At 62.5% G+C, this 189,713-nt stretch carries 180 protein-coding genes, 1 tRNA gene and 1 riboswitch (1 of these 182 running past the window's edge); of the genes, 97 read left to right on the top strand and 84 right to left on the bottom strand.

What is annotated here, in order from left to right:
• Nucleotides 1–367 precede the first annotated feature (367 nt).
• The 11 genes from FCS99_RS09005 to FCS99_RS08955 all read left to right on the top strand — a co-directional run bounded on the left by FCS99_RS09005 (nt 368) and on the right by FCS99_RS08955 (nt 8,183).
• The gene (locus FCS99_RS09005) at nt 368–802 is read left to right on the top strand and encodes a hypothetical protein (protein ID WP_138511744.1); all 435 of its coding nucleotides are present in this window, start codon (nt 368–370) and stop codon (nt 800–802) included.
• 25 nt (nt 803–827) lie between these two features.
• Nucleotides 828–1,268, top strand: a complete 441-nt coding sequence (locus tag FCS99_RS09000; protein ID WP_138511743.1) for a hypothetical protein — start codon at nt 828–830, stop codon at nt 1,266–1,268.
• Nucleotides 1,269–1,339: 71 nt separating this feature from the next.
• Nucleotides 1,340–1,762: a hypothetical protein gene (locus FCS99_RS08995; RefSeq protein WP_138511742.1), complete on the top strand. Its 423-nt coding sequence runs from the start codon at nt 1,340–1,342 to the stop codon at nt 1,760–1,762.
• Nucleotides 1,763–1,960: 198 nt separating this feature from the next.
• Nucleotides 1,961–2,140 (top strand): hypothetical protein, encoded by a 180-nt coding sequence (locus FCS99_RS08990; RefSeq protein ID WP_138511741.1) that lies wholly within the window; start codon nt 1,961–1,963, stop codon nt 2,138–2,140.
• Between the two features lie 108 nt (nt 2,141–2,248).
• Nucleotides 2,249–3,274: a DUF481 domain-containing protein gene (locus tag FCS99_RS08985; protein WP_138511740.1), complete on the top strand. Its 1,026-nt coding sequence runs from the start codon at nt 2,249–2,251 to the stop codon at nt 3,272–3,274.
• A gap of 66 nt (nt 3,275–3,340) precedes the next feature.
• Entirely contained in the window at nt 3,341–3,709 is a 369-nt protein-coding gene (locus tag FCS99_RS08980; protein WP_138511739.1) for an RcnB family protein, read from the top strand.
• Between the two features lie 413 nt (nt 3,710–4,122).
• The gene (locus FCS99_RS08975; protein ID WP_138511738.1) at nt 4,123–4,524 is read left to right on the top strand and encodes a hypothetical protein; all 402 of its coding nucleotides are present in this window, start codon (nt 4,123–4,125) and stop codon (nt 4,522–4,524) included.
• 509 nt (nt 4,525–5,033) lie between these two features.
• On the top strand, nt 5,034–5,618 hold the full coding sequence (locus tag FCS99_RS08970; RefSeq protein ID WP_138511737.1) for an RNA polymerase sigma factor: 585 nt from the start codon (nt 5,034–5,036) through the stop codon (nt 5,616–5,618).
• Entirely contained in the window at nt 5,602–5,982 is a 381-nt protein-coding gene (locus tag FCS99_RS08965) for a DUF6768 family protein (protein ID WP_138511736.1), read from the top strand. Before FCS99_RS08970 ends, FCS99_RS08965 begins: the two co-directional genes overlap by 17 nt.
• A 183-nt stretch (nt 5,983–6,165) precedes the next feature.
• Nucleotides 6,166–7,053 (top strand): RNA polymerase sigma factor RpoH, encoded by an 888-nt coding sequence (gene rpoH, locus FCS99_RS08960; protein ID WP_138511735.1) that lies wholly within the window; start codon nt 6,166–6,168, stop codon nt 7,051–7,053.
• 80 nt (nt 7,054–7,133) lie between these two features.
• Complete coding sequence (locus tag FCS99_RS08955) at nt 7,134–8,183, top strand: DUF481 domain-containing protein (protein WP_138511734.1); 1,050 nt, start codon at nt 7,134–7,136, stop codon at nt 8,181–8,183.
• Here the strand turns inward: FCS99_RS08955 and FCS99_RS08950 are convergent.
• Complete coding sequence (locus FCS99_RS08950) at nt 8,180–8,851, bottom strand: lysoplasmalogenase (protein WP_138511733.1); 672 nt, start codon at nt 8,849–8,851, stop codon at nt 8,180–8,182. The two genes, FCS99_RS08955 and FCS99_RS08950, sit on opposite strands and share 4 nt — an antisense overlap.
• A gap of 66 nt (nt 8,852–8,917) precedes the next feature.
• Here FCS99_RS08950 and FCS99_RS08945 point away from each other — a divergent pair, with 66 nt between their 5' ends.
• Nucleotides 8,918–10,171, top strand: a complete 1,254-nt coding sequence (locus tag FCS99_RS08945) for an alpha/beta hydrolase-fold protein (RefSeq protein ID WP_138511732.1) — start codon at nt 8,918–8,920, stop codon at nt 10,169–10,171.
• A gap of 6 nt (nt 10,172–10,177) precedes the next feature.
• On the opposite strand, the gene FCS99_RS08940 is transcribed toward FCS99_RS08945, so the two are convergent.
• The gene (locus FCS99_RS08940) at nt 10,178–11,521 is read right to left on the bottom strand and encodes a trypsin-like serine peptidase (RefSeq protein ID WP_138511731.1); all 1,344 of its coding nucleotides are present in this window, start codon (nt 11,519–11,521) and stop codon (nt 10,178–10,180) included.
• A 208-nt stretch (nt 11,522–11,729) separates the two neighbouring features.
• Here FCS99_RS08940 and FCS99_RS08935 point away from each other — a divergent pair, with 208 nt between their 5' ends.
• A complete protein-coding gene (locus FCS99_RS08935; RefSeq protein WP_138511730.1) occupies nt 11,730–12,191 on the top strand; it encodes a hypothetical protein in 462 nt (153 codons plus the stop codon).
• Here the strand turns inward: FCS99_RS08935 and FCS99_RS08930 are convergent.
• The 7 genes from FCS99_RS08930 to ubiA form a co-directional block, all read right to left on the bottom strand.
• A complete protein-coding gene (locus FCS99_RS08930) occupies nt 12,185–13,006 on the bottom strand; it encodes a PhzF family phenazine biosynthesis protein (RefSeq protein WP_138511729.1) in 822 nt (273 codons plus the stop codon). The genes FCS99_RS08935 and FCS99_RS08930 overlap by 7 nt on opposite strands.
• Before the next feature lies 1 nt (nt 13,007).
• Nucleotides 13,008–13,841 carry a thioredoxin family protein gene (locus FCS99_RS08925; protein WP_138511728.1) on the bottom strand — a complete coding sequence of 278 codons (834 nt, stop codon included), beginning with the start codon at nt 13,839–13,841 and terminating at the stop codon, nt 13,008–13,010.
• An 88-nt stretch (nt 13,842–13,929) separates the two neighbouring features.
• Nucleotides 13,930–15,714, bottom strand: a complete 1,785-nt coding sequence (locus FCS99_RS08920) for an ABC transporter ATP-binding protein (RefSeq protein ID WP_138511727.1) — start codon at nt 15,712–15,714, stop codon at nt 13,930–13,932.
• Nucleotides 15,715–16,019: 305 nt separating this feature from the next.
• On the bottom strand, nt 16,020–16,679 hold the full coding sequence (locus tag FCS99_RS08915) for a class I SAM-dependent methyltransferase (protein ID WP_138511726.1): 660 nt from the start codon (nt 16,677–16,679) through the stop codon (nt 16,020–16,022).
• Between the two features lie 72 nt (nt 16,680–16,751).
• Entirely contained in the window at nt 16,752–18,203 is a 1,452-nt protein-coding gene (locus FCS99_RS08910; RefSeq protein WP_138511725.1) for a M16 family metallopeptidase, read from the bottom strand.
• Nucleotides 18,203–19,609, bottom strand: coding sequence for a M16 family metallopeptidase (locus tag FCS99_RS08905; protein WP_138511724.1), 1,407 nt, complete (start codon nt 19,607–19,609; stop codon nt 18,203–18,205). Before FCS99_RS08905 ends, FCS99_RS08910 begins: the two co-directional genes overlap by 1 nt.
• Before the next feature lie 65 nt (nt 19,610–19,674).
• The gene (gene ubiA, locus FCS99_RS08900) at nt 19,675–20,601 is read right to left on the bottom strand and encodes a 4-hydroxybenzoate octaprenyltransferase (protein ID WP_138511723.1); all 927 of its coding nucleotides are present in this window, start codon (nt 20,599–20,601) and stop codon (nt 19,675–19,677) included.
• 77 nt (nt 20,602–20,678) lie between these two features.
• Here ubiA and FCS99_RS08895 point away from each other — a divergent pair, with 77 nt between their 5' ends.
• The 3 genes from FCS99_RS08895 (at nt 20,679) to FCS99_RS08885 (ending at nt 24,845) form a co-directional block, all read left to right on the top strand.
• A complete protein-coding gene (locus FCS99_RS08895) occupies nt 20,679–21,446 on the top strand; it encodes a 16S rRNA (uracil(1498)-N(3))-methyltransferase (RefSeq protein WP_138511722.1) in 768 nt (255 codons plus the stop codon).
• A gap of 96 nt (nt 21,447–21,542) precedes the next feature.
• Nucleotides 21,543–22,919 (top strand): glutamate--cysteine ligase, encoded by a 1,377-nt coding sequence (locus FCS99_RS08890; RefSeq protein WP_138511721.1) that lies wholly within the window; start codon nt 21,543–21,545, stop codon nt 22,917–22,919.
• A gap of 114 nt (nt 22,920–23,033) precedes the next feature.
• The gene (locus FCS99_RS08885; RefSeq protein WP_138511720.1) at nt 23,034–24,845 is read left to right on the top strand and encodes a peptide MFS transporter; all 1,812 of its coding nucleotides are present in this window, start codon (nt 23,034–23,036) and stop codon (nt 24,843–24,845) included.
• Between the two features lie 74 nt (nt 24,846–24,919).
• Here the strand turns inward: FCS99_RS08885 and FCS99_RS08880 are convergent, their stop codons facing one another.
• From FCS99_RS08880 to FCS99_RS08865, 4 genes are all read right to left on the bottom strand, one after another.
• Nucleotides 24,920–25,816 (bottom strand): retropepsin-like aspartic protease, encoded by an 897-nt coding sequence (locus FCS99_RS08880; RefSeq protein WP_171036305.1) that lies wholly within the window; start codon nt 25,814–25,816, stop codon nt 24,920–24,922.
• Between the two features lie 182 nt (nt 25,817–25,998).
• Nucleotides 25,999–28,107 carry a TonB-dependent receptor plug domain-containing protein gene (locus FCS99_RS08875; RefSeq protein ID WP_138511718.1) on the bottom strand — a complete coding sequence of 703 codons (2,109 nt, stop codon included), beginning with the start codon at nt 28,105–28,107 and terminating at the stop codon, nt 25,999–26,001.
• A gap of 119 nt (nt 28,108–28,226) precedes the next feature.
• Nucleotides 28,227–29,642, bottom strand: coding sequence for a metalloprotease TldD (gene tldD, locus FCS99_RS08870; RefSeq protein WP_138511717.1), 1,416 nt, complete (start codon nt 29,640–29,642; stop codon nt 28,227–28,229).
• Nucleotides 29,643–29,714: 72 nt separating this feature from the next.
• Complete coding sequence (locus FCS99_RS08865) at nt 29,715–30,272, bottom strand: tetratricopeptide repeat protein (protein ID WP_138511716.1); 558 nt, start codon at nt 30,270–30,272, stop codon at nt 29,715–29,717.
• A 249-nt stretch (nt 30,273–30,521) separates the two neighbouring features.
• Here FCS99_RS08865 and coxB point away from each other — a divergent pair, with 249 nt between their 5' ends.
• The 11 genes from coxB to FCS99_RS08810 all read left to right on the top strand — a co-directional run bounded on the left by coxB (nt 30,522) and on the right by FCS99_RS08810 (nt 39,854).
• Nucleotides 30,522–31,361, top strand: coding sequence for a cytochrome c oxidase subunit II (gene coxB / locus FCS99_RS08860; protein ID WP_233352714.1), 840 nt, complete (start codon nt 30,522–30,524; stop codon nt 31,359–31,361).
• Between the two features lie 14 nt (nt 31,362–31,375).
• Nucleotides 31,376–32,992, top strand: coding sequence for a cytochrome c oxidase subunit I (gene ctaD, locus FCS99_RS08855; RefSeq protein WP_138511714.1), 1,617 nt, complete (start codon nt 31,376–31,378; stop codon nt 32,990–32,992).
• A gap of 18 nt (nt 32,993–33,010) precedes the next feature.
• Complete coding sequence (gene cyoE / locus FCS99_RS08850) at nt 33,011–33,994, top strand: heme o synthase (RefSeq protein WP_407658279.1); 984 nt, start codon at nt 33,011–33,013, stop codon at nt 33,992–33,994.
• Entirely contained in the window at nt 33,991–34,230 is a 240-nt protein-coding gene (locus tag FCS99_RS08845; RefSeq protein ID WP_233352713.1) for a protoheme IX farnesyltransferase, read from the top strand. The genes cyoE and FCS99_RS08845 overlap by 4 nt, the downstream gene beginning before the upstream one ends.
• Nucleotides 34,231–34,268: 38 nt before the next feature.
• Nucleotides 34,269–35,450, top strand: coding sequence for a cbb3-type cytochrome c oxidase subunit I (locus FCS99_RS08840; protein WP_171036304.1), 1,182 nt, complete (start codon nt 34,269–34,271; stop codon nt 35,448–35,450).
• A 73-nt stretch (nt 35,451–35,523) separates the two neighbouring features.
• Nucleotides 35,524–36,087, top strand: coding sequence for a cytochrome c oxidase assembly protein (locus tag FCS99_RS08835; protein ID WP_138511711.1), 564 nt, complete (start codon nt 35,524–35,526; stop codon nt 36,085–36,087).
• Between the two features lie 68 nt (nt 36,088–36,155).
• Nucleotides 36,156–37,007 (top strand): cytochrome c oxidase subunit 3, encoded by an 852-nt coding sequence (locus tag FCS99_RS08830; protein WP_138511710.1) that lies wholly within the window; start codon nt 36,156–36,158, stop codon nt 37,005–37,007.
• Between the two features lie 12 nt (nt 37,008–37,019).
• Nucleotides 37,020–37,379 carry a DUF983 domain-containing protein gene (locus tag FCS99_RS08825; RefSeq protein ID WP_138511709.1) on the top strand — a complete coding sequence of 120 codons (360 nt, stop codon included), beginning with the start codon at nt 37,020–37,022 and terminating at the stop codon, nt 37,377–37,379.
• A 26-nt stretch (nt 37,380–37,405) separates the two neighbouring features.
• On the top strand, nt 37,406–38,095 hold the full coding sequence (locus FCS99_RS08820) for an SURF1 family protein (RefSeq protein WP_138511708.1): 690 nt from the start codon (nt 37,406–37,408) through the stop codon (nt 38,093–38,095).
• Between the two features lie 47 nt (nt 38,096–38,142).
• Nucleotides 38,143–38,721, top strand: coding sequence for a GNAT family N-acetyltransferase (locus tag FCS99_RS08815; RefSeq protein ID WP_138511707.1), 579 nt, complete (start codon nt 38,143–38,145; stop codon nt 38,719–38,721).
• Entirely contained in the window at nt 38,718–39,854 is a 1,137-nt protein-coding gene (locus FCS99_RS08810; protein WP_138511706.1) for an EAL domain-containing protein, read from the top strand. The genes FCS99_RS08815 and FCS99_RS08810 overlap by 4 nt, the downstream gene beginning before the upstream one ends.
• On the opposite strand, the gene FCS99_RS08805 is transcribed toward FCS99_RS08810, so the two are convergent.
• Nucleotides 39,851–40,273, bottom strand: a complete 423-nt coding sequence (locus FCS99_RS08805; RefSeq protein WP_138511705.1) for a PaaI family thioesterase — start codon at nt 40,271–40,273, stop codon at nt 39,851–39,853. The genes FCS99_RS08810 and FCS99_RS08805 overlap by 4 nt on opposite strands.
• Before the next feature lie 52 nt (nt 40,274–40,325).
• Nucleotides 40,326–40,913, bottom strand: a complete 588-nt coding sequence (locus FCS99_RS08800) for a YqgE/AlgH family protein (protein WP_138511758.1) — start codon at nt 40,911–40,913, stop codon at nt 40,326–40,328.
• A 97-nt stretch (nt 40,914–41,010) separates the two neighbouring features.
• Between FCS99_RS08800 and FCS99_RS08795 the strand changes: the two genes are divergently transcribed.
• From FCS99_RS08795 to FCS99_RS08775, 5 genes are all read left to right on the top strand, one after another.
• Nucleotides 41,011–41,493, top strand: coding sequence for a peroxiredoxin (locus tag FCS99_RS08795; RefSeq protein ID WP_138511704.1), 483 nt, complete (start codon nt 41,011–41,013; stop codon nt 41,491–41,493).
• Between the two features lie 64 nt (nt 41,494–41,557).
• Nucleotides 41,558–42,499, top strand: coding sequence for an SPFH domain-containing protein (locus FCS99_RS08790; protein ID WP_138511703.1), 942 nt, complete (start codon nt 41,558–41,560; stop codon nt 42,497–42,499).
• Nucleotides 42,500–42,527: 28 nt separating this feature from the next.
• Nucleotides 42,528–42,986, top strand: coding sequence for an NfeD family protein (locus tag FCS99_RS08785; protein WP_138511702.1), 459 nt, complete (start codon nt 42,528–42,530; stop codon nt 42,984–42,986).
• A 174-nt stretch (nt 42,987–43,160) separates the two neighbouring features.
• A complete protein-coding gene (locus tag FCS99_RS08780) occupies nt 43,161–43,505 on the top strand; it encodes an energy transducer TonB (RefSeq protein WP_138511701.1) in 345 nt (114 codons plus the stop codon).
• 184 nt (nt 43,506–43,689) lie between these two features.
• On the top strand, nt 43,690–47,052 hold the full coding sequence (locus tag FCS99_RS08775; RefSeq protein WP_138511700.1) for a PAS domain-containing protein: 3,363 nt from the start codon (nt 43,690–43,692) through the stop codon (nt 47,050–47,052).
• On the opposite strand, the gene rnhA is transcribed toward FCS99_RS08775, so the two are convergent.
• Genes rnhA through ispH form a run of 4 tightly spaced genes read right to left on the bottom strand, consistent with a single transcriptional unit; the run spans nt 47,049 to nt 49,272 of the window.
• Nucleotides 47,049–47,486 (bottom strand): ribonuclease HI, encoded by a 438-nt coding sequence (gene rnhA / locus FCS99_RS08770; protein ID WP_138511699.1) that lies wholly within the window; start codon nt 47,484–47,486, stop codon nt 47,049–47,051. The genes FCS99_RS08775 and rnhA overlap by 4 nt on opposite strands.
• Nucleotides 47,483–47,854: a nuclear transport factor 2 family protein gene (locus FCS99_RS08765; RefSeq protein ID WP_138511698.1), complete on the bottom strand. Its 372-nt coding sequence runs from the start codon at nt 47,852–47,854 to the stop codon at nt 47,483–47,485. Before FCS99_RS08765 ends, rnhA begins: the two co-directional genes overlap by 4 nt.
• Nucleotides 47,854–48,285, bottom strand: a complete 432-nt coding sequence (locus tag FCS99_RS08760; RefSeq protein WP_138511697.1) for a DUF1801 domain-containing protein — start codon at nt 48,283–48,285, stop codon at nt 47,854–47,856. Before FCS99_RS08760 ends, FCS99_RS08765 begins: the two co-directional genes overlap by 1 nt.
• Nucleotides 48,286–48,324: 39 nt before the next feature.
• Complete coding sequence (gene ispH / locus FCS99_RS08755; RefSeq protein WP_138511696.1) at nt 48,325–49,272, bottom strand: 4-hydroxy-3-methylbut-2-enyl diphosphate reductase; 948 nt, start codon at nt 49,270–49,272, stop codon at nt 48,325–48,327.
• Nucleotides 49,273–49,394: 122 nt separating this feature from the next.
• On the opposite strand from ispH, the gene FCS99_RS08750 reads away from it, so the two are divergent.
• The 8 genes from FCS99_RS08750 to FCS99_RS08715 all read left to right on the top strand — a co-directional run bounded on the left by FCS99_RS08750 (nt 49,395) and on the right by FCS99_RS08715 (nt 58,374).
• Complete coding sequence (locus FCS99_RS08750; RefSeq protein ID WP_138511695.1) at nt 49,395–49,970, top strand: hypothetical protein; 576 nt, start codon at nt 49,395–49,397, stop codon at nt 49,968–49,970.
• Between the two features lie 4 nt (nt 49,971–49,974).
• Nucleotides 49,975–51,741, top strand: coding sequence for an arginine--tRNA ligase (argS, locus tag FCS99_RS08745; RefSeq protein WP_138511694.1), 1,767 nt, complete (start codon nt 49,975–49,977; stop codon nt 51,739–51,741).
• A gap of 76 nt (nt 51,742–51,817) precedes the next feature.
• Nucleotides 51,818–52,210, top strand: a complete 393-nt coding sequence (locus FCS99_RS08740; protein ID WP_138511693.1) for a hypothetical protein — start codon at nt 51,818–51,820, stop codon at nt 52,208–52,210.
• An 85-nt stretch (nt 52,211–52,295) separates the two neighbouring features.
• Nucleotides 52,296–52,386, top strand: a riboswitch (glycine riboswitch).
• Nucleotides 52,387–52,563: 177 nt separating this feature from the next.
• Complete coding sequence (gene gcvT, locus FCS99_RS08735; RefSeq protein ID WP_138511692.1) at nt 52,564–53,661, top strand: glycine cleavage system aminomethyltransferase GcvT; 1,098 nt, start codon at nt 52,564–52,566, stop codon at nt 53,659–53,661.
• A 27-nt stretch (nt 53,662–53,688) separates the two neighbouring features.
• The gene (gene gcvH / locus FCS99_RS08730; RefSeq protein WP_138511691.1) at nt 53,689–54,054 is read left to right on the top strand and encodes a glycine cleavage system protein GcvH; all 366 of its coding nucleotides are present in this window, start codon (nt 53,689–53,691) and stop codon (nt 54,052–54,054) included.
• A gap of 11 nt (nt 54,055–54,065) precedes the next feature.
• Nucleotides 54,066–55,409: an aminomethyl-transferring glycine dehydrogenase subunit GcvPA gene (gene gcvPA, locus FCS99_RS08725; RefSeq protein WP_138511690.1), complete on the top strand. Its 1,344-nt coding sequence runs from the start codon at nt 54,066–54,068 to the stop codon at nt 55,407–55,409.
• Between the two features lies 1 nt (nt 55,410).
• Entirely contained in the window at nt 55,411–56,985 is a 1,575-nt protein-coding gene (gcvPB, locus tag FCS99_RS08720; protein ID WP_138511689.1) for an aminomethyl-transferring glycine dehydrogenase subunit GcvPB, read from the top strand.
• A 1,092-nt stretch (nt 56,986–58,077) separates the two neighbouring features.
• Entirely contained in the window at nt 58,078–58,374 is a 297-nt protein-coding gene (locus FCS99_RS08715; protein WP_138511688.1) for a hypothetical protein, read from the top strand.
• 11 nt (nt 58,375–58,385) lie between these two features.
• Here FCS99_RS08715 and FCS99_RS16115 read toward each other — a convergent pair whose 3' ends face one another.
• Together FCS99_RS16115 and gdhA are read right to left on the bottom strand one after the other, a co-directional pair.
• Nucleotides 58,386–58,535 carry a hypothetical protein gene (locus FCS99_RS16115; protein WP_171036303.1) on the bottom strand — a complete coding sequence of 50 codons (150 nt, stop codon included), beginning with the start codon at nt 58,533–58,535 and terminating at the stop codon, nt 58,386–58,388.
• A 24-nt stretch (nt 58,536–58,559) separates the two neighbouring features.
• Nucleotides 58,560–59,903: an NADP-specific glutamate dehydrogenase gene (gene gdhA, locus FCS99_RS08710; RefSeq protein ID WP_138511687.1), complete on the bottom strand. Its 1,344-nt coding sequence runs from the start codon at nt 59,901–59,903 to the stop codon at nt 58,560–58,562.
• Between the two features lie 202 nt (nt 59,904–60,105).
• Between gdhA and FCS99_RS08705 the strand changes: the two genes are divergently transcribed.
• Nucleotides 60,106–60,609, top strand: coding sequence for a Dps family protein (locus FCS99_RS08705; protein WP_138511686.1), 504 nt, complete (start codon nt 60,106–60,108; stop codon nt 60,607–60,609).
• An 87-nt stretch (nt 60,610–60,696) separates the two neighbouring features.
• Here the strand turns inward: FCS99_RS08705 and FCS99_RS08700 are convergent, their stop codons facing one another.
• The 9 genes from FCS99_RS08700 to FCS99_RS08660 all read right to left on the bottom strand — a co-directional run bounded on the left by FCS99_RS08700 (nt 60,697) and on the right by FCS99_RS08660 (nt 69,039).
• Complete coding sequence (locus FCS99_RS08700) at nt 60,697–61,257, bottom strand: F0F1 ATP synthase subunit B family protein (protein ID WP_138511685.1); 561 nt, start codon at nt 61,255–61,257, stop codon at nt 60,697–60,699.
• 2 nt (nt 61,258–61,259) lie between these two features.
• Nucleotides 61,260–61,829: a F0F1 ATP synthase subunit B family protein gene (locus FCS99_RS08695; protein ID WP_138511684.1), complete on the bottom strand. Its 570-nt coding sequence runs from the start codon at nt 61,827–61,829 to the stop codon at nt 61,260–61,262.
• 79 nt (nt 61,830–61,908) lie between these two features.
• Nucleotides 61,909–62,133, bottom strand: a complete 225-nt coding sequence (locus FCS99_RS08690) for a F0F1 ATP synthase subunit C (protein WP_138511683.1) — start codon at nt 62,131–62,133, stop codon at nt 61,909–61,911.
• Between the two features lie 60 nt (nt 62,134–62,193).
• Nucleotides 62,194–62,970: a F0F1 ATP synthase subunit A gene (locus FCS99_RS08685; protein WP_138511682.1), complete on the bottom strand. Its 777-nt coding sequence runs from the start codon at nt 62,968–62,970 to the stop codon at nt 62,194–62,196.
• A 65-nt stretch (nt 62,971–63,035) separates the two neighbouring features.
• Nucleotides 63,036–63,356, bottom strand: coding sequence for an AtpZ/AtpI family protein (locus FCS99_RS08680; RefSeq protein WP_138511681.1), 321 nt, complete (start codon nt 63,354–63,356; stop codon nt 63,036–63,038).
• A gap of 123 nt (nt 63,357–63,479) precedes the next feature.
• Nucleotides 63,480–66,926, bottom strand: coding sequence for a chromosome segregation protein SMC (gene smc / locus FCS99_RS08675; protein ID WP_138511680.1), 3,447 nt, complete (start codon nt 66,924–66,926; stop codon nt 63,480–63,482).
• Between the two features lie 64 nt (nt 66,927–66,990).
• Nucleotides 66,991–67,719: a DsbA family protein gene (locus tag FCS99_RS08670; protein ID WP_138511679.1), complete on the bottom strand. Its 729-nt coding sequence runs from the start codon at nt 67,717–67,719 to the stop codon at nt 66,991–66,993.
• Entirely contained in the window at nt 67,716–68,471 is a 756-nt protein-coding gene (locus tag FCS99_RS08665; protein WP_138511678.1) for a thioredoxin domain-containing protein, read from the bottom strand. Before FCS99_RS08665 ends, FCS99_RS08670 begins: the two co-directional genes overlap by 4 nt.
• Before the next feature lie 25 nt (nt 68,472–68,496).
• Entirely contained in the window at nt 68,497–69,039 is a 543-nt protein-coding gene (locus FCS99_RS08660) for a DciA family protein (protein ID WP_138511677.1), read from the bottom strand.
• Nucleotides 69,040–69,087: 48 nt separating this feature from the next.
• Here FCS99_RS08660 and FCS99_RS08655 point away from each other — a divergent pair, with 48 nt between their 5' ends.
• Nucleotides 69,088–70,140: an A/G-specific adenine glycosylase gene (locus tag FCS99_RS08655; protein WP_138511676.1), complete on the top strand. Its 1,053-nt coding sequence runs from the start codon at nt 69,088–69,090 to the stop codon at nt 70,138–70,140.
• On the opposite strand, the gene FCS99_RS08650 is transcribed toward FCS99_RS08655, so the two are convergent.
• The 3 genes from FCS99_RS08650 to FCS99_RS08640 form a co-directional block, all read right to left on the bottom strand.
• Nucleotides 70,137–72,686: a hybrid sensor histidine kinase/response regulator gene (locus FCS99_RS08650; RefSeq protein WP_138511675.1), complete on the bottom strand. Its 2,550-nt coding sequence runs from the start codon at nt 72,684–72,686 to the stop codon at nt 70,137–70,139. The genes FCS99_RS08655 and FCS99_RS08650 overlap by 4 nt on opposite strands.
• A gap of 53 nt (nt 72,687–72,739) precedes the next feature.
• Nucleotides 72,740–73,819, bottom strand: coding sequence for a site-specific DNA-methyltransferase (locus FCS99_RS08645; RefSeq protein ID WP_138511674.1), 1,080 nt, complete (start codon nt 73,817–73,819; stop codon nt 72,740–72,742).
• Between the two features lie 78 nt (nt 73,820–73,897).
• Complete coding sequence (locus FCS99_RS08640) at nt 73,898–74,539, bottom strand: ribonuclease HII (protein WP_138511757.1); 642 nt, start codon at nt 74,537–74,539, stop codon at nt 73,898–73,900.
• Between the two features lie 37 nt (nt 74,540–74,576).
• Here FCS99_RS08640 and FCS99_RS08635 point away from each other — a divergent pair, with 37 nt between their 5' ends.
• Nucleotides 74,577–77,018, top strand: a complete 2,442-nt coding sequence (locus FCS99_RS08635; RefSeq protein ID WP_171036302.1) for an EAL domain-containing protein — start codon at nt 74,577–74,579, stop codon at nt 77,016–77,018.
• A 20-nt stretch (nt 77,019–77,038) separates the two neighbouring features.
• On the opposite strand, the gene FCS99_RS08630 is transcribed toward FCS99_RS08635, so the two are convergent.
• The 4 genes from FCS99_RS08630 to FCS99_RS08615 all read right to left on the bottom strand — a co-directional run bounded on the left by FCS99_RS08630 (nt 77,039) and on the right by FCS99_RS08615 (nt 81,067).
• Nucleotides 77,039–78,175, bottom strand: a complete 1,137-nt coding sequence (locus FCS99_RS08630) for a PA0069 family radical SAM protein (protein WP_138511672.1) — start codon at nt 78,173–78,175, stop codon at nt 77,039–77,041.
• Between the two features lie 93 nt (nt 78,176–78,268).
• Nucleotides 78,269–79,429 carry a methyl-accepting chemotaxis protein gene (locus FCS99_RS16360; protein ID WP_138511671.1) on the bottom strand — a complete coding sequence of 387 codons (1,161 nt, stop codon included), beginning with the start codon at nt 79,427–79,429 and terminating at the stop codon, nt 78,269–78,271.
• 11 nt (nt 79,430–79,440) lie between these two features.
• The gene (locus FCS99_RS08620) at nt 79,441–79,992 is read right to left on the bottom strand and encodes a PAS domain-containing protein (protein WP_138511670.1); all 552 of its coding nucleotides are present in this window, start codon (nt 79,990–79,992) and stop codon (nt 79,441–79,443) included.
• 202 nt (nt 79,993–80,194) lie between these two features.
• On the bottom strand, nt 80,195–81,067 hold the full coding sequence (locus FCS99_RS08615; protein WP_138511669.1) for a uracil-DNA glycosylase: 873 nt from the start codon (nt 81,065–81,067) through the stop codon (nt 80,195–80,197).
• 138 nt (nt 81,068–81,205) lie between these two features.
• On the opposite strand from FCS99_RS08615, the gene FCS99_RS08610 reads away from it, so the two are divergent.
• Genes FCS99_RS08610 through FCS99_RS08595 form a run of 4 tightly spaced genes read left to right on the top strand, consistent with a single transcriptional unit; the run spans nt 81,206 to nt 86,507 of the window.
• Nucleotides 81,206–82,879 (top strand): electron transfer flavoprotein-ubiquinone oxidoreductase, encoded by a 1,674-nt coding sequence (locus FCS99_RS08610; RefSeq protein ID WP_138511668.1) that lies wholly within the window; start codon nt 81,206–81,208, stop codon nt 82,877–82,879.
• Nucleotides 82,880–82,927: 48 nt separating this feature from the next.
• Entirely contained in the window at nt 82,928–84,667 is a 1,740-nt protein-coding gene (locus FCS99_RS08605) for a tetratricopeptide repeat protein (protein WP_138511667.1), read from the top strand.
• On the top strand, nt 84,664–85,515 hold the full coding sequence (locus tag FCS99_RS08600; protein WP_138511666.1) for a 4-(cytidine 5'-diphospho)-2-C-methyl-D-erythritol kinase: 852 nt from the start codon (nt 84,664–84,666) through the stop codon (nt 85,513–85,515). Before FCS99_RS08605 ends, FCS99_RS08600 begins: the two co-directional genes overlap by 4 nt.
• Nucleotides 85,494–86,507, top strand: a complete 1,014-nt coding sequence (locus tag FCS99_RS08595) for an MraY family glycosyltransferase (RefSeq protein ID WP_138511665.1) — start codon at nt 85,494–85,496, stop codon at nt 86,505–86,507. The genes FCS99_RS08600 and FCS99_RS08595 overlap by 22 nt, the downstream gene beginning before the upstream one ends.
• A gap of 24 nt (nt 86,508–86,531) precedes the next feature.
• Here FCS99_RS08595 and FCS99_RS08590 read toward each other — a convergent pair whose 3' ends face one another.
• Nucleotides 86,532–87,482 carry a polyprenyl synthetase family protein gene (locus FCS99_RS08590; protein WP_138511756.1) on the bottom strand — a complete coding sequence of 317 codons (951 nt, stop codon included), beginning with the start codon at nt 87,480–87,482 and terminating at the stop codon, nt 86,532–86,534.
• A 180-nt stretch (nt 87,483–87,662) separates the two neighbouring features.
• On the opposite strand from FCS99_RS08590, the gene FCS99_RS08585 reads away from it, so the two are divergent.
• Both FCS99_RS08585 and FCS99_RS08580 read left to right on the top strand, forming a co-directional pair.
• The gene (locus FCS99_RS08585; protein WP_138511664.1) at nt 87,663–87,884 is read left to right on the top strand and encodes a putative signal transducing protein; all 222 of its coding nucleotides are present in this window, start codon (nt 87,663–87,665) and stop codon (nt 87,882–87,884) included.
• A complete protein-coding gene (locus tag FCS99_RS08580) occupies nt 87,881–88,624 on the top strand; it encodes a tRNA1(Val) (adenine(37)-N6)-methyltransferase (protein ID WP_138511663.1) in 744 nt (247 codons plus the stop codon). The genes FCS99_RS08585 and FCS99_RS08580 overlap by 4 nt, the downstream gene beginning before the upstream one ends.
• On the opposite strand, the gene FCS99_RS08575 is transcribed toward FCS99_RS08580, so the two are convergent.
• Nucleotides 88,621–89,133 carry a hypothetical protein gene (locus tag FCS99_RS08575; protein WP_138511662.1) on the bottom strand — a complete coding sequence of 171 codons (513 nt, stop codon included), beginning with the start codon at nt 89,131–89,133 and terminating at the stop codon, nt 88,621–88,623. The two genes, FCS99_RS08580 and FCS99_RS08575, sit on opposite strands and share 4 nt — an antisense overlap.
• A 765-nt stretch (nt 89,134–89,898) precedes the next feature.
• Nucleotides 89,899–90,321 carry a hypothetical protein gene (locus tag FCS99_RS08570; protein WP_138511661.1) on the bottom strand — a complete coding sequence of 141 codons (423 nt, stop codon included), beginning with the start codon at nt 90,319–90,321 and terminating at the stop codon, nt 89,899–89,901.
• A gap of 305 nt (nt 90,322–90,626) precedes the next feature.
• Here FCS99_RS08570 and FCS99_RS08565 point away from each other — a divergent pair, with 305 nt between their 5' ends.
• Both FCS99_RS08565 and FCS99_RS08560 read left to right on the top strand, forming a co-directional pair.
• Nucleotides 90,627–91,652, top strand: coding sequence for a hypothetical protein (locus tag FCS99_RS08565; RefSeq protein ID WP_138511660.1), 1,026 nt, complete (start codon nt 90,627–90,629; stop codon nt 91,650–91,652).
• Complete coding sequence (locus tag FCS99_RS08560; RefSeq protein WP_138511659.1) at nt 91,649–91,978, top strand: STAS-like domain-containing protein; 330 nt, start codon at nt 91,649–91,651, stop codon at nt 91,976–91,978. Before FCS99_RS08565 ends, FCS99_RS08560 begins: the two co-directional genes overlap by 4 nt.
• A 684-nt stretch (nt 91,979–92,662) precedes the next feature.
• On the opposite strand, the gene uvrB is transcribed toward FCS99_RS08560, so the two are convergent.
• Entirely contained in the window at nt 92,663–94,825 is a 2,163-nt protein-coding gene (gene uvrB / locus FCS99_RS08555; protein ID WP_138511658.1) for an excinuclease ABC subunit UvrB, read from the bottom strand.
• A 184-nt stretch (nt 94,826–95,009) separates the two neighbouring features.
• Between uvrB and FCS99_RS08550 the strand changes: the two genes are divergently transcribed.
• The gene (locus tag FCS99_RS08550; protein WP_171036300.1) at nt 95,010–95,447 is read left to right on the top strand and encodes a response regulator; all 438 of its coding nucleotides are present in this window, start codon (nt 95,010–95,012) and stop codon (nt 95,445–95,447) included.
• 53 nt (nt 95,448–95,500) lie between these two features.
• The gene (locus tag FCS99_RS08545; protein WP_171036299.1) at nt 95,501–95,986 is read left to right on the top strand and encodes a response regulator; all 486 of its coding nucleotides are present in this window, start codon (nt 95,501–95,503) and stop codon (nt 95,984–95,986) included.
• Between the two features lie 12 nt (nt 95,987–95,998).
• Here the strand turns inward: FCS99_RS08545 and FCS99_RS08540 are convergent, their stop codons facing one another.
• Both FCS99_RS08540 and FCS99_RS08535 read right to left on the bottom strand, forming a co-directional pair.
• Nucleotides 95,999–96,592: a lipocalin family protein gene (locus FCS99_RS08540; RefSeq protein WP_171036298.1), complete on the bottom strand. Its 594-nt coding sequence runs from the start codon at nt 96,590–96,592 to the stop codon at nt 95,999–96,001.
• Between the two features lie 76 nt (nt 96,593–96,668).
• Nucleotides 96,669–97,067 carry a DUF3775 domain-containing protein gene (locus FCS99_RS08535; protein ID WP_138511654.1) on the bottom strand — a complete coding sequence of 133 codons (399 nt, stop codon included), beginning with the start codon at nt 97,065–97,067 and terminating at the stop codon, nt 96,669–96,671.
• A gap of 220 nt (nt 97,068–97,287) precedes the next feature.
• Here FCS99_RS08535 and FCS99_RS08530 point away from each other — a divergent pair, with 220 nt between their 5' ends.
• Nucleotides 97,288–97,797: a response regulator gene (locus FCS99_RS08530; protein ID WP_138511653.1), complete on the top strand. Its 510-nt coding sequence runs from the start codon at nt 97,288–97,290 to the stop codon at nt 97,795–97,797.
• An 18-nt stretch (nt 97,798–97,815) separates the two neighbouring features.
• Here FCS99_RS08530 and FCS99_RS08525 read toward each other — a convergent pair whose 3' ends face one another.
• The 6 genes from FCS99_RS08525 to FCS99_RS08500 form a co-directional block, all read right to left on the bottom strand.
• Entirely contained in the window at nt 97,816–98,160 is a 345-nt protein-coding gene (locus FCS99_RS08525) for a hypothetical protein (RefSeq protein ID WP_138511652.1), read from the bottom strand.
• Between the two features lie 1,222 nt (nt 98,161–99,382).
• On the bottom strand, nt 99,383–99,646 hold the full coding sequence (locus FCS99_RS08520; RefSeq protein WP_138511651.1) for a hypothetical protein: 264 nt from the start codon (nt 99,644–99,646) through the stop codon (nt 99,383–99,385).
• 178 nt (nt 99,647–99,824) lie between these two features.
• Nucleotides 99,825–100,847 (bottom strand): threonine aldolase family protein, encoded by a 1,023-nt coding sequence (locus FCS99_RS08515; protein ID WP_138511650.1) that lies wholly within the window; start codon nt 100,845–100,847, stop codon nt 99,825–99,827.
• Between the two features lie 206 nt (nt 100,848–101,053).
• Nucleotides 101,054–101,818, bottom strand: coding sequence for a hypothetical protein (locus FCS99_RS16190; protein WP_199288122.1), 765 nt, complete (start codon nt 101,816–101,818; stop codon nt 101,054–101,056).
• A 96-nt stretch (nt 101,819–101,914) separates the two neighbouring features.
• Entirely contained in the window at nt 101,915–102,502 is a 588-nt protein-coding gene (locus FCS99_RS08505; protein ID WP_138511649.1) for a class GN sortase, read from the bottom strand.
• The gene (locus tag FCS99_RS08500) at nt 102,496–104,736 is read right to left on the bottom strand and encodes a marine proteobacterial sortase target protein (RefSeq protein WP_138511648.1); all 2,241 of its coding nucleotides are present in this window, start codon (nt 104,734–104,736) and stop codon (nt 102,496–102,498) included. The genes FCS99_RS08505 and FCS99_RS08500 overlap by 7 nt, the downstream gene beginning before the upstream one ends.
• Nucleotides 104,737–105,065: 329 nt before the next feature.
• On the opposite strand from FCS99_RS08500, the gene FCS99_RS08495 reads away from it, so the two are divergent.
• The 4 genes from FCS99_RS08495 (at nt 105,066) to FCS99_RS08480 (ending at nt 109,033) form a co-directional block, all read left to right on the top strand.
• A complete protein-coding gene (locus FCS99_RS08495) occupies nt 105,066–106,685 on the top strand; it encodes a sensor histidine kinase (protein ID WP_171036297.1) in 1,620 nt (539 codons plus the stop codon).
• The gene (locus FCS99_RS08490) at nt 106,651–107,106 is read left to right on the top strand and encodes a response regulator (protein ID WP_233352708.1); all 456 of its coding nucleotides are present in this window, start codon (nt 106,651–106,653) and stop codon (nt 107,104–107,106) included. Before FCS99_RS08495 ends, FCS99_RS08490 begins: the two co-directional genes overlap by 35 nt.
• 137 nt (nt 107,107–107,243) lie before the next feature.
• Complete coding sequence (locus FCS99_RS08485; RefSeq protein WP_138511646.1) at nt 107,244–108,449, top strand: pyridoxal phosphate-dependent aminotransferase; 1,206 nt, start codon at nt 107,244–107,246, stop codon at nt 108,447–108,449.
• A gap of 116 nt (nt 108,450–108,565) precedes the next feature.
• Entirely contained in the window at nt 108,566–109,033 is a 468-nt protein-coding gene (locus FCS99_RS08480; protein WP_138511645.1) for a Dps family protein, read from the top strand.
• 637 nt (nt 109,034–109,670) lie between these two features.
• On the opposite strand, the gene FCS99_RS08475 is transcribed toward FCS99_RS08480, so the two are convergent.
• From FCS99_RS08475 to FCS99_RS08450, 6 genes are all read right to left on the bottom strand, one after another.
• Nucleotides 109,671–110,564: a LysR family transcriptional regulator gene (locus FCS99_RS08475; RefSeq protein WP_138511644.1), complete on the bottom strand. Its 894-nt coding sequence runs from the start codon at nt 110,562–110,564 to the stop codon at nt 109,671–109,673.
• A 126-nt stretch (nt 110,565–110,690) separates the two neighbouring features.
• A complete protein-coding gene (locus tag FCS99_RS08470) occupies nt 110,691–111,683 on the bottom strand; it encodes an aldo/keto reductase (RefSeq protein WP_138511643.1) in 993 nt (330 codons plus the stop codon).
• Between the two features lie 163 nt (nt 111,684–111,846).
• Nucleotides 111,847–113,109, bottom strand: a complete 1,263-nt coding sequence (locus FCS99_RS08465) for a DUF547 domain-containing protein (protein ID WP_138511642.1) — start codon at nt 113,107–113,109, stop codon at nt 111,847–111,849.
• Between the two features lie 87 nt (nt 113,110–113,196).
• On the bottom strand, nt 113,197–114,141 hold the full coding sequence (trxB, locus tag FCS99_RS08460; protein WP_138511641.1) for a thioredoxin-disulfide reductase: 945 nt from the start codon (nt 114,139–114,141) through the stop codon (nt 113,197–113,199).
• Between the two features lie 105 nt (nt 114,142–114,246).
• On the bottom strand, nt 114,247–114,687 hold the full coding sequence (locus FCS99_RS08455) for a beta-lactamase hydrolase domain-containing protein (RefSeq protein ID WP_138511640.1): 441 nt from the start codon (nt 114,685–114,687) through the stop codon (nt 114,247–114,249).
• Complete coding sequence (locus FCS99_RS08450; protein ID WP_138511639.1) at nt 114,687–115,643, bottom strand: mitochondrial fission ELM1 family protein; 957 nt, start codon at nt 115,641–115,643, stop codon at nt 114,687–114,689. The genes FCS99_RS08455 and FCS99_RS08450 overlap by 1 nt, the downstream gene beginning before the upstream one ends.
• Before the next feature lie 121 nt (nt 115,644–115,764).
• On the opposite strand from FCS99_RS08450, the gene FCS99_RS08445 reads away from it, so the two are divergent.
• From FCS99_RS08445 to FCS99_RS08425, 5 genes are all read left to right on the top strand, one after another.
• Entirely contained in the window at nt 115,765–116,148 is a 384-nt protein-coding gene (locus tag FCS99_RS08445; protein WP_138511638.1) for a BlaI/MecI/CopY family transcriptional regulator, read from the top strand.
• Nucleotides 116,145–117,776 carry a M23/M56 family metallopeptidase gene (locus FCS99_RS08440; RefSeq protein ID WP_138511637.1) on the top strand — a complete coding sequence of 544 codons (1,632 nt, stop codon included), beginning with the start codon at nt 116,145–116,147 and terminating at the stop codon, nt 117,774–117,776. The genes FCS99_RS08445 and FCS99_RS08440 overlap by 4 nt, the downstream gene beginning before the upstream one ends.
• A gap of 75 nt (nt 117,777–117,851) precedes the next feature.
• Nucleotides 117,852–118,421 carry a M23 family metallopeptidase gene (locus FCS99_RS08435; protein WP_138511636.1) on the top strand — a complete coding sequence of 190 codons (570 nt, stop codon included), beginning with the start codon at nt 117,852–117,854 and terminating at the stop codon, nt 118,419–118,421.
• Nucleotides 118,422–118,552: 131 nt separating this feature from the next.
• Nucleotides 118,553–119,248 (top strand): outer membrane protein OmpK, encoded by a 696-nt coding sequence (locus FCS99_RS08430; RefSeq protein ID WP_171036296.1) that lies wholly within the window; start codon nt 118,553–118,555, stop codon nt 119,246–119,248.
• A 326-nt stretch (nt 119,249–119,574) separates the two neighbouring features.
• Nucleotides 119,575–120,132, top strand: a complete 558-nt coding sequence (locus FCS99_RS08425; protein ID WP_138511634.1) for a hypothetical protein — start codon at nt 119,575–119,577, stop codon at nt 120,130–120,132.
• A gap of 66 nt (nt 120,133–120,198) precedes the next feature.
• On the opposite strand, the gene greA is transcribed toward FCS99_RS08425, so the two are convergent.
• From greA to FCS99_RS08410, 3 genes are all read right to left on the bottom strand, one after another.
• Nucleotides 120,199–120,675 carry a transcription elongation factor GreA gene (greA, locus tag FCS99_RS08420; protein WP_138511633.1) on the bottom strand — a complete coding sequence of 159 codons (477 nt, stop codon included), beginning with the start codon at nt 120,673–120,675 and terminating at the stop codon, nt 120,199–120,201.
• Nucleotides 120,676–120,729: 54 nt separating this feature from the next.
• On the bottom strand, nt 120,730–123,987 hold the full coding sequence (gene carB, locus FCS99_RS08415; protein WP_138511632.1) for a carbamoyl-phosphate synthase large subunit: 3,258 nt from the start codon (nt 123,985–123,987) through the stop codon (nt 120,730–120,732).
• 230 nt (nt 123,988–124,217) lie between these two features.
• Nucleotides 124,218–125,633 (bottom strand): metallophosphoesterase, encoded by a 1,416-nt coding sequence (locus FCS99_RS08410; RefSeq protein ID WP_138511631.1) that lies wholly within the window; start codon nt 125,631–125,633, stop codon nt 124,218–124,220.
• 358 nt (nt 125,634–125,991) lie between these two features.
• Between FCS99_RS08410 and FCS99_RS08405 the strand changes: the two genes are divergently transcribed.
• Entirely contained in the window at nt 125,992–126,552 is a 561-nt protein-coding gene (locus FCS99_RS08405) for a DUF2975 domain-containing protein (RefSeq protein WP_171036294.1), read from the top strand.
• 47 nt (nt 126,553–126,599) lie between these two features.
• Nucleotides 126,600–126,791 (top strand): helix-turn-helix domain-containing protein, encoded by a 192-nt coding sequence (locus FCS99_RS08400; protein ID WP_138511754.1) that lies wholly within the window; start codon nt 126,600–126,602, stop codon nt 126,789–126,791.
• Here the strand turns inward: FCS99_RS08400 and FCS99_RS08395 are convergent.
• A complete protein-coding gene (locus FCS99_RS08395; protein WP_171036293.1) occupies nt 126,766–128,274 on the bottom strand; it encodes a peptide ABC transporter substrate-binding protein in 1,509 nt (502 codons plus the stop codon). The genes FCS99_RS08400 and FCS99_RS08395 overlap by 26 nt on opposite strands.
• Before the next feature lie 242 nt (nt 128,275–128,516).
• On the opposite strand from FCS99_RS08395, the gene FCS99_RS16260 reads away from it, so the two are divergent.
• On the top strand, nt 128,517–128,909 hold the full coding sequence (locus tag FCS99_RS16260; RefSeq protein ID WP_233352707.1) for a superinfection immunity protein: 393 nt from the start codon (nt 128,517–128,519) through the stop codon (nt 128,907–128,909).
• 75 nt (nt 128,910–128,984) lie between these two features.
• Here the strand turns inward: FCS99_RS16260 and carA are convergent, their stop codons facing one another.
• The gene (gene carA, locus FCS99_RS08385) at nt 128,985–130,157 is read right to left on the bottom strand and encodes a glutamine-hydrolyzing carbamoyl-phosphate synthase small subunit (RefSeq protein ID WP_138511628.1); all 1,173 of its coding nucleotides are present in this window, start codon (nt 130,155–130,157) and stop codon (nt 128,985–128,987) included.
• Between the two features lie 369 nt (nt 130,158–130,526).
• Here carA and FCS99_RS08380 point away from each other — a divergent pair, with 369 nt between their 5' ends.
• From FCS99_RS08380 to FCS99_RS08360, 5 genes are all read left to right on the top strand, one after another.
• Nucleotides 130,527–130,994 (top strand): GatB/YqeY domain-containing protein, encoded by a 468-nt coding sequence (locus FCS99_RS08380; RefSeq protein WP_138511627.1) that lies wholly within the window; start codon nt 130,527–130,529, stop codon nt 130,992–130,994.
• A gap of 86 nt (nt 130,995–131,080) precedes the next feature.
• Entirely contained in the window at nt 131,081–133,024 is a 1,944-nt protein-coding gene (locus FCS99_RS08375; protein WP_138511626.1) for a beta-propeller domain-containing protein, read from the top strand.
• Between the two features lie 85 nt (nt 133,025–133,109).
• Nucleotides 133,110–134,951 carry a DNA primase gene (dnaG, locus tag FCS99_RS08370; RefSeq protein ID WP_233352706.1) on the top strand — a complete coding sequence of 614 codons (1,842 nt, stop codon included), beginning with the start codon at nt 133,110–133,112 and terminating at the stop codon, nt 134,949–134,951.
• Between the two features lie 53 nt (nt 134,952–135,004).
• Complete coding sequence (rpoD, locus tag FCS99_RS08365; RefSeq protein WP_138511625.1) at nt 135,005–137,119, top strand: RNA polymerase sigma factor RpoD; 2,115 nt, start codon at nt 135,005–135,007, stop codon at nt 137,117–137,119.
• A 94-nt stretch (nt 137,120–137,213) separates the two neighbouring features.
• Nucleotides 137,214–137,636 (top strand): secondary thiamine-phosphate synthase enzyme YjbQ, encoded by a 423-nt coding sequence (locus FCS99_RS08360; protein WP_138511624.1) that lies wholly within the window; start codon nt 137,214–137,216, stop codon nt 137,634–137,636.
• Between the two features lie 15 nt (nt 137,637–137,651).
• Here the strand turns inward: FCS99_RS08360 and FCS99_RS08355 are convergent, their stop codons facing one another.
• The 3 genes from FCS99_RS08355 to FCS99_RS08345 all read right to left on the bottom strand — a co-directional run bounded on the left by FCS99_RS08355 (nt 137,652) and on the right by FCS99_RS08345 (nt 141,765).
• Entirely contained in the window at nt 137,652–140,093 is a 2,442-nt protein-coding gene (locus FCS99_RS08355) for an ATP-binding protein (RefSeq protein ID WP_138511623.1), read from the bottom strand.
• Nucleotides 140,094–140,155: 62 nt separating this feature from the next.
• Nucleotides 140,156–141,022 carry a M23 family metallopeptidase gene (locus FCS99_RS08350; protein WP_138511622.1) on the bottom strand — a complete coding sequence of 289 codons (867 nt, stop codon included), beginning with the start codon at nt 141,020–141,022 and terminating at the stop codon, nt 140,156–140,158.
• On the bottom strand, nt 141,022–141,765 hold the full coding sequence (locus FCS99_RS08345; protein WP_138511621.1) for a hypothetical protein: 744 nt from the start codon (nt 141,763–141,765) through the stop codon (nt 141,022–141,024). The genes FCS99_RS08350 and FCS99_RS08345 overlap by 1 nt, the downstream gene beginning before the upstream one ends.
• A 242-nt stretch (nt 141,766–142,007) precedes the next feature.
• Between FCS99_RS08345 and panD the strand changes: the two genes are divergently transcribed.
• Both panD and FCS99_RS08335 read left to right on the top strand, forming a co-directional pair.
• Entirely contained in the window at nt 142,008–142,373 is a 366-nt protein-coding gene (gene panD / locus FCS99_RS08340) for an aspartate 1-decarboxylase (RefSeq protein WP_138511620.1), read from the top strand.
• 76 nt (nt 142,374–142,449) lie between these two features.
• Complete coding sequence (locus tag FCS99_RS08335) at nt 142,450–142,635, top strand: hypothetical protein (protein WP_138511619.1); 186 nt, start codon at nt 142,450–142,452, stop codon at nt 142,633–142,635.
• Here FCS99_RS08335 and FCS99_RS08330 read toward each other — a convergent pair.
• The gene (locus FCS99_RS08330) at nt 142,632–143,345 is read right to left on the bottom strand and encodes an SIMPL domain-containing protein (protein WP_171036292.1); all 714 of its coding nucleotides are present in this window, start codon (nt 143,343–143,345) and stop codon (nt 142,632–142,634) included. The genes FCS99_RS08335 and FCS99_RS08330 overlap by 4 nt on opposite strands.
• A 213-nt stretch (nt 143,346–143,558) precedes the next feature.
• Between FCS99_RS08330 and FCS99_RS08325 the strand changes: the two genes are divergently transcribed.
• Nucleotides 143,559–143,635: transfer RNA gene (locus tag FCS99_RS08325), tRNA-Ile, on the top strand.
• Here FCS99_RS08325 and FCS99_RS16400 read toward each other — a convergent pair.
• Both FCS99_RS16400 and FCS99_RS08315 read right to left on the bottom strand, forming a co-directional pair.
• Nucleotides 143,592–145,151 carry a recombinase family protein gene (locus FCS99_RS16400; protein ID WP_138511751.1) on the bottom strand — a complete coding sequence of 520 codons (1,560 nt, stop codon included), beginning with the start codon at nt 145,149–145,151 and terminating at the stop codon, nt 143,592–143,594. The two genes, FCS99_RS08325 and FCS99_RS16400, sit on opposite strands and share 44 nt — an antisense overlap.
• Nucleotides 145,148–145,432: a hypothetical protein gene (locus tag FCS99_RS08315; protein WP_138511617.1), complete on the bottom strand. Its 285-nt coding sequence runs from the start codon at nt 145,430–145,432 to the stop codon at nt 145,148–145,150. Before FCS99_RS08315 ends, FCS99_RS16400 begins: the two co-directional genes overlap by 4 nt.
• A 455-nt stretch (nt 145,433–145,887) precedes the next feature.
• Between FCS99_RS08315 and FCS99_RS08310 the strand changes: the two genes are divergently transcribed.
• Nucleotides 145,888–146,409: an antirestriction protein ArdA gene (locus tag FCS99_RS08310; RefSeq protein WP_138511616.1), complete on the top strand. Its 522-nt coding sequence runs from the start codon at nt 145,888–145,890 to the stop codon at nt 146,407–146,409.
• A 3-nt stretch (nt 146,410–146,412) separates the two neighbouring features.
• On the opposite strand, the gene FCS99_RS08305 is transcribed toward FCS99_RS08310, so the two are convergent.
• From FCS99_RS08305 to FCS99_RS08295, 3 genes are all read right to left on the bottom strand, one after another.
• Nucleotides 146,413–146,997, bottom strand: coding sequence for a recombinase family protein (locus FCS99_RS08305; RefSeq protein WP_138511615.1), 585 nt, complete (start codon nt 146,995–146,997; stop codon nt 146,413–146,415).
• Nucleotides 146,998–147,798: 801 nt separating this feature from the next.
• Nucleotides 147,799–148,512 carry a hypothetical protein gene (locus FCS99_RS08300; RefSeq protein WP_138511614.1) on the bottom strand — a complete coding sequence of 238 codons (714 nt, stop codon included), beginning with the start codon at nt 148,510–148,512 and terminating at the stop codon, nt 147,799–147,801.
• A 133-nt stretch (nt 148,513–148,645) separates the two neighbouring features.
• Nucleotides 148,646–149,080 carry a hypothetical protein gene (locus tag FCS99_RS08295; protein ID WP_138511613.1) on the bottom strand — a complete coding sequence of 145 codons (435 nt, stop codon included), beginning with the start codon at nt 149,078–149,080 and terminating at the stop codon, nt 148,646–148,648.
• Between the two features lie 303 nt (nt 149,081–149,383).
• Here FCS99_RS08295 and FCS99_RS08290 point away from each other — a divergent pair, with 303 nt between their 5' ends.
• The 8 genes from FCS99_RS08290 to FCS99_RS08255 all read left to right on the top strand — a co-directional run bounded on the left by FCS99_RS08290 (nt 149,384) and on the right by FCS99_RS08255 (nt 155,997).
• Nucleotides 149,384–149,743, top strand: coding sequence for a hypothetical protein (locus tag FCS99_RS08290; protein WP_138511612.1), 360 nt, complete (start codon nt 149,384–149,386; stop codon nt 149,741–149,743).
• Between the two features lie 82 nt (nt 149,744–149,825).
• Entirely contained in the window at nt 149,826–150,494 is a 669-nt protein-coding gene (locus FCS99_RS08285; protein WP_138511611.1) for a hypothetical protein, read from the top strand.
• Nucleotides 150,495–151,043: a hypothetical protein gene (locus FCS99_RS08280; RefSeq protein ID WP_138511610.1), complete on the top strand. Its 549-nt coding sequence runs from the start codon at nt 150,495–150,497 to the stop codon at nt 151,041–151,043.
• 114 nt (nt 151,044–151,157) lie between these two features.
• Nucleotides 151,158–152,180, top strand: a complete 1,023-nt coding sequence (locus tag FCS99_RS08275; RefSeq protein ID WP_138511609.1) for a hypothetical protein — start codon at nt 151,158–151,160, stop codon at nt 152,178–152,180.
• A 47-nt stretch (nt 152,181–152,227) separates the two neighbouring features.
• Nucleotides 152,228–153,514, top strand: coding sequence for a hypothetical protein (locus FCS99_RS08270; protein WP_138511608.1), 1,287 nt, complete (start codon nt 152,228–152,230; stop codon nt 153,512–153,514).
• Between the two features lie 72 nt (nt 153,515–153,586).
• Nucleotides 153,587–155,230 (top strand): type IV secretory system conjugative DNA transfer family protein, encoded by a 1,644-nt coding sequence (locus tag FCS99_RS08265; RefSeq protein WP_138511607.1) that lies wholly within the window; start codon nt 153,587–153,589, stop codon nt 155,228–155,230.
• A gap of 14 nt (nt 155,231–155,244) precedes the next feature.
• Nucleotides 155,245–155,526, top strand: coding sequence for a hypothetical protein (locus FCS99_RS08260; protein ID WP_138511606.1), 282 nt, complete (start codon nt 155,245–155,247; stop codon nt 155,524–155,526).
• A gap of 18 nt (nt 155,527–155,544) precedes the next feature.
• Complete coding sequence (locus FCS99_RS08255) at nt 155,545–155,997, top strand: hypothetical protein (protein ID WP_138511605.1); 453 nt, start codon at nt 155,545–155,547, stop codon at nt 155,995–155,997.
• Nucleotides 155,998–156,061: 64 nt separating this feature from the next.
• Here FCS99_RS08255 and FCS99_RS08250 read toward each other — a convergent pair whose 3' ends face one another.
• From FCS99_RS08250 to FCS99_RS08240, 3 genes are all read right to left on the bottom strand, one after another.
• The gene (locus FCS99_RS08250) at nt 156,062–156,487 is read right to left on the bottom strand and encodes a hypothetical protein (RefSeq protein ID WP_138511604.1); all 426 of its coding nucleotides are present in this window, start codon (nt 156,485–156,487) and stop codon (nt 156,062–156,064) included.
• 136 nt (nt 156,488–156,623) lie between these two features.
• The gene (locus FCS99_RS08245) at nt 156,624–157,163 is read right to left on the bottom strand and encodes an ankyrin repeat domain-containing protein (protein ID WP_138511603.1); all 540 of its coding nucleotides are present in this window, start codon (nt 157,161–157,163) and stop codon (nt 156,624–156,626) included.
• Between the two features lie 85 nt (nt 157,164–157,248).
• Nucleotides 157,249–157,938, bottom strand: coding sequence for a hypothetical protein (locus FCS99_RS08240; protein WP_138511602.1), 690 nt, complete (start codon nt 157,936–157,938; stop codon nt 157,249–157,251).
• Between the two features lie 475 nt (nt 157,939–158,413).
• Here FCS99_RS08240 and FCS99_RS08235 point away from each other — a divergent pair, with 475 nt between their 5' ends.
• From FCS99_RS08235 to FCS99_RS08210, 6 genes are all read left to right on the top strand, one after another.
• Nucleotides 158,414–158,704 (top strand): hypothetical protein, encoded by a 291-nt coding sequence (locus FCS99_RS08235; RefSeq protein WP_138511601.1) that lies wholly within the window; start codon nt 158,414–158,416, stop codon nt 158,702–158,704.
• Complete coding sequence (locus FCS99_RS08230) at nt 158,701–159,078, top strand: DUF3768 domain-containing protein (RefSeq protein WP_138511600.1); 378 nt, start codon at nt 158,701–158,703, stop codon at nt 159,076–159,078. The genes FCS99_RS08235 and FCS99_RS08230 overlap by 4 nt, the downstream gene beginning before the upstream one ends.
• Nucleotides 159,079–159,080: 2 nt before the next feature.
• A complete protein-coding gene (locus FCS99_RS08225; protein ID WP_138511599.1) occupies nt 159,081–159,416 on the top strand; it encodes a hypothetical protein in 336 nt (111 codons plus the stop codon).
• A 121-nt stretch (nt 159,417–159,537) separates the two neighbouring features.
• Complete coding sequence (locus FCS99_RS08220) at nt 159,538–160,884, top strand: hypothetical protein (RefSeq protein ID WP_138511598.1); 1,347 nt, start codon at nt 159,538–159,540, stop codon at nt 160,882–160,884.
• Between the two features lie 220 nt (nt 160,885–161,104).
• Complete coding sequence (locus FCS99_RS08215) at nt 161,105–161,941, top strand: hypothetical protein (protein WP_138511597.1); 837 nt, start codon at nt 161,105–161,107, stop codon at nt 161,939–161,941.
• 89 nt (nt 161,942–162,030) lie between these two features.
• A complete protein-coding gene (locus FCS99_RS08210) occupies nt 162,031–165,366 on the top strand; it encodes an ATP-binding protein (protein ID WP_138511596.1) in 3,336 nt (1,111 codons plus the stop codon).
• A gap of 324 nt (nt 165,367–165,690) precedes the next feature.
• Here FCS99_RS08210 and FCS99_RS08205 read toward each other — a convergent pair whose 3' ends face one another.
• From FCS99_RS08205 to FCS99_RS08185, 5 genes are all read right to left on the bottom strand, one after another.
• Nucleotides 165,691–167,376: a hypothetical protein gene (locus FCS99_RS08205; RefSeq protein WP_138511595.1), complete on the bottom strand. Its 1,686-nt coding sequence runs from the start codon at nt 167,374–167,376 to the stop codon at nt 165,691–165,693.
• Complete coding sequence (locus tag FCS99_RS08200; protein ID WP_138511594.1) at nt 167,373–167,963, bottom strand: hypothetical protein; 591 nt, start codon at nt 167,961–167,963, stop codon at nt 167,373–167,375. Before FCS99_RS08200 ends, FCS99_RS08205 begins: the two co-directional genes overlap by 4 nt.
• 348 nt (nt 167,964–168,311) lie before the next feature.
• Entirely contained in the window at nt 168,312–169,604 is a 1,293-nt protein-coding gene (locus FCS99_RS08195; RefSeq protein ID WP_138511593.1) for a relaxase/mobilization nuclease domain-containing protein, read from the bottom strand.
• Nucleotides 169,605–169,607: 3 nt separating this feature from the next.
• Nucleotides 169,608–169,874 (bottom strand): hypothetical protein, encoded by a 267-nt coding sequence (locus tag FCS99_RS08190; RefSeq protein WP_138511592.1) that lies wholly within the window; start codon nt 169,872–169,874, stop codon nt 169,608–169,610.
• A 191-nt stretch (nt 169,875–170,065) separates the two neighbouring features.
• A complete protein-coding gene (locus tag FCS99_RS08185; protein WP_138511591.1) occupies nt 170,066–170,527 on the bottom strand; it encodes a toll/interleukin-1 receptor domain-containing protein in 462 nt (153 codons plus the stop codon).
• 208 nt (nt 170,528–170,735) lie between these two features.
• On the opposite strand from FCS99_RS08185, the gene FCS99_RS08180 reads away from it, so the two are divergent.
• The gene (locus FCS99_RS08180; protein WP_138511590.1) at nt 170,736–171,602 is read left to right on the top strand and encodes a hypothetical protein; all 867 of its coding nucleotides are present in this window, start codon (nt 170,736–170,738) and stop codon (nt 171,600–171,602) included.
• Nucleotides 171,603–171,867: 265 nt separating this feature from the next.
• On the top strand, nt 171,868–173,379 hold the full coding sequence (locus FCS99_RS08175) for a vanadium-dependent haloperoxidase (protein ID WP_138511589.1): 1,512 nt from the start codon (nt 171,868–171,870) through the stop codon (nt 173,377–173,379).
• 6 nt (nt 173,380–173,385) lie between these two features.
• Here the strand turns inward: FCS99_RS08175 and FCS99_RS08170 are convergent, their stop codons facing one another.
• Nucleotides 173,386–173,832, bottom strand: coding sequence for a hypothetical protein (locus tag FCS99_RS08170; RefSeq protein WP_138511588.1), 447 nt, complete (start codon nt 173,830–173,832; stop codon nt 173,386–173,388).
• A gap of 312 nt (nt 173,833–174,144) precedes the next feature.
• On the opposite strand from FCS99_RS08170, the gene FCS99_RS08165 reads away from it, so the two are divergent.
• Nucleotides 174,145–175,962: an ATP-binding protein gene (locus FCS99_RS08165; protein WP_138511587.1), complete on the top strand. Its 1,818-nt coding sequence runs from the start codon at nt 174,145–174,147 to the stop codon at nt 175,960–175,962.
• A 6-nt stretch (nt 175,963–175,968) separates the two neighbouring features.
• On the opposite strand, the gene FCS99_RS08160 is transcribed toward FCS99_RS08165, so the two are convergent.
• The 4 genes from FCS99_RS08160 to FCS99_RS08145 all read right to left on the bottom strand — a co-directional run bounded on the left by FCS99_RS08160 (nt 175,969) and on the right by FCS99_RS08145 (nt 182,336).
• The gene (locus FCS99_RS08160; RefSeq protein WP_138511586.1) at nt 175,969–177,519 is read right to left on the bottom strand and encodes an acetolactate synthase large subunit; all 1,551 of its coding nucleotides are present in this window, start codon (nt 177,517–177,519) and stop codon (nt 175,969–175,971) included.
• Between the two features lie 100 nt (nt 177,520–177,619).
• The gene (locus tag FCS99_RS08155; RefSeq protein ID WP_138511585.1) at nt 177,620–180,718 is read right to left on the bottom strand and encodes an efflux RND transporter permease subunit; all 3,099 of its coding nucleotides are present in this window, start codon (nt 180,716–180,718) and stop codon (nt 177,620–177,622) included.
• Nucleotides 180,715–181,791, bottom strand: coding sequence for an efflux RND transporter periplasmic adaptor subunit (locus FCS99_RS08150; protein WP_138511584.1), 1,077 nt, complete (start codon nt 181,789–181,791; stop codon nt 180,715–180,717). Before FCS99_RS08150 ends, FCS99_RS08155 begins: the two co-directional genes overlap by 4 nt.
• A complete protein-coding gene (locus tag FCS99_RS08145; protein ID WP_171036291.1) occupies nt 181,788–182,336 on the bottom strand; it encodes a TetR/AcrR family transcriptional regulator in 549 nt (182 codons plus the stop codon). Before FCS99_RS08145 ends, FCS99_RS08150 begins: the two co-directional genes overlap by 4 nt.
• Before the next feature lie 252 nt (nt 182,337–182,588).
• Here FCS99_RS08145 and FCS99_RS08140 point away from each other — a divergent pair, with 252 nt between their 5' ends.
• The 4 genes from FCS99_RS08140 (at nt 182,589) to FCS99_RS08125 (ending at nt 185,969) form a co-directional block, all read left to right on the top strand.
• Complete coding sequence (locus FCS99_RS08140; protein WP_138511582.1) at nt 182,589–183,497, top strand: S1/P1 nuclease; 909 nt, start codon at nt 182,589–182,591, stop codon at nt 183,495–183,497.
• A gap of 117 nt (nt 183,498–183,614) precedes the next feature.
• Nucleotides 183,615–184,688, top strand: coding sequence for an SDH family Clp fold serine proteinase (locus tag FCS99_RS08135; RefSeq protein ID WP_138511581.1), 1,074 nt, complete (start codon nt 183,615–183,617; stop codon nt 184,686–184,688).
• Nucleotides 184,689–184,773: 85 nt separating this feature from the next.
• Nucleotides 184,774–185,247 carry a GAF domain-containing protein gene (locus FCS99_RS08130; protein ID WP_138511580.1) on the top strand — a complete coding sequence of 158 codons (474 nt, stop codon included), beginning with the start codon at nt 184,774–184,776 and terminating at the stop codon, nt 185,245–185,247.
• Nucleotides 185,244–185,969, top strand: a complete 726-nt coding sequence (locus tag FCS99_RS08125; RefSeq protein ID WP_171036290.1) for a M48 family metallopeptidase — start codon at nt 185,244–185,246, stop codon at nt 185,967–185,969. Before FCS99_RS08130 ends, FCS99_RS08125 begins: the two co-directional genes overlap by 4 nt.
• A 206-nt stretch (nt 185,970–186,175) precedes the next feature.
• Here the strand turns inward: FCS99_RS08125 and FCS99_RS08120 are convergent, their stop codons facing one another.
• Both FCS99_RS08120 and FCS99_RS08115 read right to left on the bottom strand, forming a co-directional pair.
• Complete coding sequence (locus FCS99_RS08120; protein ID WP_138511578.1) at nt 186,176–188,425, bottom strand: S9 family peptidase; 2,250 nt, start codon at nt 188,423–188,425, stop codon at nt 186,176–186,178.
• Nucleotides 188,426–188,541: 116 nt separating this feature from the next.
• The gene (locus tag FCS99_RS08115) at nt 188,542–189,210 is read right to left on the bottom strand and encodes a hypothetical protein (protein ID WP_138511577.1); all 669 of its coding nucleotides are present in this window, start codon (nt 189,208–189,210) and stop codon (nt 188,542–188,544) included.
• A gap of 168 nt (nt 189,211–189,378) precedes the next feature.
• Between FCS99_RS08115 and ettA the strand changes: the two genes are divergently transcribed.
• Nucleotides 189,379–189,713, top strand: partial view of an energy-dependent translational throttle protein EttA gene (gene ettA / locus FCS99_RS08110; RefSeq protein WP_138511576.1) — the 5' portion only. The gene runs 1,333 nt beyond the window's last position; only the first 335 of its 1,668 coding nucleotides appear in the window; its start codon is at nt 189,379–189,381; its stop codon lies beyond the right edge, outside the window.

Genomic DNA, 189,713 nt, shown 5'->3' with positions numbered 1-189,713 from the left:
CAGGTCGGGGGTGTTGGGGGAGCGGAGCGTCTTGGAGGGTCGAGCTGACCTGCGGCACCGAAAAGACGGCTATCGAGGGGGTCCGCTGGTTCCAACGGTCGGAACCTGTACCCACCCGGTCTTGAAGCCCCGTCGAGAGGCGGGAGGAAATCTTCGCGTGCGAGACACCGGTGGGTGTCACCCAAATTACTCAAGCGACGACGCCTTTCTGTGTCCCGCACCCCTCATACCGCCAGCGTGCCAGCGCGTGGCGCTGTTTGCGGTGCCGGTCCGGGCGCATCCCGAATTCTGTTCGGCAGGAAGAGGGTAGAGCACACGCGGCGTTAATCCCCGTCATGCTTGGCTGTGCCAGGATCAGGGGATGAGCATGTATTGGTTTCACGTATTCCTGGCGGCTGCGGTGATGGTGATCGCGCCGGCCGCTTTCGCCGATGATGGCGGGCGTCTGCCCGCCGGAGAGACGGTCTCCTTCGATTATGCGGGATCAACCTGCACCTTGACCTTTCTGGCCGATGGCACTTTTCAGGCTGACGGGCGTCCGGCCCTGTGCTCCGGCTGGAATGCCAGCTGGGTCATGCTGGAGGGTGATGTGATGATCACCTATCAGGAGTTGAGACTTGGCCGCACCGTATGCGGTCCCTGGCCGGACTACCGGGCCGGCGATGTCTGGCAGGTGGATGATGCGTTCGCCTATGCGGAGCCGAGCTTTACCCTGAACGGCGATCCGCTGTGCTGGCTCCGCAATGTCAGCGAAGCGCATCTGATCGAGACCGTCACCGTGGTTTCGGGGAGTCCGGAATGAGGGCTGAATCGGAAGGGGGAGCTTCATGACGACATTTTGGAAACAGGCTGCCATGGCCGGCACCGGCGCCGTGGTGCTGATGCTGGCGACGCCGGTCGTGCTGGCCGATGGCCCGGTCTCGCCGGAAGGCTCGCACTTTGTCATGCAGACCCATTCGGGCCGCCAAATACTGGTCGTGTTCGAGTCGGAGGGCCAGGTCGTGGTGACCACGCCGGAGGACTCGCCGCTGCCCAATTTCAATCCGGATGAATGGGAGATGGGCTGGTCGATGGATGCCACCGGTGCGGTGACGGTCAGCAATGTCCTGCTGGATGAGATCGGCAATCCGCTGAGCGCGGTCTGTAATCCCTGGCCGGATTATCAGAGCGGCGAGGATATCGCCTTCACCAGCCTGTGCTGGGTACCCGATGAGGGCGGCACCGATTTCTCCGACAATTACGGTCGGGTGGAATACATGCACGAATAGGGGCGGCCTGTGACGTTCATCTCCCGTCAAGCGCAGACATGATCGACTGCGGGCAGCCAAGGGGAAACACCATGTCTTTGAAAACCGTCTTTATCGCCGGATTGGCCGGGCTTCTGACCGGTCTTCCGGCCGGCACGGCGTCCGCTCAGGATGCGCAGGCGGGCAACCCGGCCGGTCAGGCTTATCTGCTGGAGATGGGCGACAGCATCTCGGCCATGAGCTGCCAGATGCGGATCGGTGAAAGCCTTGACCTCCGATTGAATTGTGCGGGAGCGGGCGAAGGTCCGGTCGAGCAGGGACAGGGCTATGACGGAGACGGGCAGATCACGATCCGGGACGGGTCTGTCGAGATCGATTTTCATGCCGAAGCGTACAATGTTTTCAGCGATGGCTGTGACAGCTGGCCCGAAATGGAGCTGCACGAAACGGTCATGGAAGCGTGCTTTATCGATCGGGCCTATTGGGGTCAGATGACCATCCGGCGGACCCGTTGACGTAAAGCGGGGCGATAGTCCCGGACATGTCCGGCTGCTGGACGGGTGAGGCGCCGGAAGAGGTTGAGATGAACTGAGCAGGTTCAGCCTGACCAGGCTGGCGCTCATAGCCGGTTTCAATACCTCTCATCGCAAAGATCGATTTCCTATTGATCGGGTCAATCGCTAGATTTGCTTCGATAGAGAGAGGAGATCGTCATGTCCGAAGAGACGCTGAAATCCGCCATGCTGGCCGACCGTCGCGAGCAAGAGAAGAAGGCGCAGCGCCTGGCCTCCTACGCCAAGCTGGAACAGGCGGCCGAAGCCCGTCACGTCGTCCAGGCCGTGCAACCGGCCGGCCGCAATCAGGGCGTCCGGACGATCGAGATCGCCCTCTAGCGGCCCGATCTGCAGACGGGTCTCGACGCGAGGCCATAAAATCTTAAATCCCCCGGCATAGTTAAGGCCCGATACTCGTTCGACGGGCCGATGTCTGAGGGGATAATCATGCCGCGTATCCTGATCGCCGCCCTGGCCGTGCTGTTCCTGCCGGCCCTGGCGCATGCCGAACTGCCGGAAAGCTACCGCCAATTGCTGGCCGAGGCCGACCGTCGGGATACGCCGGATGAACGTTTCGTCGAGATCGCCGACATGGTCTCTGTCCTCGTCCCCGGCGGGCGGGCGACGGTGCACCAGGCCATTCTCGATCATTTCTCCAACCGTGCCGACGCCGTGGCCGATTGGCCGCTGCCGGATCCGGCTCCCACCGAAACCCCGGTTGCCGAAGCCCCGCAGCCCGAACACCGCTCCATCGAGGCGCCGGTCGATCTGGCCGAGGCCCCGGAAGGCTCCGGCAGCTGGCTGGCAGCGCCGATCCGCGCCCTGCAGGCCGACAGCTGGTCCGGTCATATCCGCTTCGGCATCAATGTCGAGCGCGGCAATTCGGAACTGACCGACTTCACCTTTGCCGTCGAACTGGACCGTGAATTCCAGCATGGTTGGCAGCTGGACAGCCAGTTCGAATACTTCTTCTCCGAGAATGCCGTCGCCACCACGCGGGACAATTGGCTCGCCGAAGCCCGCGTCTCGCGCGAACTGGACTCCGGTCTGGGCTATTATGCCGGCGGCTCCTATGAGCGCGACGAGATCGGCCTCTACCAGGCCTCGGCCTTCGTGACTGCGGGTGGGATCTGGCATCCCATCGCCGGCGACAAGGCGGACTGGCAATTGCGCGCCGGTGCCGGTCAGCGCTATCGCGAGCCGGCCCTGGGCGGTGAGACGCTGACCGACTGGGTCGGGGAGGTCGGATCCAGCTTCAGCTATGCCTTCTCCGACACGGTGGAATTCGCCTCCGAGACCACGGGCTTCCTGGGCGGTGGATCGCGGGTGGATCAGCGCTTCCGCCTGACCAGCCGCCTGTTCGGGGACTGGGCCCTGCAGACCGGTCTGCGCATCGAGCATGAGTTTGAGGACCGGCCCGGTTTCGAGCCGACCGATACGCGGCTCGACATCTCCCTTCTCTACGGGTTCTGATTTCCATCTGAACCCTTGGGCGTCTGACGCGTTGAACAGGTGAGCCACTTGGAAAGGAGGCTGACCATGAAAGCGCAATTGATGACGACCACCCTTCCTGTTCTGGCCGTTGGCCTGGCCCTCGCGACCGGTGCGCCAGCCGCGGCCGATCCGCCGCATTGCCCGCCCGGACATGCCCGTCAGGGCGTGTGCGAGCCCGGCGAGCCTTCGCGTCATCGCGAAGCGCAGGCCTATGAACAGGGTTATCGCGATGGTCAGCGTGATGCCTGGCAGGTCGGCGACCGGTTTGGCCGGACGGACTATGTCGTGATCCGGGAACCCGACCGCTACGGCCTGCGCCGCCCGCCGCAGGGTCACTATTATGTTCGTGTGGATGAGGAAGTCCTGCTGATCGAGGCCGCGACCCAGCTGGTGGCCGATCTGGTCGACCACTGATCGGACGGAGAAATGTGCAAGTGACCGGGAACCTCCGCCCGGTCCGCGCGTTACCCGTTCGACACGGTATCAGGGAGTCCTCTCATGCGGACGCGGTTCAGGACCTACTTCTATTCCGTCGCCTTCCTGGCGGGGTCCCTGGTGCTGATATTCGGGGGTGCCTAGGCGCCACCGGATGACCGTCGGAAGCCGGGCCATTCTCGTGCCCCCTACGTCCCTAGTACGCCACTGGGGTGTCCCGGCTTCCGGCTTGGGCCTTTTACGGACCGGTGCCCGCCCGCCCATGTGGCACCGGTCCGGCCCTTTTTCCGGAATGTTCAATCGACCTGACGCCGCAGCGGGCAATATTGCACGCTTTATTAAGGCCTTTTCGGCGAAACTTTGCCCTTGATGCCCGTAGAGGAGGTATCGCCATGGGCAAGATCGTGACGTCCAGCTATCGCCGCGTATCCGATCATTTTGAACCGGACCTGGTCGAGGACCCGGCCGAGCAGCGCAAGCGCCGCGGCCATCTCGAACAGATTGACTATACGGTGTTCGCCGCCAATCAGGCGGTCATGTCCAAGACCATCCATTCGGTCGGCATCGAGGATTTCCAGAATCTGGCCCTCTCTGCTTCCAAGGCCCGCAGTGCCTGGGTGGATGCGGCCATGTCCGCCGCCCGTTCCCGGTCCCCGCTGACCGAGGAAGAGGTCAAACGCCTCACCCTCCTGCGCGCGGCCTATGAGGAATTGTCGGAAGCCTATGAAGCGACCCGCCGCATGGTGGAGCGAGGCTATCTCCAGTTCAAACCCCCAGTGAGCAAGACCGGCTGACGGGTCAGGGTCTGTCAGGGCCGTTTGAGCGTTGAGGTCGTCGCGGGTTCTGCGGTGCCTGGGGCGTTGGCTCGATAGTGGCATCGCGATGAACTTCCCAACCCGGATCACCACCGCCAAGTTCCAGGGTTTGATCCTCTGCCTCGCCATCGGATTGCACTTCCCATCCCGGATCACCGCCGCCCAGCTCATTCGCGGTGGCAGGGCCAGTCCGGGGCATTCCGTCACGCCGGGTCCGGCAAGCGGGTGACGTGCGGTCCGTCTCGCACCTGTCCGTTCGCGGCGGGCTCTCGCTCTGGGGACGGGGCTGGGCTGTGGCGGCGGCTGGCAGGCCAGCCATCAGCAGGGACGCGCAGGCGAGCGTTTTGAACATGGCGTTGTCTCCGATAGCCCCAGCAGCATAGCCGAGGCTGCCTGCAATCACCAATCAGCGTCCTTGAACCGAAACTCCGGTTGCGCGCACCTTATCCCTGAACACGGCCTGTTTCCGGCCGCTGGGGGATAACTGGATGGCTGACACCCGCAAACGTCTTCTCGGTGAGTATCTCGTCCTGCAGGCGCAGGCCGGCGACCGTCGGGCGTTCGAGCAGCTCGTCCGGCTGTGGCAGGGCGATTTGCTGCGCCATGCCCGGCGCCTCAGCGATGATGCCGAACAGGCGGGTGATATCATGCAGGAAGCCTGGCTGGACATTGTCCGCGGGCTGAACCGGCTGCAGGCACCGGCGGCCTTTCCGGCCTGGGCCTGGCGCATTGTGTCCCGCAAGGCTGCGGCCCGGGTGCGTTCGCGCCAGGGCGAACGCCGCCTGGCCCAGGGTTTGAGCCTGGAATGGGCCGGGGCGGCGGTGGATGGTGAAGGCGAGGCGGAGACCCGGTCCGACCTGGCCTCCATCCGTCAGGCGATGGCGCACCTGCCCGACAATCAGCGCATCACGCTCGCCCTGCATCATCAGGACGGGCTGTCCGTATCCGAAATTGCCGTCGTGCTCGGCGTGCCCTCCGGCACGGTGAAAACACGGCTCATGCATGCAAGGCGCAAGCTCGCCGCGCATTTCGTTTCCCATCAGGAAGGAGAGGGCGATGACACACAGCAGTGATGATCTCGACCGGATGATCAATGAAGCGCTCGATGCCGAGGATCGCGAGATTTTCGGCGAACTGGGCGAGGAGCCCGGCTATTTCGCCCAGGCCATCGGCCTGTTTCGCGGCAAGCTGGCCTGGGTGATGTGGGTGATCTACATCACCAATATCGTGGCTGCCGGCATCGCCATCTGGGGCGCCTGGAACATGTTCCAGACCACAGACCCGGTCCTGACGATGCGCTGGGGCGTTCTGATCCTGGTAGCGGTCTTTGTCGGCCTCTTCATGAAATCCACGCTCGGCTACCAGCTCCTGTCCAATCGCGTCCTGCGTGAAATCAAGCGGTTGGAGCTCCAGCTCGCGCGGGGACAGGCTCGGTGATTGTTCCGGTCAGAGTGCCTGAGTCCGGCACTCAAGCATTCACGAATGGCCCCCATGCGCATCACACGGGCGTGAGGGGGTTACATTCGGTGAAACGGATACCCAAATAAGTCTCGGACGCGGCGATGGGGGGCGTGCAAATGACGCATGTCCGCTGTTCGCCGATGGGATAGGATGTTGCTTATGGCCAATGCAGTTTCAGTCGCGCTCTCGCCCGAACAGGGGCTCTCCAGCTATCTCGCGGAGATCCGCCGGTTCCCGATGCTGTCCAAGGATGAGGAATTCATGCTGGGCAAGCGCTGGCGCGAGCATGAAGATACCGACGCCGCCGAGAAGCTGGTGACGTCACACCTGCGCCTCGTCGCCAAGATTGCCATGGGCTATCGCGGCTACGGCCTGCCCATGGCCGAAGTGATTTCCGAAGGCAATGTCGGCCTGATGCAGGCGGTCAAGAAATTCGATCCCGACAAGGGCTTCCGTCTGGCCACCTATGCCATGTGGTGGATCCGCGCCTCGATCCAGGAATACATCCTGCGGTCCTGGTCGCTGGTGAAGATGGGCACGACGGCTGCGCAGAAGAAGCTCTTCTTCAACCTGCGCCGCATGAAGAGCCAGATGCAGGCCATCGATGAGGGTGATCTCAAACCGGACCAGGTCGAGGCGATCGCCACCAAGCTCGGCGTGACCGAGGATGATGTGGTCTCGATGAATGGCCGCCTGTCCGGACCGGACGCCTCCCTGAACGCGCCGCTGCGCGGGACCGAAGGCGAAGGGCAATGGCAGGACTGGCTGTCCGATGACGAAGCGGAAAGCCAGGAAGAGGAACTCGCCCAGTCGGACGAGTTCGATACGCGCATGACCCTGCTTCAGTCCGCGATGGGCGAGCTCAATGATCGCGAGCAGCATATCCTGCAGGAGCGTCGCCTGTCGGAAGAACCCAAGACGCTCGAGGAACTGGCTGATCATTACGGCGTCAGCCGTGAGCGGATCCGCCAGATCGAGGTGCGGGCCTTTGAAAAGCTCCAGAAGGCCATGAAGGAAATGGCCGCGGAGCAAGGTCTTCTCAACTAGTTTGAGGCAAGTGCGTATCGCATGACTGGACCTGCCGGTGCCCAGCCGGTAGGTCTTTTGTCATACGAAAGGTCCTGCGTATGCGCTTGTCTGTTCTTCCGCTTGTCACGGCGGCGGTGATTGTCTGTCCGTCTGCCCATGCCGATCTGTCCGATGATTACCGGACGCTGCTGGAGGCGGCGGATGCCCGCCAGAGCGACGCGGAATTCCTGGAAACAGCCGATCTTCTGGCCAGTGTCGTGCCCGGTGGACGCGAGGAAATCCTGGCTGCCGTCGCGGAATTGACGCCGCGCCGTCTGGGGCTGATCGAGACCTGGAGCACGTCTGTCGCGCCCGGGGAACTGGCCCGGCTGACCCGTCCCGCACCGGAAGGCGCGGTGATCCCGGAGGACGAAACCAGCCCGGCCGGCGCGGCTTCCACTTCCGCAAATGATACCGGTGTCACTCGCCCGGTTTCCCATTGGGACGGCGCGATGGACTGGCTGCACCCCTATCACTGGGACGGCCGTGTGAAGCTCGGGCTCGCCATCGACCAGGGCAATACCGAACAGACCGACTACAATCTGGCATTGGAATTCCGCCGCCCGCTCAATGGTGGCTGGGGGTTCGACGGCAAGGCGGAGTATTTCTACACCGAGAATGCCGGTGTCACGACGCGCGATCGGTTGATTGTGGAAGCGCGCGGCGAACAGCCCTCGGTGGACCAGTGGAGCTATTTCGTCGGCTCCAGCTATGAGCAGGACCGCATGTCCGGCTATGACTTCTCCACCCTCCTCGCCGCGGGCGGGACCTATCACCCGCTCGATGATGAACGGCAAAGCTGGATCCTGCGGGCGGGCCCCGGCGTGCGCTATCGCGTGCCGGTCGGTCAGGAAGGCCGGACCCGCTGGGTGCTGGAATTCGGCTCGGTCTATGACCTGGCCCTGACGGAAACCGCACAATTGTCCGCCGAGACCACGCTCCTGGCCGGGCCCGAACCGCGCGGCGAACAGCGCTTCAAGCTGACCACCGCCATTTCCGACAGCTGGGGCGTGGAGTTGGGCTATCGCGTCAAACACGAATTCGAGCCGCAGCCGGGCGTGGAGGCCACGGACAGCCGGCTCGATTTCTCCATCGTGCGCGAGTTCTAGACGTCCTCCGGTCGCGGCTCGGTCAGGCCCAGGGCGATGAAGGCCTGTGCGAGATAGTAGGTGACCCAGACCACCCAGCCGGCCCAGGGCAATTGCTCGGCGAACAGGCGGACGGCCAGGACACTGTCGGAGACCACGAAAAGCAGGGCACCCGCGACGGCGAGGGGCGGGGCGCGGCCGATCAGCGCCAGAACGGCCATGATCAGGATGATGGCGTTGTAGATCGAGGCCGGAACCTGCAGCTCGCCGAAATAGGGCTGGAGCCAGGACAGGATCACCACGCCATAGGCGGCCAGGGCCAGCGCCGCGATCCGGCTCCAGCCGCCGCGACCACCCTCGTTGAGGCGGATGCGGGCGAAGAGGTAGATATAGACCAGATGGCCCAGACCGAAGGCACCGATCCCGGCGGCCAGCTGGGTCGGTTCCAGGGCCAGGAAGATATCGCCCAGAGATCCCAGGAAGAGGCCCAGGGCCAGGACGGGATGCTTTTGCTGCCAGGCAAAGACGGCGAGCAGGATGATCCCCGCCGCCTTGATCACGACATTGACCGGATAGGGCGCGGCCAGTCCGAAATCATGGAAGAGATAGGCCAGGCCGAACAGGGCGGACAGGCCCAGGATGATCTGGGCCGTACGGTCCCCGGCAAGCCGTTGGCTCAAGGCTGTCATTGATGGTCTCCCCGCTCTTTGTGTTGACGTTAGACTGAGCGGCGAATTGGAAAAAGGGACACGGGCATGCGGCCGCGTGTGGGGTTTGGGGGAATACTGGTCCTTGTCGTGCTGGCCTGGCTGGCGGGCCCGGCCATGGCGCAATTGCCGCCAGCCCTGCAGGCGGCCCAGGCGCGCCTGGCGGTCCAGCCCCAGGCCGTTGAACTGGTCTGGAATGGTCTGAGTGCCGGGCCCCTGCCGATCATTGAGCCGGTGGACGATGATCCGGGCCGGGCGCGGGTCACTTTCATCTACCGGTCTGCCCCCGACGCCCATGGCGTGCGCTTGGACAGCGTCATCGCGGCGCCGCTGGCCCGGCAGCCCGTGACCGACTACCGGCGCGATTTCACCTTGCCCATGCAACGCCTTCCGGGCACGCCGATCTGGTGGATCCAGCTGGAGGTGCAAACCGATACCGAGGCGGTCTATTCCTTCCTGGAAGGCCGTGGTGAACGCTGGATCCGGCAGTCCGATCCGCACAATCCGCGCCGCTTGCGGGGCGCGTCGGCTGAATCCGTCCTCCGCCTGGAGCGGGCCCCGGACATGGCGCCCATTCGGCCGGTCCTGTCCTGGTCCGATGCGATGGAGGCAGAGATCCTGTCCAGCGATGCGCTGGGGCGGGATGTCAGCCTGCATATCCAAAGCGCGCCGGATGCCGGGGACTGCGCACCGGTCCTGGTTCTCTATGACGCTTTCCTGTGGGGGGAGCGGGCACCGGCGCGGGACACGCTGCACAATCTGGCACGCGACGGGCAGATCCCGCCGACGCATCTTGTTCTCATCGACCAGCTCGATCCCGCCAGTGCGGCGCGGGCCTATGCCGACCAGGTCGACTTCCTGGCCCGTGAACTGCGCCCCTGGCTTGAGGCGAGTGGCCTGGCCGGGCCGGATTGTCCGGTCATCCTGGGCGGGGCCTCACGGCGGGGTCTCGTCGCCAGCCTGGCCGCACTGGAGCATCCGGATCTGTTCTCCGGTGTGATCTCCCTGTCGGGCAGTTACTATTGGTCACCGGACGGGGAGGCGCCGGAATGGCTGGCGCGCCGAATTCCCGCAATCGACGCCCCGGGGCCCCGCTTCTTCCTGGCGGCCGGACGGCTGGAATATGTCGAGACCAGCACGAATGGCGGCCATGTCATGTTGGACACCAATCACCTTTTCGCCGCCGCGCTGGAGGCCCAGGGCTATGCCGTCACCCGCCACCTTTATGCTGGCGGACATGACGTGGCCGGCTGGCGCCATGCGCTCGCTGCGGGTCTGGTCGACCTGCTTGGCGAGGACTGAGGCGCACTATTTGGGCGGTTTGACACCGCCCGCCGGGCGCTGCTGGCGCATCTGGCCGATGCGGCCGGCGACGAAATCCTCGTAATACTGGATCCAGCGATCCGAGCGGGCGGCGATATAGATCATCGGGCCGTTCGGATTGGAGCGGAAATTGGAATCCGTCGCGACCACGAAGTATTCGTCGCCTTCGCGCACCATGAAGGGTGATCCGCTGTCGCCGCGGGTCGTGTCGCAATCATGGGCCATCGTGTTGTCGTCATAGATCTGGACCATGTGGCAGCCGATATTGCCGGACAGATGCGTGCCCGTGTCCCAGCTGTACCCGGCCTGGTAGAGATCGGCCCGCATGGCGCTTCTCGAGCCCGATGTGTCGACCAAGCCGCGCACGCCGACATGCCCCAGCTCGGCACCGAGCGGCGTGTCGATCCGTAGCAGGGCCCAGTCCGTCCCGTCCAGATCATCGGTCGAGGAGAAACGCTGCTCATTCCATTGCGGGTCGGCGAAATAGTCGATCACCCGGGCCGACACGGCGCCGCCCGGCCGGCCATAGCCGGTGGTGAAAGTGCCGCGCATGTCGAAGCGGCCATTGTCGGCGATGCAATGGGCGGCGGTGATCAGCACGTCATCGGCGATCAGGGTTGCCGTGCAGGCGCCGCCTGAATCGAAACTCACCTGGCCAACCGTCACCCAAGGGAAGACGGTCGTGTCCATGAAGACGCGGTCGTCCCGGCCGAAATAATGGTCATTGATGGTCAGGGGGCGATCCCGGCCGAAGCAATCGGCGCGGTCGGTGCGGTCTTCGCACGTGCCGTCGCCGACGCCCGGCTCGTTGCAGACGCCGTCAAAGGCGGTCTCGCAGCTGTCATTGCGGAAACGCAGATGGATGATGTCGCCGCAATCGGCCAGGTCGGTGGCCTGGGTGCAGGCGCCGGTGCCGAAGCCCGGCTCATCACATTCGCCATCATTGGCCCAGCGACAGGTATTGTCCTCGACGCCCTCCACCAGGCGCCAGCAATCGGAATAGTCCGTGCCCTGCTGGCAGGCTCCGGTCCCGATGCCCGGATCATCGCATTCGCCATCATTGGCCCAGCGGCAGGTATCCGTGCCGGTATAGCGGCGGGACGGCGCGGCGCCGCCTTCCGGCTTGGGCGGTTTGCTGCCGACCTGGCGCAACCAATTACCGATCTCGCGACTGCTCAGACGCTCTGCAACTTCGGTGGTGTCAGCGGGCGGAGCGCCTTCCAGGGCGGGTTCATCGAGGCGGGACGGTGCCGCCGCTTGCGTCTGGGCCAGGGCCCATCCCGGCAATGAACAGGCGAGAATTGCGGCGGTGATTATACGCGGTGTCATGTCGGCTCCTGTCCCCTGTCTGCGCCGGTGTTCGGCTCCTGCCCCAAAACATGGCCCGATTTCGACACGAAACCAGGCGCTTGGCCGTCTTCTATCTAACGTTCACAAAGATGACTGTCCCCTGAACACGGTATTCAAGCCGGGCTCAGCCGCGTCATGGCTCAATGCATCCCGACATGAAGGCTCGTCGCCGAAGAAAGGAAACGCCATGACTTCGATCAAAACGCTTGCTGCCGCCCTGGTGCTTTCGACACTCGGTTCCGCGGCCTTTGCCGGTTCCGCGAGCGCCGATACCTGGGTGCTCAATGCCGCCGCCTGTCCGGACCTGCGTGAAGACCGGCATGACAGCCGGATCACCACGGGCCGGGCCGATCTGCGCGAGGATTATCGCGACCGCCGGGTGATCAATTGCCCGCCGCGTGCCTGGCGCTATGAAAGCCGGCACTGGAATGACCGTTACAGCCCGGCCCGTTTCGATACCCACCGGTTCGACACGCCCGGCACGGTCTACCGGTCGCGCAATGGTGGCTTCTACGTCATGGACCGCTGGGGCGAGCGCCGCTGGATCAATGTGCGCTTCGAGTATCCGCGCGGCCGGCACAATGCCTATCGCAACCGCTTTGATGACCACCATGACCGCGGGCGTGGCCGTCATGGCCGCCGCTATTGATCACCCAGAATGATCTCTCCGGACAGGAATCGGGGCGCGTGGCCGTAAAGGGCGACGCGCCCCGCCTTGTTTTCCACCTCCAGCGCCCCCGGGCGCGGCCCGATCTGGCGGGCTGTCATCCGTCCCTTGCCCAGACGCTCCGACCAATAGGGTGTCAGCGTGCAATGGGCGGACCCGGTGACCGGGTCCTCATCCACGCCGGACGCCGGTGCGAAGAAGCGGGACACGAAATCCACCGCCTGACCGGGTGCTGTGAGAATGATGTTGGTGTCCAGTTTGCGCAGCTGCCCGTGATCGGGTTCCGCCAGCTTCACAGCGGCCTCATCGGCCATCACCCACATCTGGTAGGAAGCGCCGTGAATGCGTTCGACATTGAAGACGGCCTGGGGGCCGGTCTCCAGACCAAGCGCGGACGCAAGGGCGGGCGATGCCACGGCCGGTTTGAAGCCGATGGCCGGCAGGTCCATGGCATAGCCGGCCGTATCGCGTCCGACCCGGAGCTGGCCTGACCGCGTGTCGAAGGCGGCGTGGTCGCCCTTCACCCGGCCGGTCGCGAACAGCACGGCGCCAGCTGCCAGCGTGGCGTGGCCGCACAAATCCACTTCAATGGACGGGGTGAACCAGCGCAGATGCCAGACATCCTCGCCGCGCGGCACCAGGAAGGCCGTCTCGGACAGATTGTTGGAGGCGGCAATGCCGGCCAGAACGGCATCGTCGGGGAAGTCGTCCATCAGGCAGACCCCGGCCGGATTGCCGGTGAAGTCCCGGCCCGGAATGGCAAAGGCATGGATCTCGAAATAGGGGCAGGTCGTCATCCTACCAGACCTCGCTTTCGTGACGCTCGAAGTCGAGTGCCAGGTCCGGATCTTCCATATCCAGCCGGGCGACCAGTTCCGGGGTGATCGGCTCACCATCAGCGAGGTCGGACAGGGCGGCGGCGACCAGGCTGCGGGCCTGACCGCGCAAGGCCTGGACCTGCCGGGGCAGGCTGCGGCGCCAGGTCTCCACTTCCCGTTCCAGCGCGCTGAAATCCGGCGGCCGGCCCGGCGCAGGCGCGTCGCGCCAGGCGGCGATATCGCGATAGGCGGTAGCCAGGCGTTCCGCCTCTTCTTCCTCGAAAATATCGATCTCCACCAGCATGGCCTGGTAGATGAGCGAGGATTCCAGCACGCCGCTGCGGGACGGAATGTCCTGGGCCCAGCGGGCAAACCAGTCCCGGGCTTCCTCGATGGGGGTTGAGGCGGCCGAGCCCCACCGGGAGCGGTCCTCGCGGTTCAGCAAGGCCTCCGTGTCCGGATCAATGACCAGAACAGTCGGCGTGGCATAGACCGCCGGGACACCGAAACGGGCGGACACGGCCTGGTTTTCATTGCGCCAGTCAACATCAATATAGCGCAGCACATAGTGCGCCTCGAGCGTGGCCGCGAGTTCCGGATCCTCGAAATGATGCGCCAGACCGCGACTGTCATGGCACCAGTTCGCGCCCAGCACGAGCAGCAGGCGCTTGTCGCTGTCTCGGGCTTCTTCAAGGGCCGTGTCCACCACCGGCATGGCCGAGAAATTGCCGTCGAACGGGCGCGGATGATCATCCTCGGCCCAGCTGGCCGGGACGAGGAGGAGAAAGACGCTGAACAGGGCAAGCAGGCGCATGGACACTCTCACGAAACAGGATCGCGGCAGCAAAGCATGGTGGGGATCGGGGCGCCAGTGACGAAGGTGTCAGACAGGCGCCCCGGTCCTAGCCGGCGGCCAGCGCGGCGAGGCGGGCATAAACCCCGTCATCATTCGCCGCGAGCTCTTCATGCGTGCCCTGTTCCACGACGCGGCCGCGCTCGAAGACGAGGATGCGGTCGGCATCGCGGATGGTGGAGAGACGGTGGGCGATCAGGATCGTTGTCCGTCCGGCCATCACTGCCTCCATCGCCGCCTGCACATCGCGCTCGGTCTCATTGTCCAGGCTCGATGTGGCCTCATCCAGGATCAGGATGGGCGCATCAGCCAGGATCGCCCGGGCGATCGCCACACGCTGGCGCTCACCGCCGGAGAGTTTCACCCCGCGCTCGCCGACCAGCGTGTCATAGCCCTGGGGCAGACGCCGGATGAAGGCATCGGCATGGGCCGCCTTCGCCGCTTCGATGACGTCGTCGCGGGTCGCACCGGGCTGGCCATAGGCGATATTGTCGGCAATCGACCGGTGGAAGAGCGCCGGGTCCTGGGGCACGAGGGCGATTTGCCGGCGCAGACTGTCCTGCGTGACATCCCGCACATCCTGACCGTCGATCGCAACCTGGCCCTCATTCACGTCATAGAGGCGCTGGACCAGTTTCACGAAGGTCGACTTGCCCGATCCCGTCGGGCCGACCAGGGCCACTTTCTCACCGGGCGCGATGGACACCGAGAAATCGGAATAGAGCGGACGGTCCTGACCGGCATAGGTGAAGCCGACCTGGTCGAAACGGATGGCACCCTTCGACGGCACGAAGTCGCGTGCGCCGGGGCGGTCTTCCACATCGCGCTCCTGAAGGTCGAACACGGCCAGGTCCTGGATCTCGTCCATGGATTTCTGGACCTGCTGCACCTGCTCGCCGAAACGCCGCATATAGGAGGCGACGATCATGTAGGCGGTCAGCGCGGCCACGACATCGCCGGCACTCGCCGCACCGCGCGACCATTGCCAGACCAGAAGCCCGACCAGGGCGGCCTGCATCGACAGATCGGTGACGATGTTCACCAGCCAGGAGTTGACGAAACGCGTCCAGGTCTTCTTGGCCTCGGTGCGCCAGCGCCAGGCGAGATCGTGGAAGCGTCCATCCTCGCGCGCCTCCGCGCCGAAGGCCTTCACCGTGGCGATACCGCCGACGGCGTCGGCCAGGGCACCACCGATCTGGCTGTCCAGCGCGTTGGAGCGGATGTTCTGCGGCCGGATATAGTAGCGGCTGAGCGCCAGGTTCGAGATGACGAAGGCGATCATCACAACCAGGGCGACACCGCCCACGATCGGCCAACGGATCGCCATCAGCCCGGCCATGCCCAGCATGACCGCCACCGAGGGCGCGACCCCGTAGACGATATTCATGGTCAGATTGTCATAGGCCCACATGCCGCGCGTGATCTTGCGCACGACCGATCCGGCGAAGGTGTTCGCATGCCAGTCCAGCGAGAAGCGCTGGACCCGCGAGAAGGCCTCGGTCGTCAAATCGGCCATGTTGGCGGATGAGAAGGGGACTTCGCAGCGCGAGGACAATTGGCGGAACAGATAGAAGACGGCGGCAACGCCGATATAGAGACCCAGCGCACCCCAATGGGCGTCATCCTGCGGACCCGCGGCCAGCGTGTCGATCAGCCGGCCGGCGGCGAGCGGGATCAGGAGTTCGGTCAGCGTCGCCAGGCTCATGAAGCCGATCATCCCGGCCAGCAGCCAGGGACGACGGCGCCATTGCCGGCCCAGATAGGCCAGGACCTGGGTATTGTTCAGAACGCGGTCGCGCGTTTCTTCTTCGTTGATTTCGAGCGAGTCGGACATGGCAGTTGCGGAACCGCGCCGGAGCGGGAAGAGGTTCCGTCCTCATGAGTTGAAAACATCCACAAACAAACGGGGTGACGCGTCGAGTGCCCGAAATCCGCCTCCGCCTCGCGCGGGATTGGGTGTTCCGGGAGCGGAACGCGCATCAGCGTCCCGTCAGGATGGGATGGTTCGTGTCATGGATCTGCTCTACCTCTGCCGATTGATCCGAGGGGCGCGGAGTAGCCCGATGCCCGGGCCGGGGCAAGGGCCCGGGATGACACACTTCCGTGTTCGCGCCGGGGTGTGGCCGGGGAGGCACAGGCTTAACGGTAGCGCCAGACCTTGGCATGGCGCACTTCGCGGTCTTCCAGGTCGCGGGTCACCGGCACGGTGTACTCGGCCAGCCGCTCCAGCTTGTCCTGGGGCAGGAAGGAACGGCCGGGGTCGCCGATCAGCACTGTGGCGCCACGGTCATTGAGCTGTTCCAGCCAGCCGCCGATCAGTCGTGCAGGCTCGGCTTCGTAAAACACATCACCGGCCAGAATGACGTCCCAGCCATCATCCGTGCCGACCAGATCGCCCAGCCGCGTGTCCAGGCGGACCTGATTGGCATCGGCATTGGCCTCGATGGCGGCAATGGCGAAGGCGTCCAGTTCACAGGCCTCCACCGCGGCGGCACCGGCCTTCATGGCGGCGATGCCGGAGACTGCCCCGCCGGCGGCGAAATCGAGCACGCGTTTGCCGGCGACAATCTCCGGCTGGTCGAGACAATAGCGGGCGAGAGCCTGTCCACCGGCCCAGGCAAATGCCCAAAAGGGCGGCGGCAGGCCCATCTCGCCCAGCGCCTCTTCCGTGCGTTGCCAGATCTCGACCGTTTCAACGGCCAGATGGAGCTGGACTTCCGGCACCAGGGGCGGCGCCATCAGCGCCGTATGCTGGCGGACAAAACCTTTCGGGTCGTCAAGTTCGGGCGGTGCGGGCATGCGACGGTCCTGTCATGGTCACGCCTGCCGGATAGGCGGCCTTGTCCCGTGCGGCAAGCATCGCGACCGGGATCAGTGCAGTGTGCCGTCCGCATCCTGGCGCACAAAGCGGGCGCCCTGCAGCGCCGGGAGCGCGCGGAGCCCCGCCTCGATCTGGTCCAAATCGCCCACAATCACCAGGGTCAGCCGGTCCCGCGTCAGGTATTCCCGCGCCAGGTTGAGCACGGCATGTTCGTCGACCCGGCGGATCTGGTCGGCATAGGTGTCCAGATAGTCGATGGGCAAGTCGAAAGCATTGCGGAAGGCGATCTGGCCCACCAGGCTGAACCGGGCACCGGTGGACATGATGAAACGGCTGATCATCCAGTCGGCAACGCCCTCCGTGCCCAGGGGGCGGAAGCGGGAATAGTCGATCATGGTCAGCACATCCTGCATGGCGGCGACCGTGTTGGCCGTGTCGATGTCGTCGCTATAGGTCCAGGCCGCGCCACCGCGCGCCCAGTCGATATAGGTCTGGGGGGCGTAGGAATAACCCGTGTCCAGCATGCGGCCGGCAATCATGCCGCCCATCACGACATCCATGACTTCCAGGGCCGGGGCCGTTTTTGAATCGATACCCGGCAAGGGATAGGTCAGGAAGACGGTCGATTGCGGCGCGCCGGGGCGGTCGATCAGGTGAACCACATTCCCGACCTGCGGAGCGGCGTCGATGCCCTCATCGGCCGGGCCCCGTTCCCAGTCGCTGAAGGCCTCGCGTGCGGCGGCCTCCATCGCGTCGGCGTCGAATTGACCGGTGATGTAGATGTGGGTGCGTCCCGCCCCGAAATGCCGGCGATGAAAGCGGCGCACATCCCTCAGCGAATAGCCGGTCAGCTGCTCGCGGGTCGGGATGGTGCGGTAGAAGGGATGATCCTCGGGATGCTGGTAAAGGTTCACGGCGGCCATGCCCTGCATGGCCGGCTGCTGCCGCCAGCTTTCCGCCAGTTGGATGATCGTGGTGCGGGCCGCCTCGAAGCGCTCCGGCGGAAAGTCCGGCTCGCGGACGGTTTCAGCCAGCAGGGCCAGGGCCTCCGGGCCGTGCTCGGCGAGGACGAAGCTGGCAAAGGTGGACCGGTCCGTCACCACGCTGGAGGACAGGGAGCCGCCCATCGCACCGAAGGCTTCGGCGATCTCGTCATCACTGCGGCCGCCGGCCCCCTGGGCCATGGCTTCCACGGTGAGATCGGACAGCCAGGTGTTCTGGCCCTCATCAATATTGCCGGCGCGCACGACGACCCGGATATCCACGGTCGGGGTCATGCCCCAAGGGATGAAGGTGATCTTCAAACCGTTGTCCAGCTCCACCGTCCAGTTATTGGGTGTCGCAAACCCGGGCACCGGGCCGGGCGGTTCGATCCGGGGCGGCAGGTGGGCGTTGGCGGCAGAGCGCTCACTCTCGGGCTGCGCCTGCGCCGGTGCGAACAGCGCGGACAGGGCCAGCAGGCCGGGCAGGGCGAAACGGGTGCAGAGTCCGGTCAGGTCCATTATTCGCCTCCTTCTTCGCCGGAGCCTGGAATGGCGACCACGACGCTGCGCTGATGCGGGCTGAGATAGGTCCGTGCGGTTTCCCGGATCAGTTCCGGTGTGACGTGCTCGATGCCTTCCTCGATCCGGTTGATCCGGGTCGGGTCATCGTCGAACAGCGCAAAACTGGCGAGGAGATCGACGATCCCGTCGCGCGTGGAAGGATCATCAATGGAAATGTAGAATTCCACCAGGCGCTTGGCGCGGGCCCGCGCGATCTCGTCGGGGCTGACGAGTTCCTCGCGCAGGCGGGCGATCTCGCCCTCCAGCAGGTCCAGGACGTCGTCGGAATTCACAGTCTCCGGGTGGACGATATTGTACTCCCACAGCATCGGCCCCTGATAGTTGTAGGCATTGCCCAGCGCATTGATGCTGCCGGACACCCGGCTGCCAAAGCCCTCGCTGGCGACCAGGCGCTGCATGCGCGCGTCATCGCCGGAGATCAGGATCATGTCGATCAGCATCATCGCGTAGTATTCCGGCGTGCCGCGCGGCGGCATGTGATAGCCCACGGCGATGCCCGGCTGGCTGGCATTGGGATAGACCAGGTCCCGGCGACGCTCGGCCGTCTGTTCGGGTTCGGACACGTCCAGTTCCGGCAGGGGCGGGCCGGACGGGATCGGACCGAACCAGTCGCGGATGCGCGTGCGTACCGTCTCCGCATCGAAATCGCCGGCAATGACAAGGACTGCGTTATTGGGCGTGTAGTATTGACGGAAGAAAGCCCGGGCATCCTCCGCCGTCGCCGCGTCGAGATCGCTCAGATCGCCGTAGAAATTGTGGGAATTGTGCCAGTTCTCAAACGCCGTCATGGGCAGGTCGATCAGGGGCCAGCCCTGATAGGGCTGGTTCTCGACATTCAGGAAGATCTCGTTGCGGACCGTATTGCGGTGGGTGGTGATGTGGCGGTCGGTCAGCAGCGGGGCGGACATGCGATCGGCTTCGGCCCACAGGATCATGTCCAGGGCGTTGGACGGCACAGTGCTGATATAGCGGGTGAAGTCGAAGCGTGTATAGGCGGAGGAATTGCCGCCGGTCTGCGCGATGATGGCATCGAAGGGGATGTCGCCGCGCAATTCCGCACCGGCGAAATACAAGTGCTCGAACAAGTGCGCATAGCCCGTGCGGCCGGGCGGTTCGCTGCGGAAGCCGATCCCGAAATACAGGCCGACCGTGACGGTGGGCACGGTGTCATCCGGCGAGAGCACCACGCGCAGACCATTGTCGAGCGTTTCGTACTGGATCGGAATGTCGAGTGAGACATCGTCGGCGAGGGCCGCCGGTGCTGGCAGCACGAGCGCCAGGATCAGAAACAGAAATCCCGCACCGTGGCAGGACGATGTGAAACGCTCAGACAGACGCAGCATGCAAAAGGACCCCAATTCTCCCCCGACACGCCACGCTTGCATCCGGACCGCCCGGGGGCAAGTCCTCAGGCCACGGCACCGACGATGAAAGTCAGCACGAGGAGGAGGCCGCTGGTCCGGTTGGACTTGAACAGGGCCAGGCATTGCGCGCCGTCGGTGATGTCCAGCTTGCGCACCTGGTTGAACAGGTGGGCGGTGTAGAGCGTGAAGGGGAGGACCACGAAGGGCGTGGCCTGGCTGAACCAGATGGCCAGCGCCACCAGGATGGCATTCACACCGTAGAAACCGGCCACCCAGTATTGCGAATTCTCGCCGAACAGGCGGGCGGTGGATTTGACGCCGACCAGGGCGTCGTCTTCGGCATCCTGATGGGCGTAGATCGTGTCATAGCCCAGCGTCCAGAACACGGCGCCGGCATAGAGCGCAAGGGCTGCCAGGTCGAACGTGCCGGCTGCGGCCGTGTAGGCGACCGGAATGCCCCAGTTGAAGGTCAGGCCCAGCCAGGCCTGGGGCCACCAGGTGATGCGCTTCATGAAGGGATAGGCGGCGACAAGGACCAGCGAGCCCAGTCCCACGCCGATCGCCAGGAGCGGCAGCTGGACCAGGACGATCAGACCTACCCCGCATTGCGCCAACAGGAAGATCCAGGCCTGTTTCAGCGAGACCGAACCGGCGGGCAGGGGGCGGTCCGCCGTGCGGCCCACCTGGGCATCCAGATCCCGGTCGACGATGTCATTATAGGTACAGCCCGCCCCCCGCATGGCGATGGCGCCGATGGCAAACAGGATGGCATAGTAGAGATCGACCCAGCCCAGACCGCTGCCGGTGCGCGCCAGGACAAGCCCCATCCAGCACGGCAGGCCCAGAAGCCAGAAGCCGACCGGCCGGTCATAACGGGCCAGGCGCAGATAGGGGCGCATCGCCGCCGGTGCGCGGTCGACCCAGGATTGAGGAAGGCTGTCGGCGACTCGCCGGTCGAAATTCAGTTGCATTTTTGCGGTGTGGCAAAACCGTTGGGCCAATTCAAGGCGCTCTTGACGTTGACGCACAGCGCCGTCAAAGCGGGAGAATGTCAACTGATCCGCGCCTCTATGTCACCCAGGACCTCAAATCCGGTCAGGCCGTCGCCCTGCCGAAAGAGGATACCCACTATCTTGTGAACGTCATGCGGCGCAGCGAGGGAGACACCGTTCGCCTGTTCAATGGACGCGATGGCGAGTGGCGCGCCCGCCTGGTCGAGGCCAGCCGCAAGGCCGCCATCCTGGACCCCGTGGAACAGACCCGCGAGCAGACCGGCGTGCCGGATCTCTGGCTCCTGTTTGCGCCGGTGAAGCGCCAGAAGACCGACCTCATCGTGGAAAAGGCGACCGAGCTGGGCGTGGCCCGTATCGCCCCGGTGACCACGGCCCGCACCCAGAGTGACCGCATCAAGCCGGAACGCTTTGCCCTGATCGCCAAGGAGGCCGCCGAGCAGACCGAACGGCTCGACCTGCCGGAGATTGCCCGGCTGGAAAAACTGGATCGCGTGCTCGATGGCTGGGAGTCCTCGCGAGCGCTGATCTTCTGTGACGAGGCGGGTGACGAGACAGATCAGCCCTGGGGCGGAGCTCGCGGCCGGGGCCGGCCGATGACCGAGGCGTTGGCCGGGCGCGAGGCCGGGCCGGCGGCGGTTCTGATCGGTCCGGAAGGCGGGTTCTCCGAGGCTGAACGCCAACGCCTGCGGGATCACGATGCTGTCATTCCGGTGACGCTGGGGCCGCGCATCCTGCGCGCCGAAACCGCTGCTGTGGCAGCGCTGGTGCTCTGGCAGAGCCTTAACGGAGACTGGCAGGGCTGACCGGCGTATCGCACAAATGCAGGCATCAACCCTTGTCGCGGGCGAAACGCCCCCATATCTGATGCGGACATTTTTGAAGGCAGAGCGGGGCGTTCCATGAGCGGCACGTATAATCCGGGCGGCGAAGGCGCTCCCATTGAAAGCCTGGACCAGCTGACCGGCTATTTCGCCGCCGGCTCCAAGCCCGTCGACGAATTCCGCATCGGAACAGAGCACGAGAAATTCGGCTTTGCCCTGGGCGACCACACGCCCCTTCCCTACGAGAATGGCGGCGGTCCCAGCGTCAAGAAAATGCTGGAAGGCCTGCAGCGCTTTGGCTGGGCACCGGTCGAGGAAGACGGTTTCCTGATCGCCCTGAAGCGCGAGGGCGCGTCGATCACGCTGGAGCCGGGTGGCCAGTTCGAGCTGTCCGGAGCGCCGCTGGAAACCATCCACCAGACTTGCGCCGAGGTGAATGGTCACCTCAAGGAAGTCCGGGAAGTTGCCGACGAGATCGGTGCCGGTTTCCTGGGGTTGGGCTTCTCGCCAAAATGGGCGCTGGAAGACACGCCGATGATGCCCAAGGCGCGCTACAAGCTGATGAAGGCCTACATGCCCAAAGTGGGCACGATGGGCCATCAGATGATGTTCCGCTCCTGCACGGTCCAGACCAATCTGGACTTCTCGTCGGAAGCTGACATGGCGAAGAAATTCCGTGTCTCGCTGGCCCTGCAGCCGATCGCGACGGCGCTGTTCGCCAATTCACCCTTCAAGGACAAGGGGCTGAACGGCTTCCTCTCCTATCGGGCCCATGTCTGGACCGACACGGACAATAACCGCACCGGCATGCTGCCCTTCGTCTTCGAGGACGGGTTCGGTTTCGAGCAGTATCGCGACTGGGCGCTCGATGTGCCGATGTATTTCGTCAAACGCAATGGCGAATACCTGGATGCCACGGGCAAGTCCTTCCGTGATTTCCTCGAGGGCAAGCTGGACATCCTGCCCGGCGAAAAGCCTGTGATGAGCGATTGGGAAGACCATTTGTCCACCGCTTTCCCGGAAGTCCGCCTGAAGACCTTCCTGGAAATGCGCGGCGCTGATGCCGGCCCGTGGAACACGCTGTGCGCCCTGCCGGCCTTCTGGGTCGGTCTGCTCTATGACGAGACGGCGCTGGATGCCGCCTGGGATCTGGTGAAGGACTGGAGTGCTGAAGAGCGCGACGCCCTGCGGATCGGCGCGGCGAAGACCGGTCTGCACACCCCCTTCCGCAACGGCACGCTTCAGGATGTCGCCAAACAGGTCCTGGCCATTTCGCGCGCCGGCCTGAATGCCCGCAAGCGTCTGAACGGTCACGGGGAAAACGAGGCGCTCTTCCTCGATGATCTGGACGAGATCGTCCGCACCGGCCAATCCCGCGCCGAAGCCCTGATCGCCCGTTTCAAGGGTGAGTGGGGCGGCGAAATCGAGCCGGTCTTCACCGAGTGCGCCTACTAGTTCACCCAGGTTTGACCGGCCCAGCCGCGTCACAGGCTTGAGTGGTCTCTCCCCGCATGGTCAATTGCGCGCCATGTTTTTTCCCGCGTGGGGCGGGTACTGGGGAGATTTTGCGTGACGGATACGACCGCAACGCCACCAACGGCGCAGAACAAGGACACGTCCTTCTTCGGGCATCCGAAGGGACTGGCCATCCTGTTCCTGACAGAAATGTGGGAGCGCTTTTCCTATTACGGGATGCGCGCCCTCCTGATCATCTACCTGACGCAGCACTTCCTGTTCTCGGAATCGCAGTCGGGTATCATCTACGGTGCCTACACGGCCCTGGTCTATGTCATGACCATTATCGGCGGCACGCTGGCCGACCGGTATCTGGGGCAGCGAAAGGCCGTGACTTTCGGGGCCATCCTTCTGGTGCTCGGACACGGCCTGATGGCGTTCGAGGGCTCCGGCTCGCAGCAGATCCTCACCTATGAGGGCAGCGAGTATGTGATCGAGTTGGACGGCCGCAGCGCCGATGCCAGCCAGGTGATCGTCGCAGAAAGCGGGTCGTCCGTGATGACCTTCTCGGAAGGTGGCGCCAGCATCCTGGTGGAAACGCCCGAGGCCGTCGGCCTGCCGGCGGAGATCCCCTATGATGAGAGCATGACGCGCGTGGAGCAGCAGCAGCTCTATGTGAATATTCTCTATCTCGCCCTGGCGCTGATCATTGCCGGTGTCGGCTTCCTGAAGGCCAATATCTCGACGATTGTCGGCTCGCTCTACGGGCTGGGCGATACGCGCCGGGATTCCGGCTTCACCATCTTCTACATGGGCATCAATCTGGGCTCGCTGCTGTCTTCGGCGACGATTGCCTGGATCGGGATCGTCTATGGCTGGGCCTGGGGCTTCGGCCTCGCCGGCATCGGCATGCTGGCCGGTCTGGCGACCTTCCTCTTCTTCCAGCCCTGGCTGGAAGGCCGTGCCGAGCCGCCGAACCCTGAAAAGCTCAAGCAGAAAGTGTTCGGCCCGCTCAATGTCGAATATGCCTGCTACCTGTCGGGTCTGGGCATCATTGCCGTGGCCATGCTGGCCGTGATGAACCCGGAATACATGGGTGGCATTCTCGGTCCGCTGGGCGTGATCATGCTGCTTATTCTTTGCGGCATGGCCCTGTTCACGATGAAGGGTGTCGAGCGTCGGCGCATGTTTGCGGCGATCTATTTCGTGCTCGCACAGATCCCGTTCTGGGCCCTGTTTGAACAGGCCGGTTCCTCGCTGAACCTGTTCACCTTCCGGCTCGTGGACACGACCATGTTCGGCGTGAATATCCCCGGCACGGTCTTCCAGGGGCTGAATTCCGGCTTCATCGTGATCTTCGCGCCGATCCTGGCCTGGCTGTGGATCGCGCTCGCCAAGAAGAAGCTGAACCCGTCGACGCCGGTGAAGTTCGCCTTCGGCGTCTTCATGGCCGGTCTGGGCTTCTATGTCCTGGTCCTGGGGATCAATTCGGTCGGTGCCGCCGCGCTGACGCCGGTCTTTTTCATCTTCGCCATCTACTGGATCCACACCATGGGTGAGCTGATGCTGTCACCGGTCGGCCTGTCCGCCGTGACCAAGCTGGCTCCGGCCCGCGTGGTGGGCATGACCATGGGGGCCTGGTTCCTCTATTCCGGCCTGTCCAATTTCCTCGCCGGTGTGATCGCGTCGAATACGGGTGCGGAAACCCTGGGCGGTCAACTGACCGATGTGGCCGCGGCCAAGGCGGGTTATGCCGAGGTCTATTCCAATGTCGGCCTGGTTGCGATGGGGATCGCCGTTCTCATGCTGCTCCTGTCGCCGGTCATCAAATGGCTGATGGCGGGTGCGGAAGAGCAGCTGGAGGCTCATCCGACCGAGACCGAAGGCGGTGGTCCTTCCATGGACCGCACTTCCGACGCGCCGTAAGCGCCGGATTTCAGCCCAATAAAGAAGGCCGCGGAGCTCGCTCCGCGGCCTTTTTTGTGGCGGGTGGGGATGGCCTATTCGCAGTCGAAGCGGGGATGGATCCCGTCCAGTTCGAAGGTTCCGGTCTCCCGGTCGATGGTGAGCCGGGTATAGCGCAAGGCATCCATGCCAAGGATGAGCGCCGGCTCGTCCTCCCAGCCCAGATGCCGGAAGATGTCGAGTTCGCCCTCCAGCATCTGGAAGCCCGGGATGCACAGCCCGCCGACCTGGAAATCGCGCACCAGCAGTGTGTCGACGCTTTCCTCGCGGCGGCCGTCAATCCCGTTCACCGTCCCCATGCGCAATTCCATCATGCGCGATCCGGCCATGCGGACCAGGGGCAGGTTGGCAATGGACCGCGCGCTGCCGGAATCGATCATCACATGCACCGTGCCATAGGCCCGGCGCATCTCCGCCTGCGTGATGAGCAGGCCGATCGGGTCGATCAGCCCGGTCACACGCGTCGGAGACGCCGTGTCCAGGATGAGCTGGCTGTTCATGAAGTCGATCGTGTAGCGGCTGGATGTGATCGCATCCGCCCCTAAAAGCCCGGCGACCGGGATGGGGTGACCCTCTTCCACCGGAATGACCACGCTGTGCAGGCTGGCGGCCGGACGGCCGGAGAATTCCAGATTGGGCAGTTCGAAGAATTCGGCCTCGAACCGCGTCGTCAGGGCCTGGACATCGTCAAAATCCGTCCAGTCCGACTGGAAGCCATACTGTTCCGCGACCGCCGAGGCGACGGCGCTCCGGCTGGCGCCGGTATCCAGGATGAAGTCATAGGGGCCGTCGCCATTGATCGTGACCGGCAGCAGCATGTGCCCGCTGGGGGCCCGCTGGAGCGAGATATCCTCGTCCAGGGCTTGGGCGGCAGGTTGGGCCATCAGGCCCAGTGCGGCCAGGGCAATCCCGGCCTTCAAGATCGAACGCATGGTTCTGGCTCCCTCGACAATGAGTTCGGGTCCAAAGGGATCCCGCATCAAGGTGCTGCCAGCTGCCCCCTTGCTGGAGCGGGTCCGGGGCTTCTCCGGCTCCGGTACCGTATGGGAAACGAGTTTACCGCCAGATGGCCGGGGGCGGCAATCGGGGCCCGGCGAACCGGGCCCCTGGTGCGTTAAAACGTGTCGACGACCCGCAGATAGACCGTCTGTCCCATGGAGACATTGCGGTGTTCGGTCGCCAGGATGACACCATTGGCGCGCGAGCCGTCATAGAGGACGCGCATCCGGTCATCGCCATTGTTGAAGACACCGTCGACGCCGGCCCGGATCGTCATGCCCAGCCAGTTCGTGGTCTCGGCATACACATCCAGATCGCCATCGGTATTGTTGAACAGCTCGAAACGCTGGGCCCGGTAGACCTCGCCGTCGGAGACCCAGTGATAGTCCCAGCCCCAGGCATAGCCGCTCTGCGGGAAGGTCTGGCGGAAATCCAGGGCCAGCTCCCATTCGCGCGGACCGGACCATTGCCGGTCCTCACCGGTCAGCGGGTCTTCCACATTCGTGTTGTACCACTCCAGGAAGACGTCCAGCACGGCGTTGGACAGACCGAACCGGTCCAGCGGCGTGGTCAGATTGCCGGTAATGCGCAGATTGGTGCCGTCGCCGATATTGCCCGGCGCGTCGAACACGCCGGTCGGCGTCGTGATCGGCACCCACCCGTCCAGATCCTCGACCATGTCATAGCCGACCTGCAACGAGGCCGAGCCGTCCTCACCGAAACGGTGTTCCCATTCCGCTTCCAGTGTCCAGGTGCGCTGGGGCACATAGTCCGGATTGCCGAGCGTGGAGTTGTTGTCGGCAATATCGACCGAACTGGCGAATTTGTTGAACTCCAGCTGGGCGACATCCCGGCGGGCGGTCAGGCGGATGCGGTTGTCCTCATCCTGACGCCAGTTCACCGTGATGCTCGGCTTGGCATAGGTGAAGGAGCGGGACTGGACGGCATCGCCGGTCTGCTCGATCTCCGAGAATTCATAACGAAGGCCGGATTCCACGCTCAGCCGGTCATTGACCTGCCAGACATGATTGGCGAACAGTTCGCTGCGGGTTTCCTCGACACGGGTCTGGGTCACCGGCAGGACGATCGGCGTCACGGTGACACCATCATCCTCGAACAGGTTGATGTCCGTGTCGCGCGCATTGACTGCCGTCTCGGCCCCGAATTCCAGATTGTGGTTCTCGATCCTGTTCCAGTTGAAGGTCTGGCGCAGGGCCGTTTCCTCATACTCCCCGGCGGCATTGAAAATCGTCGCTCCGACGAAACCGGCCTGCGCATCATAGAAGGCATAGGGTTCCGGGCCGTCTTCCCAGCGTTCGCGCGAGGCCAGGAAGATGGTTTCCGAGGACAGGTGCTCGCCCAGATCACGGGCATATGTGCTTGTGACAGACCAGGACGAGCCGTGGTTCTCGGTGTCGTTCAGCTCGATGAAGAGCGGGTCTCCGCTCGGGTCGAAGCCGTAATTGGCGCGGTTGCGGTGCCAGGTCCAGGCCTGGGCGCGTGCATCCAGGCGCAAGCTGGACCGGTCATCAATGTCCCAGTTCACCGACAGGGTGGGGATGGCTTCCGCATAATTGCGCTGGTCACTGTCGCGGGCGGTGAATTCCAGCATGTCCGCAGCGTCGAAGCGTTCTTCGCGGCGGCGGACCCGATTGCCGGAAAAACCGGTATCAATGCCCAGATTGATGTCAAAATCCCCGACAGGAAAGGAATAGGACAGCTGATGCCGGGTGCCGACCCGGCCGGAATCCGACAGGGTCACATTGCCCGTCCAGGCCCCGGACCGTCCGGCGCCTTCACGCAGAATCACATTCACCAGGCGCGGATGGCCGCGCATATTGTATTGCGGCAGGGCTTCCTGGATCAGCTCGATCGTCGCGACATCCTCCATCGGGATGCGCTGCAGGACCGTCTCCAGTGTCAGTGACTTGTTGGAGGGGCGCGACCCGTTGATCAGGAGATTGCCGAAACTGTCGCCCAGTCCACGCCGGTCGGTATCGCCGTTCGACAGGGAGAACCCCGGAACCCGCGAGACCATGTCCAGTGCCGTGACCGGTGAGTAATTGGCAAAGAAGGCCGGCGCATAGACGGCAATGCCGGCCTGGCCTTCCTGTTGGGTATTCGCAGGCCCAGCCCCTGCGTCGTCCCGGAATGCCCAGGCCGAATTACCCAATAGTGCCAAAGTCGCGGCCCCTGCGACCACGTCGAATACTTTCCCTCGCATGATGTCCCTTACACTTGTGCCTGCCCTGGCCCCTTGCGGAGTGGGGTAGTACAAGTCGAACCCTTATCAAACGTAAGGATCGGTAAGGTGCATCACAGCCGCGTTATGGTGCAGCGCAGCTAGCCGCCAGCCCCGCCGACGGTGAGGCCGGAGATTTTCAGGCTGGGTTGGCCGACGCCGACAGGCACGCCCTGTCCGCCCTTGCCGCAGACGCCGACGCCGGGGTCCATCTCGAAATCATCCCCGATCATGTCGACCCGGGTGAGGGCGGTCGGACCGTCCCCGATCAGGGTGGCACCCTTCACCGGCGCGACGACCTTGCCGTTCTGGACGCGATAGGCCTCGGTGCACTGGAAGACGAATTTGCCGGAGGTGATGTCGACCTGGCCGCCGCCGAAATTCACGGCATAGATCCCGTCCTTCAGGCTTTCGATCATTTCCTCGCGCTTGTGCTCGCCGGCCAGCATGTAGGTATTGGTCATGCGCGGCATGGGTGCGTGGGCATAGCTCTCGCGGCGGCCATTGCCGGTCGGCTTCTGACCCATCAGGCGGGCATTCATCCGGTCCTGCATATAGCCGACCAGCTTGCCGTCCTCGATCAGGACCGTGCGTTCCGTCGGCGTGCCTTCATCATCGATCGTCAGGGAACCGCGGCGCTCGGCCATGGTGCCGTCATCGATGACGGTGACACCCTTGGCCGCGACCTGTTCGCCCATCCGGCCCGAAAAGGCGGACGTGCCCTTGCGGTTGAAATCGCCTTCCAGCCCGTGGCCAACGGCTTCGTGCAGCAGAACAGCCGGCCAGCCCGGCCCCAGGACGACATCGAACACGCCGGCCGGCGCATCGACGGCATCCAGATTGACGCGGGCGATGCGCAGCGCCTCATCCGCCAGCGGCTTCCAGGCATCGGGTGCAATCCAGCGATCGAACTCGGCGCGGCCCCCGGCTCCGGCGGAGCCGGTTTCGCGGCGGCCATCGCGCTCCACCGTCACCTGGACATTGAGGCGGACCAGCGGACGGATGTCCGTCTTCATGTCGCCATTGGCGCGGATGATGGAAATATTGCGTTTGGAGCCGGCGATCGAGCAGGAGACCTGCACCACGCTGCTATCCTTGGTCCGGCAATAGGCGTCAATCTCCTGCAGGAGCTTCACCTTGGTGTCGAACATCGGGTGCGCGACCGGATCGACGGCATCATAGAGCTTGCGATTGGTGCCCATCGGGGCGTCGGCCAGGATCCCGCTATGGCCGCGACGGGCAGCGCCTGCGGTTTCCGCAGCCCGCTTCACGGCGGCCAGGGTCGGATCGGAGGAGTGCGCATAGCCGGCGGACTCGCCCGCGACGCAGCGCAGGCCGAAGCCGCGATTGCTGTCGAAACTGGCGGATTTCAGCCGGCCATCATCGAAGACCAGGGCTTCTGAGACGGCGGTTTCCAGAAAGAGTTCGCCATCATCGGCACCGGCCAGCGTGTCGGCGAGAACCGGCGCGACATCATCGGCGTCGAATTCGAATTGGCTGATCGGTTCATCTGACATGGGGCGCACTCCGCTCAAGGCTTCCCCTAGACATAGTCCAGCCACCCCCGGGCGCAAACACGCATGACTGCGTCAGCTTTCGCGCTGCACGGTGAAGCGGTCCACTTCGCGCTGGGCCAGAGGCCAGTCCGGACGCAATTCGAGGGCGCGGGCGTAGGCGCGATAGGCGGGTTCGAGTTCGCCCATGAATTCCAGCGCCACGCCGCGGTTGAACCAGGCTTCGGGTAGATTGTGTTCGCCGAGACGGATGACGAGGTCGGCCTGTTCGATCGCTTCGGAGAACCGGCTCAGCCGGATCAGCGCGCTGGACCGGTTGAGCGCGAGTGAGGCAGGCGCGTCCAGGCCCATCTGCTCGGCCGTGTCATAGGAGGCCAGGGCGGCTTCGCTGTCGCCCCGGCGCATCAGGAGGATGCCACGATTGACGAAGCTGGCTGCGCGGTCCCCGCGCGGCAGGGTCGTGGTTTCCACCGCCCGGTCGCAGACGGCGAGGGCGCTCCGGTCGGAGCGGCCGGCCGCGGTATGCTGGAAACAGCGGGCCGCCGGTGATTCGCCCAGCACCACGATCTGCGCCTGGGCGGGCCCGGCGAGTCCGAGGCCAATGGGAAGCAAAACTGAGACGAATGGACGCATCACTGGCTCCTTTCCCCCACTTTCGACGGCTTTATGGTACCACGTCAAAAGCGAGTCTGCGGATCAAATTTTTGCGGGCTTCCATAAAACAAAACGAATTCAGAGGGTTGGAAGAAGAGCTGAGCTTTTCTGTGAAAGCCGCCACAAAAAATGCCGTTGATGGCCTGACAGGGCCGGGGACGGGCTCTATATTCCGCCGCCATCGGTAGGGGGTCCCCTGCCTTAATGCCTGACTTGTATGGGGAAGCCATGCGATTCCTGACCGCACTTGCGCTCACTTGGATGACTGCCGCCACCGGCGCCTTCGCGACGCCCGGCCAGCCGACCGACGGAAATCTGGGCTTCCAGCCCGCTGTTACGCCGATCGCCAACCGGATCCACGAATTCCATGATCTGCTGTTGTGGATCATCATTCCGATCACACTCTTCGTGATGGGCCTGCTTCTGTGGGTGATCATCCGCTACAACCGCAAGGCCAATCCGACGCCTTCCAAGAACAGCCACAACACGCTGCTCGAGGTTGTCTGGACCGCTGTGCCGATCCTGATCCTGGTCGTGATCGCCATCCCGTCCTTCCCGCTCCTGTATTTCCAGGACGAAATTCCGGAAGCGGATTTCACCATCAAGGCAACGGGATACCAGTGGTATTGGAGTTATGAGTATCCGGACCAGGAAGTCCCGGAATTCTTCTCCAACATGGTGGCCGAGGAAGACCTTCAGGAAGGCCAACTCCGCAACCTGTCTGTCGACTACCCGCTGGTGGTTCCGGCAGGGGCGACGGTGCGCCTTCAGGTGACGGCTGCCGACGTGATCCACAACTGGGCGATGCCGGCCTTTGGCACCAAGATGGATGCCATTCCGGGCCGTATCAACGAGACCTGGTTCCAGGTCGAGGAAGAGGGCATTTATTACGGCCAGTGTTCCGAGCTGTGCGGTATCCGCCACGCCTTCATGCCGATCGAAGTGCATGCGGTGTCGCAGGACGCGTTTGATGCCTGGGTCGAGGCCGGTCCGGGTACGGACGAGGCCAATGCCGTGATTGCTGAATATTCCGCCGCGCGGGAAACGCGCTTGGCGCAACTGGACTAGGGATGGGCTGAACCATGTCTGCTGACGCTGCTACGCACGACGATCACACACCGTCCATTTGGGACTGGCGCCGTTGGGTCCTGTCCACCAACCACAAGGACATCGGTACGATGTACCTGCTCTTCGCGATCTTCGCGGGGATCATTGGTGGTGGCCTGTCCGGCCTGATGCGCTGGGAGCTCGCCGAGCCGGGCCTCCAGGTCTTCAACAACGGCTTCTGGGGCAACGAGCACAACTATAATGTGGCCACCACGATGCACGGCCTGATCATGATCTTCTTCATGGTCATGCCGGCGATGATCGGTGGTTTCGGGAACTGGTTCGTGCCGCTGATGATCGGCGCGCCGGACATGGCCTTCCCGCGCATGAACAACATCTCCTTCTGGCTCCTGCCCTTCGCCTTTATCCTGGCCGTCATGTCGATGTTCGTGCCGGGGGCCGGTGCGGACCAGGGCTTCGGCGGTGGCTGGGTGCTCTATCCGCCCTTGTCGACCATGGGCCATAACGGACCGGCGATGGATCTCCTGATCCTGTCCCTGCACATTGCGGGTGTCAGCTCGATCCTGGGTGCCATCAACTTCATCACCACCATCTTCAACATGCGCGCTCCGGGCATGACCATTCACAAGATGCCGCTCTTCGTCTGGTCGGTTCTGGTGACGGTCTTCCTGCTGCTGCTGTCGCTGCCGGTTCTGGCCGGTGCGCTGACCATGCTGCTCACGGACCGCAATTTCGGCACGGCCTTCTTCGCGCCGGAAGGTGGCGGCGACCCGGTGATGTACCAGCACCTGTTCTGGTTCTTCGGTCACCCGGAAGTCTACATCCTCATCCTGCCGGGCTTCGGCATCATCTCGCACATCGTGTCGACCTTCTCGCGCAAGCCGATCTTCGGCTATCTCGGGATGGCCTACGCCATGGTCGCGATCGGCTTCATCGGCTTCATCGTGTGGGCGCACCACATGTACACGGTCGGCATGCCGGTTGATCTGAAGGCCTATTTCGTGGCGGCCACCATGGTCATCGCGGTGCCCACAGGCATCAAGATCTTCTCCTGGATCGCGACGATGTGGGGCGGCTCGATCGAGTTCCGCACCCCGATGATGTGGGCGATCGGCTTCATCTTCCTGTTCACCGTCGGCGGTGTGACGGGCGTGGTGCTGGCTAATGCCGGCGTCGACCAGGCCCTGCACGACACCTATTACGTGGTGGCGCACTTCCACTATGTGCTGTCGCTGGGTGCCGTCTTCGCCATCTTCGCTGGCTGGTACTACTGGTTCGAGAAGATCTTCGGCGTGAAGTACAACTCGCTGTTCGCACGGCTGCAGTTCCTGTTCTTCTTCGTCGGTGCCAACGTGATCTTCTTCCCGCAGCACTTCCTGGGCCTGCAGGGCATGCCGCGCCGCTATGTTGACTATGCGGACGGTCACGCCTTCTGGAACATGGTGTCCTCCTGGGGTTATGTGATCATGCTGATCGGTATGGCCTTCTTCTTCCTGGTGCTGATCGACGCGATCGTTCGCCGCCGGAAAGCCGATGCCAATCCGTGGGGTGAAGGGGCGACGACGCTCGAGTGGACCCTGTCCTCTCCGCCGCCCTTCCACCAGTTCAGCGAGCTGCCGAAGATCAAATAAGGTAGATCGTTGGATACGCTGACCAAATCCAGCGTCAATCGCGCAGAGGGCGAGGCTGTTTCGACAGCCTCGCCCCGCGACTTTTTTGACCTGATGAAGCCGCGGGTGATGACGCTGGTCGTCTTCACCGCCTTCGCCGGTCTGGTCGCTGCGCCCGTCGACGCTGATCCTTTCCTGGCCGCGATGTCGATCCTGTGCCTGGCCGTGGGGGCCGGGGCTGCCGGCGCGCTCAACATGGCCTATGATGCGGATATCGACGCCACGATGAAGCGGACGCAAAAGCGTCCGGTGCCGCGCGGTGCGGTTTCTGTCAGCAATGCCTATGGATTCGGGATCGTGGCTTCGGTCCTGTCGGTCCTGTTGATGGCCCTGGCGTCGAACTATCTGGCCGCCGGCCTGCTGGCGTTTTCCATCTTCTTCTACGCCGTCATCTACACGATGTATCTCAAGCGCCGGACGCCGCAGAACATCGTCATCGGGGGTGCCGCCGGCGCCTTCCCGCCGATGATCGGCTGGGTGGCCGCGACCGGCGAGATCTCGCTGGATGCCGTCATCCTCTTCATGATCATCTTCCTGTGGACGCCGCCGCACTCCTGGGCGCTGGCTCTCTACAAGTCGGGCGACTACGCCGCCGCCGGCATCCCGATGATGCCGGTCGCCAAGGGCGCCAAGTCCACCCGTCTGCAGATCCTGCTCTATTCGCTGGTCCTGGTCGTGTTCGCCGGGGCGCCTGTCCTGACGGGGCTGGGCGGTGTCGTCTATGCGCTCACCTCGCTGGGTGGTGGCGCGCTCTTCCTGCTCCTGGCCTGGCGCGTCTTCAACTCCCGCGCCGGTGAAGCCGGGTCCGCCGAAGAGGGCGCGCTCTATGCGGTCCGCGCCGGCGACAAGGCCGCCCGTGACCTGTTCGCTTTTTCCATCGGCTATCTGGCTGCGCTTTTTGCCGCATTGATTGCGGAGCACGGATTTGGTGCTTTCCTCGCGATTCCCGGAGTGACTGGATGACCGACGAAACCAAACCCCTGACCGAAGACGAGCAGGCCGCGAAGGACCGCGCCGACAATTTCGGATTCTACCACCGCGAAGGCCGCCCCACCGGTGACCAGGTCGCGCTGACCCCCGAGCAGACGGCGGCCCGCAAGAAGCGCAATGTCTACATCGCGCTGAGCCTGGTGGCCTTCATGGTCGCCGTGTTTCTGATCACGGTTGTCCGCCTCAGCCAGAACATCGCGGCGGGCTAGACCCGGCTGACGAAGCTTGATGCCATGGGAGAATGTCCGTGACCGCAAGCTTCGACCTTCGTACCTGTCTTGCTGCGTCCGGCCGGGAGACCGGCTTCGGTGATGGCTGGGCGCTATATCCACCCCTCGATTTTCGCTCCGAACGGGTCGATTGCGGCCCTGACTGGCTGTCCTCCTTCTGGTCTGCGGCCGGACACGGCTTGACCTGGATGCTGGTTTTCGGTGCGTTCGGGGTATGGCTGGCTGTTCTGGCGCGCCGCGCCGGTTATCGCGGGCAGGCCGTGTTGCAAATCCCGGTCTTCGCGATCGCCCTGTCATCATTGGGCTGGCTCTTACATCGGTTTTATATCGGCAGTCAGCAACATCTCTACATGTCGGTTCGTCGAAGCGGAGGCGCTTTTTTTGACCCGTCGGGCGGGAGGGATCCGTTCTGGTTGCAGAATGCGCTTTGGTGGCTGGGACAGTGGGAGGTCTCGGTCCTCGGCTTCGTGCTGCTGACGGGTGCCGTGCTGTGGCTGCGTCGGGGCATTCGACTGCGTTGGCCGATCCAAGCCTGGCTGGTTGTTCCGGGCGTGGCTCTGCTTCTGGTCGCGAGTTGGGCCGTCGGGATGAACATCTACCGGTCTGGAGAGGGGATCGGCTGGCTTCCCCTTCAGAAAATCACCCTGCTGGTCTTGTACGGATTGATCGCCTGGCCGGTGCTGAGCGCGATTGTTTCCGGCATCCGCAAGGCTCTGACGAGACCGCGGCGGCCGGTTCCGATCCTGTGGGCGGCGGGACTGTTCCTGTGTCTTGTTTATGGCGTGATCTCGTCCTGGGCCCTCTCATCGGTTGGAGTCGATCAGGCTTTGCACGACACCTACTACGTCCATGCCCAAGTCCAATATGTTGTGGCGCTGGGATGGGTGATTGCCGTGTTCGGGATCGGTTTTGCGGTGTTCGAACGCATTTTCGGCATGGGCTATAGCCAGAAACTTGCCATGGGGCAGGCCGTTCTTTTTCTCGCGGGCTGCGTTTTGGCGGTCCTGCCGACAGTCGCGCTCAGCGCACAGGGCATGCCGTCGCGCTATGTCGATTATCCAGACACTTTCGAAGTCTGGAATCAGGTCTCCAGTATCGGTTTCACGCTGATTCTGCTCAGCCTGATCCTGTTCGTTGCGGTCCTGGTGGAGGCCTTTGTCCGCCGTCGTCCGCCTGCCTCACCGCCTGCGTCAATTTAGAGCGGTATGAGGTACTTGAAAGTCATGGCCGAGCGGGTAGGTATGGCCCCCTGCTGATGCTAGTGTGAGCTGCATGATCCGACTGCCGAAGAACAAGAACACCCGTGTGGCGCTGATGGCCGGGGCGACAGCTGCGACGATGGTTGGTGCAGCCTATGCCGCTGTGCCGCTGTACAATCTGTTCTGCGCCGTGACCGGCTATGGTGGCACGACCACCGTCGCCACGGGCGAGGCCGGTGTCATTCTCGATCGCGAGATGACCGTCCTGTTCGACGCGAATGTGAACCGTCACCTGGGCTGGGACTTCCGTCCGGTCCAGCGCTCCATGACGGTGCGCGTCGGCGAAACGGCGCTGGCCTATTACACGGCGACCAATACGACCGACCGCCCGATCACGGGTGTGGCAACCTTCAACGTGGCGCCTTTCAAGGCCGCCTCCTATTTTTCCAAGCTGGAATGCTTCTGCTTCACCGAGCAGACCCTGCAGCCCGGCGAGAGTGTGGAAATGCCGGTTCTCTTCTTCGTCGATCCGCTGATTGACGAGGAGCGCCGACTGGACGACGTCCATACCATGACGCTGTCCTATACGTTTTTTGAATCCGAGGGGGATGCGGCATCAACCGACGCCGCGCCTTAGCATTGAACCTTTTGAGCCCACCCTGTATCAGGGCGCAAAGGGCTGATTGATATCGCAGGAGATTCGCGATGGCTGGGCATGCCGCTAAGCACGACTACCACCTTGTAGACCCGAGCCCCTGGCCGTTCGTCGGCTCGCTCGGTGCGTTCCTTCTGGCCGTCGGTGCCGTGGGCAATATGAAGGGTCTCGTCGGGTCTGATCACCCGCTGGCCTTCATGTATGGCGACGGTTCCTGGGGTGGCCTGATCCTCGGCTTTGCGGTCGTGCTCTACACGATGATCGGTTGGTGGGGCGATGTGATCAAGGAATCGCGCGCCGGTGACCATACGCCGGTTGTCGATATCCACCTGCGCTATGGCATGATCATGTTCATCGCGTCGGAAGTCATGTTCTTCGTGGCCTGGTTCTGGGTGTTCTTCGAATACGCGATTTTCCCGGACGTCCGCTTGGATCCGGCGCTCGCAACCTTCCCGCCGGCCGGCGTCGAGACTTTCGACCCCTGGCACATCCCGCTGATGAACACGCTGATCCTGCTGCTGTCCGGCACCACGGTGACCTGGGCGCACCACGCGCTGCAGCACGGTGATCGCCAGGGCGCCAAGCTGGGCCTCATCTTCACGGTCATCCTGGGTGTCTGCTTCACGGCGCTGCAGGTCTATGAATACAGCGAAGCCCATTTCGCCTTCTCCATGGCGGATGGCGGCAACCTCTATGGTTCGGCCTTCTTCATGGCGACCGGTTTCCACGGCGCCCACGTCGTGATCGGGACGATCTTCCTGGCCGTCTGCCTGTTCCGTCTTCTGGCGGGCCAATTCACGCCGGAGAAGCATTTCGGTCTCGAAGCCGCTGCCTGGTACTGGCACTTCGTGGACGTGGTCTGGCTCTTCCTGTTCGCCTTCGTCTACGTCGTCTTCGGCTAGGCGGACGCTGTCATGGACAAACCCTCTCCCTTCCAGGCCGGCGTCAACGGACGCTGCCCGGCTTGCGGAGAGGGCGCCATGTTCGACGGACTTCTCAAATTGGCGCCGCGCTGTGATGTGTGCGGCGCCGATTTTGAATCCGCCGATGTCGGCGACGGGGCCTCGGTCTTCGTCCTCTTCATCGTCGGATTTCTGGCAGTCGTGCTCTACCTGCTGATGGAAGTGGCCTTCCGCCCGCCCTGGTGGGGACACATGCTGGTCCAGCTGCCTTTCATTCCGCTGGCCTCGATCGCTTTCCTGCGACCCATCAAGGGCCTGCTCTTCGCCCTGCAATACCGCCACGACGCCCAGGAAGCCCGCTTGGACGACTAGGCGTCAGCGCCCCGAAGGACGTCATCTTGCGCTTCAGACCGCATCTCTGGCTCACCGTCTTCGCTGTTCCGGCGCTGGCCCTGCTGCTTTGGCTCGGCCAATGGCAGGTGGCGCGGATGAACTGGAAAGCGGACCGCATTGCCGCCTTCGAGACCCGGTCCACCATTTCCGGCTTTCCCGCGGCTGTCTGCGGCCGGGGTGGGGCCGGCTTTTCTCCTCGCATTGAAGCGCCCATGCCGCTGTCCGGCGACACGCTGCGCTACTACACGCTTCGAGAACAGGCTGGCTGGGTCCGCCTGGGCGTGATCTCGGTCCCGGCCTGTGGCGGGCAGGGCGCCCCGCACCTGCTTCTGGTGGAGACGGCTTTCGAGCCGTTCCAAGGGCAGGACCGGGTGGCGCCCCAGGCCTGGCGGCTGGAGCCCCTTCCCGCACCCGGCCTGTTCAGCGCGTCAAACGATCCGGAAACCAATCAGTGGTATCAGTTCGATACGGCCGCGATGGCGCAGGCACTCGATGTCGACCCGGACCGGGTGCTGGATGTCTGGGCTGTGGCGGACAATGGATTGCCGGCGGTTCTGTCCCAGACACCGCCCTCGCGCCATTTCGGCTATGCGCTGACCTGGTACGGGCTGGCTCTGGCACTGATCGGTGTCTACCTGGCCCTTCACATCGGTCAGGGACGATTGAAACTGGGCGGGTCAAACCGTTCTGAATGATGTAGAGAAGGTGGCCTCGAAGCCGCCCGGACAGGAGTGTTGAATCGGTGGCAGTCTGGCGCGAAACCGCTTGGGACGAGACCCTGACGGGGCAGGGGGTGCGTTTGCGCGCGCCCCGGATCGAGGATTACGAGGCCTGGGCCAAGCTGCGCAGTGCGTCGCGTGCCCACACCGAGCCCTGGGAACCGGCCTGGACAGCCGATGAATTGTCCAAGGGCGCCTTCCGCCGCCGTATCGAGCGCTATGACGCCGACCGCAATGCCGGCACCGGCTATCCCTTCTTCGTGACGCGCCTGCGGGATGATGTTCTTCTGGGCGCGTGCAATCTCAACAATGTCCGGCGCGGCGTGCTGCAAAGCGCCGATATCGGCTACTGGATCGGCACGCCCTATGTCCGCAAGGGCTTCACCCGCGCGGCGGTCCGCCGGGTTGTCGCCTTTGCCTTCGACGAGCTGCGCCTGCACCGGATCGAAGCCGCCTGCCAGCCGAACAACATGGCGTCCCGGACGCTGCTGGAGGGCGTTGGCTTCAGCCATGAGGGCCTGTCGCGCTCCTATCTCAATATCGCCGGCGAATGGCGCGACCATGAGCGCTACGCCATGATCTCCACTGATCCGCGCCTATGACCCAGGCCGATTACGAAGCCGGTGTCCGGGCCGCGGGGGCTGTCGCCTTTGCCTATGATGCTGTCGCCGATGCCTTGGTGCTGACCGGCGATGCCCGCGCTTTCGGTTTTTCCGACACCCGGCTGGACTGGGACGGTTTCCTGGCCCGTCTGGGGCCCGCCGACCAGGCCCGGCTGGACCGCGCGCTCGGCACGGCCCGCATTGATCTGCGCATCCGGCTGATCGGCGAAGAGGGACGCCTCTCCTATGTCCGCCTGCTGGGCCAGCGTGTCAGTGAGACCCGCATTGAGGGTCTGATGACGCCGGCCGGCTCCAGTGCCATGCATGCCGACCGGATCAGCGAGGAACACGCGCTGGCCCAGGGTGTGTCCAACGGGGATGTGCTGGCCTGGTTCCAACCCATCATCGCCCTGGACACCGGCGCCCTGGCCGGCTTTGAAGCCCTGGCCCGCTGGGACCGGCCCGAACTGGGCGTGATCGGACCGGATGACTTCCTCGACATGGCGGATGATCTGGATCTGCTCGAGCGGATATCAGACTGTGTCCGCGAACATGCCGTGACCGAGCTGTCGGCCTGGCGCACCGCCCATGCGCCGGCCGCGAATGTCTTCGTGTCGGCCAATGCCAATGTCAGCGAGCTGATCGATCCGGCTTTCTGCGACGCGCTGATCCAGCGGGTCCAGGCCGCCAAACTGCCGGCCGGCCAGTTCAAGCTGGAGATTGCCGAGACTGAGATCATGCGCGATCCGGAACGGGCGGCCGCTTCGATGGCCCGCCTGTCCGAGGCCGGTATTGCCCTGGCCCTCGATGATTTCGGCACCGGCTATTCCTCGCTGGCGCGGCTCGACATGCTGCCCTTCGACATCGTCAAGATCGACCGCTATTTCATCCGCGCCATGACGGCCGATGAAAGCGCCGGAACCGTGGTGAAATCGGTCATCCAGCTGGCGACCCATTTCGGCATGAAAGTCGTTGCCGAAGGCGTGGAGACCGATGAGGCCGCGCAACGCCTGGCGGAAATGGGCTGCCATTTCGCCCAGGGCTTCCGCTATGCCGGGGCGCTGTCGCCGGAAGCCGCCGGTCAGGCCATTCGCAATGGCATTGCAGGACGTTTCGCGGCGCCCGCCGGCTAGCGATTGCGCAGGCGCTTGATCGTGCCGGAGAAGTTCAGGCAGGTCTCGCCCTCACACGTCACCACGCCGCGCACGAAGATCAGCGAGCCGCCGGCCCGCAGGACCTCACCGCGCGCTTCCACCCGCTGGCCGATCCGGGCCCCGGCGATGAATTCCGTGTTCATGCTGACGGTGACGCCATAGGAATCGCCCAGCGCTTCCTGGGCGAAGCCGAACAGGCAGAAATCCGCAAACGTCATGAAACAGCCGCCATGGACCGAATCCATCCCGTTGACCTGGTGGGGCTGGACGCGGAAGGCGCAGACTACGCCCTCATCCGTCTCGGTCATGTAGAAGGGGCCGGCAGCCAGTTCGAACGGGTCTTCGGGCCAATGTTTCCAGCCGGCGAATTCGCCGCTGTCCATGATGTGTGCGGGCATGGGAGGACCTTGGTTTTCGTGTGGGTCTTCGGGAGGCGGGATGTCGGTCCGGTCAGGCGTGACCGGCAAGAACCGACAGGTGTTCCGGTGTTACGCCCAGCTGGTCAAGGGCTCGTTCCCATTTCGCACTGTTCAGCGTGTCGAAAATCAGGCCCGGTTCCGGATCGGTGACGAGCCAGGCATTGGCGGCCAGTTCGTCTTCCAATTGCCCGCCACCCCAGCCGGCATAGCCCAGCGCGACCAGGCTGTGCCGCGGCGGGCGGGGCGAGGCGATGGCCTCCAGCACATCCTTCGTTGCCGTCAGGCAGAGCCCCGGCCCGATGGGCAGGGTGGACTCCGCCGTGTTGAAATCGGGGGTATGGACGACAAAGCCCCGGTCCCGGTCGACCGGTCCGCCCAGCAGGACCGGCAGGTCCGCGGCATCCTGCGCGCCGTCGATTTCCAGCTGTTCCAGCAATTCAGGCAGGTTCAGGCCGTCAATCGGCTTGTTGAGGACGATTCCCATTGCGTGTTCGGCGGAATGATCGCACATCAGGATCACCGAGCGGTCGAAGCGGGGATCGCCAATGCTGGGGGTGGCCACGAGAAGTTTGCCGGCCAGGAAGCTGTCATCCACATCTTTGGGGCTGTCGGACTGCATAAGATGCATGTTCGCCCCAAACAGGGGATGCGTCCAGCCATCTTCCCGCTATCTTGCCGTGTAGTCTTACGATCAAATCCATTGGAGGAGAAAACAGATGACCCTTTCGGTTGGTGACCGCCTTCCCGAGGCCACATTCATGACGATGACGGCCGACGGGCCGAACAAGGTGAGCACGGATGACGTGTTCAAGGGCAAGACTGTCGCCCTGTTTGCCGTTCCGGGCGCCTTCACGCCGACCTGCTCGGCCAAGCACCTGCCGGGCTTTGTCGAGAAGGCCGACGAGATCAAGGCCAAGGGCGTGGACACGATCGCCTGCGTCTCCGTCAACGATGTCTTCGTGATGGATGCCTGGGGCAAGTCCCAGAATGCCGGCGATGATGTCGTCATGCTGGCCGACGGCAATGGCGATTTCGCCCAGGCGATCGGCCTGGTGATGGACGGAACCGGTTTCGGCATGGGCACGCGCTCCCAGCGCTTCTCCATGATCGTCAAGGACGGCGTCGTCTCGGAACTCAATGTTGAGGCCCCGGGCGAGTTCAAGGTGTCGTCCGCCGACCATATTCTGGGTCAGCTCTGACCCGGATCCTGTCCCGGGAGCCTGCGGGCTCCCGGACCCAACAAAAACGAAAAGGAGGGTTCGCATGGACTTTGGATTGATCGGGATTGGTGTCCTCTTCCTGCTGGCGCTGTTCATCATTGCGTCTGTGGTTAAAACGGTACCCCAGGGGCGGGAATTCACGGTCGAGCGCTTCGGGCGCTTCACGCGGACCCTCAAGCCGGGGCTTCACTTCCTGACGCCTTTCGTCGACAGCGTCGGCTACAAGATGAACATGCGCGAGCGCGTGCTCGACGTGCCCAACCAGGACGTCATCACACGGGATAATGCGACCGTGTCGGTCGACGCCGTGGTCTTCATCCAGGTGCTGGATGCGCCGCGCGCGGCCTATGAGGTCGACAATCTGGAATTCGCCATCATCAATCTGGCCCTGACCAATGTGCGGACCGTGATCGGTGCCATGGACCTGGATGAAACCCTGTCCAAGCGTGACGAGATCAATGCCCGCCTTCTGGGCGTCATCGATGCCGCGACCAATCCCTGGGGCGTGAAGGTGACCCGGATCGAGATCCGCGACCTGTCCCCGCCGGTGGACATCACCGAAGCCATGGCGCGCCAGATGAAGGCGGAACGCCTGAAGCGGGCCGAGATCCTCGAAGCGGAAGGTTCCAAACAGTCGGCCATCCTGCGCGCCGAGGGTGAAAAGGAAGCCGCCATCCGCGAGGCCGAAGGCCGCAAGGAAAGTGCCTTCCTGGACGCAGAAGCCCGCGAACGCGAAGCCGAGGCCGAGGCCAAGGCGACCCAGATGGTGTCCGATGCCATCGCCAAGGGTGACGTGTCGGCGATCAACTACTTCCTGGGCCAGAAATATGTCGAAGCCTTCGGCAAGCTGGCGACCAGCGAGCAGCAGCGGACCGTGATCATCCCGGCCGAATTCTCGAACATCATCGGAACGATCACCGGTGTCGGCGAACTGGGCAAGGCCGCCCATGACGCCGTCAGTGAGGCCACCCGCAACAAGTCCTAGGGCTCTGTGCATCGCAAGGAGATAAGTGATGGATATTCTCTCTGACATTTTCGGCCGCATGAATATGTGGGCCTGGTGGGCGATCGCCGGACTCATCCTGATCGCCGAAGTTCTCACCGGGACGAGCTATCTGCTCTGGCCGGCGGCAGCGGCCTTCCTGACCGGCTTTGTCGCGATGGAGATGTTCGGCATCAGCTGGCCGGTCCAGCTCGGCGTGTTCGCCGTGCTGACCCTGCCCTTGTTGTGGATCGGGGATCGCTGGGTCCGTCCGGCGCTGAAGCTGGGTGCCGATAGTGGGCTCAATGACCGCTCCTCGCGCATGATCGGGGAACGCGTCACCGTGGTCGCCGATTTTGCCTCCGGTCGCGGCCGGGTTCGCTATGGCGATACGGAATGGGCGGCGGAAAGCGAAGACGGCAGCGATGTCGCCAGTGGCCAGACCTGCACCGTGAAAGCGGTCAAGGGCGTGGTTCTGGTCGTTGCCTGACGATACTTGGGACGGACCGGCCCCGCAGGGCGGGTCCGTCTTCGCCGGTCCTGTCCGGCCCCTGCATATCTAATGACAGTGATAGGTCGTATTTTACGAAATCTGGAAGCCAGCTGGAAATATGCCGGGTCTAGATACGCGCTCGCTTTTGCATTCCAACCTCAAGTGAGCGTCATGAAAAAACAATTCGTCTCTGCCCTCGTCTTCTCCGCTATCCTGGCACCGGCTGCCCTGACGGCTCCGGCCGCCGCTCTCACCACGCCGGACCGTGAAGCCGTCGAGCTGATCGCCCCGGAATATCCGCGTGGCGCCGAACGCCGCGGCATTGAGGGCACGGTGCGTGTCGAATACTCGATCGCCGCGACCGGTGAAGTCGTGAATGCCCGCGTTGTTGAAGCTGATCCGGCTGGCGTATTCGATCGCGCCGCCCTGGCCGCCATCGAGAGCTGGCGCTATGCCCCGGCTGCGGACCAGACCGATGGTCACTCGCGCGAGCTGGAATTCCGCCTGTCCAACTAGGCCGTCCGACCCTGTCGGGGTCCGGCTGAATAGAAGAGCTGCGCCCATTCGGGTGCAGCTCTTTTTTTGCGCCCGTCTGGATGCGTGATGATACCGGCGCGTTTAGAGGGAAGTAATTGCATTTGTGCATACTTGCACTCGAGAAACACGGACACCTAAGACGTCTACGTCACCGGGAGCGCGAATGACGAGTTTTCGCGAAGACAAACGGATCGGCGCCCTTCGGCGTTTGGATTTGCTGGATACTGAAGTCGATGCCGGCTTTGACGCACTGGTCGAATTGGCCGCTGCGGTCACCGGCGCATCGATGGCGGCGATCTCTCTCGTCGATGAAGACCGGCAATGGTTCAAGGCACGATCCGGTCTGGCCTTCCGTGAAACGCCCCGGGACGGGGCCATCTGCCCGCATGTGCTCGAGCAGGACGGCCTGTTCAGCGTGGCGGATGCCCGCGAGGACAGGCGCTTCGCATCCAGTCCCCTGGTCACGGGTGATCCGCATATTCGCGGTTATGCCGGGCTGCCCATCCGGGAACCCGGTGGTGAACCGATCGGCACATTGTGTGTCATGGACCCGGCCCCCCTGACGCTCCAGGAAGGCAGCAAAGACCAGCTGCAGCAGATCGTTCGCCTGGTGGAAGACCGGATCGCGTCCGACTTCGCGATAGCCCAGGGCCGTGCCGCGAACGCCATCCTGGACGAGATCGCCTGGGAGCATGGCGACTACCTGACCGACCCGGACCTGATGGACACGGCGTTCAATCGCCTGCTCGGGCTTTTGCTGGGCATCACCGGTGCCGGCATGGGCTTCATCGGTGAGGTCCGCGATGACGAGCAGGGCCGATTGGTGCGGGCCGCACTGTTTGCGGAAAATGCCGAAGCCGAACGGAGCTACGAGTCCTACGGTTTCAATCCCGATGAGTCTCTCGAATTCCGGGGCGATGGGTCCTTGGCCGGATATGCGGCCTTGAACAATCAGCGTATTTTCTGCAATTCGCCCGCGACCAACCCGCTGGCCCGGCCCATGCCGAACGGGGAATTCGTCGACAATTTCGCCGGCATCCCGGTGCGTTGCCTCGGAGAGGTTGTCGCCATGGTGTCACTGGCCAATCGCGAGGGCGGCTTCAGCGACCGATTGCTCGATTCCTGTGCGCCTCTCTTGCAGGTCATCGGTGATCTCAATCATGCCCAGCGGGCTGCCCAGGCGCGGTCGGAAGTCCAGCAGCGTCTGGCACGGTCCGAGCGCCGTTTCCAACTGGCCTTGAGCGGGGTTTCCGCCGGCATCTGGGAAATCGACCTCGCGGCCGGCACGCTGTTCACCTCTGACCGGTTGCTGGACATTCTGGGTGCGCAGACCAGCGAAGGCGATGCGCGTGGCAAGTATGCCGAGAATGGTGTCGAATTGCTGCTCAGCCGGGTTCATGAAAATGACCGCGACCGGGTGGAAATCGGTCTCAACCGGGCCTGGACGAATGGCACGCCCTTCGAGATGTCCTATCGCTATCGCCACGGGGACGGCCACTTCATCCACCTCTTCGTGCGCGGGCATACGCAATATGACGCCGACGGTGTCCCAATCCGAATGGCCGGTTCGGCCGAGGATATCAGCGAGCGCATGGCACTCATCGAAGCCGAAGAGCGCGTCCGGGCCCGCCTGGAGGCGGTGACCGAACTCGGCGGGATCGGCAGCTGGGAATACAGTTTCCGCAGTGACACGCTTGAATGGGACGCGATCACGCGCCGTATCTTCGGCGTGTCCGAAGACTTCCTGCCGACGGCTGAGGAAGCGGCGGCCTTCTTCGAACCGTCGGTCTATGTCCGGCTCCTTCGCCACATCAAGCGGTCCGTCGGGCGTCAGACCACCTGGGATCTGGAGCTTCCGATCAAGACGCGAACCGGTCGTACAAGCTGGGTCCGCGCCGTCGGGAAGACGGTGTTCCGGCACGGGCGTCCCCACAAGCTTTTGGGGTCGTTGGAAGATATTTCAGAGCGCAAGCTGCGCGAGGAGCAGATGGCGGCCCTGTCCACGCGTCTGGGCGTGGCCATGAATGCCTCGGGTGTCGGGGCGTGGGAGTATAATCTGGACACCCACAAACACTGGTGGGATGAGGGCTCCATGCGCCTGTTCGGCCAGGAGGGAAGTCAGACCTCCGACTCGCTCGATGTCTGGCGTGATGGTGTCCATCCCGATGATCGCGAGGCTGTGGCCGATCTGGTGACGGCCGCCCTGAAGGAGCGATCGGAATACCGGTCCGAATACCGGATTGTCCGTCCGGACGGTGAAATCCGGCATGTGCGCTCCCACGGTGTGTTCCGCGAGCGGCTGGACGGGACGACCGTCGTGTCGGGCGTCAATATCGATATTTCCCAGGATGTGCTGACCCAGGTCGAGCTGGACCGGCGCCGGGCCGAGGCCGAGGCGGCCAATGCCGCCAAATCCCAGTTCCTGGCGAATATGAGCCATGAGATCCGCACTCCGCTCAACGGGGTTCTGGGCATGGCGCAGATCCTGAAAATGACCGGGCTGGACGCCAAGCAATCCCATTATGTCGAAACGCTCCAGGCCTCCGGCCGGGCGCTGCTCGATCTGATCGAGGACGTGCTGGACATTTCCAAGATCGAGTCCGGCATGACGGTTTTCGAGAGCGAGGCGTTTGACCTGTTCGACCTGGTCAGTGGTGCCGCCGAAGTCGTCCGCCCGATCGCCGAGGGCAAGGGGCTGGCGCTTGCGCTGGAGCTGGACCGGGGTCTGCCGCCCCTGGTGCTCGGAGACAGCAAGCGTATACGCCAGGTCCTGATCAACATGATCGGCAATGCGGCGAAGTTCACCGATAGCGGTTCGGTCCGTGTCCGCGTGAATCCGGCCGCGGGCGAGCAGATCCGCTTCGAGGTCATCGACACGGGGCCTGGTATTCCGCAAGATCGCCAGAAGCAGGTTTTCGACCGGTTTGCCCAAGTGGACAATTCCGCCACGCGCCGGCATGGCGGAACCGGTCTGGGGCTGACCATCTGCCGCGAGATCGTGGAGCGGTGCGGCGGGCGGATCGGCGTCGAGAGCGAACCGGGCTCCGGTGCCTGTTTCTGGTTCGAGCTTCCCCTGCCGGAAACCGATTCCCTGTCGGCCGGTGAGGGTGAGACCGTCCCGGCCAGCCTGCCGGCACCATCGCGGGGCGGCCGTGTCCTGGTGGTGGACGATGTCGAGACCAATCGCATGGTCGCCGCAGCGCTGGTCAGCAAGGCCGGCTATGAGGTTGAAATGGCCTCCAACGGGCAGGAGGCCCTGGACACCCTGGAGGCGGCCCATTTCGATGCGGTCTTCATGGACATCCAGATGCCGGTCATGTCCGGTGAAGACGCCATCGCCGTCATCCGCGACAGCCGGAAACCCTATGCGGACCTGCCGATCTATGCCGTGACGGCGGATGCCACGGCGGGTGCGCGGGAACGCTATCTGGAAATGGGGGCCACAGGCTATCTGGCCAAGCCGCTCGATCTGGCAGCGGTGCAGTCGGCGCTGGACTCGGCCCTGGACGAGCGCAAACGCGCCTAGCGCGCTTCGGCAAGCCCTTCGCGGGCCAGTTCATCGGCCCGCTCATTGCCGGGGTCGCCGGCATGGCCCTTCACCCAGCGCCACTCGATCGAGTGCTGGCGGACCAGTTCGTCCAGATGCTGCCAGAGATCGACATTCTTGACCGGCTTCTTGTCGGCGGTTTTCCAGCCGCGCTTCTTCCAGCCATGAATCCACTTGGTGATGCCGTCGCGCAGATAGACGCTGTCGGTGATCAGGATGATGTCCTTGTCCGACCGTTTCAGCGCTTCGAGCGCCTTGATCGCGGCCATCATTTCCATGCGGTTATTGGTGGTTTCCGGCTCGCCGCCCTTGAGTTCCTTGCGGTGGCCATTCCACTCCAGAATGGCGCCCCATCCGCCCGGTCCGGGATTTCCCGAACAGGCGCCGTCGGTATGAATGATGATCTGGGTCACGCGATAATGTCGTCCAAGGGGATGTTCTGGGCCTTGTAGAAGGTCAGCCGGTCAAAGTAGCCGCGTTGTAGCCGGATCAGTCCGTCGACGACATGAAAGAACCCACATCCGCGCAGTCCGTTCGGATCGGTCCATTCCAGGATCGCCCAATCCCCGTCCTCGAACAGGTTCTCGACATTGCAGACCATGGTCGCACGGGCGAACTCCGTCTCGAACAGGCGGCGGATATTGTCGCGGCCTTCCAGCGGCGCGTAGGCCGTTTGATGATTGACGGCATCGGGGTGATAGAGCGCGGCGAGCGCGTCCACATCGGCGGCATTGAAGGCCTTCACCCAGGTATCGACCACGGATTTGGGGGAGGGGGACATCAGGCACCTTCGGGATATTTTTCGGCCATGTCGGCCAGTCCGGCTCGGATCAGTTCTTCCAGCACGGCCAAGTCCACATCGGTCAGCTTGTTGATGTAGAGACAGGATTTGCCCAGCTTGTGCTTGCCCAGGCGGGTCAGTATCTCGCTGAAATCCGTGTAGCCGGGCAGGATGTAGACCACGAGATTGGCCTTGCGCGCGGAAAACCCGGTGCGCATGAAATCGCCTTCGCGACCACTCTCATAGGTGTAGTGATACTGGCCGAAACCGACGATGGACGGCCCCCACATGCGCGCGTCCCAGCCGGTGATGCGGCGCATCAGGTCCAGCAGGACCGCGGCATCCTCACGGCGTACGGGATGATCGATCCCGGCGATGTAATCGTCCGGAGACACCGTCGTCGGCTGGGTCTTGTTTTGCGCTTTGGCCATCCTGCCTCACTCGGCCGTCCGACCCGGAACAGTCCGGTCTCAGGCGACGGCGCGGGGAAGCTTAAACACGATGTCTTCCTCGGTCACCCGGACATCTTCCTGCGTGACGTCGAACCGCGCCTCGAAGGCCTCGATCACGCCCTGGACGAGATCTTCCGGGGCTGAAGCACCGGCCGTGACGCCGACAGAGCTGACATCGCCGAGCGAGTCCCAGTCGACATCCGCCGCGCAGGACACCAGCTGGGCCCGCGGCGCGCCGGCGCGCAGGGCGACCTCCACCAGCCGGACCGAGTTGGATGAATTGGGCGCCCCGATCACGAAGACGATGTCGCAATGTGGAGCCAGTGCCTTCACGGCGGCCTGGCGATTGGTGGTCGCGTAACAAATGTCTTCCTTGTGAGGGGCTTTCATATTGGGAAAGCGCGCCTGCAGGACATCGACAATGGCCGACGTGTCGTCCACGGACAGGGTGGTCTGTGTCACGAAGGCGAGGCGGTCGGGATCCTTGGGCTGGAAGGTTTCCGCGTCATCGATCGTCTCGATCAGCGTCATCGTGCCGTCGGGCAATTGCCCCATCGTGCCGATCACTTCCGGGTGGCCGGCATGGCCGATCAGAAGGATTTCATCGCCATTGTCTTCGTGGCGCTGGGCCTCGACATGGACCTTGGACACCAGCGGACAGGTGGCATCGACATAGATCATGTTGCGGCGTTCGGCTTCGGCGGGCACCTGTTTGGGCACGCCATGGGCGGAAAACACGACCGGCCGGTCATCCGGGCACTGGTCCAGTTCTTCCACGAAGACCGCCCCCATCGCTTCCAGGCGTTCCACGACATGGCGGTTGTGCACGATTTCATGGCGCACATAGACCGGCGCACCGAAACGCTCCAGGGCCCGCTCCACGATCTGGATGGCGCGGTCCACACCGGCGCAGAAGCCGCGTGGCGCGGCGAGCCGGATTGTCAGTTGGGGGCGGGTCGAAGACATGCTCGCGGAATCTCCTTCAGCGATGACGTTGCGGAAGCCGCACACGCATCGTATGACCGTCCTAACAAAGTGCCCGGCCGCTATCCAGTGGCGGGGTCCGTTCCCAGGACAGGTAGTGCACAATGTTTTCCAGTTCCGTGCGTTCTTTCGCCGCTCTCGCCTTCGCTGCGGGTCTGCTTTCCGGTTGCCAGTCGGTGTCCAGTGTTCTGGAGTCGCCGGAACCGAATGCGGGACCGTGCCCGTCAGCCCTGTCGCTGTACGACGCGCACCGCCTGGTCGAGATTGATGGCGAAGTGGCGTACGAGAATGTCGGCTTCACCGGCGAGATTCTCGCCGTGCGCTCCCTGTGCAGCTATTATGGCGAACGCCCGATCCTGGCGAATTTGGAACTCGACATGGGTTTCGGCCGCGGACCGGCCGCCAATGGCCAGTCGCGGACCTATGAGTATTTCGTGGCGGTCACCCGCCGCGACTCGGCCGTGATCCACAAGGAAGTCTTCCCGATCACGGTGCGTTTCGACGAGGGCGAGGATCGCGTCTATCTGACCGAGACCATTGATGCGATCTCCATTCCGCGGGCTGACGAAACCACGTCGGGCCTGAACTTCGAGATCATTGTCGGCTTCGAGCTGACGCCTGAACAGATTGCCTTCAACCGTTCCGGACAGCGCTTCCGCGTGGCGGCCGGCCAGGACTAGACACATGCCTTCAATTGCCGATCAGCTCAGCGCCGCGCTGGGCGACGCGTTTGCTTCCCTCGAGCTTCCGCGCGAGCTGGGCCGTGTCACCCCGTCCAAGCAGAACCCGGAAGTCTTTCCCTTCCAGTGCAATGGCGCCATGCCGGCGGCCAAGCAGGCGAAGACCAATCCGCGGGAGCTGGCCGGCAAGCTGGTCGAGTTCCTGCACGGCCTGCCGCAAATCGGCGCGGCCGAGATCGCCGGCCCGGGCTTCATCAATCTGCGCCCGGCCGAGCACCTCTATTCCGAACGCGCCGCCGAGATCGCAGCCGATGAGCGGGCCGGTGCGGACGTGGTGGAGACGCCGCGCAAGGTGATGATCGATTTCGGTGGGCCGAACGTGGCCAAGCCGATGCATGTCGGCCATCTGCGCTCCTCCGTTCTGGGTGACAGCCTGCAGCGGCTTTTCCGCTTCCGGGGCGATGAGGTCGTCTCCGATATCCATCTCGGCGATTGGGGCCTGCAAATGGGCCATCTCATCACCGAGCTGGAAGACGAGCAGCCGGATCTTCCCTATTTCGACGCCGCCATCACGGACGGCTATCCGTCCGAGCCGCCGGTCGATATCGAAGACCTCGCGCGGCTTTACCCGCAGGCTTCGGCCAAGGCCAAGTCGGATGAAGCCCGTCTGGAACGGTCCCGCGCCGCGACGGCCGAGCTTCAGGCCGGACGCCCGGGCTATCGTGCCTTGCTCAAGCATTTCATCGACGTGTCCGTGGCCGCCCTGAAAAAGGATTTCGGGGCGCTGGGCGTGCATTTCGACCTGTGGAAGGGCGAAAGCGATGCCGATCCGCTCATCCCCGGCCTGGTCGAGGACTTCAAGGCGCGCGGTGTCGCCGAGGAAAGCGATGGCGCCTGGGTCGTGCGTGTCGCCCGCGAGGGTGACAAGAAGGAGCTGGCACCGCTCATCCTGGTCTCCAAGACCGGGGCGGCGCTCTATGGCACGACCGACCTGGCCACCATTCTGGACCGCAAGCAGACCATCGGCCCGGACCTGACGCTCTATGTCGTCGACCTGGCCCAGTCGGACCATTTCGAACAGGTCTTCCGCGCCGCCGAGAAGGCCGGCCTGGCTGCCGAGGGCGCGCTGGAGCATGTGAAATTCGGGACGGTGAACGGCAAGGATGGCAAGCGCCTGCGCACGCGTGATGGCGGCACTTTCCGTCTCGCTGACCTGATCTCCAGCGCCATCCAGCGGGCCGACGAACGCCTGAAAGAGGCCGGTCTGGCGGCCGATGTCGGCGCCGAGGAACATGACCGGGTCGCCCGCATGGTGGGGCTCGCCGCGATCAAATTCGCCGATCTGCAGAATTACCGGACCACGAATTACGTCTTCGATCTGGACCGTTTCACCAGTTTCGAAGGCAAGACCGGTCCTTACCTCCTCTACGCCGCCGTCCGGGTGAAATCCCTGATGCGCCGGGCCGAGGAGGCCGGTGTGAAGCCGGGTTCGATCCAGGCCGATGCCGCCGAGGAGCGCGATCTGGTCCTGTCGCTGGACGCCTTCGGTGCCGCGCTGGACCAGGCCTGCGAAAACCGGGCGCCGAACACCATCTGCGACCACGCCTTCACGCTGGCTCAGGCCTTCTCGAAATTCTATTCGGCCTGCCCGATCCTGTCGGCTGAGGATGATGTGGTGAAAGCCTCGCGTCTGGCCCTGGCCCAGGCCACGCTGAAACAGCTGGAGCTTTGCCTCCACCTGCTCGGGATGGAAGCGCCGGAGCGGATGTAGGGTGACCTCCCCGGTTCAGGGGAAGCGGATTTGGCGAAACCGGGCTATGCTCCCTTCTTGAACGGGAGGGATGATCATGATTGCCAGCCTGATTGCCGGACTTGCCCTGACAGCAACCGCCACGGATTTTCCCGGAAATCCGGATCAGTATTCGGAATGGATGCAGCACGCCTGCCAGATCCAGCAGGTTGGCTATAATGGCGGCGGAGTACCGGCCGACTATGTTGAATTCTGTTCCTGCCTGGATGGCCATCTTCAGGAAACGTCCAGTGAACCGGTCTATCGCGTCTTTGCACTGGGTTCCCAAGGCTCGCTCCAGGATCAGTCCATGATCGAGGATTGGGAAGGGGCACGGGATACCGCTGCCGCCGAGGCAGGAGCCATGGCGCCGGAGGTTCAGGGGCAGTTCGCGAGCCTGCTCCAGGGCGCTCTGGGTCATTGTTTCGCTCTGTCGCCGTCGGCAAATTAACCGCCCTGCGAGATTGACTCTTGGGGCCGGAATCATAGAGTCCGCTGCAATTGCGAAACGGGCTCATTTCCGTGGCTGCAGGACCAAACTCCCCGCGGGAGAGACCGGCAAATAACGCCGGCGCCGAAGGCGCAACCGCCCCGGAAACGCTCAGGCCAAAGGACCGCGGGAGAGATAAACGCTGGAAAGTGGACGGGTTTTGCCCGTCCCACCGACGGAGCAAGCGCATCCTGCCGTGGATCGGACGGCATACGGGATAGTCGCGGAATCTCTCAGGTTATCGGGACAGCGGGGGCCAGGCTTGCACACCCGATCGGGTTTGCGGGACCGCCCCCAACGCTAGGACCCGATGAATGACCGACACGCTTCTCAAAACTCCGCTCCACGCCCTTCATGTCGAACTGGGCGGCAAAATGGTGCCCTTCGCCGGCTATGACATGCCGGTGCAATACCCGCTGGGGATCATGGGTGAGCACAAGCAGACCCGTGAAAAGGCCGGTCTGTTCGATGTCTCGCATATGGGCCAGGCCCGCTATGAAGGCGATGAAGCCGCCCTGGAAGCCCTGATCACGGCGGATCTTTCCGCCCTCAATTCCGGCGAACAGAAATATACGCTCCTGCTCAACGAAAAGGGCGGTATCCGCGACGACCTCATGGTGTCGCGCCCTTGGGGTGAGCACCTTTTCCTGGTCGTGAATGCGGCCACCAAGGACAATGATTTCGCCCATATCGAAGCCGCCACCGCCGGCAAGGGCAAGCTGGTCCGTCTGGACGACCGCGCGCTGCTGGCGCTGCAGGGGCCGGCGGCCAAGGATGTGATGGCGCGCCTCTGCCCGTCCGCCTGCGAGATGATCTTCATGCAATGCGGCACGTTCGAACTGGACGGTGTCGAGGTTTACATGTCCCGCTCCGGCTATACCGGCGAGGACGGGTTCGAGATTTCCATTCCGGCTGACAAGGCCGACCAGATCGCCCGTCTCCTGCTGGCGCAGGACGAGGTGGAGGCCATCGGCCTGGGCGCGCGCGACAGCCTGCGTCTCGAAGCCGGTCTTTGCCTCTATGGCCATGACATGGATGAGAACCGCACGCCGGTCGAAGCCTCGCTGATCTGGGCGCTGGCGCGGACGCGCCGTGACCGGGGCGACTTCCCGGGCGCCGCCGTGATCGCGCAGCAGATCGAGGACAAGACCTGCCAGAAGCGGGTCGGCCTGAAACTGACCGGCGCCCCGGCCCGTGAAGGTGCCGAGATCGCGGACAAGGACGGAAACATCATCGGCACCGTGACCTCCGGCGGCTTCGGCCCGACCGTGAACGGCCCGGTCGCCATGGGCTATATCGACCGCGGCTTCCTGGAACCGGGCACCGAGGTCGACGTTCTGGTCCGGGGCAAGGCCCGGCCGGCCACCATCACCAAACTGCCGTTCGTTCCGGCAAATTTCTATCGCGGCTAACTCCAATACAGGGGCAGGAGTACTCTTATGACCACGCGCTATACCGAAGATCATGAATGGATCACCGTCGAGGGCGACATCGCCACCGTCGGCATCACCGCTTACGCCGCCGGCCAGCTCGGCGATGTCGTCTTCGTCGAGCTTCCCGAAGTCGGCAAAACCCTCGCCAAGGGCGACGAGTTCGCGGTCGTTGAATCCGTGAAAGCCGCTTCCGAGGTCTATGCCCCGGTCGATGGCGAGATCACCGCCATCAATGACAGCCTCGAGGGCGAGCCCGCCACGGTCAATGAAGACCCGTCCGGCGCCGGCTGGTTCGTGAAGATCAAACTGTCCGACGCCTCCCAGCTCGACGGTCTGATGGACGAAGCCGCCTACAACGCACACACCGCATAAGGCTGAACCGCATGCGTTACCTCCCCCATACACAGACCGACCGGAAGGCGATGCTCGACACGATCGGTGTCGCTTCCATCGATGAGCTGTTCACCGATGTGCCCGAAGCGGCACGGCTGGACGGTCTGATCGACCTTCCCACCAAGCAGAGCGAGCTGCAGGTTGAACGCAGCCTCTCGGCTCTGGCCGCTCAGAACATCTCGGCCGGCCAGGCACCCTTCTTCGTGGGGGCGGGCGCTTACAAGCACCATGTGCCGGCGACGGTGGATCATCTGATCCAGCGGTCCGAATTCCTGACGGCCTACACGCCCTACCAGCCGGAAATCTCCCAGGGCACGTTGCAGACCCTGTTCGAATTCCAGACCCAGGTCGCGCTCCTGACCGGCATGGATGTCGCGAATGCCTCCATGTATGACGGCTCCACGGCCTGCGCCGAAGCCGTCATGATGGCGGCCCGCGTCACCCGCCGGAACAAGGCGATCATGGCCGGCGGCGTGCACCCGCACTATGTCGAAGCCTCCAAAACGCTGGCCAAATATTCCGACGTCGAGATCGCTGTCACCGATCCGGGCAAGGCGGACCTGTCCGAACTGATCGCCGCGATTGATGACGAGACCGCCTGCGTCGTCGTGCAGACCCCCGACGTGTTCGGCCGCCTGCATGATCTGCGCGAGATCTCGAAGGTCGCCCATGAGAAGGGCGCCCTGGTCATTGCCGCCTTCACCGAATGCGTCTCTCTCGGCCTCGTCGAGAGCCCGGGTGCCATGGGCGCGGACATCGCGGTGGGCGAGGGCCAGTCGATCGGCGTCGGCCTGAATTTCGGGGGCCCTTATGTCGGCCTCTTCGCCTGCAAGGATGACCGTCGCTTCATCCGCCAGATGCCGGGCCGTCTGGCCGGCGAGACCGTCGATGCCGATGGCCGCCGCGGCTATGTGCTCACCCTGTCGACGCGCGAACAACATATCCGTCGCGACAAGGCGACCTCGAACATCTGCACCAATTCCGGTCTGTGCTCGCTGGCCTGGACCATCCACATGACCCTGCTCGGCGAGACCGGGATCAAGACGCTGGCCCGTCTCAATCACGAGACCGCCTGCGATCTGGCCGATCTGCTGGAAACCGTGCCGGGTGTCCGCCTGGTCAATTCCAGCTTCTTCAACGAGTTCACCATCGAACTGCCGAAGAATGCTGATGAGGTCGTCAATGATCTGGCGCGCCATGGCGTGCTGGGCGGGGTGCCCGCCAGCCGTCTCTTCCCGGGCCAGTTCGAGAATTATCTGATCGTCGCCGCCACCGAGACCAACACGCCGGAAGACCTCGCCGTCTTCGCCAAGGCGCTGGCAGGAGTGCTGTAAGATGGGCATGAACACACAAGGCCGTCCCACCCGCATGGCCGAAAATATCGCCACCGGCGGTTATGCCGACACCGTCTCCGGATCCCGCGGCCTGGAACAGGCCGAACCGCTCATCTTCGAGCGGGGCAATCTGGAACATTGTGGCGTCGACCTCCCGGAACCGAAGAACAGCCAGACGCGTCTGGGCGGCCTCGACCGTCAGGGCCAGATCGGCCTGCCGGGTCTCGCCGAGCCCGAGACCATGCGCCATTATGTGCGCCTGTCCCGCAAGAATTACGCGATCGATCTGGGGCTCTATCCGCTGGGTTCGTGCACGATGAAGCACAATCCGCGTCTCAATGAGAAGATCGCGCGCCTGCCGGGCTTTGCCGATATCCACCCGATGCAGCCGGCTTCCACCGTCCAGGGCGCCTATGCCCTGATGGGCGAGCTGGCCCATTGGCTGATGACGCTGACCAACATGCCCGCCGTCGCCCTGTCGCCGAAAGCCGGCGCCCATGGCGAGTTCTGCGGCATGATGGCGATCCGCGCCAAGCTGGACGCCGACGGCCAGACCAACCGCCGCCGTGTCCTGGTGCCGGAAAGTGCCCACGGCACCAATCCGGCCACCGCCGTCCAGTGCGGCTTCACCGTTGACGAGATCCCCGCTGACGCGACGGGCCGGGTCGACATGGAGGCTTTCAAGGCCAAGCTGGGCGATGATGTCGCCGGGATCATGCTGACCAATCCGAACACCTGTGGCCTGTTCGAGCGGGATATCCGCGAGATCGCCGACCTGATCCATGAGGCGGGCGGTTATTTCTACTGCGACGGCGCCAATTTCAACGCCATTGTCGGCCGGGTCCGTCCGGGCGATCTCGGTGTCGATGCCATGCACATCAATCTGCACAAGACCTTCTCCACCCCGCATGGCGGCGGTGGTCCGGGTTCCGGCCCGACGGTCCTGTCCGATGCGCTCGCGCCCTTCGCGCCGGTGCCCTATGTGGCGCAGACGGAGAAGGGGAGCTGGCATCTGGTCGAGCATGAGAGCGAAGCCGAGGGCGAGCCCTTTGGCCGCATGGCCGCTTTCCATGGCCAGATGGGCATGTTCACCCGCGCCCTGACCTACATGATGAGCCATGGTTCGGATGGTCTGAAACAGGTCGCTGATGATGCGGTCCTGAATGCCAACTACATCCAGGCCCGTCTCAAACATGTCATGACCCAGGCCTTTGACGGCTATTGCATGCACGAAGCCTTGTTCGACGATCGCTTCCTCAAGGATACCGGCGTCTCCACCCTCGATTTCGCCAAGGCGATGATCGATGAGGGCTATCACCCGATGACCATGTATTTCCCGCTGGTCGTCCATGGTGCCATGCTGATCGAGCCGACCGAGACGGAGAGCAAGGGCGGCCTGGACCGCTTCACCGAAGTCCTCGAAGCGCTCGCCCTGGCGGCCAAGTCCGGCGAGAAGGACCGCTTCCTCGCGGCTCCGGTCCACGCCCCGACCAAACGCCTCGACGAAACCCGCGCCGCCCGCCAGCCCGTCCTGCGCTGGACCCCGTCCAGCGACGACCTGGAAGCCGCGGAATAGGATTTTCCCGATCCGACAGAAGAGGGCGCTCCAACCGGAGCGCCCTTTTTCTTTGGTGCTTTCTGCCCCCGCTTGCGGGGGACTGAGGCGCCGAAGGCCGAAGCGGAGCTTCGGGACGAAGAGGACGCCCGCCTCGGGCGGGCGTGGATCGTGCCAGCCTCAACCCCCTCCTTCTCCTTGGGGAGAAGGTGCCGCGAAGCGGCGGATGAGGGGGGATGGCAAGGTCCTCGCGATTACCTGTAAACACCGGGATTTCCCCCTCTCCCGGCGCATGCGCGCCACCCTCTCCCCAAGGGAGAGGGAGTGCCGACCCAGCCAAACTTATCCCCACCCTGAAAACCTGTGAGAGACTTTCCTCGACTTCCGGGAAGAGAGGCGCGAGCTCAGTCCCTTGTGCCCGGAAGTGTGCGGAGCCTGTCCGCGCGAGGGGGTGACATCCCAAGCTCCGGCAGGGCCATCGCCCGGGCCACACGGCACAAGGTCACGACCGTGCTGGCACCCAGGCGGTTTCGGTGCGTCGCCCGCAAGGGAAGACGATCAAATCTCCGCGTGCGGGAGACCCGTCAGGTCACTCACACTCACTACAAAAACAGACCCGTCAGGTCTCCCGCACACCTCTCATACCGCCAGGCGGAAACGCCGTGGCGCGATTGGGCTTGCCAGACCGCGACATCCTGCCGCGTGCCATGTCGGCCACACCCGGGCTTGGCGATTGGCAGGGTAGGGGTGGAGGGGGCAATCCGGATCGGGCCGGGGCTCGGGGAGGAAAACTGATCTGCAGAGTCCCCACTGACTCTCGCGCCTCGGTCTCCTATTTTATTCAGGCGTCCTTGGGGAAGGAGGAAGTTCGGTTTCCAGCTGCAATGCAGCACCCCGTCGGACGTCGCGAAAGCAGGAGACCCCGCATTTGCCGCTCAGATCGGTGCGCAGATGCAACATGACGCAGCAGACTCGGTCTGCTCGCCCGATTGTCGACTTTTTTCACTCGTATTGGGGTCATGTTTACGCGTTTAGTATTGTCTGTCCCGATGCGTATCCTAATTGGAGAGATGCGCCCTGCGTTCGGGACAGGGGTTGGAGATGGTCACAGCGATGAACGAATCCCTGAACGGTTGGGCCCAGCGCAACGCTTTTGGCGCCGTCGTCGTGCTCGTGATCCGTGGCATCTGCATTGCTGTGGGCCTTGCCCTGATGGTCCTGGCCGTCCCGGTTGCCCTGCTGACCCCCATCATCCCGATCGGTCTGCCGATGGGGTTCCTCGGTGTAATTCTCGTGGCCGCCGCGTCCAAGACGCTGCACGGCTATATCACCGGCTTTCTGCGCCAGTTTCCCTGGCTGTGGACCCGTGTCCGCGGCGCCTTCGGTGAGCGCGACCACCCGGCCGAATAGTCGCTAAAGCGCTAATTGGCAGCAAAGACCACATAGATCAGGCCCAGCGTCACAATTGCTGCGGCCAGCGAGATGCCCAGGACAAACCGGACTGATTTGAGCTTGTTCGCTTGGCGGGCATCGGTCTTGTCGATCTCGATGGACTTGTCTTTCGTCGACATGAAAGTCTCCTTTGTCAGTTTGGGCTAGGCGACACCCTGATCCAGCATGGCGCGCGCCACTCGGTGAAAGCCGGCGATATTGGCGCCGGCCGCGTAGTCCCCCTTGCTGGGAGCATGGTCCAGGCAGAGCGTATGGATATCCGCCATGACCCGCTTGAGTTCGGCGTCCGGATCGTCCGGATTGTGCGCCGAGAAGCGGGCATTCTCTGCCATTTCAAATCCTGAGACGGCGACGCCACCGGCATTGGCAGCCTTGGACGGGGCGTAGAGCACACTGTCCGTCTCACGCAGCCGGACCATGGCGTCAGCCGTGCTCGCCATGTTGGACCCCTCGGCGATCAACCAGCAGCCCTGATCCAGCAGCTGGGCGGCGTCGTCTGCGTCCAGCTCGTTCTGGGTCGCACAGGGCAAGACGACGTCCGCCGGGATGTCGAAGGCCTTGCGGCCGCCATGCCAGCTGGCTCCCAGTTCGGACGCCAGGGATTCCAGATCCGCATTGCGGTTCTTCCGGGCCTGCTTGATCCGCTCGATATCGTCCTGGCTGGCGGATGTCTTCCATGCCAAGGCCCCCTGGCTGGACGACAGGGCACGGACCGACATGCCGTACTTCAAGGCGCGTTCGGCGGCGTGCAGGGCGACATTGCCGGCCCCGGAGATGGCCACACACGCCCCGTCCAGCGAACGGCCGGCCTCCTCGGCCATCAGGCTCGCAAAATGCACCAGTCCGTAACCGGTCGCCTCGGCGCGCAGGCAGGTGCCGCCCCAGCCCGTATCCTTGCCGGTCAGGGCCCCCTCGAATGTCTGGGTCTGCGCCCGGTACGCGCCGAAAAGATATCCGATCTCCCGCGAAGAGACATTAATATCCCCGGCCGGTATGTCCCGGCGCGGTCCGATGAAGGGGGCAAGCTGCATCATGAAGGCCTGGCAGAACCGCATGATCTCGCCCTCGCTGCAGCCGCTCGGGTCAAAATCCGATCCGCCCTTGGCGCCGCCCAGGGAGAGCGGCGTGAGGGCATTCTTGACGGTCTGCTCCAGCGCCAGAAAGCGGATCTCCGATTCGCTGACGTCGGCGTGGAAGCGCAGTCCGCCCTTGTAGGGCCCCAGCAAATTGCTGTGCTGCACGCGCCAGCCCCGATTGATGGCAACACTGCCATCATCGCGCATCCAGCTGACGCGGAAACGGATGATCCGGTCCGGATCACTCAGGCGTTCCAGAACCCGGGCTTTGCGGTATTCGGGCGTTTGCTCGAGCACGGGCCAGATATCGGCGGTGATCTCTTCCAGGGCTTGCAGGAATTCCGGCGCTCCCGCATGCGTGCGCCGGGCCTCGTCCAGAAAGTCGGCTTGGTCCAGTGGTGTCTGTGTCATGCCTATTCACCTAGGAGGAAGTCCGGATCAGGCAAGTGAATGAATGTATTGTTGGCGAATTTCTTCAAGGCGCTCTCAAGACGACGGCATTCACAAGGCCAAAGCAAAACATTCAGCCGAATAATTTGATACTGAAATGGCGGGTTGAAAGCCGGTTTGTTGAATCTAACTGGAAGGTTGAGCTGAGTAACAGGAGGATTACATGTCCAGTGCTCTCAAGGCACGCTCTGAGTCCATTCCCGTTGAATCCAAGGTCGATGCCAAGAAGCGCGCCGAGATCGCGGCCGGCATCGGACGGGCGCTCGCCAGCACCTACGTGCTGTATCACAAGACCCATGGCTTCCACTGGAACGTCACCGGTCCCTTGTTCTACAGCGTGCACAAGCTGACCGATGACCAATACCAGGACCTCGCCGAAGCCGTGGATGATCTGGCAGAACGCATCCGCGCCCTGGGCGAACCGGCTCCCATGGGGCTGGATGGTTATCTGCGCGACAGTGTCGTGGAAGATGTGAACGACTTCCCGGATGTGGAAGGCATGGTCAAGCAATTGGCCCGAGACCACCTCGCCGTCGCCGACCAGATGCGGGATATCGTGGCCCGGGCCGATAGTGCCGGTGATGTCTATTCTGCCGACCTGTTGACCGCCCGTATCGGCGTGCATGAGGAAGCGGCGTGGATGCTCAACGCGATCGCCCTCAAGTAACGCATTTCTGTCCGCTTGACTGGGCAGGCATGAAAAAGGCCCGCAGCAAGCGCTGCGGGCCTTTTCGCATTCGGATGTCCGGTCAGACTAGTTCAGCTTCTCGCCGACCAGCTTGATGTCCGCATCGACGATCTTGTTCAGATCCGTCTTCTTCAGCTGCGTCTTGAGGATTTCCTCGGCAGCACGGGCGGCCAGATCGGCGGCAGCGGCTTTCACCTCGGCCGCGGCCTGGGCTTCGGCCTGGGCGATCCGCTGTTCGGCCATGGCGGTCCGGCGTTCCAGACGCTCGGCCATGTCCTTGCGCGCTTCGGCCTTCAGGGCCTTCGCTTCGGTCTTGGCCTGGGCGACGATGGCGTCAGCCTCGGCTTCGGCTTCACGCTGCTTGCGCTGGTAGGAGGCCAGCATTTCCTGGGCTTCCTCGCGCAGGCGCTTGGCTTCTTCCAGCTCCGACTTGATCGCGTCAGCCCGATCATCGAGCGTTTTGGCGATCGTCTTGTGAACGCCGAAATAGCCCAGGATCAGGAAGAAGGCGATGAAGGCCAGGAAGGCATAGAAGGTCGGATCGGTCGGCTGGGCGGCGAACCACTCGGCCGAGAACAGGGCCGGGCCGTGGCCGCCTTGGCCAGCTTCTTCAGCAAGAAGGATCATGATCAGGCCTCCTTCGCCTTGAGCAGACCGTCAACGGTCTTGCCGGCATCGGCTTCGGACACGTCCACGCCGGCCAGGGCTTCAACAGCCGCAGCGGTCGCCGTGGTCGCAATGCCGCGGACTTCGGCGAATGCCTTGTCCTTGGCCTTGCGGATGGCCGCTTCGGCGGCTTCCTGCTTGGCGGACAGCTCGGCTTCCACTTCAGCCGTTTCCTTGGCAATTTCCGCGTCCAGCGCCTTGCGGGTATCCGCGGCGATGACGTGGGCCTTGGACCGGGCCTCGGCGAGGGACTTCTCATACGCTTCGCCAGCCGCCTCGGCATCAGCCTTGGCATTGGCGGCAGCATCGAGATCGTCGGCGATGCGATCGCGACGGTCTTCAATCGTCGTCTTGATCTTCGGCAGAATGAAGCGATCCAGCGCGACGTAGAGAATCACGAAGAAGATCGCCAGCCAGAAGAGCTGGGACGCAAAATAGGTCGGGTCGAACGGCGGGAACAGGCCCTCAGCCGGGGCGTGTTCTGCGGCATCTGCCGCGTGCTGTGCGACTTGCGAATGCGGTGCGTGCGTCATGGGACGCTAGCTCCCTTGGATAAGGTGGAGCAGAACGGGAGCGGCCGGATCCGGATGAGCCGGCCGCCTCCGGTGTCACTTAGACGGCGAACAGCAGCAGCAGGGCGATCAGCAGGGAGAAGATGCCCAGGGCTTCCGTCACGGCGAAGCCGAAGATCAGGTTGCCGAACTGCGACTGAGCCGCGGACGGGTTGCGCATGGCGCCTTGCAGGAAGGAACCAAAGATGTTGCCCACGCCGACAGCAGCACCCAGCATGCCCAGGCAAGCCAGACCGGCGCCGATGTATTTGCCCATTTCTTCCATTTGAAAACTCCTTCGAGGATATCGGGTAGTTGGTTTGGGTTGGTTGGTGACGTCTGCGGTCTAGTGACCCGGATGCAGAGCGTCGGAAAGATAAATGCAGGTCAGGATCGCGAAGACGTAGGCCTGCAGGAAGGCGACCAGGAATTCCAGCGCGGTCAGGCCCAGTGTCATCGCGAACGGCGCGATGCCGATGAAGTAGCCACCCACGCCCAGACCGGCGCCCAGCATGACGATGAAGCCGGCGAACACTTTCAGAAGGATGTGACCTGCCAGCATGTTGGCGAACAGACGCACGGAGTGGCTGACCGGACGCGAGATGAAGGAGATCACCTCGATGAAGACCACGAAGGGCAGGATGTAACCCGGTACGCCGGACGGTACGAACAGCTTCAGGAATTTCGCGCCATTCTTGAACACGCCGTAGACGATCACGGTCAGCCAGACCAGCATGGCCAGAGCCACGGTGACGATCAGATGGCTGGTGATGGTGAAGGAGTGCAGGCCCGGTCCCGGGAAATACGGGAACATGCCGAGCATGTTGGCCACGAGAATGAAGATGAAGAGCGTGAACACGAAGGGGAAGAAGCGCAGGGCGTCATTGCCCGCCGTCGAGCGCAGCATGTCGGCGACAAAACCATAGATGATTTCGGCGACAGACTGGGACCGGTTCGGCACCAGGGCGCGGCTCGACATGGCCAGCGTGAAGAGCACGATGGTCACCAGGGTCGTCAGCATCATGAAGAAGCTGGAATTGGTGAAGGCCAGATTCAGGCCGAAGGCTTCGAACGGAACCAGTTCATGAACTTCGAACTGCTTGATCGGGTTGGTGTCTGCCACGCCCGGCCTCTCTTCACTTGTTATGGGCGGTGAGACACCGCCCCGTCATCCCGAGGAGCCGGCGGTTATCCACCGTTCGACTCCGAACTGATATCTTTTGCAGCCCTTACGACATTCAGCGTGCCGGCTGCAAATCCAAACATCGTGCCGGCAATCAATCCCCAGGGGGACCAGCCGGCTATATAGTCCAGCCCGAAACCGAGCACGGCACCGACCAGCACGCCACCGAAGAATTCCGAGCCATAGCGCATGCCCAGGCTCCAGGCGGAGCGGGGGGCGGTGTCCGGGGCCGGCTTGTACTTCTCGCGCCGCGCATCAATGCGCTGCTGCAAGTCGTCCAGGTCGGCTTTGGATGGGTCGCGCTGGCTTTTGTTTTCGCGTGACATGTTGGACCGGTCTGCCTGAGGAAGAACAGCCCCCCACAGGCGCGCGCACACTATCCACGGGGTCCCGGCAAGTCAAGCAAGGGTGCGGGTGCGGTAAGTTGCTGTATTTATGGGGTAAAATGCTTATTCGGCAGCGATAAGCTGTTCCGCGCCCACAAGGTCGACCGAGACGAGCTGGGAAACGCCGCGTTCGGCCATGGTCACACCATAGAGACGGTCCATGCGGGACATGGTCAGGGCGTTGTGGGAAATCACCAGGAAACGGGTCTCGGTAAGCTGGCGCATATGCTTCAGCATGCGGCAATACCGGTCGACATTGGCGTCATCCAGTGGTGCGTCGACCTCGTCGAGCACGCAGACCGGAGCCGGATTGGACAGGAAGACCGCGAAGATCAGGGCGGAGGCCGTCAGCGCCTGCTCACCGCCCGACATCAGAGACATCGTCTCCAGCTTCTTGCCCGGCGGGCAGGCCATGATTTCCAGCCCGGCCTCCAGCGGATCGTCGCTCTCGGTCAGGCGAAGCTCGGCATGGCCGCCTTCGAACAGGGTGGAAAAAAGCTCGCGGAAATGGCCGTCGACCACGTCAAAGGCTTCCAGCAGGCGGGCCCGGCCTTCGCGGGACAGCTCATCGACTGCCTTGCGCAGGCGGGCGATCGCTTCGATGAGGTCGTCCCGTTCCTTGGTCATCTCCTCCATGCGCTGGGCCAGTTCCTCGGCCTCTTCATCCGCGCGCAGATTGACCGCACCCAAGCGTTCGCGGCCCTGGCGAGCCTCGTCCAGCCGGCGTTCCAGCTCGGCCGGGGTGAGTTGGGAAATCTCGTCCTCATCCACACGGGCGGACAGCGTACCGGGGGCTTCGCCGGTCGCATCCTGCAGGCGTTCCGTGGTTTCGTTGAGGCGTTCCTTCGCCGCGCTGAGGCGGGCTTCCGCGGCAGCGCGGCCTTCGCGGGCGGCCGAAGCGGCGGCTTCGGCGGAGCGGGCGGCACTGTCCGCTTCCTTGACCTGGCCTTCGGTCGTGGACGCTTTCTCGCGGGCTTCCTCGGCGGCGCTCTCGGCCTCTTTCACCTTGCCGGTCAGCAGCAGGATTTTCTCTTCCAGAACCTCCGGCTTGGCGCGGGCGGTTTCCAGCGAGGCTTCGGCCTCTGCGCGTTGTTTGTCGAGGTCGGCGATTCGCGCCTGGGCCGACTTGCAGCGTTCCGCCCAGGCATCATGATCGCGCTTGAAGCCCATCTTGCGCTGCCGGCGCATCTCGCCTTCCCGGCGCAGCGTATCCTGGGCGGCCCGGGCTTCGGCAGCGAGGCGACGGGCTTCTTCCGCCGACTCGCGGGCGGCATCGAGCGCTTCAGTGTCGCCCTCGGCGGCCTCGGCATCGGCCAGGAGGGACTGGGCGGCGTCGAGGGCCGACCGATTCTCGGCTTCTTCGGCCTTCAGCCGCTCAATGCGTTCATCCAGCGCCGTGGCGCGGGCGGCATCCTGGGCCGCTTTCTCGCGCAGTCCGGACACACGGGACAGCGAATCACGGGCGGCGCGTTCAGCCGGGCCGATGGCCGCGCGGGCCTCCTGTTCAGCCTTGCGGGCCGTTTCCGCCTTGGACCGGGTTTCGGCCTCCACGGCCTTCGCCTTGGCGTGAGCCGCTTCCCCATTCGTGATCTCATCGCGGATGGCGTCGAGGCGATTGCGATTTTCCAGACGGGCCACGGCGGCCGAAGGCGCGTCGGCCCGGGCCACCAGACCGTCCCAGCGCCACAAATCCCCTTCGCGGGTAACCAGGCGCTGGCCGGGCTTGAGCTTGGCGGCAGCCTCTTCAGCCTTGTCCGCCTTGATCACGCCGACCGCATCCAGACGGGCCTTCAGCACGTCCGGGGCCTCCACATGATCCGACAGGGGGACGCAGCCGCCCGGCAGGTAATCAGCATGGGCGCCGGTTTTGACCCAGTGGCGGGATTCGGAGGCATCCAGAGAGGCTTCCAGATCATCGCCGAGCGCGGCCGCCAGGGCCTTCTCATAGCCGGGGCGGGCGCGGACGGCGTCGAGAGCCGGCGATGCCGTGTCCTGCAGGGCCGCCGCCAACAGGCGCTCCAGCGCCTGGACTTCACGTTCCAGGGCGTCGCGCTCTGCCGAGATGTCCCGCCACGACTGGACTGCGGCCTCCAGTGCCGTATCGGCTTCAGAGCGTTGCGCTTCGGCGAAGGTCAGCGCATCGCGGGCTTCGGAAAGCGTGGTCTCTGCGGCATCGGCTTCGGCCTGGGCCCCGTCCAGGGCGGAGAGGGCTTCTGACGCACGAAGCCGGTCACGCTCCGCCGTGGCGGTTTCAATCTCACGCGCGATCTGGGCGATTCGCGTCTCATAGCGCGACAAATCTCGGCGCGCAGCTTCGATATTGGCCCGCTTCTCGGCGGCTTCGCGGGCGCAGGCATCCAGCACGGTTTCCTGTTCCTGGCGATGGGTTTCTGCCTCGCTTGCCGCCTTGTCGGCTTCGGACTGGGCCGCGCTTTCGCGCTCGATCTCGGCGTCCAGCGCTTTCATGGCGGATGCGGCTTCGTCGCGGCTGGCTTCGGCGTCCTCGGCGATCTGGGTTTCCCGTTCGCGGGTCGAGGCCAGTTCGCGCAGCCGGTTTTCCAGCTGGGAAATCATCCGCTCGACGTCGGCGGCGTCGCGCTCGAGGGAATCGCGCTCGCGTTCGAAACGGCGCAGCGTCGCCGCGGCCTCGGCCTCGGCCTGACGCGCGGGTTCGCGGGCGGCAGCGAGGATTTCGGACTGGGTGCGGGCTTCAGCGGCGGCACGTGTGGCATTTTCCGCCGCGTCCCGTTGCTCTTCCAGAACGGTTTCGGCCTCTTCCACGGCGCTGGCGGCTTCGCGCCAGCGATTGAGCCAGACCGCAGCTTCCAGGGTCCGGATCGAAGCGGAAAGCTGCCGGTATCGGGACGCTTGCCGGGCCTGGCGTTGCAGGGAACCGTGTCGGCTCGTGACATCGTCGATCACGTCCTGCAGCCGGTCCAGATTGGATTCGGCGCCCTTCAGGCGAAGCTCGGCTTCGTGACGGCGGGCTCGCAGGCCGGATACGCCGGCGGCTTCTTCCAGAATGCGGCGGCGGTTCTGCGGCTTGGCCGCGATCAGTTCGGAAATCTGTCCCTGGCGGACCAGGGCCGGGGAGTTCGCGCCAGTGCCGGCATCCATGAAGAGGAGCTGGACATCCTTGGCGCGGACTTCCTCGCCATTGATCTTGTAGGCCGACCCGGCCCCCCTTGTGATCCGGCGCACCACTTCCAGCGTGGTGGCGTCATTGAATCGCGCCGGGGCCAGCTTGTCGGAATTGTCGATGGTCAGGACGACTTCGGCATGGTTGCGGGCCGGACGGGCGTCCGTCCCCGCGAAGATCACATCTTCCATGCCGCCGCCGCGCAGGGATTTGGCGGAGGTCGCCCCCATCACCCAGCGCAGGGCTTCAAGCAAGTTTGATTTACCGCAACCGTTGGGACCGATCACGCCAGTTAGGCCCGGATCGATCCGTAAGTCGGTGGGATCGACGAAGGATTTGAATCCGGCCAGCCTCAGCTGTGTGAACTTCACCCGGTCTCCATCTTGCTGCGCGGCACCAGTCTATCACCGCACTGCAGCAAAATCCCGGTGCAAATTAGGGCTCCGAACTGGAGTCATTCATGAAGTGAAGGACGATTCGGCTGAAGGAGTCTCCGTCAAACTCGGCGGGAACCCTTTCTCCATTGATCATAAGGGCTTCCTCGCCCCAGTGCCAGAAATTGCCGTCCGGTCCGTGATGGATGGAGAGCAATTCCCCGCCAATGATGAAGGAGGGGGTGCCCGGGATTCCGTCTTCGCCGGCCTGCATGGCAGCTGCATTGACGGCTTCATTCATGGCCGGGTCCTGGAAACAGGCCATCAGGGCTTCCGGAGACAGGCCCACCGCCGCACCGATCTGGTTGTAGACGCCCAGAACATCGCCGCCGCTGCGGGCCGCATCGAAAATGGTGCTCTGCTCGGCGAAGAGCAGGTCGGCGGCATCGAAGAAGCGGTCATCTCCGGCACAATTGGCCAGAATGGTGCCGGCCCCGGCCAGCGGAACCGGATTGGTCAGCATCGGGCGGAAGACCCAGCGCACTTCACCGGTGTCGATGAAATCGCTCTTGATGGTCGGCCACACGGCTTCCTGGAAATGGGCGCAATGGGGACAGGCAAAGGACGCGTATTCGACGATGAGCAGCTCGGCATCTTCCGAGCCGATCACATTGTCGTCGGGACGTTCGGCCTGGGCCGGGTTCTGGGCCAGGGCCGAACCTGCGGCGAGGCCGAGCGCCAGAACGGCGCCCGACAGGATTTGGGTGAGGGACCGGGACACCAACATCATTCGCCGTCCGCTTCCGCGGCACCGTCGGCTTCGGCAATCAGATGGTCGATGATGGCGCTGAAGGTTTCCGCATCCATCATGGCCGGAACCGGCTCACCGTCGATCATTACCTGGCGCGTGCCCAGGAAGAAGGTGTACTCGCTGGCGCCCGGAGCCCGGTTGGCTTCCAGGAGCTCACCATTGATCAGGAATTGCGGCGTTCCGGTGATGCCGTCATCCGCAGCCCGGTCATGGGCGTCCACGATCGACTGGTTGATCTCTTCATTGTTCAGGCAGGCAACGAACTCGTCCTCGCTCAGGCCCATGGACCGGGCGATGGCCAGATACTGGTTGCGGGCACTGCCGCGGGTCTGGGCGGCCTGGAAAATGGCCCCCTGTTGCTGGAACAGGAGGTCGACCATGTCGAAATACTGATCTTCCGGCACGCAATGGGCCAGCGAAAAACCGGCAATCGCGAATTGCGGGCTGCCGGTGATCATCTCGCGCAGGACGAAGCGGAGCTGACCGGCTTCGATGTATTCCTCAAGGGTCGGGTAGACCGTGTTGTGGAACTGCGCGCAGGCGCCGCAGGCGACGGACGCGTATTCGATGATCGTCACCGGTGCGTCCGGATTGCCCAGACCGCGGTCGCCGGCTCGTTCGTAATTGCCTTGGCCGGCACTCGGCGCGCCATCGCCACCGCCGCCACAGGCGCCAACCATCAGTGCGGCCGAAACAGCGACTGCCGAAAACACACGTCGAGTGAACTTCATCGAGGGGCTCCCCATGCCTTGAAAACTAGTGTCCGTCCCGCGCCTTGATCGAGCGCGACATTCGATCGAGCGCTGACAATAGACGCGCCTCGGCGCTTGTCTCTACCGTCTCGCTCACTTGTGAACTGGATTGCGGCTGCGTCATCTTTCCGCGGGAGGCCCGTTCGGACCCGGCCGCGGCGGATTGGGCACTGCCCTGGATCACCCGGATCCGGGTCGGGGCCTGCCTGCCGCTGAATGTCCCCACGCGTTCCAGGATACGCCGGGATTCGGCCTGGATGATGGCGCCAGCCGGTCCGCGGGCGCGGATCACGAGCGTGTGGATTCCACCGGAGCGCTGCAGGCTTTCCGGTGAACTCCATTGTGCCAGTCGGCTGCCGACAATCTCTGGCCAGTGTTCGCGCAACTGGTCCACGCCCACGCCGAACCGGCGGGCGAGGGGGCGCAGAACCTTCTCCGCCGCGATACCCGCGGACGGTGCCGGCCGGATGGCGGCACGACCGCGCCGCGCCTGGATATAGGCGCTGGCTGCAGCTTCCACAGTTGACGAAGTCGGTTTGCGTACCATGCTTTTCAGTCTCGCCGGGATGGTCCGGTGTCGCAAGCCCCGAGCCTCATGACAACCGACTTAGATTCCACCGCGCTCCAGAAGGCCCTGCTCGGCTGGTATGACCGTTCCGGTCGCAGCCTGCCCTGGCGCATCCGGCCGGAAGACCGGGAGAAGGGGGCTATTGCCGATCCGTATGCGATCTGGCTGTCGGAGATCATGCTTCAACAAACCACGGTGCCCCATGCCACACCCTACTGGTACCGTTTCCTGGAGCTCTGGCCGCAAGTCGGCGATCTGGCCGCCGCGCCGCGCGAGCATGTGATGCGCGAATGGGCCGGGCTGGGCTATTACGCCCGGGCGCGCAATCTGCATGCTTGCGCCCGCCACGTCGCCGAGGAACTCGATGGCTGCTTCCCGGATACGCTGGACGGGCTCCGGGCCCTGCCGGGCGTGGGGGAGTATACGGCGAATGCCATCCTCGCAGCGGCCTTCAACCGGCCGGCGAATGTCGTGGACGGCAATGTCGAGCGAGTGATCACGCGTCTCCACCGCTTGCCAACGCCAATGCCAAAGGCCAAGCCCGAAGTCCGCAAGCTGGCCGGTGAAATCGCCTCTGAGGACCGTCCCTGCGATTATGCCCAGGCCATCATGGATCTGGGGGCCACGGTCTGCTCGCCCCGAAACCCGGATTGTCCGTCCTGTCCCTGGCAGTCCAGCTGCGCCGCGCGGGCGGAAGGCGACATGCATCTCTACCCGGTGAAACTGCCGAAACGGGCCAAGCCGGTCCGGACCGGAACGGCCTGGCTGGTTCGGAGCGAGCGGGGTATCTGGCTGCGCCAGCGCCCGGACAGTGGACTGCTGGGCGGGATGATGGAGGTGCCGTCCAGTGACTGGTGCGAGGATGCGGTCCCGGCCGAGCCTCCCTTCCGGGCCGAGTGGACGGATCGCGGCGAAATCCGACACGTTTTCACCCATTTCGAGTTGCGTCTGCAGGTAAAAGAAGCGCGCGCGGACGGCAATTGGCGGCCGAATGACGGGGTCTGGGTTGCGGAGGGCGATCTGAAGCAGGCGGCCCTGCCCAGCGTGATGCGCAAGGTGATCGCTGCGGGGCGGATTTAGGCGCGCCGGGCCTCGGCCGCTTGCCAGGCTTCCAGCATGGCGGAGAACAGTGCCTGGGGGGCGAGGGGTTTGGAAGCATAGGCATCCATGCCGGCATCCCGGCAGGCCTGTGCGTCGGAATCGGCGGCATTGGCTGTCAGGGCAATGATCGCCACGCTGGCCATCTCGGTTTTCAGGGCGCGGATGTCGGCGGTCGTCTCCAACCCGTCCTTCACCGGCATGCGCACATCCATGAGCACGATGTCATAGTCGTTTTCGGCAATCAGCTTCAGGGCCTCAACGCCGTTTTCTGCGGTGTCCAGGGAGCCGCCCAGCGGTGCCAGGAAAGCGGCGGCGACCTGTCGATTGATGAAATTGTCTTCCACAAGCAGTATCCGGCGACCGTGCAGGGGCAAGTATTCGGGCGCGTCCGACAGCGCAGAAGGGTCGCTCGGCAATTCCGGCTGATCACTGGTGTCGATACACATGCCTTCAAAGCGAAGCGTGAATGTCGAGCCCTCTCCCGGAATGGAAGTCGCGAAGACTTCACCCCCCATCATTTCCGCCAGGCTGCGGGTGATGGCCAGGCCCAGACCGGTGCCACCATGGGTCCGTGCCACATCGGCACTCGCTTGGGTGAAGGGTGAAAACAGGCGTTTCAGGTCCTGCGGGTCGATCCCCATACCGGTATCGGTCACGCAGATCTCCATCATGCCGGTCTTTCCGTCTTGGCACAGGCTGTCTTCCACACACCGGGCCACAATGGAAATACCGCCCGCTTGAGTGAATTTGATGGCATTGGACAGGAGGTTGGTCATGCACTGGCGGACCCGCAAGGCATCCACATACATGGCTCGCGGGACCTTTTCTTCGACCGTCAGTTCGAGGTAGAGGCCCTTGGCGTCAGCAGGCCCTCGCAAGAGGGCGCAGACATCCCGCAATTCATCTCGGATATTGGTCTCGACCGGTGACAGGTCCAGCTTGCCGGCTTCGATCTTGGACATGTCCAGAATGTCGTTGAGCAAATTGGTCAGGGTCTCGCCGCTCTCATGGATCATGCGGGCCTGTTCCTTGACCTCGTCGGAACCGGCTTTCATCTGGATCACCCGGGCCAGCCCCAGAATGCCGTTGAGCGGCGTCCGGATTTCGTGGCTCATATTGGCCAGAAAATCGCTCTTCGCCTGGTTGGCGATTTCCAGTTCCTGGGTCCGTTCGGCGACGCGGTCTTCGAGTTCGTCCAGCGTACGCTCATTGCGGGATCGTTGGCTTTCAAGCCGTTGCGCCAGCAGGCCCAGCTCATTCCGCTCCTTCAGCGTTTCAGCCAGGACAGGATTGATGGCGGCAGGCAGGGGCCGCAGCGCCCCGAAATGCCGCGCCAGGCTGGAGATCGGGCGGACCAGCCGGCGGAACAGGATGTAGTAGGCGAGGACCGACTGCAGGATCAGGCCGAGCACGCCGATCAGAACCACAATCAGGACCTGGCTGGCCAGGTTCTGACGCAGGACCTTCCGGTCGAGCCGCGACACGGCATACCAGTCCGGACCTTCCAGCCAGCTATAGCCGATGATCCATTGCTGGTCGTCTGACAGCGTGACCCCGGTGCCGTGCGGATCGTCCGTGGTAGCGATCGCGTTGAGCATGCCGTCAATGTCGAAACGGCCGGACACGCGGGCCACGGTCTGCGGTGTCACGACGGTCTGCAACAGCTCGGCATGGGCGATCAGATTGCCGTTCCGGTCGATGATCAGGTTTTCACCATAGGAGGGCGGGTTCGACATGGCTTCGGTGAAATAGTTCCGCAATTCCACCGTTGTGCCGAAGGCACCGATATGCTCGCCGTCGCGTCTCAAGGGTGAAAAACAGCCGGTGGTCAGCGCCTCACCGGTCTGCACATAGAGGAGTTGGGACAACTCATCACAGACGAATTGGCCATCGGGGTTGCGTTCGGGCATGACCAGGTCATGAAAGCTGGCTTGCCGCAGGTCGAAGTCGGAGGGCGCCGTGTGCCGGTAAAAGGAGAGGCGGTCGTCCCGGTTGGGCGCAAAAATGATCAGCGCATTGTCCGGTGAGTAGAAATAGAGATTGTCGATCAGCCCCTGCAGCGACTCGCCGAACCGGTCGATCACCAGATAGGCCGCCAGCAAGAGTCGTTGAGTGTCGGTGCTAAGCGCTTGATCAGGGTTGATGAAAGCCGCCGTGCCGAAATGCCAGTCGCCATCGCGGTCCACATAGCCTTCAAACAGGGCATCTGTCCCGCGGCGTGTGCCGTCACCATAGTCCGGGAACAGGCGATCAAACTCGGCCTCTGCCCATTCGGCATCCAGCTGGCTCAGCCGGGTCTCCAGCGCCGCGATGGCCTGGTCGTGGCTGGTTTCCATGCGATCAAAAAGGGCAGCGTCCAGTCGCCCGCGTTCGGCAACATAGTCTTCCAGCTGTTCAAGCTGGGCGCGTTCCAGATCATTCCAGAAACTGACGGCGGTAATCAGAACCGTGCTGCCGGACACCACAAAGGACGTCAGAACGATGATCGCCAGGATCATCCAGGCAATGGAATGCGTAGGCTTCACAGAATCCCGATCTGTTTCACGATGCGACCGCCCATTTGAACACGCAGGTGGGTTCAGCTGTCCAGAGTGGCGCGCACTTCGGCCCGCAACACATCAATGGGAGCCAGACCCTGTTTCGTGCGCACATGCCAATAGGTCCAGCCATTGCAGGACGGGGCGCTTTGCAGCTGGGCGCCGACCTGGTGGATGGAGCCGGCATTCTGGCCCGCAATCAGGGTGCCGTCCGCGCGCACGCGGGCCGTGAACTGGCCTTTGGGGCAGTAGAGCGTGTCACCCGGCTTCACCAGGCCGCGTTCGACGAGGGCGCCAAAGGGAATGCGGGGCTGCGCGCGCTTGGACTGGGTCACGCTCAGGGCTTCCCCCGAGGCCGGCGTGATGGCGGCCAGGCGCTCGCGGGCCACGGCCAGATAATCTTCGTCGCGCTCGATGCCGATATAATGGCGACCCAGCCGCTTGGCGGCCGCGCCGGTCGTGCCGGTGCCGAAGAAGGGGTCGAGGACGACATCGCCCGGATTGGTGGTCGACAGCAGAACCCGGTGCAGCAGGGCTTCCGGCTTTTGTGTCGGGTGCGCCTTCTTGCCGTCCTTGCCTTTCAGGCGTTCACCGCCCGAGCAGATCGGCAGGGTCCAGTCAGAACGCATCTGGATACCGTCATTGAGCGCCTTCATGGCGGCATAGTTGAAGGTCGGCTTGGCGTCCTTGGTCTTGGCCGCCCAGATCAGGGTCTCGTGCGCATTGGTGAAACGCGTGCCCTTGAAGTTCGGCATCGGATTGGATTTGCGCCAGATGATGTCATTGAGCACCCAGAAGCCGGCATCCTGGAGAATGCCGCCGACGCGGAAAATATTGTGATAGCTGCCGATGACCCAGATTGCACCGTTCGGCTTGAGCACGCGGCGCGCCTCTTCCATCCAGCCCCAGGTGAACAGGTCGTATTCGTCGAAACCACCGATCTGGTCCCAATCATTGTCGACAGCGGAAACCTTGGAATTGTCCGGGCGATGGAGATCGCCGCCGAGCTGGAGATTGTAGGGCGGGTCGGCGAAAACGAGATCAACGCTCTCATCGGGAAGTGACTTCATCACTTCCACGCATTCGCCCTCGAGGATCTGATCCACCCGGGTCTCCGCCATGACACGCCACTCCACTCGCTGATCGAACGGGAAGTTTGTCGGTGCTTATGGCTAACGGGGCGTTAAACCCGGCTTCGGTTATCCACACGCATCGGCATCTGTGGATAACCTCAAATCCGCGGCAAGTCTAACCGGGGCATAACTCATCCGGTGTATCGGGCACGGACCCAACCGCATCAGGGCCTCCCGATGCGCAGCACTGGGATAGCCCTTGTGGCCTTCAAACCCGTAACCCGGAAAGCGCTGTGCGGCCTCGACCATCAGCCGGTCCCGGAGGGTTTTGGCGATGATGGAGGCGGCCCCGATCACGGCTTCGCGGGCATCGCCCTTGACCAGGGCCTCGGCGGGGCAGGGCAGTCCGTCCGGCACGCGGTTACCATCAATAAGGACCCGGTCCGGAATGCCGGGCAGCCGTGATACGGCGCGCACCATGGCGGCCATGGTGGCGTGGAGGATGTTGAGCCGGTCAATCTCTTCGGGCTCGGCAATGCCAATCCCCACCCAGGCCTTCTCGCGGATCTCCAGGGCCAGGGCGTCGCGCTTGCGCGCGCTCAGGGCCTTGGAGTCCCCCAGGCCTTGAATGGCGCGGCGCGGATCGAGGACGACGGCAGCTGTCACCACGGGTCCCGCAAGCGGTCCGCGGCCGGCTTCATCGACCCCGGCAATGACGGGACCGGAAAAACTCGCAGTGCCGTTAAGCCAATCCTTGTTTTTTTCTATCAGTGTCGCCGTCAAAGCGGATCCTTCGAGGACAAGAGTGTATCGCGTTTTCTATTGCCTGACGGTCGAGCACGACCTGCGTCTGGTGGCCGTCGCCGCCTTGTTGTGCGTGGTTTCGGCGCTGGGTGCCGTGGCGACAGCCCGCCGTGCGATCGACGTGCCGGCTGCGCGCCGGACCGCCTGGCTCCTTGTGGCAGGATTCGTAACTGGTGTGGGGGTTTGGGGCACGCATTTTGTGTCCATGCTGGCTTATGAAGCGCCTTTTCCTGTCCAGTATCACCTGGCTGGGACCGTCGGCTCTCTCGGCGTGGCGGTCTTCGTGATCAGCTGCGGCTGGACGCTCGCTGTCCGGGGCCGGAATGTCCTTACCGCGCCTGCAGGCGGCGCCCTGATCGGCGCCGGAATCGCGACGATGCATTTCATGGGTATCGACGCCATGGATGTGGGTGCGGCCATGCAATGGGATGCGGGACTGGTTGTCGCGGCCATTGTGCTGGCGATGCAGTTTGCTGCTGGCGCTGCGATGGTCATGACACGCTTTCCCAGCCGGCGTGGCCTGTTCGGGGCGGCGACCCTTTTGACCCTCGGCGTGGTCAGTCTGCACTTCATCGCCATGGGGGCCCTGACTCTGGTTCCGAGCTCGGCGGCTGCCGCTGTCGATGCCGGGCTGGTCGCGACAGCGTCCGCTGGGTCGCTGAAACTGCTGGCTGTGACCGTTGCCCTGGCGGTGGTCCTGGTCGTGGGGATCGGTCTGTTTGCGGCCGTTCTGGACCAGCATTTGGGCGCGCGTCGCCGAGCCGAGATGCTGCGTATGCGGACCCTCGCGGATGCGACGTTCGAAGGGATTGCCGTCGTTCGGGATGGCGTGATGCAGGACATGAATTCCCGGTTCTGCGAGCTGCTCCAGCTCAACCGGGAAGACCTCGTGAACATGCCGATCAACAAGCTCATCCTCGAGGGAGATCTGCCGCCGGCCGGCTCCGAGGATGCTGTCGCGGCCAAATGCTATCTGCGCCGACGCGATGGAACCGCGCTTTCGGTCCAGGTCCGGCGCCGGTCGATGGTATTCGGGCAGGACCCGTCCGATGTTTTTGCGTTCCGCGATGTCTCGGCTGAAGAACATGCCCGGGCCCGGATGACCCATCTCGCGCATCACGACACGCTGACAGGCCTGCCGAACCGGCTGAAATTCCGCGAGAGTCTGGAAGCCGCGCTTCAACAGGCCTGGCAGACCGACACCATGGTGGGATTGATCTGTTTCGATCTCGACCGGTTCAAGGAAGTCAATGACGTGCATGGTCATGCCGTCGGCGACGACCTCCTCAAGGCTGTCGCCGACCGGATGCTGGATGCGCTTCCCGGTACGGCGATTGCGGCCCGCCTGTCCGGCGACGAATTCGCCGTTGTCCTGCCGGATGTCGCGGATCGCAATGATGCTGTCGCGATCGCGCAGCGGGTCGTCAACTCGGTGGGCTCGCCGCTGACGGTCGGCAGTCTGCACCTCAAGGTTTCCGCGTCTGGCGGTGTGACGATTTTTCCGCTGGATGGCGAGGACTCGGATCGCCTCATGAACCAGGCCGATCTGGCGCTCTACCGGGCCAAGGGGCTGGGCCGGAACCAGGTCTGCGATTTTGACCCCAAGCTGGGTCAGATGATGCAGGAACGGCGATTGCTGGAAACCGATCTGGCGATGGCGATTGAGGACGAGTTGCTGGATCTCAATTTCCAGCCCCAGGCCCGTCTCGGCGATGGCAGGATCGTGGGCTATGAAGCCCTTGTGCGCTGGAATGATGAGCGCCGGGGTCCGGTGCCGCCATCGGAATTTGTCCAGGTCGCCGAAGAGACCGGCCTCATTCTCAAAATGGGCAGTTGGGTTTTGCGGGCGGCGTGCCGTGAGGCGGTCAACTGGCCGGAATCCTGTCGGGTCGCGGTCAATGTCAGCCCGGCACAATTCCGCCAGGGCAATCTGGTGATGTCGGTCCAGAGCGCTCTCGATGCGTCGGGACTGGCGCCGGAACGGCTGGAGATCGAGATCACGGAAGGCGTGCTGATCGATGATGAGGAGCGCGCGCTGAATGTATTGCGCGCCCTGAAATCGCTGGGGGTCGGTCTGGCCATTGATGATTTCGGCACCGGCTATTCCTCTCTGAGCTATTTGCGGGCCTTCCCCTTCGACAAGATCAAGATCGACCGCTCCTTCATGACGGGGCTGCATCTGGACCGTGAGGCCCAGATCATCGTGCAGGCAACAATCGACCTGGCCCGCGAACTGGGTATCCGCGTTGTGGTGGAAGGCGTTGAGGACTTTGAGGAACTTGAGGCCTTGGGTCATCAGCCGGACCTGGTGCTGCAGGGTTATCTTCTGTCCCGTCCGCTGACGCGGGGACAAATCGCCGGGTTTGCAGACCAGTCGGACCCGCTTCGACAGCAAATCGTCGAATGCATTTCCGGCGCGGCCCGTCATCGCAAAAAAGCCTGAGGCGGTCATGCTGATACCGGTCAGAACAGGCTGGGCTGACCGGCATGACCCAGCGGGCGCTCGAAGCGGGAATAATCGAGCTCGGCGCGCGGAGCGGTCAGGCCATGGCGTTTGATGGCTTGCCGGAAGCGGCGCGCGATCAGGTCGGCCAGCGGCCCCTGACCCCGGCCGCGTGTTCCCCAGCTGGGGTCGTAATCCTTGCCGCCGCGCATCTGGCGCATGAGGGAAAGGACGCGGCGGGCCGCATCCGGTCTGTGAGTCGCCAGCCATTCGCGGAACAAGTCCCGGATTTCTAGTGGTAGCCGCAACAGGACATAGGCCGCATTGGCAGCACCGGCATTGGCAGCCTCGGCAAGGAGGCATTCGATTTCAGAGTCGGTGAGGCCGGGAATGATCGGGGCCATCATCACGGTTGTGGGGATGCCGGCCTGTGACAGCGTCCTCACTGTCTCGAGGCGCCGGTGCGGGGCCGCGGCGCGTGGCTCCATCTGTCGGGCGAGCTTTCGATCAAGCGTCGTGATCGAAATGGCGCCCTTGGCCAGATTGTCCGCGGCCATCGGACCGAGAATGTCCAGATCGCGCAGGACCAGGGCCGACTTGGTGATGAAGATGACCGGATGCCGGTATCGGGCGAAAACCTTGAGCAGGTTTCGGGTGTGTTCAAGCCGGCGTTCGACCGGCTGCCAGGCATCGGTATTGGCGCCAATGACCAGCGGCGCCGGCTTGTAGCCCGGCCGGTTGAAATGGGCTTCCAGCAAGGCGGGGCCATCCGGCTTTGCCATGATGACGCTCTCGAAATCGAGACCCGGTGAATAACCCCAATAGGCATGGCTGGGGCGGGCATAACAGTAGATGCAGCCATGCTCGCAACCACGATACGGATTGATCGACTGGTCGAAGGAAATGTCGGGCGAATTATTGGTGGCGATGATCGACCGGGAGGAATCCTTGAGAAGGGTCGTTGTCAGCCTGACCGGTTCGGCATCCTGGTCGGTCCAGCCGTCATCAAAGGCTTCCCGAGCGAAGGACTCATAGCGGCCGGAAGCGTTTGACCGAGCGCCGCGTCCTCGAACGCCAGCCTCCGGGGCGGTGGAGGTCCGGGTCCTGGTGGACGCATTCGGGGCATTAAGGGCGAAGCCGCCGGGGCGCTCGGTCATGTCGGGAAGTATGACTCGAGAAACCGGAACAAATCAAGAACATATTGAAGTCGAAAAGGGGCGGGTGATGAGCCCGCCCCGGTTCGTTCCTGGTTAGCCGACCTTGCGGAGATCCGCCAGGAAGTCGGAGATATTGGCGCGCAGCCCGTTCAGGCTCTGCTCCTGCTTGAGAAGTATGTCGGTCGAAGAGACCACGCGTCCCACCGAATCCTGCGTCGACTGGGTCGCTTGCTGCACGATGGAAATGCCGCTCGACACTTCTCCCGTCCCTTCGGCGGCTTCGTTCACATTGCGGGCAATCTCGCCCGTGGCCGCGCTTTGCTCAGTCACGGCCGCGGCGATGGCATTGCAGGCGGTATTGATGTCTTCGATCGCGGTGCTGATGGAGTCATTGGCATTGACGGCCCCGCTCATCGTGGCCTGGAGTTCGGATATCTGACCGGAGATCTCTTCCGTGGCCTGGGCGGTCTGGCCGGCCAGGGTCTTCACTTCTTGGGCGACAATGGCGAAACCCTTTCCGGCCTCACCGGCGCGAGCGGCCTCGATCGTGGCGTTGAGGGCCAGAAGATTGGTTTGGTCGGCAATGGCCTGGATCAGTTTCACAACATCGCCGATCCGCGCAGTGACGCCATTCAGTCCGTTGATCGTGGCATTCATCGCCCGCGATTTTTCCACGGCGCCATTGGCCAGGTCAGCCGAGCCGACAACCTGGCGATTGATCTCGGAGATCGACGAGGTCAGCTCTTCAGCCGACGCGGCCACACTCTGCATGTTGACGGACGCTTCCTCGGCCCCGGCCGCGGCGCCGACACAGCGTTCAGAGGCATTGGCGGCATTGGTTTCCAGGCTGTCGGCCGTCGTGCGCAGAGTTCCGATCGCTTCGGTCACATTGGTCATGACTTCGCTGAGCTGCGCCTCGAGATCAGCCGCAAGGTCTATGCAGCCATCATGCTTTTCCTTGATGCCGTACAACGTCGTGTTGACGGCGCGGGCGGCGTTCTTGAACGCCCCAACCATGCCGGTTTCCGGAATGAGGCGGAAATGCTGGTTCCGGCGCACGTATTCGACGCAGGTCTGGCTTTCGCGGAGATAGGCATCGGTCCGGTCAATCAGCCGGTTGATGGCCAGTTCCATGGCGGCCACTTCGGGATCCGAAGACACACCGATAATGCGTTTTTCGAAATCACCATTGGCGACAGCTTCGACAATTTCGGTCGCGCGGCGGATGGCCTGACGGTCTTTGGTGTTGAACATGATCGGTGCTCCTACCGGTAACCGCGACGCAGGCCTTGGCCGAGCGTGCAGATGAATTCGTCATACTCTTTCCCGGCGTCGTGCAGCTTTCGCTGCAGCAGTTTCCAGGAGGCATCCAGGCCATCCTTCCGGTTGGGGTGGCGTTGTTCTTCCTCGCGCAATTCCCTGTAGAGCGGGATGACGTGCTCATTGAGGATGCTGCGGTCCGGTTCGCGGCGGTTCGAATGATAGCCGACAATTTCCCCGGCATTGTTGAAGCTGGGCGTGACGTGGGCATAGACCCAGTAATGGTCGCCATTGGTGGCGCGGTTCACGACATAGGCGAAGATCTCGCGCCCGTCCTGGATGGTTTCCCAGAGAAGTTTGAAAATGCAGCGCGGCATGTCGGGGTGGCGGATGAAGCTGTGGGGCTGGCCCAAACTCTGCTTTTCATTGACGTTCGATGCCCTCTGGAACACGTCATTGGCATAGGTGATACGGCCTTTCAGGTCGGTCTTCGTGACGATGACCTGATCGGGGTTGAAAGTGCGCTCCACGCCCGTGAGGTGAGTTGCTTGCGCCATGGTCAGATTCTCCGGTCGAGCGCAGGGGTGAGACGGGGGAGGGGCCTGCGCCGAAATCGCGGGAAAACATGACGTCTGGGCTGGTTAACCAAGGGTTGCCGGCGGTTGAGTGGTAATATTCTATTACGGCGTGCCGCAATGCGGACAAGTGAGAAGCATCTGAAATCAGGGCGATTTTCTCTGTGCGTCCTGAGGTTGTTTGTCAGTTGGCCGAGTTCAACCGGGTGTCCAGTGCGAGCATGTCCTTCCAGGCCAGCCGTTTCTCCGGCGGTCTGCGCAGGAGGTAGGAGGGATGAAAAATGGGCAGGGCCGGAAGGGTCTGCCCGGTTGGTTCGCCGCCAGCATCCCGCACGGCGTAATCGTGCCATTGCCCTCGCAGCCGGGTGATGCCGGCGCCTTCCCGAAGCAGTGTCTGGGCTGCCAGCCCGCCGACAAGAATCAGGATGTCCGGCTTCTTGAGCGCGATGTGCCGTTCGATGAAAGGCAGACAGAGCGCAATCTCGTCCTGGGTCGGGGTCCGGTTGCCGGGTGGACGCCAGTTCAGAATATTGGACAGGTAGAGCTGGTCGCCTTCCAGTCCGATGCTGGCCAGCATCCGATCCAGCAAATGGCCGGCTGGGCCCTTGAAGGGTTCGCCGCTCTCATCTTCTTCCTTCCCCGGTGCTTCGCCGATCACCATGATACGGGCTGCCTGGCTGCCCCGTGCAAAGACCGTGTTGCGGGCCGTTCGTTTCAGGGAACAGCCCTCGAAGGTTTCAATGACGGCCTGGAGATCCTCCAGCGTCCCGGCTTTGGCCGCTAGCTCTTGCGAGCCCGGGCCTTCCGCCACGGGCTGGCCATAACCCGCTGCCCGCGCGGCGGCCGCTGTGGCCGCGTTTGTCCGGACCGGTGCAGGCGCGGCTTGCTCTGAAACGGCGGAACGGTGGGGCGCTGCACCGGCTGAGGGGGCTGGGCGCGCCGGGCGCGGCCGGATGACCGGGGTCTCCAGTTCGATACCCGCATCCTCCCACCAGGCGATCAGGGCCTGGAGGGCTTTTTCGTGTTTCGGGTCTAGTGTCGGAGTGGGTTGGGTCATCGGCTTACGTGTACGTTAACGTCAAAAATTTTGATCCATGCAGCCTGACGCGCTAGATGGGGGTTCGATCCTAAGGTATGACCGGAAGCCTGCAAGCGGGGCAGTGCTCGCAAACATGACAGAAGGGGTGGCCATTTCATGACCGACGCAGCGATTGAACGCGAATCCATGGAATACGATGTTGTTATCGTTGGTGGAGGTCCGGCCGGGCTGTCTGCAGCGATCCGACTGAAACAACTGGCCGCCGAGGCCGGCCAGGAGATTTCCATCGCGCTTCTTGAAAAAGGCGCTGAGGTCGGTGCGCATATTCTGTCCGGGGCCGTGGTCGATCCCAAGGCGCTCAATGAACTGATTCCCGACTGGAAGGAGCAGGGGGCTCCGCTCGAGGAGGAAGTCAAAACCGATATTTTCGAAGTGCTCGGTGCTGCCGGCTCGATCAGCCTGCCGACCCTCTTCTTCCCGCCGCTGATGAGCAATCATGGCTGCTATATCGTTTCGTTGGGCAATGTCTGCCGCTGGCTCGGTGAGCAGGCCGAAGCGCTGGGCGTGGAAATCTATCCGGGCTTCCCGGCCGCCGACATCATCGAGGAAGACGGTGTCATCAAGGGTGTGGTGACCGGTGATTTCGGTCTGGCCCGGGATGGTGGCCACAAGGATGGTTATCAGCCGGGCATGGAGCTGCGCGGCAAATACACACTGATCGCCGAGGGCGCCCGCGGCTCGCTGGCCAAGCGCCTGATCTCCCGCTTCAACCTGTCCGATGGCAAGGAGCCGCAGAAATTCGGCATCGGTCTGAAAGAACTGTGGCGGATCGATCCGGAGAAGCACAAGCCGGGCATGGTCAAACACACGATGGGCTGGCCGCTCGACAATTCCACCGGCGGTGGCTCCTTCATGTATCACTATGGCGACAACCTGGTTTCGATCGGTTTCGTCGTTCACCTGAACTACAAGAATCCGTGGATTTCCCCGTTCGAGGAATTCCAGCGTCTGAAGACCCACCCGGCCATTCGTGACGTGCTGGAAGGGGGCGAGCGCATTTCCTACGGTGCCCGCGCGATCACCGAGGGTGGTTTCCAGTCGGTGCCGAAGCTCGCCTTCCCGGGCGGCGCCCTGATCGGCTGTTCCGCCGGTTTTGTGAACGTGCCGCGCATCAAGGGCAGCCATAATGCGATGAAGACGGGCATGCTGGCCGCGGAGAGCGTGTTCGCCGCGATGGCCGACGGCCGCAGCCATGACGAGCTCAGCGAATACCAGGCTGTCTATGAGAATTCCTGGGTCGCCAAGGACCTCAAGCGTGTCCGCAACGCCAAGCCGCTCTGGTCGAAATTCGGTACCGCGATCGGTATTGCCCTGGGTGGTCTGGACATGTGGATCAACACGATCACCGGTGGCTGGTCCCCCTTCGGCACAATGGGCCACGGCAAGACGGATGCGGAAAGCACCCAGCCGGCCTCCAAGTTCAAGAAGATCGATTATCCCAAGCCGGATGGCGTTCTGACCTTCGACCGCCTGTCCTCGGTCTTCATCTCCAATACCAATCATGAGGAAGACCAGCCGGTTCACCTCAAACTGGCGGATGAAGCCCTGCAAAAATCCTCGGAACTGGAAGAATTCGCCGGTCCGTCCACACGGTACTGCCCGGCGGGTGTGTATGAGTGGATCGAGGATGAGGAAACGGGGGAGCAGCGCTTCCAGATCAATGCGCAGAACTGCGTCCATTGCAAAACCTGCGACATCAAGGACCCCAACCAGAACATCAACTGGACCACGCCCGAAGGTGGCGGCGGTCCGATGTATGCGGGAATGTAATCCTTTAACCGTCATCAGCCCTTGCCCTGCGGCACCTGCAGAGCGAGCATGGCCGGCATGAAGCGCTTCTTCCGTGTTCTGCCGGCCTTTCTGGCTGTGCCTGTTCTGGTGTCGTGCGTCTCCTCGCCTGTCGAGGAGGAGCCGGTTTCCGCCTATGGGGCCTTTCTCGCCGCGCGCTATGCGGGCGTGAACCGCGATGCTGAAGGGGCGGCCATCTATTATTCCGAGGCGCTGGACCGGTTGCCGGGCAATTCGGTCCTGACCGACCGCGCCTTCATCACGGCGGTGATCGCCGGTGATCTGGATCATGCCGCCGAGCTGGCAGTCGATGCGTCCAGTATCGGCGATCCCAGCCGGCTGGCCACGCTCTTTCATGCCTCCGACCTGATTGCACACCGGCGTTACGACCGCGCGCTGGAGGCTCTGGATGGGGGGCCGGAATACGGGCCCTACAACGCTTTCTTCTCGAACATCCTGATCCAGTGGTCGCTGGTGGGAGCCGGGCGAAGTGACGAGGCGATGGACGCAGCCAATGAGATGCGCGCGCCGGGCTTCCTGTCGCCGCACCTGTGGCTTCACAAGGCGATGCTGTTTGATGCGGCCGGAGAGAGCGAGGCCGCCGAAGCAGGCTACCGCTCGGCCGTGTTCACCTCCACCTTCCGCCGTCTCGCGACCGAGATGTATGGCGAATTCCTGCTGCGTGAGGGCCGCCGCGAGGATGCGATCGACCTTTATGATGGCTATCTGCGCGATGATCCGGGCGAGGCCAGTATCGAGCAGGCCCGGGCTGACGCCGCCCGCGGTGCCCGGGCGCCGCGCCTGCCATCCATTCCGGCGCTGACCGCGCGGGCGGTCCTCGGGCCGACGGCAGACCTCGCCGCCCAGGCCGACATGGACCTGACCATCGTCTACATGCGCATGGTCCAGCGCATGGATCCGGACCTGGCCCCGCTCCACGTGGTGCTGGCCGGCTCGCTGGACCGGATCGGCCTGCATGATCTGGCCCTGGCCGAATATGCCTCGGTGGATGAAGGGCCCTTCCGTCTGGGCGCGCAGATCGACCGGATCGTCCTGCTGGCGACGCTGGGGCGGATGGAAGCCGCCTATGAAGCGTCCCGGGCGCTGGCCGAGGAGACGGGCGAGCCGGAGGCCATGCTGCTCCACGCGGACATGGCCCGGATCTTCAGTGACTGCGGAATCGCGGCAGGCCTGTATCGCGAGGCCATCGCCATCAATCGCGAGCGGGGCCGTCCGGAAGACTGGCGCTATCACTATTTCCTCGCCTCCTGCGAGGTGATCCTCGACAATTGGGCGGCAGCCGAAGACGCCTATCTGGAAGCACTGGAAATCTCGCCCAACCAGTCCACCGTCCTCAATGATCTGGGCTATCTGTGGATCGAGCGCGGCGAACGCATCGAGGAAGCCTTCGACATGGTCTCCCGGGCGGCGCAGCTGGATCCGGACAATGGCAATGTGATCGATAGTCTCGGCTGGGCCTATTACCAGCTCGGCCAGTACGAACTCGCGGTTCAGGAGCTGGAACGGGCGGCCGAACTGAATCCGGGAAGCGCGACGGCGAACCTGCATCTTGGCGATGCCTATTGGCAGGTGGGCCGTGAACTGGAGGCCGGTTTCCAGTGGCGCCGGGCTGCGGATCTGAATCCAAGCCCCCGGCAGCAGGCTGACATCGAATACCGTCTGGAACATGGCCAGCCTCCCGAACACACGCCGCAAATGGCGGAACGGTCTGACGATAATGCAGGCCAGAACGGGGCGGACAGGCCGTGAACCCGGACGACATTTCGGAATTCGCTCCGGCGAAGGTGAACTTGACCTTGCGGGTCGGACGGGCCCGGGCGGATGGCTATCATCCGCTGGACAGCCTCGTGGTTTTCGCCGACTGGGGCGATGAAATTCGGGTCAAATCGAGCCCCGCCTTCCTGCTGTCCATGTCCGGGGAACCGTCCCGGGGCCTGGAAGGTGGCGGGGACAATCTGGTCCTGCGCGCTGCAATGGCGCTGCAACGCGCCGCCGGTGTGCGCGAGAGTGCCGCCATCCATCTGCACAAGCGCATTCCCCTGGCCGCCGGCCTGGGCGGTGGGTCTGCGGATGCTGCTGCCACACTCAGGGCGCTCAACCGGCTCTGGAAACTCGACTGGCCGCTGGACCGGCTGGCCCAGCTGGGGCTCGAGCTCGGTGCCGATGTGCCGGCCTGTATCTTCTCCAAACCGCTGCGCATGCGCGGGATCGGTGAGTGGATCGAACTGGTCGAGAATGTTCCCGATCTGCCGGCCCTGATCGTCAATCCCGGCGTGTCCGTGCCGACCGGTCCGGTGTTCAAATCCTATGATGCCTCCGATCCGCCCATCCTGTCCGAGCGAGGCTTCTGGCAGGGCGACCTGATCGACTGGCTGCAGGATGAGACCAATGACCTGGAAGCTCCGGCCATCATTCGCGAAGGCGTGATCGGTGACACCCTGGAATGGCTGCATGCCCAGGACGGGGCCCTGCTGGCGCGGATGACCGGATCGGGTGCCAGCTGTTTTGCCCTGTTCGAAACCGAAGCCCAGGCGCAGGCCGCGGCGGAACTGTTTCCGAAAATGGCGGAGGCGGTGTGGCTGGGACCGGCCTCGTGATCGCGCTGCCTGCTTCTTTTCTGGTCTCCCTCCTTGTGGCCCGGCTGGTGATGGCCGCGGGCATTCTCGATCATCCCAATGCGCGGTCCAGCCATTCTGACCCCACGCCCCGGGGTGGGGGATTGGGGGTGCTGGTGGGCACGATGACCGGCTGGGCCCTGATGCCCGAGACCAGTCCCGCCGAGGCGGCCAGCCTGTCCGGTATTGCGATCTGCGGTCTGATGGCGGGCGGGCTGGGTCTGCTGGATGATCTGTTTGTCCTGTCGGAGCGTCTCAAATTCCTGGTCCTGCTGGCCCTGTCCCTGGCCATCGCGGCCATGGCCGGGCCGGTGGTGACGCTGGGGCTGGGGGACTGGCCCTGGTGGCTCGGCCTGGCGGGTTCGGCGCTCTTCGTGTTCACGACGGTCAACGCGGTGAACTTCATGGACGGGTCGGACGGATTGATCCTGGCCTGTCTGGTGCCGGCCTGTCTGGCCCTGGGCATCTTAACCGGTTCACCGGCCCCGTGGATTTTGGCCGCGGCCCTGGCCGGTCTGGCGGTGTGGAATGCACCGATCCTGCGGGAGCGCGGGCGTCTGTTCGGCGGGGATGTCGGCGCGCTGGGGGCGGCGATGCTGCTGGCCGGGCTGGCGCTGGACTGGTCCGCCGGAGCCGGGGGCGGCTCGGCCTGGCTGGCGGCCCTGCTGGTCCTGCCCCTGCTGGGCGATGTGCTGTTGACCATGGGCGCGCGGGTGAAGGCGGGGCGTTCGCCCTTCCTGGCCCACCGGGCCCATGCCTACCAGCTCCTCATCCGGACTGGGGCGAGCCACCGCACGGTCGCCCTTCTCTGGGGCGGGATGAGCGTCGCCTGCGGCGCGCTGGCCCTGATCGCGACCGCCCTGCCAGTGGCGGGCCAGATCGCGGTGTTCGTGATCGCCGTGCTGGTCTTTGCGGGGATCCACAACAGGATCCGGGCCCGCGCCCGCACGCAGCTGGACGATATCTACCAATAATAGCCTGTAAGGGCCGGACGGGGATCAGTAGGCGCGTTCGACGACGAAGTCGGCGAGATCGGCCAGGGCCTCGCGCCAGGGATTGGCCTCGAAGATTTCCAGCGCCTCGCGGGCCTGACGGGCATGGGTGCGCGCCTGGTCGAGCGTGTCTTCCAGCGCATCATGCTTGGCCATATAGGCCAGCGCCTGTTCGAAATCGCCTTCGGACTGGTCGGTCTGCGCGATGGTGCGCTCCCAGAAGGCGGTCTCCTCACCGGAGGCGGATTGCAGGCAGAGCGCGACGGGCAGGGTGACCTTGCCTTCGCGGAAATCATCGCCGACCGACTTGCCCAGCTTCGCGGCCGCGCCGCCATAGTCCAGCGCGTCATCGACCAGCTGGAAGGCCAGGCCGAGTTCGCGGCCATAGGTGCGCAGCGCCGTCTCTTCCGTCTCGGACCGTCCGGCGACGATCCCGGCCACCTCGGCAGCCGCTGCGAACAGGGCGGCCGTCTTGGCGTCGATGATCTGGTTATAGGTCTCCACCGTGGTGGTGATGTCCTTTACCGCGGAGAGCTGGCGGACCTCGCCCTCGGCGATCGTGGAGGCGGCATTGGACAGCACGCCCAGCGCCTTCATCGACCCGGCTTCCACCATGAGGGTGAAGGAGCGGGCAAAGAGGAAGTCACCGACCAGCACGCTGGAGGCATTGTTCCAGACCAGATTGGCGGCAACCTTGCCGCGGCGCATGCCGCTCTCGTCGACGACGTCGTCATGCAGCAAGGTGGCGGTGTGGATGAATTCCACGGCGGCGGCCAGCTGCAGCGGCGCCTTCTCCGAATAGTTCAGCATGTTGGCGGCCGCGACGGTGATCATCGGACGGACACGCTTGCCGCCGGCCTCGATCAGATAGCGGGCCAGTTCCGGGATCAGCTCGACATGGCTGTCCAGCCGCTCGAGGATGAGAGCGTCGACTTTGCGCATGTCGTCATAGGCCATCGCAGCCAGATGCTCGGCGGCATTCGCCGGCTCCGGTTGTGCCAGCGTGTCGACTCTCACGGTGCTGTCCACGCCAGCACTCCTCTTGCAGCCCTGTGAATTGACCGAGACAATAGAAACCCGGACACCCTGCGGCAAGCGGCCGGCGCGGTGACGAAACAGCACAGGTGACACAACCCCGTGAAAGACATCCTGAAGACCCCCGATCCGGTCAAACTCTCCTTCGCCCAATCCGTGCTGAATGATGCGGGTATCGGCAATTTCGTCCTCGATGAGGGCATGTCCAATCTGTATGGCGGCGGCATTGAATTCGTGACCAAGCGTCTGGCCGTGTCCGATGAGGACGCGGTGGAAGCCGAACGCCTGCTGGCCGAGGCCTTTCGCGAAGCCGGGGACGAATGAGCGACGCCGCGTTTCCCGCCCTGACCCTGGACCGCCTGCTGGACGGGCAGGTGTCCCTGACCCAGTTCACCGAGGGCTATCGTGCCGGGATGGATGCGGTCCTCCTGGCCGCCGCGCTGGAGGCCAGGCCGGGCGATCACGTGGTGGAATTCGGCTGCGGGGCGGGGGCGGTCCTCCTGTGTGCGGCCCATCGGCTGGAAGGCGTCATCTTCACCGGGCATGAGAAGGATGATAGCGCTGCCGGCCTGGCGGTGGACAATGTCGCCCGCAACGGCCTGACCGACCGGATCGGGATCCGCACCGGCGACATTGCCGAGCTGCGCCAGTCCCACAGCGCCGACCAGGTGGCGTTCAACCCGCCCTTCTTCGACGATCCGAAGGCGCTGCGCGCCCCGAAAGCCGGCAAGCAGGCCGCCTGGCTCTCCGGTTCCGCCCCGCTGGGCGTCTGGGTCCAGGCGGCCGCCCGCACGCTGAAGGCCAAGGGCCGCCTCACCCTCATCCACCGCGCCGACAAGCTCGCCGACATCCTCGCCGCGCTCGACAAGAGTTTCGGCTCTGTCGTGATCAAGCCGATCCAGCCCCGCGAAGGCCAGCCGGCCAAACGCGTCCTCGTCACCGCCCGCATCGGCGGCCGGGCTCCGCTCCAGCTCCTGGCCCCGCTCATCCTGCATGAGGGCGAAGGATACACGACCGAGGCGGACGCGATCTTCCGGGGCCAGGCTGTGGTGGGGATGGGCTAGGGCAAGGAGATCTGGCGCAAGAGAGTGGGTGAAATTCTGTCGCCCTGGCCGACATCATACCAGCACGGATCATCATAATCGCCGCCGGCATAGCCCTCTTCCTGGGGCAGAAGCGGGCGGGGCGGGCGGTATTCTCCGGGCTCCACCCAGCCACGGAAAATCCGGGCCCGCTCCCAGCCGGGGCCGGGATGGGGCGCGTCGGGATCGACCTTCGTGCCCAGTTCCGGATGCGCCTCGTACAAGTCCCATTCCTGCTCGGTGCCGGGAAAATTCTCCGGCAGGGGCACTGTGGCCAGATCCACCTTGCCGTCGACCACCAGGCCATAGAGCCCGCCGGGATGGTTCCAGCGCTTGATATTGGGGCCGATCTCGATGCGCGCCCATTGCCGGTTGATCATCCATTTCAACAGGGCCTGATAGGGGCAGGACCAGCGCTTGGTCCGCGGCGGCGGCACGTCCGGGCGTTTGTCCAGGGGCGCATGGGCCGGGTTTTCGGGATCATGTCGCATGTTTCTCTTTCCTTCTGTCACTGCCCAAAGCGGGCAGGCCGGAAAGCGCCACGCGTGTGCACGCTGGCGGTATGAGGGGTGCGGGACGCCTTGGGCGCCGTCTGAGTTACTAAGTGTGTGACACCGTCCGGCGTCCCGCACTCGGAGATTTCCTCCCGCCTCTCGACGGGTCTTCAAGACCGGGTGGGTACAGGTTCCGACCGTTGGAACCAGCGGACCCCCTCGATAGCCGTCTTTTCGGTGCCGCAGGTCAGCTCGACCCTCCAAGACGCTCCGCTCCCCCAACACCCCCGACCTGACCGGGCCGGGCCTCGAGTGGTGCTGAGGCGAGGGGGAGACTAGGCGAGCCGGTTGGGGGTGGGGATAAGTTTTCCTCCCCCGCTCGCGGGGGAGGTGCCGAGCCTGCGAGGCGGAGGGGGCGCCGCGCAGGGCGCGGCGGTGCGGGTGCCAAGCGAGGTCCACGCCCGCCTTGGGCGGGCGCCCCCTTCGACCCGAAGCTTCGCTTCGGCCTTCAGCGCGTCGGACGATCCACCGGATCGTCCTTGGGCGCCTCAGTCCCCCGCTTCGCGGGGGCAGAAAGAATACGCCCTCTCCCTGGGGAGAGGGTGGCGCGCATGCGCCGGGAGCGGGGGAAATCCCGGTGCTTACAGGTCATCGCCAAGACCTCGACGATCCCCCTCATCCGCCCCTTCGGGTCACCTTCTCCCCGGGGAGAAGGGGGGCTTTGAGCTTCTTCACCCATTGGCATGGGGCAGAACGCGCCGCTCAGCGCAGCCGGCCCGTCCGATACAGGCGCGCCGTCAGCAGGACGAGCACAAACTCTGTGACCAGCGAGACATGGCCGGCCAGACCGCCATAAAGCCCCTCCCAGGTGAGCCAGACCCACAGGCCGACATGCATCGCCATGCCCCCGATCACGCCCCAGAGGGCCAGGCGCCGGCGCAGGGTCAGCAGGACGAAGGCGAGGATATTGATGCTTTGGTGGAGGAGCATGGCGGCGGCCATGCCGTCAGGCAGGCGGGAGACGAAAACCCGTGTGTCCGGGACCGGCAGGGGCAGGACGGCCCAATCGAAGCTGACCAGCCAGATGGCGGCACTCCAATAGAGATACCAGAGGGTCAGACCCGCCAGGATCAACTGAACGGGCCAAACGCCCGCCGGGCGATTTCCCTGTGTGTGTCGTGACATGCCCGACGCTCCCCAAAGCGTGGGGGGCAGTATGCGCTGGAAGCGGGGATTGAGGAAGGTTTTAGCGCGGGGGCTGCTGGGTGAGAGAGGTGCAGGGAGACGGAGAAAATGGTGTGTGTCCCCGTTCTTTTCCCGAGGTTTTTTGCAGCGCGCATCCCATCTGGAGTTGTGCTGTCGGGGCGGGTCAGGCACGCTGTTGACTAAACATGCAGTTGGCTGGGAATCCAATGAAGCGGGTAACTCACGAAGAACAAATCCGGCATGAGAACTTGAGAAAGCGGAGAGAGTATAAGAGTTCTCGCAGGGTGGCTATCAAGCTTAAGAAACTAGAGGAATTCGATCGAATTCGGTCGACAAAGAGGTCGCAGCTCGAATCTCCGGAGCTTCTAGCGTCTGAATATATACCAATAGTAGTACCAAATAATCTGTCACTAAACTCTAACATTGAAGAGTCGCTAAAATTTTTTAATGAAATCAGGCATCTTGTAATAACGAATAAATTTCCGATCCAACTGATATTTGACAATGTGGAAAAAATTGGCTCTTCAGCGGCACTAGTTCTTGCTGCAGAAATTTACAGATGTAGATATCTTCGCAGGTATAGAAATGGTCATTCAGTTACTGGAACATACCCAAAAAGTGAAAGCGTAGCCTATATACTGTCAAAAATGGGATTTTTTAAGTCAATAGGTGTTTATGACCCATTTGTTGGTGAGGATACTGATGTTGAAAACTTATATGTAAACTATCAATCGTTTACCAATGTGGACTCTCCTCATATCACCCGGATTCGAGATGATTTGATGGAGGCATTCCCTCACTTCGATACCCTTGCTAAGCAGCGAATGAAGGGTGCGATCATTGAGGCGATCAGTAATGTGTTCGATCATGCATTCAGGGTGCCCGCGAGGTTTCCCTTGGTGGGGCGTCGGTCATGGCTTGGTGGAGTGGTAAATCGAGAGATGGGCCAGTTTACTCTCATGGTCTATGATCAAGGTGGAGGGATCCCTGGAACGCTGGAGCCTTCGGTGGTTGAAAGGATTCGGGCGACGGGCGCATTGCGTTCAAGGCCGAGTGATGGCGAAATGATTGAAGCAGCTACCAAAATACGTCGAACCTCGACCATGCAAAGTGGTCGTGGCAAGGGGTTCGAGACGATGCGAAGGTTCGTGGACGCGTCTGACGATGGTGAGCTTAGGGTATTCAGTAATTCAGGGCGCTACCTATATAGTGAGCACAAGGACACAATTTCAGCTGACGCAACAGACTCGCTCTGGGGAACGCTAATTCTGTGGCGTGTTCGGCATCAGGGAGCACAGCTAGTAGCGTGACAAAGCCAAACACAATCAACGTTAGTCGAGACTTTTCGGTTGAGCCTGGGCCTCGCTACAAGAAGCAGGGACCATTCAGTGGGGAGCTGTTTCGAGAAAAGTGCCTTGTTCCAGCGTTGAGGGCTGGGGGCTGCGTCATTGTAGAAATGGATGGGACCGAGGGCTACGGAAGTTCTTTTATTGATGAGGCGTTCGGTGGGTTGGTTCGGTCTGGGGAGTTCAAGGCTGATGAGCTTTTGAAAAGAATAGACATTATTTCAAATGAAGACCCTTTGTTGAAGGGTGATGTTGAGGCTTCAATAAAAGAAGCAAAGCCCGATGTGTAGCTTAATTTGTAGCCGCATTGTATATGCAATTATAGAGTCGTTGCCGTCAATATTTGTTATAATTTCAGGTTTTTTTATTTTTCATGCGTTGGCTTCTCGGCGACAGAAAAGAGATGAAATTCATAAGTCTATAGAGTATTGCCGGTCCTCAATTAATGATCTTTTGTCTGTATCCGAAGTGGTTTGGTCAAAAAATGGAAAAGAGGCAATATCGTCTGGCGGTGTTTTGAGAGTGAAGTCAATATTCGTTAATTTAAGTGTGGAGATAGACTCTCTGTGCGGATATAGTGATGAGTTTAATATATGTAAGGAGCCTTACCGTGATTTGAAAATGGGTATTGATGAACTCACGGTCACAGAGAATGGGAAAGAAAAAATCGTAAATTTAATGGATGAAAATAGAAGGGCTATTAGTCGTTTGCCTGTGGCTCCAAGGCAGGCTGCCATGCGATTGAACAAGGCGCTTCGAACCGCGTTCACCAAGCGCTACGGCTAAGGCTTTTGGTCATCAAATTTTTGTACTAGCGGTCGCATCTGCTTTTTTGCCGATTTTTGGTGTCAAGCCCATATTCGCTATACATCCACCGCTACGCGATCTTTCAGGCTTTTCCTCACCAAATTCCCCTTCAGCTTCAAAATCTCATTCCCCCTACGCGCTAAAGCGCTTCGGAGGACAGGCCCGCTTTAGTCGGCCTTCAACTTCAAAATCTCATCCCTCAACTTCGCCGCCGTCTCAAACTCCAGATCCGCCGCCGCTTCCCGCATCTGCTTCTCCAGCTCAGCAATCACCGCGGTGATATTCTCACCGCCCTCAAAGCTCGCCTGAGCGCCATCGGACACGCCTTTCGGTTTCCCGCTGGACTTCTTCCCACGGCCCTTGCTGGCAACGCCGCGCCCCTTGGCCTGGCTTTCCATCACTTCTTCCAGGATGTCGCTGATCCCGCGGGTGATGGTCTTCGGGGTGATGCCGTGTTCTGCGTTATAGGCGATCTGCTTGTCCCGGCGCCGTGTGGTTTCGTCCATGGCGCGTTGCATGGAGCCGGTGGTGCGGTCGGCATAGAGGATGACTTTTGAGTCGGCGTTTCTCGCCGCGCGACCGATCGTCTGGACGAGGCTGGTTTCGGATCTCAGGAAGCCTTCCTTGTCGGCGTCGAGGATGGCGACGAGGCCGCATTCGGGGATGTCGAGGCCTTCGCGGAGCAGGTTGATGCCGACGAGGATGTCATAGACGCCCAGGCGGAGGTCGCGGATCAGTTCGATCCGCTCCACCGTGTCGACATCGGAGTGCATGTAGCGGACCTTGAGGCCCTGCTCGTGCATGTATTCGGTGAGGTCCTCGGCCATGCGCTTGGTCAGCGTGGTGATGAGGGTGCGGTAGCCGTTTTCTGCGGCGGTGCGGGCCTCGTCGATGACATCATCGACCTGGGAGGCGCCATCGGCAGCGACGGGGCGGACCTCGACGGGCGGGTCGATCAGGCCGGTGGGGCGGATCACCTGTTCGGTGAAGACGCCGCCGGTCTGGTTGAGTTCCCAGGAACCGGGCGTGGCCGAGACGGCGATGGTCTGCGGGCGCATCGCGTCCCATTCCTCGAATTTGAGCGGGCGGTTGTCCAGGCAGGAGGGCAGGCGGAAGCCGTGATCGGCCAGCGTCTTCTTGCGGTTATAGTCGCCCTTGTACATGGCGCCGAGCTGCGGGATGGAGACATGGCTCTCATCGGCGAAGACGAGGGCATCCTCCGGCAGGTATTCGAACAGGGTGGGGGGCGGTTCGCCCGGCTTGCGGCCGGTGAGGTATCTTGAGTAGTTCTCGATGCCGGCGCAGGAGCCGGTCGCCTCCATCATTTCCAGATCGAACTCGGTACGCTGTTGCAGGCGCTGGGCTTCCAGCAGCTTGCCCTCGGCCTCCATCCAGGCGAGGCGCTGTTTGAGCTCCTTCTTGATCTGGACGATGGCCTGGTTGAGCGTCGGTTTGGGCGTCACATAGTGGGAGTTGGCGTAGAATTTCACGCTCTTGAGATCGGCGATCGCCTTGCCGGTGAGCGGATCGAATTCGGTGATCTGCTCGACCTCGTCGCCGAAGAAGGTGAGGCGCCAGGCGCGGTCATCATAGTGGGCCGGGAAAACCTCCAGATTATCGCCGCGCAGGCGGAAGGTGCCGCGGATGAAGGCCTGGTCATTGCGCGTGTATTGAAGATCCACCAGCTGGCGCATGACCTGGCGCGGATCGATCTCGTCGCCCGGCTTCACCTCGAAGGTCATCGCCGTATAGGTCTCCACCGAGCCGATGCCGTAAATGCAGGAGACCGAGGCGACGATGATCACATCATCGCGTTCCAGGATGGAGCGCGTGGCGGCGTGGCGCATCCGGTCGATCGCCTCATTGATGGAGCTTTCCTTCTCGATATAGGTGTCCGTGCGCGGCACATAGGCCTCGGGCATGTAATAGTCGTAGTAGGAGACGAAATACTCGACCGCATTGTTCGGGAAGAAGCTCTTGAACTCACCATAGAGCTGGGCGGCGAGCGTCTTGTTCGGGGCGAGGATCAGGGCCGGGCGCTGCACCGCCTCGATGATCTTGGCCATGGTGAAGGTCTTGCCCGTGCCGGTGGCGCCGAGCAGGACCTGGTCGCGCTCCTCGGCTTCCAGGCCTTCCACGAGTTCCTGGATCGCCGAGGGCTGGTCGCCCATGGGCGTGTATTCGGAGACGCACTGGAAGCGCAGCCCGCCCTCGGCCTTTTCCGGGCGCTCGGGACGGTGCGGTGTCCACTCGCCCGCCGTGGACGGGACCGTGTCCAGCACGAAGTCTTCCGGCGCGGTGAGGGTGTCGTCGACGGTCAGCTTGGTCATGGGGGGAATATGCGATCTCACGGGCGCGGGGACCAGAGGCGGCACTGCGGGCGGGGTGAGGTCCCTGCCAGCGTTGTGTCAGGAGTGGGCGGCGAAAAATATCGTCATACGGAATCACTCTCCGCTCATCTGGCGTTAAACATGTTCGGCCTAGGGTAATCCTCGACTTTCGATGGAGGAGACCATGTCAGTTCCTGGCGATGCAGCAATCAATATTCTTCTGGTCGACGACAGCCGTCCGGTTCGAACCGTCCTGAAAACGCTGCTTTGTGGTCTTGGTGTCACCCGCATCTATGAAGCGGAGACGCGTGAGGAAGCCTTCATCATGGCGCGGGTCTGCCGCCCCGACCTGGCGATCATCGACTATGATCTGGGCCGGGAGACCGGTGTGGACCTGGTGCGCGCCTTCCGTGATGCGGCTCACAGCCCGATGCCGGAAATCCCGCTCATCCTGCTCTCGCCCACCGGTCAGGAACACCTGACCGCCGGAGCGCGCGAAGCCGGTGTGGATGCCATCCTGCCCAAGCCGGTGACGGCGCGGATGCTGGGCGACAAGATTGCCGAACTGACCGAGGGCGCCGCTCAGGCCCCCGTCAGCGAGGTCGAGCGCAAACAGGCCTGACCTGCGACCCGGTCTTCCGGGCACCAGACAGGTCGGTCGGGGGAGACACGGTCGTGCTGAAGGGCTTGCGAATTCTCGTTGTCGAGGACTTGAAGTCCATCCGCGACCTGGTCTCCCGCCTGCTTGGCGGTCTGGGCTGTGATGATGTCCACCAGGCCGAGGATCTCGCCTCCGCCCGCCAGAAGATCGACCGGTTCGGCTTTGACGCCGTGTTGCTGGACTATGACCTGGCCGGCGAGAACGGGCTGAGCCTGCTCGCCGAGCTGCGGCAGAATACCTGGCATTTCAACCGGCTGGTGCCGGTCATCCTGCTGACCGGCCACAAGGCGCCGGACCGGGTGGAAGACGCCATGGCGACCGGGGCGAATGCCTATCTCGTCAAACCCGTCATGCCGGACCTTCTCGGTCGGCGCATTCTGGACGTTCGTGAAAAAACCGGCTGGGTGCGGCCACCGGATGACGGCAATGCGCCCCAGAAAAAGGCCGGTTCGGAGTCGGGCGGCGGCCCGGATGATGACGGGAATATCGTCTGGCTGTGACGTCGTCCGGCTTTAGCGGCCGGCGTCCGGCAGGCCGGTGCGCGGCATCGCCTCGACACTGTCCCACTGTTCCGGAAAGATCAGGCCTTCCGTGTCAAAACCGCGATCCCGCAGGCTCTGCAGGCGGGCTTCGATGAGGTCCGGATCGGGCCGGGGCGTGCGGGACAGCATCCAGAGATAGCGGCCCTGGGGTTCGGAAATCAGCGCCCAGGAATAATCCTCCGCCAGATCGATCACCCAGTAATCCCCGTAGAAGGGGCCGAAAAAGCTGACTTCCAGCCGGGACGTGTCGGCCGGGTCGGGCAGGCGGGCGCGACCCTCGGCGATGTCCGGCATTCCGTCCAGACCGCCTTGCCAGCAGCGATTGATCACCCGGATCCGGTCTTCGCCCTGGCGTTCATAGAAGGCGGTCACCCCGTCGCAATCGCGCTCGAAACTGTGGTCCGCCCGGAAAATCTCGAACCAGAGCCCGGCATAGCGGTCCAGGTCGACACTCTCGACCGTCGCCGGCGGCGTGTCACCGGCCAGACGGTCACGCGGGCTCTCCATGCAGGCGGTGAGGGCGAGGGCGGGCAGGACAAGGGCGAGGGTGAATAGCGGGCGCATGAACCGGATCTCCATACCGTTTCCGGCGGAGATAGGCTTCGGCCGCGGCAAGTCCAGACCTCGCATCCCCGGGCGGTCAGGCCTCGTCGTAGACGTCCGCTTCGATCACCGCATCGAGGCCGATCTCCAGATAATCGCCCAGCATGGGCGCGCCGAGGAGATAGGTGGCCGTGGAACCGGTGCGGCGGCGGCGGGCTTCGCGGACGGCGCGGGGGAAATCCGCCCCGTCATAATCACCCCGGCCGATCCAGTAGAGCGCGACGAGTTCGGCCTGGGCCTCTTCGTCCAGGCTTTCCAGCCAGTCCTCGATCTCGGTGCGGATCGGGTCGATCTCGCCGGTCATCAGCGTTTCCACGGCGTCGGTCTCGGACGTGTCCGGATCGCGATCCAGCTCGAAATCCTCGACCTCTTCCTTGCTGTCATAGGCGCGGGCGCGAAGGATGAGTTTGCGGACAGTGTTCTCGGATATGTTCATGACGACGTCCTTTCACGTCTGACGCGATGAACGGTACGCAACAGGCGAAGCCTATCACGGATGAGGCGGGCTGTGACCTCACAAACCGGCTGCGGCCTGGTGACGCGGCCGGTGTGAAGCGGGCAAATTCCTGCCGACAGGCGCGCCCTCTCAAGACTTGGTTAAGGACGATTGGCGAGTATGGAGCCAGTGATTCACCCGTCGTCGCCTGCGAGACCCCATGTCCGGCAGTTTTGATCGTATCCGTGTCCTGATCGTTGAGGACAATGCGCACATGTCGACCATTCTGCGGACCATTCTGCAGGGTTTCGGCGTGCGCACGATTGTGGAAGTGCGCGACGCGGCCGATGCGTTCGAGACGATGCGGGATGTGAACCCGGATTTCGCCCTGGTCGACTACATGCTGGGCGATCTGAACGGGCTGGAATTCACCCGTCTGGTGCGCACCGCCTCGGACAGTGCCAACAAATATCTCCCCATCATCATGGTCACCGGTCACACAGACCGCTCCAAGGTGCTGGAAGCGATCAATGCCGGCGTGAATGAATACCTGGCCAAGCCGGTGCGTCCGGTGGACCTGTTCCACCGCATCACCGCGCTGATCGAGCGGCCGCGCCGCTTCATCAAGGCCTCGACCTATTTCGGCCCGGACCGTCGCCGCCGGCAGGACCCGCGCTATGCCGGCCCCTGGCGCCGTTCGACGGATGATGAAAACTCCGCCACGGGCTAGGCCGGACTTGGCACGGGATCAGGCCGGTTCGAACGCGGCCTGGGTCTCCTCCACCCTGCGATAGAGTGAAAACGCGATCACGGCCTCTTCGGCGCCGACGGCCTTGCGCTTGCGGATAATGGTCGCGAAATCGGGATTATTGATCAGCAGGCCCGGCCCCATCCCCGTCAGCTCGCTTCGGGCAATGAGCGCCGTGTCACAGGCCAATGGCAGACCGCACCCGGTCTGACAGGACAGGGCATCGGCCCGCTCGAACAGATCCAGCATCCGTCGCGCTGCCGCCTGGTCGGAAACCACCACGCGGCCATAGGCGTCAAATCCCAGTTCGGCGAGCGTGAAGGCGATCGCGGTCCGGTCGGTCATGGCGGGCTCCTGCGTGTTTGTTTTTGCAATGCATGCAAAGGGTGTACTTGTTTTGTTCCGGTGTGGCAAGGGGCATTGGGTTGGGGGGGGCTCAACATTTTTGCCCCGGGCGAAGTCCCGGGGCCAACAAGTGTTCCGCCTTTTCATCGGATGAGGATGCGGCGCCTTCGGTCGGCCCCGGAACACGTCCGGGAAAAATGCGGTGGGTGCGACAGATGCGTTCTCTTTCTGCTGAACCACCTCTCCTTTGTCATCCCGGCCGGTCGCCCCGCGAAAGCGGGGCATAGCGCCGGGACCTATCGTGCCTTGGGCACAAATGGGTCCCGGACTTGCGCCCGGCTCAAGGCCGGGCATCCATCCGGGATGACAAGGTGATGCGATTGATGGAGAGGCTATAGCGCCACGGCGTTTCCGCCTGGCGGTATGAGAGGAGTGCGGGAGGCCGGCGACTGTCTGCCGGCGTGTGTTCTACGTGTGTGTGACAGGCGTCTGCCTCCCGCACGCGGATATTTCCCGGACGCTCTCGCCCCCGTTTCCAATCCGGCCGGTATTCGGCTCGGGCGTTTAGTGCCGTCAGACCGGGCCGGACGCCCTGCCGGAGCTCGGGATGTCACCCCCTCGCGCGGACAGGCTCCGCACACTTCCGGGCACAAGGGACTGAGCTCGCGCCTCTCTTCCCGGACGTCGAGGATGAGTCTGTCACGGGTTTGTGGGGGTGGGGATAAGTTGGGGGCGCTGCGAGGGACATGTACCTCTGGTACGTGTCCTGGGAAGGGGAATACAAAGGCTCTCACTTCGCGGTTTTCTCCGGGACACGTACCGAAGGTACATGTCCCTCAGTTTTCCGAATTCCGGGGCGCCGGATGGGCTCAGCGCGGACGGGGACGCGCGGCTGGGCTATGTCACGGAGACCGGCTTCCCCATGGGCGCGGACGCATGGCTCGCTGGACTGGAAACCAAATCCGGCCGACGATTGCGTCCCAGACCACACGGGCGACCGAGGTCGGGAGCGGGATAAATGGTGTGTGTCCCCGTTTTTTGGCAGAACAGTCGTTTGTGCGATATGAAATGAGCCGGGGCTTCAATGTCTCGTCCATTCCCACGGGCCGAAATCGAACGCCGGACTTCAATATCAGTGGAACGCGCGTGGAACTGAAGACGATCTCGGGGGTTCAGAATCCGAGTTCAAATTCGCTTTGGAAAACCGGGGACACGTACCGATTTAATCATCCGGCGGCTTTCCGCTCCGCCGTTTCGGGCGTCCGGATTGGCCCGGTCTGAGTCGGCGGCCTGATTTGGTTTCCAGCGCATCGATCCAGGCGTCCGATCCCAGCGGGTATCCCGACTGTGCGAAATCGCCTAGCAGGGCCTCCTGCCACGCGCTTGTGCCCTCGGCCAGATAGCGCGGCCAGTCGGCGATCCGGTCGAGCCAGGGCGCGCGCCGGGTGAGGCCGTCCGGCTCGCCGGAAAAAAACGGGACAGACACATTTTTCGCCGAAATGGAGCAGGCCTGATTGTGGCTGTCCCGGTTTGCCACCTGTCACCGCGAAGACCTCGCTGATCCCCCTCATCCGCCCTTTCAGGGCAGCTTCTCCCCGGGGAGAAGGTGGGCATTTGATCCGTCATGGACCGCCCGCTCTCCCCGATGCCTAGACCTGTCCGGCCTAGCCCCGCGCCGCCGCCAGCAGCGCATCAATCTCCGCATGCTCGGTGCACCAGGACGTCACGAAGCGGCAGGAACCGTCCGGCCATTGGTAGAAGCCGGCGCCGGCGGCCATGAGGCGGTCGCCGAGGGCTTCGGGAATGCGGGCGAAGATCTCATTGCCCTGGACGGGGTGGAGGACTTCCACGCCATTCGCCTGGGCCAGACCGTCGGCGAGACGCCGGGCGCGGGCATTGGCTGTACGGGCGAGGTCGAGCCAGAGATCATCGCGCAGCCAGGCATCGAACTGCGAGGCCAGGAAGCGCATTTTCGGGGCCATGTGGCCGGCGCGTTTCTGGCGCGCCTGGAGTTCCTCAAACCGGTCCATGACGGAGGGGAAGAGGATGATGGCTTCGGCCCCCATGGCGCCATTCTTGGTGGCCCCGAAGCAGAGCGCATCGACCCCGGCCTTCCAGGTCAGTTCGGCCGGCGAACAGTTCAGCGTTACCAGGGCATTGGCGAAACGGGCGCCGTCCATGTGAACGAAGGCGGGGCGGGATTTGACCCGTGAGGCACGCTCGGCGACTTCGGACGGTGTGTAGGCGGTGCCGCTTTCGGTCAGGTTGGACAGGGAGAGGACCCGCACCGGGCTGGAATGGACGAAGCCTTCCGGGATCTCGCCCAGCGCGCGGTCGAGGGCGTCCAATGAGACTTTCGCATGATCGCCCAGGAGCGGGATCAGCTTGCCGCCACCGGTAAAGAATTCCGGCGCGCCACGCTCATCTCGGTGAATATGGGCTTCGTCATGGCACAGTATGGCGCCGTGATTGGGGCAGAGCACGGACAGGGACAGAGCATTCGATGCCGTTCCCGAGACTGCAAAGAGCACTTTCAGATCGGTCTCGAAAATTTCTTTCAGCTTGGTCTCGACACGGGCGGAGACCGGATCATTGCCATAGCTGGGCGCGAAGCCCGTATTGGCGGCGCTGATGGCCTCGATGAGGGCCGGATGGGCGGGGGCGGTCGTATCAGACAGGAAATTCATGACGCCAATGGAGGCGAGTTGGCGGTTGGCGTCAATCGGGCGGTGCTGGGTTGTCCTTCTCCTCGCCCTTGATGGGCGAGGGGGACCGCGAAGCGGTGGAGTGGGTGACGCTCAGAGAATCCGAAAGCGCTTTGCGCTTTCACCCCTTCCGCCGGGCATGCGCCCGGCACCTTCCCCATCAAGGGGAAGGAGGGGGCTTAAGCGCCCTAATTCCCGAAGGCCGGGTCCGGTTGCAGGGCGGGCAGGGTGTCGCGCATCTGGTCGGCGGCGCCGGTGGTGCGGTTGGCGGGATTGTCGAGGGTGGGCTGGCCGGCGAGGTCGCGGACGGGGAGGCGGTCAGCGCCTTGCATCTCGGCGATCCCGGCTTGCAGGTCCATTTGCATCATGGCCTCGACGCGGGCGAGTTTTTCCGGGCTGACATGCTGCAGGAGATCGATGTCGTTCCACTCCCCGTCCGGACAATTCCCGGCTTCGCGATTGGCGTCGGAGCTGGACAGGCAGAAGGCATTGCGCACGGCATAGCCGGTCGAGCCCGGCCCGGCCGGGAAAGGCAGGGCCTCGCCGGTGAATTCGGTCTGCGGGTGGCCGCCGCCGGTGACCGGCCGGGAAGTTTCGGTTTCGTCCTCCTCGTCCTCCCCTTGGGAGTCGCGACGGGCAAGTGGGGCGGGCGCGGCGGGCTGTTCGGGGATTGCCGGGTCGGCTGGGGTCTGTTCGACCGGGGTCGCGGTTTCCGGCTCGACCGGTTCTGGTTCGGGCGCGGGTTCCGGCTCAGCTTCGGGCTCGGGTTCAGGTTCGGGGTCTGGCGTTTGCGGTGGCAGCGTGACGAGCACGACATCGACGGTTTCAGGCGCGGGGTCTGCCAGCGGCGTGCGCGGCAGAAACAGAAGAAGCGCGATGAGGCCGGTATTGATGGCGAGCGCGAGCCCGCCGGCCACAATGCGGCGGCGCACGGTTTCACTCGGCGCGGTCAAAAACTCACCGCCCAACCCACACTCCTGCTCGGCCCCCGCCGTCAAGACGCTTTCAGGGGTAAACGAGGGCGGGCGGGCTGACCAGCGCGGGCGCGCTTAAATCGTGTTTATGTCCACAGCTTCCGCCCAGACGACATAGCGCAGCGGGCCCGGCGTGATCGATCCGAAGGGCCAGCAAGTGACCAGGGCCAGGCGCGGGGGACCGCCCTCGACCTGGATGCCGGACCGGTCGGCCTCGACAATCTCGCTGCCGGTAACCCGGTAAAGCGCAGGCGGCCCGTCCGGGCGTTCCACGACAATGGTCTGGCCGGCTTCCACATGTTGCAGGAAGGCGAAATGCGTGTCGCGATGGGCGGCAATGACGCTCACCCCGTTCTCGCCAGGGGCCGCCGAGGCGTTGAGCAGGGAGGGGCCGAAGGCGAGGGCTTCGCCTCCGGCTTCGGCGAGCACGATGGCATGCTCGCCCAATTGCGGAACGGAGAGCCGCGCCACGGGCCAGGTATCGGCCCAGGGCCATGGTGTTGGCGCGGACTCTCCGTCGATTGCACGCGTCCAGGCTTGCGCCAGAAGGAGTTGTGCAATGTCGGCTTTCACGGGGATCCAGAGACCCTGGGCCAGGACCAGGGCTCCGGCGGCGAGGCAGGCGATGGCGCCGCCCCGCAGGAGGGAGGTGCGGCTTACCACAGGCGACGCTCCCGGTTCATCATCAGGAAGATCAGCCCAGCCAGCATCAGGAGGGCACCGAGCCAGGTCAGGAGCTCGCGCGGCGTGGCCGTGGCCGGCAGGGGCAGGCCGTTTTCGGCGGCCAGCGCGGCCTCCTCCGGCGAGGCATGGACCCGCAGGCGCCGCAGGAGCTCTGGGTCCAGGGCAGCGTGGTCGACCGGGCTGGTATTGCGGGTGACCGCATCGAAGTCCCAGCCGTGCGGGGTCATCTGGGCGATGTCCTGGCTGTTGAGCGGCTGGTCGGCCGGGCGGGCCGGCGTGACGTCGACCGCCACCAGGCTGGTCAGGCGGGAGACGAGGTGGAAATCCAGGGCGGTCTGCAGGACGGCCGCGTCGATCCGGTCCGCAGGGGCACCCTGGAAGCGGGTCTCCTCGATCCCCTTGATCCGGTTGCGGGCCCACAGGGCGGCGATGCCTTCGGCCGGTTGCGCCTCGGCGAGGTCGAGCCGGGTCTGCCAGCCGGACTGGGCCAGGCGGCCTTCCAGCAGGAGCATGCCGTCCGGATCGGACAGGCGCGCTGTCATGAGCACGGGCTCGCCGTAATAGAGATCGGGCAGCGGCGCCGGCCAGATCTCCGACAGCGTGCCTTCGGCGAACAGGGCATCGAGATGGGTCATCACCGGGCGTTCCAGCGCGGTGTAGAGCTGGGCCATGCGCTCGGAGACTTCGGACACATCGCCGATATGGGTGAAGGTGCCGCGGCCCGCGCGGGCTGCGCGTTCCATGAAATAGGTGTTCGGCGCCGATCCGATCCCGACCGGGAAGAGGCGGGAGCGGCCGAGACGGTTGTGGATCTCCCGGAACAGCTCGCGCTCATTGCCGATGGCGCCGTCGGTCAGGAAGACCACCTGGCGGACGCGGCTGGTATCCTCCGGTGTGTCATCGGTCAGGGCGGCGCGCATGGCGGGCAGCATGTTGGTGCCGCCTTCAGCGTCCAGATTGCGCACGAAGCGGCGGGCCTGCCGCAGGCGTCCATCACTGGCTTCCACCGGAGCGGGGAAGACCTGCTCCATCGTGTTGTCGAAGCGGATGATGTTGAACCGGTCCTCCGGCTGGAGCCGGTCGAGGGCGGCCAGCAGGGCGTCCCGCGCCTGGCGCATGGAGGTTCCGGCCATGGAACCGGAATTGTCGATCACGAAGATGGTCTCGCGCGGACGGCGCGGGGCATCGGCATTCAGGGTGGCGGGCGGCAGGATCTGGGCCAGGAGATAGGTCTCGCCCTCCCAGTCCTCGGTGAAGAGCGACGCGCTGGGCGCGGTTTCATTGGCGGGACGCCAGGTCAGGACAAAATCCCGATTGGCCGGGATCGGGCCATCGGCCAATTCGATCTGCGCGATGTCCGGTTCGGACCGGTCGATCCGGGTGGCGTGATAGAGGCTGGTGATTTCGCCGAGCTCGAAGCCGGGGCGCAGCTGCGCCGAGATCGTCACCGGCAGGCGCAAGCGGTCGCCCGGCTCGCTGGAGGGGGCCATGACGGGCGGCGTGATCCGGTGGGCGTCGGGGACGGCAGGCGACGGGTTTGTTTCGCTGACCAGGAGGTAGTCGTCGGTGCGCGGAATGAAACGCGGGGTCAGACCGAGCGGGAGCCGCATTTCGAACGTGCCGTCACGCAAGCGGGCGACGTCCTGGTATTCGATCTGGATGATGATGGTCTCGCCCGGTCCGATATTCGCCACCGAGGTGGTGAACATGTTGGGCCGTTCCTGTTCGACCAGGCTGGCCCGTTGGCCATTATCGCGGGCCTGCTCATAGATGCGGCGCGCGGCCTGGCGTTCATGGATCTGGCCTTCGATGAAGCGGTCACCGACCTGCATGCGCAGGCGATCGACGCCGCTATTGGCGGGCAGGGGAAAGACATAGCGCGCCTCGACCCACTGGTCGGACGGGTTCTCGAAACGCTGGGTGATCGTGGTGCGGATGATCGGCCCGGCGATCTCGACCGCCATGTCGGTCGCCAGCATGGGGGCGGGCAGGTAGTAGCCCGGTTCGACGGTCTCGATCAGCAGCGCGCCTTCCTGCATCTCTGACAGGCGGACCAGGCCATCGATGGCCCGGGGATCTGCCGGTTCGGCCAGCGTGTCCGCGCGGGCGTCCGACCAGAAGAGAAAGCCGGATATCGCAAAAGCGGCGATGGCGAGGATGAGTCCGAAACCGGCCTGTCCGCCGGATGAGTGAGATGTGTGCGCAGACGCCATGCCGGTGTCTCCCCTGTTGTGCCGGCCGCCCCGTTGCGAGGTGAGGTGGCGGGGCAGCCGGCGTCCCTGTCCACTGTCACGCTGGAACGGGATCAGGGATGCCAGAGGGCCAGAATAGGGCGAGAGCAGGGAAAATCTGGGCGATTACGGGGCGCTGGCCGGGGACAGGATTTGTTTACGGCAACGTCAAATTTGATCCTGGATTGCAACCACGGGGTAGCCTGCCAAATCCGACTGCGTTACTCTGGATTGATGGAAACAGGCTTGGAATGTCGCGCATGACCGGCCGGATATTCCCCATCGACAGGTTTGGTGAGGTTTCTCGCCTTGTGTCTGTAATTCCGAAGGGTTTTCAGGCTTGGGCGGCCTTGATCGTGCGGATCAGTGCCAGCCTTCTCGTGCTGATGGGCTGTGTCGTAATGTCCGGGTGGGCGATTCAGTCGCCGGCCATTGTGCAGATCAATCCGACCTTCACACCGATGCAATTCAACACGGCGTTGTGTTTTGGGCTGTCCGGAGCGGGGCTGTGGCTGGTCGCGCTGCAACGCTGGCGGCTTGCAACGGGGCTGGGGATGGCGATCGGGCTGATCGCCGGTCTCACCCTGATCCAGTACCTCACCGGCCTGTCTTTCGGTCTGGACGAATTGTTCATGACCCATTTCACGGAGGTGGAAACCTCGCACCCGGGCCGCATGGCGCCGAATACGGCCGTGGCCTTTGTCCTGTGTGGCGGTTTTCTGATCGGCGCCTCCCTGCCGGGAGAACGCCCCTTGGCCCGCAGCTCCCTGCTGATCATCAGCCCGGTCGTGATCGGGCTCGCGCTTCTGTCCCTGGCCGGCTATGCCAGCGGGCTGGAAGTCCTGTTCGGCTGGAGCGTCCATACCCGGATGGCGATCCACACCTCTGTCGGCTTCCTGATTTTCGGGATCGGCGCCGCCTGCAAGGCCTGGCGACTGGAAAGCCGGCGTGGCCAGTCGCGCTCCTTCTCCATCGTGTCGCCCGTCGTGGTGGCATCATTGACCCTGCTGGCGGGACTTTGGGTGGCGCTGACCCATTACGAGGCCCAACGTGTGGCGCAGCTGGCGGCCATTGACCCGGCGATTGCGCGGACGGCTCTGCCGGAGATCGTCGCGGGGGTCGGGTTGCTGGCGACGGTGCTGGTCGGCGTGGCTGTGCATTTTGTGCACCGGGCGCAGGAGACGCATCGCTTGCGGGAGGCGAACCGGGACTTGCGGGCCGCCGTGCAGGAGCTCGACAAGTTTGCCCATGTCGCCTCCCACGACCTGAAGGCCCCCCTGCGAGGAATCCGGCAATTGGCGATCTGGTTGAAGAAGGATCTCGCAGAGGACGCGGATCCTCGCACCGCGCGTTATCTGAACCAGATGGATACGCGGATCGAGCGATTGCAGGATCTGCTGGATGCCTTGCTGTCCTATTCGCGGATCGGCCAGTCCCAACGCCGTCCCGAACGCTTTGAGCTCGACACGGCCGTGCGCGAGGTGGTGAGCCTGGCCTCGCCGCCGGCAGGGATGGCTGTGGAGGTCGACCTGAAAGGCGTTGAGCTGAAAATGGACCGGGGCCTTTTCGATGCCACTTTGCTCAACCTGATCAGCAATGCCGCGAAGCATCATGACCGGCCGCAGGGAAAGATCCGGATCACGGCGGAAGACCTGGGGGAGTGGGTCGCTGTGCGTGTCGCCGATGACGGGCCGGGCATCGACCCGCGTTTCCATGCCAGGATTTTCGAGATTTTCCAGACATTGACCTCGCGCGACGAGTTGGAGGCCAGCGGGATCGGGCTGGCCATTGTGCGCAAGGCTTTGAAGCATTCCGGCGGCGAAATCCGGCTTGAATCGGATCCGGAGCAGGCCCGGGGAAGCGTGTTTATTGTCACTTGGCCCAAGGGAGTGAAGGGTGAGCATCGACATAATCAAAAGTCAGCGCGGTGAACGCGCCGTCACGTTTTTCATGGTGGATGATGATGAAGTGGACCGGGAAACGCTTCAGCGCAGCGTCGAGGAAATGGGTCTGGAAAACCCGATCCGGATGGCGCGGAATGGCGAAGAGGCGCTGGCCGTCCTGCGCGGCGAGGATGGCCATGACCCGATTGACGGCCCCTATCTCATCCTGCTCGACCTCAACATGCCGCGCATGAACGGGATCGAATTCCTTCAGGAAATGCGCCGGGATGCCGAGCTGCACCGCTCGATCGTCTTCGTGCTGACCACGTCCAATGCCGAGGCAGACCGGTTGGCGGCCTATGATGCCCATGTGGCCGGCTATATCCTGAAGGCCCGCGCCGGGCTGGAATTCGAGCGCGTGATCCAGCTGGCCCGGGATTTCAACCGGAGTGTCGAATTCCCGAACTGATCGGGCCCGCTCCTGTCTTGAGGCATGCAAAAACGCGGACGGGCCTGGGCGCGATTGCATGGCTGGGGGATTGGCGGGCCGGGCGGTGCCGACTAGGCTCGCAAACTCCTGCTGATTTCATCCACCGGACCCATGCCATGACTTTTACGCCTTCGAGCGCGCTGCAGCGCGTGAAACCCTCCGCCACGCTGACCGTCACCCAGAAAGCGCGCGAGCTCAAGGCGAAGGGGATTGATGTGATTTCCCTGGGCGCGGGCGAGCCGGACTTCGACACGCCGGACCACATCAAGGAAGCGGCCATCGCCGCCATCCGCCGGGGCGAGACCAAGTACACGAATGTCGACGGCACGCCGGAACTGAAGGACGCGATCGTCAAGAAATTCCGCCGCGACAATGGTCTGGAATACACGGCGGCCCAGGTGCACGTCTCCACGGGCGGCAAGCCGGTGATCTACAATGCGCTGCTGGCCAGCGTGAATCCGGGCGATGAAGTGATCATCCCGGCCCCCTACTGGGTGAGCTATCCGGAAATGGTGAACCTGGTCGGCGGCACGCCGGTGCCGGTGCGCGCCGGGATCGAGACGAATTTCAAGATGACGCCGGAACAGCTGGACGCGGCGATCACGCCGAAGACGCGCTGGCTGATCCTGAACTCCCCGTCCAACCCGACCGGGATGGGCTATACGGCGGACGAGATCCGCGCCCTGGCCGATGTGCTTCTGAAGCATCCGCATGTCTGGATCATGACCGACGACATGTATGAGCACATTGTCTATGACGGCTATGAGTTCGCCACGATCGCCCAGGTCGAGCCGAAACTCTATGACCGTACCCTGACCATGAATGGTGTCTCCAAGGCCTATGCCATGACCGGCTGGCGGATCGGCTATGCGGCCGGCCCGCAGGCGCTGATCAAGGAAATGGGCAAGGTCGCCTCGCAGACCACGTCCAACCCCTGCTCGATCAGCCAGGCCGCCTCGGTCGAGGCGCTCAATGGCGATCACGGCTTCCTGAAGGCCCGCAATGCCGCCTTCCTGCGCCGGCGTGACCTGGTGCTGGAGGCGATCAACGGGTCGGACGGTCTGGTGGCCCCGACGCCGGAAGGCGCCTTCTACGTGTTCGCCGACTGCACCGGTGCGATCGGCAAGACAGCGCCGAATGGCACACTGGTCCAGACGGATACGGATTTCTGCTCGGCCCTGCTGGAAGCCGAAGCCGTCTCCGTCGTGCCGGGCGTGGCCTTCGGCCTGGAGCCGGGCTTCCGCATCTCCTACGCGACCGATGATGACTCGCTCATCGAAGCTGGAAAACGCATTCAGCGTTTCTGTGCCGCTCTCCGTTAGTATCGACTTCCTCTATGGGTGGCCCAATAAATCCTGATTTGAATTATGGATTTCGGTCACCCATATAGACGGAGACGCCGCGGCCTGGCCGCACGCGAACCAAAATGGAGAGAATAATGAGCATCAATATGGGTCTGACGGACACGCAACGCGAAACGATGGCCAAGGCCGTCACTTCTGTCCTGGCGGACACCTACGCGCTCTATTTCAAAACCCATGTCTATCACTGGAATGTCACGGGACCGCGCTTCCACGACCTGCACAATCTGTTCGAGGTCCAGTACAATGAGCTGTGGGCCGCGACCGATGTGATCGCGGAACGGATCCGCGCCCTCGATGTGGTCGCCCCGCGTTCCTATGGCGAGATGCAGGAAGCCGCTTCGATCAAGTCCGGCGGTGATGCCAAGGATGCCAATGACATGCTGAAGGACCTGGTGAAGGGTCACGAGACCGTGGTCGCCACCATCCGCAAGGCGCTGGAACTGGCCGATGCCAATGGTGACGAAGCCACCGCCGACATCCTCACCCCGCGCCTGACCGAGCACGAGAAAACCGCCTGGATGCTGCGCTCGACGATTGGTTGATTGGCGGGATAGTTGGAATGGAAGAGCCCCGGCCTGTGTGCCGGGGCTTTTTTTGTGGCTGCATGCGGCGAATTTGTGTTGCCGCTGATCGTTCATGCCTTCCTGCCCAAACATGTGTCATCCCGGATGGATGCCCGGCCTTGAGCCGGGAGGAAGTCCGGGACCTATAATCCCGGTGCGGATCCAGTTTAGAGGAACAGCGGCGCCTGCTTTCGGGCGAGGTCTGTGTTTATGGGTCCCGGCTCTGCGGCCTGCTTTCGCAGGCCATTCGGCCGGGATGACAATCCTGGAAGCTGTTGGTCAGACCTAATGTTCCGCCAAAGAAAAACCCCGGTCCATGAAGGACCGGGGCTTTGAAGTATGAAGCGGGCGGGGTAGCCCGAAAAAGATGGCGCCGGACCCATTCAAGGGGGAGGAGACGGGGCCCGGCGCGATGTCGCACACCAATATGGGGAGGAGAGGGTGTGCGAAAACTCAGAAGGGGAGGTCTGAGGCGCGACGTCGCCGCCGCGTCGGGTGTCTATATGCTGCATTCGCGAAGGCAAAAGAAGAGCCATCGCATCATGTCAGTTATGCGAAAACGCGGGTTGGCCACATTCTTGCCATGCATTGTGTCCGGGTTGGACACAATGCGGCCTCAGCTCTCCCAGCGACGGGCCTGTTCGATCAGGAAATCGCGGAACGCAACAATGCGGCGGGAGCCGCGCAGCTCGCTGGGGTAGACGAAAAAGACTTCGAAATCAGGGCCTTCCACGTCGGGAAGAATTTCCACCAGATTGGCGTTCTCGCGCGCGACATAATCGGGCAAGGCGGCCACGCCCATGCCGGCTTCGACGGCTTTCATGACGCCATAAATGGTGTTGACCTCAATCACGGCCGGGCGCGGCGGTTCGCCGTCGGCGCGGCCCACCTTGGCCGCCCAGTCCAGTCCCGGGATCGGCGCCAGCTGCGGCGGGCCGTAATGGATGATCGGGTGATCATCCAGTTCTTCCGGTGTTTTCGGTGTGCCGTGCTTTTCCAGATAGTCATGGCTGGCATAGAGGTGTTGGCGCACGGACATCAGCTTGCGCTGGACCAGGTCATTCTGGGTGGAGGGCCAGGGGCGGATGCCGACCTCGGCCTCCAGGCCGGCCAGGTCCAGCTCATGGTCGTCCAGCATCAGCCGGATGCGGATCTGCGGGAACTGGATATGGAATTCTTCCAGGCGCCGGGCCAGCCAGATGGCGCCCAGCGCGGTCGGGGCGGTGACTTTCAGCTCGCCGGAGGGCTCATCGCGGGCATCATGGACGCGGGCTTCGGCAATCGCGACCTTGCCGTGGATTTCGTGGGCGGCTTCGTAGAGGAGATTGCCCGGTTCGGTCGGGATCAGGCCGCGCGCATGGCGGTGAAAGAGAGTGACGCCCAGATCATCCTCGAGCGCGGCGATCTGGCGTGAGACCGCCGATTGGGACAGGCCCAGCATTTCGGCCGCCTTGGTCAGTGACCCGGCCATGGCCGCGGCGTGGAAGGTCTTCAGCTTGTCCCAGTCCATGGCCCGCCCCTTGCCGGAATCAGATGTTACGGATCGCCAGTCTATCCGCATGCGGCAAAATCGCGAGACCCGAAATGCGCAAGCCGGCCCTCACCGGGGCCGGCTTGCCAACGCCAGGGGGAGGAATCAGGCGTTGATATTGGCCGAACGCGAGGACGGGTAACGCGGCCCGCTGACCTTGTCGGCCAGGGCGTTGAGGCGTTCGGTCTGATTGTCGGTAAGGCGCACTTCCAGGGCGCCGAGATTGGATTCCAGATTGGCCAGCTTGGTGGTGCCGGGAATGGTGAGGATGTCCTCGCCGCGTCCGAGCACCCAGGCCAGGGCCACCTGGGAGGGCGTGGCACCCAGCGCATCGGCCACGGCTTTCACCTCTTCGACCAGGTCGAGATTGGCCTCATAGGCGCCTTCGGCAAAGCGCGGCTGGAATTGTCCCTGCCGGAAATCGCCCTTCTCCGGCTTGCGGCCGCGGGTGAAGGCGCCGGTCAGCATGCCCCGGCCGAGCGGGGAATAGGCGACCAGGGAGGCGCCGATCTCGCGCACGCCGTCCAGCTGGGTCTGTTCGATGTCACGGCTGAAGATGGAGTATTCCGATTGCAGGGCCGCGATCGGATGGATCGTGTTCGCCTTCACCAGGGTGGCGCCGGAGGCTTCGGAAAGGCCCAGGGCGCGGACCTTGCCTTCCTCGACGAGCTTGGCCATGGCCCCGACCGTCTCTTCGATCGGTGTGTCGAGGTCGACCCTGTGGAGATAGTAGAGGTCGATATGGTCGGTGCGCAGATGCTTGAGCGATTGCTCCACGGCGCGGCGCATATTCTTTTCCGACCCGTCCACCCCGGTCATGGCCCCGGTTTCCGGATCGCGGGTGGGGCCGAACTTGGTCGCGATGATCACCTTGTCCCGGCGGTCATGGAAGGCTTCGCCCAGCAGGCGCTCATTGGCCCCCATGCCGTAGAGCTCGGCCGTGTCAAAATGGTCGACGCCCTCATCGATGGCTTCATGGAGGAGTTTGACGCCGGCTTCCGTGGTGACCGCCGGACCATAGAATTCCGACAGGCCCATACAGCCCAGACCCACCGGATTCACGAACAGGCCGGAATGACCGATTTCTCGCTTGATCATGTGTCTCTCTCCCGCTGCGGGATGGCCTGCTTCGGGCCATCTCCTTTCCAGTATGGAGACACAGAATAGCATTTATCCCCCTTCGGGGATAATTCGAAAATTTGGTATGCCCATGCGTGGGCGTTTAATGCGACCAGATGCCGTTGCGGGGCTGGCGTTTCCGCTAGCCCTCGGGCTGGTTTTCGCCGGATCGGGATGTGGACTGGCCGCCGAAGGTCGGTGCCAGATTGACGATCGGCGCATCTTCACCCTGCACCTCGGCCGGCGGCGGGGTGCCGTCATCCGTGGTCGGCAGGTCGATGGTGCGCACAATGCCCAGCTCGCCATTGCGATACATTTCGATCCGGCGCTCGATGACATGCTCCATCAGGATCCGGCCCGTGGTCGGCATGGTGTAGCAGTCCAGATTGTTGAGATTGACGCGGCTGGTGCCGATCGGCTGGGAGACCTGGACCGGGCTGCCGCCACCGCCGCAACCGATCACGCCATTCGTCATGTCGGCAATCAGCCAGGTTTCGACATCGGCTTCGATCGGCAGGGCATTGTCCAGCTCGGCCGCCGTGGCGGCATTGGCGTAAGTGGCCAGATGGGCGCGCAGGTCGGTGTCATAGTCCGGGAAGAAATGGGCGCCTTCGTCATAGACCGCGGACACCCGGACCGTATCGCGCGTGCGTTCCACGCCGCGCAGGGAATTGATGAATTCCTCGGCATTGCGGTCCAGCTGTGCCCAGACCGAATTGCCGGTATAGGCGCTGCGCAGGATGGACGGGCTGCCGATCGTGCCACTGTGGAAGCCGTACATGACGCGCGGATCGTCCCAGAGGCGGTAGACGATGTGCAGGCGGATATCATTGAGGCTGAGCGGCACGCCATTGACGTTGAGGATCTTGGCGTCGAACAGGCGCTCATTCGTGCCGGCAGCACGGGTGCGGTCGATATGGGTTTCCGGATAGCGCGCCAGGATGTTCTCGATCACGGTCGCATTGTAGAGGTTCAGCCAGTAGGCCAGCTGCTCGTCGCGATTGAGATTGGTGAAGTCGATGCGGCCCGGCAGGGCTTCCATGGCGATGCGGAAATCGCGCACGGCCTCTTCATAGGGCTCGTCCATCAGGTGATAGACGACGCGATTGGCTTCATAGCGGTAGCGCGTGGCATTGCCGCGGAAAATCCGTGTGCCGGTCTGCACCGGGCGGCCGCGGGCGGGCTCGCGGGTCGAAGGCGGGACGCGCAGGACGATGTCGCCGAGCACATCGCTCCAGGCCGTGTAGTCGAGCGTGCGGGTGGAATCCGGATTGTGGCCGTAGAAGACGGAGATGTCCGCCGTCTGAGCGGTGGCCGCTTCCTGGGCGCTGGCCGGTGCGGTCACGGCGACGGAGCCGGCGGACAGAGCCGTGGCCATGAGAAGAGCAGACAGGATACGCGGCATACCAACCCCCGGTGAGCGCAATAAGACGAACAGGCTTTTACAGGCCTTCACGGGCCCGCCCAAGTTGCAAATCGGAAAGGTGCGAGCCTATTCCTGGGCCGCCAGATAGCGTTCGGCTTCCAGCGCGGCCATACAGCCCATGCCAGCCGCCGTCACAGCCTGACGGTAGACATCATCTGTAACGTCTCCGGCGGCGAATACACCGGGGATTGCCGTCTTCGGCGTCCCGGCTTCCACTTCCAGATAACCGCCATCCTTGGTCGGCAACTGGTCGATGAAGAGTTCGGTGGCCGGGGCGTGGCCGATGGCGACGAAGAAGCCATGGGCCGGGATTTCGCTGGTCTCGCCGGTCTTGAGATTCTTGACGCGCACGCCGGTGACGCCGGGCGGGTCCATCTCGCCGAGGACTTCCTCGACAGCGCTGTCCCAGACGATCTCCACCTTTTCATTCTTGAACAGGCGGTCCTGCATCACCTTTTCGGCGCGCAGGCTGTCGCGGCGGTGCACCAGGGTGACCTTGGAGGCGAAATTGGTGAGGAAGAGGGCTTCTTCCACGGCGGTATTGCCGCCGCCGACGACCACGACTTCCTTGCCGCGATAGAAGAAACCGTCGCAGGTGGCGCAGGCGGAGACGCCAAAGCCCTGGAATTTCTGCTCGCTTTCCAGGCCCAGCCATTTGGCTTGGGCGCCGGTGGCGATGATCACGCTGTCGGCGGTATAGGTGGTGCCGCTATCGCCCTTGAGCACGAAGGGGCGCGTCTTGAGGTCCGCCTCGACGATGATGTCCGAAATCATCTCCGTGCCGACCTTTTCCGCCTGCTCGCGCATCTGTTCCATCAGCCAGGGCCCCTGGATGACGTCGGCAAAGCCCGGATAGTTCTCGACTTCGGTGGTGATGGTGAGCTGGCCACCCGGCTGCAGGCCGGCAATCAGGACCGGCTCCAGCATGGCGCGGGCGGCATAGATGGCGGCGGTATAGCCGGCAGCGCCGGAGCCGATGATGATCAGGCGCGAATGACGCGTCTCGGACATGATTTCACCTTTGATGTCTGGTCTGCGGCGCCGGGCCGCGCGGTCGGTTGAGGGCCTTATATAGGGCCTTTTCTGCGCCGTGCAGGGTGGGGCGCAGCAATCCGGTCATGCGGAATTGGCGGGGATGAGGGCTTGCACCATGGACGGGTCGGCCGGACCGGGCCAGCCCATGGTCTGGAACGGATTGCCGCCGGCCTGGCCGGTGGCGAGGAGGTGGGCGGCGTAGAGATGTGCGGACCGGGTCCCGGTGCGGCAGTGCAGGACGGCATGGCCCGGTTCGGTCTCGAGGAGATGGGCCAGTTCGGCTGTGTGGATCGGATTGGCGCCATAGGGCCCGCCGATCGGCATTTCGACGTATTTCATGCCGCAGCCGGCGACCGTGGCGGCCATGTCGAAGGGCAGTTGGGCTGTCTCCTCCGGGGTGCGCGAATTGACCACGAGCTTGGCGCCGGCATCGGCCCAGGCCCGGATGTCGGCCTCTTCCGGCTGGCCGGCGAGCCAGACCCGGCCGTGGCGGCAGACGATATTGTTTCCTTCCGGTACCATCAGGCGCTCTCCTTGTGTGCGGCGTGTCCTGGCCAGCGATCCAGCAGCGTGTCCGCCATGCGGCCGGTTTCGGCCAGTGGCTCATACGTCCATGTGTCCAGCCGGCCGAGATAGGGACGGGTGATGCCCCGGCTCTCCAGGGCTGCGTGAAGGCGGGCGAACTTGCCCGGATCCCCGGCCATGGGCAGCACATAGACCGGTGCCCCCGTCGCCCCGGCTTCCAGCAGCATATTGGTCGATTCCTCGGTGACGAAAATCCAGTCGGCTGCGGCCAGGAAGGCAAAATAGGGATTCTCGCCCTCGCCATCGAAGAACCAGACCCGGTCGTGACTGGCGAAACGGTCGGAAAGTCGGGCGCGGATCGCATCGGGCGTGCGCCGCGAGACCGTCACCATCAGGCTGACATCCTGGTCGAGAAGATGCGCCAGGCGCGCTTCCAGATAATCGGCAATCTTCGGCGTCACCTTGTAGCGTTTGGAGGCGCCGCCGATCAGGACTGCAGCGCGCGGGCCGGGCAGGGCCTCGATACGATCGGCAAAGCGGGCCCGGTCCTCATCCAGCCTGGCGCGGGCAATCCGGTTGGGCGAGCCGATCATGGAGACGGCATTGCGGCGCTCCAGACGGTCATGCTCCGGCGCGATGATCAGGTCGAACACGTCATGGCGATGACGCGGATCCTGGACATAGACGAAGAAGGCGTCCGGAAAGATCGTCCGGTGTTTGCGGGCGAGCTTGATCGCAGCGCGGCCGCAGCCGATCCAGAGGTCCGGGCGCGAGGCCGCTGGCAGGGCGACCAAGCCACCCTTGCGAATGACGACCCGCTCGATCCGGCAGGGCGAGGCCAGGCGTGCGGCGACAGCCTCGGCCAGGCCGAGAGCCTGGTTTTCAATCCCGCGGCGGCCATCGGACACGATCCAGATCGTCGTGGCAGGTGTCTTGGTGTCCATCATCGACATGGATCGACTTAGAGATTGTGCCTGCACAGGCGTCAAGGCCGGGAGGGAGACGGAGTGTTGACAGGCGCGCGCTACACGTGTCACATAATGCGACATATGTAGCAACATCGTGAGTCCTGTCGTGAGCTCTGCCGCCCCCTCCCAGGCCGAACTGGCCGTGCTGAAACATCTCTGGTCCAGCGGACCGCAAAGTGCCCGCGAAGTGCAGGACGGGATCGTGGCGGCGACCGGCTGGTCCTACTCCACCACGCGCACCCTCCTGACAAGGATGACGGACAAGGGGCTGATTGCCCGCAAGGATGTGCACGGCCTGTCCGTGTTCGAGGCGCAGGTGGAGAAGGTCTCCCTGATGGGGCGGATGATCCGCGAGTTTGCCGCCAATGTGCTGGAGATGGACGGGCCCCTGCCGGGCACCGCCTTTGCCGGCAGCAAGATGTTCTCTGAGGAAGAGGCCGAGGCCCTGAGCCGTTTGCTGGAAAGCGATGAGGCGGAGGACGCATCATGAGCGGCCTGCTGGATGCTTGGCTGGTCGGCGCGGGATTGTCCGTGCTGGCGGCGCTGACGGTCTGGCTGGCCGGTCGCGGCCTGCGGCACCGGTTTGCCGGTGCCGAGGTCTCTCTTTGGCGGGCGGCCCGATGGGTGGCGCTCCTGCCCCTGGTGCTGGCGCCGCTGATCTATCTGGTGCCGCAGGCCCCGATCGTGTTCGAGGGGGGCGGTCTGGAACTGGGACCCGCCCGGACCTTCGCCGACCCCGTCCCGGCGACCGGCCTGCTGGCGCCGCCGGCTGTCCGGTTCGACCTGCCGGTTCGCGATGCGCTGGCCCTGGCATACCTGGCCGGTCTCGTCCTCATGCTGGGACTGTGTGCCCTGCGGCACGCCGCGCGCCGCAACTGGCTTCGCCGCTGCCGCGAGGCGAGCCGCGAGGAGCGCCGGCCCCTGGAGGCGATGGCCCAGCGGCTGGGCATCCGGGCGCCGGAAATGCGCGTGGGCCCGGCAGATATATCGCCTTTCCTGACCGGTTGGCGCGGTGTGGTGGTGATGCCGGAGGCAGGCGGGATGACACCGTCAGCCCGTCACTACGCGCTGGCCCATGAGTTGAGCCATTTGCGGCGGGGCGATGAACGGGATCGCCTGATCGGGGCCGCGCTTGTCACACTCAACTGGTTCAACTGGCCGCTCCGCCAGATCGAGCGGGAATTGCATGCCGCGCGGGAAATGGCCTGCGACCGGGACACTTTGACGGCGCTGGGGGGCGCGCAGCGCAAGGCCTATGCGGCCGCGCTGATCGACATGATGCGGACATCGGCACCGACCGTTTCCGCATTCGGACCCACCAATAGGAGACTTCGTGAAATGCGTATCCAAGCCATCATGACCCAGACCGCCGCGAAGAAGGGGCGGGCCCTCTGGCTGGCCGCCACCGTGCTGGCCACCGTTGTGCCGCTGGCGAGTGCCCAAGCCCTTGTGACCGAACGGCGGCCCGCTGACAGCGCCGAGATTGTCCAGCTGGACACGCGCGTCCGGTCGGCGGAGGCACCGGTCACGCCGGTCGGGGAGCAGCGGGTGCGGGCCCGGGCACCGCAGGGTGAGCCCCTGTCGGTCGTCGTATCGGAACCCTATCCGGCTCCGGTCCCGGTGCGCGCTCTCGAGCCGGCCTCCGAGCCTGCGTCCGAGGTCGTTCCGGCCCCGGTGGTTGAACCGCTCCCCGTCGTCGCGCCAGCCAGCCCGCAGCTGACCCATCCGGTCGTGGAGGGCCGGATCACCTCGCGTTATGGCGAGCGTCCGGCGCGCCCGGCCGGTGCCCCGATATTCCACCATGGCTATGACATTGCCGTTCAGCGCGGCACGCCGGTCGCGGCGCCGGGTGAGGGCGTCGTGGTCCATGCCGCCGCCGGCTATCGCGGCAGTGAGGCCTGGGGCAATACGATTGCCATCGACCACGGCCAGGGCTGGCAGACAGTCTATGCCCATCTGGAAGGCTTCGACGTTCAGGTCGGCGACCGGGTGTCGGCTGGCGACCAAATCGGCCGCGTGGGTGCCACGGGGCGGGTCACCGGTCCCCATGTCCATGTCGAGCTCCATCACAATGGCGAACGCGTGGATCCGACCGGTCAGGTGCCGGGTCTGGACTGATCCGTTCAGCGGTGGCCCATCAAGCGTGCTATAGTCCTGTCTGCCCGTAAAACGCGAGCCGGCAGGACGACGCGCATGCCCGATCAAAGCCGACCCCGAAACCCCACCCTGTCCCGGCGGACCTGTCTTCTGGCCCTGACCAGCCTGGCCGCCTGTGCCCAGACACCGGACCCCGCGACCTCCACCCGACAAACGCCGGGCCGGGCGGCCCCCGAGCCGTCCGGGAGCGAACCGGCTGCGCTGTTCAGCTATCCGGTCGTGACGGGGGTCCTGTACTCGCCTTTCGGGGCCTCGCGCGGTGGCGGCACCCGCCGTCACAGCGGTGCCGACATTTCCGCGCCCACCGGTACGCCTGTCCGGGCTGCCGGCGCCGGGCAGGTGATCCATGCCGGCTATGGCTATCAGAATTCTGCATCCTGGGGACAGGCCGTGTTGATCGATCACGGCAATGGCTGGATCACGCTCTATGCCCATCTGTCCGCTGTTGATGTCAGTGTCGGCACGCAATTGCAGGGTGGCGAGCAGATCGGGCGTGTTGGCGAGACGGGGAATGCCACCGGCCCCCATCTTCACATCGAGGTGCGCCGCAACGGCCAAGCCCTCAATCCTGCCCTTCATATTCCCGGTATCGGCACCGGCGCCTGACGCAGAGCTGTTCGCTGTGCGCGGTGAGGCGCGCGGCATTTCGAGCAGGCATGACGGGACGGGTTTGGAGAAGATTAGTATGTGCGGGCCATCATCCGGTTGTGTGAGGAGGACAAAGCGGGAGGGTAATGATGCGCATGGCGACCAGTGTGGCAGGGGCGCTTCTGGCTGTCTGCTCGCCCGTTTCGGCTCAGGATTTCATCGAATTCCACACCGAGAACATCCAGCTTCTGCGCGGCTCGACCTATGAGCTGGGGGATCGCGACCGCACGATCATCACGCTGGAACACGCCAATCGCTGGCGCTATGGCGATCTCTTCGTGTTTGCCGATCTCACGATCGGGGACGACGGTCAACGCAGTGCCTATGGCGAAATCTCGCCGCGTCTCTCCCTGTCCCGGATGACGGGCCAGGACTGGGCGCTTGGCCTCGTCAGCGATGTCTATCTGGCCGGCAACTTCGAACTGGGCGATGAAGGGCTGGACCGGCAACTCTATGGCGCGGCGGTCGATCTGGACCTGCCCGGTTTCACCTTTTCCGCATCCACGCCTATCACCGCGATGATCCTCAGCGGCCGGGCTCGACCTGGCAGACCAGCCTGGCCTGGAACCGGCCTTTCGAACTGGGCGGGCAGCGCTTCCTCACGGAAGGCTTTGCCGACCTTGCCGGTGCCGAGGGTTTCGGGACCGAGCACCAGCTGGTTGTTCCGCGTCTCCTCTGGCAGGCACCGGCCTGGGAGCATGTCTGGGTCGGCGTGGAATACCAATACTGGCACAACAAGTTCGGCGTGCCCGGCGTGGATGAGAGCGTGGCTCAGATCCAGGTGAAGTTCGTGTTGCCTTGAGAGGCTCAAGACCAACCATCCTTCCCCTTGATGGGGAAGGTGTCCGGCGACTGCCGGACGGAAGGGGTGAATCTCTGTGTAGCCGGATAGACTTCGCCCCCACCCCCTCCGCCGGGCGTGCGCCCGGCACCTCCCCCATCAAGGGGGAGGATAAGGGCGCGCGTCGTGCGGTCTGCGTCTTAAATCTCACGACAGCCAGCGGGCCTCAGGGGTTCAGCCGGGTCAAGGGCGCGAAGCGCCGTGTCACGGTTTCACCCTTGACCCGGCTGAACCCCTGAGGCGGAGTCTCGGCAAGAGATTTAAGGTCGGATGATGCCAGGGCACTATTATCAACGATATGCAAAGAATGAGCAGAACGCTGCACTGGGCCGTCTTGCGGGTAATTTCCAACAAATCTTCGCGGAGCATTCCGTGAGCGGCCAAGTCTACTCCGGAGCTACAATTATCAAAATCCGCCGTGCTGCGGCCGATGCCGTTGCTGACTATGGGGACGCCCTCGTCACCAAGCTGGGGCAATATCCGATAGATCATTCACCAATCAGGAAATCGGATTTCGATGTAGCAAAAGAATCGTTGGCAGTAATGGTCGAGCGAGCCAAAGCGGCATGTTTCGAAGAGCTTGCGATATTAGAATCTGCCATGCCGGACGGGGTCTGCAGCGAAGATTTTATGGCGCCAGATGAAAATGCGGAGCGTGTGCTTTTGGATATTGAAGGGCTACGGCTGAGATTCGAGTCTGAGCGTTCCTTCGTTAAGTGGGCTTGGGGTGATCTACAGAAGAGACTCTGGGCGGGCAGTCTGTTGGTTGTCGGTGGACTAGCGACTTACGGCTTCCAACGTTTTTGGGAATTGTGGGGGTCTAGCTAACTCCCAAAACAAAACCGGCGCCCCATCGGAGCGCCGGTTTGAAATTTCAGCGATGATGCCCGGACCCTAGTGGTCCCAGCTTACATTCATGATCTCATAGCTCTTGAGGCCACCCGGGGCGTTGACCTCGGCCACGTCGCCGACTTCCTTGTTGATCAGGGAGCGGGCGATGGGGGAGGAGACGGAGATCTTGCCGGATTTCACATCGGCTTCGTCATCCCCCACGATCTGGTAGGTCGACTCTTCCTCGGTGTCCTCGTCGAGCACGGTGACGGTGGCACCGAACTTGACCTGGTCGCCCGACATTTTCGACGTGTCGATCACCTGGGCGCGGGCCAGCTTGTCTTCCAGCTCGGTCACCCGGCCTTCGATATAGCCTTGGCGCTCCTTCGCGGCGTGATATTCCGCGTTTTCGGACAGGTCACCATGTTCGCGCGCCTCGGAAATGGCGGCGATCACCGCCGGGCGTTCGACGGATTTGAGACGTTTCAGCTCTTCGTCGAGGGCTTTATGCCCGGCGACGGTCATCGGGATCTTGTTCATACGACCACTTATCTTCGGGAGTGGAGAGCAGGCTAGCCTCCACGAAGTTGACCATCAAGAGTAGGTCTGCAGGGCCACAGGTTCAAGCGCTCCGTCATCAATGCGCCGCAGGGACAGAATTGCGGCCCGTGCAGCCGAGGCGGTCGTGTAGCAAGGGATCTTCATGTCCAGCGCCGTACGGCGGATGGAATAGCTGTCCAGATGCGACTGCCGACCCTCGGTGGTGTTGAAGATCAGTTGCACTTCGCCATTCTTCATCATGTCGACAATGTGCGGCCGGCCCTCGAACACCTTGTTGACGCGGGTGACCGGAATGCCGGCATCCTCGAACACGGTGGCGGTCCCGGCGGTGGCCAGGATCTTGAAGCCCAGCATGGCGAGCACGCGGACCGGCTCGACCATGGCAGTCTTGTCGCCTTCCTTGAGCGAGATGAAGACCCCGCCCGAGCGCGGCAGGCGCACACCGGCGCCCAGTTCGGCCTTGGCGAAGGCGCCCTCGAACATCGTGTCGATGCCCATCACCTCGCCGGTGGAGCGCATTTCCGGGCCGAGTACCGGGTCGACGCCCGGGAAGCGGGCCCAGGGCATCACCGCTTCCTTGACGGAGACGTGTTTCGGCGCCGGATCCTTCAGGCCGAATTCCTTCAGCTTTGCACCGGCCATCACCTTGGCGGCGATCTTGGCGACCGGCTGGCCAATGGCCTTGGCCACGAAGGGCACGGTGCGCGAGGCGCGCGGATTGACTTCCAGCACGTAGATTTCGCCATTCTTCACGGCGAACTGGACATTCATAAGCCCCTTCACGCCGATGGCCTTGGCCATGGCGACGGCTTCCGCCTTCAGCTCGTCGATCGTTTCCTGCGGCAGATTGTAGGGCGGCAGGGAGCAGGCGCTGTCACCGGAGTGCACGCCGGCTTCCTCGATGTGCTGCATGACGCCGGCCACCCAGACATCCTCGCCATCGCAGATCGCGTCGACATCGACCTCGTCCGCATCGGTCAGATAGCGGTCGAGCAGGAGCGGGGACTTGCCGGAGACGTGGACGGCTTCGCGCAGATAGCGGTCGAAACTGTCGATCTCGCGGATGATTTCCATGGCGCGGCCGCCCAGCACATAGGAGGGGCGCAGGACGAGCGGGAAGCCGAGCTTCTCTGCTTCGGCGCGGGCCTGTTCTTCCGAGGAAGCGATTGCGTTCGGCGGCTGTTTCAGGTTCAGCCGGTCCAGCAGATCCTTGAAGCGCCAGCGGTCTTCGGCGAGGTCGATCGCGCCCGGCGCGGTGCCCAGGATCGGCACGCCTTCCGCTTCCAGCTCACCGGCCAGTTTCAGCGGGGTCTGGCCGCCATACTGGACGACGACGCCCAGCAGTTCGCCCTTCTCCTGTTCCTTCGCGATCAGTTCGAGCGTGTCCTCGATGGTCAGCGGTTCGAAATAGAGACGGTCGGCGGTGTCATAGTCGGTCGAGACGGTTTCCGGGTTGCAGTTCACCATGATCGACTCGATGCCCATATCGCCGAAGGCGAAGGCGGCATGGCAGCAGCAATAGTCGAACTCAATGCCCTGGCCGATCCGGTTCGGTCCGCCCCCCAGGATGATGGCTTTCTTCGCGTCGGTCGGGTCGCTCTCGCAATCCACCTCGCCGCCGAAGGCCGGGGCTTCATAGGTGGAGTACATGTAGGGCGTGGCGGCGAAGAATTCGGCGGCGCAGGTATCGACGCGCTTGAAGGCCGGGCGGACGCCCAGATCGCGGCGGGCCTTGCGGACTTCAGCCTCTTCCTTCTTCACCAGCTTGGCGATGCGGGCATCGGAGAAGCCCATCGCCTTGAGCTTGCGCATGGTCGCGGCATCGCCGGGCAGGCCGAAAGTGGCGAGGTCTTCCTCGGCATGGATCAGCGCCTCGATCTGGCGCAGGAACCAGGGTTCGTACAGCGAGGCGGCGCGGACTTCCTCGACCGTCAGGCCTTCGCGGAAGGCCTGGGCGATGACGCGCAGACGGTCCGGCGTGGCGATGGAGAGGGCGGCGCGGACGGCTTCCTTGCGGGCGTCTTCATTGGCGGCCTCGTCGACGCCGGCGATCTCGACCTCGTCGAACCCGTCCAGCCCGGTTTCCATCGAGCGCAGGGCTTTCTGGACGCTTTCCTGGAAGGTGCGGCCCATGGACATGACTTCGCCGACCGATTTCATCGAGGTCGACAGGCGGTTGTCGGCGCCGGGATATTTCTCGAAGGCAAAGCGCGGGATCTTGGTGACGACATAGTCGATCGTCGGCTCGAAGGAGGCCGGCGTGGCGCCGTCGGTGATGTCGTTGGCGATCTCGTCCAGCGTGTAGCCGACGGCCAGTTTGGCGGCGACCTTGGCGATCGGGAAGCCGGTGGCCTTGGAGGCGAGGGCGGAGGAGCGCGAGACGCGCGGATTCATCTCGATGACAACCATGCGGCCGTCTTCTGGATTGACCGCGAACTGCACGTTCGAGCCGCCGGTCTCGACACCGATCTCGCGCAGCACGGCCAGGGAGGCCGAGCGCATGATCTGGTATTCCTTGTCGGTGAGGGTCAGGGCCGGCGCCACGGTGATCGAGTCACCCGTGTGCACGCCCATCGGGTCCACATTCTCGATGGAGCAGATGATGATGCAATTGTCCGCCTTGTCGCGGACCACTTCCATCTCGAATTCCTTCCAGCCGACAATGCTTTCCTCGACGAGAATTTCGTCCACCGGAGACGCATCCAGACCGGTTTTGCAGATCGCCTCGTATTCTTCGACATTGTAGGCGATGCCGCCGCCCGTCCCGCCCAGGGTGAAGGAGGGGCGGATGATGGCCGGCAGGCCGATTTCCGGCAGCACGGCTTCGGCTTCGGCCATGGAGTGGACGGTCCGCGAGCGCGGGCTCTCCAGGCCGATCTTGTCCATCGCCTGACGAAAGCGTTCGCGGTTCTCCGCCTTGTCGATGACATCGGCCTTGGCGCCGATCATCTCGACCCCGAACAAGTCCAGCACGCCGCGCTTGTTCAACTCGAGCGCACAGTTCAGCGCGGTCTGGCCGCCCATGGTCGGCAGCAGCGCGTCCGGGCGTTCCTTCTCGATCACCTTGGCGACCATTTCCGGCGTGATCGGCTCGATATAGGTGGCGTCGGCGAGTTCCGGATCGGTCATGATCGTGGCCGGGTTGGAATTCACCAGGATGACCCGGTAGCCCTCGGATTTCAGCGCCTTCACAGCCTGGACACCGGAATAGTCGAATTCGCAGGCCTGGCCGATGACGATGGGACCGGCGCCAATGATCAGGATCGACTGGATGTCTGTGCGTTTAGGCATGGGGCTTCGGCCTTCATCTACGTGCGCGCGCGCCTGTCGCGGCTTCCCGGTCCGGAATGCCGTGCAGGTGGCTCTGTTTTGGTGCTGAAGCGGGTACCTATCGCGGAATCGGCGGGAAGGTAAGGGGGAAACTGCGCCTTTTCGTGCGCAATCCGGAAACTGTCTGATTTCACAGGGAAAACGGCCCGGTCATGTGAAATGACCGGGCGGAATTCACGGAGCGGACCCGACTAGTTGCGGCAGGTCACATCGAGGGCTTGGCGGAAGAAACCGGGCGCGGGCGGCGGGCTTTGGTCATGGGCGTTGAGATAGCGCAGCATGCCCGTGAAAACCGCATCCGTGTCCAGGCTCTCGATCTGGGCGGCCAGGGTGGCGCCGGATGGCGCGGTATTGGGGTAGTTGGCGCTGAAGTCGAACGATGCGCCGTCCGACCAGTCGTAACCACCTGAATAGGCGGCATTATAGGTGGTCACCGCCACCGGCTCCGTCGCACCATCGAGCTGGAACAGCTTGAAAGCGGGGCGATTGCCGTGATCCGCGCTGATGCCGGGAATGGAGACCAGGAGTTCGGACATGGAGGGCGTTGCCTCGCAAGTGTGCAGGCGGCGGATGCCGTTGAGATGGGTATGGCCGGCGATGACATTGGTGATCGTGTCGCTGTGCGCGGCGATCAGGTCCAGCATGACATCCTGCATCCAGCGTCCGGCATGGGCGGGGTTGCTGCCCTGATAGGCCAGGCTGTCATCCCACATCGTGCCGGGTGAGGTCCGGTGGCCCTGATATCCGTCGAGGCCCGGGGGCACGTGCATGGCCAGCAGGACCGGTTCCGAGGCAGACGCCGCGTCCGCCAATTGCCCGGCCAGCCAGTCCAGCTGGTCCGAACCGTCGGCGGCGGCCTGATCGCTGCACAGCCCGTAATGGGCGGTGTAGATATTCGTGTTCAGCGCCAGGACGCGCAGCGGGCTGCCGGTCGAGCCAACCGTCAGGCGGGCCGCGTAATACCCGTTGGACAGGTGCGAGGCGTCCAGCACGTCCGAGGCCCCGTTGACGACCGGCCAGGCCGACGGATCGCTGGCATAGTCCAGCACGGTATGCCCGGTCGCGTCGAAGGGGCAGTAGTCGTTGTTATAGCCCGGATTGTGTCCCAGCGTGTCGTTATTGCCCGGCAGGTAGAGGACCGGAATGTCCGTGGCGCCGGCCAGACCGGACAGGCCGTTCAACACACTGGCAAAGATGTCGCCGCGCGGACCGGTTGCCACCGGGTCGTGCGTGGGCATGTCGCCGAGATAGATGATGAAATCGGGAGTCTCGCTGGCCACCACGCCCTGAACAAAACCCTGTGTCGCCGTCCAGAAAGCCGGCGGCGTTTCGCAATGATGCTCACTGCTGTGGCAGGGCATGTTGTCCGGCCGGAAATGCACATCGGACAGGGCCAGGAAGGATCCTCCGGACGCGGCTGGACTATCGGCGAGGACTTCCGGCTCTGTGGCCGTCATGGTCTCGGTCACACCCTCTTCGGCCACGGTGACGGTTTCGCTTTCCGTCATGCCGAGGGTGATGACCTCCGGCTCGCTGCAGGCCGTCAGGGCCAGGGCGCCGAGCGCCAGGATGGCCCGGCAGGCCGGGCTTTTGCGTGGATTGATCATGATGTCCCCCTGTGCCCGGTCCTGGATGCGGGGCCCCGGCCGGAACGGGCGTCGTGTCGGGGGTTCACCGGCCGGTCAGCCGTTGTCAGGTCGCTTGATACAACTTCAGGCGGTCCGGATCAATCATTCCCGGGGCCGGACCGCCCGGGCGCGGGTTGTCCAATCAGGGGCCGGCAATCAGGCTGTCTCTTCCGCCAGACGCATTGTGTGAGGATGCGGGCCTGGCCAGAGCGGACCACACGATCCGCGACGGCTGGGGGTGATGAAAAACACGGTGTGTGTGCCTGATTGCCGGTGGATAGTTCTTCAACTAATATGCTTATAAATTCAAGTTTAACTTTAATTCATGAGCTGGCACGTGACCGATCTTCCCTCCGATACCCGCATCCGCGGGCTGAGCCGCTTCCTGTTTCTCGCCACGGGCGGGTTGATGCTGGTCCTGCCGCTGATCAGCTGGGGTGTCTGGTTCGTGCCCAGCCTGTTCGGCCTGCTGGACCGGGGCTACCCCGTTCCGGCCAACGGTCTCGGCGGAGGCGGGCTGGACTGGTTCATCTGGCCGCTGCGGATCGGGGCGGCGGGGATCTCCAGCATCGCGCTGGCGGTCACGCTCTACGGCCTGTTCGGCCTGCGCGCCCTGTTCCGGTCCTGCGCGGCGGGCGGTTATTTCACCGCCGAGGCGGTCGGCGGTTTCCGCCAGTTTGCCTTGGCCAGCCTGGTGAATGCGATCTGGGCACCCTTCGCCCATACCCTGCTCGGCGTCTATCTCTCGGTCGCAAACCCCAATGTGCCCAATGCGGTTGAAATCAGCCTGGGCAGCCAGCATTTCCAGGCGATCGGGCTGGCGATGCTCTTCTTCCTGGTCGCGCACATCCTGGCCGAGGGCCGCAAGCGGCATGAGGAGCTGGAGTATATCTTGTGAGCGAAGAACAGCATCCGGCCGGTGAGATCATCGTCCATCTGGACGTGATGCTGGCGCGGCGGAAAATCCGCTCCAAGGACCTGGCCGAGCGCATCGGGGTCAGCGAACAGGCCCTGTCCATGATCAAGACCGGCAAGATCAAGGGCGTGCGTTTCTCCACCCTGATCGCCCTGTGCGACGTGCTCGACTGCCAGCCGGGCGAGCTGTTCGAGTTCAGGCGGGTGGAGCCGAAAGACTGAGATCCCGCCACAACATGGGCTGTACGTCAGAGCGCGTACCGCCCAGTCGCTCCCCGACCAGCCAGTGGGCGCGGTCATGGAGGAGGGGGATGACGGCCTGCAGGTCGAGCAGGCGGTGCTCGGCGGCACGATAGGCGTCCCCGCGGGTCGCCGGATCGCTCTCCTCGCGGGCGGTCTGCATCAGGCGGGCATAGTCCGCATCGGAGAAGCCGAAATTGTCGGCGAAACCGCCCGGTGCGAAGGGGTCGAGCATGAAGAAGGGATCCGCTTTCAGGCCCCGGTTGTAGCTGGCAATCGCAATGTCGAAATCTCCGGCATCGACGGCCTGATAGAGATCGGTGGGATAGGAGACGAGGAGTTCGGTCTCCACGCCGATCCGGTTCCAGTCATCGGCGATGGCAATCGCGATCTGTTCATTCACGCCGGTCGTGGTGCGGATTTCCAGCGGGCGGTTGATCCGGACCGGCGGATTGAGCCGCGAGGGCGGCCACTGGGTACCGCGCAGAACGGAATGCGTGGGGGAGGCCGTGCCGTTGAAGAAGCTGGTATTGAGGAAATCCCGGTCAATCGCTTCCGAGAGCGCCTTGCGCACGGCCGGATCGGCCAGCTCGGGCCGGGCATGATTGGGTTTGAGATAGCGCAGGATCGGCGCGTCAAAACTCTGGAAACGCGGCCCCAGACGTTCGCGCAGGAAGCCGATCTGGTTGGCGGGCGGGTTCTCCGCGAGGTCGAAATCCCCGGCACGGAACATGCGGGTCCGTGTCGAGTCATCGCGCACGGCATCGATGCGGATGGCCGGAATGGCAACCTGGCCGGCGTCGTAAAAGCGCGGATTCTTCTGCAGGCGGAGATGAAGCTGGCTTTCCTCGTGCATCAGATAGGCGCCTGCGGTGACGATGTGTTCGGGCCGGACCCAGTCCAGGCCCACCCGGTCGATGACATGGCGCGGGAAGGGGTGGAATTCGCGCATCAGGATCGGGAAGAGGCCCAGTGGCGTGTCGAGACGGAAGATCACCGTGCGGTCGTCGGGCGCCTCCACGCCCAGTGCGCTGGGGGGTAGCTCGCCGCGATGCACGGCGCGCGCATTCGCGACGGCGTAGAAATCACCCAGAATGGCAAAGCTCTCAGCCGGGTCGACAATGCGCCGTGCCGACCAGGCCACGTCTTCAGCGGTGAGCGCATGCCCGTCCGACCAGACCAGGCCCTCACGCAGGCGGAATGTCCAGCTCAGCCCGTCTTCCGAGACGTCCCAGCTTTCCGCCAGCCCCGGTGCGAGCCCGCCATCCGGCCCGTACTCGGTCAGCCCGGCATGGATCTGCTTGTAGACCAGCGCGGCAGCCGCGAACTCGCCGCGGGCCGGATCGAGACTGTCGGGCAGGCCGGACAGGGCGACCCGGAAGAGATCCGCCGGTGGGCCGGAGCGGCCGCAGGCCGCGAGGGCCGTGGCGGATGAGGCGACAAGAAGGGCGCGGCGCGAGAGCATGCTTGGACAGTGCGATGATTTGCACGGGGAATGAAGCGCAGATCGATCGGGACCTTGTCGGGGCCGGCACAGATGAGGGTCTCGCATTAAAAGATACGGATAAATTCTTGTAATCCGGACTTTTATGGGGATATTTGCAGCCCGCGAGGGCTTTGTCTCGTCTTTGGGGGACGAGGGAGTTGGAGGGCGAGTTCAACATGTCGGAAACCGACACCAAGAAAAATTTCTGGACGACGGGAGGAATGTCATTCCGCCTGCGCTTGGTCCTGGGCATTCTGTTCCTTGTGGTGCTGGCGCTGGTCTGGGCCGTCAATGAGGGCGCACCGGTGGAAATCATTTTCATCCTGCCGGTCCTGGTCATGTCCTATCTTCTGCCGACCTTCCTGGCGCTGGGGCGTCGGCACAAGGCGCTGCCGGCTATTTTTGCGCTGAACCTGTTCCTGGGCTGGTCCCTGCTGGGCTGGGTGGCAGCGCTGGTCTGGTCCCTGACCAATCCCAAGCCGAGCGAGCCGGTTGTGATCAACCAGGCCGCTGGCAGCATGGCGGACGAACTGGCCAAGCTGGCGGACCTGCGTGACAAGGGCATCCTCACCGAAGAGGAATTCCAAGCAAAGAAGGCTGCCTTGCTGGGCTAGTCTTTGACCGTCGGACACAGACGAAAAAGGCCCGGACTGACCGGGCCTTTTTTATGTCTGCATTCGGGAGAGCGCCTATGCCTCCACCTTGCCCTTCAGCTCGCCCACGAACCGGTCGAAGACGCCGAAACTGTCTTGCGGGCCGGGGGAGGCTTCGGGGTGGTGCTGGACGGCCCAGACGGGCTTGTCGGTCAGTTTGAAGCCGGAATTGGAGCCGTCGAACAGGGAGACATGGGTCTCCACGGCATTGGCCGGCAAGCTGGACCCGTCGACGGCGAAACCGTGATTCATGGAGACGATCTCGACCTGGCCGGTCTCGTGGTTCTTCACCGGGTGGTTGGCGCCGTGATGGCCCTGGGGCATTTTGGCGGTCTTGGCGCCGATGGCGAGGGCGAGCATCTGGTGACCCAGGCAGATGCCCAGGGTCGGGATGCCAGCCTCGATGACGGATTTGATCGTCGGCAAAGCGTATTTGCCGGTCTCAGCCGGGTCGCCCGGTCCGTTGGAGAAGACCACGCCGTCCGGATTGAGCGCCTTGATGTCCTCAAAGCTCGCCTTGCCCGGCAGCACCGCAACACGGGCGCCGGCCCCGACGAGGAGGCGCAGGATGTTGGCTTTCACCCCATAGTCCAGCACGACGACGCGCGGACCGTCTTGCGGGCCTTCGGCATAGCCTTCGCCCAGCGTCCAGTTGCCTTCATTCCAGTCGGTGTTTTCGGTGCGGGTGACGTCGGCGGCCAGTTCGCGGCCTTCCATGGTCGGCGCACCGGCGGCCGCGGCCTTGAGGGCTTCCACGTCGATATTCCCGTTCGGGTCGTGGGCGATGGCGCACATGACCATGCCCTTCTCGCGGATGCGGCGGGTGAGGGCGCGCGTGTCGACGCCCGTCAGGGCGACAATGCCGCGCGTGCGCAGCCATTCGTCAAAGCTGACCTCGGCGCGCCAATTGGCCGGCGGGGTGATCGTGGCGCGGGAGACCATGCCGACGGCCGCCTTGCGGGCCGGTTCGGAGGCGGCTTCCTCGTCCTCGGCATTGGCGCCGACATTGCCGACATGCGGGAAGGTGAAGCAGACAACCTGGCCGGCATAGGACGGGTCGGCCAGGACTTCCTGATGGCCGGTCATCGCCGTGTTGAAGCAGATTTCCCCGACAGCCGTGCCCGTGGCGCCAGCGCCGTAGCCGAAAAGAACCTCACCGCTCGCGAGTGCGATGGCACCGGTCGCTTGGGTCGGGGTGTCTTGCGTCATGGCGGTCTCCAGAGCCTGTCGGGGAGACGGGCGGCGCGCGATCAGAATCGGCGTCCGGCTCCGTCCGGGTAAACGGGCGCTTCGCTAGTCCCTAAGTGCGGCGCGGTCAATCCCTGCAGGAATGCATGTCCGCTTTTCCATCACGCTTTGTGACGGAACCATGATTAGCACTTGATTCTTGTTTGACATGCTTCTATTTCCCCGGCCCTCGTTTCGGGGGCACGGTTTGCGTGCCGGAGCCGATGTCAGGAACGCTGCTTAAGACGCTCGAAACCCAAGCGCTGAAGAAATCGCGCGAAAGACAAGTTCTGCACACCGAAAACTATCGAACGGCTTGCCAGAGGGCGGCCAGAATGGATCAATCAAGTCATGTCTCTTCGTGAACAGATCACCGGGGAAATGAAATCCGCCATGAAGGCCGGCGAGAAAGCGCGTCTTTCGACGCTGCGTCTCGTGTCCGCCGCCATCAAGGATCGGGACATTGCGGCGCGCGCCGAAGATCGCTGCACCGGATGCGAAGAAACCGAGATCATGGCCATCCTGCAAAAGCTGGTGAAGCAGCGCGAGGAAAGCGCTGTGACCTATGAGAAGGCCGGTCGTCTTGATCTTGCGGAAGCGGAACGGGCGGAAGCCGATGTCGTGCGGGAATTCCTGCCCAAGCCGATGGACGCCGCCGAGATCGCCGAAGCCGCGGAAACCGTGGTGACCGAGCTGGATGCGTCGGGCCTGAAGGATATGGGCCGGGTCATGGGTGAGCTGAAAACCCGCTATGCCGGCCGGATGGATTTCGGCCAGGCCGGAGCCAAGGTGAAACACCTGCTGGCGGGCGCTGCCTAACCGCCAAGTCCCGGAAAAATCTCGAATCCCGCTTGCCGGGCGCCGGTCGCTCTGTTCCTCTTGTTGCACGACAAAAGGGGGAGAGAATGGTGGATCGGATTCGCAAACGGACGCGGTGGCTGACCCTGGCAATGGTCAGTGGGGGCGGGCTTCTCCTGTCTGCCTGCAGCACGCTGGGGCCATCAGACGGGCTGGCCGGTTTCGACTCCGAAGACGACTTCATCGCCTTCATGGAAGGTGAGGGGGCCACGGATGCGGACGCGGCCTATGAGCCGCAGCCGGTCTACGGGTCGGCGCCCCCGCCGCCTCCACCGCCTCCGCCTCCGCCGCCTTCGGGCACCGCCCCGGCAGCGGCCGAAGAGCTGGTCGTGGTTACGGGCTCGCGCATTCCGACCTCGGACAATGAGAGCATCACCAATACCCAGGTCGTCGGTGTGGACGAGGGCGGTATCGTAAAGAATGCCGGCGATTACCTGATCGTCCTGCGGCGCGGCCGTCTGTTCACGCTGTCGACCGCCGATGGGGCGATCGAGGCCGTGGACCGGATCAATGTCTTCCCGCCGGGCATCGAGGACCCGAACGGCTGGTATGACGAGATGCTGATCGAGGGCAGCACGATCATCGTGATCGGGTTCAACTACCAATTCGACGCCACGGAGATCAGCCGGTTCGAAATTTCGGATGCGGGCGAGCTGGGCTATGTCGACACGCATTATCTGCGGTCGGAGGATTACTATTCCAGCCGCAATTATGCCTCTCGCCTGATCGGCGAGACGCTGGTCTTCTATTCGCCGCTGTCCGCCTATGACTGGCGCGCCAACTCGCCGCTGGATCTTCTGCCGGGCATGGCCGTCTGGGACGGGGAAAGCGCCGATCTGGACTTCCAGCCCCTGGCCACCATCAATGATGTCTATCTGCCCCAGTCCGTGAAGGATGAGGGGTTTGATGCGGCCGATGCGCTGCACACGGTGACACGCTGCGATCTGGCGGAGGGCGGTTTCGACTGTTCCGCCAGCGTGGTGATGGGGCCGTCCGGGCGCACCTTCTATGTCGCCCGCGAGGCGGTTTATGTCTGGGTGGGCGAGCGCTGGCGCTCGACGGGCCGCAACATGGTCTACCGCATGCCGCTGGACGGCCGTGCGCCGACCGCGGCCCAGGTGCGCGGCATGCCGGTCGACCAGTTCTCCTTCCACGAAGAGGCTGAACGGCTGAATGTCCTGGTCGCGCCGTCCGGCGGCGGGGACTGGATGTGGTCCCCGGAATTCACGGCCGGCCAGCCGGCCCTGCTGCAAATGCCCCTGGAACGCTTCGGCTCCGGCTCGGATGCGGCGCTTGAGGCGGATTACCGCCCCTTGCCTGAAGTCGGCACACGGGGCGTGGATCACAATCGCTATGTTGGCGACTGGCTCTTCCTGTCGGTGGATGATGCCGAGGGGACCCTCACGGCCGTGCCCCTGGATGGGGGCGCGTCGGCCCAGTTCGAACTGGGCGGGCGGATCAGCCGGATCGAGGTGATGGGCCGTGATGCCGTCGCCGTCAGCCAGGATGAGGGCCTGGTGTTCTCCACGATCGATCTGTCCGGCGAGGCGCCCCGCCTGCACAGCCAGGTCACGCTGGAGGGCCTCTCGGAATCGGAAAGCCGCAGCCAGGCCTTTTTCTACCGCCCCGACCCGGAGTCAGCGGATTTGCGCGAGGGGCTGCTGGGCCTGCCGGTGATGTTCCGGGGCGGCGGGTATCAGGCAGGCGCCGACATGGTCTTCCTGCGGCGGACTGAGGGGGCGCTGGAGCGCTTCGGGCGTCTGCAGTCACGCCTGACTCGCAGCGGCTCCCGCGATGGCTGTTTGGTGTCCTGTACGGACTGGTATGGCAATGCGCGCCCGATCTTCCTGCGCGACCGGATCTTCGCCCTTCTGGGCTATGAGCTGGTCGAGGGGGAGGCTGGCGACAAGCGGATCGAGGAGATCGGCCGGGTCGATTTCACGCCGCCGCCCTTGCCCAGCGTGCCAGCCGTTGCCGCGCCCGGTCCTTGAGGCCGGGCCGGCTGAAACCGGCCTGTCGGATTAAATCGACCCGGCGGCGTTTCCGGTGCATCATGTCGGGTTCAACAGGAAATGAGTGGGCTCGACGCGTTCCATGCGGCTGAATGATGATTTCATCGAAGAGATCAAGGCACGGATCCGTCCGTCGGACCTGATCGGCCGCACGGTGCAACTCAAGCGCCAGGGGCGCGAATTCGCCGGCCTCTCGCCCTTCAAGAAGGAGCGCACGCCCTCCTTCTTCGTCAATGACGAGAAGCGTTTCTATCACTGCTTCGCCTCGGGCAAGCATGGTGACATCTTCACCTGGCTGGAGGAGATGGAAGGCCTGTCCTTCATGGAGGCCGCCGAGCGTCTGGCCGGGGAGGCGGGGCTGCGCCTGCCGGAGCCCGACCCGAAGGCGGCCGAGAAGCAGGTTCACCGCAAATCCCTCGTGGAATGGATGGAGGCTGCCCAGGCGCATTTCATGCGCTCCCTGTTCGGCCCCCAGGGCGAGCCGGCGCGCCAGTATCTGCGCAGCCGGGGCCTCACGGGCGAGGATTGCAAGCGCTTCGGCATCGGCTTTGCGCCGGGCAGCCGGACCGGGCTGAAGGACGAGCTGGTCACGGCCGGGGCCCCGGTGGGCGATCTGGTCGAGTGCGGCCTGCTGATCCAGCCGGACAATGGATCGCCCTATGACCGTTTCCGCGACCGGATCATGTTCCCCATCCATGACCCGCGCGGACGGCTGGTCGCCTTTGGCGGGCGGGCCCTGTCCAAGGAAGCGCGGGCGAAATATCTCAACTCGCCGGAAACGCCGATCTTCCACAAGGGCTCGGTCCTCTACCGTTTCCCGGAGGCCCGGCGGGCGGCCAGTGATCCCAAACAGTCCATTCGCGGCCTGATCGTGGCGGAGGGCTATCTCGATGTGATCGCCCTGGCCCGGGCCGGGCTGGAGCATGGCGTGGCCCCGCTGGGGACGGCGATCACGGAAGAACAATTGCAATTGCTCTGGCGCGCCGGGGGCGAGCCGGTCATGTGCCTGGATGGCGACAATGCCGGCCGCAATGCCGCCTTCAAGGCGGCCGACCGGGCGCTGCCCCTGCTGCAGCCGGGCAAGACGCTGCGTTTCGCCTTCATGCCGGAAGGCAAGGACCCCGACGACATTCTGCGCGAGGATGGTGCCAATACGCTGCGCGCCGTGCTTTCGGAGACCCGCTCCCTGGCGGACATGCTCTGGGAGCGCGAAGTGGGGGTGGAGCCGCTGGACGATCCGGACCGCCGCGCCGGTTTCCGGCGTCGTCTCCGCGCCCTGGTCGCACAAATTGCAGATGCAGACATAAAGGATGAGTACCGGCGCGAATTCGATACGCGCATGGAGGCCCTGTTCGGCGCCCGGCCGCGCTCGACCTATAATCGCAAGGGGGCGGGACGCCTGCCCAGACTGGGTGCCAGCCCGGATCTCAAGCGCGCAGCCCGGCCGGCGCCGGGCGCGGCGGACGCGCGAATTCTGCTTCTGGCGGCGATCGATTATCCCGAAATCGCCCAGGATCAGGTCGAAACGCTGGCGCTTTTGCCCTTCGGTTCGCTTGACAGTCTGCGGGACGCCGTTTTAGACGCCTGCTCTTCTGGGCAGTCTGTGCACCCGGACACGCTACGGGCCCTCTTGGCCGAAGCCGGTTTTGCGGCAATATTGAAGCGTTTGGACGGGGAACGGGGACCCATGCGGGCAGTTTTGGGCGGCCAGGATGTATCGGCACGGACGCGTGCGGAGTCTTGGATGCGGCTCGCTTCTGCCTATATGGAACGAAGTGAGGCACAGCGCCGGCGCGATGAAGTGCGCGCCCGGCTGGACGAAGAAATTGACAGGGCAGATTCGGAAAGCGTGAGACGACTGGTGGAGATCCGGTTGCGCGAGACATCGCGGTCCGAGCCGTCCTGATACGGATTTAAATTCCCATTGCGCTAAAGGGCAGCGCGACAAGGAACGAGTACATGAGCAAAAGCGCCGAAGCCAACGACGCATCGGAAAACCAGGACGGTCCGCTGCTGGACCTGACGGACCAGTCGGTCAAGAACATGGTGAAAGCCGCCAAGAAGCGCGGCTATGTCACCCATGACGAGCTGAACGCCGTTCTGCCGAGCGAGGAATTCTCCTCCGAGCAGATCGAGGACGTGCTCGCCCAATTGTCGGAAATGGGCATCAATGTCGTCGACAGCGAAACCGATGTCGACGACGAGAATGACACCGCCGAGACGGGCAAGAAGGCGTCGTCGTCCAGCTCCGGCGATGATGACGATGACAGCGAAGATGACGAGGAAAGCGACAGCCGGGCTGTTGCGGCCAGCGGCAAGACCGCCGTCGTCGGACAGAATACCGGGTCCTCCGCGGACCGCACCGATGACCCGGTGCGCATGTATCTGCGCGAAATGGGTTCGGTGGAACTGCTCTCCCGCGAAGGCGAGATCGCCATCGCGAAACGCATCGAGGCCGGCCGCAATGCGATGATCCGCGGCCTCTGCGAGAGCCCGCTGACCTTCGAAGCCATCATGGTCTGGCGCGATGAGCTGCAGGAAGGCCAGGTCCTTCTGCGCGACATCATCGACCTGGACGCCACCTATGGCGGCCAGCAGGCCGAGGCGGCCGAGGATGGTGAAGAGGGTGAGGACGGCGAGGGCGCCGGCGACACTGCCGGCACCGAAGCCAAGACCCCCAAGTCCGATGATGAGGATGACGACAAGTCCGCCAAGTCCAAGTCCGATGAGGATGAGGACGGCGATGACGAGGAGTCCGAGGGCTCTGACGGCGATGGTGACGAGGACGACGATGATGATGACGGCGCCTCGCTCTCCCTGTCCGCCATGGAGGCTGAACTCCGTGATGGCGTGATGGAGACGCTGGACAGCATCGCCACGGATTTCGCCGCCTTCCGCAAACTGCAGGACAAGCTGGTTGCCGCCCGTATCGAGGGCAAGGACCTGACCAAGCAGTCGCGTGAAAAGTATGAGGGTCTGCAGAACTCCATCGTGACGCAGCTCAATACGATGCACCTCAACAATGCGCGTATCGAGGCCCTGGTCGAACAGCTCTATGCGATCAACAAGGAACGCATGTCGCTGGAAGGCAAGCTTCTGCGCATGGCCGATGCCCATGGTGTGCCGCGCGCGCAATTCATGGACAGCTATTTCGGCAATGAGCTGAGCCCCGACTGGCCGTCCGGCATGGCCGGCACGTCCAAGGCCTGGGACCGTTTCATCGAGCGGGAGGCCGTGGATGCGGGCAAGATCCGCGATGATCTCGCCGACCTGACCCAGCGCGCCGGCGTGCCGATCGAAGATCTGCGCCGCATCGTGCGGACCGTGCAGAAGGGCGAGCGCGAGGCCCGCGTGGCCAAGAAGGAAATGGTCGAAGCAAACCTGCGTCTCGTCATCTCCATCGCCAAGAAATACACCAATCGCGGCCTGCAATTCCTGGATCTCATCCAGGAGGGCAATATCGGTCTGATGAAGGCCGTCGATAAGTTCGAATACCGCCGCGGCTATAAATTCTCGACCTATGCCACCTGGTGGATCCGCCAGGCGATCACCCGCTCGATCGCCGACCAGGCGCGCACCATCCGTATCCCGGTGCACATGATCGAGACGATCAACAAGATCGTCCGCACGAGCCGCCAGATGCTGCACGAGATCGGCCGCGAGCCGACCCCGGAAGAACTGGCCGAAAAGCTCGCCATGCCGCTGGAAAAGGTTCGCAAGGTGATGAAGATCGCCAAGGAACCGATCTCGCTGGAAACGCCGATCGGCGATGAGGAAGACAGCCATCTCGGCGACTTCATCGAGGACAAGAATGCCGTCCTGCCGATCGATGCCGCCATCCAGGCCAATCTGCGTGAAACCACAACGCGGGTTCTCGCCAGCCTGACCCCGCGTGAGGAACGCGTCCTGCGCATGCGCTTCGGCATCGGCATGAATACCGACCACACGCTGGAAGAAGTCGGCCAGCAGTTCTCGGTCACGCGCGAACGTATTCGCCAGATCGAGGCGAAAGCCCTGCGCAAGCTGAAACACCCGAGCCGCAGCCGCAAGCTGCGGAGCTTCCTGGATAATTGATCCGGGATTTCAGCGCTGAATTACGGAAAAGCCGGCCTTCGGGCCGGCTTTTTTGTGCCTTTGCCCACACCGCAAACCACTCCACAAATCCCCCATGCCCCTCCACCGCCTCCACATCCAGACCACCGGCCCCGGCCTCTATGAGTTCACACGCGAAGCAAAAAACTTCGTTCACGAATTAAATCCAGGCGCCGGCCTCCTCACAGCCTATGTGCGGCACACCTCCTGCTCGCTGACGATCCAGGAAAATGCGGATCCGGATGTGAAGCGGGATCTCAATGAGTTCTTTGCGCGGCTGGTGCCGGATGCGGATCATCCGTCGATGGATTGGCTCTGGCATACCACGGAGGGGCCGGATGACATGCCGGCGCATATCAAGGCGGCGCTGACGCAGACCTCGATCGGGATACCGGTGGAGGATGGCAAGCTCCTGCTGGGCACCTGGCAGGGGCTTTACCTGTTCGAGCACCGGCAGCGGCCGCATCGGCGCGAGATTGTTCTCCACCTCGGCAGCTAGCCTGCGGCAGGTGGGTCAGCCGGTGCGGTTTTCCTTGAGGGGACGGGCCTCGCGACGCACGCGATAGCCCTCGACCAGCTGGCGGATCTTGCCTTCCAGCTTGTCCGGATCGATCGGTTTTTCCGTATGGCCGTCAAAGCCCAGACGGGTGTAGCGCGCCACCTGGTCCGACATGACATTGGCGGTCAGGGCGATGACGGGCTTGGGAACCCGGTTCTGCTCTCGTTCGAAGCGGCGGATCTCGGTGAGGGCATCCTCACCATTCATCACCGGCATCTGGATATCCAGCAGAACGAGGTCGTAGTCGCTGGTCCGGAAGGCTTCGACGGCGGCGCGGCCATCGGACACCATGTCCACCTCGATCCCCAGCTGGGCGAGATAGGCGCGCAGGACGAACTGGTTGATCTCATTGTCTTCGGCGGCCAGCACGCGCAGGGAATGTCCGTCCAGCTTGATCGCGTCGATTTCCGGTGCGGGCGCGTCGTCCTCGACCTCTCCCATCTGGTGAAGGTGTCGTGACAGCGGCAGGCGGACGGTGAAACACGTGCCTTCGCCCGGTGTGCTTTCAACCGTGATCTCGCCGTGCATCTGCTCGACCAGGCCCTTGCAGATCGCCAGGCCCAGCCCGGACCCGCCATAGCGGCGCGTGGTGGAACTGTCAGCCTGGACGAATTTGCCGAACACGGCCTGGGTCTGTTCCTCGGTCATGCCGACGCCGGAATCGCGTACCTCCAGGACAATCCCGTCATCCTTGCCGGACCCGCGGATGTCCAGCTCCACAGAGCCGGTGTCGGTGAACTTCACGGCATTGGCGACCAGATTGTTGGCAATCTGAGACAGGCGCAGCGGGTCGCCGATCCGGTTGTGGTCGGTCCCGTCCGCGATCCGGACAATCAGGGCCAGCCCCTTGCGCTCGGCGATGTCCCGATACAGCGCCCGGACCCGCTCCGCGATGGTTTCCAGCGAGAAGGGGACATGTTCCAGATCCACCTGGCCAGCCTCGATCTTGGACAGATCGAGAATGTCGTCGAGCAAATGCATGAGCGTGTCACCGGAGCGGGTGATGACATCCAGCTTGCTGCGGACATCGTCGGGCAGGTCGGCGCCCGCCAGGACCCGGGCCATGCCCAGAATGCCATTCATGGGCGTGCGGATCTCATGGCTCATATTGGCCAGGAATTCCGACTTGGCGCGGTTGGCGGCATCGGCCTGTTCGCGGGCTTCGACCAGATCGGTGATGTCGGTGATGGAGCCGGCCATGCGCACGGCGCGGCCGTGACGCCGCTGGGCCAGACCCCGAATGTGGAACCAGCGATAGGATCCATCCTCGCACAGCATGCGGGCGCGCTGATTGTAGGAGGCGCCGCTGGCCAGGTGGGCGCGGAGGGCTTTCATTGTGCGGGCCCGGTCATCCGGATGGAGACGGCCGGCGAATGTGGCCGAAGTGGAGGTCACCGATTCCTCCGGCCCGCCCAACAGCTGGACCAGGCGGGGGGAATGGTAGAGGGCGTCCGTTTCGACATTCCAGTCCCAGAAGCCGGCAGCGGAGCCGCGCACGGCCAGTTCCATGCGTTCGCGGCCGCGCTCCAGCGCTTCCACCGCCTCTTCGCGTTCCTCGCTGAGCCGGGCCTGACGCAGATCCCCCATGCGCAGGGCGTGGAGGGCCGCTCCCAGCCCGGCTGAAACCAGAATCCCGATCAGGAAGATGGCGAGCGGCGTACGCGAATACTCGTCCGCAAACAGGGCCTCGGTCGGGTAGACATCCAGCGTCCAGACCGAGCCGGGCAGTTCGACGGAGTTTTGCGACACCGTGGAGCGCGTGGCGGGCGTGCCATGGGTGCTGATTTCCTGGCCGGCCTCGCGCACGACAAGCGCTGTCGAGCGAAAATAGTCGGTGGGCACGGAGGTTTCGACCAGGGTGCCGACATTGAAGACTCCCACCAGAAGCCCGTCGAAACGCTCATCCACGAAGAGCGGGAAATAGGCCAGTATGCCGGTTCCGCCTTGCACCAGATTGATGGTCGCACTGGAATTGGTGCGGCGGTTATTGACCGCTTCCATCACGGCCTGCGCGCGATAGGGTTCGAACAGGATGTCGAGGCCGAGTACGCGCTCATTGCCTTCGCGTGGTTCGATCCAGGTCAGGTGATAATCCGTATTGGCCCATTGAACGGCCTGCAATTCGGGCTGGTCGGCAACATAGGCCGCCGCATCCCGCCGCCAGGCCGCTTCATCCATCCCGCCCGATTGCATCCAGCGATTGGCCATGCGCTCGAAGGCGGACAGATTGTCTTCCACCCGGTCAGCGAGATTGAAACGGATATTGGTGGCGATCTCGTCCAGATGAACCTGGACCGCATAGCGTTCCTGTGCCCGCATCTGCCAGGCCAGCGCCGAAAACGCCGCCAAGCAGGCCAGTCCGGCCAGCAGGGGGAAGAGGGGTCGAAATCGCGTCATGTCTGGCCAAACTCTCGGGTTCGACCAGATAGACCATGCACGGTTAACGTCGCATTATGCGACTAGTCGGTTTCGGCTCCGTCCAGAAGTCGCTCATAACTGTCGACCAGGGCCAGATAGGGCGGCACGACCGTGTTCTGCAGACCGTCCGGCGTGGTCATTGCCATCTTGATCTCGAAATGCAGGTGGATCGTGGTCGCGCTGTCCCCGAACTCGTTGGAGACAAAGCCGAGCCGGTCGCCGCGCTCGACCTCGTCGCCGACCTCGACCAGGAGCGTGTCCTTGTCCAGGTGGAGATAGGTGTAGCGTACGCCTTCATCGGTCATCAGGCGGACCGAATAGGACCCGATCGAGGTGATGGTGCCGTCTTCGGCCGCGACAGCCCAATGGGTGTCGTCCTGGCAGGAGGCCGGGCGGATATCCTGGCCCTGATGGCCGGTACCGGCCGGGCAGAGCGGTGTGGAATAGCCGCGTGTCTCACAGAAGTTGTCCCGCCAGGCATAGGAATAATTGGCGTCATTGCATTGACCGCCCCCCGGGCCGAGATAGCCCCCATGCATGTAGACCTGGGAATTGGCATAGGCCTGGCCCATTTCCATCGGGAAGCGCATGGACGGGGCGTAATTGATCTGTTCCGTCTGGCCGGTGCCGCTGTCGGGCAGAAGGTCACCCGGCGGCATGTAGGAGAAGGTGTCGCCAGCGGCATCGACCGGATCGGCCGGCGGCTCGGCGGGTTCCTCGACCGGTTCGTCGACCGGATCCTCGACGGGCTCTTCAACGGGTTCGTCAACCGGTTCGTCCACCGGTTCTTCCACCGGGCTGTCATCGGGAAGCGGGGCGGCGTCCTCCAGCGGCGGCCACCAGATCATGGCGGCGATGCCGGCGGCGGCCACGGCGGCGGCGAGGGTGAGTTCGACAGGACGGGACATCACGGGCCTCCCAGGGATCCGCGGGTTCCCGGCAGGATCTGCAGGGACTCCATCAGGCCGCGGCCATATTGCGGCGAGGCGCATCGCGCATCGCCCTCCGGATCATCGCATTCAATGGTGATCGAATAGGCGATGCCATAGCGGGTGAAGGAAACCTCGCGGCCGTATTCGGTCTGTTCCGTCCGGTAGCCTTCCGGGCCATTGCCCCGGATCCGCCGGGCCGACAGGGCCGTGTTCGGCTCGGCGTGGGCCAGGCGCGTGCAGAAGACCTCGACCAGCACGCCCTCGCCGGTGATGGACAGGGTGTAGAAGTCGCCGCGCGGGAAAATCATGGTGAGCGGTTCGCGGCTGAAACCCAGCGCTGACAGGGTCGGCACCAGGATCGGCACCTCGGTCTGGGCCAGGCGTTCGGGATCGAGATTGCGTGGCACCGGGATCGTCCGGACCTGGCGCGACAGTCCAACCTCCGGCCGAAAAGCCTGGGTATTGGCTGCGGCCGCTTCGCGGGCGTCGATCCGGGCCTGGTTCCAGTTGACGGTCACGGCGACCGGTTCACTGGGGGTGGCGGTCTGGACCGGACGGGTCTGCAGGGTCTGAAGATTGGCCGTGTTCAGGCGCGTCGGGTCGATCTGGGTCGGCACCGGCTCCTGGTTCGGCTGTGTGGGAACGCTCTGCGCCCCGCTGTTCGCAGGCGCGAGCAACAGGACGGCGGCAGACGTCAGCCACAGGATGCGTCGGGTCATGAAAATTCCCCCTCACGAGCAGTATAGCGCAGTTTTTCGGTCTGTGCATGAATGTGGGTTGAAAATTCGGGCCGGCCAGCCCGGAAATCGCGTGTTGGGCCCGGGCCGGCATTTTCAGACTTTGCCAACCTGCTCGGCCGCATCCTGCATCCTCGTTGGCGCACTATTCAGTCACGCGCCGTTGAATTTGTGCGCTGATCAGCTTATGTGCACCGCAAAATCCAGTGTTCGGGAGAAGCGCAATGCGCCTCACCATGATGAAGTGCAAACTCCACCGTGCCGTCGTCACCCAGGCGGACCTTCACTATGAGGGTTCGATCTCGATCGACCGCGATTATCTCGATGCGGCCGGCATGCTGCCCTATGAGCAGGTGGATGTGCTGAACATCAATAATGGCGAGCGTTTCACCACCTATGCCATCGAAGCCCCGCGCGGCAGCCGCACCTTCGGCATCAATGGCGCGGCGGCCCGTCTGGCCCAGCCGGGCGACCGCATCATCGTGGTGGCCTATGCCGAGATGGACGCTGTGGAAGCCGAGCAGTACGAGCCGACCGTGGTCCTGCTCGACGAGCACAACCAGGTGAAAACCAAGCCGCAAGCGGCCTGATCACGGGGCTGATCACCGGAACCCATGACTGGTTTGATGCGTTGAACCCTCCGTTGGCCGCAACGGAGGACGCGCCATGCGTGGACGCAGCAAATGGGGGTCGAAACCGGCCCCGCCTACTTTTCTCTATGGATTGATTGCCGGACTGGTGCTCCTGACCGGCGTGCTGGGCTTTGCCCTGTGGCAGGCCGAGCAGACCGAGACGGTCACCTTTGAATTCGCCGGTGAGCGCGTCTCGGTCGAAACGGAGGGCGGCCGCTAGCTGTCGATGCAGAAGCTGGCATTGACCGTGGCGGTGAGGGTCAGCTCGCCGGCGGCGACGGGGGTCGCGCTGTCCATCGCGCCCATGGCATAGGCACGTTCACGATAGACCGGTTGCGGCGCATAACTGTTCTCGCTCATCGAGCGGATGCCGCATAATTCGAAACCAGCCGCTTCGGCGAAGAGGTCCGCCTTTGACATCAGATTTGCAATCGCGGTGCGGCGGGCCTCATTGAGCGCGTCTGCCGTGTCTTCGGCGCCGAAACTCACGGAATTGATATTGTTGGCGCCCGCACTGACCATCGCATCGATCACCTGACCGACCTGGCGGGTGTCGCGGATCGTGGCAGAGACCGTATTGCGGACCTCATAGCCGATGATGTCGCGCTGGACCTGGTTGTTGGAGCGGTTCTCCGCATAGACCGGCGAGACCGAGAGCTGGGATGTCTGCATGTCCGCAGGCTCCACGCCGGCGCGACGCAGGGCCGAGAAGACGGCGTCCATCGTGCGGGCATTCTCGCGCACCGCCTGCTGGGCGGTCTCCGCGCGGCTGACCACGCCGGAGCTGACCGAGGCATAGTCCGGCGCCATCTGTACTTCGGCCGAGGCCGACAGGTTCAGCGAGGGCAGGGCGGCCTCGCTCTGGGCCAGGGCCGACGGGGCGGCGAAACTGGCCAGGGCGGCGGTGGAAACGAGCAGGGTACGTAACATGGGTGCGCTCCTTGTGAGGGGCTGTGGGCAGGGCGGTGCGGTCATCGCACCGGGTGAACATGTCCTAACCTGAACATGTGACGCCTGTCTGCATCCTGAACGCGAAAGCCCGACAATCGCCACCATGATTGCCGCGATGTCATGAAAGCGTGCAATCGCGGCTTGGCGCGCGCCGCATCAGCTTCTATTCCTGAACCCACGCGCCACCCGCGCGGGCCTGTAGCTCAATTGGTTAGAGCCGGCGGCTCATAACCGCTTGGTTGGGGGTTCGAGTCCCTCCGGGCCCACCATCTTGCTTCCCGAGGCATCAATACGGGTTAATAGTTTGATGGGTAACGATAATTCCGGTTCAAGAAAGCCCTTTTCGCGGGTGTAGCGAGGGCGCTCCGAAAACGCCAATTTCACCGCTAATCGCTTGTCCTCCAACCGCTCAGAGTCCCATAAATTACAGGGATTTCCGAGGTGCTGAATAGCGGTTCGAGCGCCCTCCTCGAAGGTGGGTAGAGAGCGACCGCAGCTTTTGATCTTTCCTTCAAGCACGACCTTCGAGCGCTCCAGTTTCTGGAGACGCTTTTCGAGGTTCTTCGTCAGAAACTCACCATCCGACTCAACGAGCAGGTCGACGGCCTTCTCGGCCTGACGCTCCAGTTGCTGCACTTCTTTGCGCATCGCTGCACGTTGCTGCTCGATCCCGCCAGTGCGCTTCTCCCACATTTCGGAGAACGCCAGGAACAGCACGGGCATAAGCTCACGCGTTGGCGTGAGCCCTTTCAAGATGTCGCGGAACGCCCCCTCGATGTCTGCCTTCTTGATCGACTTGGCGTAGTGCGCACAGTCTTTCGTCTGGCAGACGTAATAGGCATATCGCTTGCCGTGCCGGCCACGTGACCAGCCCGACTTAAGCGGCTTGCCGCACTCGCAATCGACGGCCCCGCGCAATGGATAGTCCTCGCTGATATTCTTGCGGACCGGCGCCCTTGGCCTGCTATTGCGGCGCGCTTGAATAGCCTCAAACGTTTCCAGCGAGATCAGCCCTTCGTGATGGCCAGGGCGCAACGAAACGTCCCAATCGAGATGTTCGATATACCCAGCATAGGCCACGCGGGTCAGCATATCGGTCACGCGTTGGGGACTGACACGCGCATTCCTGGTAAGTGGGAAATGCGGTTTCGAGGCAAGGAAGCGCTGGACCTCAGCCTGGGTCTCAAACCGCCCAGAGGCGAAACCTTCAAGGGCTTCCTGGACAATTGATGCTGCAGGCTCATCGCGCACAAGAATTTTGCCGTGCAAATCCTTCTTCTCGTAGCGATAGCCAACAGGCGCAGGGAAAACTGCATAGCCGTTCAGCAGGCGGGCGCGCATGCGGTTCACCGCTGTCTGACCGTTCTTTTGTGCGTGGTGCTGCGAAATACTGGCCAGCACATTCTCGATCAGCACGGAGTCGGGATCTTCGCCAAACTCGATTGAGGGAGAGAGCAGTTCAGCCCCTACCTTGGAAATCGCGGTTCTCAGACTGATATGTGCGGAAATGCTGCGCGCCAGTCGGCTGATATCATCGATCACGACGACATATTCACCGCTCTTCCTGCGCCGCAGATAATCCAGCATGGACTTCATGCCGGGGCGGTCGATCAGGCTACCGCTCTTCTCGTCGGTGAACGTCTCGACCACTTCCAGACCCTTATAGCCGGCAAACTCGCGGCACCTCGTGATCTGGCTGGCAATGCCGTGGCCTTCTTTGCTCTGCTTGGTGGTGGAGACACGCGCATAGAGCACGGCCTTTTTTGCTGCGGTTTCTGTCCTCATTTGCTGCACTTTGCGCCCGCAATAAGCGCAGCGCATTCCTCGAAAATATTGGTAAGTTCCCTATCACTCCATCCTACCAGAACAGGCGCAGCAAATGCGCTCGCACTGGCGGATTTTGGCGACTTATCCCCAAGGGCTTGCTGCACCGGATGCTCGCCGAGCCAGGAGTCAAAGAAGTGCTCCATGGCCGAGATGATCTGATCATAAAGCGCATCGCTCGCAGCTTGGCTCATACCCTTTTTCATCAGGTAGTCGCGGCTGTGGGAGCGATAATCGGTCATGGGCAATCAATCTCTGGCTCGCCCGCGCAGGGCGCAGGCGTACAAGTCCTTTCTCGGGCAATGGGGAGGCTAGAGGCACAAAAATACGCGCTCGGGAGGAATGCCCGGCGCGCTGTAGATACTCTTCTGGGGATTTGTTTCTGGGTAAACCGAATTCCCCCATCCGTCCAGAATTTGCGCAATGCATACTATCGCATGATCTGGGCATCCGGGCGGGCTCTATGGCCTACGGCCACCAAGCCCCGGCCAGTGCGGGTCTTGGCCCATGCGGGTGACGATCCCTGATGCAAGAGCTTAGGGCTTTGCCCTCAGCGCACTTCGGCAAAAATAGACGGCCTCCCGAGGCTCGGGCCGATGGCCCTGCGCCCGCCGTCGATTTCTCCCTCCGTTTGCACACCCATCCTCGACCGGAAGCAGGGCTGCATGCGCAACCCTTATCCAAAGGAGGTTTTCAGATGGGAGAGCAAAACACCGAAATCCGTATCTATGTGGCCTGTCTGGCGGCCTACAATAACGGGCGACTGCATGGCCGGTGGGTAGACGCCACGCAAGACGCTGACACCATACAATCTGAGATCGCGGACATGCTGGCCGCGTCACCAATTCCCGACGCCGAAGAATGGGCCATCCATGACTATGAGGGCTTCGAAGGCGCGCCGATCAGCGAATATGAAGGCGTTGACAGCGTGGCGGAGAAAGCCGCGTTCATCGCTCGCCATGGCCTGCTTGCAGGCAAACTCTTGGAGCACTGGAGCGGCGATCTGCAGGATGCGCGCCGCTCAATTGAAGATCACTATATCGGTGCATTTCCCTCGCTGGAGGACTTCGCCCGCGACCTCATCGAGGAGAGCGAAGACATCTCCGACACCATCGCGCCCTACATCGACTACGAGCGCATGGGGCGGGATATGGCGCTTGGTGACGTGTTCACGCTCTCCACAGGCTTCGAAGAAACCCACATTTTTTGGGCTCACTAATCCCTATCCGGCCACAGCCCGCCACACCGTGGCGGGTGATACCCCAAAGCGCCCGCCAGCGGCTGCATAGCTGACGCCTTCATGGCGGATCGCGCGGCGGGCTTCGCGCACCTGCTGTGCGCTCAGCCGATTTGGCCGCCCAGGGCGCTTACCGCGCTGCGCCGCCGCTTCCAGTCCAGCCAGGGTGTTCTCACGGATCAGATCACGCTGGAACTCAGCCACCGCGCTGAACACATGAAAGACCAGCTTGCCGCCAATCGTCTGCGTGTTGATCCCCTCACTGAGCGAACACAGATGTATGCCGCGCTCGTGAAACTCTCGCAGCAACGCGGCCAGATGCTCGACAGACCGCCCCAGGCGGTCGAGCTTGTAGATCACCAGAACATCGCCCGCTCGCAGATGGGCCAGCGCCATGTCCAAGCCTGGCCGCTTGGCCTTCGCGCCGGAGACACCGGGATCATCAAACACCGTCTCGCACCCCGCACGGCGCAGGGCATCCATTTGAAGGTCGAGCTTCTGCGTCTTCGTGGAAACCCGCGCATAGCCGACCATTCGGCCAGTCGCTTCGATTGTTGGACCGATCAGCATGGCAAGCCCTCCGGTGGCGGCATAAGCCTTTCAAAAACGATGGTTTTTGAAATCCGGCCAATTCGGCCTCCCTCGGCTGGGCGCATTCCGACAATGCCCTGAGAAAGCGTCATTTTCAATATTGAACAAAGCATATGCGATCACTATTTCAGAAATGATCGTTTTTGCAAGCTTTAGAATTGCGAACATTGAATCTGAATTGCAATTTTCTTGCGTATTTGCGCAATAAATGTTATCGTTCGCGCGTATTTAATAACGTGAATTTTTTAGACATGCGTGGAGTGAGTAGATTAGTAGCAGGATTTAGCGGAGTAGTGGCAGCCATAGGGCTGGCGACTTCGCCCGTGCGAGCCACCGAAGGGCCAAGTGAGGCCCGCGAAAGCGCGTTCTGCGGGGAGCTATTCGTTGATCCAGAAACGAACAACGAGCGCAATGCGAGCTATAGCGCTGGCCGCCACGCACGAGAAAACCCCGGTGTTGTCGGGATTTCGATTTTCGTTGGCGTTGACCTTCCTCAGGACCGAGTCGATGACTTGGCTCGCGCCCTAGAAGTATCCTTTGAAAACCGGGGGGTTCCAGCGCGCTGCTTCGTGGATCGAACTCTCGTGGAGGGCGGAACCGGAATCAGGTTCCATGTGCGGGGGCTTGCATACCCGAGCTCTGGCCCTTCCTATATTATCGATGATTTTTATGCTCCGGATAATAATGGTTCAGACATTATCGACGGCATAGCGGCGGAAGCTAGGACGGGAAACATGCTTCTTGCTGAGAGGGGCGACGACTATACCAACCGCCCATAGTTTAGACTGGGGAGAAGCCGCCCCCGGGAACCGCGCTTTGACTGACCTGATTTTCATTTTCCTGTCGCGCCATTGATGTGTCGAATACCTCCTGCTCCGCTGAGGAAATTCCTTCGCTCGCAACCTCTTGGGCGTCTACACGCGCATCATGAATTGCGCGTTGACCATTTCTGAGCTCAGCCTCTTGAGCATTTCTGACAGCCGCTGCCGCTCGGTGCTCATTCAGCCACCCCTGCGCCCATGGATGACCTTCTAGGTCATCGGGGTTGATCCGGCCTTCATCTATTCCGCGCTGGATCGCTGCGGCGATGGCAATACGCCTCTCATCTTCATCGGCGATGGCCATGATACGCGTGTACTCATCTTGCTCGATCAGGCCTTCTTCGAGCAAGTCGGCGAACAAGTTTTCTGCGAAGTGCTCGCCATACTGCGCTTCCAATCGATCTTCTAGGTTTGCTAGCAGAATCTGGCGGTCTACCTGATCCTTGCGCTCTCGCTCTTGGCGATCCGCATCTTCTGTCATTTGACGGCGGGCGCCGGCGCCCTGGGTCATCTCACCGGAGTTTTCAGCAGCACCGGAAACCTGACGCTGGAACGCTTGTTGATCTTGAATTTGCTCGGAATCCTGCTGCCGACGCATGGCGGCGTCCGCCGCCTCGGGGCTGTACCCCGGACGCGCCTGGTCATTGAATTCTCTCGAATATCCCACGGACATATCTCACACACCCTGTTTTTGTTTGTCGGAGTCTTGTTGCTCCGTACATGCAAATATGATATATGAAATCAATTACTTAGAAGCTAATTTTGCCTAGCATTTGAGCTAAATTTAGATCAAATACCACGTAATTTTATTGCGCGTCTGGAATGGCGCTCAGGCCGCTGATCACCGCATCCCACAGGCTCTTTCGAGCGGACACGGTACGACCGGATCGCCACCTTGAAATCATCGCTGCGGACAATTTTTCGGGGTGAGGGCGTATTCGGTTGATCAGCGCCCCTGGCTCATACCCGGTGCGGATCAATTCAGCTTCCAACGCATCCCGCATGTCAGGCGTGATCTGGATCACGGGGTCAACACCACGCAACGCGGTGAGGACGTAGTCGAGATGGTCCCGGCGGGCCGTCTTGGTCTTGCGGTTGAGCCACGTGTTGATGATCGCGGAATCTAGGCCCTCGGGCACAGGGCCGGAGCGAGCGAGCAGCTTCATCATCCCCATGCCCGATTGCTCCTTCAGCCGAAGAAGCTCTGCATGAATGTCATCGGTGATGGGTACGCGGGCCATACATTACTTTGGGCGGTTACGGTTACCCAGTGAAAGGTTTTCGATCTTTTGTGCCGAGGATCTTGTGAGCAATTTTAGCGTGTTGGTGCCAAATCGCATTTCTCTTCGTCCTAAAGATCCGCAACAAGCGACTAGTTTTCTGGGGATAAAACCCGAAAATTTATTTTCTGATACAAATTGAAACAAAAAGTGATTAAAATGACGCTGCGCGATAACATGCGCGATTAATATGTGTCAAGGTACAAAACGAAGTTGCGAAGCCTTGACTGATAGTTATCTTGTAACCAAGAGCGTATCACCGCCATGCGTACCCGCTTAACGAGTGCCACAGAGTTTAATTTGCGTCGTCGATATGGGGTCGCGATTAAACCTTTTATGCGCGGAAAAGCAGGGGCGAAATCTAATCCAATGGTCGGCAGCAATAAAGACACCATGAACTTTTTTGATGGCGTGAGCGATGAAATGTTGGACCGCGCTATCGATGAGCAGCATGGAGACGGCTGGGAGCCTGAAAACACTGGCCCTTATCCAAGCTTTTCTCAATGGTTGATGGGCGCGGCTGCGCAACCGTTGTCAGAATTAAAAGTGCCAGGGCGCAATGAGCATCGCGACGCGAAGCAAGCCGAACAAATTTCGTCCTGCACAGTAGACTATGAGCTCTAGTTAGATCGCGCGCCTTCTGAAATTTTTGGTTGCGACAAGTCGTTAACTCCTCCACAAAACAAAACCATGTTTGGAGGGGGAAATGACTGAAACTACTGGTAATCCAAACTTTGACGCTGCATCAAGCAATTCTCCTGATGCTGACGCTGTTGAGTCAGCTAAGGTTCTTGCGAAAATGTTAAGAACGGACTTCGAGCATATTCTAACGAATTCATTGGGCCTAATGCCGGCTCGATTAGGTTGGGCATCAAGCCGCACTATGGCCGATGTTGCACGCCAATCTATTCAGTCAATGAAGGACTACAGGCACCGATATCCGTTTGCAGTCAGCCCTCTTAAATACATAAGCGTCATAACTTTCTGGATCGTCAAGCTAAAGCCAATAAATGTTATGGCTTTTAAACGAAACGGCCGTTGGGTGGAATCCACCAACTTGAATGAGCGAGTAGCCTACATCTGGATGCGAGACAAGATACTCCAGGCTGCTCAAAGCGGAGACCTTAAAGGGTTTTTGGCATCCGATGAATCTATTGTTCTTGCAATTGAAAATATGTTTGAAACGATAGAAAATGAAACGCTTTATGAAGAGGGTGACTCCGATTCTGTTGATCCAGATGACAATAGATTGAGAAACAATAAGCAATATGAAACATTGTACTATCTCCGCTTTAAGAAGATAACGGCCATAAATATATATGAATCAATTTTGCACCTACTTCTTCCAATCAAAGCCTTTTCGGCACCCAGATAAATGACTCAAGTTCACTACGTTTTTCTGGCTTCAACGGGCGATCTAGAAAAAGAACGCAACGTAATTGATGCGGTGTGCAAAGAGCTGAATTTGAGCTTAGGCAGGCGCTTTGATCGTGAGCTACGCACGGTGCGATGGGAAGTGGATTCTGTCCCTGACTGGGGGCAAGAGGCACAAAAAATTATTGAAGATCAACTATTTGATGGTCACTCGCTGAACGGCGCGATCTTTATTCTTTGGCATAGAATGGGCACCCCAACTAGTGACGCGCCCTCTGGTTGGTTGAGTGAATTTCGAAAAGCAGTATCTAAGCATAAACTAGACCCAACATTCCGTATTATGTTCTTTATCAAGAACGAAAAGGTCAATCCTAGAAAAATCGATGCCGCTCAACTCGGGGATCTCAACCAATTTATTTCCGAATTCAATGGTCTCTATCAATCGTTTGAAAGACAGCCGGAATTCAGGACAAAGGTGACAAAGGCGTTGGCTAAGCTCATGGAAGGCATCGAGGATCAGCATCAATCCAATCCTGACTCTTTTGAATAACCTCCAGATTTTTCGGCCAAACCTCCCGAACCACCCCTAACGACCTCCTAGCGTCGCAAAACCGGATCTGTCCGCTCTTGGTCAGGCCGGCCTTGCAACCAAGGAGGTTTGTCGATGACAGACACCATCAATCCGATCCAACCGGCATCCGGGGTGCCGATTGACGAAAGGGGCGACACCCAGCCGCCGCGCGGTGTTATCGGCGCTCAAAAGCCCGACACCGACTTCATCGCCAAGATCGCCAATAGCGGCCTCGACCTTGATGACGGCAAAGAGCTGGTCATCAAAAACGCCCAGGACCGTTTCAATGCGGACCACGGCGATGAGCTTGAAAGCCGCACCGTGGAATACGAGGCCGCCCAATCCGAAGCGGACCGTATCGATACGGAGTATGGCAATGTCTGCCGTGATGCAGCTGCCACCCCGGAATGGCAGCGCGTTGCCCGCAAATCGGGCAAGCGTGATCAGGACGACGATGCCGAGGTCCCGTTCAAGGACTGGAGCTTTCTCGACCAGGGACTAACCGTTGCAACGCTCGTTCTGAGCGTCGTGATGCTTGGTGCCGGAGCGGCGAACATTCAGGGCAATCTCGTTGGGTCGGGCCTGCCCATTTTCACCCTCAACCCGCTCTTTGCGTGGCTCTTCGCCATGCTCGCGCCGGCCGCCGCCCTTGCGATCCATTGCTTTGGCCACGCTTTCCGCACCTGGCGCATGCGCAACTTCTATCGCATGGGCATTTACGCTCTGACGCTGATCACCGTCATTGCCTGGAGCTGGCTCTTTGCGGACCTCTTCCACGGCACGGGTGGCCTCGATCTCGACTTCGAAGGCTCCGGCCTCGCAGACACCCTTTTCGTCTGGCTGCAAATCGTGGCCGAGATCATGGTGGGCTCTTCGCTCTTCCTGATCGCCGAGCACATCGCCGGCAAATACTCGCCGAACTGGTGGGTGCGAAACACCGAATATGTGGAGCTTCGCGAGCGCCAGACCGTGCTGGGCAAGGAACGCGAAACCGCGTTCGAGCGCCTCAGCAAGGCCAAGGGTGCCTTCACCGCCCTGATGGGACGCCGTGAAGCCACCATCAACGCGGACATCGCCGAGTACCTGCAGCGCCGCCGCCGCTTCGGTGACAACTGATGACCCGCGCCGCTTCCAATTCTCCTGATCCGAAAGGAACGAACGTCATGAAGTTCTTCGTGTCTGTTTTCGTCACGGTTCTCGCCCTCTTCTGGCTGCCGCTGACACCTAGCGAGGCCCAAAACCTCACCATCGCCATCTCTTCCCAAATCAACGAGGCTGAGCGCCAGGAACAGGGCGAAGCCGTCCTGCTCTTCCTTGCCGGCAATGTCGAACCTGGCCAGTCGGCCGAGGTAATCGATGCCTATGACCTGACGCCGATTGCGACCTTCACCGTGCCAGAGGGCCGCGCCTACCAAAACCCGCGCGCCAAGCTCGCGGTGAACCGCCAGGCCGCCGCCCGGATTCTGCGGCTTGAGCCGGATCATGCCCGCACCGCAAACGAAGTCCAGCGCCCGATCAACCTCCCGGGCCTCCTGCGCTATCTCGGCGAGGCCCGCTCGCTGGGTGAAGGCCATGACCTCATCATCATCGGCTCGCCCCTCTATGACATGCCGCGCGAACCGGGTGTGTCCATGCGTGAGGGGCGCGTTCCCGGCGACGGTCTGATCCAGGGCACACGCGGCTCCAGCCCCTTCGGCGCCGATGGCATGGGTGATCGTCTGGCCGGCGCTCGTGTCCACTTCATCGCCCTTGATCCGGGCTGGGCACTCAATGATCGCCATGCCTTCGCGGTGGAGCGCTTTACCGCCCTCTTGGTAGAAGCCTTCGGTGCAGACCTCGTGAGCTTCTCCAACGATGCCGAAAGCGGATTTGCCAGCGTTGCAGCCCGCGCCTCTGCGCCGGATCGCGGCTTCATCCTGGAGGAGACGGACAAGATGGAAATGCTCATCTTCGCCTCTGAAATGGGCCCGATCGCCAGTGGCCGCGACATGGAAACCGGCCGCCGCTTCTATGTCGGCCCGTCCATGGTCAATGATCGCGTCGAGATCGGTCTCTATTGGCCGTGTTCCTCGTGCGACCTCGACGTCTATGCACGTCCGCACGATGACGCCCAGATCCTCTATTACGGGCGCAATTCCACACCGCAGGGCCGCTTCTTCCGGGATTTCCGTATGGGCAGCGAAGATCGGCGAGCACAAGAGCAGATCGTGCTTGATGGCCCGATTGACCTCTCGGCCCTGCGCATCTGGGTCAACTTCTATGGTGGCCGCTCCAGCGGTGGCGCGGAAGCCGAGCTGCGCATCACCATCGGCGGTGAAACCTACACCCGCCCGCTGCGCATTCCGGCCAATGCCGGCAATGGCGGCGCAGGCCAGAGCGCTGTGACCGGCAACGGCGCAGAAAATCCGGCTTGGGTCGCCATCGAACCCTTGTCGCTTCTCCGCGAATAGCCCTCCTCCATCCCTCCCGAAATCAAGGCGGGCGCGGCCTACCGTGCCCGTCTTTCTTATTGGGAGAACATCATGTCCACCAACTTTAGTCCGGGCAGCGGGCACACTCCGCTCGGTCCCGTCTCACTGATCGCCTTTTCGGCGACCTTCGCTTGGGGCCTGTCTGCCACTTACGTCCTGTTTGAAACCGAGCTTTTCTGGATGCCGACCCTGGCGCTGATCTGCACCCTGTCCGCGCCCATCGCCATCCTCCGCTCACTTCTCGATCTGGCCATCCGCAAGACCCGTGAAGCCATCGCCAATACGCCCTCCACACGCCATGGCTCCGCGCGCTGGGCATCGCTGGGTGACTTTGCGAGACTTCGAAAACGCCGCAGTGGCCCTTTCTGGGGCGCCTTGGACGGCAAACCCCTTTTCATCGAGTACGAGGCCAACGCCCTGACGGTTGCTCCCGCAGGGGCCGGCAAGACAATCTCGGTGGTCGTGCCCCAGCTCCTGTCCATCAAAGGTGCGATGGTCGTCAGCGACCTTAAATGCGAGCTGGCACCCATGACCAAGCGTGCCCGCCAGCGCATGGGCCAGCCTGTTCACTGCCTCAATCCCTCGCGCTTGAACGTCGACATTCTGGGCGAACCCGACGCCTATAACCCCCTCAGCATCCTGCACGATGACTGGATGCACTCACCAGACGATATGGTGGCCGATGCTATGGGTATGGCGCATCAGCTCCATCCCGAGCCCGCCACCAAAACGGATAACTCCTTCTTCCGCGAAGGTTCGCGCAATCTGATCACCTTCGCCATGCTGTGGGAGGTGATCGATAAAGGGGAAAGCGCCACCCTGTCGGGCTGCTTGCGCCTCCTGCGCGATCCCGACCGTCTGCGTGAAGCCCTCTACGCCGCCAGCGTGTCGGAGGTGCTGAGCGGCGAACTCGCTGATCGCGCAAATGATTTTCTCGAGAAACTGAATAATGGCGACACGCGTCAGATCGAAAGCTTCCGCGAGGGGGCTGTCCAATCACTGGCGATCTTCTCCGCCAGTGGCCGCATCGCAGACAGCGTGTCGCGCAGCACCTTCCGCTTCCGTGATCTAAAAACCACGCTGGCCACCGTCTTCATCATCGGCGATGCCACCCGTTCGAAGGTGTACGAACCTTGGGTCGGGCTGGTGATGTGGTGCGCCATGCTCGAGATCAAGCGCTGCCGCATGCACGATAATGCCGTCACTTTTCTGCTCGATGAAGGTACAAACTTTCGTGTGGACGGGTTGCCCCAGAAAATGACGGAAGCGCGCGGATCTGGCGTCCGATTCCACTTTATTACGCAAGAATTAGAGGAGGTTAAGCGGGTTTACGGCCCGGCAGCGCTCGATGTTGTCCTCTCCCAAACCGAGATCCAGCAGTTCTTCGCCTCACGCAGCCCCGGCACGCTGGACATGTTGAGCCGCAGGCTCGGAAACGCGACAGTCAAGGCCGACAACTACGCCATGGGCGGCTACAAGCCCCACCGCTCGACCAGTGAAACAGGCCGGCCGCTCCTCCTGCCCGATGAAATCCGCCAGCTGCGCGATTGCCTCCTATTCGCACACGGCAAACCTCCCGCTCTCGTTGAGAAGGTCGGTTTTCATGAGGTCTATCCATGGAACCGCCGAGGCTATGTCGGAACAAACCCCCTGCATGGCATGCGCCTGAAAGGCCGAACGCGGCTCCGCCTCTAACGCGGGAGTTCGTCATGGCGAAACGCAAGAACACGAATGATGAGTCGAAGGCGGCGACGGGCAAGCTCCAGATCGCCGTCCTTCTTCTTCAGATCCTGAAGCTCATCCTGGATATCCGCTGGATTACGCTCTTGATCTTCCTGATCGCCCTGCCGATTGCACCCTATGTCTTGATCCCGCAGGCGGACGCTTCGGCGTCCGTCTGCACCTATCTTGGTCCGCGCGGGACTTGGGAACCGGGCTGGGCAACCCATTGCCCGCCACTAACCCTTCGCAATCACTACTTCATGGACTAGCGTCAGCAGGAGGGAAATATGCCACTTGAGGATACCCCGCCAATCGCGGCCGGCTTCAACAATCGCTCCGGTGCCGAACGTGGCTCAGCCTGGTCGATCATCGCGGGCGACAAGGCCCGCATCGCTCAAATGCGTGCCATAGAGGCCCGCCATGCCCGTATCGCCACCAAGCTCATCCTGCACCAACGCAAACACCGCCAAAGCTGGGTCGGCAAGGAAGTCGCGAAACTGTCCAAACAAGCGCCGCGTCCCGAACTCCGCCCGGACGGCGCGCGGCGCACCAAGGCCGACATTGAACGTCAGGCCGCCATCAATGTCGCCGCCCGCATCAAGGCGCGGCGAGATCGCCTTTTTATCGCTTGCGACAATACCATTAAACGCCAGGTGCTGAGCATCACTCCTGACGGGCGGGTTTCGAATTCGCGGTCTTCTGCGAACCGTCAACAACGTCGCGACGGGCCGGACATGTAGGGCCCACGCACTAACTATCGGATAAGAGATAAGGCCGCACCCGAAGGTGCGGCCTTCCTGTTTGCTAGTAGAGACCGGCACAAACCCGGCATCCGCTCGCTTTGTGCATTTCAAGATTAACTGGATCACCAATGATTGCGAAATAGGCGATCCAAAGCTTGATGCGCAGGTCATTGCGCCTTTGCAGTGGACGCTTGGGCCACTCCTTTGCCCACTTCACCGCATCTGTATGCCAGCGGCCATTTTCGCCTTTTCCTTCCGGGTAAGCATCCTCGCAGATGCCCTCGTGAATGCGGAGCACAGAGCCGTTCGCGTTCCGGATCTGCACGTTCCCGGACAAAACGATGGCCGATGTCAGGCGCAGAATACCCCCCATTCGCGAAGGGCGGTGGCGATCAAATTTCACTCCAAGAACATGTTTGAACGCCTTCGTATAGATCACTTCGTCTGACGGCAGGGTGATCGAGACCTGCGGAACAAGAGTTTCCACCTTGCTCTCCCCGTAGGGAGGAAGGCAGCGCTGCTAAGCGGTCCAATGGGGCCCCTGGACCGGCCAGGCGTCCTCGGCGCTCGGCACCTCAAAGCGTGTCAGATTTTAGTTGGAAGGAATCCTCGTCGAATCGGCGTTAGGGATTAGGATCCAAGCCTGATTGGATGTTGTCGGAAAATGCGACGCCGCGTCGATCTCTCTCTGCGGATTCTAATGAAATCAAGTAGTCGCCAATGGAATCATTTCTGGCCACCGTGAAGGCGAGATCGGAAGGAAGCAGATTCTCATTTGTTCGGATTAGAACATCTGCATTCGCCTCTTCAATAAGAAATTTTGTGAGATCATCGCAATTATTGCAAACACTATAGTGTAGTGGTGTGAAGCCAGTGTCGTCATCTGCCGTGTTCACATCGGCTCCAGACTTCAGTAATCGCTTAATAGCTCCAAGGTCGCCAATTTCGGCAAACTTTATAATATCTTCATTTTTATAAGTTTTTTTATTGCTTCTCACAACGTCAAGTATACGCGCAAAAATGAATTTTAACAAATTTTTTATAAATACGGCATCGCCAATGTTTGTTCTTGACGCTCTTTTGCGACCCATTTCTCTAAAATCTTCATCCGATATAAATATCGGACGTTTCGTTGCGCATCTTGCCAGCCGTTCCCGCTGCATGCTGGGCAGCTCCTCGCTACCCCGTCTTTGCCGGAAACGGACCCTGTGCCTGAGCAGATTGTACAGGCAGTTGGAGTGACAGCGATCATCTTATCTGGGTTTCCCAGGTAAAATAATCAATACTAGCGAGCCAATGTTGCAACATAAAATCCGCATGTAGGGTTTTAATTGTACTATTAATCCCAATGTGCACCTTTGCTCCAAGCAAATCCTTTTCTTTTATTCTTTCCTGATCGCTTTTACTGAACCAATCATTAGGAAGAGAGATTTTTGTAATGCTTTTCTTTCGATCTGACTCGTTCTCAAAGAATATAAGCAGGCTATTATCGGCTGTAGCGCACGCCAGTCCTGATTTCCTATAAATTGAGGTGCGTTTTCGTCGAAAAAATACTCTGGTTACCTCTTCTGCGTGAATGCAGCAGTCGCATTCTAATTTGTATAGATAAATATCACTATTAATATTTCTACCTACTCGGCCTTCAGTTGCATCTCTATAAGAAATTTTTGACTTTATTGTTCGCCCTGCGATGTCCGACCTCACTATTCGACTGGCAATGTCTGACTTCGGATTTGATATTTTTTCTGAAAACGAGTGCGTCCAATCGAGTGGGCTAACATCCGGCCCTAAAAATACCTCACTTTCAAAAATATACTTTCTAGCTAGAAGAAGTTGCGATATCGCAATTAAGCGCATTCGGCGAGGCAATTGGCTTTCATTTATAAATCGTTCAATAGATGTTACTAGCCCTTTGCTCTCATCATCTTCATCTCGCATGTATATTTCACACGCTGGTTCTCTCCACATATCAGATACTAAATCTTCAACCGACGAAGATCCGCGAGCGACTTTCCTATCGGCCTTGTATGCTTTTAGGCGACTTCGGAGAAGCCGAACGGCTGTTGGCCGGAATTTAAACGATTCTTGCAATATAATCGTCTCACTCTAACTGTATTGGTGATCGGCGAGTGCTCGTTCTCTAGCCTGACCCCATATGGCGACTTTGCGCAAGAGGCCCTTGGTGCCTTTCGGACCGCTTCAATCAGTAAATCTCCGCCCATCTATGAAAGTCTGCCCCAGCTCGTCGGCATGTCCCTCACGGCCCGTCAATGGGCGGCCCGCGCCAGCCTTGCCTGCGTTCGTATCGAACTTGTCTGCGGCCCGTGTGGCCCATGACGGGATGCCGCCGCCTGCGGCCGTCCGCCTTTCATCGGACCGGAATTCACCGGCCGAGCATCGAAAGGAAGACACCATGTCCAATCAAACCCAAACCCCGACCAAGAAGTCTCCGCCCGTCTATCGGCTGTGCTTCTCCGCCAAGAACGGCACTGATCGCAACGGTCTACCTACCCTGGCTTACCCCGTCGAAATCGGCGCTGTCTTCGAACGCCGCGAGCGCGGCAAGGGCCTGATCGCCAAATTCTCGATCATTCCCACCGAGCTCAAAGACGGTGTGCTCTTCCTCATGCCGGCCGATGCCGACCGTCGTCAGGAAAGCGACCTCTTCGAGGCCGACAGCGAAATCGTGGAGGCGGGGCAATGAGCCCCCGCCTTTCCCGCTCCGAGCGGATTGCGAAGCTGAATGATCAGCTTCGCGCCCGCGTCGGACTCCCGGTCTTTCTCGGTGCAAATGAGCCGGATCTGGGAATGGTAATTCTGACGCGCGGTGTGACCTCGCTCACACCAGGGCAAATCCTGGAAGCCTGGATGCAGGTGCGCCGTTTTTCGGACTTCACCGACGGAAACGATCCTTACGGTGAACGTGATTTCGGCGGCTTCTCCATCGAGGGCGTCGGGCGTCTCTTTTGGAAGATCGACTACTACGCCGACAGCACCTGTTCGGCGGGCAGCGAAGATCCCGCTGATCCGGCACGATCCTACCGCGTCCTCACCATCATGCTGGCAGAGGAGTATTGATCATGACCAAACCTCTGACACGCGCTGACAAGCGTGAAGCATTTGAGAGAGCGACCCGCTCCCTCATCTCCTGGCACGGCGAAGAAGTCGCTCAAGGCGTAACCGATGAACGCCTGGCCGAACTTCTAGCGAAGGTACTCGGCATTTTCGGCGGCTCTGGTGGCCCTGGTTCCATCAGCATCGCCTATTCAGGTTCCGGCCTGAAAATCTGGGCCGGCTGGACGACGGTGAACCATGTCTCCGACAAGCCCATCTTCCAGGGCTCCGCAACCGTCAAAATGGCCCGCGAGGTCTACAACATCACCGACCCATCTCAAGATCAGATGGCTCTATTCTGATGGATCATCACCTACAAAGGCGGCGCGCTTCCCGGCGCGCCGCCTTTCGTCATCCGCAGCTTTTGACTTAGCTGAAGGCTCGTGCGCACGAGAATCGGACCGTGTTTGATATGCTCATGCGATGAATTGGTTCGAGATATTCAATACCCGCGAAGCCGCATTGGTGATCTGGCTCGCATTGGTGATCCCAATCGCGCTTTGGTTTCCCATACCGCGCGGCATTCTTGGCGGACTATTCAAGACATTCGCGCGCGCGACCGCGCTTCACCAATACCTTCTCATCACTTTGATATGGGTCGTGCTGGAAGTCTGGCTTCTCGCAATGTTCGGCCTTTGGTCGGTCGCGGATATCAAAGCGACGATCCTATGGGCATTCGCTGTGCCCATGCTCGCAACATGGCGGTTGCTCAGACTCCGTGAAAAGGAAACCTTCGTCCTCAAAGCTCTACGGGACACCTTCGCACTCACAGTCCTGGTCGAGTTCGTTGTCGATTTCTATCCGCTCGCCCTATGGGCCGAGATTCTGCTCGTGCCGATCGCAGCAGGCCTGACACTGCTCCACGAGAAGGGAAGACGACAGGAAGGCGCAGATGCCGCTACAAAGCTCTTCGAATGGCTGCTCGCTGCGTTAGGGCTAATCGTGTTGGTGCACGCCGCTCTCAGCGCGCTCGCTAATATTCAAAACCTGTTCTCATTCAACACGCTTATCCAGCTGGTCGGGCCCATCACGCTGACAGTTCTTTTTCTACCGTATCTGTTCGCTGTGGCTGTCTTCGTCACCTATGCGAATGCGTTCCTGCGCATCAAGTCCACGATCGAGGACGAAGAACTGCGCAGATTTGCGCACTTTCACACCATTCTGGCCTTCGGCTGGCGATTAGAGCTGCTGCGGCGCTGGTCGCGCGATATTAGCGCCGGGTTTGCGGCCTCTAAGCAAGACATTCGCCGCTCGATACTGGAAGTGTTCGAAGCTCGAAATCGCGAGCGAAATCCGCCCAAGGTCGCCGATGAGGAAGGTTGGTCGCCCAATATAGCGCGCCATTTTCTGGATGAGTACGGCTTACCCACTCAAGACTATCACCGCGCCGCGGACGAATTGGACTATTGGTGGACACAATCCTCCCCGGTCAAGATCGACGGCACTCTGCCGAAGGACGCGCTATTTCTCTACATTGAGGGAACACAACAAGCTGCAAAGCAACTCAAGCTCGCGCTCGCAATTTGGAACCAAGATCCCAAGCTCATTTCGCGCCAAACACTACTCGAAGCTGCACGCATCCTTGTTCGCAAGGCGACTGGTGAAGAGCTGCCCGACATTGCTTCAAGCGCTGTTTTGGCCGGCGAAAGCTGCCAGGTCGAACTGGCCGGAAAAGCACTTATAGTTCAGGCGACCATGGATGACGGCGCGACACTGGACCGTGTCAGCTTGATCCTGCGTACACCGGACTGGAAACCACCCTTCGAATGATTGCGGAGGCGGCGGTGCAGACATGGCCCTCATTGAGCCTGGCTGACCCGTCATTGCACCACGGCCGAGGGCATAAGCCCTCAAATAAATCGTCCGCAAGATGTGCACGGGGTAGTACCCGCGCATCTTGGCAAGGGGCCACTGCGTGCCCCGTTGCATCCCCAAGCTGACTCACGCTTAAGTTACCCGTCTTGAAAGCATCTACGATGGGGGCAACAGAATGACCAACTTCGATTGGGGGAGCTCCTACATCGATTGGAAAGACCGCTCTACATGGATCGGGCCGCTCACTCGGTGGCTCGGAGCTGCTGTCGATGGTCAAGAAATCGCGTCTTTGCGAGATCAAGGAGGTCTCGACATTTGTTGGGACGACTCCGACTGGCAGAGCGTATTTGAAGGGGTCTGCGATACGCGCTTCGCCGCAAAGGTTGCAAATCTTGCTGCTGACCTAAATAAGGTTCCATTGCGAGTGTTTCACGGTTGCCGCGTCGAAGATGCATCTGTGTTTAGCCTGAATGGTATTCGTCTGAACGATCCTGATTGGCTAGCAAAGCACGCACGTGAGATTGCGAGTTTGTCACCGCATCAGGATACGCTTCTTCAGAGCCTCGAAAAATTTATAGCAAACGACGACGATCTTAATCGGGATGTTGGAACTTTATTCGTCTCGCTAGACGACCGTGAACTGATAGGCGATTGCAGTCACTACGCTCTATACGGCAGTGAATGGATATTATCTGCTTTGGGATGGGCCGCGCATTCTTTGCTTCGAGAGATAGGGGTTCCGACAATCTTGGAAGCCGAGATTTCCATCGGCTCGTTGTCGGAGATAATGCGCCGCGAGCTTGCTGAGCGGCTTCTTCAAGAGTGGACGCATTATTCCGTCAACCAGCCAAACTGGATGCCTGTCGTTGACTTCGGCATCTGCCTAAGGCGACCGATACTGCGTGATCAAATCGTCAGGCACTATCACCCTTCGGAGCTGACTGACGTCTTCTATCAACGGACGGTGAGGCGCTCTCCCTCCACAATTTGTCCCGGTTGCACTTCGCTTTAGAAACCGTGATTTGTATCAACAAGAAATCTGGTCAAATCGCGATTACTCGATGCATTGATTGCGCTTTATAGGTATTTTTGAGATCGATCATGAGCGACTCCGAAGAAAATCCTGTACCTGAAGCGGCGCCTCAGGGAGAAAATTTTAAACCGTCGGATTTTATGCGTACGCGGCGTCCTGGCGCATATTCCGATTCTTCAAAAGACGCTCCGCCAATCATTGAACGGGCAGTCTTTGAGTACGTGTTGGACAGCCTTACCAGCCGGGGCGAAGAAAAGGAGTTTGAGCATTTTGCCCGACGCCTTGCCGAGTGTGAGATCTGTCCGAACCTGCTCCCGCAAACTGGCCCTACAGGTGGGGGCGACAGCAAGGTGGACTCCGAGACATATCCAGTCGCCGAAGAAATTGCAGATCGGTGGTATGTCGGTGAGACAGGCTCAAATTCGGAAAGGTGGGCTTTTGCGTTCAGCGCAAAAAAAGATTGGAAACCGAAGTTTAAGAGCGATGTGCAGAAGATCATAGGCACTAGCCGAGGCTACGCGCGCATTTTCTTCGTAACCAATCAATTTGTGCCGGATAAGAAACGAGCGCAGATCGAAGACGATTTAGGTCGCGAACATTCTTTGCCTATTCGCTTGCTGGACAAGAGCTGGATTGTTGAAAAGGTTTTTGAAAATGATCACTTGGAACTTGCGGCGAAGGCACTGCACATTTCCACAAGCGCGGCCGCCGAAAAGAGGCTCGGTCCAAATGATGCCGAACGCCGAGCGTTGCTGGATCAACTTGAACTGCAGCTAGGTGATCCTGATCGCTACAGGGGCGTTGAGTACCAGCTTGCCGATGATGCTCTAGAAGCGGCAATGTTTTCTCGCGAACTAGAGCGCCCTAAGGCGAAAACCGAGGGCCGTTTTGATCGTGCACAGCGCTTGGCGACGAAGTACGGCACTCCAAGACAAAAACTTCGTGCACTGTATGAACGCTTGTGGACATCATGCTATTGGCATGACGACTTTGAGCCTATGGCGAGCCAGTTTGATGCATTGTTGAGTCTAGCAGACGACGCCGGCCATCCGCAGGACTACGAACTCGTTTCCAATGTCATCACAAGCCTGGTCTCCGGGCAGCGATATGGTCTTCTCTCTCCCGCTGATGCCGACGTGGATCGAAGATATCAATCGCTTCTTGAGCGTTTGGTTCCAATCTCAACAGACAACACCCGCAAGAACAGCGCGTTATATGCAAAATCGCTAATGGCGGGCTTGAAATTAGTGCTGTGCATGGGGGACGCGGAGCAGACTGACGAAGCGTTGGGCGAATGGAAGGAAATTTTCAACCTAGCCCCTCGAATGGGCGAATTTCCTTTTGAAAAGAATGTCGAGGTTTTTCAGCAACTCGGCGACGCGCTCGGCCATTTGCCGGCCTACTCCAGCGCGTTCGAAGTCATGTTGGCGGGACTAGAAACTAGGCGGACCGAAGCAGAAGGTGGCAAAGTTTTGCTGAAGAGGGGGCTTCAGCAAGTTCGCGCCGATAGCCCTTACGAGGCTATTCGCACCTTGGGACGTGCGATGCAGCGCCTCATAAAATTTGAACATCGTGGCGAGCTGACACTTGCCTTGCTTGGCGTCGCATCAGCATATCAGGCCGTGGGGCTTAGCTGGGCTGCTCACTCCACTCTCTTGGCGGCAGCGTCTACATCGCTGCGGGTGCTAACTGTCGACGAACACTATACCGAAGCGCCGTTGAGCGCTGTTTTGGAGCTCGTTTGGACATGCTGCCGTCTCGGCAGGCCAATCGATGCCGTCAAGTACCTCATTCTTGCGGACCGCATCACAGCGTTGCTTGCTCAGCGAGGCATGACAGAAAGCCAAATCAAAGAGTACCGCGAAAACCGCCGGATAGTAGATGGCGTTATCGGAATGCTCATCATGAAGCTTTCCAGCGATCAAATCGTAGAGGCGGCCCCCCTTGTTGATGTGCTTGAGGGAATGGATCTCATTGGTGCTGCAATGTCTCTTATTTACGTACTGGGCGAAGACCTGGTTGCGGACGGCTACTTTCCCCCTGAGACGGATCAAGACTCAGTCGATGAGTTTTTTGAAATGCTTGAAGCCCAGCCAGCCCGTGAAGATATTCCCTCAACCGTCGAGCTAGGCGCAGGTGGGGAGGCGAAGTTTCAGTCTCCCGTCATGGGGGTGTCCTGGACTGTCACAGCCGACTCAGATCGCCATTCATCACAGGTCGCGCAAGCCCTTCTGGGGAGCATTGAGGCGTTCTTTGCCACGAGTACGGGAGGCGATGCAGTGCCACATATCAGCCAGGTGGAAATGCGTGTCCGCCGCGCTGAAGCGTCGGATGATAGGCCTCCATTGGGTTTTGTGATTGGGGACGGTGCCCCACTGATGGACATCGTGCTCAATGCGAACTTTGATCCCGTTGACCACGCACAGGACGGTGTAATTGAGACTTTTCTTCGGGATGTGATCGGCACCTTGATACCGCGCATCATGTTCATTGAAGATGCCGAAAAATACTTGGCGCGAATTGCGGGTGATGAGGAAGGGTTCGGTCGATCATTGGCGTTTTCGAATATCGTAACGCCGATCAGCAATCTGATTGACCATGAAGACGAAGACATATTGCAGAATAGCCCAAATCTACGTTTCGCGCCTACCAAGCGACGAATTACAGAATGCCGGGACCGCCGGGCGGCTCGCAGGCCCAAGTCGGCAACACATGAACCTAAGCCAATAGAGTTCGGTGAGGGCGAACCTCCAGCCGATATGCCTGACTTCGAAAACTTAAAACATACGAATCGCAAGGTCGTTTCGATCATTGACGTGGACGCTTGGGACAACGCCGGCTGGAGCGGTATCGGCATCATCTACTCGCCCGGCCAGCCGCCCTTCTTTGCACTCTTATTCAGAAATCGGGCTGCCGCTGAACGAATCTTTACAGGTTGGCGTTCGAACGTAGGCAGATGCGACGAGAATGGCCTGATCCGAGTTGTGGCTGTCACGGGCATCGATGTTGCTCATCCAAGTCACTACAAGGTTGTGATCGGTGTTGATCTGGACCACGCGGCAGCGCAGGTTCGTCAAAGCGACCAAGTGCTTTTCACTTCTCGGATTCACAAGATGCTGCCTGAAACGTCGACTAATTTGGATGCCTTTCGAACACAGCTTGCCAAATTCGGTTGCTATTGGCTTGTGCCCGCAATTGTTAGTGAGCAGAGCTCCGAGCCGGATATCCTGTTTGACCTTGCCATTTTGAAGCAGAAGGTGGTTTTTCGCCACGCTTGGGAGATCGGCGACAATGATCCAGACCTAGTTGCTATCAGTCTGGATGACGATCCTATAATTCCCGACGATGAAGTAGATCCACCAGTTTTGAAGGCGCTCAAGAGAAAGCGTTCTTGGAAAAATTGAACGGCTCCGCCCCTCGCACCGATCAAGGGGTAGTCGCCTATCGAGCCATCGGCCCATCATGCATGGCTCCGACCCTCGGCCTCCTCACGCAGACAAAGCGGGCTTTGGCTCATCCCTTAGCTGCCGTCCGGCGGTGCCGTCGGTCAAATCAACAAGGTCTACAAGAGCAGTCTTGCGGGCTCTAAGGCTTATTAGCTGAGTACCACGATGAAGATGATGTGGAGCGCATAGTGCGTTCCAATGATGCACCCATCGATCCTCAGCGCTTCAGCGTTCCTTCAGAGTGAGGGTTGGACACACTCTGAGCGCTTAGCCTTCATCGTCTCAATCCGGCGGGTCTATGATTTCGAAGTCACCAAGGTTTACACCGTATGCGGCCTTGAAACTATCATTCGCCCAATTGCGAAATGTGTCCTGATTGTAGCTATCTGACATCCAACTAAAGTCGCAATCGAATGGCCCATCTCCGAGAATCCATTGTTCGGTCAGTTCGTAGAGCGCCATTGATCCATAGAATCTATCGAACGTGGTCTTGACCGATGTTTCCGAGCGGTTCGGCCATTTGCGTGGATAGACGCCGTCTTTCTCCGCATGGTCGCTAAAGAGTGAAAGGTGGCGTAGCCATATTGCCTTAGTGTCAAATCCCCCAGCCTGGCCGGCTAAATAGGCGCTGGGCCAACAGAAAAACTGGGGGTTTTCCAGCTTGTCGATACACATCGAGATGTAGTGAGACAGGAAGACTCGGATGGGCAAATTCTCCAGCTCAAAATCGAATGTCCGATGCTCTTCCATCAAAGCAGCGACGCTTGGATGGGCTTCCACCCATTCTTTAACGACGGTGAGCGCCGCCAGCGGATGATCGTAGCCACGCTGCTCGGTCAACTGTTCAGAAACGTCAATGTACTCGTCCTTGGACAAGTCGGTGATCGCTGCCTTCAGATGGGGTTTCGACTTTATCGTGAAACACATTTCTGCGAAGCGTATGCCGACGTCCACGTCATGAATAAGATGCTCGAAGTTTTCGATGTCCAACGGCATGCCACGAGTTGGATTGATAGACAGATCGCAGACCAACAGGAAGAGTGGCACGATAGGGTCAAATAGGCTTTCCGGCCATTCTGTCTCCGTCAGTTTTAGAAAGCTCTCAAATGCCTCGACATAGATCCCGGACAGGTACCCATCTGCTCGCCATTCCTCGCAGGTCAGTGGCTCGCTTCTCGCGCGATTGAGGAAATCCAACTGGATAAAGCGAGCCTGTCCTTCGTAGATCGCATGCAACCCGACCGGAGGCAGCATGACATTTGACCCTTTGCAGAACCCTTCGTGTCCGTCGGTATGGAGCCGAAGTGCTTCCGCGCTCCATTGATTCGAATCCGGAAGGAATTCGAAATCTGGATCGATAGCACCTGAGACTAGGCCCATAAGCTGCCCATAAACAATGGCGTATGCGTAACCGATATCCTCGAAGTGGTTTTGTTTAATCATCCAATGGATAGATTGGCGTGGCTGAAAGGCGTAGCTCTTGTAGTAAAATACATCGAGCGCGTTGTTGACGGCTGTGTTTGCTGCAGCGAGTTTCGCTTGTGCCGCCCACCCTTCCTCCAACAGCACTTTATCGGTCCAATTTTTTAGAGACTTCTTGGCGCCGAACGTAGAAATAACATCGCGCAACTCCTGCAAGCTAGAATGGCATTGCGAAAAATAGCTGAGGCTTAGAAGCAGGCCGGAGGTTGATCCAACATGCTGCCACCAGTGAATGGTCTCGTGGATGTAGGTTGAGTACGCTTGAAGAGCATCCCACGGGATTAGACCTTCGCCGAAGGCGCCCGCCTCGATTTGCTCCAATAGCTTATGATTGCGCGGACTTAGCCGGAGGACAAATCGCGTGGTTTCATAGGACCCGTGGGCCTTTAAGGTCGCGGCGAAGGTAAGAGGTATCCTATATTGATCGCCTTGAGGATCAATAAGGTCTGGCTTCAAATCAGCAAATTTAGGGGATCTCTGGGTCACCTAACGCCCTTCTGCTCGTCGTCAAAAACCCGCGCTAGGCTTTGGCGATGAGGCGTCATAATTTGAGCCGGCGTACGATCGAAATATTCTTTCGCGAGGGCTGCTGAATTTGAATCCAGCGCCGCCAAGTGTGTCTTCATTTCGGTGAGTGAAGGGATCGTGCCTCGTTTCCCCTTCATGCCTGGCTTCAGTGCGGTCCAAACAACACCGGACAAACCTTTTCCTGTTGCCCAGTGAGAGATCGACTCAATAAATGGATAGCGCTTATCAATTGTGTTTGGCCATCGCCCGATGCTTCTTGGGTCTGGAACTCCTTCGCGCTCAGCCAAAGCTTGAACGGCCTGCCCCAGCGAGTCGACACTTAACTCGGACCACAAAACCGGGACGCCATGACCACTATCAACTATCACAAGTGTCATCCGCCCGTTGCCCGATTGACGGGCAAATTCGAGTGGCAGAGCCGGTCCATCGGTCTTCCATTCTCCTGCCAATGGGAGAGTTCGACTGTCCCACACCAGTGATCCCCACCCGAGGCAGGCGATTGGGCCTTTTGACTGGTGAAGGCTATTTTTTTTGAATGCGTCCATACCGCAATAGTACCACCGCCGAAAAATCGCGCTCAAGGAATAAATGCGACCTTAGGTATAGCTTAAGCGCGCGTGAGGACGTGGCAATAATTAGCCGACGCGTGAACTCGCGTGACTTTGGTCCCGCCAAGACCACAAGTGGCGTCGTTCTGCGAGGCTAGCTTTCTGCTACGTCTATCGTGCGGAAGGGGCTCCGCCCCTCGCGCCGATCAAGGGTGCGGTTCCCGAGGCTCGGGCCGATGGCCCTGCGCCCGCCGCACTGATCCTTGACTGCGCTCACCCCGCTCTTGGCTGGCTGTCATGGATTGCAGGTGCAACCCTCATTCCAAGGTGTGGGAATGGGTTGATTCAGGGCTCAAAGGTTGGGCTTTGGGCGTGATGGCGCGTTGGCTTTGCGCTGTGGCGATTGAAGGCTTCGCGCAGGGGTTCGGCGCCGCGCTTTTCGAGATCGCAGACTTCGCGGTGGATGGCACTTTCCAACTCGTGATGCTTCACCCGCATGGTGCGAATTTTCACTTGCAGGCGCTGGCGCTCTGATAGCTGGCTTTCCATCACTTGTTTGCGCTCCGCCTGGTCTCGGCGTTTGGCGGCCTCAGCTTCCTGAGCGTTGCGCTCCAAGGTGTGAATGTGGCGGCCGGTCAGCCTGTCCCACAGGCCCAAGATGCCGCGCCTTAGTCGGGCGGCGCGTTCTTGCGCTTCCAGCTTGCCGCGTTCCATCTGGCGAGCTTTGAGCTCGCGGCGGGCAGCGCGATGGCGTTCCACCAGCTTGCGGCGCGCAGCATTCAGCGGGCGCGCTTCCCGGCGGGCCTGCGTCTTTGCCTCTTCAAGATAGCCTCGCACCACCGGCGTCAGATCACGCGCGATCTTTCGCCTCGTTTCTTCCACGCTCGGCAAGTCTTGCGGATCGCCCAGTCGCTCGGCGATGACCTTTGCCCGCTGCCGTGTTGATCGAGCAATCGCCAGCGGCTCGCCTTCGACCGGAATGGCCACAAACCCGCGCCGATCACCGCGAGCGAGGTAAAGGCCGCGCTCTCGAAGCGCCGCCGCAAAGCTAGCCCGTGAGTCAGAAACCGCCCAGCAGTCCTGGATCGCTTCTTTGAGATCGCGGGCATTGCGGCCCATCCGCTTGGCTTGCTGCCATTCGGCGAGCGAAAAATTCCGCGGATCGGCTTCGCGGCTATTCATGAAGCCATGCGGCATCTTCCAGCCGTGTTCCAGATAGAGCTCGCGCCCCAGATCCCGCAGCTTGTTCTTGAAATAGGGAAGCGGCTTTGCCGTCATGGTTTGCGCATCAATTCTCGACCAAACCGCATGGCAGTGCCGGCGCCCCTCCTTTTCATGAAAGACAACAACCCGTGGCTGGCCCGTCAGGCCGTTGGCCCCCTCGATACGAGACAGTGCGTTTTGGAAAACATCGATATCGACACGTTCCGTTTCTGGCGGATTGAGAGATACCGAGAAGAGATACTGTTTGCAGCGCGTGCCCTTAGCCACCGCCTGGGCTTCTTTGAGCGCTTCCACGACACCTTCCGACACGAAGCCGCTGATCTCGTGCACTTCGACATGTTCGTTCTCGTCCGTGCGCAGAAGATGAAGGCCGAGTTGCTTTGCCCCACCCCGCTGGGATGCCACCAAAATCATAGGTCAGCGCTCCTTGATGCCGAGCGCCTTCATGAGCAGCGATTTGATCACGGCGATATCGGCGCAGGCCGCGCGAATAGAGGCTTGGGTCTCAGGATCGAGCGGCAGTGCACCTTGCTCGACGGCTTGGGCCATCGAGCGGATGGCGGGGCCAATGCCACTAGCACCGAGCAGTGCTAGGATTTGTGCAGCTATCGCTTTGATCGTCGACTTCCGCTCTGGGAGACCTTGTTCGAAGAGTTTGAAATTCACGTAGGCGTTCACCGTCATGTCGTGCTCACCCGCTTCCCGCCTTAAGCGGACAAGCCGCTCCTCGCGAATTCGCAAGGATAGAGGGGAGGAGCGTTTGGCAGTCATAGGTGAGTACGAGTTCCTTGAATTGAATACGAAAAAGCCCGCCCTCACAGTGTGAGGGCGGGCCAAAATGAGCGGGAGTTTTAGGTGTTGGTTCGAGCCGCTAGCTATTTCTTGAAAACGCAGTAGGCAGCAAATCCGGCAAGGGCTGCAGCGATCAGCAAGCCGGTAGTTTTCTCCGTCCTGATTTTAGAGATTACCTTGCCGACTTGTTCCCAGATGGCCGCGCTATCGCCTTCATCGGCGATGATCCCTTGATACTCAGAAAGCCAGTCTGGAAGTTGCTCAGGGCTCACCCCAACCATCACAGGGACGATGTTCTTGCCGCCGTATACGGCACCGCTGATCTCATGGTTCACGGCTGCGGACGCCAACGCACTGGACGTCGCCAAAACAAAAACCCAGTTTGCTTCTCGAAGGGCTTTTCTGATGTTTGGAGCCCACTTCTCACCCTTCGGCAAACTCACGCTGGCCAAGAAGGGATCAAGGTTTTGGGAGCGCACGCGGTCTCTTAGTTCGGAAGCGAGCTCTTCATCCTTGGTGCTGTAACTAATAAATACGTCCGTCATTCAATTTCGAATTCGCAGGGGTTGAGATTCCAATCAAAGATTGGATGAGGCCTCTGTCTCCGCATCAAGTCAATCGCCTGCCTTGCTGCACACTGTCGTATTCCAACATCGAGGGTGGAACTTGGCCAAGCCATCATTGTGGACAAATATGAGCTGATCTCTTGGTTGTATTTGCCTGGGCGTTATCCTCAAAGGCGTAGCCAATTGAATGGCTGATGGATTGAGCGGCGGTACCGAGATGCAGGACTTCACATCACACATTTACTGGGAATGCCCTGAATGCGGCCATTCCAACGATCAAGAGGTCAGTGTTCCTGAGCTGAATTTCTCCGCCGAGAATACGTCCGACATGGCAGTGGACGACCAGGCCGAGATCGAATGTGAAGGCTGCGACACCGTCTATATGGGCCACGTTTGGGTGAACGCAGGTGAGGCTGTGTTCGAGCTTGAAGACCCTCACCAATTCACTGTGCATGGCGATATGCCGATGTACGGCCCGGATGAAGACTATGAGCCGCCGACCGACCCTCACTCAATCGCTTTAGAGTCCTTCCGTCAGCTCACAATTATGGTGGGTGCGCCAAGCCCCGAAAACGACCCACAGTTCACAAATCGACTGATCTTCGCAGGAGCGGTTTCATCGCTAGAAGCCTGCTTGGGAGACACCTTGATCAACGCCGTGCGGAGCAAAGCGGCGGTCCGGGACGAACTATTGAAGAACAACCAGAAACTCGGGTCTATTTCGATTTCTGCCGCTGAACTCGCTGCCAATCCACAGGCGGTAACGCTTCGCGTTGTCCATGACCTCAAAGCCATCCTTTATCACAATCTGGAGGTCGTGAATGTGCTTTACCGTGATGCGTTCGGCGTCGGACTTTTCCCCTCGAAGGATCAAAGCGACATTCTATTTCCAGCAATGCGAAAGCGGCATGATTGCGTGCATCGCAATGGATGCGACAAGGAAGGCAACAAGCTCACCGATTTTGATGACGACTACGTTCGGTCGACAATCGATGCCATGATCGCGGTCGTTGATCACGTAGAGGACGCAACGTCCGAAGATCTGCCCTTTTAACAGCCTAATAGCCTGACTCTGGCGGCTTTGGCTTTGCCAGCGATGAGTGCTGCAACAACTCTTCCCATTCGAGAAGAGTTTCAACGAGTTGGTTCAAGGTCTCTACGCTCAGGCCCACCATTCTTCCCCCGGATCAGGTCCGGGGTTCGGGTGGCAAGCCACCCGAAGCGCCCCCCACCCCCCCATGAACATCCCGCGACAATCTCAGCCCCGGACTTGATTGCGTCGCGTGACGGGACCAACCTGCGCGCGACAGGGGAGAGACATGATGATTTCTGTGGTTATGGCTTTGGGGCTGGGGGCGGCGCTGATGAAGCAGGTGCCGCCGCCGGCGGATGCGGCGGCGATCCAGCAATGCACGGACCTGGCCGGGGATGAGGCGTTCGAGCCGAGCGCGGCCTATCACTGGACGGACGTCCTGCTGGATGTGTCGGCCCGTGAGGTCTTGCAGGTGGGCGCGCGCCCGACCGTCCTGTCGCGGCAGATGGCAATCGTGGAAACCGCGATGTTTGATGCCTGGGCCGCCTATGACGATACGGCCGTTGGCACGCGCTATGGCGGGGCCCTGCGCCGTCCGGAGGCCGAGCGGACCCAGGCGAACAAGCAGATCGCCATCGCCTTTGCCAGCTATGTCAGCCTGCTCGACCAGTTTCCGAGCCTGGAAGACCATATCCGCGCCCGTTTTGCCGAGGCCGGGTTCGATCCGGACTTTGCGGGCCGCGATCCGGCGACGCCCGAGGGCATTGGCCGTCTGGCCGCCGAGGCGGTGATCGCGGCGCGTCATCATGACGGGGCCAACCAGCTGGGCGATGAAGCCGGCTCGGACGGCACGCCCTATTCGCAATACATCATGTACCGCCCGTCCAATCATCCCGATGTGATCCTGGATGCCGATCGCTGGCAGCCCATCCCGGCCGATGACGGCATGGGCGGTACGGCCGTGCAGACCTGGCTGACGCCGCACTGGTACCGGGTCGAGACCTTCGGTCTGGAAAGCAGCGACCAGTTCCGGGCGCCGCCGCCGCCCCTGGTCGGCAGCGAGCAGCTGGAAGCCGAGGCCTTTCAGGTCGAGGACATGAACGCCAATCTGACCAATGAGGAAAAGGCGCTGGTCGAATTCATGCGCGACGGGCCGGCCTCCACCGGCCAGTCCGGTCACTGGTTGCAGATGTCCCAGGTCGTGTCCTGCCGCGACCGCAATGATCTGGACACCGATGTGCGGATGTATTTCGCCGTCGCGAATGTCTCCATGGATGCCTTCATCGCCTCCTGGGACAGCAAGATCTATTACGACACGTCACGCCCCTGGACCCTGATCCGGCATTATCGCGGCGAGGAGGTGATCGAGGCCTGGGGCGGACCGGGCCAGGGCACGGTCGAGGTGGCCGCCACGGAATGGCATCCCTATTCCCCGCGCACCTTCCCGACCCCGCCCTTCGGCGGCTATCCGTCCGGCCATTCCACGATTTCCGCCGCCGCGGCCGATACGCTGCGCCGTTTCACGGGCGATGATGAATTCGGCTATTCGGTCGAGGTGCAGGCCGGGGCGATGACCGAGCCGGGCTATGAGCACACACCGGTCATCCTGGAATTTCCGACCTTCACCGAAACGGCTGAGATGGCCGGGATATCCCGCCTGCTCGGCGGCTATCACATCATGGCCGACAATGTGGAAGGTCTGGCGATGGGGCGGCGTGTGTCGGAATATGACTGGCCGGTGATCCAGGCCTATTTCGACGGTACGGCGCAGATCGACGATCCGCTCAGCCTGGACTGATTGCGGTCAGCCAGCCTGGCGTTCTCGCTGCTGCCAGACGTGTGCCGTGCTGGCGGCCGTTTCCATCGGCTCGACGGGGCCGGCCGGCTGGCTTTCCAGCCAGTCGCGCGCCTCGCCCTTGGATGAGAAAATCTTCACGCGGCCGCCTCGGGCACGGATCTTGTCGGCCGTCTGCTCGATGAAGGGGCGCTGTTCTGACAGGCAGATCACGGCCAGCGTGAAATCCTTCATCACCTCGGCAATGGCGCTGGACCGGTGGTCATGCTCGTCCGGTTCCAGCACATAGGCGGCCAGGCGGACGTCCGACAGGATTTTGGTGGTCGGGAAATAGGTCTGCATGCGGCGCAGGGCGAGGACGACATGCGGCTCCGGTTCGTGGAAAATCTCGCCGGAGGCGTAGATTTCCATCGTGTCGCCGACAGGTCTCAGCTCGAAACCGTCCTCGGTATACATGCGCCTCACCACCACTTCTCTGGCTTGCGGTTCCGGTTGATCCGGTCCGCATTTCAAGGACGGCCCGTTCTGGCCGACCGGCTCGCGTTTTGTTGATGGACAGCCTCGCGAATTAGCGTTTCCACCCTGTTAAGCAGGTTGTCATACTATATGAGCGACTACAGCTTGGACGTGTGCCGGGATCATCCCCGGACACAGCGGCCGCCGACAGACGTTAAATCCGTGCAAACGGGATCGTTCGAATTGATTTGAGGTTGTGCGGCGGTTTCTAAACGCTCATCGTTTACAAGGCCAAGCAAAGAGAGGGTGACAATGATTTTCTGGCGCTGGGTAGATCAGCTGACAGGGGCCAATCCGCAGGTCGATCTCGACCATGCGGTGCGTTGCCGTATTGCGCTGGCCTTCACCGGTGTCTTCACCCTGATGAGCCTGGTGAACACGGCCATGCTGGCCTTCGTCGTCGAGGGACGTCCGGGCATGGTGGAACTCGGTCTGGGATCCGCACTCGTGGCGGCTGTCCTGGGCGGGGTCGGGCTGAAACTGCGCCGGCCCAATTTCACGATCGCCCTGATGATCGCCCTCGGCTCGACCGTCATCTTCCTGGCCGCCTACGCCAATCGCGGATCCTTCCCGCCGGCCACGCTCTATGTACCCGGCATCGTGCTGGGGGCCTATATCGCCTGGGGGTTCCGGGCGGTCCTGGCCGCCATCGTGCCGGTGGGCGCGTATTTCGCCTATATCGCCTGGGCGGCCCAACAGGCCACGGGCGGCGAGCTCGCCTTCAGCCCGCAGGAAATGCTCAACATCCTGGTGGCCGCCGCGGCGTTTTCCTGCATCTGGATCATCCTGTTCGGCACGAGCTTCCGCTCTGCGGCCCAGGACGCCCAGGATGCGCTGGCGCGCAATAATGAGCGTTTGAAGACAGCCCTGAAGGCGGCCCAGGCCGCCAACCGGGCCAAGTCCGAATTCATTGCCAATATGAGTCACGAAGTGCGTACGCCGCTCAATGGCGTGCTTGGTATGACCAGTGTCATGCTGCAGGACGGCCAGCTCTCGAATGAGCACAAGCATTCCCTGCGCCTGATCGACACGTCCGGCAAATCCCTGCTGGGCCTGCTCAATGATGTCCTCGATCTGTCCAAGATCGAAGCGGAAGCATTGCAATTGGAGACCCGTGATTTCGACCTGATCGAGACGCTGGACGCCTCGGTCGCGCACTGGCAGGCGCAGGCCAAGACCAAGGGTGTCGACATTCTGGTCAAGCGGGAGGGCGCCGGCGACCGGCTGGATGTGACAGGCGATCCCACCCGCGTGCGCCAGGTGCTCAACAATCTGATCTGCAATGCGGTGAAGTTCACCCATCGTGGGCAGATCACGGTTTCACTGAATTGCGGTCAGCTCGGCGATGACGGACTGATCCCGCTGCGGATCACGGTGAAGGACACCGGGATCGGGATCCCGCGCGACAAGCAGGATGCGATCTTCGACGCATTCAGCCAGGTGGATTCGTCCACCACCCGAAAATATGGCGGCACCGGGCTGGGCCTGGCGATCTGCCGTCGTCTGCTGACCATGATGGGCGGCCGGATTTCGGTCTCCAGCGAGCCGGGACGCGGCTCCACCTTCACGGTCGAATTGGCTCTGGCCAGCGGCAAGGCCCCGGTGGCGGTGCCGGCCAGCGAAGCCCTGGACACGATCGTTCTGGACGAGCCCAAGCGCATTCTCGTTGTCGATGATGTGGTGACCAATCAGCTTGTCCTGCGCGCCATGGTCGAACAGATCGTCAAGGGCGACGAACTGGTGATCGATGTCGCCTCGGGCGGACGCGAAGCTGTCAACAAGGCGACCGCGACGAATTACGACATCATCCTGATGGATATCCAGATGCCCGAAATGGACGGGGTGAGCGCGATGCATTGCATCCGCGAGACCCGCAAGGCGGTCGATACGCAAATGGTCGCCGTCACGGCCCTGGCCTCGGAAGACCATCGCCGCCAGTTCGAGGCCGAGGGTTTTGTGGCCTATCTGCCCAAGCCGGTCGAATTGGCCTTCCTGCGCGATGTGCTCGCCCGCCTGCTGGTGCCAGCCGAGGATGACGCCCCGGTCCAGGCCAACCGCGCCGTCGGCTAGAAACCGTCAGATTTCCGCGACAATCAGGTGCGGTCCACCGGCGGCAATGGCGTCCTTGAGCGCAGTGTCGAACTCGCCGGCCGTGCGCGCCCGCACCCCGGGAACTCCGAACCCCTCCGCCAGCTTCACCCAGTCCATCTTCGGATTGTCCAGGGACAGCATTTGCTGCGCTGCCGGTCCCGGCTCGCCGGCGCCGACGCGTGACAGCTCGACATTGAGCACCAGGTAGGAATGGTTGGCGAACACCACATTGATGACATTCTGTTTTTCGCGCGCCTGGGTCCACAGGGCCTGCAGCGTGTAGGCGGCGGCACCATCACCGCACAGGGCGAAGACCTGGCGGTCCGGACAGGCCAGGGCCGCGCCGACGGCTTGCGGCATGCCGGACCCGATCGCACCGCCGGTCAGGCACAGCCAGTCATGGCGCGGCCCATTGTCGATCCAGGGGAAAACCCCCATGCCGGATGTGGTGCTGTCGTCGCAGATGATCGAGTCTTCGGGCATGTGGCGCAAAAGGGCGATGCCGACATAGCCGGGATTGAGCTTTTCATCGGGAAAGAGTTTGGGCGCCTGGCCGCGATCGGCCTTGTCCATGGGGGTGGTGGCACCCAGCGCGTCGGCCAGGTCTGACAGGGCCCGGCTGATGTCATCGGCCGGGCCGCCCAGCGTGACGGTTTTCGTGCCCTGAGGCGTCAGCTCGCCGGGCTGGCCGGGATAGGCAAAGAAAGCGACAGGCGGTTTGGAGCCGGCAATGATGATCAGGTCGGAACCGGACAGCTCCTCCAGCGCCTGCTCGCCGAAATAGGCCAGGCGGCGCGGCGAAACCCGGCCCTGTCCGCGGGCAATGCGCGGCACGAAAGTGTCCATGAACAGCTCGGCCCCGGTCGCCTGCGCAATCCGGCCGGCCGCCTCCAGACCGTCATCCAGGCAGGCATCATTGCCGAGAAAGAGGACTGGGTTCTTGGCGGACTTCAGGGCTTCGGCCACCGCCGACACCGTATCGGTCGAAACCGGGGCGGGGCCCGGCATGGGCTGGGCGTCCAGCACGTCCGGTTCGGCGTCCGACCAGGCGCAGTCGGCGGGCAGGGTCAACGAGGCGACGCCGCGTTCCGGACCGTAGGACTGCCGCACGGCCTCGACCGCCATGGTGGAGACCTCGGACGGGTCGTTCACGCGGCCGACCCAGCGCGACATGGGTTCGCACACCGTGTCGACATCACTGGTCAGCGGGGCATCCAGCTCCAGATGGTGGCGGGCATGATCGCCGACAATGTTGACCACGGGCACATAGCCGCGGCGGGCATTGTGGAGATTGGCCAGGCCATTGCCGACGCCCGGGCCGAGATGGAGCAGGGTGCAGGCGGGCTTGCCGGCCATGCGGCCGTATCCGTCGGCAGCCCCGGTCGCCACGCCCTCGAACAGGCACAGCACGGATTGCATGCCGTCAATCCGGTCGAGGGCGGCCACCATGTGCATTTCCGATGTGCCCGGATTGGTGAAGCAGACTTCCACGCCCTGATTGATCAGCGTTCTGACCAGGCTCTCAGCAGCAAACATCGACCTTCCCCTTGCTTCGCGTTTTCGCGTCTTGGGGAAAGAGTCCTGCGTGTGGCGCGGAATGTCCAGCATTCCGGCCACACGATGAGGCGTCATCCGGTCAGGCCGGCGTGTTGCTGCGAATGCCGAAGAAGAGGGCGTAGAGCACCGGTACGGCGATCATGGTCAGCAGGGTGGCGAAGGTCAGCCCGCCGATAATGGTCACCGCCATGCCCTGGAAGAAGGCGTCGAACAGGAGCGGGGTCATGCCCAGGATCGTGGTCGAGGCGGCCAGCAGGACCGGACGCAGACGGCTCACCGAGCCGTCACGGACCGCATCCAGTCCCTCGGCACCCGCCTTGATGCGCATGTCGATCTCATCGACCAGCACGATCGCATTCTTGATCAGCATGCCGGACAGGGAGAGCAGGCCCAGCAGAGCCGTGAAGGAGAAGGCGACATTCGTGGCCAGCAGGCCGATCACCACGCCGTTCACCGCCATCGGCACCACGGCCCAGATGATCAGGGGTTGGCGCACCTTGGCAAAGAGCAGGAAGGAGATGGTCAGCATGGCAATGAAGGTGAGCGGCAATTGGCTGCCCAGGGATTCATTGGCCTGGACCGAGGCTTCATGCTCGCCGCCCCATTCCAGGGAATAGCCCATCGGCAAATCGATCTCTTCCATCAGCGGGCGGAAGCGTTCGAAGGCCTGGGCGGCGGTCTCACCCTCCGGCGGATTGGCGCGGACGGACAGCGTACGGGTCCGATTGCGCCGCTGGATCAGGACGTCCTCGAAATCCAGGGCAAAGTCCGACACGACCTGACCGATCGGGACATAGGCTTCCTGGGAGGAGCTCCACACCAGGCGTTCGCTCAGATAGGCCGGATCGTCGCGCTCCGACGCCGGGGCGCGGGCGATGATCGGGATGAGTTCCTCGCCTTCGCGGTGCACGCCCACCTGGCTGCCATCGGTCGCGAACAGCATGGCATTGGCCAGGTTCTCGCGGGTCACGCCAATGGTCTGGGCGCGGCCCTCGATCAGGACGGGACGCAGGGTCGGCGTCCGGTTGCGCCAGTCGGTGCGGATATCGATGAAACGGCCGTCCGCATGCAGGCGGGATATCGCCTGTTCGGACAAGTCCCGCAGGATATCGGCATCCGGCCCCATGAAGCGGGCTTCCAGCTGGGCCCCGGTCGGCGGTCCGAAGACGATCCGGTCCACGCGAACTTCCACATCGGGATACCGGCCGCGGATATGCGCCAGGATACGCTCGGCCAGGGCCGGGATCTGGTCGCGGTGACGGGTCTGCACGATCAGCTGGCCATAGGCCGGATTGGGCTGTTCGGAATGATAGGTCAGCATGAAGCGCGTCGCCCCGGCGCCGACAAAGGTGTCGAAACTCACCGTTTCCGGCTGTTCGCCGACATAGCGGCCGATATCGCGCAGCGTGGCATCCGTGGTCAGGATGTCCGTGCCTTCCGGGTGCTCCACATTGACGTAGAACATGGGTGTGTTGGCGGGTGGGAAGAAGGCATTCTTCACGGAGCCGAAGCCGACATAACAGGCCAGGGTCACGATGATCAGGCCGGCCAGGACCAGCCAGCGGCGCTTCAGGGCCGTGGCCAGCAGGCTGCGATAGGCGCTGAACAGGCGGCCGGAATAGATGTCCTCATCGCTTTCCGGTGCGGCATCGCGGGCCAGGCTGGCTTCGCGCTGGGCGGAGAAGAGGTGAAAGCCGACCATCGGCACGACGGTCACGGCGATCACCCAGCTCAGTAGCAGGGAAATGCCGATCACGGCGAAGAGGGAGAAGAGGAATTCCCCCGTCGCATCGGGCGACAGTCCGATCCCGGCGAAGGCCAGAATGCCGATCACGGTCGCGCCCAGCAGCGGCCATTGGGTGGATGTCACTGCTTCCTCGGCGGCCTCGAGACGGCGCTTGCCGCGCATCACGCCGGTCAGCATGCCCTCGGCGACGACGATGGCATTGTCGACCAGCATGCCCATGGCGATGATCAGCGCGCCCAGGGAGATGCGCTCCATCTCGATGGCGAACATGTCCATGAAGAAGACGGTGCCGGCCACGGTCAGGAAGAGGGCGCTGCCCACGGTCAGTCCGGCGCGCCAGCCCATGAAGACGCAGAGCACGCCGACCACGATGGCGATCGACAGGGCGAGGCTGAACAGGAAGGAATTGATCGCCTCGTCCACCACGACGTGCTGCTGGTAAATGGGCTGGAGTTCGAAACCCAGCGGCAGGCCGGCTTCCAGCTCGGCCAGGCGGGCTTCCACCGCGTGTCCGACATCCACGATATTCGCGGTCGGCAGACCGGCCACGCCCAGCGTGAAGGCGGGCTGGTTGTTGTGATAGATGAACTGGTTCGGACGCTCCACGGGCGCCCGGGTGACTTCGGCGAAGTCGGACAGGCGAATGGCCTGGCCGCCATTGCGCGGTGTGATCAGCAGATTGCGGACCGCCTCGACCCCGCCCAGCGTCTGGGGAATCTCGATGCGGACATAGCGCCCGTCCAGCGGTACGGAGCCGGCGGAGACGACGGTGTTCTCGCGGTTCAGCTCGGCGAGCAGGCCCTCATAGGACAGGCCCAGCCGGGCGAGGCTCTCCTGCGGGATCTCGATATAGATGCGCTCTTCCGGCTCGCCCTCGACAGCAACCTTGGCGACATTCTCCACGGTGAGGAGTTCGCGCCGCAACATGCGGGCGACATCGCGGATTCGGTCGTCGGAATAGCCCTCCGCCGTGACGGCATAGAACAGGCCGTAGGTGTCGCCGAAATCGTCGAACACGATCGGCGTGCCGGCGCCCGGCGGCAGGCGGGAGATGGCGTCGCTCACCTTGGCGCGCAGCTCGGTCCACACATCATTGATGTCGGCACTGTCGATCGTGTCCTGCATCTCGACATGGATTTCCGACATGCCGGGCGAGGATTCCGAGGTGATCGTGTCGACCGCATCCATTTGCTGGATGGCGATCTCCAGCGCTTCGGTGACTTCCTGCTCGACCTCTTCCGCGGTGGCGCCGGGATAGGGGGTGAATATGATGGCCTGCTTGATCGTGAAGGCCGGGTCTTCCAGCCGACCGACATTGTTGAAACCGTAGAGTCCGCCCAGCAGGCAGAACAGGATCACCAGCCAGGTCAGGACCGGTTTCTCGATCGAGAGGCGGGCCAGGGAGAGGGCCGATGTCTGTTGCAGGCTCATCGCGGCAGGTCCAGCGGCTCGCTTTCCGACAGGGGACGCACGGGCATGCCGTCATACAGGGACGAGACGCCGGCCGTGACGATCCGGGTTCCCGGCTCGACGCCGCCGGTCAGGATGACATGGGCGCCGCTCAGACCATCGGTCTCCACCGCGCGGGGCGTGACCGTGCCGCTCGCCTCGTCAAACACCCAGACAACACGGGTGCCATCCGGGCGTTCCGCAACGGCGGCGACCGGCACCCGGACTGTCTCCGGCGCATTGCCGGTCCGTTCGAACTCGGCCGACACGCTGGCGGTCATGCCCGGCAGGATATTGGCCGGCAGGTCAGCAGGCAGGGCCGCGATGGCGCGATAGGTGCGCGAGGCGGCATCCGGTTCGGAGACCAGTTCGCGCGGTTCCAGGTCGAAAGTCCGTCCCGGCAGGAAGGAGAAGGTCGCCTGCAGGGAGCGCAGATTGGAGCGGTCGAAGGTTGCGATCATGTCCTCGGAGACCGGGATGGAGACGCGCAATTCGCCGACATCCTGGATCCGCACCACCGGCTGGCCCGGCGAGACAATGGTGTAATTGTCGACGAGGCGGCGGCTGACGAGCGCGTCGAAGGGCGCTTCCAGCGTCGCATAGCCCAGATTGCGGCGGGCGGTTTCCAGCGCCACGGCGCGCAGATCATATTGCGTCTGCGCATTGTCCAGCGCGGCCTGGGACGCGATGCCGCGTTCGTGCAGGGTGCGCTGGCGGTCCAGATCATTGCGGGCCTGCTGCAGCTGGACCCGGGCCTCGCGCTCGGCGCGCCGGAAGTCTTCCAGATCAAGCTGGGCAACCCGGTCGCCGGCCATGATGCGCTGGCCCTCGGTCAAGGGTAACTCGGCCAGCTGGCCGCCGACCTGGAAGGCCATGTCCACTGTCAGCCGGGCCTCCACCTGGCCCACGAATTCATGACTGGTCTGGCCGGACAGGGATTCCACCTCGCCGAGCTGGACCAGGCGCGGCGGGGTTTCGGTCTGGACGGCTTCCCCGGAACAGGCGCCCAGGGTGAGGGCAGACGCCAGGAGGAAGGCGGTGAGGCGGGCGGTCATGCATGCATCTCCCGGGACATCGCCACAAGGCGGTCCAGAATGGGTTTGATTTCGGTGTCGCGGACATGGCGCAGGCCGAGCAGCTGGCTCAGCTTCAGCCCGTCCAGGCTCAGCAGGATGATCTGGGCCAGCACCGGATCATTGGCGCTGTCGGCAATGCGCTGGAATTCCACGGCGATCGGCGCCGTGGCGGTTTCCAGCAGGCCGGGCTGTTCCGCCGAGGCGGCCAGCAGGGCCTGGGAAACATTGTCACGCGCTTCCATCCGGTCGAGCAGGGCCTCCACGACGCGCGGCAGGACCGGTTCGCCTGCGGCTTCAGCGGCTTCCCGGGCGGCGATGATCTGGTTGAGCACGCTGTCGATCATGCGCGCGACCATGGCTTCCAGCAGGGCCAGCTTGTTGGGGTAGTGGTAGAGCACGCCCCCTTTCGACACCTGGCTTTCGGCGGCCACGGCATCGATCGTCAGCCGGCCGGACCCGTCGCGGGCGACAACGGTTTCGGCAGCATCGAGGATGACATCCTTGGTGTTCGGCTTTTCCAGCACGGGCAGTCCTTTTCTATGCTGCGCTGCACATAAACCGTCCAGACGGTACAGTCAACACCGTCCAGACGGTATAGTAAAAGTTTCACAAGACATCTGCCCGACCGACTGCGACTGCCTCCGCGAAGCTTTCCGCCCACCGTCTGCATCCTTGGGTAGCGATCTGAAAAAGCGCGTCTTTTGGCTAGTGGTCACGCCTCATGCGCCCGCCTAAACCCGCTGTCGGGCGGGGCCAGTTGCAAGGCGGAGTTTCAGATGAAATGGTTTGTTCAAACGGCTGCGATGGCCGTCGTCGTGGCGGGTTTCGTGAGCGCAGAGCCGGCGCAGGCCTATGGCCGCGACGGGCACCGTATCGTCTGTGATCTCGCCTACCGCTATCTCTCCGACGATGCCCGTACCGAGATCGATCGCCTGGTCGCCCTCGACCCGCAATTCGAGGCCTTCCGCGATGTCTGCTCCTGGGCCGATGAAGTGCGTGGCAGCACGCACCGACACACCGCGCCCTGGCACTATATCAACCAGGACCGCGATGATCCGCAGGTCGATCCCGAGGATTGCGCGGAGAATGGCTGCATCACCTCCGCCATCGATCTGCATGCCGGAATTTTCGCTGATCGTTCGCGCAGTGACGAAGACCGGCTGGAAGCGTTGAAATTCCTCGCCCACTGGATGGGCGACATTCACCAGCCGCTCCATGTCTCCATCGACGGGGATCGCGGCGGCAATGACATTGATGTCCTCTGGCGTGGCGAGCGGCGCACCAATCTGCACCGGGTCTGGGACAGCGAAATCATCCTCGACCATATGAGCGAGTCCTGGTCCTGGGCCCCTTCTGCCGAGCGGAATGCCTATTTCGCCGAGGAGCTGGCGGCCGGCATTCCGCTGGCCGGGGTCGACATCTACACGCCGTTGGATCCGATCGGCTGGGCCCAGGAAAGCCATGACATCGTGCGCTCGCGCGAGTTCGCCTATTACTGGGCCCGTCCGGACCATGAGCCGATCGAACCGGGCGACCATTATTACGAAACCGGGCTGCGGATTTCGCAGCAGCGTCTGCGCCTTGCCGGGGTCCGCCTGGCCGGTCTGCTCAACCAGATCGTGGAAGGCCGCACCGAGACCGCCCGCACCACGCCGGCGCTCAGCGGGTCCGGCGCGCTCGACTAGGCTGGCACGACATCCGGTTTCGCAGGCGCGGCAAGGCGCTTGTCGGTTCCGTTAGGATACGGTTAATATTTCCCTGAGGGGGCGCCGGACTGTCCGGTGTCCTGCAAGGGGGTTTGCGTGCTTGAGGGGATCGATCCTTCTGTCCTGATCGGATCCGTGGCTGCAGTCGTGGTGCTGCTGGCGCTGATCGGTTTTGCCGTGATGGCGCATATCAATCGCCAGCAGACCACCCATGACCGTCAGCAGATCGTCAAACTCCGCCGCAAGCGCTTTGCCGACTACGCCGCCGCCAAACAGGAATACCAGCGTCTGCGCAAGAAGATCGAGACCGGCAATACGGTCCTGATCGATCTCATCCATGATCTGGGCGATGACTTCGTCGGCCGCGACAGCGCGCAGCAGCAGATCGCCTTCGATGAGGCTTTCGAGGCCGTCGCGTCGATCCGCCAGGCCAATGCGCGGGCCAATATCATTGTCGTCCTGCACACGCTGGGCGGCTATGCCCGACCGGCCCACATGATCGCCATGGCGCTGAAACAGCATCTCAAGAAGATCAAGGGTCACCATAATGGCCGCCGCGAACCGCGCATCAAGGCCTATATCCCCTATGTCGCCATGTCCGGTGGCACGATGATCGCCCTGGCCGCTGACAAGGTGGTGATGGACCCGACCGCTTCGCTCGGCCCGATCGACACGATCTATGGCGGCTTCCCGTCCGACGCCTACAAGGCGCTGCTGGAGCAGAAGGGCGTTCTGGCCACCCAGGACGTGCTGGTCATGCTCGCCCACGAGGCGGAGAAATACGACCAGTACGCCCTCAAAGTGGCGCGCGAGATCGTCAATCCGGCCCACAAGCCCCATGGCAAACCGCAGGACAACTCCCTGGCGGACCATCTCGCCTCCGGTCGCCTGTCACACAGCCAGGCGATCTCGCCGAAAGAGGCCAAGGATCTGGGTATGAATGTCTCCGCCAAGGTGCCGGAGGCGATCTATGGCCTGGTCGATGCCCGCATCCGCATGATTAATACCCGGCTGGAATATGAAGGCCCCGAAGGCGCTGATGATGAAGGCGAGGGCGGTGGCCGCGCCTCTGGCGGCCATACGCGTCGCTCCGGCGATCCGGGGGAGGAGGCCAAGCAGCGCCTCGACCATCAGATCCGCCAATCCCTGCGCGGCCTGGTCCGGATGTAATCTCACCGGAGCGTGACTGCGGGCCGGACTTGATCCGCGGCTTCCGACCCCCAATTTGAGGCGCGTCAGCCAGGAAAGCCCCACCATGACCGCCAAATCCGAACTCTACGCCGATGTCCGCAAGCAGATTGCGTCCGTGATTGCCGGCGAGACCAGCCGGACTGCCCGCTATGCCACCGCCTCCTGCCTGCTGCGCGAGACCTTCGGTGACCGTTTCTTCTGGTGCGGCTTCTACGAAGTTGATCCGGCCAAGGGCGACGAACTGGTGGTCGGTCCCTATCAGGGTACGCTGGGCTGTCTGCGCATTCCCTTCTCCAAGGGCGTCTGCGGCGCCGCAGCAGCGACGGGTGAAACCCAGCTGGTGGAAGACGTCCACGCCTTCCCCGGCCACATTGCCTGTGACAGCCGATCCAATTCGGAAATCGTCGTCCCGGTCCGCGATGCCGACGGCGCGCTGGCCGCCGTGCTCGATATCGACAGTACCGAGTTCGGGGCTTTCGATACGGACGACCAGGCCGGTCTGGAAGCCATCTGCGCCGATCTGCTGACGGTGAAGTGAGCCAGGCGCGCACGATCATTCTGGCGGGGCAGGAGATTGCCTTCACGCTGAAACGGTCGCGCCGCCGCACGATCGGCTTTTCCATTTCCCGCGACGGCCTCTCGGTCACCGCGCCGATGCGGGTCTCCGAACGCGAGATCGGCCGGGCGCTGGAGAGCAAGGCGGGCTGGATCCTCACCAAACTGGCGGACTGGTCCAATCGTCCCGCGCCCCGTGAGCTGGCCCTGGAAAGCGGCGAAAGCCTGCCTTGGCTGGGCGGCGAGCTGACCCTGGATATCCGCGGTGAGGGCGTACGCACAACGGTGCGCCGCGAGGAAGAGCGCCTGGTGATCAAGGCCGACCCGACCCTGACCGGCGAGCTGCGCGAGCGCACGCTGAAATCCGCCCTGCAGCGCTTCTACAAGCGCGAGGGTGAAGCGCTGATGGCGCCCAAGGTGGAGGCCTATGCCGACCGGCTTTCCCGCCCGGTCCGCAAGGTCATCATCCGCGACCAGAAACGCCGCTGGGGCTCCTGCGCCTCGGATGCCACCATCCGTCTCAACTGGCGCCTGATGGGCTTCCCGGAAGACCTGATTGACTATGTCTGCGCCCACGAGGCCGCCCACCTCGTCCAACCCAACCACTCCCCCGCCTATTGGCGCGTGGTCGAAAGCCTGATGCCGGACTGGCAGGACCGCCGCCACCGCATGCGCGCCGAAGCGGACCGCTGGGTGGTGTTCTAGAAGCGCGGCGCCCTCCTTCCCCTTGACGGGGAAGGTGCCGGGCGAATGCCCGGCGGAAGGGGTGAAAGCGCTTTGCGCTTTCTGTTCTCAGACAGTCACCCACTCCACCGCGCATGTGCGCGGTCCCCCTCGCCCATCAAGGGCGAGGAGAAGAAGTCCTGCTGAACCGAATTGGAGGGCGTCCGCGTTAGCGGACCCGGAAAACCCTACTCCGCCTCATTCCCCAGCTGACGATCAAAGTAATCCAGGATCATTGTCCAGAGCTGCACCGAGCGGTCTTCGCCGCGGATGCCGTGGCGCTGGCCGGGATAGGTCATCATTTCGAACTGGAAGCGGCGTTCCTGCATCTCCGCATAGAGGCGGACGGAATTGGCGAAGATGACATTGTCGTCGGCCATGCCGTGGATCAGCAGGAGCGGGGTCTCGTAATTCTCCAGATGGGCAAAGACGGAAGAGGCTTCATAGCCCTCGAAATTGGCGTCCGGATGATCCATGTAGCGCTCGGTATAGGCGGTGTCATAGAGCGCCCAGTCGGTGACCGGGGCACCGGACACGCCGGCGGCATAGGCCCCGGGCGCCTGCAGCGTGGTCATCAGCGTCATGTAGCCGCCATAGGACCAGCCCCAGATGCCGACGCGGTCCTCATCCACGAAGTCGAGGCTTTTCAGATAGTCCAGTCCGACCAGCTGGTCCTCCACCTCGACCGAGCCCATGCGGCGCTGGAGATGGCTTTCGAACTCGCGGCCGCGATTCCAGGCGCCGCGATTGTCGATGGTGAAATAGACATAGCCGCGCTGGGCAAAGAGCTGCGGGCGGAAGCCCTGCCAGCCACGATGCACTTGCTGGGAGTGCGGGCCGCCATAGAGATACTGGATCGCCGGGTATTGCCGGTTCGGGTCGAAATCGGCCGGCAGGTAGAGCTGGTAGTGCAGCTCGGTGCCGTCGGCCGCGGTCAGCGTGCCGAATTGCGGGACGATATGGTCGTCGGCATAGTCGAAATAGGGATGGCCCTCGACGACGGCATTCTCCTCGATCCAGCGGATACGTTCGCCATCCCGGTCATAGAGCGCGGTCTGGGAGGGGGTGTCGCTGTCATTATAGGTGCCGATGAAGGCGGTCGCGCCGCGATTATAGCTGACCGACCAGCGACCTTCGCCCTCGGTGATGCGCGTCGGTGCGGACGAGCCGTCCAGCGGCACGACATAGGCGTGACGTTCCAGCGGCGTGTCCATCCAGCCGGTGAAATAGACCAGCCCGTTTTCGCTATCGACGGCGTCGATCTCATTGACCAGCCAGGCGCCGCGCGTGACCTGGGTGATCAGGCTGCCATCGGCGGCGCGGTGCTGGATATGGCGATAACCGCCGGGCGTGTCCTCACTGGTCCAGATCACGCTGCCATCGGGCAGGGCGCGGAAATCATTGGTGAGGTTGATCCAGACATCCGTCGTCTCTTCCAGCCAGACCGAGCTTTCGCCCGTGGCCGGGTCGACGGCCAGGATGGTCAGCTCATTCTGCATCCGGTTGAGGACCTGGACATAGGCGGTGCCGCCATCGCGCGACCAGTTCACGCGGGCCAGGTAGATGTCATCCGTGTCGGCCAGCTCGACCTGGACAGTCCCGCCCGTGTCCCGGTCCAGGATGAAGAGTTCGACAATGGCATTGTCCGTGCCGGCGCGCGGATAGCGCTGGTCGACCACGGTGGCCGAGCCATCGGCGGCGATTTCCATGCGCTGGATATTGTCGACCGGGCTCTCATCGACGCGGGCCAGGGCGATGTATTGCTCGGTCGGCGACCACCAGTATCCGGTCCGGCGGCCCAGTTCTTCCTGCGCCACGAATTCGGCCATGCCCCAGGAAATGAGATCACCGCCCTCGGTGGTCAGGGCCCGCTCGGCCCCGGTCACCAGGTCGATCTCGTAGAGATTCTGCTCGCGGATGAAGGAGACGAAATTCCCGCGCGGGGAGATGCGGGCATTGGTCTCATAGGCCTCGGTTTCCATCAGGCGCCGGGCGCGGCCACTCTCCACCTCGACATGGAAGACATCGCCGTCCAGCGGCACCAGAATGGCCTCGCCCTGGCTGTCCCACTGATACGAGACAATGCCGCTGCCCCGAACCCGGGCCCGTTCGCGCAGCTGGCGCGCGGCTTCGGACAGCTCGCGCTCCTCCGGCGCCAGCACCCGGCTGTCGACGAGGCGATAGGGCTCGCCGCCCTCGATATCCATCGCCCACAGGTCCAGGACGTTCGCGTCCTCTTCTTTCGGCCGCAGGAAGGTCACCCGTGTCCCGTCCGGCGAGAAGCCCAGATTGCGCGGCGCCGATCCGGTCAGGGAGGGGCTGGCATAGACCCGCTCCACAGTCAGTGCCGGACCGGTCTCGGTCTCCGGCTCCGGCGTGGCACTGGGCTGGCAGGCGGCAAGAGCAAGACCGGTGACGGCAAGAAGGACATATTTCATCTGGGCACCCCGAACTGAACTGCTGGGGAAACTAGCGCCCGACCGGACCGAAGGGGAGGGGCGAGGGTGTGTTTCGCCTGTAAGGTCCTCCTTCCCCTTGATGGGGGAGGTTAAATCTAACTCGCCGTTTCCAGCTCCGCCTTCAATTCCGCGATTGCCGCATTGAGATTGCGATAGCCCAGCACGATGCGCCCGATCACATAGAGGATCGACGCCACCACCAGGCCGCAGATCAGGCGATAGCCCAGGGTGAAGCTGGAGAAGAGGATGTTCTCCGGATTGTTCTGGAAGGCGGAGAGCTGCAGGCCGAACACTTCGAACACATCGCTCAGACCGCCGCGCAGGGCCTGGTCGAGGATGAAAATGCCCAACTGGCCGACCGATTGGTCATGGGCGCTGGCCGGGGCGCCGTCGACCAGCAGGACGGCCTCGTTCGGGATGAACCAGGGCTGGTTCCAGGCGATCAGGGCGAGGATCAGGCCCGGCAGGCCGATGCCCACGAGGATAAGACCGCTCGTGCGCAGGGCGATCGTGCGGACCGCATGTCCGGCATAGGCCTCGAACTTGGCGATATTGCGCCGGATCGTCTTGGCCCGGATCGCCTTCGGTCCGCGCTGCTGGCGGATCAGGTGCGCCTCGTCGAAATCGCGCACCACCGAGAGCAGGGACCAGACCAGGGCCGTCACCCCGGCGAGCGCCAGGACCACACCGGCCCAGCTGAGCCAGTAGAGCGTGGCGTGACTGGTGAGCCAGGCCATGAAGCTGCTGAAAATCCCCTCGATCACCCTGCTTCCCCCAAAGCTGTGAGCCGTTTCATTAAAATGCGCGATCTGCGCGTCAAAGTTAACTCTCCTCTGACGCGTATACTCCCCATGCCGATTGCCCTTGCGGCCTGTCTCCGCTAGACGGGGCCGTTCAGATTTCCCCCCAAGGACAAAGAGAGCCTCTCCACCATGTCGGCTTACAAATACGTCTATCACATGGACAAGCTGTCGAAGACCTATCCGGGCGCTGCCAAGCCGGTCTTCCAGGACATTTCCCTGCACTTCCTGCCGGACGCCAAGATCGGTGTTGTCGGCGTCAACGGTGCCGGTAAGTCCACCCTGCTGAAGATCATGGCTGGCATGGACACCGAATTCACCGGTGAAGCCTGGGCCGAGAAGGGTGTGAAGGTCGGCTATCTGCCGCAGGAACCGGTTCTCGACGAGTCCAAGACGGTCTGGGAAAACGTGATCGAGGGCTCCGAGCAGAAGCAGCTGGTCGAGAAATTCAACGCTGTTTCCATGCA

Source organism: Maricaulis alexandrii, from assembly GCF_005871165.1.
GTDB classification, from domain to species: domain Bacteria; phylum Pseudomonadota; class Alphaproteobacteria; order Caulobacterales; family Maricaulaceae; genus Maricaulis; species Maricaulis alexandrii.
The sequence above is the reverse complement of the archived record's forward strand: the minus strand, read 5'-3'. Positions and strand labels throughout refer to the sequence as shown.

Excerpts from the sequence above, each read along its gene's own strand:
- FCS99_RS09005 (WP_138511744.1), top strand. The coding sequence starts at position 368 with ATGTATTGGTTTCACGTATTCCTGGCGGCTGCGGTGATGGTGATCGCG.
- FCS99_RS09000 (WP_138511743.1), top strand. The coding sequence starts at position 828 with ATGACGACATTTTGGAAACAGGCTGCCATGGCCGGCACCGGCGCCGTG.
- FCS99_RS08995 (WP_138511742.1), top strand. The coding sequence starts at position 1,340 with ATGTCTTTGAAAACCGTCTTTATCGCCGGATTGGCCGGGCTTCTGACC.
- FCS99_RS08990 (WP_138511741.1), top strand. The coding sequence starts at position 1,961 with ATGTCCGAAGAGACGCTGAAATCCGCCATGCTGGCCGACCGTCGCGAG.
- FCS99_RS08985 (WP_138511740.1), top strand. The coding sequence starts at position 2,249 with ATGCCGCGTATCCTGATCGCCGCCCTGGCCGTGCTGTTCCTGCCGGCC.
- FCS99_RS08980 (WP_138511739.1), top strand. The coding sequence starts at position 3,341 with ATGAAAGCGCAATTGATGACGACCACCCTTCCTGTTCTGGCCGTTGGC.
- FCS99_RS08975 (WP_138511738.1), top strand. The coding sequence starts at position 4,123 with ATGGGCAAGATCGTGACGTCCAGCTATCGCCGCGTATCCGATCATTTT.
- FCS99_RS08970 (WP_138511737.1), top strand. The coding sequence starts at position 5,034 with ATGGCTGACACCCGCAAACGTCTTCTCGGTGAGTATCTCGTCCTGCAG.
- FCS99_RS08965 (WP_138511736.1), top strand. The coding sequence starts at position 5,602 with ATGACACACAGCAGTGATGATCTCGACCGGATGATCAATGAAGCGCTC.
- rpoH (WP_138511735.1), top strand. The coding sequence starts at position 6,166 with ATGGCCAATGCAGTTTCAGTCGCGCTCTCGCCCGAACAGGGGCTCTCC.
- FCS99_RS08955 (WP_138511734.1), top strand. The coding sequence starts at position 7,134 with ATGCGCTTGTCTGTTCTTCCGCTTGTCACGGCGGCGGTGATTGTCTGT.
- FCS99_RS08950 (WP_138511733.1), bottom strand. The coding sequence starts at position 8,851 with ATGACAGCCTTGAGCCAACGGCTTGCCGGGGACCGTACGGCCCAGATC.
- FCS99_RS08945 (WP_138511732.1), top strand. The coding sequence starts at position 8,918 with ATGCGGCCGCGTGTGGGGTTTGGGGGAATACTGGTCCTTGTCGTGCTG.
- FCS99_RS08940 (WP_138511731.1), bottom strand. The coding sequence starts at position 11,521 with ATGACACCGCGTATAATCACCGCCGCAATTCTCGCCTGTTCATTGCCG.
- FCS99_RS08935 (WP_138511730.1), top strand. The coding sequence starts at position 11,730 with ATGACTTCGATCAAAACGCTTGCTGCCGCCCTGGTGCTTTCGACACTC.
- FCS99_RS08930 (WP_138511729.1), bottom strand. The coding sequence starts at position 13,006 with ATGACGACCTGCCCCTATTTCGAGATCCATGCCTTTGCCATTCCGGGC.
- FCS99_RS08925 (WP_138511728.1), bottom strand. The coding sequence starts at position 13,841 with ATGCGCCTGCTTGCCCTGTTCAGCGTCTTTCTCCTCCTCGTCCCGGCC.
- FCS99_RS08920 (WP_138511727.1), bottom strand. The coding sequence starts at position 15,714 with ATGTCCGACTCGCTCGAAATCAACGAAGAAGAAACGCGCGACCGCGTT.
- FCS99_RS08915 (WP_138511726.1), bottom strand. The coding sequence starts at position 16,679 with ATGCCCGCACCGCCCGAACTTGACGACCCGAAAGGTTTTGTCCGCCAG.
- FCS99_RS08910 (WP_138511725.1), bottom strand. The coding sequence starts at position 18,203 with ATGGACCTGACCGGACTCTGCACCCGTTTCGCCCTGCCCGGCCTGCTG.
- FCS99_RS08905 (WP_138511724.1), bottom strand. The coding sequence starts at position 19,609 with ATGCTGCGTCTGTCTGAGCGTTTCACATCGTCCTGCCACGGTGCGGGA.
- ubiA (WP_138511723.1), bottom strand. The coding sequence starts at position 20,601 with ATGCAACTGAATTTCGACCGGCGAGTCGCCGACAGCCTTCCTCAATCC.
- FCS99_RS08895 (WP_138511722.1), top strand. The coding sequence starts at position 20,679 with ATGTCAACTGATCCGCGCCTCTATGTCACCCAGGACCTCAAATCCGGT.
- FCS99_RS08890 (WP_138511721.1), top strand. The coding sequence starts at position 21,543 with ATGAGCGGCACGTATAATCCGGGCGGCGAAGGCGCTCCCATTGAAAGC.
- FCS99_RS08880 (WP_171036305.1), bottom strand. The coding sequence starts at position 25,816 with ATGCGTTCGATCTTGAAGGCCGGGATTGCCCTGGCCGCACTGGGCCTG.
- FCS99_RS08875 (WP_138511718.1), bottom strand. The coding sequence starts at position 28,107 with ATGCGAGGGAAAGTATTCGACGTGGTCGCAGGGGCCGCGACTTTGGCA.
- tldD (WP_138511717.1), bottom strand. The coding sequence starts at position 29,642 with ATGTCAGATGAACCGATCAGCCAATTCGAATTCGACGCCGATGATGTC.
- FCS99_RS08865 (WP_138511716.1), bottom strand. The coding sequence starts at position 30,272 with ATGCGTCCATTCGTCTCAGTTTTGCTTCCCATTGGCCTCGGACTCGCC.
- coxB (WP_233352714.1), top strand. The coding sequence starts at position 30,522 with ATGCGATTCCTGACCGCACTTGCGCTCACTTGGATGACTGCCGCCACC.
- ctaD (WP_138511714.1), top strand. The coding sequence starts at position 31,376 with ATGTCTGCTGACGCTGCTACGCACGACGATCACACACCGTCCATTTGG.
- FCS99_RS08845 (WP_233352713.1), top strand. The coding sequence starts at position 33,991 with ATGACCGACGAAACCAAACCCCTGACCGAAGACGAGCAGGCCGCGAAG.
- FCS99_RS08835 (WP_138511711.1), top strand. The coding sequence starts at position 35,524 with ATGATCCGACTGCCGAAGAACAAGAACACCCGTGTGGCGCTGATGGCC.
- FCS99_RS08830 (WP_138511710.1), top strand. The coding sequence starts at position 36,156 with ATGGCTGGGCATGCCGCTAAGCACGACTACCACCTTGTAGACCCGAGC.
- FCS99_RS08825 (WP_138511709.1), top strand. The coding sequence starts at position 37,020 with ATGGACAAACCCTCTCCCTTCCAGGCCGGCGTCAACGGACGCTGCCCG.
- FCS99_RS08810 (WP_138511706.1), top strand. The coding sequence starts at position 38,718 with ATGACCCAGGCCGATTACGAAGCCGGTGTCCGGGCCGCGGGGGCTGTC.
- FCS99_RS08805 (WP_138511705.1), bottom strand. The coding sequence starts at position 40,273 with ATGCCCGCACACATCATGGACAGCGGCGAATTCGCCGGCTGGAAACAT.
- FCS99_RS08800 (WP_138511758.1), bottom strand. The coding sequence starts at position 40,913 with ATGCAGTCCGACAGCCCCAAAGATGTGGATGACAGCTTCCTGGCCGGC.
- FCS99_RS08795 (WP_138511704.1), top strand. The coding sequence starts at position 41,011 with ATGACCCTTTCGGTTGGTGACCGCCTTCCCGAGGCCACATTCATGACG.
- FCS99_RS08790 (WP_138511703.1), top strand. The coding sequence starts at position 41,558 with ATGGACTTTGGATTGATCGGGATTGGTGTCCTCTTCCTGCTGGCGCTG.
- FCS99_RS08785 (WP_138511702.1), top strand. The coding sequence starts at position 42,528 with ATGGATATTCTCTCTGACATTTTCGGCCGCATGAATATGTGGGCCTGG.
- FCS99_RS08780 (WP_138511701.1), top strand. The coding sequence starts at position 43,161 with ATGAAAAAACAATTCGTCTCTGCCCTCGTCTTCTCCGCTATCCTGGCA.
- FCS99_RS08775 (WP_138511700.1), top strand. The coding sequence starts at position 43,690 with ATGACGAGTTTTCGCGAAGACAAACGGATCGGCGCCCTTCGGCGTTTG.
- FCS99_RS08765 (WP_138511698.1), bottom strand. The coding sequence starts at position 47,854 with ATGTCCCCCTCCCCCAAATCCGTGGTCGATACCTGGGTGAAGGCCTTC.
- FCS99_RS08760 (WP_138511697.1), bottom strand. The coding sequence starts at position 48,285 with ATGGCCAAAGCGCAAAACAAGACCCAGCCGACGACGGTGTCTCCGGAC.
- ispH (WP_138511696.1), bottom strand. The coding sequence starts at position 49,272 with ATGTCTTCGACCCGCCCCCAACTGACAATCCGGCTCGCCGCGCCACGC.
- FCS99_RS08750 (WP_138511695.1), top strand. The coding sequence starts at position 49,395 with ATGTTTTCCAGTTCCGTGCGTTCTTTCGCCGCTCTCGCCTTCGCTGCG.
- argS (WP_138511694.1), top strand. The coding sequence starts at position 49,975 with ATGCCTTCAATTGCCGATCAGCTCAGCGCCGCGCTGGGCGACGCGTTT.
- FCS99_RS08740 (WP_138511693.1), top strand. The coding sequence starts at position 51,818 with ATGATTGCCAGCCTGATTGCCGGACTTGCCCTGACAGCAACCGCCACG.
- gcvT (WP_138511692.1), top strand. The coding sequence starts at position 52,564 with ATGACCGACACGCTTCTCAAAACTCCGCTCCACGCCCTTCATGTCGAA.
- gcvH (WP_138511691.1), top strand. The coding sequence starts at position 53,689 with ATGACCACGCGCTATACCGAAGATCATGAATGGATCACCGTCGAGGGC.
- gcvPA (WP_138511690.1), top strand. The coding sequence starts at position 54,066 with ATGCGTTACCTCCCCCATACACAGACCGACCGGAAGGCGATGCTCGAC.
- gcvPB (WP_138511689.1), top strand. The coding sequence starts at position 55,411 with ATGGGCATGAACACACAAGGCCGTCCCACCCGCATGGCCGAAAATATC.
- FCS99_RS08715 (WP_138511688.1), top strand. The coding sequence starts at position 58,078 with ATGAACGAATCCCTGAACGGTTGGGCCCAGCGCAACGCTTTTGGCGCC.
- FCS99_RS16115 (WP_171036303.1), bottom strand. The coding sequence starts at position 58,535 with ATGTCGACGAAAGACAAGTCCATCGAGATCGACAAGACCGATGCCCGC.
- gdhA (WP_138511687.1), bottom strand. The coding sequence starts at position 59,903 with ATGACACAGACACCACTGGACCAAGCCGACTTTCTGGACGAGGCCCGG.
- FCS99_RS08705 (WP_138511686.1), top strand. The coding sequence starts at position 60,106 with ATGTCCAGTGCTCTCAAGGCACGCTCTGAGTCCATTCCCGTTGAATCC.
- FCS99_RS08700 (WP_138511685.1), bottom strand. The coding sequence starts at position 61,257 with ATGATCCTTCTTGCTGAAGAAGCTGGCCAAGGCGGCCACGGCCCGGCC.
- FCS99_RS08695 (WP_138511684.1), bottom strand. The coding sequence starts at position 61,829 with ATGACGCACGCACCGCATTCGCAAGTCGCACAGCACGCGGCAGATGCC.
- FCS99_RS08690 (WP_138511683.1), bottom strand. The coding sequence starts at position 62,133 with ATGGAAGAAATGGGCAAATACATCGGCGCCGGTCTGGCTTGCCTGGGC.
- FCS99_RS08680 (WP_138511681.1), bottom strand. The coding sequence starts at position 63,356 with ATGTCACGCGAAAACAAAAGCCAGCGCGACCCATCCAAAGCCGACCTG.
- FCS99_RS08670 (WP_138511679.1), bottom strand. The coding sequence starts at position 67,719 with ATGATGTTGGTGTCCCGGTCCCTCACCCAAATCCTGTCGGGCGCCGTT.
- FCS99_RS08665 (WP_138511678.1), bottom strand. The coding sequence starts at position 68,471 with ATGAAGTTCACTCGACGTGTGTTTTCGGCAGTCGCTGTTTCGGCCGCA.
- FCS99_RS08660 (WP_138511677.1), bottom strand. The coding sequence starts at position 69,039 with ATGGTACGCAAACCGACTTCGTCAACTGTGGAAGCTGCAGCCAGCGCC.
- FCS99_RS08655 (WP_138511676.1), top strand. The coding sequence starts at position 69,088 with ATGACAACCGACTTAGATTCCACCGCGCTCCAGAAGGCCCTGCTCGGC.
- FCS99_RS08645 (WP_138511674.1), bottom strand. The coding sequence starts at position 73,819 with ATGGCGGAGACCCGGGTGGATCAGATCCTCGAGGGCGAATGCGTGGAA.
- FCS99_RS08630 (WP_138511672.1), bottom strand. The coding sequence starts at position 78,175 with ATGACCGAGCGCCCCGGCGGCTTCGCCCTTAATGCCCCGAATGCGTCC.
- FCS99_RS16360 (WP_138511671.1), bottom strand. The coding sequence starts at position 79,429 with ATGTTCAACACCAAAGACCGTCAGGCCATCCGCCGCGCGACCGAAATT.
- FCS99_RS08620 (WP_138511670.1), bottom strand. The coding sequence starts at position 79,992 with ATGGCGCAAGCAACTCACCTCACGGGCGTGGAGCGCACTTTCAACCCC.
- FCS99_RS08615 (WP_138511669.1), bottom strand. The coding sequence starts at position 81,067 with ATGACCCAACCCACTCCGACACTAGACCCGAAACACGAAAAAGCCCTC.
- FCS99_RS08610 (WP_138511668.1), top strand. The coding sequence starts at position 81,206 with ATGACCGACGCAGCGATTGAACGCGAATCCATGGAATACGATGTTGTT.
- FCS99_RS08605 (WP_138511667.1), top strand. The coding sequence starts at position 82,928 with ATGGCCGGCATGAAGCGCTTCTTCCGTGTTCTGCCGGCCTTTCTGGCT.
- FCS99_RS08590 (WP_138511756.1), bottom strand. The coding sequence starts at position 87,482 with ATGGCCTATGACGACATGCGCAAAGTCGACGCTCTCATCCTCGAGCGG.
- FCS99_RS08580 (WP_138511663.1), top strand. The coding sequence starts at position 87,881 with ATGAGCGACGCCGCGTTTCCCGCCCTGACCCTGGACCGCCTGCTGGAC.
- FCS99_RS08575 (WP_138511662.1), bottom strand. The coding sequence starts at position 89,133 with ATGCGACATGATCCCGAAAACCCGGCCCATGCGCCCCTGGACAAACGC.
- FCS99_RS08570 (WP_138511661.1), bottom strand. The coding sequence starts at position 90,321 with ATGTCACGACACACACAGGGAAATCGCCCGGCGGGCGTTTGGCCCGTT.
- uvrB (WP_138511658.1), bottom strand. The coding sequence starts at position 94,825 with ATGACCAAGCTGACCGTCGACGACACCCTCACCGCGCCGGAAGACTTC.
- FCS99_RS08550 (WP_171036300.1), top strand. The coding sequence starts at position 95,010 with ATGTCAGTTCCTGGCGATGCAGCAATCAATATTCTTCTGGTCGACGAC.
- FCS99_RS08540 (WP_171036298.1), bottom strand. The coding sequence starts at position 96,592 with ATGCGCCCGCTATTCACCCTCGCCCTTGTCCTGCCCGCCCTCGCCCTC.
- FCS99_RS08535 (WP_138511654.1), bottom strand. The coding sequence starts at position 97,067 with ATGAACATATCCGAGAACACTGTCCGCAAACTCATCCTTCGCGCCCGC.
- FCS99_RS08530 (WP_138511653.1), top strand. The coding sequence starts at position 97,288 with ATGTCCGGCAGTTTTGATCGTATCCGTGTCCTGATCGTTGAGGACAAT.
- FCS99_RS08525 (WP_138511652.1), bottom strand. The coding sequence starts at position 98,160 with ATGACCGACCGGACCGCGATCGCCTTCACGCTCGCCGAACTGGGATTT.
- FCS99_RS08515 (WP_138511650.1), bottom strand. The coding sequence starts at position 100,847 with ATGAATTTCCTGTCTGATACGACCGCCCCCGCCCATCCGGCCCTCATC.
- FCS99_RS08500 (WP_138511648.1), bottom strand. The coding sequence starts at position 104,736 with ATGGCGTCTGCGCACACATCTCACTCATCCGGCGGACAGGCCGGTTTC.
- FCS99_RS08485 (WP_138511646.1), top strand. The coding sequence starts at position 107,244 with ATGACTTTTACGCCTTCGAGCGCGCTGCAGCGCGTGAAACCCTCCGCC.
- FCS99_RS08480 (WP_138511645.1), top strand. The coding sequence starts at position 108,566 with ATGAGCATCAATATGGGTCTGACGGACACGCAACGCGAAACGATGGCC.
- FCS99_RS08475 (WP_138511644.1), bottom strand. The coding sequence starts at position 110,564 with ATGGACTGGGACAAGCTGAAGACCTTCCACGCCGCGGCCATGGCCGGG.
- FCS99_RS08470 (WP_138511643.1), bottom strand. The coding sequence starts at position 111,683 with ATGATCAAGCGAGAAATCGGTCATTCCGGCCTGTTCGTGAATCCGGTG.
- FCS99_RS08465 (WP_138511642.1), bottom strand. The coding sequence starts at position 113,109 with ATGCCGCGTATCCTGTCTGCTCTTCTCATGGCCACGGCTCTGTCCGCC.
- trxB (WP_138511641.1), bottom strand. The coding sequence starts at position 114,141 with ATGTCCGAGACGCGTCATTCGCGCCTGATCATCATCGGCTCCGGCGCT.
- FCS99_RS08455 (WP_138511640.1), bottom strand. The coding sequence starts at position 114,687 with ATGGTACCGGAAGGAAACAATATCGTCTGCCGCCACGGCCGGGTCTGG.
- FCS99_RS08450 (WP_138511639.1), bottom strand. The coding sequence starts at position 115,643 with ATGTCGATGATGGACACCAAGACACCTGCCACGACGATCTGGATCGTG.
- FCS99_RS08440 (WP_138511637.1), top strand. The coding sequence starts at position 116,145 with ATGAGCGGCCTGCTGGATGCTTGGCTGGTCGGCGCGGGATTGTCCGTG.
- FCS99_RS08435 (WP_138511636.1), top strand. The coding sequence starts at position 117,852 with ATGCCCGATCAAAGCCGACCCCGAAACCCCACCCTGTCCCGGCGGACC.
- FCS99_RS08430 (WP_171036296.1), top strand. The coding sequence starts at position 118,553 with ATGCGCATGGCGACCAGTGTGGCAGGGGCGCTTCTGGCTGTCTGCTCG.
- FCS99_RS08425 (WP_138511634.1), top strand. The coding sequence starts at position 119,575 with ATGATGCCAGGGCACTATTATCAACGATATGCAAAGAATGAGCAGAAC.
- greA (WP_138511633.1), bottom strand. The coding sequence starts at position 120,675 with ATGAACAAGATCCCGATGACCGTCGCCGGGCATAAAGCCCTCGACGAA.
- carB (WP_138511632.1), bottom strand. The coding sequence starts at position 123,987 with ATGCCTAAACGCACAGACATCCAGTCGATCCTGATCATTGGCGCCGGT.
- FCS99_RS08410 (WP_138511631.1), bottom strand. The coding sequence starts at position 125,633 with ATGATCAATCCACGCAAAAGCCCGGCCTGCCGGGCCATCCTGGCGCTC.
- FCS99_RS08400 (WP_138511754.1), top strand. The coding sequence starts at position 126,600 with ATGCTGGCGCGGCGGAAAATCCGCTCCAAGGACCTGGCCGAGCGCATC.
- FCS99_RS08395 (WP_171036293.1), bottom strand. The coding sequence starts at position 128,274 with ATGCTCTCGCGCCGCGCCCTTCTTGTCGCCTCATCCGCCACGGCCCTC.
- FCS99_RS16260 (WP_233352707.1), top strand. The coding sequence starts at position 128,517 with ATGTCATTCCGCCTGCGCTTGGTCCTGGGCATTCTGTTCCTTGTGGTG.
- carA (WP_138511628.1), bottom strand. The coding sequence starts at position 130,157 with ATGACGCAAGACACCCCGACCCAAGCGACCGGTGCCATCGCACTCGCG.
- FCS99_RS08380 (WP_138511627.1), top strand. The coding sequence starts at position 130,527 with ATGTCTCTTCGTGAACAGATCACCGGGGAAATGAAATCCGCCATGAAG.
- FCS99_RS08375 (WP_138511626.1), top strand. The coding sequence starts at position 131,081 with ATGGTGGATCGGATTCGCAAACGGACGCGGTGGCTGACCCTGGCAATG.
- rpoD (WP_138511625.1), top strand. The coding sequence starts at position 135,005 with ATGAGCAAAAGCGCCGAAGCCAACGACGCATCGGAAAACCAGGACGGT.
- FCS99_RS08360 (WP_138511624.1), top strand. The coding sequence starts at position 137,214 with ATGCCCCTCCACCGCCTCCACATCCAGACCACCGGCCCCGGCCTCTAT.
- FCS99_RS08355 (WP_138511623.1), bottom strand. The coding sequence starts at position 140,093 with ATGACGCGATTTCGACCCCTCTTCCCCCTGCTGGCCGGACTGGCCTGC.
- FCS99_RS08350 (WP_138511622.1), bottom strand. The coding sequence starts at position 141,022 with ATGTCCCGTCCTGTCGAACTCACCCTCGCCGCCGCCGTGGCCGCCGCC.
- FCS99_RS08345 (WP_138511621.1), bottom strand. The coding sequence starts at position 141,765 with ATGACCCGACGCATCCTGTGGCTGACGTCTGCCGCCGTCCTGTTGCTC.
- panD (WP_138511620.1), top strand. The coding sequence starts at position 142,008 with ATGCGCCTCACCATGATGAAGTGCAAACTCCACCGTGCCGTCGTCACC.
- FCS99_RS08335 (WP_138511619.1), top strand. The coding sequence starts at position 142,450 with ATGCGTGGACGCAGCAAATGGGGGTCGAAACCGGCCCCGCCTACTTTT.
- FCS99_RS08330 (WP_171036292.1), bottom strand. The coding sequence starts at position 143,345 with ATGTTACGTACCCTGCTCGTTTCCACCGCCGCCCTGGCCAGTTTCGCC.
- FCS99_RS16400 (WP_138511751.1), bottom strand. The coding sequence starts at position 145,151 with ATGAGGACAGAAACCGCAGCAAAAAAGGCCGTGCTCTATGCGCGTGTC.
- FCS99_RS08315 (WP_138511617.1), bottom strand. The coding sequence starts at position 145,432 with ATGACCGATTATCGCTCCCACAGCCGCGACTACCTGATGAAAAAGGGT.
- FCS99_RS08310 (WP_138511616.1), top strand. The coding sequence starts at position 145,888 with ATGGGAGAGCAAAACACCGAAATCCGTATCTATGTGGCCTGTCTGGCG.
- FCS99_RS08305 (WP_138511615.1), bottom strand. The coding sequence starts at position 146,997 with ATGCTGATCGGTCCAACAATCGAAGCGACTGGCCGAATGGTCGGCTAT.
- FCS99_RS08300 (WP_138511614.1), bottom strand. The coding sequence starts at position 148,512 with ATGTCCGTGGGATATTCGAGAGAATTCAATGACCAGGCGCGTCCGGGG.
- FCS99_RS08295 (WP_138511613.1), bottom strand. The coding sequence starts at position 149,080 with ATGGCCCGCGTACCCATCACCGATGACATTCATGCAGAGCTTCTTCGG.
- FCS99_RS08290 (WP_138511612.1), top strand. The coding sequence starts at position 149,384 with ATGCGTACCCGCTTAACGAGTGCCACAGAGTTTAATTTGCGTCGTCGA.
- FCS99_RS08285 (WP_138511611.1), top strand. The coding sequence starts at position 149,826 with ATGACTGAAACTACTGGTAATCCAAACTTTGACGCTGCATCAAGCAAT.
- FCS99_RS08280 (WP_138511610.1), top strand. The coding sequence starts at position 150,495 with ATGACTCAAGTTCACTACGTTTTTCTGGCTTCAACGGGCGATCTAGAA.
- FCS99_RS08275 (WP_138511609.1), top strand. The coding sequence starts at position 151,158 with ATGACAGACACCATCAATCCGATCCAACCGGCATCCGGGGTGCCGATT.
- FCS99_RS08270 (WP_138511608.1), top strand. The coding sequence starts at position 152,228 with ATGAAGTTCTTCGTGTCTGTTTTCGTCACGGTTCTCGCCCTCTTCTGG.
- FCS99_RS08265 (WP_138511607.1), top strand. The coding sequence starts at position 153,587 with ATGTCCACCAACTTTAGTCCGGGCAGCGGGCACACTCCGCTCGGTCCC.
- FCS99_RS08260 (WP_138511606.1), top strand. The coding sequence starts at position 155,245 with ATGGCGAAACGCAAGAACACGAATGATGAGTCGAAGGCGGCGACGGGC.
- FCS99_RS08255 (WP_138511605.1), top strand. The coding sequence starts at position 155,545 with ATGCCACTTGAGGATACCCCGCCAATCGCGGCCGGCTTCAACAATCGC.
- FCS99_RS08245 (WP_138511603.1), bottom strand. The coding sequence starts at position 157,163 with ATGCAGCGGGAACGGCTGGCAAGATGCGCAACGAAACGTCCGATATTT.
- FCS99_RS08240 (WP_138511602.1), bottom strand. The coding sequence starts at position 157,938 with ATGCGAGATGAAGATGATGAGAGCAAAGGGCTAGTAACATCTATTGAA.
- FCS99_RS08235 (WP_138511601.1), top strand. The coding sequence starts at position 158,414 with ATGTCCAATCAAACCCAAACCCCGACCAAGAAGTCTCCGCCCGTCTAT.
- FCS99_RS08230 (WP_138511600.1), top strand. The coding sequence starts at position 158,701 with ATGAGCCCCCGCCTTTCCCGCTCCGAGCGGATTGCGAAGCTGAATGAT.
- FCS99_RS08225 (WP_138511599.1), top strand. The coding sequence starts at position 159,081 with ATGACCAAACCTCTGACACGCGCTGACAAGCGTGAAGCATTTGAGAGA.
- FCS99_RS08220 (WP_138511598.1), top strand. The coding sequence starts at position 159,538 with ATGAATTGGTTCGAGATATTCAATACCCGCGAAGCCGCATTGGTGATC.
- FCS99_RS08215 (WP_138511597.1), top strand. The coding sequence starts at position 161,105 with ATGACCAACTTCGATTGGGGGAGCTCCTACATCGATTGGAAAGACCGC.
- FCS99_RS08210 (WP_138511596.1), top strand. The coding sequence starts at position 162,031 with ATGAGCGACTCCGAAGAAAATCCTGTACCTGAAGCGGCGCCTCAGGGA.
- FCS99_RS08200 (WP_138511594.1), bottom strand. The coding sequence starts at position 167,963 with ATGGACGCATTCAAAAAAAATAGCCTTCACCAGTCAAAAGGCCCAATC.
- FCS99_RS08195 (WP_138511593.1), bottom strand. The coding sequence starts at position 169,604 with ATGATTTTGGTGGCATCCCAGCGGGGTGGGGCAAAGCAACTCGGCCTT.
- FCS99_RS08190 (WP_138511592.1), bottom strand. The coding sequence starts at position 169,874 with ATGACGGTGAACGCCTACGTGAATTTCAAACTCTTCGAACAAGGTCTC.
- FCS99_RS08185 (WP_138511591.1), bottom strand. The coding sequence starts at position 170,527 with ATGACGGACGTATTTATTAGTTACAGCACCAAGGATGAAGAGCTCGCT.
- FCS99_RS08180 (WP_138511590.1), top strand. The coding sequence starts at position 170,736 with ATGGCTGATGGATTGAGCGGCGGTACCGAGATGCAGGACTTCACATCA.
- FCS99_RS08175 (WP_138511589.1), top strand. The coding sequence starts at position 171,868 with ATGATGATTTCTGTGGTTATGGCTTTGGGGCTGGGGGCGGCGCTGATG.
- FCS99_RS08170 (WP_138511588.1), bottom strand. The coding sequence starts at position 173,832 with ATGTATACCGAGGACGGTTTCGAGCTGAGACCTGTCGGCGACACGATG.
- FCS99_RS08165 (WP_138511587.1), top strand. The coding sequence starts at position 174,145 with ATGATTTTCTGGCGCTGGGTAGATCAGCTGACAGGGGCCAATCCGCAG.
- FCS99_RS08160 (WP_138511586.1), bottom strand. The coding sequence starts at position 177,519 with ATGTTTGCTGCTGAGAGCCTGGTCAGAACGCTGATCAATCAGGGCGTG.
- FCS99_RS08155 (WP_138511585.1), bottom strand. The coding sequence starts at position 180,718 with ATGAGCCTGCAACAGACATCGGCCCTCTCCCTGGCCCGCCTCTCGATC.
- FCS99_RS08150 (WP_138511584.1), bottom strand. The coding sequence starts at position 181,791 with ATGACCGCCCGCCTCACCGCCTTCCTCCTGGCGTCTGCCCTCACCCTG.
- FCS99_RS08140 (WP_138511582.1), top strand. The coding sequence starts at position 182,589 with ATGAAATGGTTTGTTCAAACGGCTGCGATGGCCGTCGTCGTGGCGGGT.
- FCS99_RS08130 (WP_138511580.1), top strand. The coding sequence starts at position 184,774 with ATGACCGCCAAATCCGAACTCTACGCCGATGTCCGCAAGCAGATTGCG.
- FCS99_RS08120 (WP_138511578.1), bottom strand. The coding sequence starts at position 188,425 with ATGAAATATGTCCTTCTTGCCGTCACCGGTCTTGCTCTTGCCGCCTGC.